Source organism: Alteromonas sp. 4NH20-0056 (assembly GCF_057539655.1).
Genome location: NZ_BAAJLS010000003.1, coordinates 1 through 230,686, shown reverse-complemented (window position 1 = coordinate 230,686; position 230,686 = coordinate 1). Strand labels below are relative to the sequence as shown.

Sequence of the window (230,686 nt, the reverse complement as noted above, 5' to 3'; positions counted from 1 at the left end):
GTCTTTATTTTCATTGGTTGCATCGACAAAGCCTTGTGTATTATCGCCTCGAAGCGCTTCCATCATGTCTTCGTTCATTTCTAAGAACTCAAAGACACCGATTCGCCCGCGATAACCCGTTTGATTACAACTATTGCACCCCATACCATGGTAAAAAGTCGCATCGGCTAAATCAGGCTTTAAGAACTTTACCCATGTTGCTTCTTGATTAGAGGGCGGACGTTCTGTTTTGCAGTTGTCACAAATTCGCCTTACTAGACGCTGAGCAATGACCCCTCTTAACGACGTTGCAACAAGATAAGGGGCAGCGCCCATATCAATTAAACGTATTGCACTAGAAACCGCGTCGTTAGTGTGAAGCGTGCTAAGCACTAAGTGACCGGTAAGCGCGCCACGCAACCCTATTTCAACGGTTTCTTGGTCACGCATTTCGCCCACCATAATAATATCTGGGTCTTGACGAAGCGTGGTACGTAAAATAGCGGCAAAGTCTAAACCTATTTTGGTATTAACTTGCACTTGATTGATGCGTGGAAGACGATATTCAATCGGATCTTCAACCGTGATAATTTTTAAATCTGGACGGTTTAATTCACTCAACGCGCCATAAAGCGTGGTGGTTTTACCCGAACCAGTAGGGCCGGTAACCAAAATTAAGCCATGGGGGCGTTTAATTGCTGCTCTAAACTTTTCTGCCATGGCTGCTGGCATGCCGGTTTGATCTAACGTTAACAGGCCTGCTGACTGATCTAACAAACGCATAACGACCGCTTCGCCGTTTGACACCGGCATGGTGGACACACGCACATCAACGCTGTGGCCTTTCACTTTTATATTAAAACGTCCATCTTGCGGCAACCGTTTCTCAGAAATATCTAACCCCGACATAAGCTTTAAACGAAGTACTAACGCAGACGCTATTTTAACTTGGTCTAGCGTATTTTCTTGCAATACTCCGTCTACTCGCTGACGAATACGTAGCGTTTTTTCATCGGGTTCGATATGAATATCCGAAGCCCTTACTTGTACGGCATCTTCAAAAATTGACTGGAGAAGCTTTACTACCGTTGCATCTGACGTGCTGTCATCGAGCGCTGATAGTTCGAACTCGATATCATCGTCGTATTCTTCATCCAGTTTTTCTGCGAACGAGGCTATTTCTTGCGTTCGACGATACACAGAGTCAAACGCTTCCAGCATCTGACTTTCTTGTACAATAGCAAGGTCCATATTTCTTGGTTCAAACAATGGACCAAGTTGGTCGAGCCCGCCCAAATCCGTCGGGTCGCTCATACCAAGAAGCACGTTTTCTTCGTCAGCTTCGATAACGAGGGCGCGATATCGTCGGGCGTAGGTTTCAGGTAGCAACTGCGCATGTTCTGGCGCAATGTTTCGCTGCGATATGTCCAAAAATGGAACATTGAGCTGCTGCGCTAAAAATCGCAACAACTGGGGCTCACCAATGAATTTCAAATTAATTAGTGTGTCACCTAACTTGCGACCGGTGGTACGTTGCGTAGCGAGCGCTTCATCTAATTGCTCACTCGATATAATGTTCTCATGAACCAGTAAATCACCGAGCCGCATTTTTAATCGAGGGCGCATTAATTCTGCTCCTGTACTAAGGGTAACTGTTCGACGGCATAGCGCTCAGCCTCTGCCGACAACCCACCTTTCGCTAATGCATGTTGATAAGCGAGCATCGCGTTTTGCATCATGCCCTGCGCTTGATAACTGATGGCAAGTGCAAACCACCATTTTCCTGCTGATGGCTGTAGCTGTGTCATTGCGCTAAAGGCTGAGATAGCCATCGTGTGTTCACCGAGTGCTTGCGCTGCTGTTCCTTTAATAATTAAGTAGTCGCTTCGCGCTTCACCCAACGCTTTACTGTCTAAGCTATTAGGTGAAACAGCAATAACATCTTGGATACGGTTTAACTCTACAAATATTTTTGCACTTAATTCTCGCCACAAAATAGAAGCGGGCTCAGTTTGTATACCTTCAGCTAAAACAGCCAACGCACCATCGATATCACCTTCTGTGTAAAAAACAGATACCAGTAATTCACGTGCTTGCTGATTCATGGGGTTGGCAACCAGTGCCTGCTTTGCACTATTTTTTGCTTCTGTAATAATGCCAAACTCAAATGCTTTTTGAGCCGCGTCGAAGAGGTCATCACTTTGCTGCTGTGGCGTTTTAGGCGTAACAAGCACATCTGACTCTCGCGTGATAATGCGTGCCTCACCAGTATTCAATACCTCGACACTAGGCGCATCATCGGCCTGTGTTGTGCTGGGTGCTAGTCGTTGCGCTGTCGCCGTTTGACTGCGAGATGTCTGGGACTGAGCGCTACGCGCTACTTGTTGTTCTGTAATATCGACGTTGTCATCGCTGCGATTGTCAACGCCCGCCGAAGGCTGCGTGGCACTGCCTACGCGAAAGGTTTCTTCGTCATCCTGCGATAGGGTGTCATCAAATACTTGCTCAGATACCGAACTTGCTGGCTTCATTGCAAGCAAATCGTCTTGGCTTAACGGCGGCGTTATTAAGCCTTCTCGCTCGCTACGTGCATCTTCTAGTATAGACACATTAGGCAAAGGAGTGGAGAGCGCTGGCGCGGTGTCTTCTGATGCAGATGTATTAACCTCATCCGCCTTCGTATGTAAGGGTTTCTCAGGAATAAGGGTAATGACAAGATAAGCGATTAACGCAATAAAGCAGACTAACGCGATGCGAATAGTAGGAAACCCATTAGACACCTTAATGGTTGGTGGTAAACCAAAATCATTCTGTTGATGTCGATTATCCAACGATTTTAGCGTTTCATTTAGCAAGCTCATAGGCCGCCCCCAGACGCAATATAAGCGGCACCAATAACAATGCCGGCACATACTGCAATAACACCCCATTGACGGAGCATCAGACGATATTTGCAATCTTCCGTATCGAGTGCTGCCGTAATCGCATGCTTTAACGTTACGGTTGTTTTTCCTTCACCATAGGCTTGCAATAGCATTTTGTGGCAAAGAATATTAACCAAACGGGGTATTCCTTTTGTAACGTACCCCACAACACTGCACACCGGCTTTGGAAACAGGTTTTTGTCACCTCCAGCTGCCTCAGTACGATACCCGATGTAATAAACCACCTCGGCCGATGTCATAGGACGCAACGTGTAGGTAAAGCTAATACGCTGACGAATCTGTCTTACTCTAGCATTCGCCAACCTGTCATTTAGCTCAGGCTGCCCGAATAATACTATTTGAAGAAGCTTACTTTTCTCTGTCTCCAAGTTACTGAACAAACGGAGCATTTCTAATGCGTCCCAGCTGAGCGATTGGGCCTCGTCGATAATAAGGATGGCCTGACGCCCCTCTCGTTTTAAGTTTAATAACGTATCTTCTATTACGCTATGGACGCTGTCGGTGTGCTTAAGGATTGATTTATCAACGCCCAACTCTTTGGCAAACGCCAGTTTAAGCTCTTCTGGTGCTAAAAAGGGGTTAGGAAGATAACAAGCGACAAATTTCTCATTCAGATGATTGATAAGCTTTCTGCACAATAGGGTTTTGCCTGTCCCCACTTCGCCGGTGACTTTGATAAAACCTTCAGACATACTTAGTGCAGAAAGAATGACCTTTAACGCTTCGTTGTGAGGTGCCAACGCGCAGAAAAACTCAGTATTCGGCGTGAGCGAAAACGGCATTTCATCGAAGTGAAAAAAGTCCTGGTACATATTAGTTTTGGTACCACTTATCTAACAGGCTTTGAGTGCGCGCCTTCTGCTTCTCCCATGAATCAGGCTGCACCACAGAAGGGCGGATCAAAATAACTAACTCGCGTTTACTTTGTGTTTTGCGGGTGTTCTTGAACAAGTTACCGAGAACAGGAATGTCACCTAGCAATGGCGTTTTAGATTCTTCATCACTGGTGATGGTTTCCATCAGCCCGCCAATAACCACAATTTCACCGTCTCTTGCACGAATGACCGTGTCAGACTCGCGAATATTGCTTTGCGCCAGTGGCAACTGGATTTGTTGCTCACCCACTTGGATACTTTTGGTTTGTTCTGCCGTTTCTGTGACTGAAGGGTGAACGTGCAAAATGACCGAACCACTGCCATCAATTTGCGGTGTAACATCTAATGCTATTCCTGAGAAAAATGGCGTAAGCTCAATATCATTTTGGTTTTGGGTGGTAGCACCGCCAATACTATCGCTGCTAGACACATCAGTAACAAAGTACTCGTCTTGGCCTACTTTAATAACCGCTTTTTGATTATTCGTTACCGTTACCCTTGGGTTACTGAGCATTTGCACATCACCTTGGGTTTGCAGCATGTTAATTACGCCGTCGAAGTCACCACGAGAAATACGAAGAGTTGATACACCACCTATGTCGGTTGATATAGCATTTCCTATCCGATTTACCGCATTCACGGCAGGGTTAACACCTGAGGCAAAGTTTGACGCAAGTGTACCTCCACTTAACCCAAAATTTACTGAGCCGGTTAAACCGCTGGCTATGCGGTCCCAACGCACCCCTTGTTGATAGCCATCGTTTAGCGTCACTTCAATAATACGAGCCTCTAGCACCACCTGACGTTGTAAACTTTCTTGGCTTTGCAGTAAGAAGTCTTTTACCACCGCGATTTCGCTAGGGAGCGCTCGAACCGTTACCAAACCCGATTGCGGTGATACAATTATTTGGCGCCCATCGGTAGGCGTAATTAAAATACCCAGCGCTTCTTTTAAGTCTTTCCAAAAATCATTTTCACTGGTGGTTTGGATATTCGACCCATTCAACTGCTGAATATTATTGCCAACCCCGTTCATGCCACCCGCACCAGCTTGGCCGCCAGCTATATTGTTGTTGCCGTTAATTCCATTGTTATTCATATTGCCGTTGTTTTGATCCTGCTCGGTAACACCACCGGCGATCACGCTGACATTTGAAACGCCAAAACGTTTCATCATTAAGAAGTTAACTGGAATCGACTCGGTTTTCATTTGAGCCGGCATCACCTGTACCACTTTGCCCTCTCTAAATACGTCTAGGGGGTACATTCTCGTAATAATTTTAATGACATCGTCTAACCCCACTTCTTTCAGCGTTAAGCTAATTTTGCCATTCACCGCGGGGTGCACCGCCACACTGTATGGCGTGCCATCGACCAACGCATCAAAAAATGGGCGAACGTCTACATCACTGGCCACCACATTAAAGGTTTGTTGCGCAGCATTCGACATGACCGGCGTGAAGCCACCTACTGACGAGAGTAACTCTTGCGCAAACTGTGCCGGCACCTGTTGACTCGCGCTTGGCGCTGAAGAAAGGGTATCAAGTTCCTCACTAATATGAGGTTGAACTTTCTCGCCTACCCCGTAGGTTTGGCAACCTGCGACAACAAACGCAAGCAAAAGAAAAAGGCTTCGTGCGGTGTAATTATTTTTTAATTTCATAAGAGTACAATTCAAGAGTTTTACGCTCACGCCCATTTTCAATGACCACGTCTCGTTTATTAATTTCTGAAACCACGTAGTCTCCGATCGTATCACCTTCTTGGTAATACTTGCCTGAGATGATGGCACGCATAGTGTTTGACTTACTGATTATTGACTGCACCACATAGCCAGATAGTTGTGTATTAACGGCATTTTTTTTACCACTAGCAAACCCACTAGGGGGTTTAGTCGGGTCTTTTAGTATTGCTGCACTTATCGGGTAAGCACAAGCAAACAAGACAACCAGCAATAACCTAAAGTGAAATAAACGTTTCATTGCTACTCACTGTTGCCAAATTTAGGGTTAAACGCGCGGTAGGGTACGTATCTACCTGATAATTATATGATGTTACCGCTACTTTCTGATTCGCTTGCTGCAAACTATCAAGGTACGCACGCAGCGAGAAATAGTCACCTTCTACGCTCAATGTCATGTTATGTCGGTAGAACATAGCGTCAGCTTCAGGGTCGTCCCCCAGCCGAATCGCTTCCGTGCCAAGCACGCTGAATTGCAGCGGTGTCAGCGCTGGTTGCTCGTTTAGTAACGTCATTAGCAACTCAGGCATACTATTGGCACCTACAAAGCCCTCGTTTATAGCGTCAAGCTGCGTGTTAACCTGCGAAATGGCTGCGATAGTGTTATCAATTTTTGTTTGTAGCTGTGTTTGATAGTCGACTGTTAAGGCTTGTTCTAGCGCTTCTTGCTGCACTTCCAAAGCATATAAATCACGTGAGGCGTCAGCGTGGGCCCTTTCAATCTTAGTCAGGTTGTCCATTGTGGGTAAAAACGCGAACCACACAAACAAATAGATAATTAACCCTAGGCTTACGTAAAAAATCAGCTTTTTCTCGCGACGTTGAAGCGCCGAGAAACGCGAAGACAGGGTTTGCCAATTATTCATTGCCTTCCCCTTTTGCACGGCTGGAGATAGTAAACTGCCTAACTGCATTGCCCTCTTTTACTTCGTCTAATTGGACAATTGAAAAGGTCTTTCCTTTAAAAAAGGAGGCGCGCTGAAGTGACTTTAGCCAATTGGGTATAGCAGAAGGAGCGAGCGTCTCTCCAGACAAACTTATATCATTGTTTGTGACAGTAATGTGCGTAAGCCAGAGCTCATCATTGTGGTAGGTCGCTAGGTCGTCCATAAGCTGCCCATACCGTGTTGCGTCGAAAGAAAGCTCGCCTTGGTTTAGGTAACGGACCAATGCTTGTTTATTAGAAAGCTCTTCCTCAATGTCTGCTAGTCGCTGCTCAAGAGGTGCGGTATCGCGCTTTGTTGCTAACTGCGCCGTCAATGTTGAGACCACGTCCTGCTTTGATGAAATCTTTGTACGTAAACTACCCAGCGTCTTATCTTGGCTTCCTTCGTAAATGCTGAACCCAATAACAACGAGTATAAGGATTGCCAATACCGCGCCATTTACTCCAGCAACACGTGCAAGCGAAAACGCGTCTTTTTGAGGTTTAAGCGAAGCATGATAAAGGTTTACCGTGCGCTTCATTCCGCGTCTCCTGTCGCGTAAAAGGCACTCGCTAACGCGAAGTGGCAGTGACTACTAACAACATCGGCAAGGGGCAGTTCCGGAACAAATTCAGCCATGTGAGCAGGCTGAAAAGGCTTTAAGCGCTCAATAACCGGCGCACAATCGAATTGCGTTTTGAACAATACTTCTTTTAGCGGGGGTTGCTTCAACTGAGATTCATAGAAGTCCATAGAACGCTGAATTTCCAACCCCAAGGAATCGGCCACGTGAGATAAATCCGTCCCCTCCTGAAGTTTAGGAAGATAGCCGCGCAGCCGCCGTGCCAACCAAATATGTTTGGCGCGCACTATCATAATGAAAGGCTCACTTGATGGCTCTTGAACAATAATCAATCGAGCATAATCATCGTCAGGCAGCATGTCACTAACGAGTACCTCTTTGACATGAATGTGCGTTAGCTGCGTTGATTTTCGTTTTTCTATTGTGCCAACCAAAGAAGACAGTTGGGTTTTATCTGCTGCAAAAACATCTATTTTTTGGGTGCCTGAACGCTGTTTAACTGGGTAGTCGACATAATCTAAGATGATATTTGACGCATCAAACGGTACTACATCGCCGAGTAACCAGGGGAGTGCTTCTATGACGTCGCTTTCTGGAACGTCTGGCTTGTCGGTTTGCACCACATGATATGATTCTTGGGCGAGGGTAAGCGTTACCGCGCATTGCTGCTTGTCCCATTGTGACAGCACATCGGCAATCTGCTTTTCTATACTTGAAGAAGGAGTAAGTGCTTGCGTAGTGGCACTTTCTAAATGCCATGATGCATCGCTCTTTTTAATCGCAACAACACTCAGCCCCGACGCATCAATCGCAATGCTGACGATGAGGTTTTTTGTCTCTTTTTGCGTATTAAAAAAAGGAATTTGCATAAGTCCACTTTATTATATTATTCGTGCGGTCGCTCGCGCTAACTCAAACCATAACTTTTATAGGTATATTGGTACACCGTTGCGTTAGGAAAGTATACTAATTATCTAAAAATAACAAATGGATGCCTACTATTAATCAATGGCTTTTACGACTTCCCCGGTGGTTGGGTAATAGTCGAAATATTCACCCGAGCTTAACCGGTATCGACACCACGAGACTGTAACGCCGTCGTCGGTATCCTTATAGTAATCGGCATGTACCCTGAAGCCATCAACACGCATTGGCTCGGCAATCATATACGACCATATTTTTTCACAACCTTCTTCTGAGTCGTCTGCCATCGGCCAACCCAAGTAACTAAGCTTTACTGGGCTTCTGTTTATTTCTCGCCCTTCGTTGTTGTAGTGAACGAGCATGATCATTGATGTGGGTTGCTCGGCTTTCCACTTCCAATGCGCAGCAGTAACATGGTCAGAAAATTTAGTTGCTAGCTGTTCAAATTCAATCATAGTGGTATTGTCTGAACGTGTATCAAGCCGACTTATAATAGCCACAGCCACGGCAGCAAAAAGGATGATCAATACCGCCGCCGCCCAGCTGTTATTGTTTGTACTATTTTTGATTTCTTGCATGACTATGTTGTCTCTTTGTTGCTTTCAATACATTATCGGCAGGAATGGCTAAAGATAGAGTGCCAAGATGTAAGTAGTCGCAAACATAGTAAGGGAATTGCACGGTGTCATCTACGAGAATATTACTCTCTTCATTTCACTAAGCGAGAAACACCCCAGAATTCGCTGTTTTTTTCCACTAATAGCCAACCCCGTTTTTTTAATTGCCGTTGCAAAAAATAGTGGATTAGCCCATGTCCGAACAGTACAACTCTAGACTCTGTAAGCATGATAGATTCAAGATGATCGGCGAGTAATATAACGCGAGATTTTGCCTCTTTAAACGATTCAAACCTTCCTTTTTTACCCAAAAACCAGAGTAACCGAGAGACAAGAACCCAGTGCCACGCTTTCATAGAAAATGGGAGGCGATAATAGGGGATGTCCATTTCCCTCAAAAGAGGTTGCACTTCGTTAATATCCACAGCGCCATATGCTGAGGCGCTCAACGCAGCACGTTTCAGCGAGCTTACGATAATGTAGCTATGGGCGAGGGACACATGAGCGGTAGGTTTACTTTTAGGGTCCAATGATGACAAATTGTAACGACGCACCCACTGCGCGTAAGCGCTCGCATTTATCTGTTGGTTATGTGCTGATGCCGGCTTTCCATGACGAATTAAGACAATTTCCTTAGGCGCTTTTTTCGCATAGGTGGGTGGCTGCTTTAAGTTATTTTGCCTATTCACACTTACCTCCTTGTAAGGTGTTGCAGCCAGTCATTATCGTTGGGCCGCATTACAGACCAACGATAACCGACTCGACCTCGCTATGCAGATACTTGAAGCTCTGTATCTTGATTAACGCGCTCGTTAATATAACTTGATAGCACCGATTGTTGTTCACTGCTTAACCGAAGGCCATGCTTTGTTCTACGCCACAGCACATCTTCAAGTGATAACGCCCATTCTCGTTCAATGAGATAGTTGATCTCGACTTCATATAGACCGCTACCAAAATCGGTCCCCATTTGGTCAATATGTTGTTTTCCGTCCAGAAATTTCATACACAACATGCCATATTGGCGAACGTAGCGACACACCACGTTTTCGGGTAACCAAGGAAATTGTGTTGCCAGCGTTTGCGCTAGTGACGTTTGGTCGCTAAACGCCCCGCCAGGTAATGGCACACGCTGTGTCCATGCTTTTCCTGCTTTAGGAAAGCACGTGACTAATTTATCGACGGCGTGCTCTGCAAGTTTTCGGTAGGTGGTAATTTTCCCACCAAAAATATTGAGCAATATTGGCTCGCCTTTATCACCGACTAATTCCACTTTGTAGTCACGGGTAAGTTCTTGCGCAGACGCATTCGCCTCTTCTAGAAGTGGTCTGACACCACTATAACTGTGCACGATATTATCTGTCGAAATTTTCGTTTTAAAATAGCTGTTTACAATATCGATAAGATAGTCGGTTTCTGCTCCTGAAATTGCAGCGTCTGACGGGTTACCTTCGTAATTCTCATCTGTCGTCCCTACCAGAGAAAAATCATCTTCATATGGAATAACAAAGACAATGCGACCATCCTCGTTCTGAAGAATATAGGCTTCGTCGGTATCATAAAGTTTAGGAACTACAAAGTGACTGCCTTTCACCATACGCATGGCGTTGGGGTTTGACGTATCAGCAAGCCTATCCAAAAATGAAACCGCCCACGGACCCGCCGCATTCACGATTGAGCGCGATCTTCGTGTAAACGTTTTCCCTTCATTGTCACGAAAAGTAACCGACCATAATGAATCTTCTTTTACCGCTGAAAGGCATTCAGTACGCGTATAGATTTGCGCACCTTGATCTTGTGCTGCTAGCGCATTAAGTACTACCAAGCGAGCGTCATCTACCCACCCGTCAGAATATTCAAAGCATGTTGTAATATCACTAACTAACGGGCTATCTGGTGTGGTTTTTAATTTTTTTGAGCGAGGAAGTATATTCCTTTTCGCAAGAGAGTCGTAAAGGAATAAACCAATGCGAATCATCCAGGCAGGCCGAAGGTGCTTTTGGTGAGGAAGCCTAAAACGAAGTGGCCACATAATATGTGGTGCTTTTTGCAGTAATACTTCTCGCTCTGCTAACGCCTCTTTCACTAAGCGAAACTCGTAATGTTCGAGGTAACGAAGACCACCGTGGATAAGCTTACTACTTGACGAAGAGGTTGCGCCAGCTAGGTCACCTTTTTCAGAAAGCAACACAGACAAACCACGACCTGCAGCATCCAAAGCAACACCGACACCATTAACACCACCACCTACTACGATGACATCATAAATTTTATCTTCGGTTGTTTCGCTCATTTCTCGGCCCCATAGGAATTTTCACACAATATGGCTATTTGACCGCCAAAAGGAAACCATGTCAACACAAAACGAACACAAACGAACATTTAAGATTTCAGTAATGCTTGAAAATATAACTGCCCATGAACAGAGTTAGAGAAAATATGCCTATTATCGCGGTGCTAATTCGCTACACTTTCTTCGCCGTAACGCTTTATGCTTTTACAAAACTTATATTGTTTTCGCTGATGATTTTTTGAATTGATGTGGGGGGTGTTTTGTCACATACGAGGCAATCGACTTGTGAGATATGGCCTTGCTCAACCATGGCGCGGCGCTCGAACTTGCTGTAGTCAGCAGCTAAAATAACGTGCTGAGTATGTTCTAAAATGGCTTGTGACACTTTCACTTCTCTAAAGTCAAAGTCGAGCAAAGCGCCATCTGCACTAATTCCGCTTATGCCGATGATGCCGTAATCCATTCTAAATTGACTAATAAAGTCACAGGTTGCTTCACCAATAATTCCGCCATCTCGATAGCGAACTTCTCCTGCGGCAATAATGACCGAGAAGTCTTCTTTGGCCGATAAAATCGTAGCAACATGGATGTTATTGGTCACAATGTGCAAATTTTTATGGTGCAACAATTTTGTGGCAATAAGCTCTGTCGTCGTACCTATATTGATAAACAACGAGGCACCGTCGGGGATCATTGCAGCAACTGCTTCTGCAATACGCTCTTTTACATCACTGTTTTGCGTTTTTCGCTCTTGGTATGGTGTATTCTCCCAACTCTTACAGAGCCCCGCGCCGCCGTGATAACGGCTTACTATCCCTTCATCAGCAAGCTGATTTAGGTCTCGGCGAATGGTTTGAGGCGTAACCGCGCAAGATGTCACTAGATCATCGATAGACATAAAGCCGTGCTGCTTTATTAGTCCTACTATATTTTCATGCCGTTGCGCTTGGTTCACGATTGCCCTGCCATTACTTGTCTTCTGAATACGCTCCAGTATACCGACATTTTCAAAACAACACTAAGTATAAACGAACATGGAAATGTTCGTTTTCGAAAATATGAGATTGTTAAACGGGTGTAAATGGTGCAAACTCTTAAAAAAAGCTAACAGGAGGGTGACATGGGACAATACATACTTGCCATCGACCAAGGTACAACAAGCTCTAGAAGCATAATATTCGCATCAGACGGCACCATTGTCGCGGTATCACAGCAGGAATTTTCGCAACAGTATCCTAAAGACGGATGGGTTGAGCATAACCCTGAAGAAATTTGGGATAGCGTAACGAAAACAATGCGAGATGTATTTGAAAAATGCTCCCTCTCACCTTCAGACATTGCGTCTATCGGTATCACTAATCAGCGTGAGACAACGCTGGTATGGGATAAAAAGACCGGCGAAGCCATATATCCGGCTATTGTCTGGCAAGATAGACGTACCGCAGAAAAATGCCGCAGTCTGAACGATGATGAAGCGCTGGTGAACCATATTACGGCATCCACAGGACTGCTGTTAGACCCCTACTTTTCAGCAACAAAAGTGGCCTGGATCCTTGAAAATGTTGAAGGCGCGCAAGAAAGAGCCGAACGTGGTGAGTTACTGTTTGGTACGGTTGATACGTTCTTAATTTGGCGTTTAACGGGCGGCACATCACACAAAACCGATGCGACAAACGCCTCTCGAACGATGCTGTTCGACATTAATAAACAATGTTGGGACGACAAGCTGCTTTCGACGTTTAATATCCCGGCCTGCATGCTTCCAGAAGTGATGGACTGTGCTGCGGAGTTTGGCACGGTTAAAACCGATATTTTAGGGCAGCCGCTACCGATCCAAGGGGTCGCCGGCGATCAACAAGCTGCCCTTGTAGGTCAAGCCTGTTTTGAAAAAGGCATGGCTAAGAGCACCTACGGAACGGGGTGTTTTATGATTTTAAACACCGGTGATACCCCGCTTCAGTCAAAGAATCGATTGCTTACCACCGTTGGCTATCGCATTAATGGTAAAACAACCTATGCATTGGAAGGCAGCATCTTTATGGCTGGTGCTACAGTGCAATGGTTACGTGATGGGTTGAAGTTAATTGACGATGCATCAGAGACAGAAGCTCTTGCACAACGAGCAAGACAAGATAATGGTGTGTTTTTAGTACCCGCCTTCACAGGGTTAGGTGCGCCTTACTGGGATCCCGACGCACGTGGTGCCATTCTTGGTCTTACTCGTGATACGGGCATAAGCGAGATTGTCGCTGCAGGATTGCAGTCAGTATGCTACCAAACTAAAGACCTGCAAAAAGCAATGGAAAGCGATGGCGCACGCCCTACCAATATACGGGTTGACGGTGGCATGTCGCGTAACGATTGGGTTATGGGCTTCCTTTCAGATATTCTCGGCGCAGAAGTCGAGCGGCCTGTGATTACCGAAACCACGGCCTTAGGCGCGGCTTTCCTCGCAGGCCTCCAAGCGGGTGTTTTTGCCTCAATGGATACGCTTACCCAATGTTGGGAAAGTGACAGTGTATTTACGCCGCGGCTATCGAAAGAAGAACGCGACGAGGCATACAACGGCTGGAAAGCCGCCGTAGAGCGTATTCGCTGCTCTTAAAAACATCCATCATGTTGCATTTTTAATAAAGCGCGGTAATAAACCGCGCTTTTTTTATACGAAAATATTTTTATAACATTGTCATTACAATCATTTTTTGTGTTACTATTCAGAAACAAGGTAAACGTTTCACCTTTTTCCTTGTTTTAAAAAACGTATATATTTCATAAGCTTGAAAATAATAATCAGAAATATTTACTATAAGAAGTGTAAAAGTAATGTTAATAAGCTTGATCCGCACATACTAAAAACGTAATTTAGATGCAGAATACGTTAAAACGTAGCCTACTCACGGAGAAAACACAGTGACACATAAAATAAACACATCACAGTTTGGCCCTATAGCGAAACGCTCACTACTAGGTGTTGCGATCGCCACTGCCCTACACGCACCAATTACTTTGGCTCAGGAAGATACTAAACCTACCGAAGACCAAGTAGAAATCATTGAAGTAAAAGGTTTTACCAGCTCACTAAAAGCGTCGATGCTCGATAAAAAAGCATCGGACGTAATTTATGACGGCATTACCGCTGAAGACTTAGGTAAATTCCCTGACCAAAACGTTGCTGAATCGCTTCAACGTATAACAGGTGTTGCCATTGACCGGTCTGGCGGTGAAGGTCAATTTATTACTGTCCGTGGTTTTGGCCCAGACTTTAATACTGTACTGGTTAACGGTCGCCAAATCGCGACTGAAAACCAAGGCCGCGCATTCAGCTTCGATACATTACCAGCAGAACTTATCAGTGGCGCAAAAGTATATAAGAGCCCACTTGCATCAATGCAGGAAGGCGGGATAGGTTCAACCGTTGAAATTACGACTGCTCGTCCGTTCGCGTTTGATGGATTTAAAGCTGTTGCTAGCGTAAAAGGCATGTATGAGGATCTTTCAGAAGAAACATCACCTCAAATGTCAGGCTTGGTAACGAACACGTTCATGGACGGCAAGCTTGGTGTGTTAGCATCAGCGTCATTCCAACAGCGTGAATTACAAACTAATATTTTAGAAACGCGTTATTGGCGTCCAGGTGTAAGCATTACTGACCGTTCTCAGTTAGATAACCCTGCTTATGCTGATTCTGCGCAATATAACGGTGTGTTCATCCCGCAAAACTTTGACCAAATCGTTGACCTTGTTGACCGTGAAAGAACATCAGGCAACCTTGTTGTTCAATACGCGCCAAATGACGATATGACTCTTACCTTTGATGGTTTGTACTCTAAATTTGAAGTAGATTCAGATGCACACAGTGTTGGTCACTGGTTCTCAGACGGTAACCTAGACAACATGTCGTTCACCGACAACGGAAGCCTTTCTGGTGTGACAAGTACTGTAGTTGATGGTGTAGGCGGTGCAACCGACTTCATTCGTCGTCGTTACGGTCGAGATGTTGAGATTCAAGCATTTGGCGCTAACTTCGAATGGTTGGTAAATGATAACCTTACGGCAAATATCGATTTGTCTACCTCTACGGCAGAGGACAACAGCGGTGGTGATAACTTCTTTACCGTTGTGGGTTACAACAACGAGTACAGCGTTGACTTTTCAGGCGCTACACCTACGTTGGCCGTTGCTGGCGGTGACGCAGCATTACAAACACCTTCACTAGGTCGTATGCATTACAACGAGCGTAATGGTTTCGACACAGAAGATACGATTTCAGAATACCGTGCAGACTTTACATGGGTTCCTGATTCGGACAATGCATTCTATAAAGCTGATTTCGGTGTTTACTACCAAGACCGTGAAAAATCAAACACACGTCGTTTTGCCTCTGCATGTGGCGTTTTCTGTGGCTACCAAGTAGATTTGCCTGATGAGTTGCTTACTGTATTTACTGCAGAGAACTATTTCTCAGGTGTACCTAATCAGTGGCTTACTTACGACCCTGAAGCATTCTTTGATTACGCAACGTCTGATGCAGGTGTACAAGCTTTAGCAGATACCTACGGTATCCCATTTGAAGCCGCTCGTGCAGCCGTTGATGCAACCAACATTGCTAACCCTCAACCAAGTAACGATTCATTCGTAGTCGGCGAAGAAATTTTAAGTGCATACGCACAGTTCTATTTCTCAACTGAAATTTCAGACATGCCGTTAGACGTTAACTTCGGTTTCCGTTATAGCGAAACGAATACGTCTGTAGATGGAACAAGTCAGCAAGTACAAGATCTTGAACCCATCCCTAACGATCCGTCAGACTTAAACGTCGTTTTCGCTACCGCAGCGGGTACGCCGGTTAACGAGACAAACAGCTACTCTTCGTTATTGCCTAACGTAAACGTTAAGTTGCAACTTACCGACGACCTTTACCTACGTTATGCTTACGCTGAAACGCTTACTCGTCCAATGATGGACGATTTGGTACCTGTGTTTAACGTAACCGTTTCACGTCCAGGTAACCTTCAAGCGCAAGCTGGTAATACTGACCTACAACCCTATAAAGCGACTAGCTGGGATGTATCATTAGAATGGTATTACGATGACACTAGCTACTTCTCTGCAGCAGCATTCAATAAAGAAGTGGAAGACTTCATCGCTTCAGCAACCGCCGATGAATCACTATTTTTAGACAGCGGCGAGTATGTATTTAGCGTACTACGTCCTAGAAATGGCGAAACACTTGAAGTTGAAGGTGTAGAGCTAGCATGGTTACACACGTTAGAAAGTGGCTTCGGTATCCAAGCAAACGCGACAATTGTTAACTCTGATGCAGAGTTTAGCTTGCCTGGACTTGGTAACTCTCAGAACATCACGTTGTTCTACGAGAAAGATGCCTTCCAAGCGCGTATAGCATTGAACAACCGTGAAACTTTCATGCAAGAAGCGGTAAGTTCGTTAGGTGGCACAGAGCCACGCTTTACAGAGACTTACACGCAAGTTGATATGAGCGTAAGCTACGATATCGATGAAACGTTTACGGTATTCTTCGAAGGTATCAATATTACTGAAGAAGAATTAACGCGCCGTGGTCGTTTATCTGAGCAATTTGTTCAGCAAGTAAACGATGGTGCACGTTATGCAGTTGGCGTTCGCGCTAGCTTCTAATACTATCTGAAGAATTAAGGGGGCATTTTAGCCCCCTTTTGTCTTTTTCTGCTGAGGAGTTTTTCGTGTCAGGCAGCTTAACCCAACTTATTGTTTTTATATCCATTACTGCGCTTATCGGGTTGCTTACCTATTTGAAGTGTCGTGGGCACGGCCATAGTAAAGCAAGTGAAAATAAAGAGTACTTTCTTGCTGGCGGAGGGCTGACGTGGATTTTCGTCGCTGGTTCAATTACTTTAACAAATCTTAGTACCGACCAACTTGTTGGGATGAACGGTAACCAAATGGCGCTGCTCGCGTGGTGGGAATTCGCTGCCGTGGTAGGCCTCATTATTTTAGCTCGAATTTTCCTTCCTGTTTACTATCACTATCAATGCACAACAACCACTGAGTTGTTAGAAATGCGCTATAACAATAAGCATATTCGTGCGTTGATTGGATTGCTCTTTTTCCTAGGGAGCAGCTTTATTTTTATGCCTGCGGTAATTTATTCAGGCTCGTTGTTTATGATCAACATGTTCAATGTTGATATCCCATTGATGTATGTTGCTACCGCATTTGCACTTATCGGTGCTTTATACGCTATTTTTGGTGGTCTTCGCGCAGTGGCAGTATCCGATACTTACTCGGGCGTTCTATTACTCACCATGGCGATTGTCGTGGTGGTACTTGCGTTTGTTGCAATCGATTTTGATTTTTCAGGCATCCCAGCAGAGCGTTTAACGTTGATAGGCGACAATGACTCTCCTTTGCCTTGGCACACGTTGTTAACCGGCATGATCTTCATACAAACCTTCTACTGGAGCACTAACCAAGTAATTACGCAGCGAGCAATGGCTGCCCCTAACTTGAAAGAAGCACAGAAAGGCGTTTATGCCGCGGCAATCATCCGCTTTATTATCGTTCCAACCATTATTGTTGTTCCAGGGATCATCTCATTTAAGCTGTATGGCGACATAAACGACGCTGCTTACGGAACCCTGGTTGGCGATGTACTTCCAGATTGGTTATCAGGTGTATTTGCAGCAGCGTTGGCCGCTGCGGTATTAACCACGTATAACAGTAATCTAAACTCAGCGACTGCGCTGTATGTGTGTGATATTCACGAAGCGTACTTCCAAAAGAAACCTAACGTTGCGAAATTAAGCGGTGTTGTTACTGCAATTTTGACCGTCGTGTCTCTTCTTATGGTGCCTGTTTATGCACAGGCTGAAAGTATTATTAACCTTCTCCAACAGCTGTTTGGGCTGCTGAGCATGCCAATACTTTCCATTTTCATCGTGGGATTATTGTTTAATAACGTTAATGCAAACGCCGGCATCGCCTCTGTTATTTTTGGTGTGGCACTTTATGCATACTTTAGTTTTGTACACGCCCCCTTTGGCTTGCATTATATCCATTTGATGTTGGTAACATTGGTGGCTTGTATCGCACTAGCGCTTCTGCTAAACAGGCTTGTATTTAGACAGAAAGCAGAGTGGCGCGGTCGACTCATCGACGCTTAACTATCAATCTATGGCTTCAATCAATAGCGTAACAATTGTGGGAGGTGGTACGGCCGGCTGGCTAACAGCAGGCCTTATCGCAGCCCAACATTCAAAAGCATCAAACCCAGTCTCGCGCTTGCGGGTTACACTAATTGAATCTGATGACGTACACCCAATCGGGGTAGGTGAAGGTACCTGGCCAACCATGCGTAAGACGCTTCACGATATTGGTATTGATGAGACCGATATCATTAAGCACGCGAGCGCAACGTTGAAACAGGCCAGTAAATTTGTAGATTGGCATACCAGCGATAAACAAAATAGTTACTTTCACCCTTTTAGTGCTCCTCAAGGCTCAGCACAAGCAGATATTACCCCGTATTGGTTAGCACAGCAGGAGGCTGAACAATACGCACATGCAGTGTGTTTCCAGCCTGAGTTGTGCGAACTAGGGTTAGCGCCAAAACCTGTCGATACGAAAGCCCAACGATTTTCAGCCAACTATGGCTATCATCTCGATGCGGGTATGTTTATCGCCTTAGTGAAAAAACACTGTATCGACAAGCTTGGTATTGAGCATGTGGTGGATAATGTGGCTCGCGTTGACGTCGATGACCACGGTATAACTGGCTTACACACCACCAACAATGGTGTTGTGACAGCCGATTTATTTATCGACTGCTCAGGCTTTTCCGCTTTGCTTATTGAAAAAGCACTTAATGTGGAATTGATTGATGCCTCGTCAATACTCTTTGCTGACACCGCATTAGTTTGCCAACTTCCTTATGAAAACAGTCAGCAAGCCATTGCGTGTGAGACCCTTTCAACGGCGCAACAAGCTGGCTGGATATGGGACATCGGGCTACAAACTCGCAGGGGCACTGGATACGTTCACTCGAGTGCCCACCAGAGTGAAAGTGAGGCAGTAGACACGTTCACTGCTTATTTAAAAGCCAAGCAGCCAAATACCGTAATCAACGATGACTTCAGAAAAATTAAATTTAAAACCGGTTATCGCACAAGGTTCTGGGAAAAAAATTGTGTTGCGATTGGTTTATCGAGTGGTTTTTTAGAGCCATTGGAAGCATCGTCACTCATGCTCATTGAACAAAGCGCTAAGCTTCTTAGTGCACAGCTCCCGGCCAACACACAGATTATGCCTAATGTGGCGACGCGCTTTAACACCACGCTTACCTATATGTGGGAGCGCACAATTGAGTTTTTGAAGTTGCACTATATTTTAAGCAACCGCCAATCCTCATTTTGGGCTGACAACAATTGCCACTCATCCATACCCGACCGTTTGCAAGGTTTGCTTGAAGAATGGAAGTTTCGTCCAATACTAGAGTCTGACTTTCCTTCAACGTATGAACCCTTCAGCGCCCAAAGTTATCGCTATATCTTGTACGGCATGTCCCATCAAAGCGATTTGGTGCAGTATCACCGAACCATGGATTTACATTCTTTCGCCCAGCGACAGTTTCAGCTTAACAAAACACTGACAGAACAACTTAAGCAAATGTTACCGTCTCATCGTGGGCTTATTGATGCGATAATATCGCACTAAACTGAGCAATAATTTTATGCCTAATTACACTTTATTAGATAAATCCGATCATAGCGCTGCAACACTGGCTAGTGATGATACTTTCTCTCACGCTAAACGCTTTAATGCAGTGACGGTAGGTTTTAATGAAATAGCGAGTATCAGCGGTTGTATGCCTATTGTTGTTACTACTGATACCTCAACCAATACACGTAGCCTAGCAGCAGTTGTAGGTTTTGAAGAGTTTGGTAACGTATTTTGTAACGACGATAAATGGATGGGGCATGCGGTACCACTAAGCATCCAGTGCTATCCATTTAACTATGCTATTGAGGACCACGGTGTATCAATGCTAATAGATACCGCTTCTGATAGGTTTTCAAGCACTGGCAACGATCAAGCTAACCGCTTATTTGCAACCGACGGAGAGCCGACGAGTCTACTTAAACGCTATCAATCGATGCTTACTGATTTGGTAACAGGCCAACAGCAAACTGCATCGTTTCTCTCTATTCTAGACTCGTTGAACTTACTTTCGCCGTTAGATGTTACCTTGCATTTTGAAGATGGCACAACAAAGGTCATTAGCAACCTTCTCACCATTAATGAGTCACAGTTTGCCTCACTGACCGCCGAACACATTTTCGATTTGCATAGCCAAGGGCTTTTGTTAGCTATCAATGCCATGATGTTGTCACTAAGGCAATACAACCGCCTTGTACAACTGACTCAAGGTGCTGATAACCCCATCAAGAAGGTGGGAATGAAGCTTTCTACTAGCGAATAGTACATTCAATGTGTGCAAGCATTCGCAGTGGCTGCGATGAGCGACGATATATGTAGTTATTGCTGGCACTGACAACGTAGAGCCAGACAACGCTATTTTTATACTTTAATTTCTTCGAGGACAGCATGTCATTACTACCTACTTTCACTCGCCTGTCTAATGATAAAGCGACACTTATTTTTGATTGCCAAGGCTCGATGCCGACGTTGATTTACTACGGTGCCCCTCTTAGCGACGATACCACGCCTGAGATGCTTACGTTATTAAACACCCGTCAAGAAGCCAAGTGTGCACCTGTGGTAGAGCCACCTATTACTTTGGTGCCTACCCATGGTGAAGGTTGGACCGCCCAGCCAGGATTAGAGGTATTCGGCGACGCCGATCAGTGGTCCGCAGGGTTTTCATTAACAGATATCAACGTCTCCAATACCGCGCTCACCTTTACCGCGCAAGATACTCTGCGCCATATTCAGCTAGTAACAACGGTGACGTTAGCCGCCGATACTAGTGTTGCCACGTTCGTGTCTTCTGTCAAAAATCTCGGTGACACCCCGCTAAACCTTGGTTATTTGAATGCAGCTACCTTGCCTCTGCCAACCACTATAACAAAGCTAAAAACTTTTGAAGGAAGATGGTCAGCAGAGTTTCAGACCACAGACCATGATTTATTTTTTGGTAGTTATGTGCGCGAAAACCGCAGAGGTAAAACGTCACACGACACGTTCCCCGGCCTGATTGCCTATGCTGACGGAACCTCAGAATTAAACGGCGATTGTTATGGCTTCCATTTAGGTGCATCAGCTAATCATAAATTGCGTGCTGAACTGATGGCCGATGGCAGAAGTTACGTACAGTTTGGCGAGCTTCTTTTTCCTGGCGAAATAACGTTATCTGCCGGTGAGAGCTACTCATCACCTTTATTATATACCGGCTTCGCTGAACAAGGCTTTTCTGCACTTTCACAGCAATTTCACAACTTTATTCGTCAGAATATCTTAAACCACGATGCGAACAACAAGCCTCGCCCTGTGCACTACAACACATGGGAAGGTATCTACTTCGACCATAACGAAGATACGCTTAAAGCATTAGCTGACAAAGTAGCGCCTTTGGGTATTGAGCGCTTTGTATTAGACGACGGCTGGTTCAAAGGTCGCAGGCATGACAAGGCAGGCTTGGGAGATTGGACGGTAGATGAAAAAATATATCCTAATGGTCTTGATGGACTGATTGATCATGTCACTGGATTAGGTATGGAGTTTGGCATTTGGTTTGAACCTGAAATGGTTAACCCAGATAGCGATTTATATCGCACACACCCTGAATGGGCACTACACACCAAAAATAATGCGCAGATCCCCTTTAGAAATCAATACGTACTTGATTTAACAAATCCTGAGGTGGTCGAGTACTTGTACACCGTTATTACCGATGTCCTGCGTGCATACCCTAAAATTAGCTACATTAAATGGGATATGAACCGAGATGTTAATCATCCTGGCAATCATCAGGGCAAGCCGGCAATGCACGGTCAAATGGCTGCACTTTATACACTTATCGATAGAGTAAAAGCGGCGCACCCTAGCGTTGAAATAGAGAGTTGCTGTTCCGGCGGTGGTCGTGTGGACCTTGGTATCTTGCCCCATACAGATCGTTTTTGGACTTCCGACTCGAACGATGCGCTAGACCGTCTGTATATTCAGCGAGGCTTTTCTTACTTTTTCCCTTCAGATGTTATGGGCGCCCATGTTGGTCCTCGCGACTGTCACATTACTGGGCGAACTATTCCGATAGAGCTGCGTTCAGCGGTGTCTATGTTCGGCCATATGGGAATAGAGATGGACCCGAGGGAACTGACTGAGCATGAAGAAAAAACGCTACAATCAGCGATTGCGCTTTACAAACAGTACCGACATTTAACCCATACTGGCGATGTATTTAGACTGGATGATGACGGTCTTAATGTGAAATTTGGCTATGTCTCTAAAGACAAGAGTGAAGGTATCTTTGCGTATAACAGCGTAAAAGAGACATTACGCACTACACCCACGCGCTTCTATTTCGCAGGCCTTGATAGGAACAAAACCTATACGCTTGAACGCGTGTGGCCTGAAACACTAAAAGAGTACAGCCCCTCTATCTTGCAAAAGACAGAGGGTAAAATATTCACCGGTGAAGCATTAATGAAGTACGGTATGCAGTTGCCAGTACTATTCCCACAAACTGCCCTTATCTATACGGTTAAAGCGCAATAAAGGCGTCTCTAGGTTTTAAAAAGCGAGCTGTTTAAGCTCGCTTTTTTAATGACTTCTTCACACCTTTAAGGATTTTGTTGAACCGCTCACTATTACTGGAATTAATCGACATCAGCGTGTCGTTTACTTCTGAGAGTTGATTATCATTTAGCAACAATTCTGCCAGTCTTAAATTAGCCCAGTTCGTGCTTGGCAAATCAGCAGTATCGATGTTCGTAACCTTGACCGCTTCAAGATATTGCGTCAACGCAAGAATACCAACCTGTGTCTGCTCACCGCTTTTCACTGCTGCCAAACCGATACGATATTGCCCGTAAAGCACATTAAACACATCTCTTTCGTACGCTTCCCATTCAGGTGATGCTTTATCACTTACCTCAGCGATACGCATTGTCATAAACGGCATTAATGTGTCGAAGGCGTTTTTATAATCTTCACCTTGAAGGTAATGATTACCCAAATCTGATAACGCGCGAGCTTGTTCATTGTGACGTTTAGCAAGTGCCTTATAGATATCAACTGCCTTCTCTTTTTCACCTTCAGACATCAAAAGATAAGCTTTTGAAAACAATCCTTCGGTTGCATCAATTTCTGCGATTTTATCGACTAACTTTTTGGCTTCTTCGGTGTCACCACCGGCGATTGAAGGTGCAGCAATGTGGAACTGCATCAATGCTTGATAGACTGCTACTTTATCAGGCGCAATAGTTACGGCTTTTTCTAAGCTTGTTTTCGCTTTTTCCGCATAACCTAACGCAGAAAAAATACTAGAAGACGCTTGTGCCCCCATCACGCTTGCATACATATGGTAAGCACGGTAATCGTTGCTGTACGCCTCAACAAATTGCTCAGCCACTTCTTCAGCGTCATCTAGGTCTTCATTCATCAATGCCGAAATCAGTAAATTGTATTCTTTGGTCGACTTAGCATTTTTATCCACAAGTGTGTCTATGACAAACGTGTAGTCACCGTCACTAAACCGTTTTTGAAGGGACGCTAGCGACGTATTATTTGCAAAAGTGTGAAGAGAGAACAAGGAAAGTGCTGCTGCAAGCGCAACATTTCTCAAACGATGTTGGTTTACCCTTTTATTTAGGCACGTGGTTTTCTGCGTTTTCAATCGATATTCCTTTATACGTTTTTATTTTATAGCTGTTAGTGCCCCTTACATTAAAAAAGTTCACGACACGCCACTGAATTAAAAATAGCGTTTTACTTAACTCGGTTATCCTGTCACTTGCCATTCGCTAAATAATTGGCATAAAAAAAGGCCCAAAAGGCCTTTTTATGCTGAGCAACAAAACGTTATTTGACTTCTTTACTTTCCATCTGAAGCCCTAACGCCCAACGGTTATCAAAACCATACCATGGCTCCGGCGCTTTGCCGTTTATCGGTGCTTGGTCGCTACTGCCGTCTACCGCTAGGTAATCACACGCTTCTGCAATGTCTTTCACATGACAGTTCATTAATGCTAAAGCAAAGTGCTCATTAATAGCATTAAGCTTTTGATTATCCCAAGCGGGTTCCAGATAACTACCTATGTCAAATTCATTTCCATACGCTTCAGCTGGCGCAGGGTGAGGCGCAACATTGTGGCGTGCATTCTTAACGGTTAATAACTTACTGTGCGCATTGCCTGTGTTTTCGAATAACCAACGAATTCCGTCGTAGCCAGATATATCATCGTTATCACCAGCAATGTAAAGCATTGGAACCTTAATATCAGCAAGCGATTCGGTTGAGAAAAGCTGATGTTGACCACCCCATGGCGCCAACGCGAGTGCCGCTTTCCAAGCAGGAAGTACATCATCTGTAGATGCATTACCGCCGGCACACGTATTAAGCGCTGCTTGCATTTGCTCAACAACTGCAGGTTCTTTTACACCGGTAAACATTGCGGCAGCTTCACTGCTAAAGGCATAGCATCCACCCACCGTACTTACCGCACCAAAACCGCCCATCGAATACCCGATAACGCCTGCTTTACTTGCATCAACCTTTGAAGAGAAGAAGTTATGCTCAGCTACTGCGTTTAACGTGAATACCTGGTCGCGAGACCGGTTTAATAATGTGCTTGGAAAACCAGAGAAAGGACTTTCGGCAAAATTTACTTCTTTGTTTGTTGAGTCAGTATGATCGATTGCAGCGACAACATAACCATGAGAAGCAAGGTGCTCGCCTAGGTAATACATGATGGTTCTGTAGCCAGTATAGCCATGTGAGATAACAACAACAGGATAGCTATTAGCAGACGACTTTATGTTTGCGTCTCGGTACGCGTCGGCTTGAATTTCAAACACTTGCCCGCTTCGTGTTTCATCGCTATATATCGCAGTCTCTGATTTCGCATCGGCCGGGTACCATACTTCAAGCGTTAAAGAACGCTTTTTCATAGTACCATCTATGGCTAATGAAGGTTCTGGATAAGTAACTTCTAACGTTTTTACCCCTACAAGATGTTCACCACTTTCACTTAGTGCAGGTATAACATCTGCAGGATAATTTTTATATAGCGTTTGGGCAGAATGTGCAGGCAACGCAGATGCTATTAATACACCAGCAAATAGGGATAACGTTTTCATAAGGGCTCTTTTTTGTTAACGAATTGAAACATTCCTATAGTACCTCGTAACGCCCACATCGCAAGAAAACCGGCATTATTTTAACTAATTATTACAAATAAGGAAAATGGATTGGCTATTCTTAAAACCCAAAAGAGGTAAAACGATTACCTAAAATGGCATTTTAGGTAGCATTAAGCGTCGATAAAACGGGTGATACAAATAGGCAACTACTGATTATCGCTGCTACTCACGCTAACCACTGAAGGTGTTATAGGGAAATATAAATCCCAATAGCGAAGATAGGTTGGCTTTCTTGTGCTTGGATAACCCAACATTGAGAAATTTAGACTGCCGAGCTCTTTAGATAGGTCGGGGTCTTGAGAAATGATATCTAGTGCCTTGTCTAGCTGTTGAGTAGCGGCTAAACCCAGTGCGTTTTTGGAGCATAATATACGATCTAACTCTCTGACTTCTTTCGCTAATTCAATAACTGAATATTCAGATAACATTGCACGCCTGTCATCTGTTATCAAAGAGAGTTCTTTGTCTGACACATATCCAAAATCGATACGCCCTAACTCAATAAGTTCTAACGTATGCTCGAATACATCTTTACCAATTACATTCATAGGGACGATATTTTTTGGGGTCGAAAACGAAAGGACTTTTTCCGCCCAGAGGTTCTTGATGCCATCATACATAACCGTGGTTTTGCCACCCGCAAACAGTGATGCTAATGAAACGTGACCATCGTTATCAACGTAGTCGTCCAGCGCCCCTTCTTTGCTCGCAATGGTATAAGGAAGTGCCATAGACGTTGGTTTAGTATAATACCCCCACGTACTGCGCGCATCGTTGTAGGCCGCACCGTAAAAACAGTAAACCGTATCTGGCGTGTCGTTATCACGAACCAATGACCAGTTTCGTTTTAATGGGTAAGATTCAAAGCGATGAATAAAAGAGGGGGTTTGCGATGCGATTAATGCCATGATGTCGTGTTGCACGCCACTAACGACAGTTGTGCCCTCTACCTTCATTCCAATTTCAGGTGGACGAAGCCATACAATAGTTGATTTGGCTACCGCAGCCACGCTAAACACTGCTGTTAGAAGCAGTAAAAACGATGCGCGTAAAGACGTAGGCAAATTCAAATTAAGCACTTAGTTTGAGGATTTTTTTCATATTATCATAGGTAAAAGCTGCATTATATTGGCTTTTAGAATAAGAAAAGCCGCTAAAAAGCGGCTTTTTAATACATTTTTCAATATTCAGGTTTTGTCTATGACTAAAACGGAATATCGTCGTCAAAGTCAAAATCAGGTTCTGCCATAGGCGGTGTTTTCGGCTGAGGCTGACCTCCACCTTGGGCTGGCGCTTGATTGTAGCCACCGCCACCTTGGTTTTGGTTGAAGCCACCACCTTGTTGTGCAGGCTGACCGCCCTGCTGATAACCACCACCTTGATTTTGGTTATAACCGCCACCTTGCTGATTACCTTGCTGACGCTGATAACCGCCGTTGCCGCCACCTGCGTCGCCACCACGACCACCAAGCATTTGCATTTGGTCAACAATGATCTCGGTAGTGTATTTGTCCTGACCTTGCTGATCTTGCCACTTACGTGTTTGAAGTTTACCTTCAACGTATATTTGAGAACCCTTTTTAAGGTATTCCCCAGCGATCTCAGCTAAGCGACGATACATGGTTAAGCGGTGCCATTCGGTACGCTCTTGCATCTGACCTTGTTGGTCTTTCCAGCTTTCGCTTGTCGCGAGGCTTAAGTTAGCAACAGCATTGCCGTTCGGCATGTATCTTACTTCAGGATCATTGCCAAGGTTTCCTACAAGAATAACCTTGTTAACGCCTTTCGTTGCCATTGATATCTCCTGTAACGTATTTATTGGCTTGCAGCTGATTAAAGTAGCAGCAAGCGCGAAAGTGAATGGGTATAGTTCACACAGTATATCGTATTTTACATTCGAAAAACGCAGTTTTTCTTACACAACGATATTACTCATTTGCTTTAAGGAAGTCGGCTGAACCTTCGTGTAGTTCGCCACTGTTCATCGAAAGTGGAGATCTACCACCATGCACTATAAAAGGCGACAAGCAAGAATACGACGGCAATGGCTGCAACGTTAAACCCTTTCGATGTGCCAAAGTTGACCTCATCTAATGCAACTGCATTTTCATGCACACCTTTCTTTTCATATAGAGAAATCAACACCGCTAGCCCAACGCACAGTAAAAAGACAATACCGACTCGGTCAATAAACGGCAATTCAGGCCAAAACTGTCGAAATACGATGCTAAGTAAAAACGAGCCTAGTGCTGCCGCTAAACCACCGTTAGCTGTCGTATTTTTCCAAAACATACCCAATACAAATAGTGCACAAATTCCCGGTGTGAAAAACCCAGTAAATTCTTGTATATACTGGAATGCTTGATCGAATTGACCAAGCAATGGTTTTGCTGCAAGCATGGCAATGACTAGTGCCACGACACTTACTGTGCGCCCTACTTTTACGTAGTGCTGTTGAGGTTCATTGGGTCGCTTGTCTTTATAGATGTCCATAGTAAAAATGGTAGAAACACTGTTCGTCATTGAAGCAAGTGAAGATACTATAGCGGCAACTAACGCTGCGAAAATAACACCTTTTAATCCAACTGGCATCAGGGTCATCAGGCTAGGATAAGCTTGATCAGGCTTGGCTAAATCAGGCACAAGTAGCACCGCAGCTATGCCTGGCAACACAACAATAAGAGGCATAAGTAGTTTCAGGAACGCTGCAAACGCAATGCCTTTTTGTGCTTCCTGAAGGCTCTTCGCTGCTAGCGTTCGCTGAATAATATATTGATTAAACCCCCAATAGGAAAGGTTCATAATCCACATTCCTCCTACCAATACCGAGATGCCCGGTAAGTCCATGTAGTGCGGGTTATCGGTTGATAGAATCATATCGAACTTTTCGGGTAATTGATTGGTCAGGTCAATAAAACCTTGAAGTGGTCCATTTCCATCGCTTATTAAATTCAGTGCTGTGTAGGAAAGAAATAACCCACCAAAAACCAGTAACACTACCTGAATGATATCGGTAAGTGCTACCGCCTTAAGCCCGCCATACAAAGAATACGCAAGTGAAAACGCGCCTAGAAACACCATCCCGTAAACCAAATCGACACCGGCAATAGTATTGATAGCTAATGCCCCAAGCCACAGTACAGCGGTTAAGTTTACGAATACATATACCCCTAACCAAAAAATAGCCATGACCTTACGCACGCGATGGTCGTAACGCTGTTCTAAAAATTGGGGCATGGTGTATATTTTGTGCTTAAGGAATATGGGCAGGAAATACTTGCCTACGATGATGAGTGTAATGGCCGCCATCCACTCATAAGACGCAATGGCTAACCCAATTTGATAGCCAGAGCCAGACATACCAATAATTTGTTCCGCTGAAATGTTTGCGGCAATTAACGACGCACCAATTGCCCACCAAGGAAGACTTGAGCCCGCTAGAAAATAGTCGTTTGTATCTTTTTCGTGCCCTTGTTTTTCACGTGACACCCACCATGCTACGGCGATGAGCGCTACGACATAAAATATAAAGAGCGCGATATCTAAAGAGGCTAATTTCATCGTTTGTCCCTAGGTTCAAAGCGTGGGGTATGGCGTCTAGATGGCCATAAAATACGCCGTTTAATTTTTTCGTTATTGTGCGGTTTCACGTGTCACACCGTCTTGAATTCTTTCGATGTGGTTTTGAATTATCAGCAGCATTATTAATGAATAACATATTTCATTAACATGTTTCATTCCAACTTTATTTGCCGAAATGGTTAATGGCAAAAAAAAGCCGTATTAGAATCAATACGGCATAGGGGACACACTAAATTTTTACTCTTATTACATAAACGTTGCTTAGCTATGCATTATGCAAATGCACCTTGCGTTGCCGTGCAAACATAAATATCTGCATGGTAGCCTGTTTTGTCAGCATAGCGTTGCTCTACAGTGGCTTTAACCTTATCAACACTGTCTGTTGGCACTAATGCAACCACGCAGCCACCAAAGCCGCCGCCAGTCATACGAACACCGCCTGTTTTGCCCAGCACATCGTGAACAATTTCAACGATAAAATCGATAGGAGAAACCGTAATTTCAAAATCATCACGCATAGAGGCATGCGATTGCGCCATCGCTTTACTGACCGTTTCAATATCACCATTTTTAAGCGCTTCACATGCATCTAATGTTCGTTCATTTTCAGTCAATATATGGCGAGCTCGACGGTAAACAACATCTGGCATTTTTGACTTTGTCGTTTCTAATAGCGTCAACGTTGCCTCACGCAACGATCCGACACCCATTATTTCGGCAGCTTGTTCACATTGTTGGCGACGTAAGTTGTACTCGCTATCAACTAATCCACGTTTTACATTCGAATTTATAATGACAATTTGATGGGTACTTGGAAGCGGTGAATGCTGTATTTCAAGCGACTGACAATCGAGCAGCATGGCATTGCCTTCGTGCCCCATTGCTGAGACAAGTTGGTCCATAATGCCGCAAGAACACCCAACGAACGTATTCTCAGCTTTTTGCCCGAGTAATGCGGCTTTTACACCGTCTAATGGTAAATCATAAAGAGCACTCAGTGCTTTTAGCACAGCAATTTCAAAAGACGCAGATGAACTAAGTCCTGCCCCCTGCGGTACATTACCCGTTACAAATAAATTTGCGCCACCGAGCCCCGGTAAGGCCTCATCCAATACTTTGGCAACACCACGGACATAATTCGCCCACCCCTGATTTTCATCAAACGTAATATCATTTAATGAGAATTGGTTCTTCGCATTGTCGAAGTCATTCGCCACAACCACAATATTGTTATCGTCACGCTTACTTGCACATACCCATGTGCCAAAGTTTATTGCAGCAGGAAATACATATCCCCCGTTGTAATCTGTATGTTCGCCTATCAAATTTACACGGCCTGGAGCGTGAGTAATAAACGAAGGTGACTCGCCAAAGTGTCGTTCAAAATGTGATGATAAAGTTCGATTATCCATTAGTGCTCTCGTTTTTTTTATAATGCACAGTTGAGAGTGCTTTCAATCGGTCTGCGGCCTGTTCTGGTGTTAAATCTCGTTGTGCTTCTGCCATCATTTCGTAACCTACCATAAATTTACGTACGCTCGATGAGCGCAGCAATGGTGGAAAAAAATGCGCGTGAAGCGTCCACTCAGGATGCGACGTTTTATCAAAAGGTGCGCTGTGCCAGCCCATAGAATAAGGGAAAGACGTTTCAAATAGGTTATCGTAACGTGCAGTAATATCACCAATGATGGCGGCTAACGACATAGACTGTTCATCATTTAGATGATGTAACGATTGAACATCAAACAACGGCAGTAATAACGTTTCAAACGGCCATGCCGCCCAATAAGGAACAACAACTACCCAATCGTCGTTTTTACATACTACCCGCTCATTTTTTTCAACTTCTTGTTTCGCATAATCTAACAACAGCGGACTATCTTGGTTTTTATAATAATCTCTTAACTGAACCAGTTTTTTTGCTGGGTCGGTGGGAACATGTTGTTGCGCCCAAACTTGGCCGTGAGGATGTGGATTAGAGCATCCCATCATCGCACCTTTGTTCTCAAAAACTTGAACCCATTGGTAGAATTCACCGAGTTCCTTAGTTTGCGCCTTCCAGCAATTCACCACCTCTACGCGCTCTTCGTTCGTCAATTCAGGTAGGGTTTTACTATGATCGGGGGAAAAGCAAATAACGCGACTACAGCCTTGTTCGGTTTCAAATTGAAACAGACCTGATTTTTCACTTGTTTCTTGAGTGTCTTTTTTAAGCGCGGCAAAGTCGTTTTCAAATACAAATGTGCCTGTGTAAGCCGGGTTCACTTCACCGTTCACTCGGGTGTTGCCCGCGCAAAGATAACACGTGGGATCATAAGCAGGCTTCTGCTCGTTAGAAGGCTCTTCAGACTGCCCTTGCCATGGCCGCTTTGCACGATGAGGCGATACAAGCACCCATTCTCCCAATAACGGATTATAGCGACGGTGCGGGTCATTTGTAGGGTCGAAAGGCGTTCCCATTAGTCGGTCTCATTGTTTACAAGAAAAACACTTTCTTGATGGTTAAACGTTTACCCTAAATAGTATAGCAAGCAGCGTTATATATCAATTGTGAAACAAAGAAAATTTTATGTTAAAAAAACGTACATTTCGTAACAAGCGATACGCTAATTCATTTTATTGCAAATACATACCGAATTGTCTCATTGTATGGTTTGTCAGGGTAAACAATACATGAAGGAAAGGTATCTTGGTTCGGTGAGTCTGGAAAATATTGAGGCTCCAGGCATAAGGCCCCTAACGGTTTTTTGCCGTGCAATTCACCGGTATAAAACTGAACCCCCGGTAGGCTCGTGTAAAGCGCTAAATGAATACCCGTATCCGCAGCATAAACTTCAGCTTGAGGCGTATCGTCGTTATTACAATCTACAATAAAATTATGATCATACCCCCCAACCTGTTCAAATAATGGGTGTGTTAGGGTTTGATTACTGCTAATTGCGTGTAGTGTCGAAAAATCAAAAGGCGTGTTAGCAACAGGTAATATATCACCTGTAGGCAATAGCGTTTCGTCGACATCCGTTATTGCACTGGCGGCAATCTTAACCTCTGTACTATCTACTGTCGGCGCTTTGCTCAATGTAAAGTAAGCATGTTGAGTGATGCTAAGTGGTGTAGCTTTGTCGGTTTCACCCTTTACGTGAAACGTAAGACTGTTATCGTTCGATAGCGTATAGGTCGCAGTAACCTTAACATTGCCAGGAAATCCCCCTTCTCCGTCTTCACTCACCAATGACAAACAAAGTGCTACGCAGTCATTAGCCTCTTGCATTTCAGCGTGCCATATTTTTTTATTAAAGCCAGCAATACCACCATGAAGGTTATGAGCGCCGCCGTTCGCGTCTAAATGGTAGGTTTCCCCGTTAAGCGCAAATGTTGCGTTACCTATTCGGTTGGCATACCGCCCAACGATAGCACCTCGATAGCTTGGGTCTTTGACATACGCATTAAGGTCGGTACAAGAGGATACGCATTCATGTGGCATACCATTTTTATCCGGTATTAATAATGAGTGAATAATGCCACCGTAATTTAAAATAGTGACTTGAATACCCGACGCATTTTCTATTGTAAAAGCAGTAACCGCTTGCCCATCTATCGAGCCAAAGTGCGCAGTGCTAGTTTTCATATTTTTATCAACGACCTTATTACAAAAGCATTCAAGACATAAAGGGTATACGTTTTCTTTTGCCAGTTACAACCTAAAACATAGCAAGAATTTTATGTTTTTTAGCCAATTTACGTTAGTCTGTACAATCAACGTAACGCTCGACGTAACCGTTTTTTAAAATTCAGTACGAATTTAACGTGTAGTTACGTAAACTCGTATCAAGCATTAATAACACTTACTCATTGTTGTACTTATGGCTACGATAAAAGATATTGCACAAGCTGCGGGTGTGTCACTCGCCACTGTCTCACGCGTCATTAACGACGGTCCTAAAGTGGGCAAAGACACACGCCAACGCGTGAAAGAGATAATGGTCGAGATGGGATACCGTCCCAACGCAAACGCGCGTGCTTTAGTGACTAAACGAAGCGCCTCATTAGGTGTAGTGCTTGCTGAGTTACACGACCCTTTCTTTGCCATGCTCGCTCATGGTGTTGAAACCGTAACGCGAAAAAACAACGTGCAAATATTGCTAAGTGCGGGGTCAATTGAAAAAGAAACCGAACTTCGCGCCATAGAGACATTACTTGAGCATCGTGTTGAAGCCATGGTCGTTCATAGTAAAGCACTAGACGATAAGACCCTTATTGATTTTGCAAACCAAATTCCCGGCTTCGTCCTGATTAACCGGTATATTCCCGAAATAGCCAACCGCTGTGTCTGGTTAGATAACGTTACCGGCGGCCGTTTAATGGCTGAGCATGCGATTAGTCAAGGTCACAAACACGTAGCAGTTATAAGTAGCCAATACCGTATTGACGATCCTAATCAACGTCTTGAGGGCATTCAAGAAGCTACGAGAGCAGCAGGGCTTTCATTGCCTGATAGCATGATTGAATATGCAACGCCCGATCAAGAGGGTGGCGAACTTGCTATGCAAAACTTGCTTGCAACAGGGGCGAAGTTTACTGCCGTGCTTGCGTACAACGACGCAATGGCGTCTGGCGCAATGACAATGCTACAAGACCATGGCATTGCGGTTCCTGAAGAAGTATCAGTCGTGGGATATGATGATGTGTTGCTCGCAAAATATTGCAGACCAAAATTGACCACGCTTCGCTACCCGATAGAAATGATGGCAGCAAAAGCTGCTGAACTTGCATTAAAATATGCCTCGGGAAACAAACCTGAAGACGGGCTTACGTTTAAGTATACACCTACCGTGGTAAAGCGAGATTCAATAGTACGGGTATAGTCTGTTAGGGTAACAACGACGGTTTTTACCCTATCAGTTTTGACCTAACTGCTCCCTACATTTTGCTTTTATATTCTAAAAATTCTTAGTAAAAAAGCATTGACAACCGCTGCGCTTTGATCCGATCGATAAAAGATTTATCCCCAAATGAGGTAACTGACTGATCGCAAAAAAATATTCGATCAGGCAAATCGGAGATCTAACCGAACAACCTACTTACCTCTGATTTTATTGATAAAAATGGCTTATTAAACCTTCATCTTCGCGATCTGGATCAGTAACGTGTAATAACTATTAACAGAGTTAATAACAGGGTAATCCACATTTTATCCACAGCCTTATGACGGTGAAAAACAACGTCCATCACTGCATAGTCAGCTGACTAAGAAATCGACGATATTCCTCTACCGCATAAGGTGACATTAACGTATTTTTATGTCGGGCACCGGGAATAATAGAAAGGTGCTTGTGTGCACTTAACGACTCACCTAACAGGGCTTCGCTAACTGCTGGGGGGGTAATCACATCCTTTTCACCGACAACTAACCACAATGGTCCGTCGTAGTGTCGAAGTATCGGTGCAATCTGCATATCATGCACATCGCTTTGTAATCGCATGCTAGTAATCGAATTAGATAAGCCTGGCATCATGTTGGCAATATAGTCAGAAATATTATTGAATGCACCGTCTAATACAAGCCCATCTATCTGTCGATTCGCGGCCACATAACTGGCAAAGTAAGCTCCAATACCTCGTCCATGTATTATGGTTGGCAAAGTATTGTCAAACGAGCCTTTTACGTAATCAAAAGTAATTAGCGCGTCGGCTTTGACATTATCAATACGAAATGCCGGCGACTTGTCACTACTGCCTACCCCCTGATAATCCATCCAAAGGATATTTGCAGGAATGCTTCCCACGCGGTGAAGTAAGCCGTTATTTTCGCTTAATGGCATACGGTTGTCGGGGAAAAAAACAATATTAGCGACAGGGTTTGCGTAAGCAACCGCTACCCCTCTAAGGGTTATTCCTTCACTATTCAAAAGTTCTACGCGAGTAATTCCTGCAGAACTCTCATCACTGTTTATTTGCGCATGGAGCGTCGTCATCCTAAGAGGGCTTGGCGTGCTGTCTTGGTAAAAGAATGCTTTAGACGTCACATCAATGGCACACGATGAAAGCGCGAGAACACTTAACCCTATTGCGCCTAATCTTTTCAATATCATTGCACTATCCTTGTTTTACCGTTGGTGCCATAACTACAATTCCCAATTTGAAACAGATTGTCACAAAAACGGGATATTGAAACTATTACATTCGTTTTATACTCTGACACTACAAATGAGTGTACATTACCATGACAACATTGGCGTAGAATTCTGTGAAAAAACTGACTGGTTTGTCCCACGTTGTAGGCGGTTTTGCCGCACTAACAATTATAACGGGTTGTGGATCAACGCCCGAGCTATCGACGTCACTTATCCCTGAGCAAAACCGAAAAGCGCACCTGGCGTCTACCCAGCGTGCAGAAGAGTGCCCCCTTCATCTGGCATCCTTACAGGATACTCGACAAAATAAAGTCGCTTTTTTCACGTCTGATACGGGAAGTGAAACGCCCGTTCTTGATTTACTCACATCGCGCTTAGATAGCATGAATGTCAGTGGTGACAGCCCGTCTGAACATAGCGTTAAAATTGAACTACAGCGTGTATTTGTTAAAACACTAGGGGAAAACATTGTCGCTACGGTCGTGCTTGGTGCTCAATACAAACCCGGCGTGTCACACAACTTTTCACCGCAAGCAATTTATAAAGGTAAAAGCGTTAAAACCAATAATAATGTTGATGCCAATACTGTTATTGCTGACGCCGTGTCAGCAGCGGTAGAAAGCGCCGCAATGAGGGTCAAGCGCAGTATCTTACACCACTGCGACGCACAGGGCGTATCTGCAATATAACTTAATTATTATCGCGCGTTAGGGTAATTGAACTTTTGTATTGACGACCATAATACATTGCATGCCCGCATCAATAGCAGCTTTTCGGCCCATCTCCGTATCTTCAAATACTACACAGTGTTGCGGCGCAACCTGCAATTGCTCTGCTGCCTTTAAGAATGTCTCTGGATGCGGTTTTCCATATGTGACATCATCGGCGGTGACTAAGGCGCCTAATTGCTCAAGTAAGCCGTAGTGCGACAATAACCACTTTGCGTGCTGCTTGTCCGCCCCAGTGCCTACTGCAATAGGCAATGTCGTTTTATAATGTTCAAAGATTTGAAAAGTGTCGCTGATGAGCGGCGGAATGTTCTCCAAACGTTCAAATACTTGCTGCTTATATGCGGCCACCTCGAACGGGTCATCATCTTTTGCGTATTTAGCATTCATCAATGCTGCCGTTTGCACACTCGGTACGCCGCCTAAACTGTACTGGTAGTCTGCATCAAATGGGTAACCAAAATGATGGCACGTTGCCTCCCACGCTTTGATATGTACGCCCATCGAGTCGATTAATGTGCCATCCATATCAAAAATAATCGCACCAAAACCGGTTAAATCTAGCATCGGCATCTCCTTACCCTGCATGGGTTTTGTTGTTTCCGTCGTTAGCCTGCAGTATCCAATACTTTTCTCGCCTGTACTGGGTCAAAGTCACGGTTCACTTTCAGATAGACCGCATCTTTGTTATTGGTCATCGATGCTTCAATAACGCCGTCAACGTGCAATAAACTATGTTCAATCTGCGCACTCGATATCGTTGAAATATCTAGGCTGTCAAACGACGTATTCATCATGACTCGCTTAACCTTGCTGACTTCTTTTAAACCAAACAGGACAAATAGCCATAACACCGTACTGATAGCACCGAGCACGTAAGCATATTCAGGCGACCAGACATCGGTGATAATACCTGACAACATACCGCCTAAGAATGCGCCGAAAAATTGAAAACTAGCGTAAATGCCCATCGCGGTTCCCTTCTCTCCGGGCGGCGCAATACTTGATACTAAAGCAGGAAAGTTAGCCTCGAGGTAATTAAAACCAGTAAAAAATAATACGACGGCTGCGGTTAATAACCACCAATTACCATTTGACAGGCTAAGCAAAAGAAAAGCGCTTCCCATCATCGCAACGCCAAATAATAAAAAAGATTTAGGCGTTCGTCCTCGTGCGATCCCCATCATAACAATCAAACCAAGGACAGATAGTCCTAGCACGGGCAAATACACAGTCCAATGCGTTTCTAGGCGCATGTCTAAGCCAAGCAGTGTTACGGGAAGTTGCACGAATAGTAACGTTATAAGCATGTGGAGGATCATAACGCCAACGTTCAAACGCCATAATTGAGAAGACATGACTAGACGCTTAATTTGGCCCTTTTGCGGTAAGGTTTCTCCACTGCTTAGAGGCTCGCCATTAGGAACAACCCATTTCACAAGTGGCATACAAAGCAACGCGAGTATACCGGTTATAGCGAATATGCCTGCGAGGCCTGCACGGTTAGCGATAATAGGGCCTAACAACACCGCTAAATAAAAAGAGAGTCCAATTGCCACCCCAATGATGGCGAGTACTTTTGCCCGCTGACTTTCTCGGCTGACGTCTGTCGCTAGTGCCATCACAGCACCTGCAATAGCGCCTGCGCCTTGTAGGATACGGCCAACCACTAACATAGCCATGCTGTCTGCATGTGCTGCGATAAAGCTTCCGCCTGCAAACACAGCCAGGCCGAAAAGAATAACGGGTTTACGCCCCCATTTGTCTGACATCATGCCCATAGGAATTTGTAGCGCAGCTTGCGTGAGGCCATAACCGCCCACTGCCAATCCCACCATCATGGGCGAGTAATCAGGGTAATCCATTGCGGCAATAGCCAAAACGGGCATCACCATAAAGAGGCCCATCATGCGCAATACATAAACCGATGCTAGCGCCAGTGCGGCGCGCAATTCAAAAGCGTTCAAATCTGGAGAGTTCCTCTTTGGCACGTTGGACGCGAAGTTTAGCATAATAAGGTCTTATACCCACGATTCCAATATTCGATTAAAACAATCGTAAGTTGATCCCATCATACGTGGCTCAGTATAAGTTCTACTAGCATTGTCATATCACTTTACTTGACGACTATGGCATACTGATTCTTTTTTCTCTCATCTAGGCTTCAATGGATAAAATCGAAATACGCGGTGCCCGCACCCACAACTTAAAAAATATCGATTTAACACTGCCACGAGACAAACTGGTGGTGATTACGGGCCTGTCTGGCTCTGGTAAATCGTCTCTCGCATTCGATACCTTGTACGCAGAAGGCCAACGTCGCTATGTTGAGTCATTGTCGGCTTATGCTAGACAATTTCTTTCCATGATGGAAAAGCCTGATGTTGATCATATTGAGGGGCTTTCACCAGCGATATCGATCGAGCAAAAATCTACGTCGCATAACCCACGTTCTACGGTAGGTACGATCACTGAGATTTACGATTACCTGCGCTTGATGTTTGCCCGTGTTGGCACGCCGCGTTGTCCTGATCATGACGTACCTCTTGATGCACAAACCGTCAGTCAAATGGTCGATAAAGTATTGGGTATGCCTGAAGGCAGTAAGCTAATGCTTCTTGCGCCTATCGTAAAAGAACGTAAGGGCGAGCATGTTAAAACGCTTCAAAACTTGTCTGCACAAGGTTTTATACGCGCCCGTATCGATGGAGAGGTGTGTGATTTATCAGATCCCCCTCCCCTAGACCTTCACAAAAAGCACACCATTGAAGTGGTGGTTGACCGCTTTAAAGTGCGGGATGATATGGCACTGCGTTTGTCAGAATCGTTTGAAACCGCACTAAGTTTGGCGGGCGGCAATGCCGTAGTCGCTGATATGGATGACAAAGACGCAGAAGAAATTATCTTTTCTGCTAACTTCGCCTGCCCACACTGCGGTTATAGTATAAGCGAACTTGAGCCTCGTCTGTTCTCATTCAATAACCCCGCAGGCGCGTGCCCAACCTGTGATGGTCTAGGAACGCGTCAGTTTTTCGACCCTACACGCGTGGTGGGTAATGACGAATTAAGCCTTTCTGGTGGTGCAATTCGCGGATGGGACAAGCGCAGCTACTACTACTTTCAAATGCTACAAGCGGTGGCCGACCATTATGGTTTCGACCTCACCAAGCCGTTTGCGTCTCTCAGTGACGCGCACAAAGATATCGTACTATATGGCTCAAAAGGTAAATCACTGTCGTTTAAATATATTAATGAACGCGGTGACATCATGGAGCGCAAGCATCCGTTTGAAGGGATTATCCCGAATATGGAGCGTCGTTACCGTGAAACAGAGTCGAATGCAGTGCGCGATGAGTTATCAAAGTATTTAAGTCAGCAACATTGTAATAGTTGTAACGGTGCGCGCCTTCGTATTGAAGCTAGAAATGTTTTTATTCAAGAAACGACGTTGCCAGCCATTGCTGAGATGTCAATTTCTGATGCCTACGATTTCTTTGAAACCTTAGATTTGTCAGGGCAGAAAGCGCAAATTGCAGAGAAGATCTTAAAAGAAATTTTGGACCGTCTGCGCTTCTTAGTGAATGTTGGGCTTAATTACTTAAGCATGTCTCGCAGTGCAGATACACTATCAGGCGGTGAAGCGCAGCGTATTCGTTTGGCCAGTCAGATTGGCGCCGGTCTGGTAGGCGTTATGTACGTCTTAGATGAGCCGTCGATTGGACTGCACCAGCGTGACAACGAGCGCTTACTAAAAACCCTTAGACACTTACGTGACCTAGGCAATACGGTTCTGGTTGTAGAGCACGACGAAGATGCAATTCGCGAAGCAGATTACATTGTCGATATTGGCCCTGGTGCTGGGGTACATGGCGGTGAAATTATCGCGGAAGGCTCACTTGAAGATATTAAAAACAGTGAGCACTCGCTTACCGGGAAATATCTTTCAGGCCGAGAAAAAATTGATATTCCTACCAAGCGCAATGAAGTTAAAGATGGAAAATGGCTTGAGTTAAAAGGCGCAACAGGTAATAACCTGAAGTCGGTTAACCTGCGCGTACCCACTGGCGTAATGACATGTGTAACGGGCGTATCGGGCTCGGGTAAATCGACACTTATCAACGACACGTTTTATAAGATTGCGCAGACAGAATTAAATAAGGCAACAACATCAGAGCCTTCACCTTATGAGAGCATGACAGGGTTAGATCAACTCGATAAGGTTGTTGATATAGACCAAAGCCCGATAGGCAGAACACCCCGTTCTAATCCTGCTACTTATGCCGGTATATTTACGCCAATACGAGAAATGTTTGCTGGGACGCAAGAGTCTCGGTCACGGGGTTATAAGCCTGGGCGATTTAGTTTTAATGTAAAAGGCGGTCGATGCGAAGCCTGCCAGGGCGACGGCGTTATTAAAGTAGAAATGCACTTTTTGCCCGACGTTTATGTACCGTGCGACGTATGTAACGGCAAACGCTATAATCGTGAAACACTCGAGATAAAGTACAAAGACAAAAATATCCATGAAGTGTTAGAGATGACAGTGGAAGATGCGCGACAATTCTTCGACGCAATTCCGGCTATCGCCCGTAAACTTCAAACCTTGATGGACGTTGGCCTTTCATATATTCGATTAGGGCAAGCGGCAACGACGTTATCAGGTGGCGAAGCGCAACGTGTTAAACTTGCAAAAGAGCTCTCTAAGCGTGATACGGGACAAACACTGTATATTCTCGACGAGCCAACAACCGGCCTTCACTTTCATGATATCAAACAGCTATTGGCAGTATTACATCGTCTTCGTGACCATGGAAATACCGTAGTGGTAATTGAACACAACCTCGATGTGGTAAAAACCGCAGATTGGGTGATTGATCTGGGGCCAGAAGGTGGCTCAGGGGGCGGTCAAATTATTGCAGAAGGCACGCCCGAGCATATTGCTAAACAAGACGTTTCGCATACGGGACGGTTCTTAAAGGATATGCTGCCGTAAGATAAAGCAGCTTTTAGAATGTAAAAAACGCGCTTATTACAGCGCGTTTTTTTATCTCTATTTATCTGGTCAGAGCTTATTTTTAAACACAGTAGGTTAGAATGTAAGCGCGCACAATTTTGACCGAATAACGGGAGCAGTAAATGAATCAAGCGCCACCCATTACATTAGTGAAAACGTGGTATCACCTGTTGTCTTCATCAGAAGATAACGCCGTTAAAGCCAGAGCACAGCAAATGCTGTTAAACGCCTTTGGCACACCTGAAGCCATACTTATCTATTTGAAAAAAAATAACATTCTTAATTAAGCGGCGTCACTTCGCTTACTAAAATTTAAACGCTTGTATCGCAAGGCCTTCACACACCGAGTTGAAAGCGTCGTTCTCAAGCTTGGGTAGGCCAGTCAGCAGCGTTTCATATAGCGCGTCTATCACGATGGGGGATAAGCTCATTCCCCCCGTAATCATTACTACCTCGGGTTGCTGGGTTGTTTTTTCCAAACACTCCACCACTAATGCTTTTACCTTGCTTAGCCAAGGCTGAATTGATTGTTCAAAAACACCTTGAGTAATTTTCACATCGAAACCTTGCTCAATGTAATGAAGAGGAAGCATGATTGTTTCTTTGGTCGATAGCAGCTCTTTAGCCATACGTGCTGAATTAACGACGCGCGCTGAGAGCTTATTTTCTTGCACGATAAGTAACCGGTCTAACTGCTCAGGTGATGATGTAATAGATTTTGTTTGCGCAATATCGAGACCATAATCATCTGAAAAAAACCGTGTTAGCGCAGGTATATTATCAACGGCACACATATCTGAAAAATAGGTAGGAGGCACAGGTAGGCCATTGGTCATTTTAAGGCCAAGCCCCATCTCTGGTGCCAACGCTTTCATCACCAAGCTTTTGTCACAGTCCATACCGCCTAAACGTCGCCCCGTCACCGCCAGCACATCTTGATTGCGATTTAACTGGTTGTTCCTCTCAGCGGCTAAATTAATACAACAAATATCTGTGGTACCACCGCCGATATCAACGATAAGCGCCGTAGTTTCTTCAGTAAGGGTTTGTTCAATTTTGTACGCTGCTGCAATAGGCTCTTCTAAAAAGCTGACGGCTCTGAAGCCGGCATCACTTGCAGCATCTTGCATAATTTGTACAGCTTGGGCATTACCTGCCTCGCCTCGCGTACCGTGAAACTTAACGGGCCTTCCTATCACTGCGGCATCTACGGTTGTTTCTAACTGTCGTTCGGCACACGCTTTAAAATAGGCAAGCTGTTTTCCAATAATACCGACGAATGCTTTCTTTTGGTCGTCGTCTAACGACGCACCTAAAAAGTTTTTTGGAGAGTAAATTAATCTGCCTTTGTCTGGCATTTTTAAGAAACGACGAAACCCTTCTTCACCGAATGCAAACTTACCCGTTTCTACTAATCGCAATAGGGGGATTTCATCGAGCGACATCGCATGAATAAGCTGAGCGATAGCCTTGCGTTGTAGTGCGGGGCGGTTGTGAAATTCTCCGCGTAGGTCATCAATACGGTTGCTGTAAAGCGCCTGCTCTTTAGGGTCTTTTGCAGAATAGTAACCCTGCTTCGCTTTCTCTAGCTGTTCATTAATAATGCGCTGAAGCTGTGCAACTTTGGCCTCTACCATTGCGTCAGGTGGAGGTGGAAGTTCATCTTCAAAATAAATGAACACAGAGGACCGAATCTTGTTACTTGCGTCAACAAGTGGGTCGAGCTTTATATGTTGGTGCGTAGCACCATCAAAATACACCACTTCAGAGTTTGAAGTGCCGTAATCTATCCCTATCGCAGTCATGGTATCGTTTTACATTAAATTTTGACGGAGATTGTAATGTAAAACGGTCAACGGATCACACTTTCCTTACCGCTATTATGAATTCTTGGTAAGTAAGGTTAATGTCTTCGACAACAAGTCATCGACCTTGAAGGGCTTCGAGATAACGTCGTTAAACAAACGTCCAAACTCGTCAGCGTTTACGTCTAAAAAGATATTGCCGGTTAACGCAACCATAGGAAGCGCATCTTTCCCCACACGCTCTCGTATCGCTTTTGTTGCCTCAATACCGTCCATGATAGGCATTTGAATATCCATAAATACCATATCGAAAGATTGCTCATGAGCAAGCGCTATGGCCTGCTTTCCGTTAGATGCGGTTGTCACTGTTAGCTGCGCAACGTCAACCAATATTTGCTCTAATAGCGCCAGATTAAATTTTTCATCATCAACAACCAACACGTTTTTATCTGCACACTGTGTATGTAACTGCATTAACAACGACGTACTATCTAACGCCTTATTCTCTCCTTCTTTTTGTTGATTATTTCTCGCTAGTAAACACGTAAACCAAAACGTGCTGCCGCTACCCAACGTGCTTTTGACACCAGCATCTCCCTCATAAAATGCAGCAATTTCTTTGGTAATTGACAACCCCACACCAATGCCACCATATTTACGGCCAAAGCTGGTATCTGCTTGCTCAAAAGGCTCAAAGATTTTTGACGTTACCGATGCGTCTATTCCAATGCCGGTATCTTCCACTTCAAAGCGTAATTCATCTTTATCCGTTTGCTGGTTAACAATGGAGACGCGAACAATAATCCCACCCTCGTCGGTGTATTTAACGGCATTAGAAATATAATTAATTAGCCCTTGTTGAAGGGCAGTAATATCACCAATATAAGTAGGAAGCACATGCGGTAACTCTACGCTAATGTGCAAGCCTTTCGACGTTAGACTTTCCTCGTTAAGTATAATAGTTTCATTAATAAGCTTCTCTATATCAATCGTTTGCTCTTTCAGTTCATAAGTACCAGACTCAATTTTCGACATATCGAGAACTGAACTGAGCAATCCTAATAGGTGTTCGCTCGCCGTACTTATCTTCTTAATTGCCTGCCGCTGTGACTCACTGAGTGATTCTCGCGTTAAAAGGTCAGAAAAGCCTAGAATAGACGTTATCGGCGTTCTTATTTCATGTGACATATTGGCTAAAAATCTACTTTTTGCCTTGTTCGCACTTTCTGCTTTTTCTTTCGCTTCAACCAATTGACGTGTCCGGCTTTCTACTTCTTTTTCGAGCGCTTCTTTATTGCTTTCAAGGAGTGTCTTAAGTTTGGTTTCTTCCGTTATGTCATGCACTATCGCAATAAATTTTTCAGCGCCATATTCAGATTCAACCAACTGTAAGTTGATACTTACATTGATATCATGCCCATCTTTGTGTCTATGAATCGTTTTAAATTTGAGAGACGGTTTCTGGTGCATTAAAAGCGGTTGGATAAGTTGGGTGAATTCGTCTCGGTCAAAGTCAGGCTTTATATCGAAAGGATGCATTTTGTAAAGGGCATCGCTGGTATACCCTACATGCTGCAATGCGCCTTCATTCACATAGGTGAATAATAAGCTGTACGGATCAAACATGAATACACAGTCGCTGGCTTTATCTACGGTACTTTTAAACTCTAACAGCGACTTTTTTAAAACTTCTTGCTCAGTAATATCTCTTACAATGCATAACACCATACTCTCGCCCATTACATTCGTGCCGGCAGCGGTGATTTGGGCAGTGTAGGTGTCATTGTTCTTTCTTTTATGTATCGTCTGAAACGTCGCCTGAGTATTGGCAAAGCTGGGATAAGTTTCGCGAACTTTTTGCTCGCTCAAGGTGTCATCAAAATCCCAAATGAATAAGGAATGCATCTCGTCGTGGGTATATCCCAACATAGACATAAAGGAGTGATTGTAGGTCACCAATTGATAGTTTTGATTAATAATACAAACGCCATCATTAATTCGTTCAAGCATCGCCCGCAAGACGCTTATTTCCTCTTGTGCAGAGCTTTTTTTCAGTAACAAGGGGCGAGGGTTAACATCCTCTTTGATTTGAAACAACCGTATTCACTTTGTATAAAGTAGTCTGGTTTAAAGATAGTCAATAAGGTGGTTAAACACCAAGGCGGTTTTGATTTAAGTTTTGTGAAGCTTTATGAAAGAGTAATTTTTTTATTACGTGGAAACTTTTTTTGCTTCACGGCGACTACTGAAAACTGCGTCACGCCGTGCTAGAGTGCGTAAAAATAAGCATTAAAGAGCGCATAAATCATGTCAAAAAACACGCCCTTATCCACGTCTTTCGACGTGCGTTTTTGCGAAACCGACGCCCTACAACACGTGAGTAACACTGCGCTTGTTGCCTGGTTTGAAGCGGCCAGAGAACCTATCTTTCGTATGTTTACGCCTACCCTTGATTTGCAAAACTGGCCACTCATATTAGCCAGCTATAAGGTAGATTTCTTGGCACAGATTTTTTACGGTAAACCTGTCACCGTAAAAACATTCATTAGTCGCTTGGGAAACAGTGCATTTGATGTCTATCAAGAGCTGTGGCAAGACAATATTTTGTGTGCCACCGGCATTACTACTATGGTGCACTTTGACTATGCAACACAGCGTTCAGCGCCCATACCTGAAACAATCAAAGCAACACTGCAATCACACTACAAAGCGATAGAGTAAGCCATAATCATGCAAAATTTTATAGAAGTGATAGATGATGTATTGCCCCCTGAATTATGTTCAGCGCTTATCGCACGGTTTGAGAAAAGCCCAAACCTTTCACAAGGACGAACCGGCGGGGGAGTAGACTTAGATAAGAAGCGCAGTACCGACGTATCAATCAGCCAAAATAAAGAGTTTGGCGATCTGTTCCAACAAGTCATGCAAGCCACTGGCCCTCAGTTAGTGCAGTACATCGAAAAATATTTTTATGCGTTAATCGGCCCTATCGGGCTTACTGTTAAGCATCCTACGACTGGAGAGCCCGTAAAGCTCACTGGTGAAAATTTTGAAGAGGTTGGAAAGCCCAACTTAGCGAATTTGGTCAATTATCTTTTTCGCGTAGGCGATGTGAATGCACAGCGCTATACTGCAGAAAGTGGCGGCTATCCGTATTGGCATTCCGAAGTATATCCTCAAATGCAACATAACGATGCGTTACATCGGGTATTGCTGTTTATGTATTACCTTAATGATGTGGATGATGGCGGAGAAACCGAATTTTATTACCAAGACAAAGCAGTAAAACCCAAAGCGGGAAGAATGGTTATTGCGCCAGCGTACTTTACCCATACGCACCGCGGGCAAATTCCAAAAAGTAATGATAAATACATTGTCACGTCTTGGTTGCTATTCAACCGCGCGGAACAAATATACACGCAAGCAAAATAGCCTCGTCATCAGGTAGAGGTTAAAACCCCTCTACCGCTTCACCCTTCAATCGATAACCAACCGAAGCGATATCGCCCTTCCATCCTTCTGTTGATAATACGCCAGTGACCCAAATAGCATCATACATATTATCTATCGCTATACCGTCTTCAAATTTCACGTAGACAATTTGATTAGATGCAGGCGGCGGCACGTGTATGCAGGCACCAAAGTAAGGCACTAGCAAAAATTCAGTGGTGCTTTCTGCGGTTCCTTCAAGGGGTACGACAAAGCCTGGTATTTTAACTCGCTTGCCATCATAGGCATCAACGACCGGCGCATCTGGTTGCAGCTGACTCATCTCGCCATTGTGCTGAACAGCAGGCGGTGCTAACTCATTAAATCCTTCAGGGACAAGGTCTTCCCAATACACTTCAACGGGCGCATCGTTAGCCGATGCTGCAAGTGGCATAATCACTAGCGCAAAAAAAATAAATACGTGTGAAAACACGCTAACCATAGACGTTTTCATAATTTTTCCATCGTAATAAAAAAGGGCTCGTCTTCTACGAGCCCTTTTTAACATCAATGATGCAAAGCGTGAATTATTCTGCTTCGAAACGCGCAACGCTTGAGACTATTTCAGCTTTTGCAGCTGCTGCGTCTGCCCAGCCGTCAATCTTAACCCACTTTTCTGGCTCAAGATCTTTGTAATGTTCAAAGAAATGCTCAATTTGCTTAAGAAGCAACGGAGGTACGTCAGAGATTTCTTTAACGTCACGGTAAATCGTAGATAGCTTGTCAGCTGGCACCGCTAATACTTTAGCATCTTTACCAGACTCATCAGTCATATTGAGTACGCCAACTGGACGACACTTAATAACTGAACCGGCAAGTAATGGGAATGGAGTCATAACAAGTACGTCAACCGGGTCGCCATCTTCTGACAATGTATTGTTTACATAACCGTAGTTAGTTGGGTAGTGCATGCATGTTGCCATGAAGCGATCGACAAATACTGCACCAGTATCTTTATCCACTTCATATTTTACTGGGTCAGCATGTGCTGGAATTTCGATAATTACATTCACTTCTTCAGGCAAATTCTTGCCCGCAGGAACAGCGTTTAAGCTCATTGTTCAGTCCTTTCGGTAATAGGTAAAAAATTTGCCTGTAAGTATACGGTGACAGCGGCAAAATAAAAACGCTTTACGACCGATGTCGCATTAATCTGTTCAATTTTACCGCTTTTTTGTTACTCGCTTTGGCTGTAATAGCTTAAACAGGCCTCAATTTCGTCTTTAGAGCCAATAAGCACTGGTACGCGTTGGTGAATTTCTTCTGGCATAACTTCTAAAATTCTTCCTGTCCCCGTATTAGCTAAGCCACCCGCTTGCTCCATTAAGAAGGCCATAGGGTTTGCTTCATACAGTAAACGTAGCTTGCCCGGCATAGACGGATTACGCTTATCAAATGGATACATGAATATCCCGCCTCGGCATAGAAGACGGTGAATATCGCCAACCATCGCGGCAACCCATCGCATGTTAAAGTTTTTACCACGCGGCCCTTCTTCACCCGCTAATAGGTCAGTGATATAAGCTTGCATGGGTGGCTCCCAATGACGCTGGTTAGATGCGTTAATGGAAAATTCAGAAGTAGCTTCAGGTACTTTCACGTTAGGGTGAGTAAGTAGGAAACCGCCATGGGTTTTATCTAGGGTATAAATATGTGTACCCCGACCGGTCGTTAGCGCCAACATTGTTGAAGGGCCATAAAGCACGTAGCCTGCTGCCACAATCTGTGTTCCCGGCTGCAAAAATGCTGAAGGGTCGTCGGGTTTCATCCATTGCGGGGCGTGAGTGATAGAGAAAATGGTCCCTATCAAGCTATTAATCTCTGTATTCGATGAACCATCAAGCGGGTCAAAGCTTACCAAATAGTTACCTTCTGGATTACACGGCACAACATCATCTTCTTCTTCAGAAGAAATCGCTTTAACGTATCCTGATTCCCTCAAGGTATCTTTCAGAATTTGATTAGAGATAACATCAAGTTTTTTCTGCGTTTCGCCTTGAACGTTTTCTGAAAGGGTTGAACCTAGCACGCCTGCAAGCGCCCCCTGACTTACTCGGAAAGAGATTTCTTTACAGCCTGCCAATAACGTTCTTATTAGAAGAATAAGTTCAAGCGGAGCCCCGTCTTGTTGCAATTGCGAGTTTAAGCGTTTCATCGATTTTAAGCCTTTTTAAGTGTGTAGGGTGTGGTTATTTACCCGGGCGATTTTCCATACCGCGTTCTATTTATCTAAATAACCTAGCAATTTTTGTTTGCTTTGACGATTGTAACCGTGTTCGCGACGAAGTGAAACATAGGGATAGATGGATAATCACTCAACCTACCAGTGTATTTGCTATTTTTGACGCTTAACATTGTAGAAACACCGACAAATATGAAATTGCATTATCCCCCCGCTTTAAGGTTCTGATAAAGTACATGCCATTAACATGCAGTAATAACGAGAACGCGCTATGCACGTACATATTCTAGGTATTTGTGGCAGCTTCATGGGTGGTATCGCCGCCATAGCGAAAGCATTAGGCCATACTGTTACCGGCTCTGATAACAATGTTTATCCTCCCATGAGCACACAATTAGAAGCGTTAGGCATTGAGCTTACCGAGGGTTATAACACCGCTCAGTTCGACCCGGCGCCAGATATTGTCGTAATAGGAAATGCCATGTCTCGTGGTAATCCTGCCGTTGAATACGTCTTAAATCGCAATTTGCCTTACACAAGCGGCCCACAATGGCTGCTTGATAACCTTTTAAAAGATAGGTGGGTAATTGGCGTGTCGGGCACCCATGGTAAAACCACAACCAGCAGCATGGTTGCATGGATTTTAGAGTATGCCGGCTTGAACCCAGGCTATCTCATTGGTGGCGTACCCGAGAATTTTGGCGTGTCTGCTCGTGTTGGCGATAGCCCCTTTTTTGTCATTGAGGCAGACGAATACGACAGTGCATTTTTCGATAAGCGCTCAAAATTCGTTCATTACCGTCCCAAGACATTGGTAATTAACAACTTAGAATTTGACCACGCGGATATTTTCGCCAATCTTGATGCCATCCAAACTCAGTTTCATCACCTTATTAGAATGGTACCTGAAAACGGGCTCATACTTACGCCCGATCGCACTGAGGCAATAGAAGACACCTTAGAAAAAGGCTGTTGGTCATCGCGTCAGTCGTTGGGCAAAGAGTGGGCAGCGTCTCTTATCAATCAAGATGGTAGTTGTTTTGCTGTTTTGAATCACGGTAAAGAAGTGGGCACTGTAACATGGCCGCTACTGGGTCAGCATAATGTCGATAACGGCCTTATGGCGATAGCCGCTGCACATCATGCAGGCGTTACGTTGCAAGACGCCATTGCCGCACTGTCTTTATTTAAAAATGTAAAACGCCGTATGGAAATAAAGGGCGCAGTAAACAACATCACGGTTTATGATGACTTTGCCCACCACCCCACTGCCATTGCCACTACGCTGGATGGTCTTCGTAAAAAGGTAGGTAACGGAAAGATACACGCTATTTTAGAGCCGCGTTCTAACACAATGAAAATGGGCGTCCATAAGTCAACGCTCGCGCAGTCTTGGCAAGACGCTGACGCGGTTTACCTCTTTGAACCTGCGAATATGGACTGGTCGCTTCGCGATGTTGCGGCACAGAGTGAAACCCCAACCCAGTGTTTTGATGATGTAGAAACGATCGTATCTAATGTCAGCCGCGTAGCAGAGCAAGGCGATCATATACTCATTATGAGCAATGGTGGTTTTGAAGGTATTCATTCTCGCATGCTGAGTGCGTTAACCGAGGTTTATTCATGAAACACGACAAGCAGGTTACCCTTGCTATCACTGGTGCATCTGGCGCACCTTACGCGTTGTCGCTATTGGCATCTCTCGTTAAGGCCGACTTTCAAGTTTATGTACTGATTTCGTCCGCCGCGAAAGTGGTGTTTGCAACAGAAGAAGACGTAAAAATTCCTGCTCGCCCAGAAGATGCTGCCGCTTTTTTTACTGAGCACTGCCAGGCCAAACCAGGACAAGTTAAAGTATTTGGTAAAGAAGAGTGGTTTTCGCCCGTGGCATCAGGCTCAGCGGCACCCGCCAAAATGGTGGTATGCCCCTGCTCGACAGGTACGCTTTCTTCTATTGCTGTTGGCGCCAGTGACAACTTGATTGAGCGTGCCGCTGATGTAGTACTAAAAGAGCGAGGGCAACTTATATTAGTCCCTCGCGAAATGCCTTTATCATCTATTCATTTAGAAAATATGTTAAAACTGTCACAAATGGGCGCCACAATTATGCCGGCAGCTCCCGGCTTTTATCATAACCCTAAAACCATTGCTGACTTGGTCGACTTCGTTGTTGCAAGAATATTAGACCATTTGGGCGTAGAGCAATCATTGGTAGCCCGTTGGGGTTATCAAACATCGAAACATAAAGAGGATTAACCATGTCAGCGTATACAAATAGGACGTTAACCGTTGCACTTAGCACACTACTAACGTTGTTTATCACTTCACCTGCTTTCGGGTGGGGGCAAACAGGCCACCGCATCACAGGTGCAATCGCACAACAATACCTTAGCCCATTAAGTTATGCTGCAGTAAGCGAACTCTTACCTGCTAGCGATTTAGCGCAAGCGTCAACCTATGCCGATGAGATGCGTTCAGACCCCAGTGAATTTTGGCAAAGAACCGCTTCTCCATGGCATTACGTTACGGTGCCAGAAGGCAAACACTATCATGACGTAGGTGCCCCAAAACAAGGGGACGCTATGACGGCGCTGACACACTATACTGCAACACTAACCAACAGCGAGGCGTCACAGGATGAGAAGCGTTTAGCACTGCGCTTTATTGTGCATATTATTGGCGATCTTCATCAGCCTCTGCATGCTGGAAACGGCAAAGACAAAGGCGGTAATGATGTGAAAGTGCGGTTTTTCTGGGAAGACTCTAACCTTCACCGTGTTTGGGATTCACAGATGATTGAGCAGCGAGGCTTATCGTATACCGAGTGGACCGAATGGCTTAATAAAGACATTACGCCTGCAAACATTCGAAAATGGGCCACTGTAGACCCGCTTGTTTGGATACAGGAAAGTACTGCGCTACGCGATACCATTTATCCAGAAGACGCCAATAAAATGAGCTATGACTATTTGTATAATCATTTGCCTACTGCAAAAGAGCGTCTTCAAACAGCAGGGGTTCGTATTGCGATGTATTTAAACCATGTCTTTGAGCAAGCCCACGCTAAGCAGAACTAGTTCAGCGTTTTACTCGCCACAATAAAAAACGGAGGCTTATGCCTCCGTTTTTGCTCTTTATTGGGTATTAATCAAGTTCTAGAGGTTCAGGCGACAATATGACTCCCGTACTGTCTGCATACAAATAGTCTTCAGGTAAAAAAGTGACACCGCCAAAGTTTACTGGTACATCGATGTCGCCAATGCTTTCACTCTCAGCATTGACCGGAATAGCAGCCACGGCAAGCACACCGATATCCATCTCAGCCAATGTATCTATTTCACGAACACTGCCGTAACACACAATCGCTTCCCAATCGTTGTCGATAGCAAGCTGGGCTGATGCGGAATCAAACAACGCACGACGGGTTGAGCCTCCGCCATCAATTAACAGTATTTTACCTGCACCAGGTTGTGCTAGCACTCTGTCGATTAACCCCCTATCTTCAAAGCACTTAATCGTCGTTATTTCGCCACCAAATGAATAGCGCCCGCCGAAGCTTGCGAAAATTGGGTCTACCACGTCTACGCTGTCTGCGAATAGATCGCATAATTCGGAAGTGTTGTATTCCATTGCCATGCCTTAAAAATTGAAGGTTGTGAAGAACTCACTTGAACGTAGTTCTAGCATAGCATTAATTCATGCGTTGCAAATGGCTGTTTTGTATAGATTCGTCGAATAACAAATCGTCCGTACCATAAGCATCATTGGCACTATTTATGCCTACTTTACTCGTTTACCTCGAATGGTTTCAGTTTTCGTGCAAAACGGGCCATATCACCATAGGTTATCGCCACTTCGCGTTACTGTTGATACATAAATACGTTGTAAAAAATTCTTCTTTTTTCTGTCACCTGTTAGTCACAGAGCCCTTTTAGCCTGTGTTGAATACAATTTGATGAGGATAGGCGATGTTGATGAGATCGTTACATAAATGGGATGTCACCCTTTTCTATCGCCTCTACGGCCTGACGCAAAAAAGAGACTGCAGAAGCATTATCTGGTTGTCGAGAACGGGCGATGGTTACTTGTATTTTGTTATTGGCTTGTTGTTATGGATGTTCGAACCCGAACACGGTGAGCTATTTCTATATACTGCGCTTATGGCTTATGCCTTAGAGCTTCCCGTCTACCTGCTATTGAAAACTTATTTTAAACGTCCTCGCCCCTGCGATTTTTTACTTAATTTACGTGCTCATATTACGCCGTCAGATAAATTTTCATTGCCATCAGGTCATACCGCTGCCGCATGGTTAATGGCGAGTATTGTTGCGCACTATTATCCATCGTTCTTAGTTATTGCTTACAGCTGGGCCGCACTTATCGGACTATCGCGCATCTTGTTGGGTGTCCATTATCCATCAGATGTAGTAGCAGGCACTGGTTTAGGCATAGCCATAGCACTACTTAGTATTACTCTATTGGGCTAGCATGAAGATTCTGTATGGTGTGCAAGGCACAGGAAATGGACACATCGCGCGAGCCAGAATAATGGCTGCAGCGTTGTCACGTCATCGTGATATTAATGTCGACTTTGTTTTTTCTGGCAGAACGCCCAGTGACTATTTTGATATGGACATATTCGGCAATTATCGCGCTTATACCGGGTTAAGCTTCGTAACATATCGTGGGCAGGTAGATAAATTAGCGACAATCAAAAAGGCGAAACTTCGTCAGCTTTATCACGATGTAAACGTGATGGATACAAGCGGCTATGATTTATTGATTAACGATTTTGAGCCAATAACTGCATGGGCCGCTAAGCAGCAGGGTACGCCGTCCATTTCAATTAGTCATCAAGCGGCATTTACGTATAACGTTCCCAAAACCGGTTACACCGTCATTGATAATGTATTGATGAAAATCTATGCCCCTACGCAATGTCAGTTGGGGGTGCATTGGTATCACTTTAATCAGCCTATAATTCCTCCGTTTGTTGTTGAAAAACCAGCAGCCCATCCTCGTAATAGCCACGTTCTGGTGTATTTACCGTTTGAGGAAATTGAAGATATAACACAAATGCTTGAACCGCTCAGTGATCACATTTTTGAGTGTTTTCACCCCAATATTATTGAACAAACTGAAATGGGCCATATTCGTTTTAACCCCACATCGAAACCTCGATTTGAAAAAGCGCTTAAGCACGCATATGGCGTTATTGCCAACGGCGGATTTGAATTGTCTAGCGAAGCCCTTCAGTTAGGTAAAAAGCTACTGATAAAGCCACTACATGGACAGTTTGAACAACTTTCGAATGTGCTCACACTCACCTCGCTTGAACTCTGCCAGACCCTTTTCCAGCTTGACACAGATACCGTAGAAGAATGGCTTGAAGCCCCCCAAACAGAGGCAATAACCTTTCCTGACAATCCAGATATACTCATTGAATGGCTTAAAAAAGGCGACTTTTCCGACGTCCATTCGCTATGCAACCGTTTGTGGAAAAATGTACAATACGGTGAGAAAACTCAAGAACGATTATTGGCGCTTGCAATTTAGACACGCAATGCGATGATAGCGGCATTTGTAAAAGCATTTGCGGGTTTTTCTGTGCGTAAAAATTGGGTTGTTTTAGTCTTCATTGCTTCAGTACTGTCTGGCTGTGGATATAAAGGTGCGTTATACCTTCCAGACGCGCCAGAGAAAACAACGCCACCGCCATCTAAGGCGGTGCCTAATGATAATGAGACGCCTCCCGCATCGCTATCAGGAGAATCAAACTAGTGGATTTTTTTGCTTATAAGCAAGGTCAGCTGTTCGCTGAAGACGTCGCGGTTTCTGATATTGCTGCGACATACGGTACCCCCGTTTATATATACTCTCGCGCCACCCTAGAACGCCACTGGCACGCATTTAATGATGCGGTAGGCGCACATCCGCACTTGGTTTGTTACGCTGTGAAAGCAAATTCAAACCTAGGGGTATTGAGTGCATTGGCACAATTAGGGTCTGGATTTGATATCGTTTCGGGCGGTGAGCTTGCCCGGGTTATCGAAGCAGGCGGAGATCCTAGCAAAGTCGTTTTTTCTGGTGTTGGCAAAAAGTCTGATGAAATACGCTATGCACTTGAGCAAGGCATCATGTGCTTCAATGTGGAATCAGAACCTGAACTGCATCGTATCAATGCAGTGGCAGCCGAATTAGGTAAACACGCCCCAATTTCTTTGCGCATTAATCCTGATGTGGATGCAAAAACGCACCCTTATATTTCAACGGGCCTCAAAGCGAACAAGTTTGGTATTGCTCGCGAACGTGCGTTAGCGACTTATGAATTAGCCGCATCGCTTCCCAACCTCAACGTGGTGGGGATGGATTGTCACATTGGCTCACAACTTACCGAACTCGGGCCATTTGTTGATGCGCTCGAACGTCTGCTTGGGCTTATTGATGAGCTTGGTGAGCGCGGTATTGTTATTGAGCACCTTGATGTTGGCGGCGGCTTAGGCGTTACCTATAACGACGAAGAGCCTCCTCATCCAAAAGCCTACGCAGAAGCTATGGCAGAGAAAATGGAAGGCCGAGAGCAACTTAAGCTTATTCTTGAGCCCGGTCGAGCTATTGCAGCTAATGCGGGTATCTTGGTCACCCAAGTTGAATTTATTAAAGACGGCGAAGAAAAGAGTTTTGCTATCGTTGATGCCGCAATGAACGATTTACTTCGACCTGCCCTTTACTCTGCGTGGCAAAATATTATTCCCGTTATTGAGGGAAGCCAAGAAACGCCACGTGTTTATGATGTCGTGGGCCCAGTCTGTGAAACCGGTGATTTCATCGGTAAAGACAGGACGTTAGCGATTGCCCCCAATGACTTGTTAGCGGTTAGAAGTGCCGGTGCCTATGGCTTTGTGATGGCCTCAAACTATAACAGTCGCTGTCGCCCTGCTGAAATAATGGTAGATAAAGCGCGTACAATTGTTGTTCGAGAGAGAGAAATTCTAAAAGATCTCTGGAAAGGTGAGCACAAACTTACGTAAACTAGAGAAAATTCATAAAAAGATGCACTGTTAATGCAGGTTCAGTTTTCAAAAATGCACGGGCTGGGTAACGATTTCATGGTTATTGATAACGTTACCCAAAATGTATTTTTCTCTAAAGAGAAGATTCAACAACTCGCTAACCGTAATTTTGGTATTGGCTTCGACCAGTTGTTGATGGTTGAACCGCCTTACGATCCAGAACAAGACTTTCACTATCGTATTTTTAACGCGGACGGTTCTGAAGTAGAGCAATGCGGCAATGGTGCTCGCTGCTTCGCACGTTTTGTTAAGCAGAAAGGCTTAATCAGTAGAAATAAAATAGTTGTCAGCACGAAAGCAGGCAAGATGGTGTTGTACCTCGAAAAAGACGGCCACGTTACCGTGAATATGGGCAAACCTGAATTTGAGCCTGCCAAGGTCCCGTTGAAAGCTAACAAGCAAGAAAACACCTATATACTACGCGTAGCAGATCAAACCTTGTTTGTAGGCGCAGCGTCTATGGGTAATCCCCATTGTGTTATTGAAGTAGACGATGTTGATACCGCGAATGTTCACGAGATAGGGCCGGCGGTTGAACGTCATGAGCGTTTTCCAGAAGGCGTTAATGTTGGGTTTATGCAAATCATTAACGAGTCTCACATTAAGCTCCGCGTCTTTGAACGTGGAAGCGGTGAAACACTCGCATGTGGAAGCGGTGCGTGCGCAGCTGTTGCAATTGGCCAGATTCAAGGTAAATTAGGCAAAGACGTTCGGGTTGACCTACCCGGTGGCAGTTTACGCATTCGTTGGCCTGGCCAAGACAGTGTATTAAAAATGACTGGCCCCGCCGAACATGTTTACGACGGGCATATAAATTTATGAGTGACAGTTCAGGGCAATCCAACGCCTCTTTAGTAATAAACGCCTTTACCGACAATAGTGCATTGTCGGCGGAAGATGTACGCGTGTTTTTGTTAGAAAACCCTGAATTTTTCGCACAGAATCCAGACCTACTAGAGAAAATTGCTATTCCCCACGCGCAAAAGGGAAGCGTATCACTTGTTGAAATTCAAAGTGAACAGTTACGCAAAAAAGTGCGTCAGCTTAATTACAAATTGACGCAGCTTGTTAGCATTGCCAAACAAAATGAAAAAATTTATCGCGTATATACTGACTTAAATGTGCAGCTTCTACGCTGTACTAGCGTTGCAGAGGTACAATTTACGCTTGAAGATGTGCTGCAAGAGCGCTTACAGCTCTCGTCGGCTGTCATAAAAAGCTTCAAAGGCCCACACGCCATTCCAGAACTACAACGCCGTTTGTTTACAGAAAAACGCTTTAAAAACTCTAACTTTTTCTTTGGTCGTTTGTCACAGCACGAGCGACAGTTGTTGTTTGGAGAGAACAGCGCAGAGTCGGTCGCACTTTTGCTATTAGGCGACAATAACGACTTAGGTATTCTAGGTATTAGTAGCAACCATGCCGATCACTTTACCCCCGATATGGACACGCTGCTGTTACAGCAACTGCAGCAGGTACTCAATATTATTTTGCCAGAGATGATGGGGTATTAGTTTTCGTGACAACGGAAACAATGCTAAGTGAACCCTGTCAGCAATGGCTTGATAAATTTCTATTACATCTTGAGGTAGAGCGAGGCCTATCTCCTCACACGATTAAAAACTATCGTCGTCAACTCCAAGACGTCGCGGTTACACTTAATTTATATGAATGGTCGGGCATTACCCCGTCAGATATAAAACGCGTAATGGGCAATGCTAAGATGGCTGGCCATAAACCCCGAAGCATCGCTTTACGCCTTTCAGCACTTCGCACTTTTTGTCAGTACCTTATCGATAAACAGCAGTTATTTAGTAACCCTGTCGAGGGCATTCATGCACCTAAGCAAGGTAAACCTCTACCCAAGCAATTAAGCGTTGATGAAATGCAACAATTGCTCAATAGCGAAAGTGACGAAGGAATTATGCTGCGTGACGTCGCTATGTTTGAGTTGCTCTACGGCTGTGGCTTACGACTAAGTGAACTTACCGGCTTGAACCTGGCAGATTACTTAAGAGATGGCACGATTAAGGTAATGGGCAAAGGAAGTAAACAGCGTATTCTCCCTCTGGGCAAAAAGGCACTAGACGCGTTAAATGCATGGCTAAAAGTGCGCCCTGCATATGCCTCTGACTATGAATCAGCCATTTTTGTTAGCAAGCGAAAAACACGAATATCCAACCGGCAAGTTGCCAACAGACTAAACCAAATGGCTAGTGAACAAATGCTAAGTCAAAAAGTAAGCCCACATAAACTGCGCCATTCTTTTGCGACACACGTATTAGAATCAAGTGGTGACTTGCGAGCGGTTCAAGAGTTGTTAGGCCATGCCAATCTATCAACCACTCAAGTTTACACACACCTCGATTTTCAACATTTAGCGAATGTTTATGATGCCGCCCACCCGCGTGCACACAAAAAATAAAAGGCGCTTTTTTACATGCAGTTTTTTCGACCCATGCATGCCGTTAAGGCAATGACATTTGACCTAGACGACACGCTATATAATAACGACCCCGTCATAAGACAAGCCGACACCACGTTAACGCAGTTTATTCATGCGCATTTCCCTCATGCTAGTGCAATGTCGTCCGCACAATGGGGCGATATTCGCCGTACTGCGATTATGAAAGAAGCGAGGCTTGCCTCAGACATGGGCGAATTGCGCCGACAGGTATTGGCGAAGGCACTCTACGCTGATGTAACCGGTGGAAATACGCAGTATGCTACGTTAAGTGATGCTGTAGAGGCATGCTTCAACTGCTTCTATGATGCAAGAAGCAATTTCACGTTAGATGATAGCGTGCACGACACATTAAAAGTGCTAAGCAAACGGTTCCCCTTAATCGGCATTACGAATGGCAACGTCGATAGCGAAAAAATTGGCATAACGCCCTATTTCGACAGTATTCTGCACGCCAGTATGACGCGCCCGATGAAACCGCATAGTGCAATGTTTGATGAAGCGGCTGATAAACTAGCTTTGCCCACACAGCACATTTTGCATGTAGGCGACAACCTTATAAAAGACGTTTATGGTGCGTTAAATGCGGGCTATCAAGCGGCGTGGTTTGCCTGTAATCGCCCTATGATGCTAAACAACGAGCCCGTAAGCTTGTTACCTCATGTGGCATTATCTACCCTGCATGAGCTAACGCATTTCGTTGATTAGTAAGGGGTATTGTCCTCTAGCACATTTTGCTGCATTGACTCACATGGGTGTTGGCAAACAGGTCGCCCTACTACTTTAGCAGGAACGCCAACAACCGTAACGTGCGCAGGCACGTTGTCTAGTACTACGCTACCCGCCCCGACTTTAGCGCCTTCGCCGACTTCAATGTTACCTAGAATCTTGGCACCGGCCCCCACTAATACGCCTTGGCGAATTTTGGGGTGTCGGTCACCAGACTCATTACCCGTACCACCTAAGGTAACGCTTTGTAAAATAGAGACGTTATCTTCAATAACTGCCGTTTCACCCACGACAATGCCCGTGGCATGGTCGAACATTACGCCTTTGCCTATTTTCGCCGCAGGGTGAATATCTACGCCAAAGCTTTCTGAATTGCGACTTTGTAAAAATAGGGCAAGTTGATGTCTGCCATGAACCCACAAGTAATGCGCCATGCGATGTACTTGCACCGCATGAAAACCTTTAAAGTATAAAAGCGGGGTAAGATAGTCGTTAACAGCGGCGTCGCGCGCTTTGATTGCTTTGATATCGGCAATCGCCGCCTCACTGATCCCAGGCTCCAAAAGGTAAGCCTCATCAAACACTTCCCTAATCGCTAACGCTGGCATCACGTCGTCTGCCATTTTAGTCGATAGGATAAAGCTTAAAGACGATTCAAAGTTGTGATGCGCTAGAGTACAGGCATGAACAAAGCTTGTTAACAATGGTTCATTGTCTGCGACAGTTTTTGCCTCGTTTTTTAACGTTAACCAAAAATCAGAGACTGGTGTGTCTGCTTGCATGAGCTAATCCTGTATGCGCGTTTTACCAAAAAAGGAAAAAGGGGGAAGCATTTAAAATGAATGAGAAGTGTACCCGACTCACCCGTGAATCTATATAGGTGATATACCGCTAAAGTGCGCATAATGATCAGTTTATCGTTCTATTTAGGTATAAAGCATTCTCTATTCATATAACCAGCACAAACTTAAATTAGTCTGCACACAACCCTGTATAAATTCACAGTCAGCAGGCATAATAGCCGAGTTTACGATAATTAATTAGGTGATAGACACTATGGATGTATCCAGACTGCTTGACGAGCTAAACGACAAACAACGTGAAGCGGTAGCCGCCCCTCTTTCCAACGCCTTAGTACTAGCGGGCGCAGGAAGCGGCAAAACAAGAGTATTGGTACATCGCATTGCGTGGCTCATGGAAGTCGAAAACATAGCACCATTTTCTATATTGGCAGTAACCTTTACCAATAAAGCAGCCAGAGAAATGCGAGGCCGCTTAGAGTCATTAATGGGGCGAAGCCTGCACACTATGTGGATTGGTACGTTTCACGGCCTTGCACACAGACTTTTGCGCGCACATCACACCGAAGCTGGGCTGCCGGAAAACTTTCAGATCCTTGACTCAGACGATCAGTATCGTCTTATTCGTCGCATATTAAAGGCCATGAACCTTGACGAAAAACATTGGGCACCTCGCCAAATCCAATGGTATATCAATGGAAACAAAGATGAGGGTCTTCGCCCTCAACATATCGAAACGCATGGCGACCATATTCAAAAGACCATGCGAGAGGTCTATACGGCGTATCAAGATGCATGCGATCGTTCAGGGCTCGTCGATTTTGCAGAGCTGTTGTTGCGCGCCCATGAATTATGGGCCAAAAACCCTGAAATTTTAGCGCATTATCAACGTAGATTCAGGGCCGTACTGGTCGACGAATTTCAAGACACCAACAATATTCAATATGCTTGGCTACGTATGCTGTGTAGCGGCGAAAACAACAACATAATGATTGTCGGCGATGACGACCAATCTATTTATGGTTGGCGCGGAGCAAATGTAGATAATATCCAGCATTTCTTGAAAGACTTTGCCAACCCGGCCACCGTCCGTCTAGAACAGAACTACCGCTCTACCGGCAATATTTTGCAAGCCGCAAACACGGTGATAGACAATAACACGGGCCGTTTAGGCAAAGAATTATGGACTGATGGGCACCAAGGTGAACTCATTTCGGTGTACGCAGGCTTTAATGAACTCGACGAGGCCAGGTTTATCGTTTCAAAAATAAAAGACTGGTTACATCAGGGCAATGCACTAAAAGACGCCGCTATACTATATAGAAACAACGCGCAGTCGCGTGTACTAGAGGAAGCGTTGTTACATGAAGGTCTAGCCTATCGAATTTATGGGGGCCTTCGCTTCTTCGAACGTCAAGAAATTAAAGACGCACTGGGCTATATACGCATGATAAATCACCCCCATGACGATGCTGCATTTGAGCGCGTGGTTAATACACCTAGTCGTGGTATTGGCGATAAAACACTCAGCCTAGTGCGCGATGCCGCAAGAGCACATAACTGTTCCATGTGGCAAGCGTCTCAATTACTCATTAATGAAGGTTCGTTGAAAGGCCGTGCGCTAAATGCCATGCAAAGCTTTGTATTGCTCGTTACCGAACTTGAACAAAGCACCTTAGATATGCCGCTTGAAGAGCAAGCTGATAAAGCCATCAAGCAGTCGGGCCTTTACGCGATGTATCAAGCTGAGCGCGGCGAAAAAGCACAGGCACGATTGGAAAACTTAGAAGAGCTCGTAACGGCGTGTAAAACCTTTATTGTGCCGGAAGAAGCAGAAGAAATGACGCCTATGTCAGCGTTTTTAGCGCATGCATCTTTGGAGGCCGGTGAGCAACAAGCTGATACTGACCAAGACGCGGTTCAAATGATGACCATTCACACCGCTAAAGGCCTAGAATTTCCATTAGTGTTTATGGCCGGCGTTGAGGAAGGCATGTTTCCTAGCCAGCTAACCAATGATGAGCCAGGCAGAATGGAAGAAGAACGCAGACTCTGTTACGTTGGCATGACGCGGGCCATGGAAAAACTATACATTACGTATGCAGAAAGCCGCCGCTTATACGGGCAAGATAAATATCACACTGCATCGCGCTTTATTCGCGAAATGCCGGCGGAATGCGTAGAAGAAGTCCGTTTGAAAACAACGATTTCTCGGCCTGTTCATAATCGTTTTAGCCAAGCAACTTCTCATGCCTCTTTTGAAGAAACAGGCTTTCAGTTAGGTCAACGTGTTGTTCACAGAAAGTTTGGCGACGGCATTGTTTTAAACTACGAAGGTAGCGGAGAGCATGCTAGAGTACAGGTTAACTTCGATGAGTTCGGCACAAAGTGGCTTGTTCTCGCCTACGCTAAGTTGGAAAAGGCGTAATCACTAACACTGGCATGGCAGCCAGAATAGAAGAACTTAACTATGCAACAGCATGTGCTGGTTATTGAAAATAGTGATAGTAACTTAGATGTCGTGTCTAAGTTGGTTAGAAAAGCAGGACTAACGCCAGTTGGTGCGCACTCACTTACTGAAGCGCGCGCCCGTTTTTCGCAAATGGTACCCGAAACTTTTCTTTGCGCTATTGTCGCCCATCAATTGCCAGATGCTCCTCGTGGTGAAGCTATCGACTTCGCCATTGCTGCTTTTATCCCTACCATTGTTACCACGGATAACCTTGAAGCAGATACCCGTGAAAAAGTGCTTGAGAAAGATATTGTTGACTACATTCCCAAAGAAAATTCGCAATACTATGATTACCTCAGTCGGTTTCTCACTCGTTTAGAAAAGAATAAGTCGACAGGGGTTATTGTTGTCAGTACCAACAGGTCCGTTCGTAAGCACATGCTATCGCTTTTAAATCGGCATAATTTCGAGGTGTATGACTGCCTAACCGCCAGTGAAGCAATGGCCACATTGGCCGACAACAGTGATATTCGTTTAGTTATTACCGACGATGCGCTACCCGATATGTCGGGTACAGCATTTGTGTCAAATTTGCGTAAAGCATTTTCAAAAGAACAACTGGCTATCATTGGTATTGCCGGGGGCAGAGGCATGGTGATGTCTGCTCACTTTATAAAAAGTGGTGCTAATGACTTCCTTCGCCTTCCTTTTTGCCATGAAGAGTTTTTATGTCGGGTAATGCAAAACATAGAGTATATTGAAAGTGTCGAAGCCATTAGGCGTGCTGCTAATACCGATTACTTGACAGGCTTACCCAACCGTCGACATTTTTTCTATACCGTAACTGTGAAACACCAAACCTTGTCAGCACACCATGCGCTTGCGCTCATCGATCTCGACTTCTTCAAATCAGTCAATGACACCCACGGCCATGACGCTGGCGATACGGTACTTAAAACAGTCGCAGCATTGATTGAGTTTTACTTCTCCGATGAGATCATTGCACGCTTTGGTGGTGAAGAGTTTTGTATTTACCTGCCTTACACGCCAGTGGAAGAAGCCGCTGCTCGCCTTGAAGCTTTTAGAAATATCTTGGCCAATGAGATTATCCAGCTTCGCTCAGGCAACATTCACGTTACTTGTAGCATCGGGTTATGTGGTATGGAAACGCAGAATATTGACACGTTGCTGAGTGTTGCAGACAAACAGCTTTATTACGCAAAGCGTCATGGTCGAAATCAGGTGGCTTACAAAGCGGATGTATAATCCGCTTTTGCGTAAACAGAATTCGTTACGTTACTGCTTGTTGTGCTATTCGTCTCGCTTTGCGTTGCTTCTTATAGGCAATGAAAGAATCGGTAGTGAACAACAGCAGCGCAGACCATACAAATCCAAATGTAATGAGTCTCGACTCTTCTAACGGCTCGCCATACAGGTATACGGCTAAAATGAACATAAGCGTTGGCCCAATATATTGAAAGAAGCCTAACGTTGAGTACATGATACGGCGTGCCGCAGCGGTAAAACATAATAATGGGGCAGTAGTAACGACACCAGCGGCTAAAATTAATAAGTTTAACGACGCGTCATTAGTGAACATATTGCTGTATTCACCGCCAAAGAAAACCCAATAGACAATAGCTGCCGGAGACAGCAAGAGTGTTTCAATAAACAGGCCGGGCAGTGAATCTACCGCCACTTGCTTTCTAAGTAACCCATATACACTGAAACTACTGGCAAGGATAAGTGCAATCCAAGGTACTTCACCATAGTTAAAAATGAGCACCGATACGCCAAATATTGCTAATAACACGGCTACCCGCTGCATATTACGTAAGCGCTCACCTAAAAAGAGCCGCCCTAAAAATACATTTAGCAGTGGATTAATGTAATACCCTAAACTTGCATCAAGAATATGGTCGTTATTTACCGCCCATATAAATAAAAGCCAGTTCGCCCCAAGTAAAATACCGGCTAAAAATAATATCAGCATGACTTTGCGATCTTTAAGTGCCGTAAGCACTTTAGGCCACTGCTTTAATGCGGCAATTAATCCAACAAGCAATAACACAGACCACAACACGCGGTGCACGAGTATTTCAGCAGCAGGTAACACCGCGAGCTCTTTAAAATAGAGCGGCGCTATACCCCACATGGTATATGCCGCAATGGCGCACATCACACCAACTTGCGCAGCACTGACTTTATTTGTTTGCTCGGTCAACAAGGTTCTCCAAGGTAGTACGTGACATGGCTATAGTAATAATGAAACAAGTGCACACTTCATTTAAGCGTGTGCACGCTAAACGTTATGCTGGCCTTTTATAATAGAAATAATGTACCTAGACCAAGAAATGCGACGAACCCTACAATATCGGTGACCGTCGTGAGAATGACCGAGCCTGAGAGCGCTGGGTCTATCTTAAGCTTATCCAAGATAACCGGCACAAAAACCCCTGCCAGAGCAGCAGCGACAATATTCAGTAGTATCGCAAAGCAAATTACCATGCCAAGCATGGCATCGGTAAACCAGAAATAGGCAACAACACCGATAACAATGGCCCAGATGACCCCATTCACCCCACCTACTTTTAACTCTTTTACCATAAGGGCCCGAATGTTGGCACTGGTGACTTGACCAAGCGCCAAACCACGTACAATAAGTGTAAGCGTCTGGCTCCCGGCTATTCCTCCCATACTCGCTACCACCGGCATTAATACTGCTAACGCAACGACTTGTTCTAATGTGCCTTCGAACAGCCCGATAAACCACGAAGCTAAAAACGCAGTGAGCAAGTTAATACCTAACCATAACGCACGATTTCGAGCACTTTTCGCAACGGGCGAGAATAAATCTTCGTCTTCATCCATACCCGCAGATGCCATCACTTGTCGTTCGTAAAATTCATTCACCAACTCACTGGCAGAGGTGATATCTAAACGGCCTAGAAGCACATCATTTTCGTCGATAACAGGTAGCGAGGCCAACCCTGAACGCTGCACCTGAATCGATGCGGTCGTGGTTTCATCTGTACCCTGTAATGTAGTGACGCTGTCACTTTTTAAGGTACTAAGAGGCGTGTGATCAGGAGCAGAGAAAAGCGTATTTATTTTAACCAGCCCTGCAAACTGCCCAGAACGGTTGACCAAATAAATACTGTCGCAGTGCTGTGGAATATCGCGACGTAATAAGCGGAGTCCTTCACGCACCTTCGCATTCGCGGGTAACGCCAGTTGATCATGGGTAACCCAGTGTCCAACTTGGCCGTCAGGAAATTGCGTCGCGTCACGAAAGTACTTACGCTCCTGGCTATCTAGCGACTCATACGCCAAATCGACCAGCTTGGTCGGCAATGAATCAAGTAGTTCAAGTAAGTCTTCTGCGTCAATATCGGCAAAAATAGACGTCCATTCGTTATGCGGCGTCGCGTCAATAAGCAGTTCACGAGGGTCGCTACGCATTTCCACAAGCACATCTAACTTGCGGTCTCGAGCCATACCTTCCCATACGATAAGACGGCGATCGAGGGGCAGAGACTCTAATAAAGATGCTATATAGACCGTATCTTGGCCGCTCAATGCGGTAAGAATAGACGCTGGGTCATCGCCTATGCTGTCAGATACAAACTCTTCAATTAAATCAGGTAATGGCTCAGCCATGCAGCACCTCCACGTAATGTTACACTTTGCTATCCAAGCATATAAGTGCCTGTTCCAAAGGCGATATGATCACCCTTTTCGTTGTGTAATTCCATTCTACACACTACTAATTTACTTCCTTTGCGAATAACCGATGCCGTAGCAATAAAACGTGCTCCCCGACCCGGTCGCAGATAGTCTACGCGCATATCTACCGTTCCCATAGTGGGCAAACGCACTTTTAGCTCAGAAAGTTGAGATGCATCGGTATGCTTAATGGTTTCAGTTATCGCTACTAAACCGCCAATGGTATCTAGCATGGTGGCAGTAACGCCCCCGTGCAAGATACCTTTAAGCGGGTTACCGGTTAATTCTTGTTTCCAGTCTGCGTGGAGTTCAATGCCGTTATCGCCATCAACCACGTCTAATCCTAGTAAGGTATTAAATGGCATGGTGTCGTTGAATAGCCCAATGACAAATGCGGTCAGAGATGCATGGGTAAGAGGGCGCTGCTCGTCAGTATTTGTTGAATTATGGTCTGTCATAATGTGTCCTTGTTAACAGCATAGTGCTTCACATTACGTTAATTATGAGTGAGTTACCGCTTTTATTAATTATGTACAAATATTGAAACGCTGAATTTTAGTATAGTTTTTTCGATTCAGTCGTGAAGCATAAGCAAAAAACGCGTAAAATCCCCCGCCATGACAATTGCAGCAACTTCCTCACCCGACTCTGACACCGATGTTTCATCGTGCACACCTGAATCTGTCTTAAAAGATGTATTCGGTTACGATGTATTTCGTGACGGCCAGGGAGAGGTTATTCATAGCGTGTGTAAAGGCTCTGACGCTCTGGTATTGCTTCCTACCGGTGGTGGAAAGTCGCTCTGTTATCAAATACCCGCCTTGGTACGCAATGGCACTGCTGTGGTGGTATCACCGCTCATCTCTTTAATGCAAGACCAAGTAGAGCAACTGACCGCGCTTGGCGTCAGTGCAGCCTATTTGAATTCATCGCTCGATCAAGATACACAGCACAGTGTTACAGAACGTTTGCTGACGGGTAACATCGATTTACTCTATGTATCACCAGAACGCTTACTACAATTTAGCTTCCAGCAATTATTGAAGCGTATTGATATTGCCTTGTTTGCGATTGATGAAGCCCACTGTGTATCTCATTGGGGTCATGATTTCCGTCAAGATTATCGCGCACTGGGTCAGATAAAAGGTAAGTTTCCACATATTCCTGTCATTGGCCTTACTGCAACCGCCGATATTGCGACACAGGCCGATATTCTTACCCAGCTTCAGCTACAAGAGCCACTCGTCTACAAAGGGAGTTTCGATAGGCCTAATATCCGTTATCGCGTGATGTCAAAGTACAAGGCGTTTGACCAGGTGCTTGCCTATGTTAAGCAACAAGAGGGCAGTGGCATTATTTACTGCAATAGCAGGGCAAAAGTAGACGACTTACACGCCAAGCTGTTTCGTCAAGGCTTTCGTTGTGCCGCCTACCATGCGGGAATGGACGCCGACGAGCGAGAGCTGGTACAACGGCAGTTTCTTAACGACAAAATAGACATTGTTGTGGCAACCGTTGCCTTTGGTATGGGCATTAATAAGTCGAATGTGCGCTATGTAGTTCATCACGATGTTCCCCGTAGCGTAGAGAGCTATTATCAAGAGACAGGGCGTGCTGGACGAGATGGATTACCGTCAGAGGCGTTGCTGTTATTTGATGAGAAAGATGCTGCGCGCGTTAAACAATGGATTGAACAGGGCGAAATAGCAGAGCGCAATGCCATTGAGTTACAGAAATTTGCTGCTATGGAGGCGTTTTCAGAAGCCCAAACCTGCCGAAGGCAAGTGTTACTTAATTATTTCTCTCAGTTTAGTGATAGCGCCTGTGGGAATTGTGATGTTTGCTTAGACCCACCAAAAATGATTGATGGCTTAGTGATGAGCCAAAAGGTCCTGTCGTGTATTCTTCGTTTGTCTCAACAAGCATCGACGCAGTATGTCATTGATGTTATTCGCGGAAAGCAATTAAAGCGTTTGCAGGAAGCTGGACATCATCAGCTCTCTACCTATGGAATTGGCAAAGATAAATCAGACAGCTATTGGCACAACATCATCAATCAGCTTATTCATAAAGGGCTTATTCGTGTAGATATCACCGCAAACGCTGCGCTTCGGCTCACTGAGGCGGCCCGTCCTATACTTAAAAGTGACGTTGCTATTCAACTTGCTGTGCCTAGGCTCGAATTTAAACCAGATAGAAAAGCGAAACAGGCCCCGGCAAATTACGACCGAACCCTGTTCATTCGCCTTAAGCATTTACGTAAGGTATTGGCGGAAGAAAACGGTGTTCCACCTTATGTGGTATTTAGTGACGCAACCTTGGTCGACATGGCGTGCAAACTGCCTATAAATAGAAGCACTATGTTAGAGGTAAGCGGTGTAGGCCAAACCAAACTAGAGCGTTATGGTGAGGCCTTTATGCAACTTATCGACGACTATATCAACCGAGAACACTAATAAGTACATTTGGTACTAAGCGTAGGCGTACTCACCGCCCTTTTCTAACGCACGCTTATATGCTTCTCTTTCATGTACCCGCTTAACGTAGCCTTTTATCGCTGCAAAATCTTCAGCGCGACCACTTGCAACCAGCGATTCTAGCGGGAATATCATTTGCACATCAGCGCCGGTAGGTGCGTCGCCTGCAAACCAGGTATTGCTTGATAAATATGACTCGACGTATCGTAAGCTTTTTTCAAGGTTTGGTCGGTAGTAGGCATCCAAAATCCCATCGATCAGTTTATTAGTGATAGGCTTTATAAAAAACGGCTTTGACCCTTTTTGACGTGCTTTTTCAAGTACAAGGTTTGCCACTAAAGGCGGCATCAATGAACCTTCTGCAAAATGTAACCAGAACCAATACTGCTGCAGTGTTTCGCCCGTCTCTGGCATAACGAAACTCTCTTTAGCGTGGTGTTTTATCAAATACTCAATAATAGCGCCTGATTCAGCGATGGCACCATCAGGCGTGGTTAGTACAGGCGAGCGACCAAGTGGGTGCACTGCCTGCAACGCGTTTGGAGCAAGGTTAGTGTTGCTATCTCTTTGGTAATGCTCAATAGTATAATCGACCCCAAGCTCTTCGAGTAACCATAGGATCCGTTGAGAGCGAGAATTATTTAAATGATGAAGTGTTAACATACTATTCCTTGAACGCGATAATGCTAGTAATGGATTCTGGTACTAGTTATACAACACTGCGCTAGGATAAGATTAATTTTCCCGTCAAAATATCCGCGAAATTCGTTTTTTTCATTGATTCACTCCCATCAGCAAATGTTATAGGCGCGACACCTGTGACTTACCTTTCCATTTTAGGTCGTTTTTGCTACTTTCCACGGTGTGCTCTACATATAGAGCAAACTTTATATATTTGCCCCCATACCAACACAGTAAGGTGCTACGTTATCAATGACGTATTCAAATAAGATAGATAAGAGCACGATACTTAATAGTCTTGTACCGCAAGACAACGCCGTGGTCATCGCTATTGCTATGCCGTCCACGCCTTTGAAAACATCACAGCTAATTGACGCGTTTTGCACCTTTTTCAACTGTCGGGCACAACCGACTGATTGGGGAGCCGATCGTTGCCAAACGATTATCGCAGCGAAAGATGAGTCAGACGCGCTTTCCTTTTTAATGAATATTGATTGGCTATGCGACGCTATTTGGTTGGAACCTCTGGGAAATAATCAAGATATCAAAGCGCTACTTCAGTATTTAACGACAAAGAATGTGTAATGGGGTACGCATTTACTTTCTTTGTATCAAACTCTTCCGTTAGTATAGAGGCTAGAAAATAATAATAAGGTTTCAATGTTGTGACGTTATCGCGGCAAAAAGGATTATTTGCGTTATATACCCTCTTAGTAATACTAAGTGCGTTCGTGGGCATGTCGGCGCATGCGAATAACGACGCAAATACGCTTGTAATCAATGAAGCCTTTAAAACGCAAAGAATTAACGACTATGCATCGGTAACCGAAAGCCGACAATCTGCCACCTATTTTGATGTACTTAAAGGGGTCGCACGATCACCTGAAAATACAGGCAATGAGAACAACGACAACCGCATTTGGTTGTCGACTACGATTGAAAACAGTGGGTACAGCACAGTGCCACTTGTTCTCAATATTGATAGGCTCAATATTGACGACCTTCAACTCTACCTCCTAGATACTAGCTCACGTATTATCAAGTCATACCGTTATCAAGCGGGCAAAGGAGATTTTTCGCTAGCGAAACCGCTACCCACTATTCGACTACCCTTCTCGCTGAAAGCAGAAGAACAAGTACGCTTACTCGTTGGTATTGATGATGATGGTTTAAAACAGTTTCCGATATCATTGTGGCATCACACCGCGCTCGCGCAATACGATAGAAGTATGCTAGCACTGCTCGGTGTGGTGTTTGGAGTACTCTCAATTCTTGCCGGCTACTTTCTGTTGTCGTATTTATACCAACGCACGCCGGCACGCTTTTGGCTATCTATAACCAATGGTATTTTGTTTGCCTTGTTTTTCTTAGCACAAGGAGGGTTATCGACTTGGCCCTCATTGACTAATTACAGTGAAACATCTTTTGCCGTTTTGTTGGGGCTCACGTTTTTATCACTTGGTAAAGTTACGCATAATTTATTTCCCCACGTCCCGCTTATACTTCGCAGTGTGACCTTTTTACTTCCCGTTGCGATGATCTTTGTCGCGTTAAGCGGTAGCGCGTTTCACGCCGTAAAAACGCTGTTTCTTTTTACTGCCATCATTGGTGTATATCACATCCTTCTAGCATTTGTATTTCGACGCAAAGCGTCATTGGCCTTAAGCCGCATTTTCATCGTAGCGTGGCTTAGCTTCTTTTGTGTGTACGCTATTTTTACCCAAACGATATTTGCAAATTTGGTTTATACGGAATTCGTCGTATCTGCCTTGATCGTCACACTAACACTTGGGCTTTTATGTCTTGGCTTTAGTGTTGAACTTAAAGAGCGGAGCCACAACAAACAGCAGCTCTCTGAGCGTGAAGCCACCATTTCAAACTTAAGCCATTTTTACGATTTGTTTCGCAATTCTGCAGAGGGGCTTTATACATCGACCGTTGAAGGGCAGCTTAAGACTGTTAATACTGCGATGTGTGCAGTATTTGGCTATGACGACGAAGAAACCATGCTGCAAGGCGTAACAAGCACTATCGAGTTTTATGACAACGTCGACGACCGCGCCGCACTCTTAGGCATACTGCTTAGCGAAGGGCAAGTAATAGGAAGAGAAATTAAAGGTAAACGTTCAAACGGAGAATCGTTTTGGTTTTCGATTTCATGCCAAGTGAGAGGCGAAGGCGACGACAGATTTTTATATGGTTCGATTATCGACATCACTGAGCGTAAACAGTCAAACCTTAGCCTTGAGTATATGGCCACGCATGACTCGCTAACCGGTGTGTATAATCGCAGGTTTTTTGAGACCACGCTAAAAAATAGACTTGCCGAGCATGCAGCCACCCCTGTGGTTATTTTATACCTTGATTTAGACCGGTTTAAAATAATAAACGACACTTGTGGACATAAAGCAGGTGACGCACTTATCAAAGAAATTTCGCAACTTCTCGACAAGAGTTTGCCAGACAATGCAACCTTATCACGCCTTGGGGGTGATGAGTTTGGGGTTATTGTTGAACATTGTGACGAAGAGACAGCTTACCGCCATGCAGTGAACATACTTAATGCTGTGAGAGACTTCCGCTTTATGTGGGAAAATCGCATTTTCAATCTTGGAGTGAGTATTGGGCTTGCGATATGTGACGACTCTGCACTTACCCCTGATCAGTATCTGAGCATGGCAGATGCAGCCTGTTATTTTGCCAAAGAACAAGGACGAAATCAGGTACATTGTTACAGTAAACACAACGCAGGCATGCAACGTTATCAATATGAATTAGACTGGGTAACCACGATTAATCAAGCGCTAGAAGAAGAGCGATTCCTGCTTTACTATCAACCGCTCCGCCCTTTGTCGCGTCAAAATGACGGCCATTATTATGAAATTTTATTACGGCTGCAGCAAAAAGACGGCAATATTATAGAGCCCACTGCATTTTTACCCACCGCAGAACGGTTCGAGATGAACGTCAAAATAGATAAGTGGGTGATATCGTCAACGTTTGCTTACCTCAGTGCCAACCCAGAGCATTTAGCACAACTCAAAAAGTGCAGTATTAATCTAAATTGCCACTCACTGGCTGATCGCGATTTTAAACTTTACGTATTAAATGCATTTGAACAATACCGTATTCCGTTCGAAAAAATATGTTTTGAAGTAATTGAGTCGGTAGCCATTATCAAAATGGATGACACCATTGATTTCATGCGCGCATTCAATGAATTGGGCTGTACGTTTGCCCTAGACGATTTTGGAAGTGGGTTTTCATCTTATAGCTATTTGAAAAGCCTGCCGGTCTCTCAAGTAAAAATAGACGGTAGCTTTATAAAAGACATGCTTATTGATCCTATTGATGCCGCGATGGTGGCCTCTATAAAAGAAGTCGCAAGGGCGATGGGCATGCTAACAGTAGGCGAATTCGTTGAAAATGAAGCGACAATGGTAGAGCTAGGAAAAATGGGTATCGACTTTGCGCAAGGTTTTGGGGTGAAACCGCCCGCCCCGCTCAAAGAATTTGTTCCCTTGTGAACACAGCTTGTAACGTAGTCTTTATCACACTACGAATGTGCTACTATTAACGAGTGAGATAATGTAACATTATCACATTAATAAATGGGGAGATGAACCTGTCTCAGCCCCTTGTAAAAGGCAAGAACACCCCCACTTTACGCTTAACGTCCCGGGTGTAGAAGTAACATGAGCAGCAAACAGCCTAAATACGAATTTGTCAGTTCAGCTAAATTGCCAACACGCATTGGTGATTTCAAGATCCATGGTTTCGTGGAAGCCAGTGGGCAGGAGCATGTCGCTCTGTCTTACGGTGACTGGAAAGAAGATGACATAGTACCAATAAGAATTCATTCTGAATGCCTTACCGGCGATGCATTGTTTAGCACACGTTGTGACTGTGGATTTCAGCTTGAAAAAGCCATGCAAAATATTGTTGATAAAGGATTTGGCGTATTGCTTTATCTTCGTCAGGAAGGCCGTGGCATAGGCCTACTTAACAAAATCCGAGCCTACAACCTTCAAGATAGCGGTATGGACACGGTCGAGGCAAACGAACACCTTGGGTTCGATGCCGATTTGCGCAGCTATGATATCTGTAAGCTTATGCTTGATACGCTTAATGTAAAGCATGTTGAATTAATGACCAACAATCCAAAGAAAATGGCTGCTTTGCAAGCGCTTGATATCGACGTGGTATCAAGAAGGCCTATCGACCACGGCCTCACTAAAGATAATAAGCACTATCTTAAAACGAAAACAGAAAAATTGGGTCACGCTTTCGACCCGCATATTTTCAAATAACTCCCTGTTATAAAGTTAATACCTAGGCTGGACAATATATTCAGTTTGGTTCAGCTTAGGTTAATACACTTCACGTTATATTTCATACAGACTTTGTGACATTGCCCGCTTTCGAACGTTATCGATAAGCATAGCAATGTAAGGAGAACGTATGAAAAACATAACGATAGCGGTAGTACTCGCACTCGGTGCTTCGGGCATTGCACTTCCAGTAAGCGCACAAACAACGCCACCTCCTGTGACCAACGTGCAGAACATCACTTACAGCGATGCTGAGCTTGATAGCTTACTTGCTCCTATTGCCTTGTATCCTGATACATTGCTGACGCATATTTTGGTAGCCACCACCTATCCACTTGATGTTGTGTCAGCTGACAGATGGCGTCAAAGTAATAAAGACTTAAGCCCAGACCAAGTTGAACAACTTCTAGAGCCCGTTGATTGGGATCCCAGTGTAAAAGCACTCGTGCCTTTTACCGATGTTCTGAACACTATTGCCGAAGATCTTAACTGGCTCCAACAACTCGGTGACAATGTATTGATCAACCAGTCTCGTGTACTTGCTCGCGTACAAGTATTGCGCCAACTCGCCATGAATACTGGGAACTTACAATCGAACGACTACCTTGAAGTAGAGCGAGAGAAAGAGGTCGTTTATATTGCGCCTCGCCAACGCGAGGTGGTTTATGTTCCCTATTATGACCCCGTTACCGTTTATGGTCACTGGTGGCATCCAATCGCCCCCGTTCGTTGGAATCACCATGTAAGTTACCATCGCACAGGCAATTTTTATTGGGGTCCTAGTATTCGTCTGTCTACCTTTTTCTATTTCGGCGGTATTCATTGGTCAAACAGACATGTGGTCATTCACCGCACGCCCGTTACGCGCTACTTTCGCGGCAGCCAGCGTAAACGTGTAATTAGCAACGGTTATCAGCGCTGGGAGCACCGTCAAGATCACCGCAGAGCAAAATACTCTGAGCGTGTTGTACGAAGTGCACCTGCTGTATACCAGCATCGCGAACAGCCGGTATCAAGAAACTACGTACCAAAAAATACGAATACACGTGGGGTGACAAATAAATACGCCCACGCACAGCGCGTGACAGAAAATAGGGTAAGTAAACATCGCGAAAATACGCCAGTGCAAGACACCAAGTCTCAGTGGTTGCATCGAACCGCGAAAGCGCAGACGCCCATTAATCGTGAGCAAACAATTAAAAACGGTTTACGAACTCAGTCACAAAAACCCGCGAGGTATACTGAAAGGCAACTGCCTGCAAAGGTAAAAGATACAACACGTAAAGTAGATAGAGGAGAATCAATTCGCGATGAATTACGCAGCAACAAACAGCAAGTTGCACGCTATTCAGAGCCTAGACAGGTGAGCCCTTCAACGCATACGCAGCAAACAGTGCAACAAAAAGTGCAGCGACAAGGAAGGGATGTGAGCAGCGTTAAACGCAGCCAACCCACAGGAAAAGAACGGCCTGTAAACGTGCAGAGGCCGGTAACGCAAAAACGCAATTATGAGGTCGCACGACAAGAAAAACGAACCGCGCCACAGACACGCAGTAGGCCTCAACGAAATGAGAGCCGCCCGGAAAAACGAGAGCGTTAGTCGCCATTTAGCACAGACTCAAAGGGCCTAATTTAATCATTAGGCCCTTTTTTTAACTGCGCTTTTCACATAACTTATTGTTTCGTGGCTTGCAGCGACGAGTGATAGCGTAGCATTGCAGAAACGAAGCGCTGACATGACCCCTCATCTAAATTGAAATACAGCGAAGGCTCAATCAACTCAAGCTCCATGATGGCCCATGAACCTGACAGGTCAATAAGGTCAACCCGGGCATAGAGCGCCGGCGCCGGCATACTCGCAAGGGCCATCTCAGCCACTTTGCATTGCTCTGCGGTCGGTGTAACCAATTTAAGCCGCCCGCCATGCTCTTCTTGGACACGAAAATCACCTTCTGCCGGTGTTTTCAAGATAGCGTGACTAAGGACACCGCCAAAATAAAATAAAGAGTACTCTCCTTCTTCAACCACGCTTGGTAGAAAAGGTTGAATCATAAACGGACGCGAATTGAAGGCTTGTGACAATACCTTTATATGCGTATCGATGTTCGCTGGCGTAACTTTAAAAGTATCGTCTGCATTAGCGCTAAGCACGGGTTTCACGATTAACTTATCACTTTTCAGTAAATCAAACTGTTCGCTTAAGGCATCTTCATTAAACACCGACTGCCAACATGTCGGTACGGTTAAGCACCCTTTTTCAGCAAGGTCTTGAAGATAGAATTTTTCAATATTCCACTGCATCAATGATAGTGGATTTAATAACGTGGTTGATGCGGCATCAATCTGTGCCAGTACAGTCAAAAAAGCACTTGGAAACTGCTGATAGTCCCACGTGCTGCGAACTACGACGTAATCATATTGTGACCAATCATGATTTTTAACATGCCAAGAGACGGTGGTAACACGCCAGCCTTTAGCATTGAAAAACGGAATAAGCAGCTCGTCATAAACAAAAAACGCTTCCAAATTATCAGTGGAAAGAAACGCCACATGGCACATTAGTAAATACTCCTTAATATCATTCACGTTTGGCAGATAGGAGCCGATATCCCTATTACAGCACCCTTTTGATTTTAGGGTAAGACTATCAATTAGTGTGTGGTTAGACCAAAGTTAAATGGCTGAAATAGCAATTAACGCTTAAAATACATAGTATTAGCAGACCAACTGCTTTTCGCCTACACTCAGTACATGGCGCACTTTCGCTGGAGACAAATATGCACTACCCATGGCATCTCGAAGGACATAAGATTTTTCGCGTAGCTTTGCTGATTCAGTTAGTGATTTCGGTCGCAATTGGTATGATCACAGGCGAACTTCTTGTCGCTTTTGTTTTTGGCATTCCAATCGCTGCCATTCCGCTTATTTTAAGCTTTCAGCAACCCTACGCTGCAATAAGTAGGCACGCGATGGCCATCGGGGTACAGCTGCTAACGGCACTTCATATTCACCAATCGTTCGGCCTTATCGAAATACATTTTGAAATTTTTGTACTGCTTGCTTTCTTATCCTGTTTTAGAGATTGGAAGGTGATAGCAACCGGTACTGCTGTAGTGGCAGTCCACCATATCAGTTTCTTCTTGCTACAGTCGCAAGGTGCCTCAGTCATGATTTTTGAGGAAGGTCACGTTACTTTCTCGATGTTGTTGCTTCACGCCGTGTTCGCTGTCGCTGAAGGCGGCGTACTAATGTATATGGCAAAACAAGCCCATGAAGAAGGTGCAGGCGCTGCTCAGCTTCGCCTTATTATAGAGAAGATGCAGCGCAACGACGGGCAATTAGATTTAACCGTAGAGATTGACCGTAACAGTGAAACGGTGAAGCCGTTCGGTTTATTAATCGACCAAGTGAAGGAGCTAATAGCACTTGCTTCATCGTTAACCGACGATGTCGTGCGTGGCTGTGAAAAAATGGAAAGTGCGGCCACAAATATGTTCAAAATCAGTAAAGACACTGATCAAGAGCTTGCCATGGTCTCTGCTTCTTCTGAAGAAATTGCCCAAACCATGCAGTTATCAACAGAGCAAACCACCATTGCCAGCGACAAGGCAACTGCCGCGCAGTCATCCTCTGAAAAAACCAGAGAGTCTATCTCTAGCACTAGCCAAACCATTAATTCATTGCGTAGTACGCTAAACAATGCCGCTAAAACCAATGAGGCGTTGAACGAGCAATGTTCACATATCTCTGAAGCGATGCGCTCTATTACCGCTGTTGCAGAACAAACCAACTTACTAGCACTGAACGCGGCAATAGAATCGGCTCGCGCAGGTGAACACGGTAGAGGGTTTGCTGTTGTTGCGGATGAAGTACGAACACTTGCTATACGTTCAAAAGAGAGTGCCGACCAAATCTCCACCATTACTGAGCAACTTGTCAATCAAACGGCAAGCTCGGTCACGCAAATGCAAACCTGCATTGAACTTGTCGATAAAGCGGTAGGCTCGTCCGAAACGGCGACAGAGGCAATGACAAGCATCATGGAGCAAATACGCTTTGCAAGCGAGAGCATGACTGAAATTGCCACATCAGCGGTTGAACAAGAGACTGCCTCTGCATCGATTGCTGCAAGTACGTCGCGCTTAAGTGAATTTACGTCACAAGAACTTGCCACCGCTGAAGCACTGGCGAGCGAAGTCGACGTACTTACCGATATTTCACAGAAAATGCGACAAGCCATCGAACGATTTAAGGTGTAATGTCTACACGATTAAGTTGGGTGCTTTTGATTGTATGGGCGGTAACATTGCTTGCCGCCATGCTTGCTTATGGGCAACGGCAGCTTTCTGTATTCGACCCCGAAGGCAGTCTATTATACGCTTCAACTTACCCTGACTTTGACCATCGCGTTGTCTCACTGCTACGTAATCACGGCATCACCGGAGCAAGCATTGTTCATGTAGGTACACAATCTCAATGCTACTGCGAATGGTTGACGACTGCGCACCAAACGCAACTTTCTAATAGACTAGACAGCGCACAATATCGTATTGCACAAGTGACTATTGAAACGTTACCAGCGTTACAACAATTACTGCCATCAATACCTGCGTTAATCGTTATTGACGATAACAATCAGCTGCGTTATTTAGGCCCATATTCGACAGGGTATGGCTGTTTTACTGGTAAAACGTTGGTAGAAGAAATTGCCGCGTACACCACACAGCGACCTTACACGGGCGCGGTTATCAACACCGACGCAGAAGGGTGTTTTTGTCCTTCATCGACGTAAGCCATTCGCTTTAGACAGAGACGGGAATTGATGAGGGATGTGAAAGTCCTTTCAAATGAGCCACTACACTTCTTCCCAATGCACTGAGGTCGTAGCCACCTTCAAGCATACTAACAACTCGACCTTCACAGCACACATCTGCAATGTCGCGTATATGTTGGCTTATCCAGAAATAATCATCTTCGACCAATCGTAAATGCGCCATTGGGTCCTCGGCATGTGCATCAAAGCCCGCAGAGATTAAAATAAGCTCAGGCTGGAAGTTCTTAAGCGCATCGAACCAATGCTGCACTTTGGTACGAAAAACCTCTCCAGTACTCCCCGCATCGAGTGGTACACACATAATATTACTGGCTGATACAGGCGAACCTGAGTGTGGGTAAAAAGGATGTTGGAAACTTGAACACAGCATGATGCGCTGATCGCCGGCGACAATTTGCTCGGTACCATTACCGTGATGCACATCAAAATCAACAATAGCAACACGCTTTAAATGGTAAGTTTGCAACGCATAACGCGCTGCAATCACAATGTTGTTGAATAAACAAAAGCCCATCGCACTGTCGTAGGTAGCATGGTGCCCAGGAGGTCTCGTGGCACAAAATGCTTGCCGGTCATTACTTTGCATAACCCAATCTACTGCATTACACCCGGCTCCAGCTGACTCTAGCGCTGCAGGTAAAGAATGCCGCATTAATCCTGTATCGTCATCTAGCCAGGCGACTGCAGGCTGAATACTTTCAGCTGCACTACCTGTGTTTATGATTGGTTCAAGCATAGCGGCACGCTCGAATACACTTTTTATGTAGTATGGGTCGTGGGCAAGGCTAAGGTATGCTTCAGGGATAGGTGTTGCATCGGCATGCTCACAAATCATGTCTAGACCCGACGACAACAACTGATCGTCTATGGCGTATAGCCTATCGGGTGATTCAGGATGCTCAGCGCCCATGTCATGCTTGGTGCAGTGCTTACCGCGAAATATTCGAATGGTCATGATAGTGATGCCACATCTAGAACAAGTTCAACATCGCTTGGGTCACCGGTAAACACGCGTGTGAATTTCGCTTGTTCAAAAATGGTTATCATAGGCTTATTATCGCCCCTGACATAAGCCATCATCTTACTGATACCACGTTGCTTAGCAATATCAATTAAGGCATGTAATAACCGGCTGGCCATTCCTTTTCCTTGCTGTGTTTCTCTGGTCACGAAGGCAGCCTCGCAGGTATTTGTCGCCGCATCGTAATAAAAACGCCCTACCGCATGAATAGTGATGCGCGAGCCTTCTTGACGCACAATACATAACGCGGCGTCTGAGCTTTGATCAACACTCACCAAGTTACATGACTTCTCACGAGACATTTGCTTAGGGTCGTAGTTATATCGAAGACGAAGTGTTTCTTTTGTATGCGAGTAGAAGAACTCCTGAAGACGCCGTTCATCTGCTGGGTTCAATGGCCGCATGTAGAACTTTTCATTATGGATTTGAAGCTTTTTAAGCTGTATTGCGCCTAATTCAGGAATGTCAGTAGGGTATTTTTCTTGATAGTGCGGTACCCAATAATGCTGGCGAACCTCTTCAAGCAAGTGTGCTCTGAACTTGGGATGCGCTACTCTAATAAGCTCTAATGCTCGTTCCCGGATACTTTTTCCCTTCAGCGATGCAATACCATACTCTGTCACCACATATTGTACGTTGCCTCGCGAGGTCACCACTCCTGAGCCTTCTGTTATCCGTGGCGTAATTCTTGATATGGCTTCGTTTTTCGCGGTTGACGGTAACGCGATAATAGCCTTTCCACCTTTACTGATAGACGCACCTGTAACAAAATCAACCTGCCCTCCTATGCCACTGTAAAAGTCATAACCAAGAGAGTCGGCGACCACCTGCCCTGTCAAATCCACCTCTAATGCGCTATTTATAGCAACCATGTTGTCATTTTTAGCGATATTGGTTGGCTTGTTGACATAGCTGCTAGGGTAAAATTCAATGTGTGGGTTGCTATCAATCAGGTCGTATAATTTACGCGTACCAATAGCGAAGCTCGTGACCACTTTACCGGGGTGAAACGTCTTCTTTTTATTGGTCACTGCGCCAGACTCTAACAGTTCAATAATACTGTCAGTAAGCATTTCACTATGAATGCCCAAGTCTTGGTGATTACATAAATACTTTAATGTGGCATTGGGTATCTTACCAATACCAAACTGTAAGGTGGCGCCGTCATCCACTAACATAGACACGTATTGCCCAATACGTTCAGCGACCGAATCGATGGGCGGGGCCGTTACCTGAACCAGCGGTTCGTCGGCCTCTATGCACGCATGAATTTCACGAATATGAATATAAGAATGCCCAGCCGTACGAGGCACATTGGGGTTAATTTGCGCAATAACTTTTTTACTTTGGCGTACAGCTGACATCCCGATATCGACCGATGCGCCCAAAGAGCAATAGCCAAATTCATCCGGCGGGCTGACGTTTATAAGCGCAGCATCTAAAGGTAATGTGCCATCGTTAAATAAACTTGAAACTTCAGAGAGAAAGACTGGCGTGTAGTCAGCGCGACCTTCATCAACGGCACGGCGCATTGTTTCGCCACCGATAAAGAAAGTGTTGGCTTTAAACAGGTTTTTATATTTTTCATCAACCCAACGGGTATCGCCTAGCGCAAGCATGTGCACTAATTCAATGTCGCTCAGCCCATTGCTATTGTCGATAAGATGTTGAACAAGCGCATAGGGAACAGAAGCATTACCGCCGACAAACACTCTACATCCAGACTTTATGAGTGATTGCCATTCAGGTTGGGGGGGCAAGGAGAACGTCATTCCAATGAGCCTTTTATGCCAAAAACCATATGCTAATAATGCCACAAACTATCATTATTTCACGTACTGTTAGGTAAATTATCGTAGGCGATTAGTCTTAAATACAAACGGCTGCAGCCAAAAATGAAAGGCGTTGCACAGAATATCATTGCTTTGTGACAGCCGATGCCCGTCGCGCACGCAGAGCAGCTGTGCCTGCTTTTCTTCTGCATAGTTTAGCGTACTCGACATTGGCGTAATATCGTCTTGCCAACCATGAACAATAAACGTTGGGCCGGTGAAGTCATAGTGCTGTACATCGTAGCCAGGCAACCACAACGCGGGCGCAAGCAAAAATACACCTTTAACCGGCACGCTCGCTGCGGTGACCAACGATACATAACCGCCCATACTAGAACCGACTAAGATCACATCACCCTTGTGAGGGGTAATATATTTAGTTAGTCGCTCTACACGTGCGTCAGGTGACGACAAATCTTGGTAGTCAATACTCTCTACCGCGAAGCCAAGGGCAGTGGCCACATCGGCTAGCGACTTAATTTTACTGCCCCATGGCCCACTTTCTTTGCCATGAGAAAAAACAACTGTCGTCATAACCACTCCTTTGACCTGGGCAACTAGCGTTGCCACCACCCTCGTTTATCGTGAGAACTTATTGGCTATCGTTCTTTTTGTGAAACAGTCTCTCTACCATTACATAAAACATAGGTACGAAGAAAATAGCTAAGAACGTAGCGGCAATCATGCCACCCATAACGGCAATACCAATTGCGTTTTGGCTCGCTGCCCCAGCGCCACTGGCAAGTGCTAAAGGTGTAACCCCTAATATAAACGCCATAGACGTCATTAAGATTGGTCGGAAACGCTGAGAAGCGGCATTTGATACCGCTACCATCAAATCTTCGCCGTTTTCATACTGCTCTTTAGCAAACTCGACAATAAGAATGGCGTTTTTCGCAGCCAAGCCCACCGTAGTTAAGAAAGCCACCTGCAAATACACATCGTTTGGCAAACTGAAAACATAGGCGGCGACAACAGAGCCCAAGATCCCCAGAGGCACGACGAGCATTACCGCGAAAGGCACCGACCAGCTCTCGTATAGCGCAGCCAAACACAGAAATACGATCAGTATTGATATGGTATAGAGCATAGGGGCTTGAGAGCCCGCTTGTTGTTCTTCAAACGATAACCCCGACCACTCGATGGCAAAACCAGAGGGAAGCTGCTCGACTAGCTTTTGCATTTCTTCCATTGCTTCACCCGACGACACACCTTCGGCTGGGCTACCTTGAATATTTACCGATGACACACCGTTAAAGCGCTCCAACTTAGGCGAACCATATACCCACTGCGTGGTAGCGAACGTACTGAATGCCACCATATCGCCGTCGGCGTTACGCACAAACCATTTATCAAGGTCATCAGAAGTCATTCGATGCTGCGCATCAGCCTGCATGTAAACACGCTTTATTCTGCCACGGTCAATAAAATCATTAACGTAACTTGACCCCCACGCTATCTGCAACGCACTGTTTATTTCGCTAAGATTTAACCCTAAAGCAGATGCTTTTTCGCTGTCGATATTAATTTTAAATTGAGGAACGTCACTCAACCCATTAGGGCGCACGCCTGCAAGCTTAGGGTTTTGGGCGGCCATACCTAACAACTGATTTCGCGCGTCCATTAACGCAACATGCCCATTCCCACCTCTATCGACAAGCTGCATGTCGAAACCGGTGGCATTTCCCAACTCCATGATAGGCGGTGGAACAATAGGAAACGCTGACGCGTCTTCAATTTTACTAAAGGCACCAAACGCACGGCCTACCACAGCGAACGCTGAGCTGTCTTCATCGCGTTCACTCCAATCGTTCAAGTTCAAAAATGCCATGCCAGCGTTTTGCGCCTGCCCTGCAAAGCTAAAACCCACCACCGCAAATAGCCCATTAACAGCCTCTTTTTCTTCTTCAAGGAAGTAATCTTCGGCCTGTTTTATCGATTCTAAGGTTCGCCCTGCGGTTGCGCCTGGTGGCGTGCTGATCAGCACCATCATTCGGCCTTGGTCTTCGTCAGGCAAAAAGGAGCCAGGCAATTGGCTAAAGATAAAGACCATACCGCCCACTAACAGCCCATACACGACAAAATAGCGTTTCGCACGTTGAGCCATGTGCGTTGTAGTACGTTGGTAGCTGTCCCGCCCTTTATTGAAGTTACGGTTAAACCAACCAAAGAAACCTTTATTCTTATCATGGTCCTCTGAATGCTTTTTCAATAACGTGGCACACAACGACGGCGACAACACAATAGCAACAAGTACAGAGAAGCCCATCGCAGACACGATGGTTATTGAAAACTGACGGTAAATTGCACCCGCTGAACCACTAAAAAACGCCATGGGAATGAACACCGTAGACAATACCGCCGCAATGCCCACTAGCGCACCGGTAATTTGGGTCATCGATTTTTTAGTGGCTTCCTCTGGCGAAAGCCCTTCTTCTTCCATGATACGTTCAACGTTTTCTACAACGACAATGGCGTCATCAACCAATAGACCTATGGCAAGTACCATGGCAAACATGGTGAGCACATTAATACTGAACCCAAAAGCAAGCAGTACGGCAAACGTTCCTAGCAATACCACAGGAACGGCAATAGTAGGAATAAGCGTTGCTCTCCAGTTCTGAAGGAAAAGCAACATAACAAGAAATACCAATACGACGGCTTCAATCAGTGTTTTTACTACGGATTCAATAGACAGTTCGATAAAGGGTGAGCTGTCTACCGGATACACCACTTTCACGCTATCAGGTAAAGTAGCACGCAACTCTTCCACTCGCGCTTTTACAGCCTTTATCGTGTCTAAAGCATTAGCGCCAGAGGTTAAACTAATAGCCATACCCGAAGCCGCTTTTCGGTCGTAGCGCACAATAACATCGTAACTTTGCGCACCTAACTCAACACGTGCCACATCGCGCACGCGAACCTGTGAACCGTCGGTGTTCACACGCAATACTATGTTCTCGAAGTCTTCTTCGTTTTGTAGCCTACTTTGCGCTTGAATTGTGGCGTTAATTTGCTGATTTTGAATGGCAGGCAAGCCCCCTAACTGACCGGCTGACACATCGGTATTTTGCACTTTGACCGCGGCCTGCACATCAACAGGGGTTAAGTTGTAACTGTATAATTTATCCGGGTCTAGCCATATACGCATAGAGCGCTGTGCACCGAAAACACGAACGTTACCGACGCCATTAACGCGAGAAATGGGATCCCTAAATTGAGACACAAGCAAATCACTCAAGTCGTACTGCGACATTGAGCCATCTTCAGAGTAAAAGCCTACTGCTAGCGCAAATGAGCTATTTGATTTTGATACCGTTACCCCTTGTTGCTGCACTTCTGTAGGTAATAGCGGCAACGCGCCTTGTACTTTATTTTGCGTTTGTACCTGTGCAATATCTGGGTCGGTGCCCGGTTCAAACGTGAGGTTTATCGACATAGTGCTATTTGAACTACTTGCCGAAAAGTAGCGCAGATTATCAATGCCAGAAAGGCTTTGTTCGATAACCTGTGTTACTGAGTTTTCTACGGTTTCTGCAGAGGCACCTGGGTAGCTCGCAGCGATGCTGACGGTGGGCGGCGCAACTTTAGGGTACTGCTCAATAGGCAGCGTATAAATGGCGAGCACTCCTGCCATCATAGTGATAATGGCGAGTACCCATGCAAAGACGGGTCTATCTATGAAAAACCGTGCCATAACGACTCCTACCGTGAACCGCGTGATGAAGGCTGCCACTCAGACGGATTAACCATCGCGCCGGGCTTAACCTTTTGATAACCGGTGACAATAATACGCTCACCTTCACTGACGCCGCTTTTCACAACGTATTGGTCTCGGTAAATTTTTCCTATTTTTAACGCCCTACCTTCAACTTGATTATTATCGGTAACCACGTAAACAGATAGCGAACCATCTGTTTGTCGCGTGGTAGCTCGCTGTGGTACGAGCAACGCGTTTTCTTTGCCTGTGATAACGTGGCCCTTAACGAATAGACCGGGAAGCAACACCCCTTCTGGATTTGGCATTTCTGCGCGCAACGCCACCGAACCTGTACTTTCATCAACAGTCACTTCTGAAAACTTCACACTTCCTGTATGGGGATATTTCTCACCAGTCACTTCATCAAGTGTTAGCTCAACCGGCATTGAGCCTTTACTTCTCATTGTTTGGCGTAACGTGAGAATTGCACTCCCCGATTCCTGCATATCGATATAAATAGGATTAAGTTGCGTGATTGTGGCTAACTGCTGAGCTTGGTTAGTGGTCACCAAGGTACCTTCTGTTACGTAAGAACGGCTGATTTGACCGCTGATAGGCGCATACACTTTGGTGTAGCCAACATTGACCTTTGCAACATCTACCGATGCTTCAGCAACACTAATCGCCGCTTGCGCTTGCTCTTTTTGTGCAATAACGTCGTCATATTCTTGCTGACTAACGGCATTCTGTTTAATCAAATTTTTATAACGATTGGCTTTCGCTTCAAGGGTTTTCAAATTGGCTTGGGCACTTTTCACATCAGCAATCGCGCTGTTTAATTGGGCACGATATCGCGCATCATCAATTTGATATAACTGCTGCCCTTTTTCTACCTGTGCGCCCTCTTCAAACAAGCGCTCAGTAACCACACCATCTACTTGTGGCCTTACTTGAGACTGACGCGATGGCGTAATACGCCCTGGTAGTATCATCTCGTGAACAACAGGCTGCGCCTTTAACGTTATTACAGAAACAGGGGTTGCAGGCCTTTGCTGCTGAGCACTGGTTGCTTGCTGGGATTCACCCGAACACCCAGCTAGTCCTAAAAGGACAGCGATAACGAAAGTAATGGTTGGTATGCGACGCATGATAGGTTCTCTTTTCCATAGTCATATTGCCAAAAATGATAACGTTTACCCTTACGTAAACGCGAGAAAGCAATATGTAGTCGGCCAGTATAACAATTTTAGTGTTTTACGTTTCATATAAACGTAAAATATCGGTATGTGGTTTTGCCTATTGTGGCGGTGGGCTGAATAAAATAACAGCGATTGCCGCTGAATAGCGTTTTACATCGGCAAACAGCATATTTTTTTGTGTGATTTCACCGCCTATTTTTGCCGTGCACGCCTTATGTTAACAGCGTTTACAACATTAACGTTTTTACAACACATTGATGTGTCGTAGCAGCAATTTGTACGCTGCAATTACCTCTTGGGTATCGAGTGTTGATCCCCCTTTATCTGGGTGAACAAATTGCAGCTTTTTTTTGTAGTGTTTTTTAATAGCGACTAATGTCAACGTAGTTGCTGTGTCGATATCAAGCAATTCGCACGCGTGTTTAATATCTTCAGTAGATACCTTAACGGGATTACCAGCCATGCGCTGCCAAAAATCGTCTATGAGCGTTTCAACATCTTCTAGCGAGGTAGAAGTCATATTATGTAGGTTAAGGTAGTACTCGGCTAACGCATCAATAGCGCCGATATTTTTGGCGTGCGTTTCACTGTGTTGTGGTTGAACATTAGTATCAACAGCGCGTAACACAATGTTAGTCGCATGAATATCAAGTTCGCCAATACCCTGTAGACGCCATTGCTCGCGCAATTTATATAAGCAGTGAAACAATAAGAAATGTGTATTAAACAGGATAAGCGGGTCGCTCAACTCAGCATCTTTGAATAGTGCGAAGGGCGGCGCTTTAAGGGTGTTGATAAGCGAGTATTCGTTTATTCCCCTCTCAAAAACGGGGCGTAAAGTTGCGAGAGTATCAATGAGAAGCGTGAGGTGGGCGTCTGATACAGATGTACGCTCAGTGTCGCTGAATTCAATCAATTCATTTTACCTTTGCATTGCGTTAATGAAGGAGTCGGCCGCTTTGAAGGATAACAAAAACATGACAAAAAGTAGCCAAGTCATCGTAAATGTCTAAAGCATATGCATTCCTAACAAAACAATAAATAAACGCGATAAATTGAACCAATTTGCAGTATTCGCTGTTAAAGTAACCGTAAAATGCACAAACCCACTCACAAACACAATAATATTCAGGAGTTCACTTGAAAGCACTAATTGCCCTTACCAGTATTGTCGGTTTTCTCATGGTGGTGCTGCCCGGCCCACTTTATCAGTATGCGGGCGTTGGCCTTGGCACAGCGTTTACGTCGCTACGTTACGGTGTTTATGTCGGTGGCGCAGCAATCATCCTTATTATCCTGCAAGTGCTAATTAATCGTAAGAATATTAGCTGGGGAAGCACGATTGTTTATGCCGTTTTGGCATTTGTTGCTATTGGTATGCCGGTTAGTATGATGGGCAAAGCCAGTGCTGTACCGCCTATCCATGATATCACCACTGATGTGACCAACCCTCCTGCGTTCGTAGCGATTGCACCGCTACGCGAAGGTGCACCAAACCCTATAAGTTATGAGGGTGGCGACATTACCAAACAACAACTTGAAGCCTACCCTGAAATCAAAACCCAGTTACTACCTCAGACGGTTGAAGAAGTGTACGGCGCAGCAGTGAAAGCGATAAACACGCTAGGTTGGGAGCGCGTTGAAACCGGCGCATTACCCAACACCATAGAAGCCACCGATACTACAACATGGTTCGGCTTTAAAGATGATGTGGTTATCCGTTTAACGGCACAAGGCGATGACACACTTGTTGATGTACGTAGTAAATCTCGCGTAGGCAAAAGTGATTTAGGCAAAAATGCAGAGCGTATAAACACGTTTCTTGCGACGCTTCGGGCGCAGTTAGACAACATGTAAATACCCTCTATATTGATAAAAGGCCCACCGCATAACGTGCTGTGGGCTTTTTTATTGCCCGTCCTACCCGTACAACCTTTATATTGGTTAGCAATATACACATATTCAGCCTGTACGAATTTCGGCTAGTCGATAGCTTTTTGCGATAGAATGTATGCTTACGACTGTTAATTTACCTACATTTCGCGATATAAAGACGTATCGTTCTAACGCGATGCACCAAACATAAAAGTAGGAAGTAAAAGTATGACGCGAAAGATTTTATTGGTATTGAGTTTACTGGTGTCATCGGTGCATGCTGATAGTGGATCTAGACTGATTGCTTCCGGTGGCATCACAGGCTTTGAAGGTGTAGCAGGCGGGGGGCTGACACCATGGGCATTTATTGGTGGGTACGCGAGCAAAGAAGAAGTCAGTTACTCTGGAAATATCCAATATTTAAGCCTTAATGATTACACCTTATCTACTGCGGGGGTTAGCGTCGGTATATTTGACCGGGTTGAGCTTAGCGTACAACGTCAGAAATTGGATATCTCATCAGGGTTAACCAGCAATGTATTCGCTTTACTCACCGACGGTGCAATAACAAACGCCAATGCAGCAACCATTGAACAAGATATTATTGCCGCTAAAGTAAAAGTATTGGGCGATGGCGTATTTTCACAAGACAGTTGGCTGCCTCAAGTATCGGTTGGTGCGCAATACAAGAAAAACCGCGACTTTAATACTTCACTTCTACTTCCTAATGGTTCTGCCCCACTTCCCAATGCCGGCGTACCTAAATTATTAGGGGCCGCTGATGACAGCGGTGTTGATGTATATGTATCTGCCACCAAACTGTGGCTTGGCATACCCAATGGCTTTAACCTACTCACCAATGTGACCGCACGCTATACCAAAGCAAATACGTTCGGTTTATTAGGGTTTGGTTCAGCAACGGATGATAGCGCAACACTAGAGTGGGAAGGCTCTCTCGCATTACTCGTTAGTCCCACAACGGCGATCGGTACAGAGTTTAGAACTCAATCGAACCGTCTAGGTGGACTCGCTGAAGAAAATACGGCAGTCGATGCGTTTATCGCCTACTTCCCGAATAAATCAGTTTCTATTACCGCTGCCTATGTGGATTTAGGTAATCTGCCGTTACAAGAAGACTCGTCCGGCTTTTACCTTACCGTTAACGCTAACTTCTAAGGAGAACAACGTTGATACTTTCCCGTTCGCTTTTCACCACATTTTTCTTGGCGTTTGCCATGTTAACAACAGGCTGCGCCAGTACGACCGAACAAAGTCTATATGATGAAATAGGTGGGCACGATACGCTAAATACAATTTATGGCGTTGCCATTACCCGTATTTATAACGACCCAACAATCGGCCATTATTTCAAAGGTGTTCCAAAACGTCATTTAAGAGAGCAGTTAGTCTCACAAACCTGTGATTTAATCGGTGGTCCTTGCGAATATGACGGCAAAACCATGATTGAATCGCACAAGGGGCTTAACATTCAAGAGCGCGATTTCTATATTTTGGTTGAATACGTTCAAAGTGCCATGCGTGACGTTGGGCTCACCTATCAACAAGAAAACAAAATTCTACAGAAGTTAGCGCCACTCAAAACAGATACCGTCTATTTGTAACCTTGCTACGGCGCTGAAAACACTTATTTATAAAGGTGTTTGCTTGCCGGGTTCGTAGAAAAAGGCAACTGTTTTTCAAAAGTTTATGCACCGCGTAACAATATTGTAGTTTTTGTGCATCTATTATGCGTGGCTGATCGTTAGTTTAAGGTAAGTACACTTATTCTGAATGATTTATGACTAAAACACGCCTCATTTCTACTATTACCGCCTCGGTTATACCGTTATGTTTTTCGCCAATGGCACTTGCGCTAGACGACCCGGAAGAAAGCATTGAACATATCCGTATCAATGGTGACACCACCACGAAAAATGGAGAGTTTGTTTCAGCATCCCAAGGTTGGGTTAGTGGCGATACATTGGTAGAACGCCCTATGCTACGCACCGCTGAAATGCTGGAATTTATTCCAGGCATGATGGTGACGCAACACAGTGGCTCGGGTAAGGCGAATCAGTATTTTCTGCGAGGTTTTAATCTTGACCATGGTACCGATTTTGCGGTGACCGTTGATGGTATGCCAGTCAATATGCGCAGCCATGGGCATGGCCAAGGCTATTCAGATTTGAATTTTGTTATCCCTGAATTTGTCGATAATCTTAGTTATTTCAAAGGGACTTACTATGCCAACATTGGCGACTTCTCAAGTGCAGGTGGTGCCTACTTTACCTTACGAGATAATGTAGAGCGTAATAGTCTCAACATCACATTAGGTGAAAATGCCTATCAACGCGTTGCCAGTTTGCATCAATTTGATTTACAGCGCGGTAAGTTAATTTCTGCTATTGAATATCAAACCTACGATGGCCCTTGGACCGACATTAGTGAAGACGTAAGAAAAAAGAATGCAAACCTTCGTTACGTTACACCGCTGTTAGACGGCACATTGTCGGTAACCGCTATGGCCTATGATAATAGTTGGAACGGTGCTGATCAGGTTCCGGAACGCGCGATTAAAAGCGGCCTTATTGACAGACTTGGCTCTATCGATACCCAAGTGGGTGGGTCATCGTCTCGCTACAGCCTATCGGCAAACTACCAAAGCGACACATGGAACGCCTCATTTTATGCCATCGATACCGACCTCTCCCTCTTTTCAAACTTTACGTACTTTCTCGACAATCCCGAAGCAGGCGATCAATTTGAACAACGTGATGATCGCAAAATTTTTGGGGGTGAACTTTTTACTACACTGCCTTTATCGGTTACCGAAGGCAGCTCAGTAACATTAGGTACGCAGTGGCGCATTGATGATATTGATAACGTTGGCCTCTATCGCACACAAAACCTCATGCGTTTAAGTACCATTAGAGAAGACGAAATAAAAAGCAGCTCATATGCTGTATTTGCACAGTCAAACATCATTCTTGGTGATTCCTGGGCAATGGCTCTAGGCTTGCGTTATGACTTACTGGATGTAGACGTAGACAGTGGTTTAGACGCTAATAGCGGCAGTGAAAACGACGGTTTACTGTCGTTAAAAGGTGGGCTTAAGTATTACGTAAATGACAGTGTTACCTTATTTGCAAATATTGGCCAAGGCTTTCATTCCAACGATGCCAGAGGTGCAACCATCAGTGTTGACCCGTTAACTAACGAGGCTATTGATGCTTCACCACTGCTTGTGAAATCACTGGGCTACGAAACGGGTATAAATTGGACAAACAACAAAACCTACAATGTATCTGCGGCATTGTGGCAGCTTGAACTCGATAGTGAGTTGGTTTACGTAGGCGATGCAGGTTTTACCGAAGCAAGCCGCCCATCGAAACGTTACGGCGTAGAACTCAGCGCGTACTACTGGGTTAACCACCATCTTACTACGGACATTGAAGCCGCATGGACAAAAGCAAGATTCAGTGACACAGCAGAGGATGAAGGCAAACATATAAACGGTACGGTACCCGTGGTGGTGAGTGCCGGAGCGACGTGGTATGACAATAGCGATCAGAAAGGGTTTAGCTACACACTACGAGCCCGATATTTAAGCTCAAGAACCGTAGACAGTTTCGACACCGTCTCACCGCCATCTGCTTTCTTACTGAACACCCAGGTCGCTTATCGTCAAGAAAATTGGGAAGTGAGACTAGAACTATTAAATACGTTAGATAGCGATGCACATGACATTGATTATTTCTATGCGTCGCGTCTTCCTCAAGAGCCTGAAGAGGGAGTGGAAGATTTACACTATCACCCTGTAGAGCCAAGAACGGCAAGATTAACTTATACGCTTCGTTACTAATGAAGCGTAAGTGAGCCCGATCAGTCTCAACATCATTACGACACCGCACCCTGTGACATTCAAACGGGGTCCGAAAGTTTTAACACTACTCTTCGTAAAAACGCGCTAAAATACTAATATGGCCAGTACAAAGTAAACGAGTAGTATGCTGAATACACCGAATAGTTTTGGTGCGTGGTATCGTATGATGCTTTATTGCATCCTTATTCTGCCGCCTTCAGTAACTACCGCTCAGACAAAGAACACGATTACATGGATGGTCGATGAAAGTGATTTTATCGAGCTTTACCTATCTGAAAAACAGGTTTCAATTGGTATTGATACCGCTAATCTTGTCCTACAGCAGTTACCTCACTACACCATTGAGTTTAATGCGTCTCCTGTTCCAAGAACGAATCAACAGCTAAAAATAAATGATAATGTTTGCACGGCAAACCGGATTAAAACAATTGATAGAGAGGCGAGTAACTTATTCAGTTTACCCATGAGCCTACACCCCAGTGCACGGCTTTATTACCGCAAAGATAGTGTAAATATCCCAGAGGCATTGATTGCCCAGGACGGGACACTAATCAATTTAGCTGCCTTGGTTACGGTGAATGCAAAAGCCAACTTTGGTATTGCTCGAGGCTTGTCATACGGCGAAATGCTCGACGATGTTATCGCGAACATCCCCTCTGACAGAGTGTCTTTTTACAATTCTGAAAAACGCTATAAAAGCGGGCCGAAATTATTATCTGACGGCCTGTTAGATATGACCTTACTCTATTCATCACAATGGTTTCAACTTAACGATACGCCATTACCTGCCGACAGCAATATTGCCTATATTCCGTTGAAACAAGTTCCCTATTTCATTCCCACCTATATTGCATGCAGTCGTAGCGCATTTGGGCACAACGTTATAAATGATATTAACGAGGTACTGTTGTCGCTATACGATAACGACACGTTTAAAGCGGCCCATAAGCGTTACTTGCCCAAGCAAGAATATGCGCTTTTTGAAGCACAGCTTGAGAAGTTGAAAACGTTACAAAAACGAGACGCTAGCCCAACGCTCACAGTGGCCTTCGACCACTTTCCTCCTTATTCTCTTATCGGAGGTGATGGCGAATTTATCGGGCTCGACAGAACATTTATCGAAGAAATAGCCAAAAAAGCCAATATAAAAGTCGACTTTTACGCCTGCCCGTTTGCACGCTGCTTAAAATTGCTCGAACAAGGCGATGCAGATTTATATGTCAGCCTATTTAAAACACGCGAACGGGAACAATACATAGAGTTCATTGAGCCTCACCATGGTATTGAATCAAGCCAAACCTTTTATGTATTAACGGACAGAAACATCACGATAGCAAGCTACGAAGACTTGGCGGGGAAAAGAATAGGCACGATACGAAACAGTAAATATTTTGAGCCTTTTGACAGCGATACAACGCTTAGAAAGTCTCCATTAGTGAGTGCTGATGTCATGCTAGATATGTTAATCGACAATCGCGTTGATGCTATCGTGGGCATAAAAATAGCAATCGATGACATCATTAAAAAGCGCAATTTAACAGGCACAATACGACATGCGAAATATGCCTATCCTGGCTCACGCAAAACCTATTTGGGAATGTCTAAAAAATCACGCTTTACCTACCTACTGCCTGCTTTATCACAGGCCGTTGCCGATACCCCCTATCCGTTGCGTTAATCCCAAAAGTACGTTGTCTACAATCGCTACTACACCACCGTTCATCGCAGCCGGTTTGACTGTACAAAAGTTAGTCTACACTATGATGTAAGTTGTCGATAATTATCAAAATAAAAAGGAATACACATGCAACTAACGAGACGGTGGTTCTTGTTTTTATTCAGCGTGCTGATGCTGCCAGCACATGCTGGCGTGCTGATGAAGCCTGTTCAAGACTCAGATTTAGTTTATGACAGTAAACTTCTCGATGGCACATACACAACCGAGATTACTCACCCAGATGAACTGCTTGGGTTTCCTATTGGGTCACGCGTTGCTAACCCACAAGAGATTCACGCTGCCATTATGCATTGGTCAACGCAATCCGATCGTTTGAAAGTTATCGAATACGCGCGTTCACATGAAGGGCGCCCCCTGGTGGCAGTATTTATATCAACACCCGAGCAGTTATCTCAATTAGATGATATTCAAAATAACATTGGAAAACTTGCCGACGCTCGTGAAACATCAGACAGTGAGGCTGCGCAAATCATCGATGGTTTGCCCGCTATTGCGTGGATGGCCTACTCTATTCACGGCAACGAAACATCCGGCGCTGATGCAGCGCTGGCTGCTATTTACCATCTAATAGCAAGTGAAGACAGTTCAGTGACGTCGCTACTAAGCAACATGGTTGTGGCTATCGACCCAATGATGAACCCGGATGGTCGTGCCCGTTTTGCCAAATCACTCGAGCAGTATCGTGGTACCGCGCCCAATATCGACGACCAATCACTGCTTCATCGTGGCGATTGGCCTTCTGGGAGGACTAACCATTACTTCTTCGACCTTAACCGCGACTTCTTTTATCTAACGCAGCCTGAAACTATCGGGCGCGTGGCACTTATAAATAAATGGCGACCTCAGCTGATGATTGATGGGCATGAAATGGGTAGCCAAGACACTTACCTGATGGGCCCTCCACGACAGCCACTGAATGACAACATTGATCCTAATTTACAAAAGTGGTCTAAAGTTTTTGCTCGCGACCAATCCTCGGCATTTGACAAAAAAGGCTGGCGTTACTACACGGGAGAATGGTTTGAAAACTGGTATCCCGGGTACTCAAACTATTCAGAATATCGCGGCACGATGCATATCTTATACGAACAATCCCGTATGGCTGAAGATGGCGTTCGTCGCCCCGAGGGCACAGTACAAACGTACCTTGAATCGGTTCATCACCAGTTTGTGTCGACACTTGCTAACCTGCAAACGCTAGCGAAACACAGCAAAGCCATGTACGAGGACTACTGGCAGGGACGAAAGAATAACATTAGCAACAAAGGAAAATTTGCGAACCGCACATATGTTATTTTGGCCAACGACAATCATGGAAGAACACAGGCTTTTGTCGACCGCTTACTGGCGCAGGATATCGACGTATATACTACCACCCGCGATATCGAGGTAAGTAAAGCGGTTAATCATCTTGGTGAAACACTGAAAAGTACGGTAGTACCCAAAAACAGTATTGTAGTGCCGAACCGTCAACCTGAAGCCCCCCTTATTGCCGCTATTTTAGAGTTTGAAGCGGGCGTTAACGAAGCTGTATTGCTGGAAGAACGCCAAAAGACGCTTCGCGATGGCTCATCAGTTATGTACGACACGACAGCATGGAACCTGACCATGATGTATGGCTTACAAGGTCTCACTGTACCTGACCATATGACCAAACATCTAACGCCTTATAAAGCATATACGCCATCACACAACGTAAGCAGTAATGCTATTGCATGGGCCGTTGACGGTGCCGATGACCGTTCACTTGCCTTTGCCGCGAGACTCATGGAACAGCATGTTCACGTTCGCTTTCTAGATAAAGAGGCCGAGCTAGACGGTAATAAACTTAACCGAGGCTCTATTATTGTCACGGTCACTGATAACCCGAAAAGAGACGATTTAGACGTAATCAGTAAAGCAACGGCTGACGAACTTGGCCTTTCAGTGGTATCTACTGGTAGTGGGTTTGGGGAAGGTGAATTGCCAGATTGGGGTGGCAGGCACTTTCGTTTACTGGCAAAACCGCAAGTGGCCATTCTAAGTCACGGCGGCTTTTCAAGTTACGATGTGGGCGCCACGTGGTGGAGTATTGATACGCACTTGGGCATACGTCACAGTCAAGTTGATGTTGCGTCATTAAACCGTACAGACTTGCGCCGTTACAACGTACTCGTCATGCCTGCAAGCTGGGGCAATTCGCTAACCAAAAGCCAAATAGAGACCATTGAAAAGTGGGTTGAAATGGGCGGAACGTTAATCGCAAGCGCTCAGTCGGCTGGCAAAATTGCTAGCGACAACGGCATTGGTAAAGTGCGTACACTACCGTCTAGTTTCGAGAACGCACAACAGTTCGATATTGCACTGACGCGAGAGTACCTTGCCACACAAGAAACCGTCAATACGTCAGCAGTTATGTCGCATACGCTAGCGGGTAGCTATGATTTTCCATGGGCAAATCAACCAAAACCATTAAAAGAAGATGAGCTCACCCGCCGTGATAAGTGGCTTAAACTGTTTATGCCTAGTGGCGCTATGATTGCTGGACGTACCGACCAAGATCATTGGTTAACCGTGGGTACCCCACCAACACTACCGCTTCTATACGCAAACCAGCCGCTTCTCATGTCAGACGATAGCAGCGAAGCAGTAATACGCGCGGGCGTGTTTATGCCGTTACAGAAAACCTCTGGTGACGATACCACTAAGAAAAACATGGATTGGTGGTACAACATGCCTGCCGATAAAGCACTTAACGTGCGCATGAGTGGCCTGGTGTGGCCAGAAGCCCAACATAGAATAGCGAATACCGCTTATCTTACACGGGAACGACTTGGCAGCGGTCAGGTGATTTTGTTTTCTGGCCAACCTAACTTTAGAGGGTCAACACGAGGCACTAATCGCTTGCTATTGAATGCTATCGTTTATGGGCCAGGCCTAGGTGCAAGGGCGCAAATAGATTTATAGCACGTAAATGTATGCCCACATCACTACAACGTGATGTGGGCTTCTTTCTTTTGTTGTTTCAATATCAATCTCTTAATTAAAAGCCCACTCGCTTTTGTATAAGCCTCTCAACCATGAAGAAGTCGTAATTTCTTTTCTTATGCGATGCAACTACCTAGCGTAAAGTCTACTGGTATAACGTGTAGACTGAGGCTATGATTATTTATGCAGAAAAGAGAAGAAGAACAATGGCATTACAATCTAATTTGAACACTATCGACCGCGTATTGCGTGGCATGATAGGCATTTGTGTTACCGCATTCGCGCTGTTTAATGGCGACATTATCGACGATATTTTTATTGAGGTATTGTTAGGCATTTTTGGTGTACTGAACCTCATTTCGTTAGCATCTGGTTGGTGTCCGGTATATCAAATTGCGGGGATCAGCACCAAAAAACGTTAATAACTTCTAAAGGTTACGGCTAAACCGTATGCAAATGGCTCCCTTACTCGAACGCAAAACGTCGGTACGTCCTCGACTTATATTGGCGTGCCTAACGGTTTCATTGCTCATCGCCGCCATATATGTCACGGTTTCCTACCGCCTCACTGCTGACGTTAGTCTTGAAACAGAGTTAAATGCCATGCAGCGTGTTGTAAGGTTGTTAAACAACGAGCTTTTACGGCGTGATGGCAATTTCTCTTCAAAAACTGACGCATTTTCAAGGCTTCTTATAACACCCGAAGACGAAGCCCCAAAAGTATTTCAGGTTGCATCGCAGACCAATCAATGGAAACAAGCACACTTGCTTTCCAATGAAGAAATGGACCGCCTTTTACTGACATTTGAAAATGAGCGCAGCCAAGACAACCACTTAATCACACATGACGGTAATACCTACCTTTGGTATCAGCAGAAAAGTGATGATTACACCATCACCTTTATTCAACAAACGGTCGTGCTAGACACCACCCTGTCACTGGTTGCCAAGCGATTATTAATTACATCGATCATCGTATTCTGGATTGCCGTATGGTTGGCGCTTACGCTGTCATCGTTAATTGCCAAGCGCGCAGAGGAAATCAACGATGCACTTACAGAATTAGCCACAACCGATGCATTAACTGGGCTACCCAATAGGCTTTATCTTACTGATACGCTGTCTACAGCACTATGTACATTAGACGGGCAGAGCGCGGTGAGTGAGGGCTGTCTGTTTGCGATTGATTTGGATAAGTTTAAAGAGGTCAATGACTCATTTGGTCATACCGCAGGTGATGAATTACTTAAAAGCGTGGCGCAAAGAATTTCAGACGTAACGGAATCACCTCACGAAGTAATACGAATTGGCGGTGACGAATTTATTATTTGGGCGCCTGAGTGCTCAATTGACGAAGGCAAACGTATCGCACAAAAAGTGGTTGAGTCATGCGATATCCCCATTCTCATTAACGGCCTTGAAATCAATACGGGCGCAAGTGTAGGGTTTGCTCACTTCCCAACACATACTGATAACTCCGAAACGCTTATTTCATGTGCCGATACGGCAATGTACAAGGCAAAAGAACAACGTAGCGGATGGCAACTTTACGATGCGCAAAAGGTCGCAAACTATAAGCAAGATTTGCAGCTGCGCGCAGAAATTAACGACGCCATGTTGAAAAACCAGTTAATACTGCATTTTCAACCTAAAGTGGATATTCAAACCGGACACATTGTCAGCGTAGAAGGGCTATGCAGGTGGGAACACCCTCAACTGGGTTTACTGATGCCCTTCGCATTTATTGAACTCATTGAGCATAGCGGTAAAGTGCAAGAGTTTGGTCGATACATAATTAAGAAAGCCATTGAACACGTGTCAATGTGGCGACAAGAGGGTATCTATACACCAATTGCCGTGAACTTATCCCCTTACAACTTGTTAGATCCAGGGCTAGATAGCTTCATAAAGGGTTTGCTGAACGATTGTGATGTGCCAGCAGAATGTATCGAATTGGAGCTTACTGAAAACGAGACCTGCCTCAATATAAAATATATCCAAGGTGCGCTGGATAAAGTAAGGCATTTAGGCGTTAAGCTCGCCATAGACGATTTTGGGACAGGAATGAGTTCATTGGCATACCTTGCTAACCTTCAAGTAAACGTACTCAAAATTGATAGGACATTTATAAAGGATATCGAAACGAACAGTGGCCACCGTGCTATCGTTGCATCAACGGTGACCCTGGCAGAATCATTTGGCTGCGAACTTGTCGCCGAAGGTGTAGAAACGCAATCTCAAGCGGCCATTCTTACGTCGATGGGCTGCAAACTAGCTCAAGGCTATTTGTTTGCTAAACCCATGCCTGAAGAACAAATAAAAACACTGTTGATTAACGGAGAGCCGTTGGGGCAACACCCTTCTAGACAAGCCGTTTAAACACGTTACGCTACCATTATTTCAGCGCACTGAATTGCTCATAAGCCAACATCGCATCAGCGGCATACATTAGTGATGGACCTCCTCCCATGTATACTGCCATCCCAAGTGTCTCTTCAATTTCTTCTTTGGTCGCTCCAAGCTCTACCAACGCTTTAACATGAAATCCAATGCAACCATCGCATCGTGTTGAGACGCCAATTGCTAGAGCGATCAGCTCCTTGGTTTTTTTATCTAATACGCCGTCCTTCGTCGCGGCCTTTGCCATTGCTGAGAAACCTTGCATGGTATCGCCAATATCTGCACGCAATGCTTTCAAGTTTGACGAGATACGTTCTGTAATTTCGGGGTATGATTTGCTCATTGGCTTTCCTTTTTTGATCTAACATTGACGGTAATAATTTGCGAAACAAATATACAATTCGCTTAACAAACATATAAAACAGTGTGGTTGTTATCCAATAAAACCTTGTTGCATAACAGGCACAACGGTAAAGCGTATCGGGTGACGCGCATTCACTGCTTTTAGTGCAGTGATTATGCTGGCCGTATGGTCGCTATCATGGATGATATCTAACTGTAAAAGCGCTCGACCACCTGCAACTTGTTCGGCCACATCTAACGTTGCATGATTTCGGCTATAGCCAAAACAGGCAGAAAGTGAGAAGCCGCTAATGTATTCAAGTGGCAACAAACAATCGATAACGTCGTCTTTCTGGTTACTCTCAATATAAAGTGATAATTGTACGGAGTTATGCATTTTTTCGACGCTCCCAGTAATAATAGCCAACCGGCAACAGGTATAAGGTAATAAGCGTAGACGATACCAGGCCACCTATAACCACAATGGCAAGCGGCTTTTGAATTTCAGCGCCAGGCCCCGTCGCAAAAGCAAGAGGAAGCAAACCAAACATTGCCGTCATGGCAGTCATAAGAATGGGACGCAACCGAGCAACCGCTCCGCTTTGCACTCGTTCTAGTAAGGATAACGATTGACGCTTAAGCGCTTCATAATGCGAAACCATTACGACGCCGTTTAATATGGCAACCCCTAATAGCGCAATAAAACCGACTGAAGCGGGCACAGATAGATATTCACCTGTCACGTAAAGGGCGTAGATCCCGCCCATCATGGCAAAAGGCACATTGGCAAGGATTAGTAAGGCGAGCGACCACGAGCCAAAGATAGTGAATAGAATTAATACAATAATAACAATGACGATGGGTATAACCATAAGCAAATTATTGCTTGCTCTTATCTGGTTTTCAAACTCGCCACCGTACTCAAGGTAGTAGCCGGTTGGCATCGCGACATCATTGGCAACCCCTGCTTTAACGGCATCGACAAAGCCAACGAGATCACGCGCTTCTACGTTAGCAGTAACAACAGCAAAGCGTAATGCTTTTTCACGCTCGATAACCGCAGGGCCTTGTGTGCGTTGTACACCTGCAATACTCGAGAGAGGTAGCTGAGAACCATCTGGCATTAAAATAAGAAGGTCATTAAGTTGTGCTGGCGACGTAAACGGTGCTTCCCCCTGCTGTAAGTCACCAAAGTAAATAGGAGTGCGAACACGGCCCTGTATTACTTCTCCAACCTGAACCCCTGAGACTTGCATTTTCAGGTAACGCGACAACGAGGCGGTTGTCATTCCGTAATCAAGAGCAATACCCGGCTTTGGCACAATACTTAAGAAGTCACCGCCTTCAATAAGCGTAGCATTAACATCAATGGCCCCTTCTTGCTGACGCGTCACTGTCGCCACTTTGTTTGCTAACGATGCGAGTCGTTCTACGTCGTTACCAAAAACCTTTATCGCAAGCATACCTGTTGTGCCGGTAAGCATTTCTGACACCCGCATTTGAATAGGTTGGGTAAAACCAATATTAATGCCGGGATAAGCGCGCAATGCGTCACGTATCGCGGCTTCGAGTTCGTGTTTTGTCTCAAATCGCCACGCCTGTGTGGGCGCAAGTTGCATGAATATATCGCTTTCATTGAGCCCCATTGGGTCAAGACCTAATTCATCTGATCCAGTCCTAGCAACAATCTGCTTAATTTCAGGAAAGTTCACCAATAACATTTTTTCTATTTGTTTATCTAACGCTAGCGAGGAAGACAGTGAGATAGTTGGTGATTTTTCGAGTTGAACAATAATGTCGCCTTCATCCATTACTGGCATAAAGGTTTTGCCTACATCGCTGAACAGAAGAACACTGATTACCAATAACGTAAACACACCTCCAGCTACCATACGAGAGTGGCCCAATACAAAGTTTAATGAGCGATGATATTGCGTTTGAAGATATTTCAAATAGCGCGGTGAATGCCCATCTTTTGAAGAAAGCAGAAAAGAAGCCGCTACCGGTATTAACGTGAATGCAGTGAGTAATGACGCAAGCATGGCGTACACAATAGTTATCGCAACAGGAGAAAATAACTTTCCTTCAAGACCACTGAGCGTAAGTAATGGCACGAATACAACAATGACAATCAACGTACCTGCAACCACGGGAGTGGCAACGGTACGGGTAGCACGAAATATTAAATGCAGGCGTGGCAAAGGCTTCTGCTTGCCCAGCTCAGACACCGTATTTTCTACCACAACCACCGCCGCATCTACCAACATGCCAATGGCAATCACTAACCCACCTAAACTCATAAGGTTTGCGGTAAGTCCTGTCACCTTCATGGCAAGAAACGTCAGTAATACAACCACCGGAATGATTAACGCCACCACTAAAGAAGCACGCACATTACCGAGAAAAACGGCTAACACCACCACAACAATAACTACCGCTTGTGCAAGTGCATTAGTAATAGTGCCAACAGCGGTGTCTATAAGTGATTTTCGATTATAAAACACGTTAAGCGACGTCCCCTTAGGTAACGTCGCTTCAATCGCTTCCAGCTTTCGTGTCACCCCCTCAATCACAGCGGCGGTATTACTGTCTTTTAACGCCACAATAAGTGCCTGTGTGGTCTCCTCACCGTCTCGTGTTACTCCGCCATAGCGCGTTAAACTGCCAAGCGACAGTTTACCCAACTCGTTTAGGGTGACAGGGGTATGCTGGTAACTTCCAACAACCAAGCTACCTAACTCGTCCATTGTAGTAGCCCGGCTTTGCGTGCGAATGATTAACGCATCAACGCCCGCTCGAACTCTTCCTACACTACCGTTCACATTCGCATCATTTAACGCTTCAGCTAGGTCATCTATATTAATGTTGTAGGCCAAAAGCTTTATGATATCTGGCGTAAATTGGAAAGTACGGGTATAGCCACCTAAGATATTCACATCGGCGACCCCGGGCACAGTTCGAAGGGCCGGTCGCACCTCCCAATCAAGTATATATTTACGCTCTTCTAGTGACAGCAACGGGTTTTCAATGGTGAACATGAACATTTCTGATAGTGGCGTGCTCATGGGCGCAAGCCCACCCTTTGCTATAATAGGAAGCGTATCAGCAATAGCGGACAACCTTGCACTTACCTGCTGCCTAGCCCAATAAATATCGGTTCCCTCTTCAAAATCTAACGTTATCGACGTAATGGCATACTTAGTGGTAGAACGGAGGATGGTTTGATGAGGAATACCTAACAATTCCACTTCTATTGGCTGTGTAATTTGCGCCTCCACTTCTTCCGCCGTCATACCATCGGCTTTCATTATGACTTTAACTTGGGTGGGCGAGATATCTGGAAACGCGTCAACGGGTAGCGTTGTCCATGCTCGTAACCCAAAGCCCAATAACGCAACAAATACACAAAGCACGAAAAGCCGTTGAACAAGGGAAAATCGAATAATAGTGTCTATCACTCAATACCTCCCAACCCAAGCAAAATGCCCTGCACCGCACTCACTGATGAGGACAGCACTTTCTTACCCACTAATAATGGATGCACTTTAAGCAATAGGCTGCCACCGTCAGATTCACCTACAATCTCTACAGGTACAACGTCTAACGTGTCGCCCGACAACTTGAATACTGCCGATTGTCCGTTAATATAAAACACGCTTTTAGCACTTACTTTCAAAGCAGCCACACTTAAGTGAACGCCTACTTCAGTTAGTTCCCCAAGTTGTAAACCGCATGTGTCCGGTAGAGGCGAGGACCAAACTCTAACCAGTAAACGGTGGCTAACTTGCTCAACATTGTCTATTGAAACTTGGCACTTATTAGTTGCAAGGGTGGTTGCCTGCTGCGCAACAGCTGTACTCATGTGTGTTGTCAGCCGTATTGAATCAGTATGAAGGATTGAGCCTAGCAAGGTACTTTCTGTGGTACTTGTGGCTTGAGGTAAACGAAAGACACCGGCCTCAGCAGCTAGCAAGTATCCTTTGTCATCGTGCTTAAGGGGTTCAAACATTTCAGCAAAATGATTCAAGTGCTCCCATGCCAAATCAGCGTCATAAAACTGCTGCGCAATATCAAACCACGCTGCTTGTGAAATAGCGCGTGACTCGCTAAGTGGTTTGTTGGCATCAAAGCGCGCTTTTGCAAGCGTCCTTAGCGCTTCCTTTGCTTTTAAGCTATCGCGAAAATGATGCACCTCACTACCACTTAACATAGCAATACGCTGCCCCTGAGTTACAGATTCGCCATCAACCACTACGTAATCGATTTGCTGTGGACTCATCGGGGCTATTATTTGCAAAGCTGCCCCAGGTAGTGCACTGACCGTGCCTGTAGACACGCTTTTTTCTACGGTACCTACTTGCTGCACGTCAATGTAATGTAAATCGAGTTGACCTAACATGTCGATAGCCACTGAATCTTCTAAGGCCTGTGGTACAGCCATTGCCGATATTGAAAACGTCGTCCACACAATAATTAGCAATCGGTTCATAGCGTCACTCCTGCTATCTGGTTTATTTTTGACGCGGCTTGGGCGAGGTGTATCTTCATTTTTTCATGTTCTAGTCGCCTGTCTTGCTGTGCAATAAGTTGCTCTAACCACAGCACTCTAGGTAAGCTTTGCTGTTGATTCGCATACAGTGCTGTAATCTCCTCACCTATCTGCATTTGTCGATACAATACACTTACCGCCTCATTCGCATACTCGTACTCGTTGATGGCGTCGTTTAATTGCAGCGATAGTCGAGCATGGGTTTCTGCTAGCGCATTTGTGAGAGTATTACGCGCGTCTTGCCATAGCGCATGGTCGTTAACCGAGGTAGTGCCGCTCCCAGAAATCGGAATATTAATATTTACGCCAAGAAGGTTATCGTTACCTGCTGGCCCACGTAACTGGCGAGCAATAACACCTAACATCCATGGCGCTAAAGATTGGTCGGCAAGGTCATAGTTTATGTCTAGCTGCTGCTGGCTGAGCACTAGCAACGTAAGTTCTGGGTGATTTTGCAGTAAAGACGGTGCATTTTTAACGACGTTTTCTACCGGTTGAACAGGCAGTGACTCCGTTCCAGCAATTTGTCGGTAATAACGCGTTGCACTCTGTAAGGTTATCTGCGCTTGTTTCACGGCCAGCGAATGCGTTAATTTTTCTTGTTCCCACCGAAGATAAGTTGCTCGGTCAATCTCTCCACTTTTAAGGTATGCCTCCATGGTGTTATCCAGTGAGCTAATCCACGCTTGTTTGTCGAGTAAGCCTTCATACTCGGTCTGCGCTGCTATCCTTTTCCATAGCGCTTGCCTTACAAGGCCGCTAACAAGGAGTGAAAAACGCTGCTCTTGCATCGCAGAAACCGTGCGCGCAAGCTGGGATTGTTGCCTATCAACCTCTCTTCTAGAAGGTGGCTTAAACGGCAAAAACACGCCCACTTCGTATTCATCTGTGCCTCCCACGCTTTGACTAGGAAGCGTGGAGAATTGCAGCGATATAGGCCCTTGAAGCCAGTCATTCAGCGCTTTTACGTTGCGCTCCATCTTGTCAGGACGTGAATCGTTTATACGAGTTAACTGATTTCGTGTATGGTCATACAAATCAGACAGCGACTGTGCACAAAGAGGCGCAGTGAACGTCAGTGTAAGAACACTGACTAAAAAGAAAAGAACGTGATTAGCCATGTTGTCGCGATGTAGGAAGTACATCTTTCCATGATAGTGAAACATGCCAACATACTGCTTAATCTACATCAAAAAAGCATTAGACACCTGTCTAATAGAAAATAAGTAATTGATATAATTATGAAAGATAAAGTTATTACTGTAGCGCTACTTATCATCACAACACTAAATTTTCTCGATGTTATGGTGGATTTGTCTCTTAACGTACCCACGTCTCATATTATTGAAGAGTCGATGATTGTGTTAATTGCTGGCGTGCTCGCCATTTACCTAATATTCGATATCCGCAAGCGTACACGCAATACAAGAAAATTAATCACCCAGCTACACTCGGCTAAAGATCAACTTCATACCATGAGTAAACAACTTCAACAGGCTAAAACCCAGTATTTTGAAGCGATAGAAGCGCAATTTAATGATTGGAGGTTGACCCCAAGCGAAAAAGAAGTGGCATTACTCATGATAAAAGGGCTGAGCACAGCCGAGATTGCAGCGACAAGAAACACCAAAGAAAAGACAGTGCGCCAGCAAGCCTCAACGGTTTATGCAAAATCAGAATTAGAGGGGCGCTACGCCCTTTCGGCATGGTTTTTTGATGATATATTAAATTAAGATATCTATTACGACGCTCTAGTAAGTGGAAGCGCTACTTTGAACTCGGTGTACTTCCCCAGTTCAGTGCCACACGTTATGCTCCCGTCCAGCTTTTGAACAATATTCATGGTTACCGATAACCCTAGCCCTACGCCTTTACCTATTGGTTTAGTTGTAAAGAAAGGCTCATACATTTTCGCCATCGTCGCATCATCAATACCCGGCCCATTGTCATGTACGATTAAGTGAAAACAGTCTGACTCATTGAAAGCCTTAATGGTCACGGCAGGCTTTGCAATATCGACACCTTCACATGCCTGAACGGCATTTTTCACTAGGTTATTAACCACTTGTTCAATAGCCCCTGTATTGAATGGGATAGGCGCAAGCGAGGTGATGTCAACGTGAATATCAACAGGGGTTTTCTCATCGTACTTGTATACTTTCAACGTTTCTTTTAGCACCTTTTGTATATCGCATGTATCACCTTCGTTCGTTTTTATATCGGTAAATGTGCGCAAATCCGCAATGATGCTCTCTACACGTTGAAGTCCGTTAAAGGAGTCGGTCACAATAGCGCGAATATCTTCAAGAACAAACTCAATCCCTTCTTTTTGCTTGAAGGATGTTAACGAAGCTTTTAACTTCTGAGCCTGTTGGCTTTGCTGAATATCGATACAGGTAAGTAACTCTGACTGCATTGCTTGTAAGGTCATAATGCTGTCTAAGTATTTATCCATAGAAGAAAAGTTGCTGATAACAAACGACAGCGGGTTATTTATTTCGTGGGCAATACCAGCGGCCATGCGTCCGATACTGGCCAGCTTTTCTCTACTTTCTAATTCTTCTTTTGTGCTTTTTAATTCAACCAGGGCACTTTGCAAACGCTTGTACTGATTCTTTAAACTGTACTCTGCTTTCCTGCGTTCAAGCAAAATTGTTAATTGCTCGGACGCTTTATTGATTATATTTATTTGTTTCATCGAAACACGCGACATATCGCTTTCGGGAATGAGAAAGAACAGAAAGCATACTACGCGCTTATACACCACAATAGGAAACGCCAGATAGCTGCCTATTGGTGCCACTGATTGCTCAAGCACAGCGTCAATGCCTGAATCAGCATGTAGCAAATCAATTTGAGGTTGTTGCTCTTCAATAGCTTTTAATAAAAAATTAGGGAGTGATTTACCCGAAAACACACTTTCGAACGCATTCTTCATGTTGCTTGGCGTGTCTTTCGCCGCCACAACCCGATAGCCGTCGTTATTAATATAAATTTCACAGCTATAAGCAGCATGGCAGAGCCTGGCAAGCGATTGGGAAAACGTACTTAACAATACCTTGGTACTTTCATTCGCACGCGAAAACTGCGAGATGCACATCAGCATTTCGGTTTCAGCATCATGCTGCTTGTAGGTGCTTTCGATGTAATCAAAGGTATCAAGCTCACGTTTCAATACGCTTTGATTGAATAAACTTTTATCTTGGCGGGCGCACAGACATGCGTTGACTTGGTACTCTTCTAACCATTCGACTTCATCGAGTTTCTCTGACTCTGAATGAATAACCACAATACGCGATACCACATTGACTAACCCTTCACGGATATAGTGAGACACCGACTGGCACAGCGCCACGTCATCAGCCGAGTCAATACACAGTAATACCAATGCGGGCTTTGCTTGGCGCATCTTTTTTTTTGCAGCACGCACGCTATTTACATGCTCAAATGTTTTCCAGCTGTCAGGTAATAGTCGCGTTGCATCGGCATGCGTGCATACCGCAATAATTGGATTATCCATTAGTAAACCACGTATTAACTATTTTATTTTTTCTGCTAAAGTTGGAGAATAGTCAGCATATTGCGTAATTGCCACTCTACGGGTATCAGGAGAGCGTAAGTGAAGTTAGTTCAACTACTTTATTTTAGTCGTGCATCGAGAGAAATGTCATTAGCCGATCTTAAATCGGTGCTTGAATCGGCACGTAAAAACAATACTAATTTAGATGTAAGCGGAATGCTTTGCTATGACAGACGTTATTTTTTGCAAGCATTAGAAGGGGAGCGCGACGTGGTCAACGAACTGTATCTCGATATTGCCGACGATCCCCGTCATGATGAAGTAACCATTATAAGTTATCGCAATATAGATACGTTATCGTTTGAACAGTGGAAAATGGGCTATGCAAGTAGCAGTGCTGAATTTAATAAGTTGCTAAATGATATGGGCCAGCAAGAGTTTCTGCCTGACGAAATGTCTGAAGAACAAGCGTTCCATTTTTTAACGCATATGTCGAAAAGCCAGCAAGAGTTATAGCAGCGTTGCAAGGCCGCGTTTCAGCGACCTTATAATACCATTACTTTCACAATATATTCGCAATGGGCTGGTGTAAATAATTGGTACTACACCACCTGCCCTGCTGCCCAGCCACTACTCCACGCCCACTGGAAGTTAAAGCCGCCTAACCAGCCTGTCACATCTACCACTTCACCAATGAAGTAGAGCCCTTCCACATTTTTGGCCATCATAGTTTTAGACGATAATTCGTCGGTATTCACACCGCCAATTGTTACTTCTGCAGTGCGGTAGCCTTCTGTGCCATTCGGTTTTATTTGCCAATTTTCGAGTGCATTCGCAATGGCGTCACATTCACCATGTGAAAGCTGTTTAACCGGCACATTGCGCCACGCGTTTAGGGTAATAAAGCTTTGCACCACTCGTTTGGGAAATACTTTGTTAAGGCAGGTTGCTAGCAGTGCATCAGGCGTTTCACTACGAGCCGTTTTTAATAGTTCGTGAGGGTCGTCGTTTGGTAAGGTATTAATGCTAAGCGCATCACCAGCGTCCCAATAGCTTGATATTTGAAGCATCGCGGGGCCGCTTAGCCCTCGGTGCGTAAACAGCATCGCTTCTTTAAATGTTGTGTCATTACAACTTGCATAAACATCTACAGCAATGCCGCTAAGTTCGGCAAGCGTATCTTTGTCTTTGTCATGCAGAGTGAAAGGCACAAGGGCTGCACGTGTTGGCAACACGTTTAAGCCAAACTGTTCTGCAACTTTGTAACCAAAGGGCGTTGCGCCAAGCTTTGGCATACTTAAGCCACCCGTTGCAATAACCAATGACTCACACTGATATTCGTCAACAGACGTTAATAGGGTGAAGCCTGTGTCCGTTTTTTCAATGCTCAAAATATCACAGCGGGTTGTAATGGTGGCGCCCGCTTTTTCACACTCTTTAAGCAGTAAATCAACAATGTCTTTTGCACTATCATCACAAAATAATTGGCCTAACGTTTTCTCGTGATAAGCAATACCATAGTCGGCAACCAAACCAATGAAATCCCACTGCGTATAACGACTTAGGGCAGACTTACAAAAGTGTGCATTCTGCGAAATAAAGTTTTCAGGGCCAGCGTACATATTGGTGAAATTGCAGCGGCCGCCACCACTCATAAGAATTTTACGACCTACTTTTTTCGCGTGATCTAGCACTTCAACACTTCGTCCGCGCGCACCCGCTTGTGCAGCGCAGAAAAGCCCAGCAGCACCGGCACCTATTACAATTACATCACGCTTTATCACTATGTGTTACCTTACCCTGCTTAAATATTAAGGCTACAATTCGTTGCCTTTTTGAAGGGCGGAATTATACGTTATAACCTGTTTGGTACAACGTTATCCCGTTTTATACCAACAATTTAATCTTGGCACATTTTTCAATATTGATGGCTTTTCATACTTATTAATAATACTAACGTTATCGTTATTCTTTTATAACTAAGAACTTACACTGCTGTTCATTGCAATATAATGCGCAAGCGCCGACTAAAACGTATAAAAACCGCAGAGGAACATTTTCATGGAAGCGCTATTAGCGTCATTAGATATTAATCAATACTTACCGGCCGCGTTAGCCTGGGCAACCAATATTTTGCTTGCTTTGGCAATTCTTATTATCGGTCTTTGGGTTGCTAGCAAGGTTTACAGCGCTATCGTGGCGATTGCGAGTAGCCACCCTCAGCTTGACGATACACTGTTTAAATTTTTTGGCAGTGTGGCACGTTACACCATTCTAGCGTTCGTCGGCATTGCTGTATTAAACCGTTTTGGCGTACAAACTGCGTCGATCATCGCGCTACTTGGCGCAGCTGGGCTGGCGATAGGGTTAGCGTTGCAAGGCACCCTATCTAACTTAGCGGCTGGCGTTATGCTGCTCATCTTTCGCCCCTACAAAGTAAACGACTTTGTCGACGCGGCAGGAAAATTCGGTAAAGTCACAGAAATTGATCTATTCACTACTATTTTGCAAACGTTCGATAATCAACAAATCATTATCCCCAACAGCCAAATTTGGGGCGAGCAAATCATTAATCATTCACACCACGAAATACGCGGCGTAGACATGACATTCGGTATTGCTTACGATGAAAACATTGATGCTGCGCGCGCGGTTATAGATAGCGTTTTAGCAAACCACCCGCATGTGCTTAAAACCCCCGCCCCATTCGTTGAGGTGTCCGCACTGAATGATAGCTCGGTAGATTTCATTGTACGCCCGTTCTGCCACGGAGAACACTACTTTGACATTCTTTACTCTGTGCCTGAGCAGGTGAAAAAGGCACTAGATGACGCCAACATTGAAATTCCGTTCCCGCACCGCAAAGTGATAGTGGTTAACGAAAGTGCAAAGCCTCAATAAGAGGAAGTTATTAGTTTATTAATTATTAGGTGCATTAAGGGCGGTCCATAGGCCGCCCTTTTTATTTTATGCAGCGATATGGCAAAACGTTACGCTTGCTTAGGAAACACAGCCAAAGGGTGGGTAGTTATTAGTTGCACACGAGCACGAGTACCTGGGGATAATGCATTTTCATGGCTTACCCGTACTTTTAATTCATCGCCATTGTCTAATGCAACAGCATAAAGTCGGCTTTCGCCTTCATAACGCACCCACTCTACCGCGCAATTAGATTCAGCTTGCGTTGCGGTTAAGCTTAGATCGTCAGGTCGTACTAACAAATCAACATCGCCACTGGCTTGTTGAAGAGGTGTGCCCGGCACGTTACCAATATGCGTAACCACCGTGTTATGGGTATTGGCAGCACTAGTATCAAACTGCGCACTTAAGAAGCTCGCCTCGCCCATGAACCGAGCCACAAAGCGGCTTGCTGGCTCTGAATAACATAATTCGGGCGTGTCTAACTGTTCCAGCTTCCCTTTATTTAAAATGCCAATTCTGTCGCCTACGCTTAACGCTTCTTCTTGATCATGCGTTACCCATATCGCGGGCACGCCGGCTTTTTTTAGCGCATCACGAATTTCCCAGCGTAGGCTGTCTTTCAAGGCAGCATCAAGATTAGATAGCGGTTCGTCTAACAACACAAATGAAGGCTCATGCGCGAGCGTTCTCGCTAATGCCACGCGCTGCTTTTGACCTCCAGAGAGGCGTGCAGGTTTAGCATCGCGGAAACTATCTAGCCCCAACAATGCGAGCCAATGATCAGCAAGCGCAGTGTCTTTTAACCGAAAACACACATTTTCTTGCACCGTAAGATGGGGAAACAGGGCAAAATCTTGGAACACCATTCCTACATTACGCTTTTCAGGCGGAACATGTTTTGCGGGGGTACTTGCCCATTTAGACAAACGTATTTCACCGTCGGTAATAGGAATAAGACCCGCTAATGCTTGTAATATGGTTGTTTTACCACAGCCTGTCGGTCCTACCAGCATAAGAATTTCGTCCTGCCCCAATTCAAGATTTAACTTGTCGACAACGCGGGTAGGCCCATAACTCACTGACAAATTACTTACACTTAGCATTAAGAACGATCATCCTCGGTAACGGTAAACTGGGCTTTCCGCTCACCTGATAGCATCAGCACAAGCCCTAAACCGGAAAGCAATACTAGCAATAAGCCGGGTACAGCAGCTCTTCCAAAATAACCCGCTTCATAAACACGCCACATGTATGTGGCTAATGTTTCAAACCCTGTAGGCCCAAGCATTAATGTTGCAGGTAATTCGCGCATGGCCTCTAGGAAAACCAATGCAGCACCGGCAATCATACCACGCAATGTAAGGGGTAATGTAATACGTACAAAGGCTTCTCTTGGACTAGCGCCAAGTACCCGTGCCGCTTTAACCAGTCCAGAGTCGATATTTTCAGCCGTTGCCCTAACACTGCCTACCGCTAAGGGTAGAAAACGCAGCACATAAGCCATCACTAACAGCCCCAATGTTTGGTATAGCACAGGCAGCTGTAAGCCCACATACACAAGGGCAGTACCCATTACGATACCGGGCACACCAAATCCAAAGTAAGTAATGCGCTCCATAAAGCGGCCTGCTTTACCTGCAATTGCCGCATGCGCCACAGGAATTGCCAGCAACACTGCAACAATGGCAGCTAAAAACGACGCGTGTGCAGAATTCCACGCATAGCTTAACTCGAATCCACCTGTGCCTTCCCTCACCAGCCATAAGGTAAATATGCCCAGCGGCAATATAATAGCCATGAAAACAATGGGCATAGCAGATAACAGCATAAGATTGCGCTGCCATGGCGCCGGAAACAATGAAAGATGCTTACCCGGGCGTTCAGATGCACCACCAATTCTGCTTTCTACAAATAAAATTAGGGCGACGATTACCATAAGCTGCAAGCTCAACATAGCGGCTTGGCTTAAACCAAATGCATTGTATTCAACAAAAATAACTCGAGTAAACGTGTCTAACCCCATGATAGCGGGTGTACCAAAATCTGACAGCGCATAGAGAGCAGCCAGTAATGCTCCGGCCCCGACACTATTTACCACGCGGGGAAGCACTACGCGCCACAAACTGGCCGCTAACGACAGCCCCAAGGTTCGCGCAGCGTTCACTAGGCTTGCATCTAAGCTTAGTAAGCTAGCTCGCGTTGTCATCATTACAAACGGGTAGGTGTATAAGCTCATGACCAATGCCGAGCCCCACAACCCGCTGATAGGAGGCGTGGAAAGCCCTAAAACATTTTCAATTTCACCGCCCCGCCCGAATGAGAAGTACATGGCAAACGCACCAATATAGCTTGGGAGCGCTAGAGGGGCAGCCAGTACGATAAGCCAAAATCGCTTGAAGGGAAGTTGTACGTAAGCGGTAAAAAATGCCAAAGGGACACCGATAATCACGGCGCCAACAATCGTCAGTGCCATTAACGAAACGGTATTCCCCAATACGCGTAGATTATGAGTATCAAATAACTGTGCGCTGTCTTGCGCAAGTGCAAACAGTACACCCACTGGCAACAAGGCCAGTAATGCAATAACAAACGCCAGTGGATATGACTTTGGCCAATTTGTCACAGCACGCCAACTTTTCTCATCAAGTTAAGCGTTGGGCGCAAATCGGCGAGTTTTCTTAAGTCCATATCAGGTGGTGATAACGTGTCTAACGATGCCAACCCTTGCGGCTGCGCTACGTTTTGCACCAATGGAATTTCATACGCTTCGCTTGCTAGATAGCTCTGTACTTCTTGTGTCAGTAAGTAGCGAATAAAGTTAACAGGCAGGTCGCCGTCGCTTAATGCAACAATTCCTGAAGCGTTAACTAAACATCCAGCATCATTTTTCGTATATGCCAAATCGACATTGGCGTCAGGCTTTCCAGATTTCAAACGCAATGTGTAGTAGTGGTTTGCAAACCCCATATCCACTTCACCGCGTTCAACCCCCATTACAACGCCTAACTCGCCGGCATATTTTTTAGCATTTCTATTAATGCCTTTTAGCCAGTTTTCAGTCGCTTTTTCGCCCTCTAGTACTCGCATAGCAGTAACGAACGACTGGAATGACGCGTAAGCCGGTGCCCAGCCAATCGCTAAATCGGTGTCGGCAAGGGCCATAATGCTATCAGGAATTTGATCTGGGCTTACACGTTGGGTGTTGTAAGGAAGTGTACGCACACGGCCTGTTACCGGTGACCAGCTTGAATATTGAAAGCCATCTTTAAGTTGTGCGGTTAAATCGACAGGTAACGGCTTTGCTGCGCCAGCGTCAGTCACCACGCCAATAGACCCGGTATCTACTGCCCAAAATAAATCGGCTCGCTTCACCCCTGCGCGGGTTTCAGCAACAATAGTGTTAGCAAGTGCCGCAGAACCACCACGTCTAATCTTAAGGTTTAACTTTGGATTACGCTTTTTAATTGCTTCAAGTACATTTTCATACAGGCCGCCTTCGCCACGACCTAAATACAAGGTTAGGTCGCCTTCAAGCTTTGCTAACGAGTCTACCGATACGCTAGAAGCTTGCGTGATGGCATTAGCAAAACCAAATGGCATGCTGCCTAGAACACCCGCTGCGGCTAACCCTTGTAAAAATGTTCTTCTTTGCATAAAGCTTCCTTAGAATACGTCTTTACGACCTTTTTCTGCTTCAACCAGTAGCGTGCGCGCACGATCTAGTTTTTCTTGCATAGCGTCTACTACACTGCGCACCGCGTCTACCCCTTTATCTTGGGCGATCGCTTGAGGTAGCGTTACGTTAAAGTCTTTTTCTAACGCCTCAACCAGTTCAGCATCAAGTGCAATAAGTGCACCCTCTACCCCTTCAAAACGCTGAAGGTAGGTATCATGAACTAACGTGGTGGCAACCTCATGAAGTTGTTCAGCGTATTTTGCCACTACTCGGTCAATACGTTTTTTAATATCACTAATTACTTCTGGCGGCGTAGTAGGCTCTACATCGGTGGTTTGAACCGCTTTCACTAGACCCTGCTTTTGATATTGCGACGCAAGTTTAACTGCGCCCAAAGCTTGCCACAAGGCTTGATTCAATTTCGCTTGTTCAGCGCGTACATCAGCTATCGGCTTGCCATTATCAATGGCCATTTTCACGCCATAAATCCCCTGCCAAATTGACGCATAAATAGGTACATACTGTGTTTCGATAGCAGAATGGAAATCAACTTCTTCCCAATACTCAATTAGCGCATCTGTTTTTACGCTGTTGTCTTTCGTTTCATACGCACTAACAACGCCACCAAACTTCTCTTCTAGCCACTGAACTTCTTCTGTGTATTCTCCAATGTGCGCTTGCAAGTTATTAACGTGCTCGCTGATAACGCCGTTAGCAAATGCAGGTGTAGAGGCGATAGAAAAAGAAAACGCTGATACAAAAGCCAGTGCACTCAATTTTTTGAGAGATGATGTCATAGTTATTCCTAGTACGTTGTTTATCACGCAAATGATACTTATTATCATTAGTAGAGTAAAGGTAACTCAACGTAGATACATGTAATACTTTCGCAGCACATGCGCTTTTATTTTCAATATCTTAGCGTGATTAAGAGTCACAAAAAAGCTGAAGCTTTTGAATTAAAAGGCATTTATATACCGCATAGGCATAAATTTATTACCGTTTAACGAAAAGCATCATTATTTACGTGTAAAACCACGTAAGGTTTTGTTGCGAGGATAAAAAAAGGCCTGAATACTGAAGTTCAGGCCCTTTAAATACGATTAGAAAATTATGCAGTGTCGAATTACAGCGCTTTAAGCATGCTTTCTGCGTCACTGACTTCAAAACGGCCTGGGTCTTCTATATTGATGATTTTCACTTCACCGTCTTCAATAAGCATTGAATAGCGCAATGAACGAATACCACCAAAGTTACCGGTATTCATATCTAATCCCACCTGACGTGTGAAATAGCCATTACCATCTGCAACCATAAGAATCTCATCGGCGTTATGTGTTTTGCCCCAGGCATCCATGACAAACGCATCGTTTACCGATAAACAAATAATGCTGTCCACGCCTTTTGCTTTGAATTTATCAGCAAGCGCAACGTAACCAGGAAGGTGTACTTCTGAACACGTGGGGGTAAATGCCCCAGGAACGGCGAACATCACTACGCGTTTGTCTGTGAATAATTCGTTTGTACCTGGGTTGGTGACTTCACCATTAACTAATAAACCGAAATCAACTTCCGGTAAAACGCTACCAACTTGTAACATGATGCTCTCCTAGAATGACTAACGTAAATATACGTCAAATCTGTGTTTTTTACTCTCAATAGCCATTGATGGCTTTTGGCCTGCCAGTGCCTCTGCACTGTTTGGCCGCTTAACCACTACGCGCGACGTGGCCAGTTCGCGAGCAGGTGACAATAACGCATCTGCATCGGGATCATGCCCAAGCAATTGCTGAAACAGCCGCATTTCTTTTTTAACCAGCGCCGATTTTTTCTTGTGCGGGAACATAGGGTCTAAATAAATAGCGTCTACATTCTCTTCTTTCCAGTATTGCATTACCTCAGCACTATTTCCATGATGGAGTGACATTCGCTGTGCAAGTTCAGGAAAGCTTAATGATAAACGCCGTATTCCATCTTCAAGCAGTGCGGCAACAACCGGCGAGCGCTCAATCATGCTCACTTTACATCCCACACTTACTAACACAAAGGCATCTCGTCCAAGGCCGGGGGTAGCATCAATTACATGCCAACTGTCGTTGCCTTTCAACCCAATGGCTTTCACGATGGGTTCTTTTCGTCCACCGCCATGCTGTTTACGGTACAAGCTAGCGGGTGAAGCAAAATCTACCGTCACCGGCAGTGTTTTTTTCTCACCTGCATCGCGCAGCCCCAGTACACCATCATCTATTTCCAGATAAAAGCCCGTTTCGGGCCTATGTGTACCCTTTGTATAAGTAAACCCCCAAGTTTCGCTTACTGTTACAGCAAGGGTTGTATCTTGCAAATAGTGATTACTTTCTGGATGGGTAACAACAACGAGTGGGAGTGAATTATGCATTACCATATTGCTCCTTATGTCCTATCCATCTATTAATAATGGCTTGCGCGTGAGAAGGATAGTCAGCCCAAAGGGTATACGCAATTTCTTGTACTTTAGGAATAAGTGCAGCATCGCGCACCAAATCCGCAATTTTTAGTTCAGCCATACCGGTTTGGCGTGTACCCATAAACTCGCCCGGACCACGAATTTCTAAATCGCGCTGTGCAATATAAAACCCATCGTTACTCTCTCTTAAAACCCGTAAACGTTGTGTTGCCGTTTTAGAGAGTGGGCTTTGGTACATAAGTACGCATTGGCTTTCTACTGCTCCACGCCCTACCCTACCGCGCAACTGGTGAAGTTGAGCAAGCCCTAAGCGTTCAGGATTTTCAATAATCATAATGCTAGCATTAGGTACATCTACGCCAACTTCAATTACCGTCGTTGCCACTAACAAATCTAACTGGCCGTCTTTAAAATCGGCCATCACTTGTGCTTTTTCAGCCGGTTTTAATCGTCCGTGCACTAAGCCAACTTGCAAATCAGGCAACGCGGTTCGCAACGTCACCGCAGCATCTTCGGCGGCTTGGCATTCGAGTACTTCAGATTCATCAATTAGGGTACATACCCAGTACGCCTGCCGACCATTGTCTTTACACGCCTGTCGCACGCGCTCTATCACGTCAGCGCGACGCGTATCAGGAAGAACCACGGTTTGTACTGGCGTTCTACCCGGAGGCAGTTCATCAATGACCGAGGTATCTAAATCAGCGTATGCCGTCATTGCCAGCGTTCGCGGTATAGGGGTGGCTGTCATAATTAGTTGATGAGGGTATCGCCCTTGCTGCTCGCCTTTATCGCGAAGCGCAAGACGTTGATGTACGCCAAAGCGGTGTTGCTCGTCAACAATAACCAGTGCCAGTTGCTGATAATTAACCGCTTCTTGGAAAATAGCGTGCGTCCCCACTAGCATCTGAATATCGCCGTTTTCTAAACGCGATAGTACTTCAGTGCGTGTTTTGCCTTTAAGTTTGCCGGCAAGCCAACCCACTTCAATGCCAAGAGGTTCAAGCCAGCCGCGAAAATTATTCGCATGTTGTTCGGCAAGCAGTTCTGTCGGCGCCATCAGCGCAACTTGGTAGCCTGCACCTATTGCAGATAAGGCCGCTAATGCCGCCACTAATGTTTTACCCGACCCCACATCGCCCTGCACTAAGCGCATCATGGGCCTCGCATGCCGCATATCTTTTTGAATATCGTATACCACGCGCTGCTGTGCGCCGGTTGGCGAAAAAGGAAGTTGCGCTAGCATTTTGTCAATAAGCGGTTGGTTGACGTCTATCGCAATGCCGGGTTGTGCATCGGACAGTTTACGAACCTTTAAAACGCTTAAATGGTGCGACAACAACTCTTCTAGAATTAAACGATATTGGGCAGGATGAAGCCCTTCTTCAAACTCGTTAACGTCAACGTCTGGCGGAGGTCTGTGCACCGTATGCAAGGCTTCATTAAGACTTATTTGGCTGTCGTACATCCCATCTGGAAGCAGGTCGGCCAGTACGCCCTTATCAAGAAGGGCAAGGGCTTGTTCTGTCAGGTTTCGCAACGTAAGTTGCTTCACACCTTCGGTAGTAGGGTAGACAGGGGTGAGCGATTCTTCAGTAGGCGGAGCATCTTCATCTACCAGCTTGAACTCAGGGTGCATCATTTCAATGCCCCACTTGCCGGTTCTTACCTCGCCAAAGCACCTAATGGTGTTGCCCGGTGTCATCATCGTGCGTTGAAGCGCGCCAAAGTGGAAAAAGCGCAGCGTAATGGTACCGGTACCATCGCTAAGCTTTACCACCAGCATGCGCTTTTTGCCGTATTGAATATCGGCACTCATTACTTCGCCTTGCACGCTAATGTGAGTAAACGGGCGGCATTCTTCTACTGCATAAATGCGCGTTCTGTCTTCGTAGCGATGGGGTAAATGAAAAAGAATGTCTTGTAGTGTAAATAAGCCAATTTTATTGAGCTTTTCGGCCACTTTAGCGCCTACCCCTTTAAGAGCAGTGATTGGCGTGGTGGCTAAGGTTTGCATTGACCCGACATCCTTACATCAAACCTATGATTTCGATGAAGTTATAGTAATGAGACTAAAACGAAGTGTAATGGATTACAGCGAGCTTGGCGAGTCGCTTGAAGGCCAGTTTTAGCCTTGGTAAAGCGCCGTAGTTAGCCTTGCGCTTTACCAGCGTAACTTCTTTTATGCGTTTTCGAATGCCAGCGCTTCGGCTTGCGTAATTTGCATGTCCTTCCACCACTGTTCATCGGCAACAATTTCACCCGTTTCGCTTAAAGGAGGAAGCGGAAGTTGCTTACGCTGACACAGCTTAAAAAGGCGTGGGTAGCTGTTTTCAAATGCCATCGCCTGACATTCCTCGTCAGTCAAATGAGGGTGGTTATACATGCCAGCAATAGTACGTTGGCGCTGCGCTTCATACAGTATTAACGCGGCGGCAACCGACACATTTAGGCTTTGCACCATACCCATCATTGGAATAACGATATCTTGATCTGCCATAGCCACGGCTTCATCAGTAGCACCAAATTTTTCCTGCCCAAATAATACTGCAGTGGGCTTGGTATAATCCACGTCTCTAAAATCGACTGCGTTAGTAGACAAGCGCGTAACCAATACTTGCATACCCTGCGCTTTCAGCGTGCTCATTGCATCGCCGATATTGTCGTGGTTGGTCTGGCGTACCCATTGTTCCGCACCCATCGCGGTGCCGCGACGAAACTGATATTTATTTTCCCATACCGTATGAACGCGGTGAATACCCACCGCGTCACAGGTTCTTACCACCGCAGACACATTGTGCGGCTTGTGCACGTTTTCTAAACATACCGTTAAATCGGTTTGTCTTTTGGCCAGCACATCTTTGATTCGCTGGTAACGGTCCGGCTTCATACTTACTCCGGCAGTTCCATTACGCCATCAATTTCAATTTGTGCGCCCTTAGGCAAGGCAGATACCTGAACTGCGGCACGCGCCGGGTAAGGTGTAGTAAAGTAACGGCTCATTATTTCATTTACCGTTGCAAAGTGACCTAAATCTGTAAGGAAAATATTCACTTTAACTAAATCGCTCGTGCTTCCGCCGGCCGCTTCACATACTGCTTTAACGTTTTCAAAAACCTGCACCGCTTGCGCTTCAAACTCTTCTGACACCATTTCCATAGTTGAAGGAACCAACGGGATTTGGCCAGAAAGGTATACCGTTGTACCGGCTTTAGCCGCTTGGCTATAAGTACCAATAGCAGCAGGTGCCTTATCGGTCTGAATAATAGACTTAGACATAATACATCCTAATAATAGTAAATTTAGTGTCGAGATTGACTGTGACGAGATACTCTCTGCACTTCTGGCATAGTACGAATTTTCTTCATTACTCGCGCCAAGTGCACACGGTTATGCGTGGTCAATTCAAGGTCTATGAAATAAACATTACTTTCTTTCTCTTCAGTTTGAAGACCAATAATGTTTGAGTCACATCCTGATATTGTATTGGTTAGTGTAGCCAAGGTACCCTGATGGTTAATGAGCTCAATGCGTAACGACGCTTTAAACTCTCCCTGCGGGTTATCGTCCCAGCGCATAGGTAGCACACGCTGAGGTTCTTCTTTAGTTAGTTTGCGAATGTTGTTACAGCCCGCTTGGTGAATTGTCATACCTCGCCCTGGGCTGAGTACTGCAACAATTTCATCATCAGGAATAGGGTGACAACACCGCGAATAATTTACCAAAAGGCCTTCGGTGCCACGAATGGCAACGTTACCTTTTTTATCTGAAATGTCAGTGCTTTCACCTAACAATCTTCGAGCAACAATGGCGCTAAGTTCGTTACCTAAGCCAATATCGACCAGTAGTGCATCAAAACTATCATGTTTTGTTTCGGCAACAACACGGGTGATATCCTCTTGCGCAATATCGTCTAGCTTCACTGCACCCAGTGCATGGCGTAATAACCGGTTACCCATGTTCACCGCCTCTTGTGAATGCTGGGTACGTAAATACTGGCGAATGCGTGTTCGCGCTCGCGCACTGACAACAAAGTTAAGCCAATTGGCATTAGGCTTCGCCTTCGGCGATGTAATAATTTCTATGGTTTGCCCGTTTTCAAGCGGCTTACTTAAACTGAAGTTTCTACGCTCAACACGTACCCCTACGCAGGTATTACCTACATCAGAATGCACTGCATACGCAAAGTCGACAGCCGTCGCCCCGGTAGGCAATTCGATAATGCGGCCATCTGGTGTAAATACGTAAATTTCATCAGGGAACAAGTCAGTTTTAACCGACTCAATAAACTCAAAAGACGAACTGGCCGACTGCTGAAGTTCAAGTAAGCTTTGCATCCACTTTCGTGCGCGCAATTGTGCAGTTGTGTCATTATCGCCCGGCTCTTTGTAAAGCCAGTGTGCTGCCACCCCTTTGTCGGCCATTTGATCCATTTCTTGGGTACGAATTTGAATTTCAACGGGAATACCGTGAGGACCAATAAGCGAGGTATGTAACGACTGATAGCCATTAGTACGTGGAATAGCGATATAATCTTTGAAGCGATTTTCGATTGGCTTATAAAGCCCATGCATAGCACCTAATGCGCGATAGCAATGGTCGACCGAATCGACCACTATGCGAAACGCATAAATATCCATAACTTCGTTAAACATCAACTCTTTATTGCGCATTTTGCGATAAATAGAGTACAAGTGCTTTTCTCTGCCTAATACATTGGCGTCGATTTTGTGAGCACCTAAACGCGTGTTCAACTCTTCACGTATATTCTCGATAATCTCTTTTCTATTGCCACGCGCTTGGCGAACTGCTGATTTTAGCGCTCGGTGACGCATGGGGTACATGGCTTGAAAACCTAAATCTTCCAGCTCATTTTTAATGTCATGGATACCCAATCGGTGGGCAATAGGCGCATATATTTCTAATGTTTCAAGCGCTATTCGACGGCGCTTATCTGGGCGCAATGAACCCAGTGTACGCATGTTATGTGTGCGATCGGCAAGCTTAATGAGGATAACGCGAATGTCTTGCACCATCGCCATCATCATTTTTCTAAAGTTTTCAGCTTGGGCTTCTTGCTTACTGCTAAACGCGATTTTATCGAGTTTACTAACCCCTTCAACCAACTCAGCAACCGTATCGCCAAATGCTTCAGCTAAGTCGTCTTGGCTGTAATGGGTGTCTTCAATCACATCATGAAGCAACGCAGCCATCAACGTTTCATGGTCTAAATGCATGTCAGCAAGAATACTTGCAACCGCAACTGGATGGGTAATGTAAGGGTCGCCACTAGAGCGCATTTGACCGTCGTGCGCTTCTTGCGCAAGTACAAAAGCATCCTGAACCAGCTGCACTACGTTAGCCGGTAAATATTCAACAATTTTTTGTTTTAGACCTTCAAACAAATACACAGTATCAGGGCGCCTTTAATTAACGTTACACCAGTAAGAATACGTACAAATTAACACGATGCCAATAGGCTAAAAGCAAAGCGCCAGTGCTTTTTTCAAAGCACTGGCGCTATATTGTCTGCAAATGGCCCTAAATAGGGTATTTACTGATCAGATAAGATGTTCGCAACAGAAGCAAATTCTGCGTGCTCTTGTTCTTGACGATCGTGGATATCAGCTTGTTCAAGTGTTGAAGCTGTTACTAGCCCTTCTTCAATTTCACGAAGTGCTGTTACTGTTGGCTTATCGTTTTGAACGTCAACCATAGGGTCTTTACCTCCAGTAGCGATCTGACGTGCGCGACGTGCAGCTACTAGGACTAGGTCAAAGCGGTTACCAATTTTATCTACGGCATCTTCTACAGTTACGCGAGCCATGTATTTCTCCGAAAATTAGGTTGAGCAAGTAATTCAAAAAACGGCCGCGTAGTATACACGCTAGCGGCTTGCGATCCTAGTCGTTTGTTTGAATTTACAACAATAGCGATCATAGTATCGCCTAATATAAATAATAGTACACGGTATATTACATAAATGAAGTAATTTACCCGTGCAGCTAGGCTGTACCCAACAAGCTATCAAGCAACGCCTGATGGCGCATCTGTTGCTTACTGGTAAGCAAACGCTGACTCATCACAATACACTCTAAGTCGGTCAGCGCTGTTGCAAAGTCATCGTTCACAATAACGTGATCAAACTCATTAAAATGTGACATTTCATCAACAGCTTGTTTCATGCGACCAGCAATGACTTCTTCACTGTCTTGGCCCCGATTATTTAATCGCTGTTCTAACACGTCTATTGATGGGGGAAGTATAAATACGCCACATGTTTCTGGCATCAGCTTTTTAACTTGGCGAGCACCTTGCCAATCAATATCCAAAAATACATCAATGCCACGATAGAGCGTCTGCTCTATGGTCACGCGCGAGGTACCATAATAGTTACCAAACACTTCTGCCCATTCAAAAAACACGCCTTGTTCAATAAGGCTCTCAAATTGTTCGCGACTTACGAAGTGATAATGCTCGCCATCAACTTCACCAGGGCGAGGGGCACGCGTAGTGTGCGATACCGACACCTGCATAGATGCAGCAGTATTATTGGCGTGCTTTTCCATCAACGCTTTAATGAGGCTGGATTTTCCTGCACCTGATGGTGCTGCCAATATAAATAGGTTACCGAGTAATGAAGCCATGAGTGTATTTAATAATATTTAATGGGTGGTGATTTGAGGTAGCAATGTTAGCATAATTACTCGCGTGCGGTAACAGTCAAGAAAGTCAGCAAAGTATGATTTCCTAACCTTTTAGATTATTACAGCGCCAACGTGATAAAAATAATAATTGAGCGACACGTGGTTAGCTCAAAAAATAGCAAAAAACTCTATGTTGAAGGAATACAACACCATGTCTGAACCACTTTTACCGTACGTAGAAAGTAGTCCTACGACAGCACCTGACGCCTGTGTTATATGGCTTCACGGTCTTGGCGATTCAGGTCACGGCTTTGCCCCTATCGTACCTGAGCTAAAACTACCCACCTCGATGTCTGTTAAATTTATTTTTCCGCACGCACCTGAACGCCCGGTTACGATTAATGGCGGAATGAAAATGCGGGCTTGGTATGACATCAAGTCATTAGATTTTGAAAGTCGAGCTGATTTAGACGGCGTATTAACCTCGGCGGCACAAGTTGAAGCGCTGATTAATGCACAAATTGAAAGTGGTATACCTGCTAGTCGTATTGTACTCGCTGGTTTTTCTCAAGGCGGGGTTATCGCGCTTCATTTAGCTCCCCGTTTCTCTCAAAAATTAGCTGGCGTCATGGCACTCTCTACTTACATGTGTGAGCCATCGTCACTTGCTGGTCAAGCAACCGACATCAATAGAGATACGCCTTATTTTTGCGCTCATGGCGACCAAGACGAAGTAGTGCCGGTATTTATGGGTAGTGCCGCTTATAAAACCCTGAAGGAAAACGGGTTTAACGCAACATGGACAAGCTACACCATGCAGCACAATGTATGTATGCAAGAGCTAAATGACATCTCTGCGTGGTTGCAGCGCATCTTGGCGTAGCACTAACTTCTATATGGTATAGCACGACGTTTTACGTGCTATACCACCTTATTCCTACCACTATTTTTCGCTTGATATAAGTTGTCGTCAGCTTGTTTTAACGCAGCATTGATATTACTGTCGATAAGCGCATTCGCTACACCAAAGCTGGCGGTAATCGATAATTCAATATCTTTCTTTTTAAATGGCGTATCGGCCAGCTTTTCTCTTATTTTCTCGGCTAATTTTAGCGCTTGGCTTAACGTTGCCTTCGGAAACAATATTAAAAACTCTTCTCCGCCCGTTCTTGCAACAATATCGGTGGTGCGCACGTAGCTTTTCATTACTTGCGCACAATGCACTAATACATCGTCACCAATATCATGACCATAGGTATCATTCACTTTTTTAAAGTGGTCAAGGTCAACCACCACCGTGCTTAACGGAAAGTAGTCAGCGGGGTTTTGCATTGCCCGTTCAAAATATACAGCTTCTAAAAAGCGGCGATTGGGTAGCTTGGTCAGCGGATCAGTATTGGCTTGACGCATTTTTTCAAGTGTATCTTTAAGCATTTCTTTACGGCTTTGATTCCAAAAGAACTCGCCGATAAAAGCAATAACAATAAAGCACAACATAGAGATAAGAAAACGGGATACATCAGCATCGTCATAGTATGCAGGAATTTCTGATTGGTTTAGCAACATTACCAGCCCAAAAGCGATGCTTATCGATACATACAATAGTGCCGGTTTGAAACCTACGATAATAATTTGTGCAAATATAAGCGGATAAATAAAATAGAGACCCGTGTTGTTATACCCACCAGTATAAAATAGTGCCGTTACCATACACAGCACCACAATACCCGCTATGTGATAAACAATCTCGCTATCTTGGTAAAAGTAAGAGAAAGTCACGTTAATAAATATGAAAAGGGCAGACAGAGACAGTGACGCCACAAGCAGCGTATCGCCACTGTTAATATTTAGCCATGCCATGGCAGCCATAATTGCGCCGCCGACATACGAGATGAAATACAAGGTCATGCGCCGACGTTTTATTTCAGCCTGGTTGTGATGCACCTTTTTTAAGATTTGCCCTATTGATGCGTTATCCATCTACCGTCCCTTCCTTCAGCAAACTTCAGTATGTAGAGCATATTGAATTTCACACAGATCATTCCAACCTATGAAAACCATGCGTAATACCAAAGATTTAAGTACAATAAGCCTACAATGAAACATAAGCGAATGTATATATCGCCCAAGTAATCGACAATATTTAGGAAAATCATGACGCACGCCAATACCGCCCGAACCATTCGTATCGCTACTCGCAAAAGTGCGTTGGCACTATGGCAAGCTGAATACGTTAAAGCGAAACTAGTAGCGCATTATCCTCATATCACTGTCGAACTGGTTCCAATGAGTACGCAAGGTGACAAGATCCTCGATACGCCTCTCGCTAAAATCGGGGGTAAAGGCCTGTTCATAAAAGAATTGGAAATCGCCATGCTAGAAGGGCGTGCCGATATTGCCGTTCATTCTATGAAGGACGTGCCCGTCGCGTTTCCTGATGGCTTTGGTTTACACGCCATTTGCGAAAGAGAAAACCCGTTCGACGCATTCGTATCTAATCACTATGAAAGTATAGACGCTTTGCCAGAAGGTGCCGTAGTGGGTACGTCAAGTTTGCGAAGACAGTGTCAGATTAGAAAGCATCGTCCAGACCTTAAAATTAAAGACTTGCGCGGCAACGTAAATACCCGACTCGCCAAACTTGATGCGGGCGAATACGATGCCATTATTCTTGCCTCGGCAGGCCTTATTCGTCTTGATATGGCATCTCGTATAAAAATGCCATTGCCTGCATCGCTATCACTACCCGCGGTAGGTCAAGGTGCCGTAGGCATTGAATGTCGTAACGATGACAGCGAATTAATTGCGCTGTTACAAGCACTAAACCACGAGGCCACTAACACTCGCGTTACTGCCGAACGAGCAATGAACGAGCGACTTGAGGGTGGTTGCCAAGTACCTATAGGCAGCTTTGCGACACTCGATGGCGATGCACTTACACTTATGGGTATGGTGGGTAAGCCCGATGGCACTACGCTACTTTTTGCGTCGGCGACTGGTCCTGCTAACGATGCGCAGCGTATTGGTGTGGAGGTTGCAGAGTCTTTACTTGAACAAGGTGCGGGCGACATTTTAGCGGCACTCTATAAGTAATCGATGATCCTCGTTACTCGCCCACTACCCAAATTACGCAAAAGCGTACTTGCTTTCGAACGCGCGGGCATTGACGTGGTGGGTGTTGCAACGCTAGATATAATCGACGTGCCTTCGAGCACTGCTGCACTTAACGCGTTTTTCAATCACAACTGTGCCTGCGTTGTGATTGTAACGAGTGTGTATGCAGTTTCGGCTGCCGCAGAAGCGCTAACGCAGTCATCAACACTTAACAATAAACCCACGGTAATTGCGGTGGGCGATGCTACTGCGCGGGCATTAACGCTAGCCCTTCCCATGTATGAGGTCTTAACACCACCACTGCATTCTTCCGAAGGAATAGTGGCTATGCACCAACTTAATGAGGCAAACTGCAAACAAGCCGTTATCATTAAAGGCGAAGGCGGTAGAGATCTCATTGCAAATACGTTGCAGCAGCGAGCTATTCGAGTTGAATCGTTTTGTGTATATAAAAGAGAGCAACTTACGCCCCCTATATACACAAAAACATGGAAAGTTGATGACGTTAGAGGCATTATCGCTACCAGTGAGAATATGGCTCAGCAACTTATCGACACGCATGACGCTACGCTCTTATCTGTTCCCTGGCTGACAGTAAGTGAAAGAGTTGCAGACGTTCTACATAATAAGGGCATTAACGATATCTCGTTGTGCCATCGCGCTACTGATAACGCATTAATAGCGTGGATAAAGGAAAATTGGGAGTAATACATGACGAATAAAAACGAGACGGACCCTCAACTCGAGGATTTATCGACCACAGATACTTCATCGTCGACTACATCTTCCCGTGCGCAAGACGATGCCCCCCCACGACAAACCAAAAAATCAGGAAATGGCATATTGTGGTTTGTGGTAATTATTCTTTTCCTTCTTATCGGTGCCGTTGCTGGCGCAGGTTATTGGGTATACGAGCAGCAACAGTCTGTTCAACAAGCATCTTCAACTACCCTTACCGCTAATAATCAACAGCTTCAAAAGCTTAGCGCTGACAAGCAACAGTTAACGTCAATAGTGACGGCGGTAGAAAACCAAAATACAACACTTAACGAACGTGTGAGCAAGTTAGCGTCTGAAAACGCGATACTTACGCAGCGTCTTGACGCTACGTTAGAGCAAATGAACAACATGGAAGGTCGCCGCCCTTCTGACTGGCTGATTGCAGAAGCCGATTATCTGGTTCGCATGGCAGGCAGAAAACTGTGGTTAGAAAATGACGTACGCACTGCTATTTTACTGTTAGTGAACGCCGATAAGCGCCTTAAATCGCTGGCTGACCCTTCAGTACTGCCAGTAAGAGCCGCCTTGGCTGAAGACATCCAGTCACTTCAACAATTAAACCCAGTATCGCCAAGCTCTGTAGCACTTGCGCTTACTGGCATGGTGGCACAAATTGATAAGCTTCCTTTGAATAAATTTGAAAAGCCTGTCGATGTAGACGCTAACGATAATGCCCTGTCTGAATCAACCGACGACTGGCAAGAAAACTTAGCCAAAGTATGGCAAAACCTTAAAGATAGCTTTCTAACCGTAAAAACTATTGAAGGCCCAGTAGAGCCAGTGCTGTCTCTTGAGGCGCAGTTTCTACTAAAAGAGCAGCTTCGCTTACAATTAATGCACGCACAATCGGCGGCGCTTAAAGGCGATGAAGGGCTATACAAACAATCGCTACAATACGCGCAAACCATACTTATCGAAAAGTTTGATATTAATAAAAGCCAAGTAAGTGGGTTTGTTAGCGCAATTCAAAACTTAATGGATACCGACGTTGCACGTCCTATCCCTACGGAACTTGTTGCACAAAAACCCTTGTCGATGCTGTTAGATAATCGCGTGAAGCAAGTCTTCGGGCAAGGAGCTAGTGCATTATGAAATGGTTAGTTATCGCCCTCAGTATTGTTGCAGTATTTATTGTTGCACTTATCGTGGGCCCTATGATCCTTGGCGACAAAGGCTATGTGCTGATTTCGTTGGGTAATTCAGCCGTTGAGATGACGCTTATTAGTTTTGTCATTATTTCAGGTCTTATTTTGGTGGGCATTTATATCACAGTGAAACTGGTACTGTGGTTGACAAGTTTAGTGACGGGCTCTCACCGCTGGTTTGGCGCATTGGGGGAACGTAAACGCAAACGCGCTTTTTATAACGGCCTGCAATTAATGGCAGCGGGCGACCTAGATAACGCACAAAAAGCCCTTGGCCACACTACAAACGGTAACTTTGAAGGCATAAACTACTTAGCCTCGGCGCAAATTGCGTTTACAAACGGCGACCTTCAAAAAGCCCGCTATTTTCTAGCGCAAGCCGCCGATTTTGAGAATGCAAAGGTAGCTGCAGCCGTCATGAACGCGCGAATTGATGCAAGCGACAACAAACACGCAGAAGCGCTTGCACAACTTAATGAGCTAGATGAAAAGGCGAGCGAAAACCACCAGGTTATCAAGCTTAAAGCAACGCTGTTAGCAGAACTGGGCCAGTGGCAAGTATTACAAGAAAATTTAAATGGCTGGCGTAAAGCCCTACCGAAGAAAGACTTTACGGCGTGGTCTCAGCGCATCGCGAAAGGTAAGTTTGCTGAAATAGCCAGTAAACAGGGCGCAGTAGAACTAAAAGCCTATTGGGACAACTTACCTCGGAAAATTCGCCATGACGATGCTTATCGGGCAGCATACATTCAGCAATTGCTCGACCAAGGCATGCATGCTGATGCGCAAGCATTGTTGGTAGACTGGCAAAAACGTGGACAAAATGCGGTGTTATTCCCACTGTTTAAGCAGCTGAATTTACCCGATGCATCTGCCTCGCTACGTTTACTGGAAAGCTGGATAAAACAAGACAGTGAAAACGTTGAGCTGTATTCAACGTTAGGCCAAGTCGCGTTTAATGCGGGTGATGATGTACTTGCTGAAAAAGCCTTGTTAAAAGCAGCGAAAATCGCATCACGAAAAGAAGATTTGTTGCTGTTATCTGCAATTAGCGAACGACAGCATGATACCGCAACGGCCTTACAACTTTACAAAGACAGCCAACAAGCATAACGGCGGTAGGCGTAAGACCGTAGGTGTGTTAATTACCACGCCTGCGGTCGTACTGCGAACTAACGCGCCACCTCTTGCGTTTCTAACTCGATATTACCGTCACTACGTTCAAGAATGAACAGCGTGCCGAAATCCGATTCTTCTATCGTTACTTTTGGCCCACCTAACAATGCGATTAACGCAGGTGTGGTGTTACTGTGCCCTACCACTACCACATCTTCATTCAGGTTTTTGAGCTGTAACGCAAACGCGTCTAACGAACGCGGATCGTACAAGGTTATAGGAATACCTTTTGCTTCTGAGAGCGGTGTTGCGGTTTCTTTTGTGCGCGCGTAATCTGTTGAATAAAGCATTGTAAAAGGCTCATCTTTTAGGATTTTTGCAAGAGAGTGAGCACGCACTTCGCCTTCTTTAGTCAGTGAAGGGTTTGCCCCTTTTTGCTTCTCAAAATGACGAGTTAAATACACTGTATTAGCCGCGACCGATGCGCTCACTAATAAGGTCAATAACAAGACGACCGCTTTCATATTTTCATTCCTTAACTATTTTTAACCACATTAACACGCGCCATGGCCCTTGTAATTGGCAATCTGTTCACCCTATACTAAAACCAGTTACTTGTCGGAGTGCTTCACTGGATATCCAGTAAGCTGAGACCGCTAATGCGGGATCCGTTGAACCTGATCAGGCTAATACCTGCGAAGGGAACAAGAAAATATAATCTGTTTACCTATGTAATTACACCCTGTGCTTTGGTGCGCGGTTTTTAGTTATATTTGCGTATATCTGCTAGGTTATATTCTCCTTCACTCCTGACAAGCATTTTACTTAACGCCAACCTAAAAAGGCTAAAATGCTATGTCTACACGACGCGAACAGCGCCAACAAGCGCAACAATTTATCAATGAACTTGCCCCAGAGGCATACCCTAATTCAACGCGCCATTATGAAATGGGAAGTGATGAGTCGATCAACGTTGCGATGCGCCTTATTCACCAACACGACAGTTTAGTAGGGGGAACCGAAGAAAACCCTATCTTAGAAGCTAACCCACCTATACCGGTATACGACACATCAGGCCCCTACGGCGACCCTAACCAGCGTATAGATGTTCACAAAGGCATACACCCCATGCGCCAAGCATGGATTGAAACACGCAACGACACCATTACATTGCAAGGTGTATCGTCGACATTTGCAAAGGCCCGTGAAGACGACATTTTTACCGAAGACTTTCGCTTTATTCGCTCGGCAAAACCGAAAAAAGCCGCGCAAAACCGAAATGTTACCCAGTTGCATTACGCGCGACGAGGTATTGTTACCCCCGAAATGGAGTACATTGCCATTCGTGAAAATATGGGCAGAGATCGCCTTACCGATGAAGCCCTTATACAACAACACCCTGGCGAGCACTTTGGTGCAAATTTGCCCCCGCGTATTACGCCTGAATTTGTCCGCGACGAAGTCGCCGCTGGGCGTGCCATCATTCCGTGCAACATCAATCACCCTGAACTGGAGCCCATGATTATCGGCCGAAATTTTCTCGTGAAGATTAACGCCAATATTGGTAATTCAGCGGTAACGTCTTCAATAGAAGAAGAGGTAGAAAAGCTTGTGTGGTCTACGCGCTGGGGCGCAGACACCATCATGGACTTATCGACAGGCCGAAATATTCATGAAACACGAGAGTGGTTATTGCGCAATAGTCCCGTGCCGTTAGGCACTGTGCCTATTTATCAGGCATTGGAAAAGGTGAACGGCGTTGCCGAGAACCTTACCTGGGAGATGTTTAAAGACACGCTGATAGAGCAGGCCGAGCAAGGGGTAGACTATTTCACCATCCATGCTGGCGTGCTGTTGGAATACGTTCCGCTTACCGCAAACCGCGTAACGGGTATAGTGTCTCGAGGCGGGTCGATAATGGCCAAGTGGTGTTTAAGCCATCACAAACAAAGCTTTTTGTATGAGCACTTTCGCGATATTTGTGAGATTTGCGCGCAGTACGACGTGTCTCTGTCGTTAGGCGACGGACTTCGCCCGGGAAGCATAGCCGACGCCAATGATGATGCCCAGTTTTCAGAACTACGCACGTTAGGTGAATTAACCAAAATAGCGTGGGAGTACGATGTTCAAGTAATGATTGAGGGCCCCGGCCATGTGCCTATGCACATGATTAAAGCCAATATGGAAGAGCAACTTACCCATTGTCACGAAGCGCCCTTTTACACATTAGGCCCACTAACGACCGATATTGCACCCGGCTATGATCATTTCACATCAGGCATTGGTGCGGCCATGATTGGGTGGTACGGCTGTGCAATGCTGTGTTATGTCACGCCAAAGGAACACCTTGGTTTACCTAACAAAGAAGACGTAAAGCAGGGGTTAATTACTTACAAGATAGCAGCCCATGCCGCCGATTTAGCCAAAGGGCATCCTGGGGCGCAAATTCGTGATAATGCGATGTCGAAAGCCCGCTTTGAGTTTAGATGGGAAGACCAGTTTAACCTTGCGCTTGACCCGCATACTGCGCGGGCGTACCACGATGAAAGCTTGCCGCAAGCCTCAGGCAAAGTTGCTCATTTTTGTTCCATGTGCGGCCCTAAGTTTTGCAGCATGAAAATCTCTCAAGAAGTCAGAGAGGTTGCCAAGCAAGAAAAGCAAAAGCAACAAGGTATGAAAGACATGGCAACCGCGTTTAACGACAGCGGCGCTGAACTGTATCACGCTGCAGATAGCAAAGTGGAGTTGCCATGAACCCGCCACTCGTTTGGTGTGTGGGTGGCGTAGACAGTAGTGGTGGCGCGGGGTTAACCCGCGACGCCATCACGCTTGCCGATATTGGCGTAAAAGCAGCCATGATCACCACACTAATTGCCATTCAATCGAATAAGTATAGCCATGGCCAACAAGCCTTGGAGGCCTCAGCCATCAACACGCAGTGGCAAACCTTAGGCTATGAACAGTATCCGTGTGCGATAAAGATAGGCGCTATTGCAGACGACATCCAAGGGTTATTGCTATGCGCTCGTATATCACTGCTTAACGATGACGTAAATAATAGCGAAAATAATGCCCCAGTGTCGCCTTATGACACCCTAACGCGCAGAGACACGCCTTTCGTTATTTGGGACCCTGTGTTGCGCACTTCTTCAGGCGGAACGCTTAGCACGCTGCACGACGACACCATCAGGGCGTTGCTCAGCAACGTACAGGTTGTCACACCCAACATTGATGAACTATGCGTGCTAAGTAAAAAGCCTATTCACTCTCACGCCTCGTTATTGCAGGCGGCAACGTCGCTTTCAACGGCATATCGTATTGCCGTTTTAGTAAAAGGAGGCCATGCGAGCTGGCAAGAAAATGCGGTAGATGTATTGGTGTGTGGCACACAACACCGTATTTTTACGCAGCAAAAAAAGGGGCATAACACGCTTCGTGGTACCGGCTGTATGCTAGCCAGTGCTCTTGCTGGTTTTATGGCTAAAGGCTACAACCTTGAAGATGCGGCAACGCTTGCGAATACCTATATCAAGACAGTCCGCACCGCGGTTACAGCAAGCCAGAACGATATTGCTCACGCCGTACCGGTGGGTATGCCATGTAACGCTAAACACTTTCCGGCGGTAGCATTTGAAAACGACAGCCTTATGTTTCGCGATGTGACGAGAACAAACACAAAAGCGTTGTCGGCATTTCCTGCTCTAACGCACACTGAACTTGGTATTTACCCGGTTGTTGATAGTGCGAAGTGGGTAGGTACACTTACCCAAGCAGGCGTTAACATTATCCAACTGCGCTTAAAAGATGCACCGCGCACTACCCGCGAAGCAGAAATAAGACAAGCGATAAAATACGTTGGCGACACTGACACACAGCTTTTTATTAACGACGACTGGCAACTTGCCATCGCACTTGGCGCATATGGCGTTCACCTAGGGCAAGAAGACTTAGCAACGGCAGACCTTAATGCTATCGCGCAGGCAGGCCTTCGCTTAGGCATATCAACCCACGGATTTTGTGAACTGCAGCGAATAAAAGCCCTTAACCCCAGTTATATCGCGCTTGGCCACATATTCCCTACGCAAACCAAACAGATGCCGTCATCGCCTCAGGGGCTTGATAACTTGCGTCGTTATGTTCAGCTGTGTGGCACTACGCCCACGGTCGCCATCGGTGGTATTAGCACATCGCGCGCACGACCTGTATCAGAAACGGGCGTGTCTGCGATTGCGGTGGTCTCTGCCATTACCCAAGCACCTGATCCAGAGGCCGCATTACACCGCTTGGCACAGGAGGCGTGCTATGCGTAACCCCCGTTCAGAAAAACGCTGCGCTTTGACGCGAACGGCCATCCAGCGCTACAGCCGACAACTTTTAGTACCGGGCATGACCGAAGCGTCGCAGCAAACGCTCGCAAGCGCAAACGTCGCAATTGTTGGTTTAGGCGGGTTAGGCGGGCTAGCAGCACGATACTTGGTTGGCGCAGGGGTTGGGCATCTGCACCTTATCGACGGTGACCGGGTAAGTATCAGCAATCTTCACAGGCAGACGTTATATACCAGTCAGCATATCGGGCAGTTCAAAACCATTGCGGCAGAGCAGGCATTGTCTTCGATTAACCCCGACACAACACTGTCTTTTAATAACACCTTCGTTAATAGTAAACACTTACTTCATGCATTTCGTGACTACGACTGTGTTTTAGACTGTAGCGATAATGTTGATACTCGATTGGCAATAAATGCTGCATGTATTGCGCACAGCGTGCCACTTTTCATTGCTGCTGCAAGTGGTACTACGTGGCAAAGTATTAACCTGCATAATTCACATAAACCGCATGGATGCTACGCATGCTTAACCTCGTTCATTGATGTTAATGAAGACTGCATGACAAAAGGTATTTTAGGGCCTGTGGTCGGGATGGCTGCAAGTCATCAGGCAAATCAGGCACTGCTTTACCTGACTAACAAAAGCACCATGGAGAACTGGGGCACCTATCTGAATGTAGATGCAAGAACCGGCGTAACAACGCAGTTTACGCTTTCGCCCTCCCCTTGCTGTGAGGTATGCCAATGAGCAATTCAATAACGGTCTTTATTAACGATACACCTACAACCTGTGTGGCGCATTGTCACCTAAGTGACTTTTTGTTGGTGCATGCTATTAATACCAAAGGTGCCGCCGTTGCCATAAACAAATGCATCGTAAGCAAAGCGGTCTGGGCAAGCACCCCCCTGAACCATAACGATGTTGTCGACATATTTTCACTTGTAGCCGGAGGCTAAATGCTGACACTTGCCAATAAAACATTCTCATCTCGCTTGCTTACCGGCACAGGAAAATTTAGTTCACCTACGCTTATGGCCGACACCATCCACGCCAGTAAAAGCGCTATTGTAACGCTTGCAATGAAACGACTGGCGACCCACAGCCAAACAGATACCACCCTTAGTGAACTAAAAAGGTTGGGGGTAACCTTATTACCCAATACCTCGGGAGCAAAAAATGCCGATGAAGCGGTGTTTGCGGCTGAGCTAGCGTACGAGGCGGTAGGATCGTCGTGGATAAAGTTAGAGATACACCCTGACCAACGCTATTTGCTTCCCGACCCTATTGAAACCCTGCGCGCCGCTGAACGGCTCGTAAAAAAAGGGTTCAATGTTCTGCCTTATTGTGGCGCGGACCCCGTTTTATGCAAGCGATTAGAAGAAGTAGGCTGCACAGCGGTTATGCCACTTGGCGCACCAATAGGCAGCAACAAGGGCCTTCAAACCGAGCCATTTTTGCGCATTATTGTTGAGCAAAGCACCATACCCGTTATTGTCGACGCCGGCATTGGCGCTCCCAGTCATGCCATGGCAGCAATGGAAATGGGCGTAGATGCCGTACTGGTGAATACCGCGATTGCGACCGCAAAACACCCTATTATGATGGCACGTGCTTTTGCAGCAGCGGTTGAAACGGGCCGAATGGCCTATGAAGCTGGCTTGGGCCACACTTCAGATGTTGCACGCGCTTCTAGCCCATTAACACAATTTTTGGAGCATGCAGAATGAAAGTGGCCAACACGCTGTTAAAGCAAGATCTTTCGCATATTGCACTAAGCATTCAAAGTAAAACTCAACGTGATGTTGAACGGGCGCTGATACAGTCATCAAAAAACATTGATGACTTTATGGCGCTGATATCACCTGCCGCCCTACCCTATTTAGAAGAAATGGCTGCACAGTCGCAAGCGCTAACGCGACATCGCTTCGGCAATACCATCGGGTTATTTGTGCCATTGTATCTATCAAACCTATGCGCCAACGAGTGTACCTATTGCGGTTTTACCATGAGCAATAAAATTAAGCGTAAAACCCTTACCCCTCAAGAAATTGCGCGTGAACTTAACGCTATCAAAAAAATGGGATTTTCCCACGTTCTACTGGTAACGGGTGAACACGAACAGAAGGTCGGCATGCCTTATTTTAAGAGCGTGCTACCCGATATAAGGGCGCAAGTTAGCCAGCTGATGATGGAGGTTCAGCCTCTTAATCAAGATGCCTATAAAACACTACGCGATTTAGGCGTAGATGCGGTATTGGTATATCAAGAAACGTATAGCCCTCATCATTACGCCCGCTATCACACACGGGGTAAGAAACAAGACTTTCTGTGGCGATTAGAGGCCTCGGACCGCATAGGCTGTGCTGGCATAGACAAAATAGGGATTGGCGCTCTACTCGGCTTGGGAGATTGGCGCGTAGACAGCGCAATGACAGCGCTGCACGGCACACTGATTCAACAGCACTATTGGCGAAGCCGTGTTGCCATATCTTTCCCTCGTTTGCGGGCCTGCGAGGGAAATACCAACAGCCATGCAGGTTTGCCTAGCTTTCCTAATGAACGCGAATTGCTTCAACTTATTTGTGCGCATAGGTTGTATAACCCCTATGCGGAACTGTCTTTGTCCACCCGCGAATCGGCACGATTTCGAGACGGCGCACTATCGTTAGGGGTAACCACAATATCGGCAGCGTCTCAAACACAACCAGGAGGGTACAGCGAACCGAGTAAAGCACTGAACCAGTTCGACATTGAAGATTCACGAAGCGTTGAAGCAGTAACTGATGTTATTTACACGCAAGGCTTAGCGCCGGTATGGAAAGACTGGATGCCGTTTTCCGAGCAAGAAAGTACACACCGTTAACACATTAGTTTTTCTATCAAAACAAAATAAAAAATGTGCTTTGCTTTCCCTTATTATTGCCTTTACAATCCGCCCAAATTTTAGCCAGACATAAACAGAAAATGTCTGGCTTTTTGTTTATACTGCAATGACATATTGCTATTCATTCCTGTTGTTAAGTGAGACTGCGCGTTGGATACAGCTGAATTTATTCAAATTCGAAAATTTATTGTGAAGCTTGGAAAAATGCTGCACAAGTACGGTACACCTGCGTTTCGATTAGAGGCTTACTTAAATGAAGTCGCCGCGCATTTCGGTATACACGCGTCGTTTATTTCTACCCCTACATCACTTAGCTTAGTAATGTGGAGTGATAGGCACGAAGACGAATACAACCATGCTGCCCGCTTAATGCCTGGCGACCTAGATATGAATGCGTTATCGCTAACTGACGAACTTGCAAGCTCGTTGCTTGCGGGCGAGTTAACCTTGGCACAGGCCGACGCGCGCCTCAATGAAATAGACGCCATGGGAAGTCTTTACGGTAAGCTGCCAACCGGCGCGGCATTTGGTATGGCAACCAGTGCGTTTGCCATGCTGATGGGCGCAAGCTGGAGTGAAATAGTATGGTCTGGTCTATTGGGGTTAGTAGCCTACTTATGGACATTATGGGCTGAGCGTTCAAAGCGCGTGAACCTGATGCTAGAGCCTGTTACTGCCTTCGTGGGCGGGCTTTTGGCATGCGCTATTGGTCGGTACCTTGACCCAGGCATTAATATTCCGCTGATTGTCCTATCATCGGTGATTGTGTTTGTTCCGGGGCTAGCATTAACTATGGGCCTTGCAGAGTTATCATCTCGCAACATGGTAAGCGGCACCGCACGCACAATGGACGCCATCATGCAGCTATTTAAACTGTATTTTGGCGCTTTCCTTGGCGTGTCGGCAGGGTTTAGTTTGTTTGGTGAAAACGTATATAAACCGGCGGAATCACTCCCTTACTGGGGAACATGGTTAGCTGTTTTTCTACTGTGTATTGCGCTTGTCGCCATTTTTAGAACGCGTGTGAAGCATATTCCGTGGGCACTCGCGGCCGCGTTTATTGCGTACAGTACTACCGCATGGAGTTCAGACTACATTGATAATGGGCTGGGCACCTTTGTGGGCGCATTTGCGCTAGGTGTTTTTGCTAACGCCTTCACCCGCATTGCGAACCAACCCGCCACCATTGTGGCAATGCATGGGCTTATTGTATTGGTGCCAGGCTCTAAAACCTATATTGGCCTAAATTCGTTTATGACAGGGCAAGACTTTGTTCAAGCCGACCACCTTGGACAAGAAGTGTTTTTAATCTTTATGTCGTTAGTGGCAGGGCTTATATTCGCAAACGTAATTATGCCAACCAAAAAAGCGCTTTAACGTTGCGATAAAGCGCTTTGCAGATTGGTTTTTAGGCTCGGTGGCTAATTGCGGTTACTTGAGCAACTTCATTAATGCTTTTCCCAATCGCATGTTTAATGCCCCCGCTGCAATGGCTTCGGCTGAGTTTTCCATAAACTTAGCCGATAAACTGCCACCTATCTGATTGGCCACTTCGTCGGTGGCCAAGTCGAAAATACCTTGTGCCGCGATATTTTGTGCCAACACTTTCATTAGCGACCAGTTACCCAGCGTACCGGGGCGAAGCCCATACACGTTCGCCATACGCCTTATAGTACGAAAGCTTACCCAAATTACCGCGAACGTTTGAATAAGGTTATTCGGGCTAATAAACGCCAAACTGCCCGCAGTTAACGACTCTTTGTTCAGCAATTGCTGCGCTTTGGTTTGCACCGGGCCTATGACGGTATCTTGATATAACCCCAACCGTTCTTTTGCTGTCATATCGGGTTGTACTTGAGCACTAAACTGGCGATAGCAATGCGCAGCATAAGACTGTGACGAAAACTGTTTCCCATGTTTATTCAGCACGCTATCAACGATTTTTACATCACTTTGTGCATCTAAAGACGCAATGTGTGTGGCTTGAACAAGCGCTTTATTTACCTGCTTATATCCTCGCCATTCACGAAAGCTTAAGTAAGAAAAACTGGCAACGAAACCACACAGCAGTGTGGCAAGCACCCCACTGCCTATTGGGTGCGATGCAAAACTTGCTGATAATGTGGTGTACGCGTCGAATACAAAGAAGCCAATCAGTGAGAATACCCCCAACCCCAAGGTAGCCGCGCCCAACGAAAGGCCTGTATTCGCTGTGGTATTTAGCCACGTATCGCCCTCTACTTTCGCCGGCATATGAATTTCGGGTGGAGTCATATCTAGCGACTGTTGAACCACTTTAGGGCGATACGGCGGCGCTGAAGTTACCGGCTGCTGTAGGTCGTTTTCCTGTGTAACAGATTGCTGGCGTGTGCCCGGTGGTGTATCAGTCATTATGCCTCTCCGTTTACCAATAAGAATTGCAGTAGGCGATCAACGCCTTTTCCGTTTAACATGCGCGCTTTATAATCAGAAGGTACTTGTGCAAGGGGCACAGGAAAGTGGGCGTCTGGCTCCATATCTTTTAGGGCTGCGGGGATTGGTTCAAAAATAGCTTCCACATAGCCCGCATTAACATCGCGATAACGAACGCTGTTTTCAGCCCCTCCTTCGTCGGTAACCGGCAACGCCGACACTAAAAAGTGTTCAAACTGGATAGGCTTATCGATAAATCGAGCGCGCGCGCCCTCCGTTACTTGTTTTAGTAACGACAATAAATTATCACGTTGTGAAGCAGGGACTAGGTCGGCTTTGGTGGCAACAAACGCAACTTTGCCTATTTGCTGTTTTCGCAGCACCGTACGAGAGAACCAATTCGTTTGCCCATACACAAAGGTGTCGGCCAAGTGACTTAGCGTTTCCTTCAATTGGTACAGATGCTGGCGGCTATGGTTTAACCCTTCGAATAAATCGACCAATATTATTTGTTTATCGGTTTCTCGAAACACCGACTGCTTTAACGACATCAACCACGCTTTTTGGAACCGCTGAAAATGCCCATTAAACGCCATAAACCAAGGGTGAGACACATCGCTAGTGATACTTGACGGTAAGGGCGTAAAGCCATACTGATGCCAGTCGAAGTGTGACGCTTCAAGTAAGAAACTGCCTGGTTGAAGCAGTGAAATACCGTTCGCTTTTGCGGTGAACAAGTATTGTCGGTAGGCCGATACTAGCGCTAACATAGCCTCGCTAGAGGGCGCTTGTTCAAAATCGAAGTCGTTAACAAATTGCTTCCACTGCTGCGCATAATATTGCTGTGGCCCACTGCTTAATTGCGCCCATGCAGAGTCTGACCATTGTGCATAGGTTTTATTAAGCATAGGGATATCGGTTATCCACTCACCGGGATAGTCGATGAACTCAAACACAATGTTGGTATGGGGAAAAAGGTGGCGTTTGAATGTGCTGACCTGCTTTAAACGAATAATAAGTTTAAACCCATAAGCTTCTTCTGTAGCAGCAGGCCACTCGCCGGCGTCTAGCTTCTTTAAGTTGTCGTCGACAGGAAATGCTTTATACCCTTCGATGGGCTCTACTGCCATATGCTCAACCAATGAAGGCGGCAAGTAACGTAGTAGAGGCAAGCACGCATACCCCTCCTCACTTCTGCTTTTAAGCATGGTCATGAGGCTAGTGAACAACACCGACTTTCCGCTTCTACTTAAGCCAGTAATAGTAAACCTATGGGTTTCCTTGCTAAATACATTTGCTAGCTTCGCCCCGATTAAATTGGCAGTTTCTAGCGTTTTATCAAGTAGCGCCGCAATACCTTTTTGCATACGTTATGGTTTACCTTTTTGTGTCTTCAACAAAAGTGTGGCTACGAATTCGTTAAATACAAGCGTTAAACCCGCATTTAAAAAGTAACAAAACAATACAGCAAGGTAGTAACACATGCACTAGTGCTCGGTAGTCATCCCGAATAGCTTTCGTTTTATGCGGTTTTTCGCTGAGTACCAATGGTTTTTGGGCGTTCTAGGTGCAGCAGCAATAATCTCATCAAAAGGGATATCGCTTTTATTCACAGGCGGCACGTGGGCACAAAACAGCGTTTTTATCGTTGAGTTGGCCACGCGCTCAAGCGAACGGCGGTATTGATTGGGGTGGCACAGCGGATACGGCGCAACTAAAGCGCCTTTTACTTTCACTAACAAATCTGCCACGTATGCTTGCTGTGTGGGCACATGAAATACGGTGAGATCGTGATCGGTATGACCTGGAGAATACAATATTTGCCAATCAGCAAAACCAGGAAGCCTTTGTTCGTCATCAAGTACAACATCGGCTTGTAAAAGCGGATTGTACCAAATGGCTTCTCTTGCTTTACCTATACGCCCGGCTACCCACCAAGTTAACAGCAAATCGATAACGTGCGCGGTACGACCGCCAACACCGCTGTACCAGTTACGTGCTTTAGGATGGGCGGCAATGGTCGCCCCCGTTTTTTCTTTAAGCCCAACAGCGCCGCCTGCATGGTCAGGGTGCATATGGGTAACCACAATCAGCTTTAAATCGGTTAACGGGCGATTGAGTTTTCCCGTAATAAACTGGCAAACCTTGTCGATATCGGCCCGGCTGCAGCCGTCTAGAAGCAACAAGCCATCTTTATCTTCAGCTAAATAAATAAATTGAATATAACCAGACAGCGTATGAATTTTCATAAATCACTCAAATGTTAATGCCATGTTATGCTAGCAGAAGTCAGGTGGTAAGACCAGATTCGGCGAACAACTGTAACACCAGTGATTTAAACCACAGTAACCCCGGCTCGCCTTCTTGTTGTTGATGCCAGTAAAGGTGCGTTTCTAGTGTAGGCATATCAAAAGGTAGGGTAGCAACTGCTAAATGATTGTCTGATAGCACATTGGCTACCGAACCCGGTACCGTAAGCAGCGCATGGGTGGTTGCTGCAACGTCGGCGGCGGCTCGATAGTTTTGACATCGCCACAATGACGGACGGCTAATGCCACGTTGTTGCAGCGCAATCTCTTCTACCGATGCACCTTTAGCACGATTAGACACACTAATATGTCGCGCCGCTAAATAACGCTCTTTCGTTAGTGAGGTGACTAACGGGTTGTCCTGCTTCATTAGCACTCGGTAACCGTCTCGATGCAGCAAACAATGCGCGATAGGCAATGACACTGGGCGGCCAATATCAATCACTAAATGCAAGTTACGGTTCGCTAAGTCGGCCGCCATGGTGTCTCTGTTAAGCCGAGTACTCACTAACTCGACATTCGGCGCCTCACGCTCGAGTATGGCTAACAGCGGCGGCAATACACCAAGCTCCAATGACTCTTGCATAGCAATAACAAAACGCTGATGGCTTTGCATGGGGTCGAAATATGAAAACTTTCCTAGCGCTTGGCGAACCTGAGACAGCGCATTTAGAATTGAAGGGGCTAGCCGCTCGCACGCCGCAGTAGGGTGCATGAACTGTTTTTCACGCACGAATAGCGGGTCGTCTACCAAATCTCTAAAGCGTCTCATGGCATGGCTTACCGCAGACGGCGTAATGTGTAACGTTTCTGCAGCCCGTGTCATGTTGCGCTGCTGCCATAATGCTTCGAACACTTTAAGCAGGTTTAAATCGAGTTTTTCAAACTGCCTTTCTTCTTGCATAGTTTATCCCAAAGGTATTAACGCTTTACTCTACTTCATTAAATCACAATGAATTAAATTCACAATTATTGTGGATGATATTTCATTTCATTCATACGCCAACCTTGTCTATGCTTTAACCATACGCAACGTATCGCAATGGTGTAACAGTACACCCCGCTTACAGATTGAGGATAGTCATGGATTTTTCACATAACGACCGTACAAAAGCATTGCTAGAAAAACTAGACGCTTTTATCGCCGAACATATCACCCCAATTGAAAATGAGGTTTACGATTTTCATCATAAAGAAAACCACCACGGCGACTGGAAAAAGTGGAAACTTCACCCTGGCACTGAAGCGCTTAAGAAAAAAGCCCGTGAAGCCGGGCTTGCCAACCTATTTCTACCCGACGCTGAACTAGGTAAAGGGCTTACGACATTGGAATACGCGCCAATGGCAGAGCGTATGGGCAAATATTTATTTGCGCCCGAAATTTTCAACTGTAACGCGCCCGATACCGGCAATATGGAAGTGCTTTATCATTTCGGTAACGACGAACAAAAGAAGCAGTGGCTCACCCCGCTTCTTGCGGGTGAAATTCGTTCTGTATTCGGTATGACCGAACCAGACGTTGCCTCGTCTGATGCTACCAACATGGCAGCTACCATTATTGAAGATGGCGACGATGTCGTGATAAATGGCAAAAAATGGTGGTCGACAGGCTTGGGGCACCCTAATGCTGCCTTCACTATATTCATGGGACTGTCTAACCCTGAAAACGACAAGCACAGCCGCCATAGCATGGTGATTGTTCCTCTCGACACTCCAGGAATTACTATCACGCGTATGCTTGACGCGTATGGCGATTATGACGCGCCGTATGGTCATGGCGAAATGCATTTTGACAATGTGCGTGTGAGCAAAGCCAATATTATAACGGGTTTGGGCAAAGGTTTTGCCATTGCACAAGGTCGCTTAGGCCCAGGCCGTATTCACCACTGCATGCGGGCAATCGGCATGGCAGAGAAAGCATTAGAACTAGCGCTTAAACGTGGTCACGAGCGTGTTGCGTTTGGTAAACCTATTATCCGTTTAGGTGGCAACCTAGAACGCATTGCCGATGCCCGCATGGCAATAGAGCAAGCACGGCTGCTGACCCTTCATGCAGCGTGGAAAATAGATAATTTAGGCGTTAAGCACGCTATGACAGAAATCTCTGCCATTAAAGTGGTGGTACCAAACATGCTACAAAGTGTGGTAGATATGGCGCTGCAAATTCACGGCGGCGCAGGCATGTGTAGCGACTTCCCACTAGCCCGTTTTGCCGCAGGTGCAAGAGCCCTTCGCCTAGCTGACGGCCCTGACGAAGTACACAAAGGCATGGTGTCGAGAATAGAGCTTAAAAAATATCAGTAGTGAAAACTTATACGAAAAATGCGGCTTAAAGCCGCATTTTTTATAGGTTCAAAATAGACTCAAACGGCTAGTTTTCTTCTTTACGCTGCTCAATGCGCTGGTTTATAGCATCTAGCTTGGTAAAACTATCGTAAAGTTCAGGGTGGGTGGCAATGAGTGCGGCGACGTGTTCAAAGGCCTCTTTTCGCTTAACTTTCGTAAGAAAACGAATATGGTCATCGCTAGGCAAGCGATCAAATTCTATGTACCCCGAGGTAGACGATGTTTGCATTGTCATTGCGCGAAAATCTTTTAGGTAGCGGGGCTCGCAATTTTTACGGGCAATTTTGCTACCAATGGTTCTTTGGTATTTACAGATAACATCGAATTGCGCAACTTCGTTGATACTGTTGTACAGTGCTAAAAACTCAAAGCGCTGATTATCAAACGCCCTTTTCAATTGTGGTGTGGTCTTCTGGCCGAATACTTCGATACTCTCAATCTGTCTTTTATCAGTTTGCGCCTGCGATAACCCGCTAAATACCAACAATGATATTGCTACTACTACTTGTGCTTTTTTCATAATGCGTCCTTTCATTTTTATAAAACCCGGTATTGTTAATAACCTAGCACACCGCATACATTTGTTCAATAAACACACGATGTGCTAGCTATGGAACGTTTTTTAGTGATCTTTTCGCCCCTCAATGCGCTCATAAATGGTATCTAATCGGGTAAAGCTTTCAAGAAGCTCAGGGTTCGTCATCACCAATGCTGCAACATGTTCGTACGCCGCTTCTCGCTGATCTTTAACTAGCCACCGAAGCGTGTCGTCACTGGGCAGGCGGTTAAAGTCGATCCCAGGAAAAGGTGAAACCCGCTGTATCCATAATGCTCTGGCCTCTTTTACGTAACGAGGCTCGCAGTATTTTCTGGCTATTTGGCTTCCGATTGTCTTTCGCCACTTACAAATTACGTCAAACTGAGCTTGTTCATTAACACGGTTATATAACAATAAAAAATCAGCTTTTGCCGCTTTAAACTCACGCTTTAATTGAGGCGTTGTCTTTTCTCCCATTACATCAATGGTTTCAACACGACTGTTTGTATCGGGCTGTGCATAACTCGTTGCAGCTAACACGACAGTAAATAATGCTACCAGTACTTTTTTATTCATAGGGTAACCCTCGTTGTTAATTACCTCTAAGCGTAGCAACAAAATGATTAAAACTTCATTAACGCTGTATTAAAAATGCACAACCATTAAAGGGAAGTCATGATTTTTTACAGTAACGTCAATAATTTACCTTTTGTTACATTTACCTCGTTTGTTTTTACCGTTTGTTCATTGTCCGTTCAGCTAACCACGATTAATATGCCGCTTGCTGGTTTTCCAGCATTTTTCAATATAAAAGGATTATTTACATGAAACGTACTCTATTAGCTTTAGCACTTGGCGTAGTGTCAATTAATGCATTCGCAGCAGCACCTTCTTGGGACTATGTCCAAGCGGGCTATGTGTCTACTGATTTCGACGACGCGGATATCGATTTCAAACCCTCTGGTTTCTCACTTTCTGGTGCCAAGCTACTTGGTGACAATGTTTTTGTTACTGGTACTTATTCACAACAAAGCGATGATATCTTTGGTGTAGATATCGATTTAGACATGGCTTCATTAGGCCTTGGTTACCGTTACGGTTTAACAGACAATACTGATTTCTTTGGCGTAGTAAGCTACGAAAACATTGAGATTTCAGGCGCTGGAGAGAGCGAAGACGACAATGGTTACGGTTTAACCGCTGGCGTACGTTCAATGGTAACGGATAGCGTTGAACTTCGCGGCGCAATTCGCTACCTAGACATAGCAGACGACGGCGAAACATTCTTTGTTGCTGGTGCAGACTATTTCTTTAGCCCTCAGTTTGCCGTAGGCGTAAGCTACGAAACGTCTTCTGACCTAAGCTTTTTCAATGTAAACGCGCGTTATAATTTCTAATATAAACGTTAGCAATACAGACAAAAATGCCGCTTACGAGAAGCGGCATTTTTTATTACGCAATGCGATTAGTATGCAAAACGTGCCTGCACGTACCACATACCACCATTGAAGCCGAATGGGCTGGCTTCAGAGTACTGCTGACCTAAGCTGCCTGCGCTTGGGTTTTCATCTGGGTAAGTATCAAACAAGTTGTTCACACCTACTACCAAGTCTAAGTTTTCGTTGTACGAATAAACCGCTTCAACATCTACCAGTACTGTTGCGCCAATGCCGTTTACGCCGTTACCTGTATCGTCCCAGCCGCCGTAGTAGCTTGCGCGTACGAGTGTTCTGATATTATCCTGCGTGTGTGTCCACGACAAATTAGCACGAGTATTTGGCAGTAAATCTTCAATGGAAGCTACACGGCCTTCGCCGATAGGGTTCAATGTACCTACATCGTCAACTTCTGTTTCGTTGTAGTTTGCAGCAAGTGTTAAACGTGAATCACCACCCCATAGTTCGAAGCTATAGTTACCTACAATATCGATACCGCGCGTTGTGGTATCAAAGCTGTTTGAGAAGAACCTGAACTGCGACAAATCATCTAGACCAATAAAGTCTTGGCGATTAATGATGCCTGATGAGTCTAGCCCCGTTAACGCCTCAGATACTGTGGCGTAGTTTGTACCGCCACCTGCGAAATTCAATGCATCAAGGAAGTTCACATTCGCACCAAGTGCAACACGGTTTTCTAACTCGATGTTATAGAAATCGACTGTCCAACTCATGTCAGCGATATCAAGTGACATACCAAACGAGTAGTTTTTCGCTTCTTCTGGCCCTAGGTCTGGACGACCATTGCCTTGGCTCTCAATAAAGTCAGCGGCAAGCTGCCCAGCTGCCGAAGACAGCGGCAATGTACCTTGGTCAATCAATACGCCAGCAACGTTTTGTGTCGTTACGTTGGTAATGTTTGCTTGGCCCGCTGTTGGTGCGTGGAAACCCGTTGAATATGCACCACGAAGACGGAAGTCGTCAGTAACATGGAAAATACCCGCAAGTTTAAAGTCAGTTGTGTCACCAAATTCACTGAAGTCTTCACGACGAACCGCGGCTTGCAACGTAAGTTGCTCGGTTACGTCAGCTTCTAAGTCGATATAAAACGCAGTACTGTCTTGAGACGCACTGGTTGAACGTGGGAAACCACCAAAACCGTTAGAGCTTGAAGAGAAGCCTTGGCTAGCAAGTGGCCCTAGTGCATAAGACGCTTCATCGCCTGCGAATAAATCGAATTCTTCTTCGCGGTATTCTGCACCAAACGCAACGTTTAAGTCTGACTCTAGACCTACATCCACGCCGTAAACAAAGTTAACGTTAACCAAAGTTTCCGTTTGTTCTTGACCACCTGGCTTAAAGTCGCGCGGCGTATCTGGGCCTAACGACGCATTAATTGTGTTGTTAATAAAGAAGTCGGTTCTGTTTGAACCGCGCTGTGCACTTACATCGTAGTACAAGCCATTACCAATGCTTAAGTCGCCACGCACACCTACTGTGAACGCCATGTCTTCATTGGTTCCACCAAAACGCGGTACAAAACCGGTTGGAATAGTTTCAATAAAAGAGAAACAGTTAGCGTCGGCTTGCACTTGCGCTAAAAACGCTGGATCTGGGAATACGTTGCCGTTACCGCCAATTGGAATACCGTCAATACAGCTTCCGCCCACACCAACGCCGTCTAAGTCGCCAACAAGCACCGAGTGAACCCCGTCAGGATCGGCCATACCCGTTAGTGGATCTACACGTGGACCAGCGTAGACACCACCACGCTGACTACCTTCTGTTACCGGGTTACGGTAGAAGAAACCACCCGTAACCATACGCTCGCCATAGTTACCAAACAAGTAAACCTCAGCGCTATCGCTAAGGGTGTACGCTGAGTTAATAAATAACTTCACGTCGTCTTCTACATCAGGCTGGCCCCAATACTGTGGCACTTGGTTTGTGTAGTTGTTGATGGTAGAAAAGTCGGCCTGCGTTAGGTAACCCGCAGAAACCATACCGGCAACATCATCACGCACGACAGAGCGAATAGTACCTTCTACATCACGCACTTCACCGGTAATGTTAATAAAACCATCGTTACCTAACGCAAAACCGGCATTGGCAGAAATAGTGTAGTTATCGCCGTCGCCTTCATACGTTGAACCGTAGTTAGCGCGGAATTCAAACCCTTCTGCGTTGTCACGAAGCAAGAAGTTAAGTACCCCTGCGATTGCATCTGAACCGTACTGTGACGATGCACCATCGCGCAACACTTCAACTTGCTTTAGTGCAAGAGAGGGAATGGCAGAAATATCGACACCTTGTGCACCATCAGAAATACCACTGCCTAGGAAAGAGATGATAGAGCCACGGTGTCTACGCTTACCATTAACAAGCACAAGCACGTTATCTGGTGATAAACCACGCATGTTTGCTGGGCGAACAATGGTTGCCGCATCACTGATAGGCTGAGTGTTTACGTCGAAAGACGGTACGTTAGTACGTAACATGTCTTGTACGTCTGATGATGAGTTTTGTCTAAACTCTTCACCGGTTATAACGTCGACAGGAACCGGAGAGTCGGCCGCTGAACGGTTGGTCATACGCGTACCGGTTACAATGATATTCTCTAGATTTGCTTCATCTTCTTGTGCAATCGTGGGTGCCGAAAGAATCGCAAGGAATGGTAAAGACCCTGCAACAATCGCCGAGGTTATTCGATTAAGTTTTCTACCCGCAGGTAAGTGACTTGTATTCAATGTGTGTCTCCTTCAAGACTTGCGTTTCGAATTATTGTGTTTTTGATATTGAGTGAGGAAAACTGCGCGACCATAAACTGTTTATCGAAAGCATTAATTCGCACAGCCCTATTAATTTAGGATATTTTATCTAAAAAATCACGCGGAAAGGATAATTATCACTAAAATTCTACACAGAAAACTAAACTTTAGGATAAAGAGGGCGAAAACCCTCTATAGAAGAGACGTTTAAAGACATTAAAAATAGTAAATAATGGGCGCTACTGGCGTACAAAAACCTTTTTTCCGCCCACAATGGTCATGATTGTTTCTGCATTCAAAATATCTGCAGGCGCTGCCTTCATGAAGTCAGTATCAAACACGCTAAAATCAGCATATTTACCTACTTCAATAGACCCGTATTCGGCTTCTTGAAACGACGCATAAGCTGGCCATAAGGTAAACATACGTAGTGCATCTTCTCGTGACAACGCATATTCAGCATGCCAGCCATCACCGCGGCTTCCATCTAGCCGACTGCGAGAAATAGCAGCATAAAACTCTATTCGTGGGTCGCCTACTTCTACCGGCGCATCTGACCCACCCACTACTTTGATGCCTTTATCTACAAGCGGCTTCCATGGATACGCATAGGTTAAACGTTCCGCGCCAAGGCGAGCTGGGGCAAAATTTAAATCACCAATGGCATGGCTAGGTTGCATAGACGCAATAATGCCCAACTCAGCCATTCTGGTTTGCTCTTGTGGAGGAATAATTTGTGCGTGCTCCAGCCGCCATCTTAAATCGTGTGTTTGCCACTGTGCTTTAGGCAATGCTTTCCATGACTCTTCGTACCAATCTAAGGTTACTTTTAACGCTCTGTCGCCAATAACGTGCGTCATAATTTGATAGCCGTTACGCAACGCTTTATCAAGTACTGGCATTAACTGGGCTTTTGTTGTGCGGTTCATAAAACCACTGTGATCGGCATCGGAATAAGGTGCGAGCAATGCAGCCCCTCTCGACCCCAACGTACCGTCGATAAACACCTTTATGGCATTAAGGTTAAACATAGCATTAGGAGCTTTTTCGGCGCCGTGACTAAATAGGTAACTGGCGTCATCGATAGGCACGGCAATGTAAACACGATGCAGCATGGCGTTGTTTTTCGCTAACTCACGAAGCTGCTCTACTTCTCGAATTTTCATGCCCGCATCGTGCGTGTGTGTCCAACCACGGGACACATTAACTTCCATTCCACGCCGCAAGTTTTCTTTAATGTACTCGTCTGACTCATACGGAAGAATAGCCCTAAATTGGTCCATCGCGGTCGCCAAAATATAGCCGGTAGGCGTACCGTCGGCATAGCGTTCGAATTTGCCCCCCTCTGGATCGGGCGTATCCTTAGTTACACCGGCCATTACCAAGGCTTTTGAATTAACCACCGCCGACACACCATCGGCTCGTGGCATAAACAGCGGTTTATTCTCAGTAAAAGGGTCGAGATCGGCCGCCGTTAAAAAGCGCTGCTCATCTTGCCATTCTCGTTCAATCCACCCGCGGCCTAATACCCATTCACCGCTAGGGACATTAGCGGCAAAGGCTTTAATCTTTTCAACCGTTTCTTGTAATGTAGGTAACCCGAATAAACTTAATGTACGTGTACGCTTACCTACCCCTTCTAAGTGCTGGTGCGCGTCGGTAAACCCAGGAAAAACCGTACTGCCCTTTAAGTCTATGGTTTCTTTTGCGCCACAAAGCCAAGATTCTGCCTGATTGGTAGGGCCAACAAACGCAATGCGCCCCGCTTTTACTGCCACCACTTCGGCTTGCCACTGTTTGTCATTCGCAGTATAGATAACACCGTTATGAAGTAATAAGTCAGACGCATGGCACGTAGCAGAAACGCCATCGCCAACCTGAACAGCATGGGCGCTGCAAACGTTAAATGCAGCAAAGGCTACAAGAGTGCTATGTATTACTGGTAGTAGTTTCAAATTTTGGTCTTCCCTGTTTACCGCATCAATATCATATTGCCGCTATAACAATAGCTATAGCACTGCCACTTGCCGTGGTCAATTAGCTTACTTACCTAGGCAAGTATTCAATTTCAGTCATTTAACGGCCAATGCAAAACAGTATTAAGCAGAAACATCACAGTCACAATTTTGTTGCGTTAAATTTTGCATTTATCGAATAGCCATCTAATTTTAACCTTGAACACATTATGTATTACATCAGCCCACGGAGCCTTTTTATGTACGGCATGGTTAATAAGTTTATTTCTACAACGGTGATAAATCGCTACGGTCAGCAAGCATGGGATGAAATAAAAGGGTCGCTAGGCGACTACGAAGCGACCTTTTTAGAAATGCAGCCATACGATGATGAAATTACATTTGGCCTAGTTGGTGCCAGTGTTACGCACCTTAATGTAGACCCTGCCGTTTTTCTTCGGCAAATGGGTGAAGACTGGGTAAAAGAAACGGCACAAGGTAGCTATAAGTCAATGTACTCGCTTGTTTCTGGCGGCGCATTTGAATTTCTGTCTAATCTAAACAACATGCACCAGGTTATTTCCGCCCAGCTAGAAGAGCTAGTACCGCCCTCATTCCTGTGCAGTAAAAACGAAGATGGCAGCATAACCATTCACTATTATTCCAGCCGCGCAGGGCTAGAACCCTTTGTTGAAGGCTTACTAGAAGGTGTATGTAACCATTTTGGAGAACCCGCCGTTATTACCACCGAGCAAGTTAAAAACGACACGACGCCTTGCAGCACATTTCGTGTGAACTTTAGGTAGCAACTAACGTGCAGTTTCATACTTTTCAGCTTGATTTAGACGAGCAGTTAACTGTTATTCGATTTACGCCTGCCTTTCAAAAGGTATGCCCTGAGCTTGCCGAAGGAAGCGCATTTTCTGACATCTTCAAACTTGTTGCGCCGCAGCTTGCTCTTTCCCCCAGTATTCTAAACATGTTTAACGGGCAGCTTGTTACGCTGTGCCCTGTTAGTAATCCAACCTTTGTATTTGGCGGGGCATTTCATAAACTAGACAACGCATTTAGCTTTTTTGGCTATCCCCAGCTGACCAACATGGGGCAACTGGCTAAAATGAAACTAAGTTTGAACGACTTCGAAAACCACGACCCCATTAATTTCTACATTGGTACCTTGCAGTTAAAAGAAAGCATGTACCAAGAAATGATAAAGCTTAACCAAGACTTAAAAGCCAGTGCAGATCATTTAGAGTCGCTAGTGGCACAGCGCACACAAGAACTACTGCAATCAGAAAAAATGGCCTCATTGGGGGTGTTGGCCGCAGGTGTAGCGCATGAGATTAATAACCCTATTGGCTTTTTACTTAGTAACTTAACCAGCATGAAAGGCTATATGGACGAAGTGCTCCCGCTACTTATCAACATTGCCAACCTGCCTGATAATGAAAAAGAACAACTAGAGACGCTTACCAATACCCGCGTAAATTGGGACAACATTGATTTTATCAGTGAAGATATTGGCCCGCTTATCGACCAAAGCATTGACGGCAGTAAGCGCGTGAGTAAAACGGTAGCGGGGCTTAAGAGTTTTGCGCACCCCTCTGACTCGTCGCAGGAACTGTTGCCGATCCACAAAGCCATCGACTTAGCGTTATCACTGGTTAACAACGAACTAAGCCACAACGTAACATTACATTATGAACGGGACGATTCGATATTTGTTAAGGGCAATTTAACCGAACTGAGCCAAGTATTTATTAACTTGCTAGTGAATGCCTCGCAGGCCATTGAAAAAGACGGACACATTACTATTAGCACTCATCAGAATGACGGTGTTGTACTAATCAACGTAACCGACAACGGCTGCGGTATTTCACAAGATAACCTGCCCAAACTGTTCCAGCCATTTTTCACTACCAAAGAGATAGGTTCGGGCACGGGCCTTGGTTTGGCTATAAGCCATGGCATTATTGAAAATCATAAAGGCAGTATTGCGGTGCAAAGCCGTGAGGGGGAAGGCACAACATTTACTATTTCGCTGCCGCTAACTGAACACTAATATGGTGTGATAGCCACCGCCTGCACTATCCACCGCTTCGTTGCTAAGGTATGTTTATGCTTAATAACGTGGCTGTGATAGCGTAGTAAACATCGCTAAATAATAAAATGCGTGTGCGCAGCGCGTAATAGAAAAACATAAGCAAAGGAATTGCCGGTAATGTTAAAAAGCCCTAAAGATATGACAACGCAAGAACGCCTCGCGCGGTGGCCTAATTTTAGCGACCGCGAACTGGCCTGCCGATGTTGCGGCGCGTTTTCACCTAGCGAAGCATTCACAGCATTAATGGACGACGCCCAAACTTTTCGCAATGAAAATGGTAAACCGTTACCCATTAATAGTGGGTATCGCTGCGTACAACACGCCATTGAAAACAAGAAAGCAAAACCGGGTATGCATACCGAAGCCGCATGCGACTTTGGTGTTTTTGGCGAAGATGCACTTCGCCTGTTACAGTTTTTCCTAAACAAAGGCTATGTAGGTGTTGGTATTCATCAAAAAGGTGACAAACGGTATATTCACATTGATAGGCGCACGACTCCGGCACTGTGGAGCTATTAGCGATAGCCGCTGCAACATAACAAAAATCGGCTTGGCTTACGCCTTTTGAAGATATACTGCAAACTTCGCGCCGCCAAGCGATTCAGAATGACCAATATCAATACGGCCTTGGTGCCAGTCAATAACACGTTTCACAATAGCAAGCCCAACGCCAAACCCTTTTTTATCTTGATGCTGGCCGCGTACAAACGGTTTAAAGATGCGGCTACGTTGTAATTCAGGCACCCCTTCACCATTATCTTCAACCGTAATTTCGAAGTGTTCGCTATGCTCAATCAACGCCACCTGCACCTTTCCGTTACCGTATTTTACGGCGTTTTGAAGCAAGTTATTCATGGCAATTTTCAAGTATCGTGCATCGCCCTTTATCATGCATGCTGTATGACCGTGTGGGGTAAACACAATACCCTCTTGTTGCTGATTTATACAGGCAGAAAGTAAAGGTAAAAGGTCGATATTGCGCTTTTCCAAATTCAGCATGGTTTGATCCATACGGGCATACTGAAGCAGCGTTTCTACCAGCTCGACCATGGCGTCTAATTGCGTGTCTAAGCGCTGATGATATAGCTCTCGGGTATCGGGGTTGTCTTCTTCCCGCAGCGTGTCTAGCCCCATTCGAAGTTTTGCCAAAGGGGTACGCAGGTCGTGCGATACTGCCGTACTCAGCAGCTTTACATCCGACACCAAGTCTTCAATACGTTGCGCCATATGGTTAAATTCAGACTCCACATCTTTAATATATGAGATAGAGCCAACCTGTATGCGCTGCCCTAAATCACCTTCGCCAAAGGCCTTTGCCGCCGCTCTTAATTTAAATAACCGCGCTAACAATGGCGTAAGCCAAATAATGAATATGCTAATAAGCAAAAAATAAAACAACGACGTTAGCCAATACCGGTGGTTATTGGTCTCTGCTGGCTCGCCAGGGGACGCGAATACAAGCAGAAGCAACTGATTACTAGCAGGTATACGCGCGTGTATCAGAATTTGGTTATTGCTTTGCAGGGTTAACGGTCTGCCTGCTTTTAGTACTGACAGTAGCTCGGCGGGCAACGCGAGTTGGTCAAGGTTCATCAATTGCAATCGGTAAACACCTTGCCATTGCTGCACTATGGTTTCGCGGTTTGGGGAAGTGCTCATCACAGAGGCTAAATTTACCGTCACCTGCTCTAGCGCCAACACTGTGTCGTTAGGGTGTTCATCTAGGCTGTGTTGATAAGACTGATATACCGTATCGAACAACCAACTAAGCCCGATGGTTGCCACCAAGGCCACCGCTACCAGCGACAACGACAAAAAGCGCATTTACCAATTATCCTTCGCAAATAAGTAGCCTTTACCCCAAATAGTTTTAATACGGTGAGGAGTTGAAGGATCGTCGCCCAATTTCTTACGCAATCTAGACACCCTTAAGTCGATTGAACGGTCGAACCCGTCATAATCAAACCCTCGCAGTTCGGTGACTAATTCGTCTCGTGTTACCACACTGCCTGCTTTTTGCGCTAGCAACCACATAACGTCAAACTCGTTAGACGTAACACTAATGGCTTGCTGATTAAGCTGCACCGTACGCGCATGCTTATCAATAACCAAGCCCGATAGTGTAATGCGTGAGGCCGACAGGGTATGCATGCTAGCCTCAGTAGCAGTTTGTGTACGGCGAAGCTGCGTACGTATTCTGGCTAACAACGCGCGGGCGCGTATTGGCTTGGTGAGGTAATCGTCGGCACCCACTTCAAGCCCTAGCACTTCGTCTATCTCTTCATCGCGAGCAGTAAGCATAATAATGGGCCCATTAAAGAACGGGCGTATGGCTTTGCACACATCCAACCCGTCGATATCAGGCAACATACCATCAAGCAGTACCACGTCTGGTGGTGTGCATTCTATACACTCAATGGCCTGCTGCCCTTGGCCCACAATAGAAACCGAAAAACCCTTATTCGACAGGTAATCTCCTGTCCATTGTGCAAGTTCATCATCATCTTCCACAATAAGAATATGTGGCTGAACGGTTGTGCTCATAAATAGCCTCTGCGTAAATTCCTTAATGGCGTCAAAATACTCGCCACGACACCACACTGCGCTTTTTCTTGTATACCCACGCCAGCTCCATTTCAGCGTGCGCTAATACTTTAGCGTCGCCGTGTTTTGTCAACGTGAATACAACATTTTCATCGGCGCTGACTTCACCAGAAAACTGCCCGTTACGTACAGAGTTCCAACATTGTAAAGGCGCTGTTTGCGTATTACTTTTAAGGCAATAATGGCCCGGTTGGCTTGTGTTCCACTTAAGCTCAACATCGGCAAAGCACACCTGCCCTTGTCGCAGTGATACGCATTTTGTGGGTTGCAGTATTATGTTTGCACTAGCAGCGTGCTGTTGCGGCCCTTGCGGCACTGACTGAGCAAACGACACCCCGCTTAACCCCGTAAGCGCAACGACCATACTATGCTTTATAAAAGAGCGTTTCAGTAATATCATGATCACCCTCCTTTAAAACACATAGGTGAGTGAAAGGCCAAAAGAGTTACCTATTCTGTCACCTACAAATAAAGGGCTGTCTTTTGCTGAATCTGACGCCACGACATACTGAAAAAAGCCTCCAAACACCATGTGCTCGCTAATAGGGTATTCGAAGCCGACTTCACCATGAACGCTTATCCCACTGTCTGCTTCGTAGGGCGAAAAATATTCCGTTAAGTTATCGATATTCTCATCGTCAGCGACAATTTGTATAAGTAAGTCAGACAAGTTTTCGTCTACACCGTAATAGTGATCTACGATACTTTCTGAGCGATAACGAACACCAATAGATTTATAGATATTCCAATTGCGGTATTGCCAGTCTTTTCGAATAGATGCCGAGGCTTCTACACCGCCTATTTCATCGCGAAAGCTGTAAGGGGTTACAATAAACTGCGTAAATAAGTCTTCGAAATAACCACTTGCTCGAAGCCCTAGGCGAAAGTCGCTTGCACGGCTAAAACTAAGTGTACCTTCTGGCGAAGCCGCATTATAAGTATTGCCTTGAGATGCATGAACAGCATAGAGATCGTAAGACCAATTCTGCGTGTTATAAAAATTGTAACCTAGCGACGCACCTGAAAACTGACCGTCAATTTGCTGCTGACTTCTGCCCGGGAATTCAACGAACAACCCGTACCACTGCGCTCGCAATTCGATATTTAAAAAGAAAAAATCGTCGTAGCTTTCATTAACGTTTAGGTTGCCGTCGATACCGCTTTGTTTCGCTAACCCACCGCCAATACTAATAGCCGCAAAAACGCCATTATCTGAGCCAGACTCTGCGTTGCTAGTGTCGGCCACGGCCAATGTAGATAGTGCCCCACAGCAAAGCGCCATGGTAACGAGTGTGTTTTTCATTGTGTGTTGTAAAACGTGTTTCATCTGCGTTCCTCGCATCTTTTTTAGTAACTGATGCTTATGCTAAACAGGTTAACCCGCCGATGCTGTAACGCCAATTCTCACTTTGTATCAAACTGTATCAGTGTATGTTCAAACAGCCATAAATGAGGCAACGCGCGCTATTTGTTTGTGGCTGAAAAAGCATGAATGCGATAATGTGTAGGTAAGATCAAGGAGGCATCGACAGTTTGAAACGTACCATTCAGCATTACAGTGACGAAGCACAGCACTACTATACGCTTTACAATTCGGTAGACGCCGAAAACGTGCATAGCGACTGGCATGCTTTCTTACGCACAGTTACACCTGGCACAGCATTAGACATAGGTGCTGGCAGCGGGCGCGACGCGAACTGGTTAGCCACAAAAGGCTGGCATGTAGTGGCAGCAGAACCCGCCGATGCACTGCGCGCATTAGCGCAGCAAAACGCACACAAGCAGGTAACGTGGTGCAACGCCCACTTACCCGAACTAACCACACTACCCCAACAATACAACACGTTTGACTTAATTTTATTGTCGGCCGTGTGGATGCACTTACCCCCAAGCGACAGGCCAATAGCGTTAGCACACTTAGCTAAGCGACTTTCAGACCACGGTAGAATGTACATAAGCCTGCGCTTTGGTCCAAGTGACGATGCACGCCCCATGCACCCGGTAAGCTATGAAGAACTGCAAACATTAGCAGCAGACAATGGGTTAGTGGCACGTAATTTAAACCCCGTACCCAGTGAAGACGGGTTGAAGCGTGATGATGTGAAGTGGGTGACAGTTGAGTTGATGCGTGAAGTAAAAAAATGAAGCTGTCTGACTACCTAAAAAAACAAGGTTTCCATCAAGTCGACTCTCAATTCACTTCCTATCTTTTTAGCGATAGTAGTCAAAAAGTCGGAATTGTTTTAGATACGCAACTTTATGGCAGCAATAAGCCAACATTTCGCTACCATGAATACACTGGGTGGCAGAACATGCTCATGCATAAATTTGAGCGGGTTTACCGGTTTATCGACAACGAGCAGCCAGAAGATGAGTTACTGATTGATGCATTTTTAAATGACAGTGCCGATGAGTATGATTTTCGGCAGTTTGGCACTGACAGACAAATAAGCGAAACTGACCCAACGCGGCCTGAATATAACTTTGAAAGTTTATTTGAACAGGTTTATGGCTCAAAGTACTTGCACGCCTTGGAACGCGAATACCAGTATGTCGACTTACTTGGAAGAGGCCGTTATGTAGATTACGTTCTCAAGACCATTGACGGGGAAATAGCCATTGAACTAAACGGTGAAAGCTTTCACCATCCGCTTCACATAAGCCAATCTCGATATCAATCTCAACTACTTAAGCAGAATTCGCTCATGAAAGGCGGTATTAAAGTATTTCGCTGGTCGAATGCGGGAATGGCTGATGAAAAGAAGTTTGCAGATCAAATTAGACACTACTTCGGGCATGAAGATAAATTTTGCGCAAAGCCCACAGCCAGCCAATTTAGGGATATTGGCTTTTCCCTCTTCAAACACCAACAAGATGCGCTAGCAGATATTGAGAATAGTAGAACACAGGGTAAGAATACCTTCCTGCTAGTATTGCCGACTGGAACAGGGAAAACCGAAGTATTTATTGCTGACTACGGTAACCAAAAGGAACAAGGCAATGCTAACCGAGCGTTGGTTATTGTTCCATTTAAAGATCTTCGCGAACAAACAAAGAGCCGATTTTTAAAACGAATCCCTACCCTAAGCGTATCGTCAGAAATAACTGACCTTAACGCTGATGTCATAGTGCAAACAACACAGGCAATACAGCGGCAATTTGCCTCTCTGTCCTCGCACCACTTTGACTACATAGTAGTAGATGAAGCACATCATGCGCCTGCACAGGGACTTAAGCGGGTATTAGAGCACTTTAATCCAAAAACACTGCTTGGATGCACCGCAACAGACAAGCGATTAGACCAAAAAGATTTAGCTGAAATATTCGGTCGCTATCAATTAAACATGACACTCGAAGAGGCGATAAAGCAAAAACTTTTGCCACCGATCCGCGCTTTTCGTTTAGAGAGCAACATTGACTTTTCACAGGTTCGGTTTAACGGAAAAGAGTTTGTTAAAAGTGACTTGAACAAGAACGTGGTTTTACCCTCTCGAGACCAACTAATCGTAGACGTAATATTAAAATACTTCACTCAGCAAGATGTTGTAACCGGTCAATCTTTATCCTCGCATCAAGGCGTTATATTCTGCGTAGACGTAAAGCATGCTAACCGACTCGCTGCATTATTAAATAAGCATAAGATTAGCGCAGAAGCAGTTTCTGCAACTAGCAGAGAAGGATTGAATAGATATAAAAAAGGTAAAGTACGCTTTTTGTGTGCATGCGATTTGCTGAATGAAGGATGGGACGCCCCCAATACATCTATTATTGTGATGGCCCGGCCAACCATGTCAAAAGTATTATATATGCAGCAACTAGGAAGGGGGACACGTAATCATCCCGGAAAGGAAGCACTTTACGCCATTGATATTGTGGATAGTTACGGTCCAGCGCTTCAACCATGGAGCCTTCACAGCATATTTAACCTTGATGGATACAAACCCTTTGCGGACATATTCAATCCAAACGAGGCTTTTGTAGGAGAGGAGATAATCCTTGACCATCTATATGAGCAACCGCGTAAACTTCACCCCATCAAACTATTTAATTTTGAAGATGAGTTTGGCGACTATATTAATGACGAGCAACTAGCTCGGGCGCTTTTCATTTCTACTGGAACAATAAAAAACTGGGTTAAAAATCAAAGCATTGTGCCAGACAAACAGTTACCATTTGGTAATAAAATGCTCAACTATTACAAACAAGATAGAATCGATGAAATACGCGAAAAGAAAAACCTAAAACTTCGAAGTGAGGCAACGAGAAGAGATGACTTTTTCGAATTCCTAGAGCAACGAGATTACACGTTCTCATTTAAAATTATATTCCTACTACTGATGCTTAAGCATGCTGATAAAACTGGCGAAGTTTCCCTTTCGTTGCTTCGAGATGATTACCAATCATTCTATAAAAGTTTATTGGTAAAATACGGTAAAGCGGAAAAGTCCAACAGCCCTCTAAATAATGAAAAATTTTTGAATGACAAACAGCAGCTATCAAAGAGCATACTTCAAAACCCGTTTGAAAAGTTTGAGCGCAAAAGCTTTATGTACCATGCCAAAGATTTAGACAAACTAGCGTTTGATGCTGTTCTATGGGAAAAGCTTGAGAGCAACGATATAGAGTTGATTAAAGAGCAGATGCTCGAAGATGGAAGAAGTTACTTCGATAAACATGTTGAAGCTGGCGCGTTCAGAGCGGAAAGTTTTGCTCTTATCTAAAGTATGAATCGTTCAAATTACTCTAGGCACTAAGTTTCTGTATAGTTGAGTTAAACTCAACCTAGAATGTATCTTACAACACTCGTACTCCCTGAAAGATACATCACGATTAATCAAGGAAGATTTATGAAAAAACTATTGATTCTTATCCCCATACTATTCATCTCAGCGAAGGCTGTTGCCAGTAAGGACTTTGAGCCATCAGAGTCTGGTTGCGCAGGTATCGACAAGCATATAAAAAATATAAATGCCAAAATGCGCTCTGGTTATAGTGTAAGTGAAGGCGAGAGGTTAAAAGAAAAACTACGAACGCTAAAAGAGCATCGCTATGCGTGTAAAGAAAAACGCTTTTCAACAGATTAATATATTGTTCCCTCAATCTCCAAACCCAATACATTCAAAAACGAGGCTGTCATCAAAAAAGGGCTAATATTTTCATTACTGATCACCGCCATTGTATTAGCTGGCGCTATTTGGTTTTTTCAAGTAAGCCAGAGTGAACCTAAGCCAAGCTATACCGAGCCATGGCGAAGTGCTGCATGGAACAACGCGGTGTGCAGCTTTTTTTCGGTAAACAGCGATAAGCGAGATGTGTTGTTACTGAATGAAGGGTTAGCTAACGCATTGGGTAAGGGTGAACCTGTTGATGCCGACAAGGCAGAGCGTGCAAACCAAACTTGCCCTGCACTGGGTAATTTATCTGCACGAGAAACACTTTTGTTTGAAGCGCTGAATGCAGTAACGGTATTGCCTACCTCACCATTAAACACGATGGAGGGTGATATTGCTGCGCTTACGGCTTATATTCAGCAATATGGGCCACTTGCTACTGCAGACATGCGTATTTACGAGGTAGATGCAGCCAACAAACTTTTTGCTTATGAATTGCGCTTTGAAGATGCCCGCGTATATGTAATGTACAACTTCTCTTTTGATACCCACCCATTGCCACTGCCTCTTGGCTTTATGGCTTCAACCAAAGTAACGTTGTACAGTACAGATAACCCCAAATTTAACCGCTTCGTTACTAGCGGCCCGTTAAGTATTACCTACCACTCTGCTGTGGTAGTTATTGTTGATTAGCCTTTCTGCCAGTTAAGCTGTTTGTTTAATTAGCCCTGCGTCATGTTCTTGCTCAGACACTTCCTCTTCAGCGGAAGGCATTTCGCAGTTAGGCAATTGAAGAATGTTTATGCCTGTATTTTCAAAGTCTTTATTAATATAACCGGCATCAGCGTAAGCATTTAGCACATCGTTACATGGGTTCATGCCCCACTTCGCGTGAAAGCGCTCAGCGTTTCTTACAAAATCAAGAAAGTGATTAATAGGGCAGCGGTAATTGGGTCGCTCGGGCGCAAACGTCTGCAAATCTAGTTGATGTAATGAAAAGCCCAATGAACGGCAATTCGTAAAGAAGTCTTCGTCGTTTAGCCCGAAGCCCTCGTAACCTTCATCGAAACCGCCGGTTTTCTTAAAGTCTATTTTGCTAATAAAAAATACCGTTGAGCGAATGCTATCGTCACTAAACGCGCCACCATCATGCTTCTGCTGGCTTAAGAGGTCGTCGCTACTCTCTTCTAGTCGTTCTTGGTTTTTAATTTGGCATAACGTGTCGTGAGGTAATACCCACTGTGATTCTGGAACAAATGTCACGTTAGTAAACACCACGGAATTTGGACGCCATGCGTGCATACCCTGGGCAATAAAGTTTTTATCTACAACGGCATCAACGTTAATGTAAGCCAAGAGGTTGTTTGTTGCTTCCTGTAAGCCTTTGTTGCGCGCCTTTGCAATGGGTAGTTCTGCGTTAGCCACAAACTTGTGCACTATATTAAACTTCTCACTTTTCGCCAATGAGAGCGTTGATGGGGGGCGCATCCAAACAATAACAAGTTCATCAGGTAATGGGTTACACGACTCTAGCTGTTCTATGAGTCGGCAAAGTTTCTCTGTGCGATTTTTTACTATCGTGACAACACTGACAGGTGAATGCATGTAAACCTCCTAAGTTCCTTTTGGTGAGTGCTTATCAACGTAACGTCGGTTGTGGTTATTAAACTGAACCACGCACTACCTTTGATATCAGTAATACTTACTTGCAGAGGATTAGCAATAATTAGGCCTTAGCCTAATACATTGAAAAGTTAAGAGTTTATAGCCTTAGTGCGATATTCTGAGTAACTACACCTGCAAAAAATTCATTCAGTGTGAATCTCTTTCATAGGCAACAGCGGCGGGTTTACTCTTTATAAGAATGCGGAATGAGTGAAACGTTTTGGTAAGGGTGCAATACACTGTTATTCGGTGCGCTTTTCCTCATTACTCTTTTCTTCATTAGACTTTTCCCCGTCACTGGGCTGCTCGCTATTAGCCAGTTCAGCCAACCTTTCACGCTCAGCTTTTGAAACATAAACGGGCTTATTGCTTTTATGCAATTTAGCGTTCGCTTTCTTGTCTTTTTTCTCAAGTTTTTTGATGATTTTTTTACGACGGTTCACGATCGGTTTCCTCTAGCAGGCATAATGACACTAGACATTATACAACGTTCATAAGCAGAAGACTCTTAAGGAGTCTTAGTTAAAGCAGTGAAGTAACCGTAGCTATTTGAGCGCGAAACTAACCCACTATAAAACTAAGTTTTTTCTTTGCATCCAAGCTAGAAATTTTCGTTCAAGCATGAATATTTCCTGGCCAGAAAGCGTTTTAATATCTTTTATCGTAATTTCGCTACACCCGTTTTCTGACTCTTTCAGTAACAATCGGCTCATGAGCGCTTTATCTTGCTCCATTAAAAACGCGACTAATGCCCAACTTGTTGCATAGTAGCGTGGTGGCTCAGCTTTCCACTTCTCTCTAGACCCCTCAAATAATGTTAATAAGGGAATAGGCTTATTTTTATGAAAATAGCCGCTCCAATCACTCTTTTTTAGGTTGTTAGGTGATTCTGAGTAAACCGCCATCCCCTCATTTAACCATTGCACCATTTGCCCATACCAATGGCGGTTAATGGTATGCATAACCTCGTGAACAACCGTTCTTACCGTTTCTTCTGGCTTGCGAATAAGAATGACCGATTCATTTTTATTCGCTGAATAGAAACCTACGTTTGACGGCAGTAGGTTGCCAAAACGCTTTCTGTATTCGTGATATGACTTTTCATCGCTAAAACTTCTAAGGTTTGCAGCCACCGGCACAATGGTTTCTTTAGGAGTAACTGCTGCAAAAATGTCCATTGCTGTTTTTACTTTTTCTCTAAATTGCGTTTTCACGTCGTTAGATAGGTTGTGGGTAAGAAAATTGATTGATATTGCTTCTGGTTCAATGGTTCGTGCAACCATCACTGAAGTTCCCTGATCAAGCACCCTAGGTTTGTCGCTGATGTTTTTTACCCCCTGCCCATCAACCCACGTATACAAGGCCTTAGTTTTGGGTGGCTTCTTTTTGTCTAGGCACCTTGTTACTGATCTTTCTATGTGAGAAAAAGTGGGCTTTGTCGTGGGCTCAGGTTTGGCTGTATTTGATGTGGGTAAATCAAATTTTCGCGCTGGAATAGGATCGACGGTCGTTTCAGATTGCGGTATCGATAATGCCTCTGAGGGCATCTCAAGCTGAGCGACGCTCTCAAAATACCTAAATAGGCTTTGCAGCCAAGTGGGTATTGGTACGGTATCACGAGCGAGATATAAAACGCCTAACGAATTGGCGGCGATAATGACAACGATGATGACGACTTTAAAACCAAATCCTTTTGAGGTTGCCATGATAATTTCCTTTTACATGAGCAATTCGAACATTTTTAATAGTCTTGTTATGCAGCTAAGCCTGCTAATAGGTGCTATGCAGCGCGCTTAACTGCCTACGTAAAACTAACATGCTTTACTATAAACATTTTCCCCGTATTTATATACTGTACATCAGTTTCATCACAACGAAATGCGCTGTTTATAAAGCTTGTCTAGCGCTTCATCAACACTAAGATCTGGGTTAGCAGCCATCCACCGGCTTACCATTCTGAATACATACGTTGGGTTTTGCGAATACTTGTTTGCAAAATCGTCGCACGGCTTTTTAATTTCATCTTCTTGGCGTTGCAGTTCTAAAGACCGATGAAACGCTTCTATCGCGCTGTCGAACGACTCTCCATTGTCATAATACAGTTGGCTAAGGCGGCTTTTTTTAATCTGATAGGTGGCACTGGCGTGTTCAAGCGCGGTTTTGTAGTCTGCAAAGGTTTCACCAAACACGGTAAATACGCTTTCTTGCGGTTTCGCAACGCGGGTAATACTGCCGTTAACTTCATAATCAAACCCAGAAAAACGAATGCGCGACAGCGTTTCTTTACCCAAGCTTACGCCGCCGTTTAGGCTTATTTGAAAGGCGGTATCCATTTCGGCTATTTCTTCTGGGCTCCAATGGTTAAACACCCTTATGGCCTTGCTGTATTTTTCAGCTAACAGTTTTTTTAGTACAAGAGTTCGAAACTCGAGCGTTCCGCTGTTGTGGTTTTTCAGTAAAGAAAAACACTCTGTACAACAGGGTACTGAAACGAAATCGGCTTCTTTGGTGCCATCACGATAGTCGTGAATATATTTAATAGGAGGAATATAGTCAGACACCGACGCCTCGCACCCACAATACACGCATCGGTTGAAATTAGCGGCGTGTACTGCTTTTAAAGGTTCGAAGTATTTTTCATAGTTCATTGCGTTTACTTCCCCTTCACGTTAGCCCAAGCCATATAATAACTACATTAACGTAGTTATACCCATAAAGGTTTAGTGCGTCGTACCGTTAAACAGCAAACGTGGTTAAAAAGCAAGCTGCGGCAAGCATTATTGATGGTTGCCGCGCAATACACAGGGCTATTTCATATAGGGTAGTGAATCGGTTGTTTTGCCCAAATCATCAACCTCTTTTTCGTAGGTTTGTAACCCGCTATCTAACGCGCTTTGCATGCGCTGCGCCATACCCTCATGAGTGGCCGCCGCGTAAAACTCGGCATATTCACGACCGAAATCTTCATTGGCAATGGCTTCGTTATGGTTTACTAACCGTTTAGTGGCAGCAATGGCATGCGTAGGATAACCGGCGATGCGGTTCGCAAGGTTTGTCACGTATTGGCCAATGGCATCGGCTGCAATGGCACGGTTCACATAACCATACTCTGCAGCCGTTTCAGCGTCGAAGTCTTCACAGGCCAATAGCACTTCCATGGCTTTTGCCCGGCCCATTAATTTAGGTAAACGGGTGCACGCCCCGCCCCCTGCAATTAACCCCATGGCAACTTCAGGCTGGCTCATACGTGTTTTTCCTATTGCGGCAAAACGCATGTCCATTGCCAATAATAGTTCGCTACCACCGCCGCGAGCCACGCCTTCCACTTTACCAATAGTTACCTTCGGCATATGGCGGATCATCTCAAATAAGGCCTGCAACATACTGGGAGTTTTGCCGTCGGGCGTTGGCGCGTCGGCAACCGCCATAATCATATTTACGTCGGCGTGGGCAACAAAGAAGTCGGGGTTGCTGCTTTCAAAAACAATCACTTTGACTTGGTCGTCGGCAGCTAGCTGTTGGCACCCTTTGTATAAATCTTTAATCAGTATGCCGTCTAATAAATTAATATCTCCGTGGTTTATGCTTACGGTTGCTACGGCGTTACTCACGCTTATGTGAATAGATTGGTAAGAATGACTCATGGCTTTCCCTAGTTATATTGTAGTGGCAGCTTACTACTTAAACACCTGTTTTAAATAACATTTAATAGGGTTTTAGCTACGAATTATTGGTTGTATTTTATGGTTTAGTGTTGATTACTTTATATGTTCGTAATCAAAATTATGATAGATGATCGTGAAAAAACACCACACATGGAAATGGTTTCACCTTATAGTTGTTAATAAGCAATTGATAACAATTTGTTTTCAAAAAATTAACAGCAGTTTGTACATCGTACGTACAAGGTGTGTCGTCAGTGATTGTGGGTGTGTGTTTATGGAAGGCTTATCAGCAACGTATTTATTAACCGATTTGTTGGATGTCGATTCATTAGAAAACGATGTATTTTTAGGGCATAAATTGCCGTCTTCATCTGGCCGGGTATTTGGCGGGCAGGTGTTAGGCCAAGCGCTAATGGCAGCGTCTAAAACGGTAGACGGTAGCAAGGCAGTACACTCTTGCCATAACTACTTTATTCGACCAGGTGATTGCGAACAGCCCATTCATTACACGGTACACCGCGACCTAGACGGTAGAAACTTTAGTAATCGCCGGGTAGTCGCCACGCAAAATAATAAGCCGATTTTTAATTTAATTGCGTCGTTTCAAGGGAAAGCAGAGGGGTACCATCATCAAATACCTATGCCTGATGATATGCCGCCGCCAGATAACCTGTTAAATGAAAATCAGCTAGCGGAAAAACACAAAGCCGTGCTACCCGACAACGTGTATTCAATGCTAAACCAATATAGGCCAATAGAGGTTCGCCCTATTAATGAGGAAGCCCACTTTTTACGCAGCGCTAAAAAATTAAACCAAGCCACATGGTTTCGTGCAAAAGAGGCACTGAAAAGCGACGTAGCGATGCACCGCGCAATATTGGCCTATGCGACAGACCTAACCCTACTTAGTACCTGTGGTCGACCCCACGACATGTTATGGATGGACAGCAACGTTGCCACCGCTAGCATCGACCACACCGTATGGTTTCATTCCAACAACATAAAAGCAGACCAATGGCTGTTGTATCTCATGGATACGCCATGGTCTGGCAACGGTCGTGGGCTTAACCGCGGCAGTATTTTCACGCAATCTGGCGAATTAGTAGCGTCAGTAGCCCAAGAAGGCTTAGTTAGAATTAAATAAGGACACACCATGTACGAAGATTTAGAAGGTAAAGTAGCGTTAGTTACCGGCGGAAGCTTTGGTATAGGCCGCACGACCATTTTAGAGTACGCCAAAAATAAAGCCAAAGTGGCCATTGCAGATATTGATGAGGCCGGGGCTGAAGCCGTTGCTAATGAAGTACGCGCCATGGGTGGCGAGGCGTTAGTGATAAAAGCTGATGTGTCGAAATCGGCTGATGTGAAAGCCATGGTTGCCTCGATAGTAGAACATTACGGCCGCTTAGATATTGCCTTTAATAACGCAGGCATCGACCTAGATCACGGCTATTTGGCGGATGCAGACGAAGACATGTTCGACACCCTAATGGCAGTGAACGTAAAAGGGGTGTGGCTTTGCTTAAAGTACGAAATTGAACAAATGATGAAGCAAGGTGGTGGTGTGATTGTGAATACCGCTTCGATTGCTGGCATAGTGTCATCGCCTAAAATGGGTATTTATGGCGCGACAAAACACGCGGTAGTAGGCCTAACAAAAACGGCGGCCGTCGAATATGGTCGTAAAGGTATTCGCGTAAACTCTGTATGCCCTGGGGTCATTAATACTGAAATGACAAAACGCGCCGTCGAAAAAGACCCTAAACTAGCGCAAGTCGCTATGCGTGCCCACCCCATCGGCCGTTTGGGCGAGGCACAAGATATTGCCGATGGCGTTATGTATTTAAGTTCTAACAAATCGTCATTTTTATTAGGCCACCAGCTAATGATAGAAGGCGGTTTTACGGCGCTTTAGTCAGTAACGGCCTACACTTTTGACAGTAGGTAGGCCGTCTACCTTTACTACCTTACATTATGCAGCCTGCGCTTTTCTGGCGCGGTTGGTGAGCCTTACCAATTCGGTTCGGGCGCTGCCTTGTTCAGTGCATCTATTTTCAAACGGAACATAATAATTTTTATTGTTCGAGTGGATATAAAAACCGTCATTCACAATGCCCGTCATAGTGGGTGTATCGTCTTGAATTGCATGATGATGCGCTAAAATAAGCGACATAGCGTCTTGATGGTCTTCATTCATATGGTCAATCATATTTTTCTCGGCTTCAATACCCCATGGGCTAGCAGGCGCTTGCCATTCTTCTGGCTCTAGCCAGAAAATTTTACCAAACCCACCAATATAGCGAACACGCACCACATCCATTTGCCACACATTAAAGTCGTGCGCTTGTTTGTACGTTTCGGCTTCAGGGAATCGACGTACATATTGTTCTAGTATCTGCGAGGCTTTGTCGCCTTTAATGGGCGCAGCATCACCTACAACCGTTACTCGACCATGTGCATTTTGGTCGCCTTCTTCTGCTTGATGAAATACGGTTAAGCTCATACGGCTGTCTTTTTCTAAGTTCTTTGCGTGTTGCGCAATATCGCTAATGTAGAAATAAAGCTTACCTTCGCTGCAGCTGATAAATGGAGACACCGATCCAAAGGGGTAACCACGCAAGTTGTGTGAAATGGTTGAAATTACGCCGGTTTCACAGGCGCGAAGTAGTGCTTTAGCCTCAGTTAATGCTTGCGCTCTCATTCAGGTTCTCCTTAGGTTGAGAAAAAATCATTGGAATATGTAGGTCTGGGTGAGACTGAATATGCATCTGGGTGCGATACACAGGCTCGAGTAAGTCTGGGGTTAATACCGAGTTTTTAGGCCCGTAACTCACCAATTCGCCAGCACTTAACAGCAGTACTTCGTCGGCATATAACGAGGCAAGGTTCAAATCGTGTATTGCCACAATGGCGGTGTTACCCATTTTGGTGAAGGCTTTTACTAGCTGCATTAAATGATGCTGAAAATGCAGGTCGAGTGCAGACGTAGGCTCATCTAACAGGAGTAATTTGCTGCCGTCTTTTTTTGATTGTGCATGTCCGCATTTAAACGCGTCAAGCTGTGCAAAGCTTCGGGCAATATTCACCCTTTGCAGTTCGCCACCTGAAAGCTGCCCTGTATGTCGGTCGGCCAGCGGGTTAAGCGCAAGACGGTCTATAAATTCTGCCACCCTTTGTTGTTTTTGCTGCTGTGTTTCAGCAATGGGGAAACGCCCCATGGCAATAAGTTCAGGCACGCCCAATTGAAAATTTAAGGCATTTTGTTGAGTCATCACCGCGCGATAACCAGCCAAAGACAGGTCGTCCCACTCATTAATAGCACGTGCTTTAAAATGCAGTTGCCCGTCAAATTTTAGGTTTCCGGCCATGGTATGAATAAGCGTAGACTTTCCTGCGCCGTTTTCTCCCACCAGCACCACCAGCTTGCCTTCGGGTATGGTGCAGTTAATGTTATTTAGCACACGGCGCTGGCCGCGCTTTACCGTAATATTCTTTAAGGTAAGCATAGTTGTCATTTTAGTTTCCCCTTAACGTTTTGGCATTAGTTGGCGCCGCAACATCCAGATAAACACAGGTGCACCAATAATGGCGGTAACAATGCCAATAGGCAGTTCAGCAGGAATAACAATAATTCTGGCAATCCAGTCAGACGCTAGCAGCACCAAGGCCCCTAATAGCATGCTAATTGGCATCATGTATTTAAGGTTAGCGCCCACCAGAATGCGCGAAAGATGAGGAATAACTAACCCAAGAAACCCCACAAGACCAGTAAGTGCAACGGCGGCACCCACGCCAATGGCCACAAAAATAACAATTTGGTTTTTTACCTGCTTAATATTTACGCCCATGTACTTAGCCTCGGCTTCGCCTAACAACAGCAAACTCATTTGCTGTCTTTTACTCCATAAGCCAATCAAACTCAGTAACAGCAATGGCATTGCCTGTGTAAGTGAAGACCAGTTTGCCCCCGCAAGCGACCCCATGGTCCAGTAGCTAATGAGGCGCAGTGCACTGTCGTCGGAATAAAAGCTTAATAAGCCGATAAGCGCAAAGCCAAGCGCATTCATGGCAACCCCCACGAGAATAAGCGAGGTAACCTGCACGCCCTGCGCACTTTGAGCGAATTGATACACCAGTAATGTGGCGAGTAATGCACCCGCGAATGCGGCATAGGGAAGCAGCACACCCGCGTTAATTCCCCACTGCGCTTGCAGTAATGGCCCAAGGGCAATAGTGCCAACCGCCATAACCGCTGCCCCCGAGCTAACGCCAATAACGGAAGGGTCTGCCAATGGGTTTCTACAAAGCGCTTGCGTGGCCGCGCCGGTTTGCGCTAACACTGCGCCCACAAGCAAGCCAAGGCAAAGGCGCGGTAAGCGTATTTCACTAATAATATTAAGCTTAAGCTGGCTTATGTCTAACCACGCATTGGGGAGAAACCAGGCAACAGATAAACGAACGTCCCACCCTGCAGGGCCAAAACTTAGCGATGCAATACCCGCTACAACCAGCATTACACATAGCGCCAACAACCAAAACAATACCTTTTTCTGGTGATGTTGAAACCATGTAGTTGGCCGTGCGTTAACGCCCGCCTGTTGTGAAAAGGTAAGGCTATTCATCAGTTTTTCTGCTTCCAGCTTTTTACGGTAGCTATGGCTTCGGCCAGCCTGGGTGTCATGCCAAGTGACTTAAGCGAGTCCATGACTAGAAGCCGACAGTCTCTCGCCGCTTCTAATAACGAAAGGGATGGGCTTTGACAGAACTTTTCTTTGCCGCCCGCTCCCATGACTACATGCTCAGGCGCTACCAAAAAATCGGGCTGTTGCAAGACAAGCGCTTCGCTATTGATGCCTTTAAAACCTCGGTGTTGCGCCGTAATATTTTCAACACCCGCGTAGTTAAAAATTAATTGTGGAACGGTTTCCGTACCGGCAGCAATTAGCCCGCGTTCAGAGGCCGATAGCAGAAACACCGCTTTAGCAGTGTTACCTGTACTTGCCTTTGGAAGCGACGCCGTAAAGGCTGCAATAAGCGCTTGCGCTTCTGCGTTTTTATCAAGGTCGCGGCCCAACTGTTGTATAAGCGAGATTAAACCGTCTGCATCAGTAGGCTTTTTATAAATAACCACCTTAACCCCGGTGCTTTCTATTTGTTTTACCACCTCTTTGCGCCCTACTCCCTCAATGGCCAGCACGTTGTCGGGTGCAAACGACAATACCCCTTCGGCCGCTAGCTCTCGGTAGTAACCCACCATAGGGAGCTGCTTTACTTCATCAGGAAACTGACTTGATTGATCAACCGCAATCACTTGGTCTCCGGCACCAAGTGCAAAAACAATTTCGGTAATGGTGCCACCGGCGGTAATAAGCTTTGGTTTATGCTGTAAGTTAGCCTGTGCGCTAGCGTTTAAACCAACGGTTAAAAATATGAAAACAACTGAAGTGGTAATACGCTGTCGAATGTTCATAACTGTAGGCTCCGATAGAGGTAAAAAGTGTCTTAAGTAGTGATGTCTGTTTTATGTAAAAGCCGTGTGATGTGCTGAAGTGCCAAGCTATCTAAATAGAATAACTAGACACGTCAGCGGTGCAGTACAGCTTAGAAGGTGTAAGTGGCATTCATTGCCGCATTAATACCTGGCTGTGTTAAAAAATTAAGGTTATTGGCCTGGCCTATTTCAACACCGCGTACTTCGGTGCCATTCCAGCTTTTACGGTCGAATAGGTTAAATACACCGAGGTTTATGGCGAAGTCGTCGGTTACGTTGTAGTTAGCTAACACATCGAATTGCGCATACCCGGGGGCTTCAAACAAAGCGGGTTCAGCAGGGTCTGTTGGCTGGGTTTGAGAGTCAAAACGTTGCACAAAGGTGCCTATAAACTCTACCGACCACACATCATTACTGTCGGTATAGCCAATACCCACCACGGCCTGCGGCGGAAGAATAGACTCTATTTCTTGTCCGGTAGCCTCATCTTCGCTCTCTAACCACGTAAGCGCACCTTGTAATGCCCACCCATTTAGGGCCGAGAAGGACTCGCCCATAAACCATGTAAACTGTGCGTCTATACCTTCAATGGTTACCGTTTCACGGTTTCTTGCTTGAAACTCTAGTAACTGCGTTACAGGGTTAAAACCAACCGTTGCTCTAGACTCAATAAAGTTGTCATAGTTGTTGTGATAAGCGCTTACGCTCCAGCTTACCGCATCGAGGGCTTGTCGAACGCCTACCTCCCAGCTTTCCACACTTTCAGGGGCTAAATTAGGATTAGGTAACGATGTATAGCCGCCAGCAAAGTTGGTGAACCCTACGTTTAAGTCATCAAATGGTGGAATACGAAACCCTTCTGCGAACTGAAGCCATAGTGTGGTGTTGTCGCTAAGGCTATAAACTGCACCCAGTTTTAATGATACTTGCGAGTCATCGAACGCCACCACTGACACGCCAGGGTTGGCGCTGGTAAAAATAGCATCGGGATACGGCGTTAAGGTAAATTCGTCATAACGAATGCCGGGGCTAAGGGTTAAATCGCCGCCCAGTAGCGTAATTTCATCTTGAGCGAAGAAAGACAGCTCTTTGGCTTCAGAGATAGGAAAGTCTCGTGCGGGGAATGCTGAAAACTCGGGCACTATTGCGCCGGTTGCTTCAACAAAGGTGCTTCCCTCACGTAACGACTCGCTGTCGGTGTATTGCAGTTCGCTGCCGTAGATAAGGTAGTGCTTAGCATCGCCAGTTGTGAACTGTTTATCCAGTTGCACAATAACGCCTTCTACGGTTTGGTTGAATTCGCTATTTCTTGTTCTGCCTAACGCAACTGGCGTGGGTTCTTGTCTCGATACCGCACCAAAGCGGCCCTCAAACGTAGCTTGGGCGTTATCGGTTTCTTGCCAATAAACACGGGTTAATACTTTATCGAACCATGGTGTGCTATTGCTGTATGTGTGATTGATTTGAAAACGCGTTCTATTGCGCTCATCAACGCCTTGGCTGTCGGTAATGCGCACACCACGTACCAATGTGTCGACTTGCGACAACACATTGGTTTGCGTGTCGCCTTTAAGGTAATCAGCAAGAAACTCCATTCTATGCGTTTCATTTGGCTGATAGATAAGTTTTAACTGTGCGCTGTTGGTAGTGTTGTCTTGTGGGTTTGTTGCGTTGCGCTGAAGGCCTGTGCCTTGGCCATCAAAGAAATTTTCTGTTTGCGCACCATCGCGAGTCGTTGCATTCAACAGCCATTGCCAATCGCCATTATTCCCATACAGCTGCACATTCGCCATGCGTTCATTGGCCACCGACGCATAACCTACTTTAACGCGACCACCAAATTGCTCACCGGGTGCGAGTAACTGAGTGGGATCTTTGCTTACGAACGACACAACCCCGCCAATTGCATCACTGCCATATAGGGTAGACGCTGGGCCGCGGATAATTTCAACGCGGTCAATCATATCAACATCGATAAAGTCTCGACGCGCTGAAAGCCCTGGACCAAAGCTAAATTCATCGGCTATGGGTGCGCCATCTAGCAGCATTAATACGCGGTCGGCGTTAATACCTCGAATGTTAAAACCTGATAGGCCAAACCGCCCGCCGCCTTCAACAACCACACCCGGCTCAAATCTCACTAGATCACGAATATCCGTAGCAACCATTTTATCCATTTGGGTGGCATCGATAACCGTTACGCTAGAGGCAATTTCGTCAATATCTGTTTCAAAACGAGAAGTGGTAACCGTAATTTGTTCGAAGTCGGCTTCTTCAGCACTATTAGCTAAAGAGCACGTACTGATACTAGAAAAAAGTAAAGCGAGAGCAATTTTTGAAAGTTTCATAAGACCATCGTACTTGAGTTAGTTTTAAATGTTAATAATAATGATTATCACTTAGATATAAAACTAACACGAAGTTTTCGATCTCACAAATGTTTTTAAAACAAGTGAACGCGTTGGTGCTTAGGCGTGTTTGATGACTAAAATGACGTGCAGACGTTACTGATTACCACCACTGTTGAAGGAAAATGTCGCCGCTTGAGAGCTATTCGATAGTATTTTTTCAATAGATGAGCCATCTTTGTTTACATGGTAAATATCGTAGAACCCATGAACGTTTTGAGAGGAAAAGTAGATCTTACTACTATCTGAAGACCAAGCAGGGCCCCACTCTTCAATGAAGTTGAATGTTAATCGTGTTTGGCCTGAGCCATCGACGTTCATAATATAAACTTCCTGAGAAATATCTTTGTTCGATAAGTACGCAATATGCCTACCATCGGGTGAAAGCTTTGGTGACATGCTGTCTGAGTCATCATCGGTCAGCGTAATCTGGTTGCTGCCGTCAATGTTAGCCATAACGATTTGTCTTGGCTTAGCCTGCGATTGAAAAAGTAACCGGCCATCGGGGAAAAACTCTGGTGCCCTACCTGCTATCCCCATTATTTGGCGCTGTTCAGTCCCATCATTATTCATAAGCCAGAGTTCTTCTTGCCACTGGCCAGCCATATTTTTGTACTCTCGGGCAAAGACAATCTTACTGCCGTCGGGCGACCAAGCAGGCGCACTATCCCACACATTTTTTACATGGGTTAAACGGCGAAGGTTTTTACCGTCCAGATCAACGATATGAATAGACCAAGTCTTGTAATCGTCATATTTTCCATAAAAAGCGACCTTGTCACCCAGCGGAGAAACCGCCGGGTAACCGTCACTTACTGTCGCATTAACAAGCTGGGTGCGATTCTGACCATGTTCATCACTAACATAAATCGATTTTGTATCGCCCTCTTTAAAGCCATAAACAATAGAGGTCGTCGAACCCGCATTAGATGCCTCTGCCAACGCAAACTTACTCGCCACGGTAAAACCGAGTAGTGAAGTCAAAAGCGTGATCGTGAGAAGATTATTTCTATACATCTAATACATTCCTTTTTGTTTAGGTCTTTGCTTCGTGCTTTCATTGGCCTGGCGGTTAGCGAAAGTTTTGCTTCAGCCATGTTGATATCACAGACAATACGTCGTTATCGATAGTGGTTTCAATATTTTGATACTCATCAATAGACCCCGTTTCAGCCGGCTGAAAGAGGTGATTAAGCCCTTCAAACAAGTGGCTTTCTACCTCAGCACGGCTTTTATCAACTGCATTCACTATACCCGCAATATTCGCTTCGGCGGGTACCTGAGAGTCTTTCCCACCGTTAAGAACGAGTGCCTTACCTAAAAACTGATTCCAGTAAGGGAGAGGGCTTTGTTGTAGAAACTCGTAAAACGAGGTACTTTGCGCCGACGAAATACTTAACGTACCGTTGTTTTTATTGACCCACTTAGCCACTACTTCTGCTTCACTGCCGGCTAAATTGTCATACATCATAAGCGCTTTATTTTTACGCTCTTCAGGTGAAGGAGTATTTAGTACCATCGCATAAAAGCGCTGACTAAATTTAAGTAGAATATCGGTTTCAGCTTTAGATGCGCCTTTTGCGGCGGGCTCTGTTTGATCTTGCAATAGCAAGATATCAAGAACAGACATTCCAGGCCCCGCCATAGAAACTATTCCTTGTATCGACGCTTCTTGAGCAGCCATCACGGACACCAAACTTCCTTCACTATGGCCTATCAAAATAAGCTTCTGTGAATCTACTCGTGGGTGTGATTTTAAAAACCTAACTGCCGACTGTGTATCAAGCGCTAAGTTTTCCAAAGTCGCATCTTCAAATTTACCTGCTGACTTATACACGCCTCGTTTATCTGAGCGTAACACCACAAAGCCTTCTCGTGTAAGGTGGTCTGCCAACACTTTAAAAGTTCGGTGTCCAGCATGGTATGAGTCTCTATGGTTAGGCCCTGAACCCGCCACCAGCATAATTGCAGGGTGCTTTTGATTGCCTTTAGGAAGCGTTAATGTGCCTGCCAGCCAAGTACCATCTTGAGCGTTTTGATAAGCCACATCTTGCTGAATATACTCATCGGTAGGCTGCGGGGTCTGCTTTCTCTCAATTTCAGGCAGTGCATCTACTTTATGCAGTACCAAATCGAATTCGCTATCCCCTTGTTTGAATATTGAGACAATAACGTTGTTACTCTCACCCATTTTACCGGTAATGCTCACAGGGGCATTGGCCATCTGGACAGTTAAGATACCGTTTTCCGCGTTGACGTTAGACACCAACATATATCGTACCCCCTGATCTAAACTCGCAATATTCCCCCCCCATTCACCGTCTGCTTTTTTGAATATTTCGACTCCGATCTTAAGAGAAGGCCCCTCGGGAATATTCATAGTACCCAACCATGAACCGTTAACTTCTTCCATAGTAATCTGCGCATGTGCGGGCGAACTAAGCCAAACCACAGCCAATACTAAACATGCTTGCTTTATCAATTTAATCATTTTTCTCACCGTTTCCTTTTATGCTATGTACATCGCATTGCTAGGTAAGTATAGAAGGGGCACATAGAGATAGCAATACTATGTAGTTTAATTATTCGTCAGCACTTAAGATCTCTGCTAAACACAAACCTTTAAACCATTGTTATTTATGTATTTGTTGTTATTTTTCATATGCGTTCAAGAAATGTAAGAAAATGTTGAATTCATAAATTATAAGTAGCTATACTATGCCTAGTAACAATGAGTATAGAGGCAGTGTTGATACAATGGATCCAAACAAGATCATTGAAAGGTGGGTACCGCAGTATCGAAAAGGACTGCTTGAATTCATTATATTACTTCGGCTCAAGCAAGGGACTACCTACGGCTACGAATTGGCATTGCAAATTAAAGAAGTTACGTCAATTGACGTTGCTGAAGGGACACTTTACCCGCTGTTAAATAGGCTTAAACGGGATGGGCTCGTTGTGTCAGAATGGCAAACCCAAGAGGTAGGTTCACCTCGAAAGTACTATAAGCTTACCCCGGTTGGACAAGAAACTCTGGTAATAATGAAAAGCGTTTGGTCTGAAACTCATAACTCAATTCTGAAATTGGTGATGCAAGCATGAACGAAATGTTTCCAATAAGCAGTGAAACTGCGCAAAAGGTTTGGGATAACTTTGACCGAGAGTTAATTCACAAACTAAAACCATTGCCAGAAGAAGAACGAAATGATGTCCGCTTAGAAATACTCAGCCATCTTTACGAATCGATGGCCAACGCGCCTATTAACGCTGGTGAAGATGCTCAATATCACAATGAAGATGTCAGACTTATCAATGCTATCTCAAACCTTGGTTCGCCTGATGAGTATTTAGAACCTTTGATTGCCGACATATTGTTGTATCAAAAGGCTTCAAAAGGTAACCCTGTAGCGATATGGAATGGGCTAAGAAACAGCGCAAAGAAAGGGTTGATGCATGCTTTGGCAACATTGGTACTAGGCATGGGGTATTTTTGGGTAATTATGATTTTTATCATGTCGTTGATGCACATGGTTAATCCAGACGTTGGTATTTGGTTTTACCCAGGGGGCGAAGTTTCACTATCGTTTGAGGCACAACCCGGCGCAACACAGTGGCTTACCGAATGGTTTTCATTAGTAGGTATTGTGGGAAGTGCACTGGCCTACTGGGGGTTAAGCAAGCTTTTAAGCTTTTTTATCGCCAAGATAAAATGATTATTGCAGTGGTGGGCTACGCCCGACTGTAGACAATCGACATAGCAAATTTAGGTGCCTTGAAAGCCCTAGAAAAAAAACGCCTGATGAATGTCATCAGGCGTTTAATAGTAAAAAGAACTTACTGCTTAATTCAGGGCAGTTTTATTTTTTATAAAACCGTCGTCTAAATAGCGTTAGCCCTCCAAGTGCTCCAAGCCACAGCCCCATACTACCGCCGCCAGAACTTTTGCTAGGTGGTGGAGTGGGCTCAACATTGCGTACCAATACAGAAACTGATTGCGTTACCGTGTGTTCACCATCAGCAACCGACACTTCAAAGGAAAGTGTTTCACTTGCTGTTACTTCTGGTGCAGTAAACGAAAGCGTTGCGCCTTCAATTTGCGTCATATCTATCTGCGTTCCAGAAGTTTGTGTCCATTCGATGGTAAGGTCATCATTATCAGCATCAGAATACGTAGCAACAACATCTACTGCATCTCCTTCATTCACCGACGCAGGTCCTTCTAACGTCAACTCAGGTGCATTGTTATCATTCAGAACTGTTACGTCGACTAATGTATCTGTCGTTAAATCTCCATCTGATACACTCAACACAAAAGTAAGCGTTGATTCTTCACTTACGTATGGCGCTTGAATAGTAAATGTATTTGATGTTTCTCCTGATATTACAACATCAGGGCCTGCAGACTGCACCCACGAGTATGAAATGTTGTCACTATCAACATCACTCGCTTGTGCTGTCAATGTTGCGCTCTTCCCTTCAGAGACATCGATAGATGAGATAGGGGCTATTACAGGTGCATCATTCACAGGTAGTACGTCAACAGTAACTAACGTTTCCTCTGATAACAATTCCCCATCTGTTACCACATAGGTAAATGTATCCATTCCGTAATAGTTACTGTTTGGTATATAAGTAACCACACCATTGGTTTCTTCCACAGTACCAAACGACGGCTGAGTAAAGCTTTCAACACTAAGTGAATCACCGTTGTCATCAATGTCATTGGCTATAAGCGGTAATACCAGTGATGTGTCTTCATTCACGGTTAAATCATCGGCAATCCCTACAGGACCGATATTCCGAGAGAACGGGTTTTCTGCAACCGCATGGTTGTTAGCATACTTCGCATCCGGAAGCTGGACATCCGTTATAGTAAGAAATACGTCATTACCTACTTCATTGAACAAAGACTGATCAATGTCACAACTAACATCGAGCGTATCAGTTGGATCAAGGTTACCAATTAACGTACTACTCACAAGGGTGTCATCGCTGACAGTACCGTAATAACAATTAAACCGTGATGAGAACGCCGTAAAATCTCCAACGTTTTCAATTGATGCTGATACCTTAATAGGCTCCCCTCGTAGCGCTGTATCTGAAGTTACAACTACAGAGCCACTTTCAAAACCTAAGTCAGAAAAGCCAGAAACAAATGCACCGTTTGGCGAACCATACGCACTGCCTACATAGGGGCTACGAAGATCATTCTCAAACGAGGCAGCTATACTAATAGCGTAGTTGTCTCCGTTGGTAAGGTTTTCTAATTCAAAGCTATCTGATGCTCCCGGTACCGCCACCACTGATGACGTACTGCGAGACTCATTGACGACTTTTATAAAATAAGAGTCTACATCAGCACTCGTGCTCTTATCCCAAGTGATAACCGCGCTGCCATTTCCAAAGCTTGCAGCCAAGTTTGTAGGCGAATCTGGGGAATTGGTGTTTTCAACAGTCAACGTATCAAGTGACATCGCCTCTACAGTCACATCGTTATGTCTAACAATAGCAAAAACGTTAAATTCGTCGCTGTTAATATTTGTGGGTAATGTAACCGCAATGGCATTAGTTCCTGCCGCAACAGCTACTTCATCAAGCGTTATTTCGATTGTTTGCGCTGCGTCTCTAATCTGAATTTCGGCGATTGCAGGCCCATCGATATTTAAAACATCAAGATCGAAAACTAAATCATCGCCAACGTTTAACGTAGCTGGAACATTGCTTAAGCTAGCTTCGTGTACAACGGTGGGAAAAGCCACGTTGGTATCTAAATCGGTTAAATCAGCGCTGTTAACAATACGGAATGTATAGTCGCCCTCCTGCGGTAACTGCAAACCTATTACTGTCTGGTTATCGCCATTAGTATACGCAAATTCAGATAGCGTTTCGTTACCTGCATCACCGAGGTCAATCATCATATCGCTGGCTTTGAGAATATCGCCTGACGGCAAAACAAGCTCTACTTCTGGTACACCCGACTCTGTAATTGCGCCAAATAAAACAGCTGCCTCGCCTGCTGGAATAGAGAAAGTAAGCTCATCACTAGCCGTATTTTCTGCGGCAATACGTGCAACAGATTCTGCACTGCTGGTTTTTTTGACGAGGCTAAAATCAATATCTTTAGGGTTTGAAAAGTCAACTCTTACACCAAGGTCTACCGAGCCAAGTTTCACCAACGATTGGAAATATGCTGTCAGGCTATTTCCGTTAGTATGATCAGTACGAATTAGCATCTCTGCATTGTTACCAGCTAATCGTGTCCCACCTACAAACGGAATTTTACGAGGTAGTTGCACTGTTAAGTCTGAATTTGAGCGCAACTGAGTAAACTTACTTCCAGACTGTGCATTGAATAAGGCTGTACCAATAATAAAGTCTGCGATATCGATGTTACCGCTAATGTTAGCTCCATACTGGCCAGAAGACAGTAGCCCTGCGGTTAGTTCCGTTGATAGCAAAGGGAATTGCTCTAAAAGGGTTAAGCTACCCGATGCTGTCCATGTCCGTCCCAGGTTACCAATTGTTAAACCTAAAGAACCACTGAGTAAATCGGAACCAATGCTTTCACCTGCGAACGCCATTCCTCCCGCAATATCTGAGAAATAACCTGAAATACTTCCGCTTACAACCGCGTCGGGCAACCTATCCCATTGTATTGACGTGCTGCTATGTGCGACTGCAAAGCCAGTGGTTCCAATAGGGATTTTACTAGCCGCAGCAAACGTTGAACGTTTTCTGTTTTTGTATGTGAACCCAACAGAGTTAATCCCGATAGGATTCAACCCTACACCTACGCCCAAACCATACTGCTTCTGATCCCAGTTCGCAGCGCCCGAAAAGCCAACCGCTGGGGACAATACATCTAATGTTAACGTTTGAAGTTCAAAAGAAAGACCACTGTTACCAAATTTCCCAACTCGACGCTTAGGATTGCTACCTAGTAGGTCCTCCATGACTAGCGTAATTTCAAGGTTAGACTGACCGCTAACCTGAGAAAGTACAATGTCACCTAACTCAATTGGGTTAACGGTCTCATCACTTGGATCAGCGTAGTCTTGTAGTAATGGCAGTTGCATAGAAGATGCGACTGTTACTCCCGTATCGTCCATGACAATTTTATTGCCTGACAGCAAAAGACCATTGAGCGAGAAGTCGAACACTGCAAGAGGAGACAGCTCCGGTGAACTCAGAGTACTATCGATTGAAAAAGACATCTTACCCAGCGGAATATCCGATGCAGGTGCATAACCCACCATCATATCCAGTGCAGTAATACGACCAAGACCGATTGACCTTACCTCGCTGGTTACGCTATCGATGGTAACAGCGCCAGAGAAGCCTAAAACGCTGTTGCCAGAAATAGTACCAACTTGAACGTTTCCACTGGCTAATATTTCATTACTAGATTCGAATGTCACAAAGTCATCGGCACAAACAGTAACGTTTGCATAGTTATTACAGCTAGCTGGAAGCGCATCACTACCTACACTGATTTGATGAGGTTTTTCAGGGCTTCCACTAAACGATTCACTACCAAAGTCGTCTGTTGCAACAATATAGTACTCTAGCCCCTGCGAAGTGACGTCAATCCCTGCGATAGTAGAACTAAATTGTGCTTGAGGGGCACCAAATGATTGGGTCACCTCGGTATAAAGAGGGGCGCCGATTTGTCTGTAATATAGAGATATTGTTGAGACTTCATTGGTTGCATCTTCCGCCAGCGCTTCTATGACGACGTCAGTTCCTTCTTGTGCTATTTCCACGGGCGTATGGTTGAATTCAGGAGGAACGTTAGGAAATACTGTGATTATGAACGGGTTAGACTGAGGATCAGATGCTGGAAGCGTTTTCACCCCTGCATTGGTAGATGCACTAACGTAAAAGTTTACCGCCCCCTGCTGTACCACAGATTCAGGAATTTCTGCATACCATGAGCCGTCGGCAGACTGACTCATACTTATTAAATCATATCCAGATCCAGAACTATGTCGATAGCCAAGGTTCATTTCTGATATCGTCACTTCTGACCCAGCAACTACTCTTACAGGGAGAGATTTGCTTGGTAACTGTCCGCTCTCTAATAGTGCTTGAGTACCAGAGGTTAGCTCCATTGATACAGGAACTTGAGGGGTGTAACGCAATTCGAATTGCCCTTCAACGGGAGAGCCGTCATAGTTATTCGCTGCAATGTTGAAGTTTACTACACGTTCTACGCCGTCTAAGTTACTGTTATCGGTCTCAAATTGCGTTTGGTACCTAGATGATAAATCTGATCCTATTTCGTTCAATATTGAAGAGAAATCCGATCGAACATTAAATACTCGGCCCGAAGTCGCTGCCGCTATACGATCAAATTCATCATGGCCCGCCGTAAGTCCATAAAAAAGAATATTGTTAGACGTTAGGCTCTGAATAACTTCTGACTCAGAAATTGCACCCGAATCATTATTTTCGTCTGTAACCAAAACGACAACTTTTTGCGTAGATGGGCGCCATAAGATGCTAGTAGCAGCGAGATGCATTGCGTCAAACGCTCGCTCTCTGCTTCCATCAAATTGCATCTGATCTATATAACTCTGAAACTCTGCGGGATCTGAGGTAAGACTCCCGTTATTAATTAACGTACCGTTTGAATCGCTAAAGCTGCTGTATCCACCGCCACCACCGTACGGGACTAATCCGATACGATAGTCAAAATTCTCATCAGATAAACCTTGAACAAAATTGAGGATGTTAGCTCTTACGCTTGCCGCTTCGTCATTCAAACTCCCAGAATCATCGTGTACGAAAACGATATCTACAATTTTACGGCTTGAATTGGGATCGGGTTGTACGAACCTTGTGACATTTTCAAAGCGCCCATCTTCTCTAATTTCTATATCAGACGCGGCTAATAGAGGTAAGTTTTCAGGTGTACCATCAAACGGTTTATTGTCGAAGGTTAAATCCGACGTAATATTTATTAACGGGAACGCGTCAATATCGACAACAAAGTCGTTCTGCCAGTTGTTTTCAGCAGCTAATGAATCGGCTTGCGCTGTTAATTGAATTGCCGCTTTTGAAGATGGAGATACAATGCGTTTGGTCGTTGAGAGCGAAACCTTCTCTTCAGTAAAACTTGCCACTTCACCCGATGATAAACTTTTAGCTTCTAACGTTATATCGTAGAGTGCGCCGTGATTAGCTGATACCGCGAACTTATTAGACGTTTGCCAAGGTGTAATAACTGCTTTGTCTGAATTAGTGGTGGTATATTTTAATCTATATTCAAACAACTCAACTGATTGAACTTGATGTGCAGTGACTAATAATCGGTCTGAATGAGATTCAACAGATAAATCTGTTACGTTTGCGATAGCTGCGTTTGGAATGAGGCTGGATGCTAGGGCTGCTGAAACAGCGAGCCGTACTTTATTTATCATTATACGTTCCTTTAGACATGTTTTTTTGTGAAACAACTAAGGAAACGCACTTAAATTATTAAAGTATAATATCCGTATTCAAATCGCTATCCTTAGCAAAAGTAAGGATATTCTACCGAAGTACATATTACAAGATGCTTGTGCAACCAGAATGCCTCTAGCAGAAGTTACATTTTTTAAAAGTGAGACCGCAGACAGTGAAAGGAAAGAAAATGGCGCACCCGATAGGATTCGAACCTATGACCTTTGCCTCCGGAGCCTGAATTTGGGGTATTTCTCGGTAAACAGCCATGAACAAGCATGCACTAAAAACAACAATAAGCTACTGATTTATATTAATTAAAACCATTCAGGGTTTGTTCATACTTGTTCATGTAAACTCACCCAAAATCACTCATTTTGCTACATATTTGCTACATATTTTGCCTATGCCTTTCAAGAAAAAGATAACGAACAGCAGTATTAATGCACTTCAACCTGAAGATAAAAGATTAAACGATTCTGAGGTTTCTGGCTTTCATGCGCGTATCTCACCAAAAGGTAGGGTGACCTACTTTTTGTATTATCGCCACAATGGAAGACAGCAGAATGTTAAGTTGGGTACACACCCAGAAATTACACCAGCACAAGCGCGAGATGCTGCAAAAATGGCTAGTGCGTCAATTGTGCAAGGTGTTGACCCGCACGAAAACAAAAAAGAGCTAAAGGCACAAGAAAAGCTAGCAAGGCTTACCACACTTCAAGCATTTATTGAGCTGGAGTTTGAAAAGTGGTACACCGCGCAATATCCACGAACGGGCGAGCGTGAGCTAAAAAACTTAAGGGTCAACTTCCCTACTCTTCTTCCAATGCAATTGCGCGATATTAATGCTTCTTTGCTAGAAAAGTTACGCACTGAAATGCTTAACCAAAAGAAAAGCAACGCGACCATTAATAGGCGATTTACCACTTTAAAATCTGTATTGAGCAGGGCTGTTGAATGGGAAGTTATACCTAGCCACGATTTAAAAAAGTTAAAGCCATTAATTGAAGACAATAGCCGTATTCGTTATCTAAGCTTTGACGAAGAAGAACGTTTGAGAAAAGCATTAACAGCAAGAGACATTAAAATAAAGCGTGAGCGAGACAGCGGCAACAAACATAGAGCCGAACGGGGCTATCCACTTCTACCGAACTTAAGTGCACGAAAATTTGCCGACTACCTAGAGCCTTTGGTGATATTGGCAATGAATACCGGAATGAGAAGGGGTGAACTATTTTCACTTAGATGGCAAAACGTGAACTTAGAGCGAGATTTTCTAACGATTGAAGCGGCAAATGCTAAAAGCGGAAAAGCGCGGCACATTCCCCTTAACCAAAAAGCTAAGTTTGCACTAACAAACTGGAAAAGCGACAGTGAAAGCTTAATGTGGGTTTTCGAGGGTAAACCAGAGCAACCCTTGAAGGACATCAAAAAAGCTTGGTCAGCGGTCTTGGAGGACGCCAAAGTAAGGGACTTTCGTTTCCATGATCTTCGCCACCACTTTGCAAGCAAATTAGTAATGGCAGGTGTAGACCTAAATACTACACGAGAATTGTTAGGGCATGGTTCGCTAGATATGACACTCAGGTACTCTCATTTAGCACCTGAGCATAAGGCGAGAGCTGTAAACCTATTATAATGGATCTTCAATAAACAGAGCTGATACAGCTTTTACATTTGAGTCTAACAAATAATTTGCAAATGATTCGAGTCTACGAGTGTGACCCATTAAAATTTTCGCTTTGACAAAGTTATATTCAAACTGCTGCATAAACCAATCTTTGTCTTCACCAAGTATCAAGTTTGCTAATTCGTTTAAGGATTTATTACAAGAATTGCAATTATCAAACTCTCTAACTGCGCCCTCAAAGGGCATTGAATTGTACTTGCCAGCTAAAATTGATCTATAGAGGTTTGAGTAATGAAGTTTTATATCAACTTGTTTGTCGAGATAATCCTTAATCTTTCCAAGTGTCTCATGGCTCTTTTCCTGTTCCCCACTAATCTTCATATATCCAGGAGAAGCATAACTTACAGCATCTAGCTTGCATCGGTCTCGTTGAGGAATAACATTCTTTATTCTTTCATAGAAGTGAACAGTGCTGGCTCCATCTTTCCAAGGAAAGCTAGAGTTAATAATGCTTCTATTTGAAACTAAGTAATTAAAATCAAAAATCTGCGAGAACTTTTTGAATAGGTCTCTTAAGGAATCCATACTCCAATCATTTTCAAATATGAAAGCGGTAGTATCTTCTATTAAAAGTGAACCATGTAAACTTAAATAAGAGTCTTCTTCTGGAAGATAGTCGAAAGGGATTGAACCATTATCAACAATATAATTTACTGAATCGCTTTCTGACTCATCCGAAAAAAAGACAAACCTGTCAGGCTGGTCTTTAAGGCAATCAAGTAAAGACTTCTCTCCTACCAACAGACGTAGTCTATCTTTTTCATAAATTTTAAAATACATCCACCGGTTTGAGACATCATCGCAGTCACACCATAATTTCAAATAGTATTCATTGTTTTTATGCTTCAGTTGCGACAGGAGAGGCCCATCATAGTAAATTAAATCATTCACCCACATCAGATCACCCAATGGCAACTTTCTAATCTGGAAACTATTTAGTTCTTCCATTGGCATCACAATACGCTCACAATTTTAAACTTATTTTCTAAACAAGAATTTTTTGAAGGGTGAAGATCAAAATGCTCGCGTTTGACAGTGCTTTGAAGGCCATCTTTGAGGTCTAACGTCCCTTCTGCCAAGTGACTGCCAATTCTTGCCTTCTTGTGGTTTTTGATCATCTTAATATTGTTGTAAACTCTAAATGCAGCTACATCAGATGTGAAAAAAGACAACCCTGTAAGACTGCACTTTTGTACCGGGTCATTGGTTGCACTAATTCTTGTCGGTTGGGTTAACGCCTGAGGGGTAAAGCTCTTTATGCAAACAGGATCAAAAACAAAACGAAAACTATCAGTCACCCTAGCTTCCGCATCTTTTGGTGGGCATTGAGGTATATCGTCCAATTCCTTTTGGTATTTCATTTTTTATGGTCAGTGTAATATTTGATTAGCATCTGTGAAGAGTACACAAAACAAACATTTTTGTACATAGGTCTCAACTCTCGCAGATAGAAAGCGCAATATTAAAAGCTTATGATTACGGAAAAAACGCGTTATTTTTACACTAATATTTAAATATGTAATGGAAACAAGAAAATTTCAATGATTGAAAAACTCTACTATCGTATGCAAGAGATTGAAAAAACGCTCAATTTTAATAAGTACGATTTTCAATACCTGTGTGAGAACACAAATGTACCACTTCATACATATACCTATTCTCGCTACTTCATCCTTGCGGAGCGTGTCCCACGCTCATTCAAAAAAGTTGTTCGGGGCGTTGCGTATTATAGCGGAGTTATCGAACTCCCAATGCACTGTAGAAAGCAACTTTTAAGGGATGGCTATACATCCTTGAGCTTTTCGTATCTGGATAATTTAATTGGAGTCCAGATGCTCGAGTCGTGTTCGGATAAATTGTTGAAGCAACTATTCGAAGACAAATATCAAATAGATTACGTGACAGCAGTCGGCAAGCTTGACCTTTCTCAGTGCGATGCATATCTCATCGATGAAGAAAATAGAGAGCTACTTCATAATAGCGATACACCTTTACCCAAAAGCCTAGATATCACATTTGAAGACTTGGTTTTAAAGCACGAGTTGATAGATTGGTGCAAACTGCAATTGAATATCGATATGGATACCAGTGCCACTCGTGAACACATGATGAAAGAGCAAATAAAACTCATTCACCGAGCTAATCCCCATATGGGCGCAACAAAGCTTTATAAACTAATGCTAGAAAATTTTGAAAACGATATTGATGCCACTGACCCCCTCAGCATACTGATTAGTATGGATAGAAATGAAATTATTTGGGGCAAAGCGGGAGTAAAAGAGCACACCATGTCACTCAAAACATTTCAAAATATCTTTTCTGAGGTAAAAAAATCAAAATAATTTTTCCCGCCTAAACTCCCGGGAACTATGGGAAAGATAGGTTAACCCTGTACCAAAACAGCAAACAGGGTTAAACCATGACTAATGAAATCAAGAGTAGAGTGCTATCTGAAAAAGAAGCATCACAATATATATGCATGAGCCGTTCTTTCCTGCGCCAAGCGCGCATGGACGGTAACCGTGAAAACCGCACACCCGCCCCACCCTTCATAAAAATTGGTCGCGCGGTTCGTTACCTTAGAGAAGATCTTGATACTTGGCTAGAAAGCTTTGTTAGACGTACACACCTTTATCAAGATAAGGGAGTGGCCTAATGAAAAAATTAACTCCCCATCAACTCACACTATTGCAGTTTTTTGCTAACGGAGGCAAAGCAGTATTTTGCACCAGTGTGAGCAGCCAATTAGGACACTACCACTTCCCTAATAGCAAACCTGCAAAGTTCTCAAAAACGGTATTCTTCTCATTAATGCGCTTAGGACTAGTTAAACAAAAGTGCGAAGAAATAGAGTTTGGTATTCGTTGGAGTAAGGTTTGTATCTCCGAACGCGGTTTGCAATACCTTAACGACTTGGAGCTTTTCTATGAAAAAGTTTAAAGAATCTCCAATTGCAAGAACGTTAGATATGATGGGTGGTGAGTTTGGTGATTTTTACCGTTCATTATCACTAGAGGATAGGCTGTTCGTTAAGAAGCAGATTTCTCATTTTCATGTCAAGATTCAGAAAATTTTGATCCTCCGATATCAATCATTCGACAAACCATTTAACGCAAACACCTATTTACGTAATATTAGTGCTGAATTAAACGGGTTGCTGCCAGAAAAAATCATCTCATTATTTGATGCTGGTGAAAGTGAGCTTAGAGAAGTAGCAGAGGAAAAAGCGAGGCGTTGCAAGAAGCTAGAACTTAATGCCCTCCAATACTCAACGTTACAAAACAAACTAAGTGCCCATTCCGTTAACGGGAACAAACCCGTTAACGAGATTACCGACCTATACGACACGCTTACAAGCTTCGTTAACGGGTATGGCATCAATCCCCCAGAAATATCAAAAGCCGTTACGTTAACGGGTGCATTGAAACGAATGCAGGAAAAAAAGTGGTGGCTTAGAAAGCTGCGTAAAGTCATAGCCCGTAAACGAGAAGCAGTGTTAATTCATTTAGGGCAAGTTAATAGTCGAAAGGGTAAATACTGTAGTGACTACACTGTTGAATATCGACTAATCCAAAAAGACCTTCAACGAAAAATGCTAGAGAACCTCGTTATCGTTAACGAGAACAACGAGTCATTTTCTCTTGCGGAATTATCGGATAAAAACGTATCGAATCCCGTTAACCGAAAAAATGAGCTTATGACGCGTATGGCAGGCTATGAAAAAATAGCTAAAGAGAGTAATCATAAGTCGCTATTCGTGACAATTACTTGCCCTTCCCGTTTTCATAACACCTATGCAAAATCAGGCGATCTAAACCCTAAATGGGATGGTTCAACCCCCTACGACGCACAGCAATACTTAAATGATTTGTGGGCATTAATACGCGCAGAGCTAAACCGAAAAGATATTAAAGTATACGGCTTTCGTATTGCTGAACCACAGCATGATGGAACACCCCACTGGCACATGCTTATTTTTGTTCAGCAAAAGCATGCAGAACAATTTAAAGCAATCATTGAGCTCTATGCACTACGGGAAGATGGCGATGAAGCTGGCGCAGCAGAATACCGTTGTGACTTTAAAGATATTGACCACTCAAGAGGCAGTGCAACGGGCTACATAGCCAAGTATGTGAGCAAGAACGTAAATGGTGCGAACTTAGATAGTGATATTGACGGTGGAAATGCGATTGAAGCGTCGCAACGTGTGGAAGCTTGGGCTAGCTGTTGGGGTATACGCCAGTTTCAGCAAATAGGTGCGGGCTCGGTGACCGTATGGCGTGAGCTAAGAAGACTAAGCGAGTTATCTGGTGAAAACGAAAGGTTCTCAAAGATACATGACGCCGCAGATAAAGGCGCTTGGGCTGAATTTGTCATGTTGATGGGAGGTGTATTCTGTAAGCGGGAAGAGCAGCCTATACGCCCCCTATACAAAGAAAAAGTCAACAAAGACACGGGTGAGCTGAAACAAACCTACTTCGACGCGATTGTTTCGATTTCTTTGCGAGGCGTAAAGCTAGAAGAAAAAGAAGTAATTACTCGAATTCATGAATGGCGTTTAGAAAATCGTGGCGTTAGAGCCGCATAGCGGCTCAGGTGCTTTTACTTGGAGTTCTGTAAATAAGTGTACTAAGAAAGTAATTTGAGGAATAAGTTCTAACTAGTTGTTAAAAATAAAAGATATTCGTTAAAGTTACATCAAACAAAAACGTAAATGGAATTAAAGTGTTATCACAATCAGATGTCCCTTTGGATAAGATTTCCTCAGAAGTACTTAGTTATGGTCATGACGTTGCTTTTATTGTTCCAACAGAGACTGCATTTAGTAAAAGTATTATGGATGCACACGCATCTCTTAGAAAATTTTTATCCAAGCATGATATCCATGAATACGAAGCTCAAAAACAAGGTGTGAAGTACCGAATTGATGCTACTTATGTAGGCAATCAAAATACGAGTACTGTTACGGTTTCCATGTACCGACCAGAAACTAAGTCGGGAGATCCTAGAATTTGGTTTTATGGTTTAAAAAAATTAGCTAAACCAAGAAACCTGTTAGCACTTATCGTTGCTCAAGAAAGTCTTTTCATAGTCAATTGCTCTCAGCATCAAAACTTAGTTTTTGCTTTAACGATGGTTATTCCCAAGCCCACTGATTTCAGAAGTTTAGTGGCTTTAGAGTTACTGGATAAGTTGAAGACTATAAGCCAGAAAGGTTTTATTCCCACCGTCGTCAATGGTGATACTGGTGTTGGAATGACTTTGGAGGCTGAGTTAGGGTTAGTTGCTAACTCGAGTAAACAACCTGATTTCAAAGGAATAGAGTTAAAAGCTTCACGGGTCGACGCTAATCATAAACAGAAAAATAGAAAACAGCTGCTGTCAAAAACTCCAAATTGGAAACTCTCACCAATCAAAAACGCCCGAAACCTTATACTTCAGCGAGGGTACATTGATAGCGAAGGGTATCATGCCCTAAGACACACTATTGGTGGCAAATCGCCTAATTCACTGGGGTTATTCTTGGATGTAGACTTTGCTAATGACTATCTGCGACAAATGTACGTAGATACAGTTGCGGCAGACTTCTCCCCAGTTCATGATATGACTTGGTTGTTAGAAGATTTGAGAAGCGCGCTAAAAAAGAAACACAAAGAAACTTTTTGGGTAAAGGCAATGCACAATAACAATCGAGTTAATGAAGCTTTTCATTATGTATTAGCGGAACATACGGTAAATCCTTACATAGATCGTTTGGAGACCCTAATTGAGACTGGACTCATTACACTAGACTATACATTGCACATTAAGCCTTCAGGGAAAGTAAGAGATCACGGATACTTGTTTAAACTACAACCAAACAGTATCGAAGCTCTGTTCCCAAAGCCGCTGAGTTATGACCTTACAACACTTTGATAGTATAATTGCCTGGACTTTTTAAGCCTAAAAGTATAGATTTTAGGACTTAGATGAATATTAATTTTGAACGAAGAGATTGTCATTGAATCATATTGAGTTATTTGCCGGGTGTGGAGGATTGTCTCTTGGTTTGGAGTCTATTGGCTTTGAACTACTTCTCGCTAACGAGCTTTCCCCAATGGCTGCAGAGTCCTTTGCCTTTAACCTGCTTAACGAAGATTTACTGGAAAAATCAGAGAAGGGTCAAAAATCCAGTTCAACAATATGGCTAAACAGCAATTTCTCAGAATTGTCAGCTAGATTAAGAGAAAATCCATTTCAATTCCCTCAATACAATGCTTTCGGCTATAGCGATATGCCAAGCGACCCAAAGGGACTTATCGGCAAACTTGTAGTTGGTAGCATTATCGAGCTCAATAGCTACGTAAAGAGCAATAGCTCTTTATTAAATAATCTGAGAAACGCTTTCGGAAAAAGCGGAGGGTTGGACTTAGTATCAGGCGGGCCACCTTGTCAGAGTTTTAGCATGGCGGGTAAAAGGGAGAGAGACAACGACAAAAACTCCTTGCCTTGGGAATTCGCTCGATTTGTTGAGATGGTTCAGCCTAAGCTTGTTCTTTTAGAAAATGTCACCGGAATTCTTCGTGCGTTTAAAGATGACAGCGGTAAAAGTTTTCATGCGTGGTACGAAGTGGCAAAAGTATTTGCCTCAATAGGCTATGTACCTCTATGTCTGCACGTGAATGCAAGAATGGTAGGAGTGGCACAAAATAGGCCTAGATTCATTATGATAGGTATTAGGCATGACCACTATATAAAAATATCCAGTCGGCTAACCATTACGGAGAGTGAGATATTTAGTGAGTCAGAAGCATTCTTTGGTTTAGTTAAAAAACACGGCGCTGACTTACCTTTTGGTCATTTAGGCTATTGGGATTCGAACAAAAAAGAGCACTTGTCTATTTTTGAGAATACATTTCTTAAAAAATTAATTTGTAATAAAGAAGTTTCTGTTAAAGATGCACTAGATGACCTCAAAATCAACAACCCAACAGAACCATCTGCATTTGTAAGAAATCTAAATGCAACCTTCTCTTTTTTAGAGAGAAAAGACACTCTCAAAAATCATGAGTTACGAAAAAATAGTGATATTGTAAGACGTCGTTTCCGGATTTATCAGATTTTACAGCTGCTAAATGATAAAAGTGTAGCGAAATCGGTTTTTGACATATTAAAAGGCAACGCGACCTTTTTAAGTAATGAATCTTGGAAAAAGTTGAGTAGATTCGATTTTTTACAACGCAATAACGAACTTCAGTCTTTTTTAGAAAAAAGCGATCTCGAAAAATATCTACTGGAGCACCCCACCCGAAAACAAACACAAAAAGCACTAACGCCTGATACACCTGCCCCTGCAGCCCTTTCAATACCTGATGACGCATGCCATTACGATGAACATGAACTTAGAGTGCTTACGGTAAGAGAAATGGCAAGAATACAGTCTTTTCCCGATAGCTTTGAGTTTCGTTCGAAGGTTACAACCGGTGGGCAAATGAGAAAATTTGAAGTACCTCAATATACTCAAGTTGGAAATGCTGTGCCTCCACTATTGGGTAAAGCATTAGGTGAGACTATAAAATACTTAATGTAATGTCTGAAAAAAGTCGTATCTTACTGCTACATATTTGCTACACATTTCAAAAAGAGATTTTTCATAAGAAGAATGGCGGGCTACAGCCCTTTAAAAATGGCGCACCCGATAGGATTCGAACCTATGACCTTTGCCTCCGGAGGGCAACGCTCTATCCAGCTGAGCTACGGGTGCATTGTTTGAGAAGTGGAATTACACATTCTTAATTCGCTAATAGGTTATGTTTTAACCATTTTGCTGAACGTATGTCTCAAACGGGCCGTAATCATACTGAGGGCGCGGCTTTGCATCAACTGATTTATGCAAAACTCTTTTGATTAGCGTGCGACATTGCATTAAAAATCCTTACTTTTTATGCGTAATTAGTCGCAAACAGTTGTTCGCCTTCAATTTACCGTTATAATCTGGCGAGATGCATTAAATAAAAAGTCTATGATTGCCTGGAGACAAATGTGAAATTGAAAACTTGGTTTACTATTGCCGCTACCGCACTAACTGTGTTCGCAGCGCAAGCTCAAGAAATGACAAACGAAGAAATTGCCGATCGTATTAAGCCAATTGGTCAGGTGCACGTTGCAGGCGCTCAAGCAGCAGGTAACGCAGCAGCGGCTGGCGGAGCAAAGTCAGGCGAAGATGTTTACAACTCTGCATGTGTAGCATGTCACAGCGCTGGCGTACTGGGTGCACCTAAACTTCAAGTAGCAGCTGACTGGCAACCACGTTTAGACGACCGTGGCCTTGACGGCGTATGGCAGAACGCATTAAACGGCATAAATGCAATGCCTCCACGCGGTACGTGCGGCAACTGCTCAGATGACGAAATCAAAGCAGCAATCGAGTATATGATTGAAGGTATTTAAGCCTTCAATTTACATAACTATTGCTGGAAAAAGTGGCGTTTTTTCTGCTAATCGGGTAGTTTAAGTGTCTATAAAAATAACTATTCGAATAATAAGCCGGCGAACGGAATGTCATCAGACTCAACGCAACATGAGTTGACTGAAGAAGAGTTGCGGGAATTAATTCCGCAACTTCAGCAACTCACTGATAAATACAAGCGGGCTGAACGCGTTCAGAAAGCGCTTTTTGACATTTCGGAACTAGCCAGTTCGGTTAGTCATCTTAATCGCCTCTATACTGCTATTCATGAAATCATTGCCGATTTCATGAACGCAGATAATTTCTTTGTTGCCTTTTATGAGCGCGATAACAACGTCGTCGACTTTGCCTATTTTGTCGATGAATTTGACGAACACGTTATAAAACAACTCCCCGCAGACAAACTGATGGACGGCATGACAGGGTATATCCTTCGTACTGGCGACCATTTGTTTTACAAACGCGACGAAGAAGAAAGTTTTGCCGCTGAGCACAACCTGCAAATGTACGGGTCGAAGCCCTTTGAACTGTTAGGGGTTCCTTTAAAGCGCGGAAGCCAAGTGATAGGCGCCATGGTCGTGCAAACCTATGACGAAGGTGTTCATTACACGCGAGAAGATTTAGAGGTGCTACTCTTCGTTTCTCAGCACATTGTAACAACGGTAGATAGAGTAAAAAACCGCGAACTTACCGAGCGTACTATTCGCGAACGCACTCGCCAGCTGCGTAAAATTAACGACGACCTACAAGAAGAAATTCTTGAGCGCCAAAAGGTAGAGTCGCTTCAACAAGCCTTGTTTGAAATATCTGAGCTTGCCGCAAACCTTGAAGGCGACATGACAGCGTTTTTCTCGAGCCTACATGATATTCTTGCAAGGCTTATTAGCGCGCCAAACTGTTTTGTTTCTACCCTTGATGAAGCGCGAGAAAGCTTAGAATTTCCTTATTTCAGTGACACCTTGCATAAGCAGATAGAATCTCGACCACTTGGTCTTGGGTTAACTGAATTTGTACTTCGCACTGGTCAAGCAGAGCTCATTAACCCTCCGAGAGTATTAGAGCTAGCCGAGGCTGGTGAAATTGATGTGACGGTTGCACAAAATATGCTGAATAGTGCTAACTCGTGGCTAGGCTCCCCCCTTGTAGTAGACGGTGAGCTTGCAGGCGTAATTGCGGTACAAACCTACGGCAAAAGCGCCAAATATACCGCTCGTGACCTGGAATTATTACGCTTTGTGTCACATCACATTGCAGTAGCCATGGAGCGTAAGCGCAGTACTGAAGCTATTCAGCGATACAATCAAGAACTGGAAGAACGGGTTACTGCGCGCACTGTGGAATTAGACCGTGCTAACAAGTTCCTCAAGCAACAAATTGAAGAGCGTAAAGAAATTGAGCTGAAGCTTATTCATGATGCGCACCACGATGCATTAACCGACTTACCTAATCGGTCCATGTTTACTAGCCGCCTAGAACTGGCCATAGCCAGTAAGCAGCGTTATACCGACAATAATTTCGCGGTACTGTTCATCGACCTTGACCGCTTTAAAGTAATTAACGATACCTTAGGCCATCATGCTGGCGACGAATTTTTAGTTGAGGTTGCTCGGCGGATATCGTTATGCATTCGTGGCCACGATTTGTTAGCCCGCTTAGGGGGTGATGAGTTCGTGGTATTGCTAGACAATTTTGATGATATTAGCGATGTTGAAGAAGTAGCGTCTCGCATTATTTCTTCTATTTCAGAGCCTTTCTTGCTTGATGGTCGCGAAATGTATTCTGGTGCAAGCATAGGCATTGCTCACCTAGAGCCTTACTATCAAAGTGCCGATGAAGTGTTACGCGATGCCGATGCCGCAATGTACCAGGCGAAGACGCTAGGCCGCGGCCGCTATGTGATGTTTGATAAAAGCATGCGCGACAGGCTAATTGAAGAGCTTGAGTTAGAAAACGAATTTAGAAAAGCCTTGCGTGATGAAGCGTTCGACTACTTTTTACAGCCCGTCATTGACTTAAATGACAACTCAACGCTGTATCATGAAATGTATGTGCGATGGTCACACCCGTCGTATGGGAAAATTGCCAGAGAGCAGTTTAGACAGGTTGCAGAACACGCGGGGCTTACGCTAGACCTTGATTTATTCCAGTTGAAAAAGGCGTGCAAAGCCTTAGAAGATTGGCGTAAAGACAATAACTCCCCTGCGCGCGTTGCCGTTAATGTCTCAATTAATCACTTGTTGCAGTCTTCAATGGTAAACAAGTTAATTACGCTTATTGAACAATACAATATTTCACCGCAAGAACTGGTATTAGAATTTGATGAGAACGATCTAAACCGTCGTTCACAATACATCTTACCTGCAATTAAGAAGCTTAAGCGCGCCGGTGTTACGCTGGTATTAGACAACTTCGGTAGTGGCCTTGCCTCACTGAGTTATTTGTTCGCCTACCCGTTTGATTTCATCAAGATTGACCACCGTTTTGTGAAGTCACTGCCTCGTTCTCAGCGTAACCTAAAGTTAATTCAGTCTATTATGCTTATATCAGAACACCTGAAGTTTACCGTTATTGCTGAAGGTGTAGATTCGCAAGCTCAGCTCGATGCGCTATCAGAAATAGAATGCCAGTACGGGCAAGGTAAGGTACTGCAGCAAGCCAAGATATTGGATGTCTCCACACTGGCTGGCTAACGCTTTTCCCCTACTCTTTTTTACCCAGAATGCCCCGTAAGTTTGCGATGCCTACTTGTGCTTTTTGTTGGCGTTGCTCTGCAGTTACTTTAGGTTTTTGATTTTCCCATTGCACATCGTCAGGCGGTAACTCGAATAAAAATCGACTTGGCTCTGGTTGAATAATTTCACCAAACTGACGGCGCTCGCGGGCCAAGCTAAATACAAGCTCGCGCTGCGCTCGGGTAATGCCGACATACGCCAGCCTTCGTTCCTCGTCGACATTATCTTCATCAACACTGCTTTGGTGAGGTAACAGACCTTCTTCCATACCCACTAAAAATACGATGGGAAATTCTAGCCCTTTAGATGCATGTAGGGTCATAAGCTGAACCTGATCGCTATCGCCGTCCTCTTCGCCCCGCTCCATCATGTCACGGAGAATAAGGCGGTTCACCACTTCGGTAAGTGTCATGGGCGGGTCTAGGTCATTACCTTCAAGCATGCTGGTTACCCAGCCAAATAAGGTACTCACGTTCGCCATGGCCATCTCAGCCGCTTTGGGGCTAGCGCTATGTTCGTAAAGCCATTCTTCATAGCCCATGGTACGTACCATGCTTCTCACGGCATCATTGGTGTCGCCGCGCTGCGCGTTATCGGCAAGCGTCACCACCCAACGTGCAAACCCCGACACTGCCTCGAACGCTTTTCCTGACAGCACACTGTTTAAATTGGCGTGCGTTGCCGCTTCGAACATCGATACACCGAGCGCATTGGCGAAATTGCCGAGCCTTTCCAGTGTTGCCCTACCTATGCCTCGGCTAGGCGTATTGATTACTCTAAGCAACGCATTGTCGTCGTCTTGGTTCACCAGCAAGCGTAAGTACGCCATAATATCTTTAACTTCAGTACGTCCAAAAAATGACATACCACCGCTTATTTTATAAGGAATGCGGTTACTCATGAGTAGCTTTTCAAATAGGCGACTTTGGTGGTTACCGCGATACAAAATAGCGTAGTCTTTGAACTGTGTGCCATTCATGAATTTATGCGCAAGTAATTCTGCAACCACGCGCTCTGCTTCATGTTCTTCGTTTTTGGCCTCGATAACCCTTAAAGGCTCGCCGTATTGCAATTCAGAAAACAATGTTTTGTCGAATAAGTGCGGGTTATTTTGAATAAGAATGTTAGCGCAATGCAGTATACGACCAGAAGAACGGTAGTTTTGCTGAAGCTTAATTACGTTTAGGCGCGGAAAGTCTTGTTGCAGTAAGTGCAAGTTCTGCGGTTTAGCACCACGCCATGAGTAGATTGACTGGTCGTCATCGCCTACCACGGTAAAACGCGCTCGTTCACCCACCAGCAACTTTACCAGTTCATACTGACTGGTGTTGGTGTCTTGGTATTCGTCTACCAGCAAATAGCGTATTTTATTTTGCCATTTCTGCCTAACCGCTTCGCTGGTTTTTAGCAGCAATGTTGGAAATAAAATGAGATCGTCAAAGTCTAAGGCGTTGTAGGCTTTTAAGTTGTCTTGATAGCGTTTATAGGCCTCTGCAAACTCTTTTTCACCGGTACTTTTTGCTTGCGTTAACAGGGCATCGGGAAGTACTAAGTCGTTCTTCCAATTAGAAATGCAGCTTTGCAATAATGAAAGCTGATCTTTGTCCCCATCTAATGTGTCTTGGGTTAAATCCGTTAGCAACGCCAACGAGTCTTTGTCATCAAACAAAGAGAAACCTGGTTTTAGCCCTAAGTCTTTTATGTGAGACTTTATAATGTTTAAGCCAAGGGTGTGAAACGTCGAAACTTTTAGCCCTCTTGCCTCAGGCTTACCAAGGGTTTGCGCCACACGCTCTTTCATTTCGCGCGCCGCCTTATTGGTAAAAGTAACCGCGGCTATATAACGTGCTGGAACATCGCAGTTCCTAACAAGGTGAGCAATTTTATTGGTTATTACACGTGTTTTTCCGCTCCCTGCGCCTGCTAGCACCAAACAAGGGCCAGACACAAAGTTTACTGCGGATTCTTGTGCATCATTTAATTTCATTGCATTCCTAAAACATGAGGCAAAATGGGATGTTCACGGTTTTCATTGCATGTCGCAAACATACCGATAGAATAGGGTTTATATTTAGACGCAGCGCATTATAAGGGAAATCTATGTTGGATCCGAAAAAACTCGAAGATTTAGCGAAGCAAATTGCTGATGCCGTGCCTCCAGGCGTTCGCAACATGGCCGAAGGGGCCGAAAGCAAAATTAAGCAAGTACTTCAAACCCAGTTATCGAAGCTTGATTTAGTGACCCGTGAAGAGTTTGATATTCAAAGCCAAGTGTTAATTCGCACAAGAGAAAAGCTTGATGCGATGGAAGCCAGAATTGCCGAGCTTGAAGCGAAGCATCAAGGCTAAGCATACCGTAAACCTAGTGCACAGTAGCATTAGGTTTATTTTTACTGAAAACTGCTAAACAAGTAGTGAGCAACTAACCCTACGGTAAACACCAGCCCCACATAGTGACTTTCTAAAAACGCAGTAAAACACCCTTCTCGCTGTCTTCGTTTAATAAATTGATATTGTCTAAAAAAGAGTAGTGCCGCGATGATAAGCGACCCAAAATAGGGCCATGTGGCGCCAATATGAAGGCCAACGCCCAGTAATATGGTAAGCGTAACAACTTGCAATGTACTAATGATAAGTACGTCGTAGTGCCCAAATAATACCGCCGTTGATTTGATACCAATTTCAATATCGTCGTCTCTGTCGACCATGGCATACATGGTGTCATATGCCACCGTCCATAATAAATTAGCCAAGAACAACCACCAGCCATAGGCTGGCACGGTTTCTAGCACCGCCATAAAGGCCATAGGAATAGCCCAGCCAAACGCAGCGCCCAATATCACTTGTGGAAAGTGCGTATACCGCTTCATAAAGGGGTAACACGAGGCAAGCAGCAATGCCACCACTGACAACGCGATAGTTTGCCAATTTAAAAACAGTACAAGCACGAATGCCACGGCTATCAATAAGGCAAAAAGCTGAAGCGCTTGCGCGGAGGTCAGTGCGCCAGACGCAAGAGGCCGTTGTGCGGTGCGTTTTACGCTACCATCTACTTTTCTGTCAGCGTAATCGTTGATCACACAACCTGCGCTTCGCATTACAACCACACCGGCAATAAAGATAAACGTCACGCCTATTGAAGGCATGCCTTGCGACGCCATTATCAGTGCCCATAAAGTTGGCCATAACAGCAGATAAATACCTACGGGTTTATCTAGGCGCATCAACTTAATATAGGCGTCGTATTGTTGGTTTTTGCGTGAATTCATTAGTAATCGTCGCTATCTATATTGAGTTATTCGCTGTCGCACACTGTTTTGCTATACATGGGCGCGTTGGGTAAAAACACTTCAGCCACTATCATGCTTGCGTTGCCTAATGTAAACAATGAACGCCTTCCCCATAAGGTTTTATCGTCTTCATAGCCTAACTGGCGTGATGATAAAGAACACAATTCAAATGCTGAACGCATGAAGCGGGCATCGTTAAATAACCTTTTGCCCAAGGGTTCGTTACCAATGTTTGATAGTTCCGATGCAATTAAACTATGGGGAATAACAGAGCGAGCAAAAACCCAAGGGGTACCGTTGCCACACAGCAATACTTCCCGAATTTGGTACTGCGCTTCATGTGCGTCACCTAACAATGCCATCTCGTTTTGGTGTGGCGTAAGCGTATCTTGCCCCAACAAGGTAAGGGAAAATGTGTCGCACAACGACTGCACACGTTCGGTTAACGACCCGGTATCAAGCAACCAGTTCTTCAAATACGTATTGGGTAACGGTCGTTGAGCAGGCTCATCCCATTGTACGGGTAAGCCCACGGGGAACGTATTTGGGAAACTCAACTTTAATACCTAGCCTTGTAGTTCGTAGTAGATGTGTATGATAACGCGATTTTTTATCACTCTCGTGACTTTTTATGATACTGATTTTACTTACAACCTTCTACTTTTGCAGTAGTGTGTTTAGGGAATGTTTTGCTACACTACACACTGTCGCCGTTAACTACTTGGTATCTTGGTTTCTTAATGATGAAAATACTGTTTTCACGCTTACTTGCTACGGCATTATTTGTTGCCTGTTTTGCCTTGCCTGCTTCTGCGCAGGATAAGTCAAATTTTGCTTATATTGGTTTAGAGCCAGATATCGTTACAAACTATATTGGCGAGTCTTCTCGTAAGCTCGGCTATGTCCGCGTGACGGTAGAACTTATGATTTATGACGTCGATCAGCTAGAAATCGCAGAGCATCACATGCCACTTATGCGTTCTACTGCTATTGAGATTTTTGGCCAACAGCCGGAAGAAAAAGTGAAGTCGTTAACAGGGCGCGAAGATATACGCCGCTCGATATTAAAGGCACTTCAAGACCACTTAAAACAAGAAACAGGTGGCGAAGTCGTTAAAGACGTTATTTTTACTAAATATTTATATCAAGGGTAGCGTTAGCTACCCTTTTTTTGAAGCTTAGCACCAAGGCTCAAGATACCTGCCAGAGCACAACCCGTGATAAGCCCTGCAGTATGAGCGGCGTTCGCCATATTTACCCATAAAATGTCGGCATACCCCAAGACTAGCCACACTAGCATAAAGCCAATAATAGAATTAGGCAGTGACAAGCCCCATTGCGGACGCAACCAACCTAGCCACCATACAAAGCCTAACACCGCATAGACCACTCCTGACAGCCCACCAAACAAGTAAAAGTTACCTTGAATGGGGTCGCTAAATAGGGCTTGCGCCACGTTAGAAATGGTTGCCGATAATACAAAAACAATACACAGCATGGTAATGCCAAAGGTTCGCTCAATCTTTGCACCTAACATTCCCCACCACAGCACATTAAACACAATATGTAATACGCTAAAATGAATAAATGCAGGCCCCAGTAAGCGCCACCACTGGTTATTCTCTGCAAGGACACCTAACGGCTGCATAAGTAAATGCTGCGCGATGGGTGAAAATAAACCAAGAAAGGACAACACATACACCACAACGCACAATACTAATACCGTGCTAGTGAATGGTACGGTGAGTGCATTAGACATGATGGCTGATAATGAAAAACCACTACCCGATGGGCGCAGTGATACATTCTCGCCATTGTCCCACGCAGCTTGCTGATACTTAGGATCTGAAGGGTTTTGAATGAAGCGTTCTGCAATGTCGCGTGCGGCCGCAAAGGCATTTGCGTCACTAACAAGTACTACAAACTCACCCGAGGCATCGTTAGGTTCAACCGTTGCGACAATATGTTGGCTATTGAGATAATTAGCCAGCAAGTGCGCTGCACTTTGCTGGCGAAACGCGATAAGCGACTGGCTCACGAATGACCAGTTTCAACAGGTTGGCTGAGGCGCCATGCCTCGAAACCGCCATCCATACTGTATACTTCTGAAAAACCTTGCTGTGCAATCACCTGTGCAGCTTGCTGGCTGCTTACGCCATGGTAGCAGACCACCACTACAGGTTTGTCTTTAGGCGTGCCTTCAACAAACGCACCAAAGTTATCATTGTTCAGTGGCGCAGCATTAGGCATGTGCGCCGTTGAATATGATTGTGGGTCGCGAATATCGACGATGGTTACGTCCTTATCGAAGTTCGCAACATCGTTAACGCTAATGTTTGAAAATGTGGTCATTACTGCCAGTCCAATATAACTTTTCCAGATTGTCCTGAGCCCATAGTATCAAACCCTTTCTGAAAATCATCTACTGAATAAGTATGAGTAATAATAGGCGTTAAATCTAAGCCACTTTGTAGCAAGCTTGCCATTTTATACCAGGTTTCAAACATTTCACGGCCATAGATACCTTTAATAACGAGGCCTTTAAAAATGACTTGGTTCCAGTCAATTGCAACATCTTGAGGAGGAATACCTAGCATGGCAATCTTACCGCCATGGTTCATTTTATCGAGCATATCGCGAAGCGCAACTGGCACTCCTGACATTTCAAGGCCTACGTCGAACCCTTCGGTCATGCCAAGTTCGTCCATCACCTCTTTCAAGTTTTGCTTGCTTACATCAACAGCGCGGGTAGCTCCCATTTTTTCTGCTAATGCTAGTCGGTAAGGGTTGATGTCTGTAATAACAACATGGCGCGCGCCGACATGCTTGGCGACCGCAGCGGCCATAATACCGATGGGGCCTGCGCCAGTAATAAGTACGTCTTCTCCTACCAAGTCGAAACTTAATGCAGTATGCACCGCATTACCAAATGGGTCGAAGATAGACGCCATATCATCGCTGATATTGTTAGGAATTTTAAACGCGTTGAATGCAGGAATAACAAGATACTCAGCAAATGCGCCAGAGCGGTTAACCCCCACCCCTTCTGTATTACGGCAAAGGTGACGACGCCCAGCACGGCAGTTACGGCAATGACCACAGGTAATATGACCTTCGCCAGACACGCGATCGCCCAACGAAAACCCTTTCACTTCTTGGCCCATGCCAACAACTTCGCCTACATATTCATGCCCCACAACCATAGGGACGGGAATTGTGTTCTGAGACCATTCATCCCAGTTGTATATATGCATGTCGGTACCGCAAATGGCGGTTTTACGAATTTTGATTAGTAGGTCGTTGTGGCCTACCTCTGGCTTAGGGGTATCTTGTAACCAAATGCCTTTTTCGGCTTTTGCTTTTACTAAAGACTTCATGCGATGACTCCCATTTCGCGGCCTACTTCGATAAAGGCATCAACAGCTTTATCAACATGCTCTATAGAATGCCCAGCAGACATTTGCGTTCTAATGCGCGCTTGGCCTTTAGGTACAACCGGATAAGAGAACCCAATAACATAAATGCCTTTTTCCAATAGCTTATCTGCCATGTCGCTAGCAATGCGCGCATCGCCCAACATAACGGGAATAATCGGGTGATCTTTGCCCGCTAATGTAAAGCCGGCTTCTTCCATACGCGTGCGGAAGTGATTTGCATTTTTCCACAGCTGTTCACGCAGTGCAGCGCCATTTTTCATCATTTCAAATACTTTGAGCGATGCCGATACAATAGGAGGCGCGACTGAATTAGAGAAAAGATAAGGGCGTGAACGCTGACGTAGCCACTCAACCACTTCTTTTTTACCCGACGTGTAACCGCCAGATGCACCACCAAGTGCTTTACCAAGAGTACCAGTGATAATATCAACACGGTCTAGCACGCCGCAGTATTCATGACTTCCACGGCCATTGTCGCCAAGAAAACCGGTGGCGTGGCAGTCATCTACCATTACCATTGCATCGTATTTATCTGCCAAGTCGCAGATAGACGCAAGGTCAGCGATAACACCATCCATTGAGAACACACCATCAGTGGCAATAAGCTTAAAGCGTGCACCATCTTCGGTTGCTTGTTTTAGCTGCGCTTCTAATGCAACCATGTCGTTATTTGCATAACGATAGCGTTTGGCTTTACTTAAACGTACACCGTCAATAATGCTGGCGTGATTTAAGGCATCAGAAATAATGGCATCTTCTGGCCCAAGAATAGTTTCAAATAAACCGCCATTCGCATCAAAACACGATGGGTAAAGTATGGTGTCTTCAGTGCCAAGGAAATCACTAATTTCAGCTTCAAGCTGCTTGTGAATATCTTGTGTTCCACAAATAAAACGTACAGACGCTACGCCAAAGCCGTGGGACTCTAAGCCTTCTTTAGCTGCATCGATTAACGCACTATTGTTCGCTAAACCAAGGTAGTTATTCGCGCAGAAGTTAATGACATGTTCGCCACCTGTTACGTTAATATCTGCTTGTTGCTGCGATGTGATAACGCGTTCTTTTTTGTATAAGCCATCTTGTTTAGTAGCTTCGATTTGCGCTTGCAAGTGCGAGATAAATGCCGCTGACATGCCATTCTCCGAATAGGATTTAAAAGGGTATTTTAAAGAAAGCTATTTTAACCGTACACACCAAGAGGGTGGTTTTTCTCGGTTCGTTGGTAATGCGTGTAAATAATTACGCACACTTGTGTCGTTTTACGTATCAATACGCTGTTCGGCGCAGTCCCACAAGCCATTTTTTACTTTATCGTTGAGCGTCGACCATAGGTCGGTTTCTGGAATTGGACGGCTTATCAAATAGCCCTGTGCAATATGACACTCAAAATGTTTAAGAAGGTCGTACTGCTCAATGGTTTCTATACCTTCAGCAATCACCGTAAGACCCATGTTAGTTACCATTGTGATGGTAGAGTAAACAATGTTTTTATCATCTGCACTGTGCACAATGTTACCGACAAAAGAACGGTCAATCTTAATGAAGTCGACAGGCAATGACTTTAAGTAACTTAACGAAGAATAACCGGTGCCAAAATCATCGATAGCTATCATACAACCCATATCCTGTATGATTTTCATGATAGACGTTGCTCGTATTATGTCAGACACCAACACCGTCTCGGTAAGCTCTAAGCACAACTGTGATGGCGATAAATTATTATCTTTTATTTGTTTAGACAGGAACTCTGGTAAGTTAGGGTCGAGAAACTGTGCAGCAGAGAGGTTAATGGCAATCTTACACTGCGGGTAACCATTAATACTAAGCTCACTGGCAAGCTGAGCAGATTTAGAAATAACCCAATAGTCTAGTTCTAGCATAAACGCCGTGTTTTCTAGATGTGGTATAAACTCACCGGGCGAAATAAAGCCTTTTGTTGGATGATACCAGCGCAGCAGTGCTTCAAACCCAATCAGCTGGTTTGAGCTCATATCTACCTGAGGCTGCAATGACAAGCTGAATTGATTTTCTCTTAGTGCTATACGGGCCTCGGCTTCAAGCTCTACCTTCTCCATAACCTTCAGGTTCATGGTGGCGTCGTAAATTCTAAAGCCGGCCCCTTTCTTGGCTTTTGCTTCATACATGGCAATATCGGCATGACGCAGCAAATCTATTGGTGTAGCGCGGGCATGCTGCGTAATCGCCACACCGATACTAATTGATATATAAAACTGGTAACCATCTATATCAAAGGGCTGCACAAACTCATCAACTAACTTTTGCGCAACAAGTTCCACCTGCGATTTACTCTCAATATCAGACAGTAACACCACAAATTCATCACCACCAAACCGCGACGCAATGTCAGTCTCACGAATAGGTTTGGATATACGCATAGCGGCTGCTTTTAATAGCTTGTCTCCCACATTATGACCGTGACTGTCATTCACTTTCTTGAAGTCATCTAAATCCATGAACATCAGGGCAACAAGCCGGTCATCTCTCGCTGAATGTGCTAATTGCTTTTCAATTTGGAACGTAAGCATATTGCGGTTGGGTAGGCCGGTGAGCACATCAAACATCGCCATTTTTTCGAGCTTTGCGGTATTGATGGCCATTTGCCCATCGAAATCCTCAAGCTGTTTTGCAAGATGATTTGCCGCCTCTTCTACCACATCAAGCTCGTCAGTAAGCCTAAACAGTGGAACCTTACTTTTTTTCAAGGCTGCTGTGTAATACTCTTTAAACTTATGCTCGGCAAGCATAGGTAAGCGCTCGCTTACACCAATTAGCCTTACGCGATACTGGTTCAGAAACAAATGAAGCAGCAATGCAAAAATTAAAAACAAGGCCGCTGCGGTAGCAACAACCAGGGTTTCATACTGTTCTTTTTGCGTAATTGACGCCGAAATGTCCTGCACAATAAGTAAATACGGCTGGTCTCCGCCTGTGTGCGAGAATGGCAGCAAGCTAACCAATAGCTTTTGGCCTTCTAAGGTAATCTGTTCTCCACGTGAAATGAGCAGTTCAACACTAGACGCAGCAGGTAACGCCGCAATTACGCTGTTTAGATAAAGTCTATTCGCGGGCGAGAGCTGACTTGCTAGGGATAACGATAACCCTTCGTCGGCTTGCGCTTGCTTCACCATGGCAACGTTGCGCGCATCGCTCGAACGATTGAACAAATACAATAGCTCACGCATTGAGGTAGAAAGTACGACGACTGGAATAACCTCGTCATTTGTCATTATTGGTATAGATATGTAATGCGTACACACAACATCGCAGGTAAGAAGAGAACGGCTTTCTAATGATGTCTGCGTATTTTTTACCAGTTTAGTGACGATACTGTTTGCTGGTTTAACACTGGAGCCCACTAATCCACCATCGTCAAATACCCATATAGATTCAACTTGAAAATTAAGTGCGAGGTATTCTTGTGTTCGTCTTAACGCTTGATAAAACGAGCTCACATCTTGATTTGCTTTCACTTCTGATTGACTGAATACATCAATCCACATCACCATGCGATTGTGTAAAATCTCTTCAAAAAGTTGCACTCTACGCTGATTAGTCACTTGGCTTTCTTGCTGTTGCAATACCAAATTAGCTTCTGACTCGTTAATCAATACAGTAGAAATAACCACAGTCACTGTCAGCATCATAGCTAACAAGATAACAATCATTTTTGTGGTTACTGACATTTGAACGTGCATGCTGCTTCCCTAGAACCAATACATGAGTTGTAGTGACCACATTCGCCAATACTTTTCGGTATGCGACTGAATATCTGGGTTTAACAAGCTTACAGCACGCGTGCCCCCTTCAACCCAATGATGTTCTGCTTGTAATCTTAAGGTTGGCGCAATATCCCATCTCCCCCCTATAGCTACAGTATCCATATAGCCAAAGTACGCGGGAATAGCCCCATTAGACTCAAGCTCTAACTGCGTACCATCACGGTCATCCTTATCATAATCGTAAGTGTCATAGCTAATTAGGCCACTCACTTTATGATTAAATAGGTAGCGAAACTGTACAAATCCACCTTGCCCAACCCGCGAATCTTTAAATGTAGGGGTAAATAAGCCTTCATTACGTTGCTCTTCACGAAGCAATTCGCTAGACAGCTCCCAATGCTCACTAAAATACTGTAACGACAACATAAGTCGCCTTACATTTGCGCCCCCTTTGAAGCGACTGTCTACCTGAGCAGGCGTATACGTGAAGTCTGAATCTAACCAACTTATCCCGACTTTCCACTGCATGGAAGCGGGTTGCCAAAACACACTCGCTTGATGAACAAAATCTTGTTTTATATCACCTTGAGCATCGTCGCCTAACAAAAAGGCACGCTGGCTATCGTTAATATTCGAACGCCCGTAGCTCCAGTTAACTTCCCATATATCATCGGCACCATAATGCTTAAAGCTTGTCTGAATTCCATTACTGCCAAGGGCTACATCTCTGAAACCGTCGAAATAAACAGACTGAGGCAATACTGCAACATCGCGGGTTTGAGGTACATCTCGGGTAACCGAGTAAAGCCAGTGACGGTTTTTAAACCGGCCAACGTGAATTTGGCCCTGCCAACCGGCTAGATCAGGAATAGTCCAGTCGACAAACAGATAGTCAATACGCGTACCTCGCTCAAACCTATTGCCACCATCAAGGTAGTTAATTTGGCCAGCCACTGAGAGGTTGTTAGACAACTGATAGTGTCCGTTTACGCCTATTTCGGTGAGTTCTGCGGTAATCGCGTTATCAGACGTAATAAAGTTACTGTCGATAGATTGTGTTATGCCTTGCGCAACGTAGCCGTGCCAAGAGAAGTCTTTAGACTCCTGTGCATAACTCAACCCTGAAATTAAAAACGCACACACACTAGCTATGTTGATATAACGTGTTGTTATGCTCATTGTTCTTTTACCTCAATCCGTTTGAACTTGCCCATCATCCCTTTTTGGATATAGCCAATGGCCCCTTCGGTGTTCTCAAGTGCGTCAATCAACATATCTTGCGAGGCGACGCGCGTTGGTGTTACTCCCTGGCCCGAATAGGTAATGCGAGTCCAAAGTCTGGATAATTGATAGGGAAACATTTGTAACTGCTCTCGACAAAAAGCAGTGTGCAGTTCGGCGTCATCTTCTAATACGAAAACGTTGATTTTTTTACCGTTGTCCCAGTATTGACGATGACCGGTAAAGATTTTGCGCAATTCTGCTTGTGAAAGACTCGCGATATAAACACTATCATTTACCACTACGTCGGTCTGCTGAGCATACACGCAACCGGCATAAGTTGAGAGTGAAACGATAGTGATACACAAGTAAACGGCTAACGAATGTGCCGACTTCCTTAACAGCCTCACCATTGAGGGCGTTGTCATATAAAAAACTCTCCCTGCTTAGCATTCTTACTTGCTTTGTTTAGTGTAGATAACTCCCGTCATTTACCCAAACTTTCAGTATTAAGTTAGCCTCGCACTTCCTTTATTTTTGGTGATTATCGCGTCTTCGGTAATTTTCCATAAGTGAAGCCCTTTTTGCTCATATGCATCAAGGGAGGTCTTTCCATGACTTTCACGTTGTTACATAGCCGGTATGGTATTCGGCCAACCGGTGGCGTGCTTAATGAAGATAATGTCGGTAGTCTCACACTCTGTTTTGAACCCGCTGCAAAGTATCACAGTTTTTTCTTTAACATATAGATACTTAGCGATACCTGCGTATTGTTCTAGCAACAAACGTCGGTTTGCATTATCCAGGGCAGGCAATATCACGACGCCGTTTAAGAGGCAGGTTCGCCAAGCGTATCGGCATCATTTATAAAACCTTCACGTTAATCTGCATATTTAACGAGTGCGACATGTTAATAAGCATATAACTACCGCTGTTTTAATGTTTTTTTCCACAGATGCCCTCTCGTTGCTGAAAAACTAAAATAAATCGTTAGAATGGCCTATTTAGCATAAGTTGTGGGCAGCATGACGGCAATAAGACGAGACATCGGTGCGGGACACCACTTTCTATTCGATGACACGCGTGTTAGCGAACCGACAACGGATTTGTTTAGTCATGAGTACTGGCAATATCAGAACAAAATAACAGGTAAGGCAAAGGGACGTGGTACAACCATCTTCATTGGACATGAAATGAACCAATGGGTACTTCGTCACTTTCGGCGGGGCGGCTTAGTAGGGAAACTGCTTGAAGATCAGTATGTGTTTACTGGCGTCGATAACTCTCGCCCCTTTGAAGAGTTTTCATTGCTGTGCTTTATGCGCGAACAAGGTTTACGCGTTCCTGTGCCGGTAGCGGCCTATATACACCGCAGAGGGTTTATTTATCGAGGAGACTTGATAACGCAAGCCATACCCGATAGCCAAGATTTGCATCATGTGCTTACACGAGAGGCATTGACACCGCAAGACTGGCAAAACGTTGGAAAAGCACTTGCCGACATGCATCGTTGCCAGGTGTATCATCATGATGCGAACATAAGAAATATTATGATGGATGATGCCCGTAATATTTGGCTTATTGATTTTGACAGATGCTATAAACGTCAAGGAGATGGCTGGAAAGCAGGTAACCTTGACAGGCTTTTACGTTCCTTGCATAAAGAAAAAGCCAAGAATAAACAGTTTTATTGGCAGGAAAATGATTGGCAATACTGTATGAAAGGCTATAACGGAAATTAATTTGGCAGCATTTTGCCTGTCGCGACAGTTCAACTAACGAAGAAGATATAGACACTATGCATACTAGAGCGCTTTACCCAGGTACTTTCGACCCTATTACTAACGGTCACGCAGACCTTATAGAACGCGCATCGAAATTATTCTCACATGTTGTAGTAGCAATCGCTTCAAACCCTAGCAAAAAGCCGCTTTTTTCGTTGGAAGAACGGGTTGAAATGATTAAAAAAGTTACCGAGCATTTATCAAATGTTGACGTAGTTGGGTTTACTGGCCTACTTGCTGATTTTGCTGATCAGCAAAATGCGACCATTTTGATACGCGGGCTACGCGCCGTGTCAGACTTTGAATACGAGTTTCAACTTGCCAACATGAATCGCCGTTTAAATGGAAAATTAGAAAGCGTGTTTTTAACGCCCGCAGAAGAAAACTCATTTATTTCTTCAACATTAGTAAAAGAGGTGGCCCTGCATCGAGGTAAAGTGGGTGAGTTTTGTCACCCTTTTGTAGAGCAAGCCCTCAAAGATAGACTTCACGCTACCCAGTAGTGCATGTGGTGGGCTTATTATGCTCACCCGCTTGTCCCTCGCTGAAGTGCTATTTTTGCGCTATCGCTGACACTGTTTACAAAAAAACGTATTACGCTGACCAATAACTTTACTTTGAATTTCGGTGTCACATACTTCACACGGCTCGCCTTTTCTTCCGTACACGTTAAGGTGCTGTGCAAAGTAACCTGGATTACCGTCGGTTTGTGCGAAGTCTTTTAGTGTCGTGCCCCCTTGCTCTATGGCTTTGGCCAGCACCTGCTTTATGGTGCCAGTGAGGGCTTTATAACGGGCCTTGCTGATTTTTCCGGCCTGACGCCGAGGGTCTATACCAGCTAAAAAGAGCGCTTCGTTCGCATAGATATTCCCAACGCCGACTACGACGGCATTATCCATAATGAAGTTTTTAACCGCACTTTGCTTACCTCGCGAGAGAGAGTACAAGCGCTCATCGTCAAATGCGTCTGTAAGAGGCTCAGGGCCTAAATGAGACATCATCTTCAACGTATCACCCGTTTCTTGCCAAAGAACAGCACCAAAGCGCCTAGGGTCATTAAAACGCAAGCATTTACCGGTATCCATAACAATGTCGACATGATCATGCTTAAAAACAGGCGTATTTGCATCAATCACCCGTAACTTGCCAGACATTCCTAAATGCAAAATAATAGTTCCTACGTCAGTATCGAGCATTAAATATTTTGCCCGACGTCTTATCGCAGTAATTATCTGACCTTCAGCCTGCAGCACCTCTTCGGGAATGGGCCATCGCATGCGTCGTTCTCGAATAATGATACGGCTAATTTTATTGTTTAGCAGGTGAGGGGTAACCCCCAAACGACTGACTTCAACTTCTGGCAATTCAGGCATGTTGTACTCCAAAGCCTAGACGCGCACCTATCAATATACGCGTCATGGTAGCTGTTCACCTTTAACCGACGGCTCACGCAACCAAGGGAGCAGCGTTGTGATGGACGCGTTATTCAGCGTATACCATGTATTATTGGTTTTTACGGTAATAGGGTTAGTTTGGGGGTAAAACGCAAAAACAAGACCATTAGGCTCCCCCGCCAACCATGCCACGACAATATAGGGTTCGGTATGCTGTAGCGCGTTATCGGGTAACGTTGTTTGCTGTAAGCTAGCGTGTTGCCATGCGTCGAACTGCGCTTTAGGTGATATAGCAAGTGGCGACACCGAAGACACTTGCCGCCATTGTTGACCGCTGCGTTCAAGCTTGTTTTTGTCGTGCTCAATTTTAAGCACATAGGCAGATGTGGGCAATAAAGGCCGACTATCAGGTTGCTTTGGCTTAGGAAGAAAGCTGTCTATATTAAAAAGCGCTATCATAATGAGCATGGCGATAATAACGACGTTATTCATTGCTCGTTGAGAAAGTCTAGCCACCTGCACACCCTATTGTTTTTTAGCTATAGTACCTTCAACTGTAGTACCTGCAACCATCCTTAACGCAAAAAACCCGGCATGGGCCGGGTTTTCGTGGAGACAAAAGCAAGTGCTCTTTCTAAAAGGGCTTTACTTGATTTTTGCCTCTTTGAACATAACGTGCTTACGCACAACAGGATCAAACTTTTTGATCTCCATTTTGCCAGGCATGTTACGTTTGTTCTTATCAGTGGTGTAGAAAAAACCTGTGCCAGCTGAAGAAACTAATTTAATTTTATCACGCATTGTCGGCTTCCTTAGATTTTCTCACCACGGGCACGGACGTCAGCTAATACTGAATCAATACCTTTCTTATCGATGATACGCATGCCTTTTGCAGACAAACGTAGTTTAACAAAACGGTTTTCGCTCTCAACCCAAAAACGGTGAGTTTGAAGGTTTGGCAAAAAGCGACGACGAGTCGCATTTCTTGCGTGTGAACGGTTATTACCAACCGTTGGACGCTTACCTGTTACTTGACATACTCTTGACATTGTATTTGTCTCCAGAACAACGATAACTGTCGCGTCAGTCAATCCCAGCGCTCAAACTGTCGTTGGGTCAAATGACGTATTACTATAAATTAGAGGGCGCATTTTATACAGCAAACACAGACTTATTTCAATAAGAAAGTAAAAAAAGCGCAATATTTATCGCCTAATCGGTGCATATTACTGTATATCCACATTTAAACCATAAAAAAATGCACTTTTATTGAAAACACTTCTCAACCGCCATTTTCAAATTTACATTACTGCGCGATGTGTTCTTTTTTTAGCAAAACACAAATTTTGCCCTAAAATTTCGGGTCATCAACATCATTTACATCTCGTTTTGACCTTTTTAGTTAAGGGTAACGGGTGGCGTGAAAAATCGCGTTTTGCCGTAAAATACGTCACTATTATTTGCTTAATCATGCGCGTGATTCATTCAAATTCGCAAGATAACACGTTCGGTTTACGCCACAGTGTAAGCCATTACTTTGTGCGCTAGGTAATATTGCATTGATTCTAACACAGGGTGAAACGTGCTAATAATGTAGGCGGCTTAAAAGCCCTTGGCAGTAATTTGCGCTTATGAAAACACGCTGTCGACCGTTAACGATAGAGTTGTACTGTGAAAACGGTAAACGCATTACCACATATTTAACTGAACACAATGAGGTGAAAATTTGCGCAGAATTATTACTTTCGGCACGTTTGATGTACTTCATATTGGGCATATACGCATTCTTAAACGTGCGCGTGCACTTGGCTCCCATCTCATTGTGGGTATATCTTCTGATGAACTTAATTTCAGTAAAAAAGGGCGCAATCCCATTTACCCCTATTCCAGTCGAGAAGAGTTACTTACTTCTATGCGTTTTGTTGACGAAGCATTTATGGAAGAGTCACTCGAGAAAAAGCGTGACTATATCAAACAGCATAACGCTGACGTGCTAGTGATGGGAGATGACTGGAAAGGTAAATTTGACGAATTTAAAGATTGTTGTGAAGTTGTTTATTTACCTCGTACGCCCTCTATCTCTACCACTGAAATTATCGAGATTATAAAAGAAACAAATTAATGCGGCTCTTGCGTTAATGCCCTAATACGAACAAAAGCGCGTTCCCACTCTCCTTCGCCTGATAACAATACCATTACACGTTTTATTGATACGTCATCGGCCGTTATGGCATTGCAGCGTCTAGGAAGGCCTGTGGAAACCTTTGATATCTCGCTCCGTGATGTGTGTACTTAATAACATAACATAGCCTAGCGCGTTACAGGGCGCCCTTAATGCAGCGCAAAACGGCTCACTAAGCGTGTAAAGTATTAACCCGACACCTTAAAAAACAAAAAAGGAGCTTTCGCTCCTTTTTCTAATCGTAAAACGGTGATCGTATTTCAGTAACGTCAATTAAACGTACTGGCCGTCTAAGAAGCTGCCCCCCATCACGGGAAATAGGTACCCAAGGGAATAACCCTCGCCCTTTTGAAGGAGTCAGTAAAAACAGATCGGTAGGGATAGAAATATAGAAGCCCTTAGTAAAGCTGCCTTCACCATATTCTTCAGCAGATACATCGGTAAAGGCTGCATAAGCCCCGACGACAATGCCGCTATCAAAACGTTTAGCAAAGTCGATGTTTACCCCTTTGTCTTTTGCTAAGAACTGCCCTACTCCTACAGTAACTTGAGTACCTTTTAAGAATTCAGGTTTCCAATAAACGCTAGCGTGTCCCGTGATAGCTTCATAATCAATAGTGGCCAATTGGCTATTCGGATCGCGCTGTTTAACGTAGTTTATATCTATTCCGTATGCCACGTTGCTATCAACTGGGCGATACAATAGTTCACCACCTACACCAGCAAACATCGTTTCTAAATAGCCACCATATACTTGCCCAAAGACATTTTCACTGATGCTATCTTTGTAGTGAAGAAACGCCGTATCTAGGCCTACAGGATTGTCAGACACATATTCACGAACACGGGTTCGCACACGTGGCAATGTCGTTTCTTCACCATCGACTAAAAAGTTAAATTTATCGAAGTTTTCAAATAAGGTAACACGAGCACTGCCCATTAAAGCAAGCTTACGATTAAACGCATACCCACTGCTTAATACCAAACCTGTTTGGAACAAATAAAAGTCTTCAGGGTTACCAAACGACTGAGACCAGAAAAGATCGGCACTATAAAAAAGGCCCGAATCGTTTTCAGGATCATAGGCATTGATAACTTCTTCAGATGGCGCCGTACGTTCATACGTATCGGTAATATCAGTATCAATACCCTCGTATCTGGCAGCAGCAATAAACGCTTCAGCATCAACTTCAGTATCAACCATCGGCAACCCACCACGGTTATCGATAATGTGATAGGTTTTCACCGAGTCCGGTAGTTCAGACGCCACTTCCCTGCCAATGCGCTCTATGGCTTCTTCTTGGTCGCGATAAGACACTTGCGTGCCATAGAACGTTGCTTCATCTTCTGTAATTTCAGCGTCTGATAACAAAAAGCCCGATGTGGTGTACAAGTTATTGTATAAGCGTGACTTATTAACGTCGTCAATCGTATCTGGCGCTTGACGTGCCATGATAGAACGCGGCTCGTTATCCACTTTTATTTGGCTTATCGTGTTCATATTAAAACGATAGCTCACGCCAAATCCTATGGTGTTTCCACGCTGGTAATTAAGGCTAAAGTCAAGGTCATTCCAGCGGTACACAGCCCCCACATTCCAGCGAGAATCTTGTTGCAGTTCACCGGCCCGGTCTCTTGAATAGTCATTGCCTTCAAGTTCTAATTTAAGCGTTAACGGTTCCCATGGCGTTTGATACTCAATACCACCAAAAACGGCCATTGTGCCTTTAAAAAACTGGTCATAGTCGACCTTCCCGCCACGCCCAGAAAACCCAGTAGGACGACTACAAAAGCTCTCCCTTACTTCACATAATGGACTGGTAATATCATCGGCAGTACCTAAATACCCCCAACCAAGGCCTAGATGTATATCAAAAGGGCCAACTGATTTACTGGCATTGATATATTCGCTTTCAAAAAAACCCGTACCGCCGAAATCTCTAAACCCTACAGAGATATCAGGCATGTAATAACTTTCTTTCCATAGCCTGAATTTTACATCTAACCCTTTGTCTTTTAACGTCTGATCGCCACTAAATGAAGGGAACTGACTATAGAGGCGTGTTCTTACGTCGGTATAACGCGCGGTTGCTTGCATCCAATCAAACAGCTGTAAGTTAACAGAGAAAAAACGGTATTCCCCGTTATCGGTATAGTTAATTGAAAAATCACCTTCTTCGCCCATGCGAGCGGTAGGCGTTTGGATAAGCCCGCTGCCCCCTTGCACCATTTGTGATGACTTTACTTTTAATTCGGTATCGGCAAAAGCTGATGATGTAAATACGCTACCAACAGCGATGGCAATAGCGGCTTTGTTAAAGAGTGATTGAGCGCTCATTGAGGGAGGATCCTATGTACTGCTAGCGCGGCAATGCGCGCGTTCAACGTATCCAATGTTGAATCGAATAACCCGGTAGATAACGGGGCAACAATGTGGCTACCTGGCATAAGCTGAGTAAAATCGATATTCCAATATGCTATGCCACGCTTAGATATCGTGCCGCCTGGCGCGACGACATATACAAAACTGTTGTCTGCATTAGGCGTCGATTTCACACCGCTATGTAACGTAAATAAAGAGGTATTACTTTTATGCTCGTATGCGCCAGGTTTTGCTACCACACCAGAGAAATGAACCACGTTTGGCCGGCCACTTAAACGTATTAAATAACGACCTTCTTTGAACATAGGGTTGTCAGCGAAAATTAACCGTGCGCGATTATATGATACTGGCATAACCTTGCGAGTAGCCACCGTCCAATCGCTTATTTGGGTGTAAAGCGACTCAAGCGTGTTGCGCATATCGACATTATCACTATATGCCCCTAGTAATTTACGCAAATGAGATAACACCGCTTCTTTTTCTCTTTCTGCGGTACTGTCGGTCAAATCATAGACCGCAGACGTCGGCCAGTACCATTCACCATTGTTTTCAACAATTGATAATACGTTACTTAATCTAATTGGCTGTTCAAACTCATACGCCGTCGTATTAATAATGACTGTTACTTTTGCACTAACAGAAAGGCTGAAAATAAAACTCAACAATAAAAGTGATGTGGTTAAGTATTTCATTGTGCGCCCTCTTGCTTATTCATAAGACGAACAATACGGCTTAGATACACCATGTCGTATACATCACCTTTCGGGTTAAACTTTTGCGATGTGGCTAGCAGCTGTTTTGTAGAGGCATGCAGATAATATGTATTTTCCCAAGATAAGCCAATTTCAATATAGGGTGTAGTACTGGGAAACGTAACCTGTTCTTTTACTGCCAGCATAGGGATAGCGTACCCCATGTACTCGCGTGTTTCCTCGCCGGTAATGCGCCATGTAGACTTTACGCCAAGGCCATAACCAACATTCTCGACATCCACCTTGCGCCCCCATTGAAACGCCAGTGTATCGTCGCTGCCAAGGGGGTTATTCTGAAGGTTGCCGGTGTAATGCAAGTCGCTATCAAGGCCTTCAGTCTGCACGATAACCCCATGTTGCATGGTGAAAACAATATTGTCTCCTGATATCCAGCGGTATTTTTCACCGTCGATAAAGGCGAGGGCAAGCACAGCAAGATCGCGCTCACCGGCCTTAATTTGCATTACGTCGGCCTTGCTAGCTGCAACTTCTGCTTCTGACAATTCGACTGAACGCCCTTTAAAAGCAATATTTATAGTATTGAAATAGGCTTGCGTGGTTGTAGAGCAACCAGATATTAAAAGGCTAAGCGAGCAAACTAAAGCCAGTAAAAAATGTAGTTTCATGTGAATGCATCGATGGTTGAAGCGTTATTGAAAAATAGGAGATAAAAATAAAAAAGCCGCTAATAAAAGCGGCTTTTTTGAATAAGCTTTAACTTACTGAACAGTAGGCGTATACGTGAACGTTACTGGAACAGTAATAGTTTGTGTAACTGTTTGCGTGCCCGATACCGTAACAGTGTTAGTTAGTGTATTGGTTGTACCAACACAAACACCGTCTACTAATGGGTCATCGCCTTCACACGTTGGCTCTGGATCTGGGCCTGGACCTGGACCTGGCTCTTGGCCTGGAGCATCAGCAGAGTTGTTATTGCTAATACCAACCGCAACACCCAACACAACCGCACCAGTAAGAATACCACCAACGCCTACACCACCTAAACCAGTAGTGCCTGTACCACCTGCGTTATCTTGCGCATTTACGCCAGCAACCATAGTTGCTGCTGCAAACAATGCAATAATTGACTTTTTCATAATAGTCCTTTCAAGAAATTTACCCATTAGATCCTATGCTAAATCATTTTCAACTATTTGACTAGAATATAATCGACAAATGACATAGAAAGTTTAGTTTATCAGCCCGCGCTGTGCAAATGAAACCGTTTCCGTGTCTCCCACAACAAAATGATCCAACACGGAGACATCGATCATGTCCATTGCCGTTTTGATCTCATTGGTTAAACGAATATCGGCATGGCTTGGTTCAGCAATGCCTGACGGATGGTTATGAACAAGAATAATGGCTGCTGCATTATCTTTCATTACCTGTTTTACCAGTTCTCTTGGATACACCGCGGCGCTGTTTATTGTGCCAGTGAACATTTCTCGAAAAGCAATAAGTTGGTGCTGGCTATCAAGCATTAACATGGCAAATTTTTCTTGCTGACAGTCTCGCAACTTGGCTCTCAAGTAGTATTTTGTATCTTCAACATTATGAAAGGCATTTTGTCGCGTAAGCGGAATCTCCAAATTGCGTTTAAACACTTCAAATGACGCTTGAAACTGCACGTACTTGCATGTTCCTAAGCCTTTTATTGATGTAAACTCATCTTCACTGGCTAATACTACTTCTCGCAACGACCCCAAGCGCATCAGTAGGTCGTGAGACAGCTGCAAGGCCGACTTTCCTTTTACGCCTTTCCCTAACATGACGGCGAGCAACTCAGCATCACTTAGCCGTTCAGCGCCTAGGTGCAAAAGCTTCTCTCGTGGCCTCTCTTGTATCGGCCATACTTTTATTGTCATTGCTCTTAACCTTTGTCCATATCTATCGTTATTACACACTAAGCGGTTAAGTGTGCGCGACTGAACATAAGTCGAGTTCGCCGTATTGTTATGTATTCACATACATAGAACCCACATGTTCAGCTACCTAACAAAAAGCCTTCATGATAGGCTTAACGCATAAAAAGACGGTTTGAACTATTTATGTCATTAGCTAATAAAAACATATTGCTTGGAGTATGCGGAGGGATTGCCGCCTACAAAACGCCAGATCTTGTTCGTAAACTAAAAGCACTGAATGCCAATGTACGTGTGGTAGTAACAGACTCTGCTACCGAATTCGTGAGTACACTCTCTTTACAAGCCGTATCCGGCAACCCAGTTCATCAACATCTTTTAGATCCCGCAGCGGAAGCCGCAATGGGGCATATAGAATTAGCTAAGTGGGCTGATATCTTATTGATAGCGCCTGCAACGGCAAATACCATGGCTAAACTTGCGCATGGTATGGCAGATGACTTGTTAACAACGTTATATCTTGCAACGACTGCGCGTATTTTTATTGCTCCAGCCATGAATCAGCAAATGTGGAAAGCGTCAGCTACTCAGGTTAACAGCTCAATATTATTGCAGCATGGCGTTACATTTATTGGCCCAGATAGTGGCGAGCAAGCATGTGGAGATGTTGGCGCAGGCAGAATGGTTGAACCGCAAGATATTGCCGATAAAGTATCACACGCATTCGATAGCGATACGCCAAAGCCCCTTGCCAATAGACACGTTGTTGTTACCGCGGGTCCAACCCGCGAACCCCTTGACCCTGTGCGTTATATCTCAAATCATAGCTCAGGAAAAATGGGCTTTGCTATTGCTGAAGCTGCAAAGCGCGCTGGTGCGTCGGTAACATTAATAGCCGGGCCTGTTAGCCTAGCGACTCCCGAAGGGTGTGAACGCGTTGACGTGCTCAGTGCCGATGATATGTTGGACGCCTGTAAAAATACGCTCGATACGTGCGATATTTTTATCGCCACCGCAGCGGTAGCTGATTACAAAGCAACACAGGTTGCTGATAATAAAATAAAAAAAACTGGCGATGAGTTAACACTTACTTTTACAAAAAACCCTGATATTCTAGCAACGGTTGCTCAGCAAGAGAAAAAACCATTTTGTGTCGGTTTTGCGGCAGAGAGCCAGAATGTTGAAACGTATGCACGCGGCAAACTCGCTAATAAAAACCTTGATATGATTGCAGCTAATGATATTACTGCCGAAGGGTTGGGGTTTAACAGCGACAGTAACGCCCTGCATGTGATTTGGCCTGATGGTGATGAAAAATTACCCGCCACCAGCAAGTCGGCATTAGCAATACAGCTCGTGGCGCTTATCAGTGAGCAATATAATAAAAATAACTAAAACGCTATCGTAGAACTAGAGCATGCTGCTCTAAACAACTTAACATGGAACACGGACACATGCTGTTCGGTTGTGGAGGAATACTCTCGTCATGCCTGCTGTGAAAAAAACAAATCGCCGAGCGCAAATTTTGCAAGCCCTTGCGGGAATGTTAGAAACAAGCCCTGGCCAGCGCATTACTACCGCTAAACTTGCTGAAAAAGTAGGTGTGTCGGAAGCAGCGCTGTATAGACACTTCCCAAGTAAAGCAAGAATGTTCGAAGGCCTCATTGAGTTTATCGAAGAAACATTGTTTACCCGGATTAACAAAATTATTGATGAAGAAAAAGACTCTTTGGCTCGTTGCCAACTTATTCTTCACCTTATTTTAGGTTTTGCAGAAAAGAACCCTGGCATTACACGTATTTTAAATGGTGATGCACTTATGGGTGAACAAGAGCGGTTGCGAACCCGTATTGCAAAGCTGTATGAACGTTTAGAAACACAGCTAAAGCAGGTATTACGAGAAAGAAAGCTACGCGAAGGCAAAACGCTTACCGCTGATGAATCTGTCATTGCCAATATGCTTATTTGTTATACCGATGGCCGTATTAATCTTTTCATTCGCAGTGGGTTTACACGCAAACCTACTGAACAATTTAATGATCAGTGGGCAACGTTTAAACAACTGTTTGTTTAATTTTTACTGCTAATTCAAAACAAAAGGGCCAGCACAATGTGCTGGCCCTTTTTATTTAATGCTACATAAACCGTCGATACAAACTACTTCGATTTAGAAAACGTATTTCCAAAGAAGTCGCCTTCATTCCACATTGGTTTTTCTTCTTGATTTGCCAACGTCAAACCAATTTGGGCATTTACCTTGGTAAAGGTTTCAGCCGCTTTCCAATTGAAAGGCTGGTTAACATCATCGCTTGGCTTGTGATAGTGCGTAGATAAGAACTGACCAAACACCTTGCTGCCATCAACGTTAGGATCTTTCGATTTAAGGCCTGGCACCATGAATACTGCCGGCACACCTTGCTTTACAAATGCATAGTGGTCAGAGCGAGTGAATAACGCTTGGTCTGGCCACGGGTCTGGGCTTAATTCGATGTCAGCGTTGGCGGCTGCTTTTTCAACTGATGCTTGTAGATCGCTATGGTTAGCGCCAAAAGCAATAACATCGGCAAACTCATAAGTAAGAATTGGCATGTCTAAATTGACGTTAGCAACCATTGAAGTAACCGGCACCGTCGGGTTGCGCGCAAAATAATCTGCGCCCAATAAGCCTTTTTCTTCGCCGGTAACCGATACAAACAAAATGGAACGCTTAGGCTTTTCTTTCATTTCACTGAACAAACGTGCCGTTTCCAACATAACCGACGTACCAGAAGCATTGTCCATCGCGCCGTTATTTATATTGTCTTTCTTCACGGTTTTCGCAAAGCCAATATGGTCAGAGTGTGCTGAAAATACAACGTACTCATTTTTTAATTCAGGGTCTGAGCCTTCAAGCACGCCCACTACATTAGGGCTTGTTATCACGTCATGCGTGCTAGTTTTACTTATATTGACGGTGCCAGGCAATGCAAACCCAGCAGGAACCTTGTCGGCTTCAAGTTCAGCATAAACGTCATCTAAGCTACGCGCAGCGCCTTCAAATAACTTACGTGCGGCCGCTTCACTCATGTAAGCGCCACCCTTAATTTGTGGGAAGCTGTTTGCTGGTTCGCCGTTTTCATTCAACCATGCCATACGAGGAGTATGGATATAGCTTAAACGACTTTGATAAGGGCGTACTTTTTCATTTTTAGGTGTCGTAATGGTGATCATGCCAACAGCGCCACGGTCAGCAGCATACTTTTGTTTTTGATAACCCGAGGCAAAATGTGCCCCTTCTTCAGAAGGAAAATCACTAGGCTTACCCGCCAACGTAACCACTATTTTGCCTTCGACATCAATATCGCTGTAGTCGTTATGGGAAAGCTCATCAGCTACGATACCGTAACCTACGAATACCATTTCGCCCGACACTGTCGCTTCCGTATTTAAAAGGCTAGGCCCTGCTAAGTACTCTTTAGGATAAGCAAAATCGATAGTGTCATCACCACGACGTAGCGTAAAAGAAGGCGACTCTTGCACTAAGTTCGCTTTACGGAATGTCACATTTTGAATGTAGCCATCGGTGCCCGCTGGTTTTAAGCCATATTTTGCAAATTCTGTCGCAATATAGAGAGCGGCAATTTCGTGTCCTCTAGAACCGGTATCTCTGCCCTCTAATAAATCATCAGCCAGAAAAAACAGGTGTGATTTTATACGCTGAGTATCAGGGTTAAAGGCTTGTTCTGTCGCATTGTGATTGTGCGCGCATGCCGTAAATGACATTGCGGTAAACGCACTACCTAGGAGAAGTTTTTTTATCATTGTATTTCACCATTGCTTGTTGTGAGAATATAGTAACGCAGTGGGTTACTATATCAATGCGTAGCGCTTGGATTTTCGACCATTGCCCGTATATATAGACCACTGTAAAATCGACAGGCCGTTTTAGCCCTCTATCTTCTATTAAAGAGCAGTTTATGACCGAAGAACTCACCCTTTATCGCGTTCAATTTATTAACGACGGTGAACGTTACGAACTTTATGTAAAAGCCTTGTCGCAAGGTGCTTTATTTGGTTTTGTTGAAATTGGCGACTTTGTTTGGGACACCCACACCAGCGTGGTTGTCGATCCGTCTCATGAAAGGTTGAAAGCTGAGTTTGCAGAAGTGAATAAAACCTATATTCCGATGCACAATATTTTACGAATTGATTCAGTAACGAAAAAAGGTTTAGCCAAAATTACTAAATTAGAAAATAAATCTGATAAAGTAACAAGGTTTCCAAGTCCCATATATACACCAAAAGAGTAACCAGCCGGGCGATACCGGTATACAGGTTGCCGGAGGCCCTTATGTTTCGCTACGCATTACTCGTGATTTTAGCCGCCAGTAGTTTCATGCTGTCAGCACAACAAAATAAAGATACTACCTTCTATTCACTGCTTGATGATATCTGGCAGTATGAATTATCTATTTCTCCGCTGCTTGCTTCTCGACACGGTGTTGAAGCGCAAAATAGCAAGCTTCCTGATATCTCTTTGAAAGCGTTAGGTGAACAGCACGCTAAGTGGGTGGACTATCGCACGGCGCTTAACGCCTACTCAGATAAAAATTTATCTCAAGATGCGTACATTGCGCTATTAATGCAAAAGTACCGTATCGATAATTACATTGATGATTACCGTTTTCGTTCGTATCTGGTTCCTATTAATTCCGAATATGGATTTCATAGTGCAATGGGCGGCCTACCTAATGTCGCGTCTTTTAAAACCCAAAAGGATTATGACGATTACTTAGCGCGACTAGATGCACTACTCCCTTACTTCATGCAACAAATTGATTATATGAGAGCAGGTATTGCTGAAGGTTATACCCAGCCTCGTGTGGTTCTTGAAGGGTTTGAAGATTCTATCTCGACTTATCTGGTTGAGAGCGCAGAGGAAAGCGGCTTTTTTGCCCCCTTTACTTCATTTCCTGAATTCATCGATGAAACACAACAACAGGCATTGAAACAGCGCGCTATTGAAACCATTACTACTCGTGTGTTACCTGCTTATCAGGCGTTTTATGACTTTATGGTAGAAACGTATATTCCAAGCTCTCGAGAGGACATTGCCGCGAAAAGTTGGCCCGACGGTGAGCAATATTATGCCAATAGAGCAAAACACTACACCACAACAGACATGAGCCCAGAAGCAATCCACGCTTTAGGTCTTAAAGAAGTAAAACGTATTCGTGCTGAAATGCAGGCTGTTGTGGATAAGGTGAACTTTGACGGCTCAATTAATGATTTCATTGCTTTCTTACGAGAAGATCCTCAGTTTTATGCTGAAAGTGCAGAAGCGCTTTTAAAAGAAGCGTCGTTTATTGCTAAGAAGATGGACGCTAAGCTTCCACAGTTGTTTGAATACTTACCGCGCACTCCTTATGGTGTTGCTCCCGTACCCGATAGCATTGCCCCTAAATATACGACTGGCCGATATATTCACCCTAGCAGAGATGACCAACCAGGTTATTATTGGGTTAATACCTACGCCTTAGATAAACGTCCTTTATATGCCTTACCCGCACTAACATTGCACGAGGCCGTGCCAGGTCACCACCTGCAAATATCGCTTGCGGCTGAGTTAGAAGATTTACCTATGGTGCGTCGCAACACGTATATTTCAGCCTTTGGTGAAGGCTGGGGACTATATTCTGAATTCTTAGGTATAGAAGTAGGTATTTATGAAGACCCTTATGATGACTTCGGGCGTCTTAGCTATGAAATGTGGCGAGCGTGCCGTCTGGTTGTAGATACAGGCATGCACATGATGGGCTGGAGCAGACAACAAGCCGTTGACTTTATGATGGAAAATACCGCGCTTTCTGAGCACAACGTCAATACTGAAATAGACCGTTATATTTCATGGCCAGCGCAAGCACTCTCTTACAAGATTGGTGAAATAAAAATAAAAGCCCTTCGAAAAAAAGCAGAGCAGGCATTAGGGGCTAATTTTGACGTTCGTAAATTTCATCGCGCTGTGTTAGAAAACGGTTCTGTTCCTCTATTTATCCTAGAGCAGCATATCAATTCATTTATAGAAGAAGAAAAGGCAAAAATATGATTCTTGTCGCGTTTGGTATCATAGGGCTACTTACCCTGTTTTTGATTTACTTTGTCTTACGCATTCAAAACTTACAAAGAGAGTTAGCGTTAACTCGCCATTCGGTAAAACAGAGTAACAGCAAGGTGAATTATGCTTACCACAACCTTGTATTAGTTACCGATGCGCTGGAGAAGGCTTATACATCTCGTATTGAAAGTGCATTTAAGAGTAAGCTTATCGAGCAAAATCAGTACAATGCATTGCTTCCGTTAATGCGTAACTTCTCTACTGTCGTCATGCTGTGTAACGAGAAAGGGGCAACACTAGAGGAAGCATTGAAAAAAGCATTGGCGTCTGAGAGCACCTCGTTTGAAGATGTCATTGAAGTTGTCAAAGCATTACCAAGTAATGTCAGAATGGCATGGTCTAAAAATACTGCCGACGGCTTTATTAACTTTTGCCAGTTGGTTACGAATACAGTAAACGGTAATAATCCTAAAGCAACGCCAGCACCGTCTCACCCGGCTCAAGCCTAACTAAAGATCTTCATATATATCAAATAACTAGCGATGTGTGTGCTGCCAAGCAGCGCACATTGCTTGAAAAGGTATTGCGCTTCACTATAATACTGTACATACATACAGTATTTTGGTGCTATGAAAACGTCTCTTACCGCTTTATATGACAACCCCAATATCTGGCGTGCTAGCCAGCGTACCTCCTGTGAGCAAAAATATGCATTAGGTCATCAGCCCTTAGATAATGCATTGAATGGCGGTATCGCCCCCTCTGGCGTGGTTCGTATATCGTCTCATACCGGTATTGGTGAACTGTCGTTGTTCAAGGCCGTATTGACTGAACCTCAAAAACATAAGCTTCGGGTATTCATCAATTGTCCCGCCATTATCCAAGCACCATGGTTAAATGCATTTGGTATAGATTTAAAGCAAACGTTAGCGATTAATGCGCAATCTGATGACGACGCTTTGTGGGCAGCAGAACAATGCTTGAAAAGCACTGCGTGCCATTGCGTTGTATTGTGGAACAACAAGTTAACTGCAAAAACGGCTCGCCGTTTACAGGTGGCTTCCACACATAACGATGCGCTGTGTTTAATTTTCTGTGATAACCCGCGTGACACATCACTGCCTATCAGTTTAGACCTCTCACTGCATCGACATGAGAAGAATGTCACTGTTGATGTACTTAAACAACGCCATGGCTGGCCCGTAAAAGGCATAAGTATTTCACTACCATGGACGCCCGATAATACCGCTATTCAATCTGCTATGTGCAAAAGCACATCGCAGCAACAGGCCTTTAACTCGGTTATTTAACCATGATTTGGGCGTACTTTTACTGTTATCAATTAACGCTGGATGCACACGCGCAATGTTGTGATGCGCAAGAATATGCTGAGCCTATCATCACATACAGTGATAAAGACAATTGCGTTATACAGTTAAATCAGGCAGCAACAAATGCCGGTATTGAAAGCGGCCATGGGCTTGCTCAAACAGCTGCATTATGTCCGCATGTAAACATACTAACGTTTGATGCAGATGCAGAAAAACGTACGCTTACCGCGTTAGCCCATCGGCTCTATCCGTTAGCCTCAGACATTATGCTCGATAGCATCAGCGGTATGGCGATAAGGCTAGACAACTTGCTACAGTATTATGGTAGCTACGATATTTTGTGGAATGTATTAACGCAAGAGTTCAATCATGAGGGTATTCACTATCATTACGCTACCGCGTGGGGTATAGAAGCTGCAAAGCTACTTGCGCATCAAGCTATAAATAAATGCGGCTATACGCAGCAAGACATTACTCGCTTGTTATCGACCTGCCTACTTAAGCATAGTGAATTAGATAATAAAACGCTGTCTACCTTATCTAAAGTAGGCATTCACAATGTCGGGCAGTTATTACGTTTGCCTGTTCACGAACTAGGCCGTCGATTTTCCAACACGGTAATTCAATATTTAACCGCATTACGCGGTGAAACTTTTCCACAAGTAACGCTATTTAGACCCTCAGAACATTTTGAGTCGTTTATTCTATTACCTTACGAAGTGGAAAATACCGCACACCTCATGCGCTACGTTACACAATGTATTACCGCACTAGAGCATTATCTTCGAGCAAGAAACTTACTTACCAGCCTATTAACCTTTACGATATCCTATCGAGAAGGCCAGCCCCTTGTGTTTTCGGTGAGCGCAGCAACACCGCAATCATCACTATCAAGCTGGCTGTCATTGGTAAGTTTAAAGATAGAGACCATCACGCTCTTAGCGCCGGCGATTTCTATTGCATTACACTGTGAACAATTTGAGCTGATTGAGGAAGGAACAACAGACTTCTTCTCAAACCGATTTACCACAATTGCGCAGAAGCAACTTATTGGTCGGCTAAAGGCAAAGTTAGGCGACACTAGTACCTACACGCCTGCGCTTGGTGACAGTCATATGTTCGAACAACAAACCTGTACTAATGTCGTCACTGAAAAAGCCGTTCAATATACTGCCGTTAGCCCTACCTTCTTACTAGAGACCCCTACACCACTCACCACATCAACAAAAATATGTTTCGGTCCAGTAAGACTAGAAAGCGGTTGGTGGGAACAACTCAATTACAAACGCGACTACTTTATTGCCCAAACAAACGCTGGCGTGCGCTTATTGGTATTTAAAGATCAAGATCAGTCTTGGTGGGTACAAGGGGTATATAGCTAGTGTATAGCGAGCTTTTTTGTCAAAGCCATTTTAGCTTCCTTTGTGGTGCCTCGTCTCCTGCAGAACTGGTTACTACCGCGTCGTTTTTAGGGTACGACGCTATTGCAATTACTGATGAATGCTCTGTCGCCGGTGTGGTAAAAGCGTATGACGAAATAATCCATCAACGCTTACCGATAAAACTGATAGTGGGAAGCTACTTTACTTTTAATGATGAATTGTCATTTGTTTTGCTGTGCCCTGATAAAAAAGCCTACACCGAACTATGCCGAATTATCACTAACGCAAGACGACGTTCTGAAAAAGGGGAATATCAACTGGCAGAGTGGGACTTAAAAACTATTAAATCCTGTGAGCTTATTTGGCTACCGTCGGGTAACGAAACGCAAGATGACTATTGGGCTAGCTGGTTTATAAAACACCCTGCGATTAACGTTTATATTGGTGGACAACGCTTACTTGATGGGTGCGATCATACCCGCTTTGAAACCTATATGCGGTTGAGTGACACCTACCACTTTCCTATTATCGCTTGCACGGGTGCACTTATGCACCATAGCGATAGGCTAAGTTTGCAACATGTTCTGCATGCGACACGCATACACAAACCGGTCAGCCAGATAGGAGCGGCGTTACTCAGTAATGCAGAACGAAGCCTACGAACAATAAACAAACTTAATAAGCTCTATCCAAAAGCATGGATAACTAACACTAATGCACTTACTGGCCATTGTCATTTTTCGTTAGGGGAGCTGTGTTATCAATATCCAGCCGAACTGGTTCCTAGCGGTTACACACCCACTCGCTATCTTAGGGAGCGTGTGGAAGCCGGCATAAAAATACGCTTCCCTGAAGGGCTTTCTAAAGATATTAGGGCCATTATTGAAAAAGAGTTAACGCTCATACAGGCACAGCAATACGAATATTTCTTTCTTACCATTTATGACATTGTGCAGTTTGCTAAGCGCCAAGGTATTCTTTATCAAGGTAGAGGGTCGGCGGCGAATTCCGTCGTGTGTTATTGCCTTGAAATCACCGCAGTAGACCCTCGCCAAATTAATGTGTTGTTCGAGCGCTTCATTTCAAAAGAACGTAATGAGCCCCCTGATATCGATGTCGACTTTGAACATCAACGGCGAGAAGAGGTAATCCAATATATTTACGGTAAATATGGACGAGAGCGCACTGCTTTAGCATCTACCGTTATTACCTATCGCTTTAAGTCTGCTTTTAAGGATGTCGGGAAGGCTCTTGGATTTAGTGAGTCACAACTTACCTTCGTTATGAAACAAATTAATCGCAGAGACAGTGTTATTCCTTGGCAGTCTCAAATACACGCGTTAGGGCTAAACCCTACTGACAAACGTGTAGAGCAACTCATTAACTTAACTGAACAATTGTTAGGTACACCGCGCCATTTATCTCAACATGTAGGCGGATTTGTTATCAGCGCAGGCCCCTTATACGAATTAGTTCCGGTAGAAAATGCGTCGATGCCCGATCGTACGATCATTCAGTGGGATAAAGACGATATTGAAACGTTGGGCTTATTAAAAGTCGATGTATTAGCACTAGGTATGCTTAGCGCTATACGGCGTACATTTGACATGATCAATAAGCATTACGAGACCGAAGTAAGCATTCCGTTTATTACTAAACTCGGTGATGATAGACAGGTTTACGACATGATATGCAGCGCTGACACCGTAGGCGTATTCCAAATAGAGTCGCGAGCTCAAATGTCTATGTTGCCACGCTTAAAACCTCGTCGTTACTATGATTTGGTTGTCCAAATCGCCATTGTGCGGCCAGGCCCGATACAAGGGGATATGGTACACCCTTACCTTTTACGCCGTCATGGTAATGAAACTATCAGTTACCCATCAAAAGACGTTGAGAAAGTACTGTCTCGCACTATGGGCGTACCTATATTTCAAGAGCAAGTTATTCAGCTTGCAATGGTTGCAGCAGGTTTTAGCGGCGGAGAAGCCGATCAGTTACGACGCGCAATGGCAAGCTGGAAGAAAGATGGCCGTATTTATGAGTTTAGGGATAAGCTAATTAAAGGGATGATAGATAGAGGGTACGATGAGCAGTTTTCTAAAAACCTTTTTGAGCAAATAAAAGGGTTTGCAGGATACGGCTTTCCAGAGTCACATTCTGCGTCTTTTGCCGTACTCGCGTACGTGTCATGTTGGTTAAAATTCTATTTCCCGGTGGAATTTTATGTGGCGCTACTCAATAGTTATCCTATGGGCTTCTACACCCCCTCTCAATTAATGCAAGATGCTAAGCGCCACAACATTGCGATTAAGGCACCTTGTATCAACGCATCTCAATACGAAAGCGAGGCAAAAGTCGAACGCCAAACAAAATACATTCAACTTGGCCTTCGGTTAGTAAAAGGGTTAAGTGAAGACGGTGCAAAAAAAATAGTAAACGCGCGCCCATCAACGGGCTTTATACGTATTTCTGATCTTCAGCTATTGTCTCTTAGGCAAGACGAACTTGAAGCACTTGCTAGCGCAAACGCATTTTCATCTATTGCCGGAGATCGCTATGAAGCGCGTTGGCGGATGATGGATACGCAAGCCTCCTTACCACTCTTTGACGATATTGATGAGAAAAGCGACTTTGTGCATAAGCCAAATGCGGTACAAAACCTCATTGAAGACTACGCCTCTATAGGGCTATCTTTAGGCGACCATCCGATATCACTCATTCATAGAGAAAGAAAACCTACTCGCATTATTCGTGCTAACGTCTTGGCGACTAAGCCACATAAATCTATCGTTAGCGTGTTGGGTTGTGTTACTGGGCGTCAAGCTCCCGGAACGGCAGCTGGGGTGACATTTCTTACTTTAGAAGATGACACTGGGAATATTAATGTTGTTGTATGGCAATCCACGGCACGCGCTCAACAACTTCCCTTCTTAAAAGCAAAGCTGTTGCAGGTAAGTGGAATTTTAGAGCGCTCTAAGGAAGGTGTAATACATATCATTGCTGGGAAATTAATTGACCGTACGCCATGGCTTGATGCGCTGAATGTGCCCTCTCGAGATTTTCATTAGCATAATGGAACCTAAACAAATAACGCATTTACATACACCGTAACCTGACGTAGCTTTAACATATCTCAATATTGGAGTTTACTGTGAAGCTACGCTTTCTTTTTCTACTACTCTTGATCAGCACTGAATTTGCATCTGCTGATACCTATATTGTTGGCGCTCAAAACATCGAATACTATCCTCACTATGATTTTGCCGCCTCGAACGATAAAGGCCTTGGCTGGGCAGTTTTACAAGCTTTTTCCGAACATTCTGGTCATACGTTTGTTTATCTTAGTATGCCGGTACGTCGCCTACAGATGGAAATGCAGAAGGGTAATGTCGATTTCGTATACCCTGATAGCCCACGATGGTACAACCAAATTACAAAAGCAGAAGAGAAGATATTTTCTGAAACAATCGCCGAAACGCTCTCTGTAACCTTCGTTAAGCCACCGTCAGTAGGCAAAGGGTTTGATTCAGTAAAGCGTCTTGCGGTTCCATTTGGCTTTACTCCTGTAGAATGGCAGCAGCGTATTGATGATAACCTTACTGAAATAACCTCAGTAGAAGATGTATATACTGGGTTTTCATTACTTAATACCGGTCGCATTGACGCCATCGATATTGAATACCATGTGGGTCAAGCAGTACTAGAACGAAACCCAGCTCTCGGTGAGTTTGTTATAGACGTAACCTTGCCTCACAATATTGTGAACTTCCGACTGTCTACTATTCACCACAACACCCTTATCAACGAATTAAACATCTTCCTTTCGGAAAGCACTGCACTCATCGACGCGCTAAAAAAGCAATATAGAATCGATGATGGAACACAAATTATTGAGTCATACCGCTCGCAACAAGGCGTGCGTAAAGAAGATATCTGGTCCTCCCTGTAAATATTTCTCTGTACACGTTATATATTTCCATCACTTCCTCGCCTCATCGAAATAAAAAAGATAACTTACTGATATAAAACAAATTTAAAAATTGGAAAGTAATTTGCTTCTAATAATGCATAAAGGGAGCAAATTAATGAACAAGAAGTTATTAGCAGCTGCAATGCTGTCATCAGGGTTATATGTATTACCATCAACCGCAGGTCAACAAGTCAGTGTCGACTATATGATAGGCTTTGATGATGTAGATGGAATTCGATTCGCGTATCAACCTTTAGAGCAGTCGTTAAGCACCAGTTGGTTTGGCGAGATAACATTGTCATGGGAGGTAAGCGCGGTGGTATGGGAATACGGCGATGGTAATACGCGAAGCTCTAGTTACGCGGCGTCACTTACCCCCGTTTTCAAAAAGCAAATAGCATCATGGAACGATGACTATCCTGTCTATATCGAGGCGGGTATAGGCGTAAGCTATATCGGTGATCAAGAGATTGCGGGTAAAGATATCGGCTCTAACTACCAGTTCGAAGATAGACTTGGAATATTAGTTGAGTTAGATGAATCACATGACATTGCAATGCGTTATATGCACTTTTCTAATGGTGGTTTTAATAATAATAACCCTGGGTTAGATTTCTTAAGTTTGTCTTACGCCTACCGGTTCTAAATTAAAAACTAAAGAGAAATGGGGAACGCCTTAGTATTTATATTATCCACGCAGTCCGACAGCATCGATACGTAAAGCGCACAACATTTTTCATAATAAAAAGCCCCTGTCGTTAGACAGGGGCTTTTTTTTGCTTGTTTTATGCTTAAGCCGTGTGCTCATACCGGCAAACAGTAGACATTTATGATGATCTCATGCCCACTTTTCTTTACCGCCTAAAAGCAAAAAACCCGCCGTTAG

Annotated in this window: 202 protein-coding genes, 1 tRNA gene and 1 riboswitch (1 of these 204 cut by a window edge); of the genes, 93 read left to right on the top strand and 110 right to left on the bottom strand. The window is 44.6% G+C overall.

All coding sequences use genetic code 11. The annotated features are described in order from the left end of the window. From AC27EZ_RS07160 to AC27EZ_RS07105, 12 genes are all read right to left on the bottom strand, one after another. Positions 1-1,605 carry the 5' portion of a GspE/PulE family protein gene (locus AC27EZ_RS07160; protein WP_487134683.1) on the bottom strand. 108 nt of this gene lie to the left of the window's left edge, so the window shows 1,605 of its 1,713 coding nt (coding positions 1-1,605); its start codon is at positions 1,603-1,605; its stop codon lies off the left edge, out of view. Then, on the bottom strand, positions 1,605-2,840 hold the full coding sequence (locus AC27EZ_RS07155; protein WP_487134682.1) for a tetratricopeptide repeat protein: 1,236 nt from the start codon (positions 2,838-2,840) through the stop codon (positions 1,605-1,607). Before AC27EZ_RS07155 ends, AC27EZ_RS07160 begins: the two co-directional genes overlap by 1 nt. Beyond that, complete coding sequence (locus AC27EZ_RS07150) at positions 2,837-3,736, bottom strand: ExeA family protein (RefSeq protein WP_487134681.1); 900 nt, start codon at positions 3,734-3,736, stop codon at positions 2,837-2,839. The genes AC27EZ_RS07155 and AC27EZ_RS07150 overlap by 4 nt, the downstream gene beginning before the upstream one ends. A 1-nt stretch (position 3,737) precedes the next feature. After that, positions 3,738-5,462, bottom strand: coding sequence for a pilus (MSHA type) biogenesis protein MshL (gene mshL / locus AC27EZ_RS07145; RefSeq protein ID WP_487134680.1), 1,725 nt, complete (start codon positions 5,460-5,462; stop codon positions 3,738-3,740). Next, a complete protein-coding gene (locus AC27EZ_RS07140; RefSeq protein WP_487134679.1) occupies positions 5,446-5,781 on the bottom strand; it encodes an agglutinin biogenesis protein MshK in 336 nt (111 codons plus the stop codon). The genes mshL and AC27EZ_RS07140 overlap by 17 nt, the downstream gene beginning before the upstream one ends. Next, complete coding sequence (locus AC27EZ_RS07135) at positions 5,759-6,406, bottom strand: agglutinin biogenesis protein MshJ (RefSeq protein WP_487134678.1); 648 nt, start codon at positions 6,404-6,406, stop codon at positions 5,759-5,761. Before AC27EZ_RS07135 ends, AC27EZ_RS07140 begins: the two co-directional genes overlap by 23 nt. Then, entirely contained in the window at positions 6,399-7,007 is a 609-nt protein-coding gene (locus AC27EZ_RS07130; protein WP_487134677.1) for a PilN domain-containing protein, read from the bottom strand. The genes AC27EZ_RS07135 and AC27EZ_RS07130 overlap by 8 nt, the downstream gene beginning before the upstream one ends. Beyond that, positions 7,004-7,918: an agglutinin biogenesis protein MshI gene (locus tag AC27EZ_RS07125; protein ID WP_487134676.1), complete on the bottom strand. Its 915-nt coding sequence runs from the start codon at positions 7,916-7,918 to the stop codon at positions 7,004-7,006. The genes AC27EZ_RS07130 and AC27EZ_RS07125 overlap by 4 nt, the downstream gene beginning before the upstream one ends. A gap of 132 nt (positions 7,919-8,050) precedes the next feature. Beyond that, positions 8,051-8,551, bottom strand: a complete 501-nt coding sequence (locus AC27EZ_RS07120; RefSeq protein WP_487134675.1) for a hypothetical protein — start codon at positions 8,549-8,551, stop codon at positions 8,051-8,053. A 131-nt stretch (positions 8,552-8,682) separates the two neighbouring features. Next, positions 8,683-9,279 (bottom strand): phosphoglycerate mutase family protein, encoded by a 597-nt coding sequence (locus tag AC27EZ_RS07115; protein ID WP_487134674.1) that lies wholly within the window; start codon positions 9,277-9,279, stop codon positions 8,683-8,685. Between the two features lie 80 nt (positions 9,280-9,359). After that, complete coding sequence (gene glpD, locus AC27EZ_RS07110) at positions 9,360-10,883, bottom strand: glycerol-3-phosphate dehydrogenase (protein WP_487134673.1); 1,524 nt, start codon at positions 10,881-10,883, stop codon at positions 9,360-9,362. 196 nt (positions 10,884-11,079) lie between these two features. After that, positions 11,080-11,838: a DeoR/GlpR family transcriptional regulator gene (locus AC27EZ_RS07105; protein ID WP_487134672.1), complete on the bottom strand. Its 759-nt coding sequence runs from the start codon at positions 11,836-11,838 to the stop codon at positions 11,080-11,082. Between the two features lie 165 nt (positions 11,839-12,003). Between AC27EZ_RS07105 and glpK the strand changes: the two genes are divergently transcribed. The 6 genes from glpK to AC27EZ_RS07075 all read left to right on the top strand — a co-directional run bounded on the left by glpK (position 12,004) and on the right by AC27EZ_RS07075 (position 22,613). Further along, positions 12,004-13,488 (top strand): glycerol kinase GlpK, encoded by a 1,485-nt coding sequence (gene glpK, locus AC27EZ_RS07100; RefSeq protein ID WP_487134671.1) that lies wholly within the window; start codon positions 12,004-12,006, stop codon positions 13,486-13,488. Positions 13,489-13,793: 305 nt separating this feature from the next. Then, positions 13,794-16,538 carry a TonB-dependent receptor gene (locus AC27EZ_RS07095; protein ID WP_487134670.1) on the top strand — a complete coding sequence of 915 codons (2,745 nt, stop codon included), beginning with the start codon at positions 13,794-13,796 and terminating at the stop codon, positions 16,536-16,538. 65 nt (positions 16,539-16,603) lie between these two features. After that, positions 16,604-18,043 carry an SLC5 family protein gene (locus tag AC27EZ_RS07090; RefSeq protein ID WP_487134669.1) on the top strand — a complete coding sequence of 480 codons (1,440 nt, stop codon included), beginning with the start codon at positions 16,604-16,606 and terminating at the stop codon, positions 18,041-18,043. A 10-nt stretch (positions 18,044-18,053) separates the two neighbouring features. Beyond that, entirely contained in the window at positions 18,054-19,592 is a 1,539-nt protein-coding gene (locus AC27EZ_RS07085) for a tryptophan halogenase family protein (protein WP_487134668.1), read from the top strand. 16 nt (positions 19,593-19,608) lie between these two features. After that, positions 19,609-20,358 carry a SapC family protein gene (locus AC27EZ_RS07080; RefSeq protein WP_487134667.1) on the top strand — a complete coding sequence of 250 codons (750 nt, stop codon included), beginning with the start codon at positions 19,609-19,611 and terminating at the stop codon, positions 20,356-20,358. Between the two features lie 125 nt (positions 20,359-20,483). Beyond that, a complete protein-coding gene (locus tag AC27EZ_RS07075) occupies positions 20,484-22,613 on the top strand; it encodes an alpha-galactosidase (protein WP_487134666.1) in 2,130 nt (709 codons plus the stop codon). Positions 22,614-22,644: 31 nt separating this feature from the next. Here the strand turns inward: AC27EZ_RS07075 and AC27EZ_RS07070 are convergent, their stop codons facing one another. From AC27EZ_RS07070 to AC27EZ_RS07035, 8 genes are all read right to left on the bottom strand, one after another. Continuing rightward, on the bottom strand, positions 22,645-23,733 hold the full coding sequence (locus tag AC27EZ_RS07070) for a tetratricopeptide repeat protein (protein ID WP_487134665.1): 1,089 nt from the start codon (positions 23,731-23,733) through the stop codon (positions 22,645-22,647). A 185-nt stretch (positions 23,734-23,918) separates the two neighbouring features. Then, on the bottom strand, positions 23,919-25,196 hold the full coding sequence (locus tag AC27EZ_RS07065) for an alpha/beta hydrolase family protein (protein ID WP_487134664.1): 1,278 nt from the start codon (positions 25,194-25,196) through the stop codon (positions 23,919-23,921). A 209-nt stretch (positions 25,197-25,405) separates the two neighbouring features. Beyond that, positions 25,406-26,329 carry a hypothetical protein gene (locus AC27EZ_RS07060; protein ID WP_487134663.1) on the bottom strand — a complete coding sequence of 308 codons (924 nt, stop codon included), beginning with the start codon at positions 26,327-26,329 and terminating at the stop codon, positions 25,406-25,408. Positions 26,330-26,463: 134 nt separating this feature from the next. Then, positions 26,464-27,054 carry a single-stranded DNA-binding protein gene (locus AC27EZ_RS07055; RefSeq protein ID WP_487134662.1) on the bottom strand — a complete coding sequence of 197 codons (591 nt, stop codon included), beginning with the start codon at positions 27,052-27,054 and terminating at the stop codon, positions 26,464-26,466. Between the two features lie 203 nt (positions 27,055-27,257). Next, a complete protein-coding gene (locus tag AC27EZ_RS07050) occupies positions 27,258-28,820 on the bottom strand; it encodes a sodium/sugar symporter (protein WP_487134661.1) in 1,563 nt (520 codons plus the stop codon). Between the two features lie 293 nt (positions 28,821-29,113). After that, positions 29,114-30,253, bottom strand: a complete 1,140-nt coding sequence (gene galK, locus AC27EZ_RS07045; RefSeq protein ID WP_487134660.1) for a galactokinase — start codon at positions 30,251-30,253, stop codon at positions 29,114-29,116. Then, the gene (locus AC27EZ_RS07040) at positions 30,246-31,301 is read right to left on the bottom strand and encodes a UDP-glucose--hexose-1-phosphate uridylyltransferase (protein WP_487134659.1); all 1,056 of its coding nucleotides are present in this window, start codon (positions 31,299-31,301) and stop codon (positions 30,246-30,248) included. Before AC27EZ_RS07040 ends, galK begins: the two co-directional genes overlap by 8 nt. Positions 31,302-31,452: 151 nt before the next feature. Beyond that, entirely contained in the window at positions 31,453-32,469 is a 1,017-nt protein-coding gene (locus AC27EZ_RS07035; RefSeq protein WP_487134658.1) for an aldose epimerase family protein, read from the bottom strand. Positions 32,470-32,704: 235 nt separating this feature from the next. Here AC27EZ_RS07035 and AC27EZ_RS07030 point away from each other — a divergent pair, with 235 nt between their 5' ends. Beyond that, the gene (locus AC27EZ_RS07030) at positions 32,705-33,706 is read left to right on the top strand and encodes a LacI family DNA-binding transcriptional regulator (protein WP_421133225.1); all 1,002 of its coding nucleotides are present in this window, start codon (positions 32,705-32,707) and stop codon (positions 33,704-33,706) included. Positions 33,707-34,069: 363 nt separating this feature from the next. On the opposite strand, the gene AC27EZ_RS07025 is transcribed toward AC27EZ_RS07030, so the two are convergent. After that, positions 34,070-34,933, bottom strand: a complete 864-nt coding sequence (locus AC27EZ_RS07025; RefSeq protein ID WP_487134657.1) for an alpha/beta hydrolase — start codon at positions 34,931-34,933, stop codon at positions 34,070-34,072. Positions 34,934-35,088: 155 nt separating this feature from the next. Between AC27EZ_RS07025 and AC27EZ_RS07020 the strand changes: the two genes are divergently transcribed. Further along, the gene (locus AC27EZ_RS07020) at positions 35,089-35,664 is read left to right on the top strand and encodes a hypothetical protein (RefSeq protein ID WP_487134656.1); all 576 of its coding nucleotides are present in this window, start codon (positions 35,089-35,091) and stop codon (positions 35,662-35,664) included. Between the two features lie 18 nt (positions 35,665-35,682). Here the strand turns inward: AC27EZ_RS07020 and AC27EZ_RS07015 are convergent, their stop codons facing one another. Beyond that, positions 35,683-36,270, bottom strand: a complete 588-nt coding sequence (locus AC27EZ_RS07015; RefSeq protein ID WP_487134655.1) for an HAD family hydrolase — start codon at positions 36,268-36,270, stop codon at positions 35,683-35,685. A gap of 41 nt (positions 36,271-36,311) precedes the next feature. Further along, complete coding sequence (locus AC27EZ_RS07010) at positions 36,312-37,670, bottom strand: MFS transporter (RefSeq protein WP_487134654.1); 1,359 nt, start codon at positions 37,668-37,670, stop codon at positions 36,312-36,314. 200 nt (positions 37,671-37,870) lie between these two features. Here AC27EZ_RS07010 and uvrA point away from each other — a divergent pair, with 200 nt between their 5' ends. Beyond that, complete coding sequence (gene uvrA / locus AC27EZ_RS07005; protein WP_487134653.1) at positions 37,871-40,696, top strand: excinuclease ABC subunit UvrA; 2,826 nt, start codon at positions 37,871-37,873, stop codon at positions 40,694-40,696. A gap of 143 nt (positions 40,697-40,839) precedes the next feature. Next, entirely contained in the window at positions 40,840-41,004 is a 165-nt protein-coding gene (locus AC27EZ_RS07000; RefSeq protein WP_421133219.1) for a hypothetical protein, read from the top strand. Positions 41,005-41,022: 18 nt separating this feature from the next. Here the strand turns inward: AC27EZ_RS07000 and AC27EZ_RS06995 are convergent, their stop codons facing one another. Together AC27EZ_RS06995 and AC27EZ_RS06990 are read right to left on the bottom strand one after the other, a co-directional pair. Further along, positions 41,023-42,522 (bottom strand): Hsp70 family protein, encoded by a 1,500-nt coding sequence (locus AC27EZ_RS06995; protein ID WP_487134652.1) that lies wholly within the window; start codon positions 42,520-42,522, stop codon positions 41,023-41,025. A 75-nt stretch (positions 42,523-42,597) separates the two neighbouring features. Continuing rightward, positions 42,598-44,619, bottom strand: a complete 2,022-nt coding sequence (locus AC27EZ_RS06990; RefSeq protein WP_487134651.1) for a PAS domain-containing hybrid sensor histidine kinase/response regulator — start codon at positions 44,617-44,619, stop codon at positions 42,598-42,600. A gap of 210 nt (positions 44,620-44,829) precedes the next feature. Here AC27EZ_RS06990 and AC27EZ_RS06985 point away from each other — a divergent pair, with 210 nt between their 5' ends. Both AC27EZ_RS06985 and AC27EZ_RS06980 read left to right on the top strand, forming a co-directional pair. After that, a complete protein-coding gene (locus AC27EZ_RS06985; RefSeq protein WP_487134650.1) occupies positions 44,830-45,243 on the top strand; it encodes an acyl-CoA thioesterase in 414 nt (137 codons plus the stop codon). A 9-nt stretch (positions 45,244-45,252) separates the two neighbouring features. Then, positions 45,253-45,954 carry a 2OG-Fe(II) oxygenase family protein gene (locus AC27EZ_RS06980; protein ID WP_487134649.1) on the top strand — a complete coding sequence of 234 codons (702 nt, stop codon included), beginning with the start codon at positions 45,253-45,255 and terminating at the stop codon, positions 45,952-45,954. Positions 45,955-45,973: 19 nt separating this feature from the next. On the opposite strand, the gene AC27EZ_RS06975 is transcribed toward AC27EZ_RS06980, so the two are convergent. The 3 genes from AC27EZ_RS06975 to AC27EZ_RS06965 form a co-directional block, all read right to left on the bottom strand. Then, complete coding sequence (locus AC27EZ_RS06975; RefSeq protein ID WP_487134648.1) at positions 45,974-46,465, bottom strand: DUF3299 domain-containing protein; 492 nt, start codon at positions 46,463-46,465, stop codon at positions 45,974-45,976. Positions 46,466-46,538: 73 nt separating this feature from the next. Further along, positions 46,539-47,069, bottom strand: coding sequence for an inorganic diphosphatase (gene ppa, locus AC27EZ_RS06970; protein ID WP_421133213.1), 531 nt, complete (start codon positions 47,067-47,069; stop codon positions 46,539-46,541). Between the two features lie 119 nt (positions 47,070-47,188). Next, positions 47,189-48,166 carry a class 1 fructose-bisphosphatase gene (locus tag AC27EZ_RS06965; protein ID WP_487134647.1) on the bottom strand — a complete coding sequence of 326 codons (978 nt, stop codon included), beginning with the start codon at positions 48,164-48,166 and terminating at the stop codon, positions 47,189-47,191. Positions 48,167-48,464: 298 nt separating this feature from the next. Here AC27EZ_RS06965 and mpl point away from each other — a divergent pair, with 298 nt between their 5' ends. Genes mpl through AC27EZ_RS06950 form a run of 3 tightly spaced genes read left to right on the top strand, consistent with a single transcriptional unit; the run spans position 48,465 to position 51,270 of the window. After that, positions 48,465-49,820: a UDP-N-acetylmuramate:L-alanyl-gamma-D-glutamyl-meso-diaminopimelate ligase gene (gene mpl, locus AC27EZ_RS06960; protein ID WP_487134646.1), complete on the top strand. Its 1,356-nt coding sequence runs from the start codon at positions 48,465-48,467 to the stop codon at positions 49,818-49,820. Beyond that, the gene (locus AC27EZ_RS06955) at positions 49,817-50,449 is read left to right on the top strand and encodes a flavin prenyltransferase UbiX (RefSeq protein WP_487134645.1); all 633 of its coding nucleotides are present in this window, start codon (positions 49,817-49,819) and stop codon (positions 50,447-50,449) included. The genes mpl and AC27EZ_RS06955 overlap by 4 nt, the downstream gene beginning before the upstream one ends. A 2-nt stretch (positions 50,450-50,451) precedes the next feature. Continuing rightward, positions 50,452-51,270, top strand: a complete 819-nt coding sequence (locus AC27EZ_RS06950) for a S1/P1 nuclease (protein WP_487134644.1) — start codon at positions 50,452-50,454, stop codon at positions 51,268-51,270. A gap of 67 nt (positions 51,271-51,337) precedes the next feature. Here AC27EZ_RS06950 and rraA read toward each other — a convergent pair whose 3' ends face one another. Beyond that, positions 51,338-51,823 (bottom strand): ribonuclease E activity regulator RraA, encoded by a 486-nt coding sequence (gene rraA, locus AC27EZ_RS06945; RefSeq protein WP_487134643.1) that lies wholly within the window; start codon positions 51,821-51,823, stop codon positions 51,338-51,340. Between the two features lie 344 nt (positions 51,824-52,167). On the opposite strand from rraA, the gene AC27EZ_RS06940 reads away from it, so the two are divergent. The 8 genes from AC27EZ_RS06940 to AC27EZ_RS06905 are packed head-to-tail and all read left to right on the top strand — an operon-like array spanning position 52,168 to position 58,438. Continuing rightward, the gene (locus AC27EZ_RS06940) at positions 52,168-52,680 is read left to right on the top strand and encodes a phosphatase PAP2 family protein (protein WP_487134642.1); all 513 of its coding nucleotides are present in this window, start codon (positions 52,168-52,170) and stop codon (positions 52,678-52,680) included. A 1-nt stretch (position 52,681) separates the two neighbouring features. Beyond that, complete coding sequence (locus AC27EZ_RS06935; RefSeq protein WP_487134641.1) at positions 52,682-53,749, top strand: MJ1255/VC2487 family glycosyltransferase; 1,068 nt, start codon at positions 52,682-52,684, stop codon at positions 53,747-53,749. Positions 53,750-53,761: 12 nt separating this feature from the next. Then, positions 53,762-53,974 (top strand): LPS translocon maturation chaperone LptM, encoded by a 213-nt coding sequence (gene lptM, locus AC27EZ_RS06930; protein ID WP_487134640.1) that lies wholly within the window; start codon positions 53,762-53,764, stop codon positions 53,972-53,974. Next, complete coding sequence (gene lysA / locus AC27EZ_RS06925; protein WP_487134639.1) at positions 53,974-55,224, top strand: diaminopimelate decarboxylase; 1,251 nt, start codon at positions 53,974-53,976, stop codon at positions 55,222-55,224. Before lptM ends, lysA begins: the two co-directional genes overlap by 1 nt. Before the next feature lie 33 nt (positions 55,225-55,257). Then, the gene (gene dapF, locus AC27EZ_RS06920) at positions 55,258-56,088 is read left to right on the top strand and encodes a diaminopimelate epimerase (protein WP_487134638.1); all 831 of its coding nucleotides are present in this window, start codon (positions 55,258-55,260) and stop codon (positions 56,086-56,088) included. After that, positions 56,085-56,780 carry a DUF484 family protein gene (locus AC27EZ_RS06915; protein ID WP_487134637.1) on the top strand — a complete coding sequence of 232 codons (696 nt, stop codon included), beginning with the start codon at positions 56,085-56,087 and terminating at the stop codon, positions 56,778-56,780. The genes dapF and AC27EZ_RS06915 overlap by 4 nt, the downstream gene beginning before the upstream one ends. Positions 56,781-56,800: 20 nt before the next feature. Next, positions 56,801-57,691 (top strand): tyrosine recombinase XerC, encoded by an 891-nt coding sequence (xerC, locus tag AC27EZ_RS06910; RefSeq protein WP_487134936.1) that lies wholly within the window; start codon positions 56,801-56,803, stop codon positions 57,689-57,691. Between the two features lie 15 nt (positions 57,692-57,706). Then, complete coding sequence (locus AC27EZ_RS06905) at positions 57,707-58,438, top strand: HAD-IA family hydrolase (RefSeq protein ID WP_487134636.1); 732 nt, start codon at positions 57,707-57,709, stop codon at positions 58,436-58,438. Here the strand turns inward: AC27EZ_RS06905 and cysE are convergent. Then, complete coding sequence (gene cysE / locus AC27EZ_RS06900; RefSeq protein ID WP_487134635.1) at positions 58,435-59,241, bottom strand: serine O-acetyltransferase; 807 nt, start codon at positions 59,239-59,241, stop codon at positions 58,435-58,437. The two genes, AC27EZ_RS06905 and cysE, sit on opposite strands and share 4 nt — an antisense overlap. 274 nt (positions 59,242-59,515) lie before the next feature. Here cysE and uvrD point away from each other — a divergent pair, with 274 nt between their 5' ends. Beyond that, positions 59,516-61,687, top strand: a complete 2,172-nt coding sequence (gene uvrD, locus AC27EZ_RS06895; RefSeq protein ID WP_487134634.1) for a DNA helicase II — start codon at positions 59,516-59,518, stop codon at positions 61,685-61,687. Positions 61,688-61,729: 42 nt separating this feature from the next. Beyond that, positions 61,730-62,977 (top strand): GGDEF domain-containing response regulator, encoded by a 1,248-nt coding sequence (locus AC27EZ_RS06890; RefSeq protein ID WP_487134633.1) that lies wholly within the window; start codon positions 61,730-61,732, stop codon positions 62,975-62,977. A gap of 25 nt (positions 62,978-63,002) precedes the next feature. Here the strand turns inward: AC27EZ_RS06890 and rarD are convergent, their stop codons facing one another. The 3 genes from rarD to AC27EZ_RS06875 all read right to left on the bottom strand — a co-directional run bounded on the left by rarD (position 63,003) and on the right by AC27EZ_RS06875 (position 65,895). Continuing rightward, positions 63,003-63,890 (bottom strand): EamA family transporter RarD, encoded by an 888-nt coding sequence (gene rarD, locus AC27EZ_RS06885; RefSeq protein ID WP_487134935.1) that lies wholly within the window; start codon positions 63,888-63,890, stop codon positions 63,003-63,005. A gap of 143 nt (positions 63,891-64,033) precedes the next feature. Then, positions 64,034-65,371 (bottom strand): magnesium transporter, encoded by a 1,338-nt coding sequence (locus AC27EZ_RS06880; protein WP_487134632.1) that lies wholly within the window; start codon positions 65,369-65,371, stop codon positions 64,034-64,036. 29 nt (positions 65,372-65,400) lie between these two features. Continuing rightward, positions 65,401-65,895, bottom strand: a complete 495-nt coding sequence (locus tag AC27EZ_RS06875) for a thioesterase family protein (protein ID WP_487134631.1) — start codon at positions 65,893-65,895, stop codon at positions 65,401-65,403. A gap of 159 nt (positions 65,896-66,054) precedes the next feature. On the opposite strand from AC27EZ_RS06875, the gene recQ reads away from it, so the two are divergent. Next, entirely contained in the window at positions 66,055-67,893 is a 1,839-nt protein-coding gene (recQ, locus tag AC27EZ_RS06870; RefSeq protein ID WP_487134630.1) for a DNA helicase RecQ, read from the top strand. Between the two features lie 15 nt (positions 67,894-67,908). Here recQ and AC27EZ_RS06865 read toward each other — a convergent pair whose 3' ends face one another. Further along, positions 67,909-68,577: a glutathione S-transferase family protein gene (locus AC27EZ_RS06865; RefSeq protein WP_487134629.1), complete on the bottom strand. Its 669-nt coding sequence runs from the start codon at positions 68,575-68,577 to the stop codon at positions 67,909-67,911. A 270-nt stretch (positions 68,578-68,847) separates the two neighbouring features. Between AC27EZ_RS06865 and AC27EZ_RS06860 the strand changes: the two genes are divergently transcribed. The 4 genes from AC27EZ_RS06860 to AC27EZ_RS06845 all read left to right on the top strand — a co-directional run bounded on the left by AC27EZ_RS06860 (position 68,848) and on the right by AC27EZ_RS06845 (position 74,526). Then, positions 68,848-69,180, top strand: a complete 333-nt coding sequence (locus AC27EZ_RS06860) for a hypothetical protein (protein WP_487134628.1) — start codon at positions 68,848-68,850, stop codon at positions 69,178-69,180. 152 nt (positions 69,181-69,332) lie between these two features. Next, complete coding sequence (locus AC27EZ_RS06855; protein WP_487134627.1) at positions 69,333-72,122, top strand: putative bifunctional diguanylate cyclase/phosphodiesterase; 2,790 nt, start codon at positions 69,333-69,335, stop codon at positions 72,120-72,122. A gap of 168 nt (positions 72,123-72,290) precedes the next feature. After that, on the top strand, positions 72,291-72,905 hold the full coding sequence (gene ribA / locus AC27EZ_RS06850) for a GTP cyclohydrolase II (protein ID WP_487134626.1): 615 nt from the start codon (positions 72,291-72,293) through the stop codon (positions 72,903-72,905). 151 nt (positions 72,906-73,056) lie between these two features. Next, on the top strand, positions 73,057-74,526 hold the full coding sequence (locus tag AC27EZ_RS06845; protein ID WP_487134625.1) for a DUF3300 domain-containing protein: 1,470 nt from the start codon (positions 73,057-73,059) through the stop codon (positions 74,524-74,526). A gap of 74 nt (positions 74,527-74,600) precedes the next feature. Here the strand turns inward: AC27EZ_RS06845 and AC27EZ_RS06840 are convergent, their stop codons facing one another. Continuing rightward, positions 74,601-75,485 carry an ATP-grasp domain-containing protein gene (locus AC27EZ_RS06840; protein WP_487134624.1) on the bottom strand — a complete coding sequence of 295 codons (885 nt, stop codon included), beginning with the start codon at positions 75,483-75,485 and terminating at the stop codon, positions 74,601-74,603. Positions 75,486-75,703: 218 nt separating this feature from the next. Here AC27EZ_RS06840 and AC27EZ_RS06835 point away from each other — a divergent pair, with 218 nt between their 5' ends. Both AC27EZ_RS06835 and AC27EZ_RS06830 read left to right on the top strand, forming a co-directional pair. Continuing rightward, a complete protein-coding gene (locus AC27EZ_RS06835; RefSeq protein WP_487134623.1) occupies positions 75,704-77,185 on the top strand; it encodes a methyl-accepting chemotaxis protein in 1,482 nt (493 codons plus the stop codon). Next, complete coding sequence (locus tag AC27EZ_RS06830) at positions 77,185-77,718, top strand: DUF6436 domain-containing protein (RefSeq protein ID WP_487134622.1); 534 nt, start codon at positions 77,185-77,187, stop codon at positions 77,716-77,718. The genes AC27EZ_RS06835 and AC27EZ_RS06830 overlap by 1 nt, the downstream gene beginning before the upstream one ends. A gap of 10 nt (positions 77,719-77,728) precedes the next feature. Here AC27EZ_RS06830 and AC27EZ_RS06825 read toward each other — a convergent pair whose 3' ends face one another. The 6 genes from AC27EZ_RS06825 to AC27EZ_RS06800 all read right to left on the bottom strand — a co-directional run bounded on the left by AC27EZ_RS06825 (position 77,729) and on the right by AC27EZ_RS06800 (position 86,428). Next, entirely contained in the window at positions 77,729-78,715 is a 987-nt protein-coding gene (locus AC27EZ_RS06825) for a histone deacetylase family protein (RefSeq protein ID WP_487134621.1), read from the bottom strand. Beyond that, complete coding sequence (locus AC27EZ_RS06820; RefSeq protein ID WP_487134620.1) at positions 78,712-80,553, bottom strand: GNAT family N-acetyltransferase; 1,842 nt, start codon at positions 80,551-80,553, stop codon at positions 78,712-78,714. Before AC27EZ_RS06820 ends, AC27EZ_RS06825 begins: the two co-directional genes overlap by 4 nt. A 78-nt stretch (positions 80,554-80,631) precedes the next feature. After that, positions 80,632-81,147, bottom strand: coding sequence for an alpha/beta hydrolase (locus AC27EZ_RS06815; protein WP_487134619.1), 516 nt, complete (start codon positions 81,145-81,147; stop codon positions 80,632-80,634). Positions 81,148-81,205: 58 nt separating this feature from the next. Beyond that, the gene (locus AC27EZ_RS06810) at positions 81,206-84,310 is read right to left on the bottom strand and encodes an efflux RND transporter permease subunit (protein WP_487134618.1); all 3,105 of its coding nucleotides are present in this window, start codon (positions 84,308-84,310) and stop codon (positions 81,206-81,208) included. Between the two features lie 8 nt (positions 84,311-84,318). Further along, positions 84,319-85,461, bottom strand: a complete 1,143-nt coding sequence (locus AC27EZ_RS06805; protein WP_487134617.1) for an efflux RND transporter periplasmic adaptor subunit — start codon at positions 85,459-85,461, stop codon at positions 84,319-84,321. A 295-nt stretch (positions 85,462-85,756) separates the two neighbouring features. After that, a complete protein-coding gene (locus tag AC27EZ_RS06800) occupies positions 85,757-86,428 on the bottom strand; it encodes a DNA-J related domain-containing protein (protein WP_487134616.1) in 672 nt (223 codons plus the stop codon). A gap of 224 nt (positions 86,429-86,652) precedes the next feature. Here AC27EZ_RS06800 and AC27EZ_RS06795 point away from each other — a divergent pair, with 224 nt between their 5' ends. The 8 genes from AC27EZ_RS06795 (at position 86,653) to AC27EZ_RS06760 (ending at position 98,354) form a co-directional block, all read left to right on the top strand. Further along, positions 86,653-87,369: a DUF1499 domain-containing protein gene (locus AC27EZ_RS06795; RefSeq protein ID WP_487134615.1), complete on the top strand. Its 717-nt coding sequence runs from the start codon at positions 86,653-86,655 to the stop codon at positions 87,367-87,369. Between the two features lie 246 nt (positions 87,370-87,615). Next, positions 87,616-88,563, top strand: a complete 948-nt coding sequence (locus AC27EZ_RS06790) for a DUF3034 family protein (RefSeq protein ID WP_487134614.1) — start codon at positions 87,616-87,618, stop codon at positions 88,561-88,563. 59 nt (positions 88,564-88,622) lie between these two features. Further along, positions 88,623-89,009, top strand: a complete 387-nt coding sequence (locus AC27EZ_RS06785; protein ID WP_487134934.1) for a group I truncated hemoglobin — start codon at positions 88,623-88,625, stop codon at positions 89,007-89,009. A gap of 176 nt (positions 89,010-89,185) precedes the next feature. After that, positions 89,186-91,249: a TonB-dependent receptor gene (locus AC27EZ_RS06780; RefSeq protein ID WP_487134613.1), complete on the top strand. Its 2,064-nt coding sequence runs from the start codon at positions 89,186-89,188 to the stop codon at positions 91,247-91,249. Between the two features lie 145 nt (positions 91,250-91,394). Next, positions 91,395-92,948 (top strand): transporter substrate-binding domain-containing protein, encoded by a 1,554-nt coding sequence (locus AC27EZ_RS06775; RefSeq protein ID WP_487134612.1) that lies wholly within the window; start codon positions 91,395-91,397, stop codon positions 92,946-92,948. 126 nt (positions 92,949-93,074) lie between these two features. Beyond that, on the top strand, positions 93,075-95,954 hold the full coding sequence (locus AC27EZ_RS06770) for a M14 family metallopeptidase (RefSeq protein ID WP_487134611.1): 2,880 nt from the start codon (positions 93,075-93,077) through the stop codon (positions 95,952-95,954). A gap of 227 nt (positions 95,955-96,181) precedes the next feature. Beyond that, positions 96,182-96,397 carry a YgaP family membrane protein gene (locus tag AC27EZ_RS06765; protein ID WP_487134610.1) on the top strand — a complete coding sequence of 72 codons (216 nt, stop codon included), beginning with the start codon at positions 96,182-96,184 and terminating at the stop codon, positions 96,395-96,397. 28 nt (positions 96,398-96,425) lie between these two features. Continuing rightward, positions 96,426-98,354: a putative bifunctional diguanylate cyclase/phosphodiesterase gene (locus AC27EZ_RS06760; protein WP_487134609.1), complete on the top strand. Its 1,929-nt coding sequence runs from the start codon at positions 96,426-96,428 to the stop codon at positions 98,352-98,354. A gap of 16 nt (positions 98,355-98,370) precedes the next feature. On the opposite strand, the gene AC27EZ_RS06755 is transcribed toward AC27EZ_RS06760, so the two are convergent. The 5 genes from AC27EZ_RS06755 to AC27EZ_RS06735 form a co-directional block, all read right to left on the bottom strand. Further along, a complete protein-coding gene (locus AC27EZ_RS06755) occupies positions 98,371-98,718 on the bottom strand; it encodes a carboxymuconolactone decarboxylase family protein (RefSeq protein WP_487134608.1) in 348 nt (115 codons plus the stop codon). A 90-nt stretch (positions 98,719-98,808) separates the two neighbouring features. Continuing rightward, a complete protein-coding gene (locus tag AC27EZ_RS06750; RefSeq protein ID WP_487134607.1) occupies positions 98,809-99,114 on the bottom strand; it encodes a DUF3240 family protein in 306 nt (101 codons plus the stop codon). Next, positions 99,107-102,175: an efflux RND transporter permease subunit gene (locus AC27EZ_RS06745; RefSeq protein ID WP_487134606.1), complete on the bottom strand. Its 3,069-nt coding sequence runs from the start codon at positions 102,173-102,175 to the stop codon at positions 99,107-99,109. Before AC27EZ_RS06745 ends, AC27EZ_RS06750 begins: the two co-directional genes overlap by 8 nt. Then, complete coding sequence (locus AC27EZ_RS06740) at positions 102,172-103,206, bottom strand: efflux RND transporter periplasmic adaptor subunit (RefSeq protein WP_487134605.1); 1,035 nt, start codon at positions 103,204-103,206, stop codon at positions 102,172-102,174. The genes AC27EZ_RS06745 and AC27EZ_RS06740 overlap by 4 nt, the downstream gene beginning before the upstream one ends. Further along, positions 103,203-104,387 (bottom strand): hypothetical protein, encoded by a 1,185-nt coding sequence (locus AC27EZ_RS06735; RefSeq protein WP_487134604.1) that lies wholly within the window; start codon positions 104,385-104,387, stop codon positions 103,203-103,205. The genes AC27EZ_RS06740 and AC27EZ_RS06735 overlap by 4 nt, the downstream gene beginning before the upstream one ends. A 120-nt stretch (positions 104,388-104,507) precedes the next feature. Here AC27EZ_RS06735 and AC27EZ_RS06730 point away from each other — a divergent pair, with 120 nt between their 5' ends. After that, positions 104,508-104,999, top strand: a complete 492-nt coding sequence (locus AC27EZ_RS06730; RefSeq protein WP_487134603.1) for a helix-turn-helix transcriptional regulator — start codon at positions 104,508-104,510, stop codon at positions 104,997-104,999. 8 nt (positions 105,000-105,007) lie between these two features. Here AC27EZ_RS06730 and AC27EZ_RS06725 read toward each other — a convergent pair whose 3' ends face one another. Beyond that, positions 105,008-106,786 (bottom strand): sensor histidine kinase, encoded by a 1,779-nt coding sequence (locus AC27EZ_RS06725; protein ID WP_487134602.1) that lies wholly within the window; start codon positions 106,784-106,786, stop codon positions 105,008-105,010. A 99-nt stretch (positions 106,787-106,885) separates the two neighbouring features. On the opposite strand from AC27EZ_RS06725, the gene AC27EZ_RS06720 reads away from it, so the two are divergent. Beyond that, on the top strand, positions 106,886-107,302 hold the full coding sequence (locus AC27EZ_RS06720) for a BLUF domain-containing protein (RefSeq protein WP_421133167.1): 417 nt from the start codon (positions 106,886-106,888) through the stop codon (positions 107,300-107,302). A gap of 86 nt (positions 107,303-107,388) precedes the next feature. On the opposite strand, the gene AC27EZ_RS06715 is transcribed toward AC27EZ_RS06720, so the two are convergent. Beyond that, positions 107,389-108,570, bottom strand: a complete 1,182-nt coding sequence (locus tag AC27EZ_RS06715) for a BaiN/RdsA family NAD(P)/FAD-dependent oxidoreductase (protein WP_487134601.1) — start codon at positions 108,568-108,570, stop codon at positions 107,389-107,391. A 277-nt stretch (positions 108,571-108,847) separates the two neighbouring features. Here AC27EZ_RS06715 and AC27EZ_RS06710 point away from each other — a divergent pair, with 277 nt between their 5' ends. Continuing rightward, the gene (locus AC27EZ_RS06710; protein WP_487134600.1) at positions 108,848-109,687 is read left to right on the top strand and encodes a mechanosensitive ion channel family protein; all 840 of its coding nucleotides are present in this window, start codon (positions 108,848-108,850) and stop codon (positions 109,685-109,687) included. A gap of 89 nt (positions 109,688-109,776) precedes the next feature. On the opposite strand, the gene AC27EZ_RS06705 is transcribed toward AC27EZ_RS06710, so the two are convergent. The 12 genes from AC27EZ_RS06705 to gmk all read right to left on the bottom strand — a co-directional run bounded on the left by AC27EZ_RS06705 (position 109,777) and on the right by gmk (position 122,477). After that, positions 109,777-110,811 (bottom strand): ABC transporter ATP-binding protein, encoded by a 1,035-nt coding sequence (locus tag AC27EZ_RS06705; protein ID WP_487134599.1) that lies wholly within the window; start codon positions 110,809-110,811, stop codon positions 109,777-109,779. Continuing rightward, positions 110,811-112,331, bottom strand: coding sequence for an ABC transporter permease (locus AC27EZ_RS06700; RefSeq protein ID WP_487134598.1), 1,521 nt, complete (start codon positions 112,329-112,331; stop codon positions 110,811-110,813). Before AC27EZ_RS06700 ends, AC27EZ_RS06705 begins: the two co-directional genes overlap by 1 nt. Further along, positions 112,328-113,362 carry an extracellular solute-binding protein gene (locus AC27EZ_RS06695; protein WP_487134597.1) on the bottom strand — a complete coding sequence of 345 codons (1,035 nt, stop codon included), beginning with the start codon at positions 113,360-113,362 and terminating at the stop codon, positions 112,328-112,330. Before AC27EZ_RS06695 ends, AC27EZ_RS06700 begins: the two co-directional genes overlap by 4 nt. Before the next feature lie 9 nt (positions 113,363-113,371). Continuing rightward, entirely contained in the window at positions 113,372-114,181 is an 810-nt protein-coding gene (locus AC27EZ_RS06690) for a hypothetical protein (protein WP_487134596.1), read from the bottom strand. A gap of 329 nt (positions 114,182-114,510) precedes the next feature. Continuing rightward, complete coding sequence (locus AC27EZ_RS06685) at positions 114,511-114,984, bottom strand: redoxin family protein (protein ID WP_487134595.1); 474 nt, start codon at positions 114,982-114,984, stop codon at positions 114,511-114,513. A gap of 18 nt (positions 114,985-115,002) precedes the next feature. Further along, entirely contained in the window at positions 115,003-115,782 is a 780-nt protein-coding gene (locus tag AC27EZ_RS06680) for a class I SAM-dependent methyltransferase (protein ID WP_487134594.1), read from the bottom strand. Beyond that, positions 115,775-117,847, bottom strand: a complete 2,073-nt coding sequence (recG, locus tag AC27EZ_RS06675) for an ATP-dependent DNA helicase RecG (protein ID WP_487134593.1) — start codon at positions 117,845-117,847, stop codon at positions 115,775-115,777. The genes AC27EZ_RS06680 and recG overlap by 8 nt, the downstream gene beginning before the upstream one ends. A 165-nt stretch (positions 117,848-118,012) precedes the next feature. Continuing rightward, a complete protein-coding gene (gene trmH, locus AC27EZ_RS06670) occupies positions 118,013-118,720 on the bottom strand; it encodes a tRNA (guanosine(18)-2'-O)-methyltransferase TrmH (protein ID WP_487134592.1) in 708 nt (235 codons plus the stop codon). Between the two features lie 2 nt (positions 118,721-118,722). Then, positions 118,723-119,109, bottom strand: coding sequence for a RidA family protein (locus AC27EZ_RS06665; RefSeq protein WP_487134591.1), 387 nt, complete (start codon positions 119,107-119,109; stop codon positions 118,723-118,725). A gap of 23 nt (positions 119,110-119,132) precedes the next feature. Then, positions 119,133-121,241, bottom strand: a complete 2,109-nt coding sequence (gene spoT / locus AC27EZ_RS06660) for a bifunctional GTP diphosphokinase/guanosine-3',5'-bis pyrophosphate 3'-pyrophosphohydrolase (protein ID WP_487134590.1) — start codon at positions 121,239-121,241, stop codon at positions 119,133-119,135. 143 nt (positions 121,242-121,384) lie between these two features. Further along, positions 121,385-121,657, bottom strand: a complete 273-nt coding sequence (gene rpoZ / locus AC27EZ_RS06655) for a DNA-directed RNA polymerase subunit omega (protein ID WP_421133155.1) — start codon at positions 121,655-121,657, stop codon at positions 121,385-121,387. 178 nt (positions 121,658-121,835) lie between these two features. Beyond that, a complete protein-coding gene (gmk, locus tag AC27EZ_RS06650) occupies positions 121,836-122,477 on the bottom strand; it encodes a guanylate kinase (RefSeq protein WP_487134589.1) in 642 nt (213 codons plus the stop codon). Positions 122,478-122,688: 211 nt separating this feature from the next. On the opposite strand from gmk, the gene AC27EZ_RS06645 reads away from it, so the two are divergent. Further along, positions 122,689-123,360: an alpha/beta hydrolase gene (locus AC27EZ_RS06645; RefSeq protein WP_487134588.1), complete on the top strand. Its 672-nt coding sequence runs from the start codon at positions 122,689-122,691 to the stop codon at positions 123,358-123,360. A 38-nt stretch (positions 123,361-123,398) separates the two neighbouring features. Here AC27EZ_RS06645 and AC27EZ_RS06640 read toward each other — a convergent pair whose 3' ends face one another. Then, complete coding sequence (locus AC27EZ_RS06640) at positions 123,399-124,457, bottom strand: GGDEF domain-containing protein (protein ID WP_487134587.1); 1,059 nt, start codon at positions 124,455-124,457, stop codon at positions 123,399-123,401. A gap of 174 nt (positions 124,458-124,631) precedes the next feature. On the opposite strand from AC27EZ_RS06640, the gene hemC reads away from it, so the two are divergent. The 4 genes from hemC to AC27EZ_RS06620 are packed head-to-tail and all read left to right on the top strand — an operon-like array spanning position 124,632 to position 128,629. After that, the gene (gene hemC / locus AC27EZ_RS06635; protein ID WP_487134586.1) at positions 124,632-125,570 is read left to right on the top strand and encodes a hydroxymethylbilane synthase; all 939 of its coding nucleotides are present in this window, start codon (positions 124,632-124,634) and stop codon (positions 125,568-125,570) included. Positions 125,571-125,573: 3 nt separating this feature from the next. Beyond that, positions 125,574-126,299 (top strand): uroporphyrinogen-III synthase, encoded by a 726-nt coding sequence (locus tag AC27EZ_RS06630; protein WP_487134585.1) that lies wholly within the window; start codon positions 125,574-125,576, stop codon positions 126,297-126,299. Between the two features lie 3 nt (positions 126,300-126,302). Beyond that, complete coding sequence (locus AC27EZ_RS06625) at positions 126,303-127,463, top strand: uroporphyrinogen-III C-methyltransferase (RefSeq protein WP_487134584.1); 1,161 nt, start codon at positions 126,303-126,305, stop codon at positions 127,461-127,463. Continuing rightward, positions 127,460-128,629 (top strand): heme biosynthesis HemY N-terminal domain-containing protein, encoded by a 1,170-nt coding sequence (locus AC27EZ_RS06620; protein WP_487134583.1) that lies wholly within the window; start codon positions 127,460-127,462, stop codon positions 128,627-128,629. Before AC27EZ_RS06625 ends, AC27EZ_RS06620 begins: the two co-directional genes overlap by 4 nt. A gap of 59 nt (positions 128,630-128,688) precedes the next feature. On the opposite strand, the gene AC27EZ_RS06615 is transcribed toward AC27EZ_RS06620, so the two are convergent. After that, positions 128,689-129,156: a SixA phosphatase family protein gene (locus tag AC27EZ_RS06615; RefSeq protein ID WP_487134582.1), complete on the bottom strand. Its 468-nt coding sequence runs from the start codon at positions 129,154-129,156 to the stop codon at positions 128,689-128,691. 85 nt (positions 129,157-129,241) lie between these two features. Beyond that, a riboswitch (TPP riboswitch) is annotated at positions 129,242-129,353 on the top strand. A 134-nt stretch (positions 129,354-129,487) separates the two neighbouring features. On the opposite strand from AC27EZ_RS06615, the gene thiC reads away from it, so the two are divergent. From thiC to AC27EZ_RS06580, 7 genes are all read left to right on the top strand, one after another. Then, positions 129,488-131,386, top strand: coding sequence for a phosphomethylpyrimidine synthase ThiC (thiC, locus tag AC27EZ_RS06610; protein ID WP_487134581.1), 1,899 nt, complete (start codon positions 129,488-129,490; stop codon positions 131,384-131,386). After that, on the top strand, positions 131,383-132,942 hold the full coding sequence (gene thiE / locus AC27EZ_RS06605) for a thiamine phosphate synthase (protein WP_487134580.1): 1,560 nt from the start codon (positions 131,383-131,385) through the stop codon (positions 132,940-132,942). The genes thiC and thiE overlap by 4 nt, the downstream gene beginning before the upstream one ends. After that, positions 132,935-133,708, top strand: coding sequence for a HesA/MoeB/ThiF family protein (locus AC27EZ_RS06600; protein WP_487134579.1), 774 nt, complete (start codon positions 132,935-132,937; stop codon positions 133,706-133,708). The genes thiE and AC27EZ_RS06600 overlap by 8 nt, the downstream gene beginning before the upstream one ends. Continuing rightward, positions 133,705-133,917: a sulfur carrier protein ThiS gene (thiS, locus tag AC27EZ_RS06595; RefSeq protein WP_487134578.1), complete on the top strand. Its 213-nt coding sequence runs from the start codon at positions 133,705-133,707 to the stop codon at positions 133,915-133,917. Before AC27EZ_RS06600 ends, thiS begins: the two co-directional genes overlap by 4 nt. After that, on the top strand, positions 133,918-134,688 hold the full coding sequence (locus AC27EZ_RS06590; RefSeq protein WP_487134577.1) for a thiazole synthase: 771 nt from the start codon (positions 133,918-133,920) through the stop codon (positions 134,686-134,688). Then, entirely contained in the window at positions 134,685-135,824 is a 1,140-nt protein-coding gene (gene thiH / locus AC27EZ_RS06585; protein WP_487134576.1) for a 2-iminoacetate synthase ThiH, read from the top strand. The genes AC27EZ_RS06590 and thiH overlap by 4 nt, the downstream gene beginning before the upstream one ends. A gap of 171 nt (positions 135,825-135,995) precedes the next feature. Beyond that, positions 135,996-137,222: a threonine/serine exporter family protein gene (locus AC27EZ_RS06580; protein WP_487134575.1), complete on the top strand. Its 1,227-nt coding sequence runs from the start codon at positions 135,996-135,998 to the stop codon at positions 137,220-137,222. Positions 137,223-137,276: 54 nt separating this feature from the next. Here AC27EZ_RS06580 and AC27EZ_RS06575 read toward each other — a convergent pair whose 3' ends face one another. The 4 genes from AC27EZ_RS06575 to AC27EZ_RS06560 form a co-directional block, all read right to left on the bottom strand. Then, the gene (locus AC27EZ_RS06575; protein WP_487134574.1) at positions 137,277-138,236 is read right to left on the bottom strand and encodes a DUF697 domain-containing protein; all 960 of its coding nucleotides are present in this window, start codon (positions 138,234-138,236) and stop codon (positions 137,277-137,279) included. Continuing rightward, positions 138,236-139,624, bottom strand: coding sequence for a YcjX family protein (locus tag AC27EZ_RS06570; RefSeq protein ID WP_487134573.1), 1,389 nt, complete (start codon positions 139,622-139,624; stop codon positions 138,236-138,238). Before AC27EZ_RS06570 ends, AC27EZ_RS06575 begins: the two co-directional genes overlap by 1 nt. 120 nt (positions 139,625-139,744) lie before the next feature. Continuing rightward, positions 139,745-140,506 carry an MBL fold metallo-hydrolase gene (locus tag AC27EZ_RS06565; RefSeq protein ID WP_487134572.1) on the bottom strand — a complete coding sequence of 254 codons (762 nt, stop codon included), beginning with the start codon at positions 140,504-140,506 and terminating at the stop codon, positions 139,745-139,747. 40 nt (positions 140,507-140,546) lie between these two features. Next, positions 140,547-141,470, bottom strand: a complete 924-nt coding sequence (locus tag AC27EZ_RS06560) for a LysR family transcriptional regulator (RefSeq protein ID WP_487134571.1) — start codon at positions 141,468-141,470, stop codon at positions 140,547-140,549. Between the two features lie 179 nt (positions 141,471-141,649). On the opposite strand from AC27EZ_RS06560, the gene AC27EZ_RS06555 reads away from it, so the two are divergent. After that, positions 141,650-142,870 carry an acyl-CoA dehydrogenase family protein gene (locus tag AC27EZ_RS06555; protein WP_487134570.1) on the top strand — a complete coding sequence of 407 codons (1,221 nt, stop codon included), beginning with the start codon at positions 141,650-141,652 and terminating at the stop codon, positions 142,868-142,870. 67 nt (positions 142,871-142,937) lie between these two features. Here AC27EZ_RS06555 and AC27EZ_RS06550 read toward each other — a convergent pair whose 3' ends face one another. Both AC27EZ_RS06550 and AC27EZ_RS06545 read right to left on the bottom strand, forming a co-directional pair. Beyond that, on the bottom strand, positions 142,938-143,432 hold the full coding sequence (locus AC27EZ_RS06550; protein ID WP_487134569.1) for a hypothetical protein: 495 nt from the start codon (positions 143,430-143,432) through the stop codon (positions 142,938-142,940). A gap of 102 nt (positions 143,433-143,534) precedes the next feature. Then, a complete protein-coding gene (locus AC27EZ_RS06545) occupies positions 143,535-144,026 on the bottom strand; it encodes a hypothetical protein (protein ID WP_487134568.1) in 492 nt (163 codons plus the stop codon). A 248-nt stretch (positions 144,027-144,274) separates the two neighbouring features. Between AC27EZ_RS06545 and AC27EZ_RS06540 the strand changes: the two genes are divergently transcribed. Further along, positions 144,275-144,847 carry an outer membrane beta-barrel protein gene (locus tag AC27EZ_RS06540; protein WP_487134567.1) on the top strand — a complete coding sequence of 191 codons (573 nt, stop codon included), beginning with the start codon at positions 144,275-144,277 and terminating at the stop codon, positions 144,845-144,847. Positions 144,848-144,915: 68 nt separating this feature from the next. On the opposite strand, the gene AC27EZ_RS06535 is transcribed toward AC27EZ_RS06540, so the two are convergent. Next, the gene (locus AC27EZ_RS06535) at positions 144,916-147,633 is read right to left on the bottom strand and encodes a TonB-dependent receptor plug domain-containing protein (protein ID WP_487134566.1); all 2,718 of its coding nucleotides are present in this window, start codon (positions 147,631-147,633) and stop codon (positions 144,916-144,918) included. Positions 147,634-147,893: 260 nt separating this feature from the next. Continuing rightward, positions 147,894-149,609 (bottom strand): amidohydrolase, encoded by a 1,716-nt coding sequence (locus AC27EZ_RS06530; protein WP_487134565.1) that lies wholly within the window; start codon positions 149,607-149,609, stop codon positions 147,894-147,896. Positions 149,610-149,869: 260 nt separating this feature from the next. On the opposite strand from AC27EZ_RS06530, the gene AC27EZ_RS06525 reads away from it, so the two are divergent. From AC27EZ_RS06525 to AC27EZ_RS06515, 3 genes are all read left to right on the top strand, one after another. Further along, entirely contained in the window at positions 149,870-150,415 is a 546-nt protein-coding gene (locus tag AC27EZ_RS06525; protein ID WP_487134564.1) for a heme NO-binding domain-containing protein, read from the top strand. A gap of 8 nt (positions 150,416-150,423) precedes the next feature. Beyond that, positions 150,424-151,671, top strand: a complete 1,248-nt coding sequence (locus AC27EZ_RS06520) for a sensor histidine kinase (RefSeq protein WP_487134563.1) — start codon at positions 150,424-150,426, stop codon at positions 151,669-151,671. 159 nt (positions 151,672-151,830) lie between these two features. Continuing rightward, the gene (locus AC27EZ_RS06515) at positions 151,831-152,232 is read left to right on the top strand and encodes a D-Ala-D-Ala carboxypeptidase family metallohydrolase (RefSeq protein ID WP_487134562.1); all 402 of its coding nucleotides are present in this window, start codon (positions 151,831-151,833) and stop codon (positions 152,230-152,232) included. Positions 152,233-152,268: 36 nt separating this feature from the next. On the opposite strand, the gene AC27EZ_RS06510 is transcribed toward AC27EZ_RS06515, so the two are convergent. Genes AC27EZ_RS06510 through AC27EZ_RS06495 form a run of 4 tightly spaced genes read right to left on the bottom strand, consistent with a single transcriptional unit; the run spans position 152,269 to position 155,644 of the window. Next, positions 152,269-153,537: a sensor histidine kinase gene (locus AC27EZ_RS06510; protein ID WP_487134561.1), complete on the bottom strand. Its 1,269-nt coding sequence runs from the start codon at positions 153,535-153,537 to the stop codon at positions 152,269-152,271. Next, complete coding sequence (locus tag AC27EZ_RS06505) at positions 153,538-154,257, bottom strand: response regulator (protein ID WP_487134560.1); 720 nt, start codon at positions 154,255-154,257, stop codon at positions 153,538-153,540. 31 nt (positions 154,258-154,288) lie between these two features. After that, positions 154,289-154,717: a DUF3019 domain-containing protein gene (locus AC27EZ_RS06500; RefSeq protein WP_487134559.1), complete on the bottom strand. Its 429-nt coding sequence runs from the start codon at positions 154,715-154,717 to the stop codon at positions 154,289-154,291. 12 nt (positions 154,718-154,729) lie between these two features. Continuing rightward, a complete protein-coding gene (locus tag AC27EZ_RS06495; RefSeq protein ID WP_487134558.1) occupies positions 154,730-155,644 on the bottom strand; it encodes a MipA/OmpV family protein in 915 nt (304 codons plus the stop codon). Between the two features lie 206 nt (positions 155,645-155,850). Between AC27EZ_RS06495 and AC27EZ_RS06490 the strand changes: the two genes are divergently transcribed. The 4 genes from AC27EZ_RS06490 (at position 155,851) to AC27EZ_RS06475 (ending at position 160,121) form a co-directional block, all read left to right on the top strand. Further along, positions 155,851-156,462: a class I SAM-dependent methyltransferase gene (locus AC27EZ_RS06490; RefSeq protein WP_487134557.1), complete on the top strand. Its 612-nt coding sequence runs from the start codon at positions 155,851-155,853 to the stop codon at positions 156,460-156,462. Continuing rightward, positions 156,459-159,038, top strand: a complete 2,580-nt coding sequence (locus tag AC27EZ_RS06485; RefSeq protein WP_487134556.1) for a DEAD/DEAH box helicase — start codon at positions 156,459-156,461, stop codon at positions 159,036-159,038. Before AC27EZ_RS06490 ends, AC27EZ_RS06485 begins: the two co-directional genes overlap by 4 nt. Before the next feature lie 126 nt (positions 159,039-159,164). Next, entirely contained in the window at positions 159,165-159,401 is a 237-nt protein-coding gene (locus AC27EZ_RS06480; RefSeq protein WP_487134555.1) for a hypothetical protein, read from the top strand. Positions 159,402-159,590: 189 nt separating this feature from the next. Then, positions 159,591-160,121 carry a hypothetical protein gene (locus AC27EZ_RS06475; protein WP_487134554.1) on the top strand — a complete coding sequence of 177 codons (531 nt, stop codon included), beginning with the start codon at positions 159,591-159,593 and terminating at the stop codon, positions 160,119-160,121. A gap of 12 nt (positions 160,122-160,133) precedes the next feature. Here AC27EZ_RS06475 and AC27EZ_RS06470 read toward each other — a convergent pair whose 3' ends face one another. The 5 genes from AC27EZ_RS06470 to AC27EZ_RS06450 all read right to left on the bottom strand — a co-directional run bounded on the left by AC27EZ_RS06470 (position 160,134) and on the right by AC27EZ_RS06450 (position 164,737). Then, entirely contained in the window at positions 160,134-161,033 is a 900-nt protein-coding gene (locus tag AC27EZ_RS06470) for a glycosyltransferase family 2 protein (protein WP_487134553.1), read from the bottom strand. Between the two features lie 302 nt (positions 161,034-161,335). Then, positions 161,336-161,536 (bottom strand): DUF2986 domain-containing protein, encoded by a 201-nt coding sequence (locus AC27EZ_RS06465; protein WP_487134552.1) that lies wholly within the window; start codon positions 161,534-161,536, stop codon positions 161,336-161,338. A 126-nt stretch (positions 161,537-161,662) separates the two neighbouring features. Continuing rightward, on the bottom strand, positions 161,663-162,799 hold the full coding sequence (locus AC27EZ_RS06460) for a hypothetical protein (protein WP_487134551.1): 1,137 nt from the start codon (positions 162,797-162,799) through the stop codon (positions 161,663-161,665). Positions 162,800-162,961: 162 nt separating this feature from the next. After that, on the bottom strand, positions 162,962-163,741 hold the full coding sequence (locus AC27EZ_RS06455) for a hypothetical protein (RefSeq protein WP_487134550.1): 780 nt from the start codon (positions 163,739-163,741) through the stop codon (positions 162,962-162,964). Between the two features lie 159 nt (positions 163,742-163,900). Further along, positions 163,901-164,737, bottom strand: coding sequence for an enoyl-CoA hydratase/isomerase family protein (locus tag AC27EZ_RS06450; RefSeq protein WP_487134549.1), 837 nt, complete (start codon positions 164,735-164,737; stop codon positions 163,901-163,903). A 295-nt stretch (positions 164,738-165,032) separates the two neighbouring features. Here AC27EZ_RS06450 and AC27EZ_RS06445 point away from each other — a divergent pair, with 295 nt between their 5' ends. Further along, the gene (locus AC27EZ_RS06445) at positions 165,033-165,902 is read left to right on the top strand and encodes an acyl-CoA thioesterase (RefSeq protein WP_487134548.1); all 870 of its coding nucleotides are present in this window, start codon (positions 165,033-165,035) and stop codon (positions 165,900-165,902) included. Between the two features lie 9 nt (positions 165,903-165,911). Then, positions 165,912-166,673: an SDR family oxidoreductase gene (locus AC27EZ_RS06440; RefSeq protein ID WP_487134547.1), complete on the top strand. Its 762-nt coding sequence runs from the start codon at positions 165,912-165,914 to the stop codon at positions 166,671-166,673. A 57-nt stretch (positions 166,674-166,730) separates the two neighbouring features. On the opposite strand, the gene AC27EZ_RS06435 is transcribed toward AC27EZ_RS06440, so the two are convergent. The 7 genes from AC27EZ_RS06435 to AC27EZ_RS06405 all read right to left on the bottom strand — a co-directional run bounded on the left by AC27EZ_RS06435 (position 166,731) and on the right by AC27EZ_RS06405 (position 175,148). Continuing rightward, positions 166,731-167,459 carry a HugZ family pyridoxamine 5'-phosphate oxidase gene (locus AC27EZ_RS06435; RefSeq protein ID WP_487134546.1) on the bottom strand — a complete coding sequence of 243 codons (729 nt, stop codon included), beginning with the start codon at positions 167,457-167,459 and terminating at the stop codon, positions 166,731-166,733. After that, entirely contained in the window at positions 167,437-168,273 is an 837-nt protein-coding gene (locus tag AC27EZ_RS06430; protein ID WP_487134545.1) for a heme ABC transporter ATP-binding protein, read from the bottom strand. Before AC27EZ_RS06430 ends, AC27EZ_RS06435 begins: the two co-directional genes overlap by 23 nt. Before the next feature lie 12 nt (positions 168,274-168,285). Beyond that, positions 168,286-169,380 (bottom strand): FecCD family ABC transporter permease, encoded by a 1,095-nt coding sequence (locus AC27EZ_RS06425; RefSeq protein ID WP_487134544.1) that lies wholly within the window; start codon positions 169,378-169,380, stop codon positions 168,286-168,288. Further along, a complete protein-coding gene (locus tag AC27EZ_RS06420; RefSeq protein ID WP_487134543.1) occupies positions 169,380-170,228 on the bottom strand; it encodes a heme/hemin ABC transporter substrate-binding protein in 849 nt (282 codons plus the stop codon). The genes AC27EZ_RS06425 and AC27EZ_RS06420 overlap by 1 nt, the downstream gene beginning before the upstream one ends. Positions 170,229-170,359: 131 nt before the next feature. Next, positions 170,360-172,597, bottom strand: coding sequence for a TonB-dependent hemoglobin/transferrin/lactoferrin family receptor (locus AC27EZ_RS06415; protein WP_487134542.1), 2,238 nt, complete (start codon positions 172,595-172,597; stop codon positions 170,360-170,362). Positions 172,598-172,753: 156 nt separating this feature from the next. Further along, on the bottom strand, positions 172,754-173,674 hold the full coding sequence (locus tag AC27EZ_RS06410) for a DUF5050 domain-containing protein (protein WP_487134541.1): 921 nt from the start codon (positions 173,672-173,674) through the stop codon (positions 172,754-172,756). A gap of 55 nt (positions 173,675-173,729) precedes the next feature. Beyond that, positions 173,730-175,148, bottom strand: coding sequence for an alpha/beta hydrolase family protein (locus tag AC27EZ_RS06405; RefSeq protein ID WP_487134540.1), 1,419 nt, complete (start codon positions 175,146-175,148; stop codon positions 173,730-173,732). A 227-nt stretch (positions 175,149-175,375) separates the two neighbouring features. On the opposite strand from AC27EZ_RS06405, the gene AC27EZ_RS06400 reads away from it, so the two are divergent. Together AC27EZ_RS06400 and AC27EZ_RS06395 are read left to right on the top strand one after the other, a co-directional pair. Beyond that, positions 175,376-175,759, top strand: a complete 384-nt coding sequence (locus AC27EZ_RS06400) for a PadR family transcriptional regulator (RefSeq protein ID WP_487134539.1) — start codon at positions 175,376-175,378, stop codon at positions 175,757-175,759. Next, positions 175,756-176,370: a DUF1700 domain-containing protein gene (locus AC27EZ_RS06395; RefSeq protein WP_487134538.1), complete on the top strand. Its 615-nt coding sequence runs from the start codon at positions 175,756-175,758 to the stop codon at positions 176,368-176,370. Before AC27EZ_RS06400 ends, AC27EZ_RS06395 begins: the two co-directional genes overlap by 4 nt. Positions 176,371-176,514: 144 nt before the next feature. On the opposite strand, the gene AC27EZ_RS06390 is transcribed toward AC27EZ_RS06395, so the two are convergent. After that, on the bottom strand, positions 176,515-182,079 hold the full coding sequence (locus AC27EZ_RS06390) for a tandem-95 repeat protein (protein ID WP_487134537.1): 5,565 nt from the start codon (positions 182,077-182,079) through the stop codon (positions 176,515-176,517). 428 nt (positions 182,080-182,507) lie between these two features. Here AC27EZ_RS06390 and AC27EZ_RS06385 point away from each other — a divergent pair, with 428 nt between their 5' ends. Continuing rightward, entirely contained in the window at positions 182,508-183,740 is a 1,233-nt protein-coding gene (locus AC27EZ_RS06385) for a tyrosine-type recombinase/integrase (RefSeq protein ID WP_487134536.1), read from the top strand. Here AC27EZ_RS06385 and AC27EZ_RS06380 read toward each other — a convergent pair. Together AC27EZ_RS06380 and AC27EZ_RS06375 are read right to left on the bottom strand one after the other, a co-directional pair. Further along, positions 183,735-184,739, bottom strand: coding sequence for a hypothetical protein (locus AC27EZ_RS06380; protein ID WP_487134535.1), 1,005 nt, complete (start codon positions 184,737-184,739; stop codon positions 183,735-183,737). The genes AC27EZ_RS06385 and AC27EZ_RS06380 overlap by 6 nt on opposite strands. A gap of 5 nt (positions 184,740-184,744) precedes the next feature. Continuing rightward, on the bottom strand, positions 184,745-185,152 hold the full coding sequence (locus tag AC27EZ_RS06375) for a hypothetical protein (protein WP_487134534.1): 408 nt from the start codon (positions 185,150-185,152) through the stop codon (positions 184,745-184,747). A gap of 180 nt (positions 185,153-185,332) precedes the next feature. On the opposite strand from AC27EZ_RS06375, the gene AC27EZ_RS06370 reads away from it, so the two are divergent. From AC27EZ_RS06370 to AC27EZ_RS06345, 6 genes are all read left to right on the top strand, one after another. Continuing rightward, on the top strand, positions 185,333-186,133 hold the full coding sequence (locus AC27EZ_RS06370; protein ID WP_487134533.1) for a hypothetical protein: 801 nt from the start codon (positions 185,333-185,335) through the stop codon (positions 186,131-186,133). 77 nt (positions 186,134-186,210) lie between these two features. Then, positions 186,211-186,447: a helix-turn-helix transcriptional regulator gene (locus AC27EZ_RS06365; RefSeq protein WP_487134532.1), complete on the top strand. Its 237-nt coding sequence runs from the start codon at positions 186,211-186,213 to the stop codon at positions 186,445-186,447. Continuing rightward, entirely contained in the window at positions 186,447-186,731 is a 285-nt protein-coding gene (locus AC27EZ_RS06360) for a hypothetical protein (protein ID WP_421133097.1), read from the top strand. Before AC27EZ_RS06365 ends, AC27EZ_RS06360 begins: the two co-directional genes overlap by 1 nt. Next, on the top strand, positions 186,718-188,379 hold the full coding sequence (locus AC27EZ_RS06355; RefSeq protein ID WP_487134531.1) for a replication endonuclease: 1,662 nt from the start codon (positions 186,718-186,720) through the stop codon (positions 188,377-188,379). Before AC27EZ_RS06360 ends, AC27EZ_RS06355 begins: the two co-directional genes overlap by 14 nt. Positions 188,380-188,516: 137 nt before the next feature. Continuing rightward, entirely contained in the window at positions 188,517-189,707 is a 1,191-nt protein-coding gene (locus tag AC27EZ_RS06350) for an MvaI/BcnI family restriction endonuclease (RefSeq protein ID WP_487134530.1), read from the top strand. A gap of 85 nt (positions 189,708-189,792) precedes the next feature. Then, on the top strand, positions 189,793-191,361 hold the full coding sequence (locus AC27EZ_RS06345; protein WP_487134529.1) for a DNA cytosine methyltransferase: 1,569 nt from the start codon (positions 189,793-189,795) through the stop codon (positions 191,359-191,361). Positions 191,362-191,458: 97 nt separating this feature from the next. Here the strand turns inward: AC27EZ_RS06345 and AC27EZ_RS06340 are convergent. Then, positions 191,459-191,535, bottom strand: a tRNA-Arg gene (locus AC27EZ_RS06340). Between the two features lie 278 nt (positions 191,536-191,813). Here AC27EZ_RS06340 and AC27EZ_RS06335 point away from each other — a divergent pair. Together AC27EZ_RS06335 and AC27EZ_RS06330 are read left to right on the top strand one after the other, a co-directional pair. After that, entirely contained in the window at positions 191,814-192,221 is a 408-nt protein-coding gene (locus AC27EZ_RS06335; RefSeq protein WP_487134528.1) for a c-type cytochrome, read from the top strand. Between the two features lie 108 nt (positions 192,222-192,329). Further along, positions 192,330-194,930, top strand: a complete 2,601-nt coding sequence (locus AC27EZ_RS06330) for a bifunctional diguanylate cyclase/phosphodiesterase (RefSeq protein ID WP_487134527.1) — start codon at positions 192,330-192,332, stop codon at positions 194,928-194,930. A 10-nt stretch (positions 194,931-194,940) separates the two neighbouring features. Here AC27EZ_RS06330 and rep read toward each other — a convergent pair whose 3' ends face one another. Then, positions 194,941-196,959 (bottom strand): DNA helicase Rep, encoded by a 2,019-nt coding sequence (rep, locus tag AC27EZ_RS06325; RefSeq protein ID WP_487134526.1) that lies wholly within the window; start codon positions 196,957-196,959, stop codon positions 194,941-194,943. Between the two features lie 113 nt (positions 196,960-197,072). On the opposite strand from rep, the gene ubiK reads away from it, so the two are divergent. Beyond that, positions 197,073-197,321: a ubiquinone biosynthesis accessory factor UbiK gene (ubiK, locus tag AC27EZ_RS06320; protein ID WP_487134525.1), complete on the top strand. Its 249-nt coding sequence runs from the start codon at positions 197,073-197,075 to the stop codon at positions 197,319-197,321. A gap of 41 nt (positions 197,322-197,362) precedes the next feature. Here the strand turns inward: ubiK and ubiA are convergent, their stop codons facing one another. Both ubiA and AC27EZ_RS06310 read right to left on the bottom strand, forming a co-directional pair. Further along, positions 197,363-198,241 (bottom strand): 4-hydroxybenzoate octaprenyltransferase, encoded by an 879-nt coding sequence (ubiA, locus tag AC27EZ_RS06315; RefSeq protein ID WP_487134524.1) that lies wholly within the window; start codon positions 198,239-198,241, stop codon positions 197,363-197,365. A gap of 26 nt (positions 198,242-198,267) precedes the next feature. Beyond that, positions 198,268-198,819, bottom strand: a complete 552-nt coding sequence (locus tag AC27EZ_RS06310) for a chorismate--pyruvate lyase family protein (RefSeq protein WP_487134523.1) — start codon at positions 198,817-198,819, stop codon at positions 198,268-198,270. Positions 198,820-199,002: 183 nt separating this feature from the next. Here AC27EZ_RS06310 and AC27EZ_RS06305 point away from each other — a divergent pair, with 183 nt between their 5' ends. Continuing rightward, entirely contained in the window at positions 199,003-199,416 is a 414-nt protein-coding gene (locus AC27EZ_RS06305; protein ID WP_487134933.1) for a flagellar basal body-associated protein FliL, read from the top strand. 2 nt (positions 199,417-199,418) lie between these two features. On the opposite strand, the gene glpG is transcribed toward AC27EZ_RS06305, so the two are convergent. From glpG to AC27EZ_RS06270, 7 genes are all read right to left on the bottom strand, one after another. Then, positions 199,419-200,300 (bottom strand): rhomboid family intramembrane serine protease GlpG, encoded by an 882-nt coding sequence (glpG, locus tag AC27EZ_RS06300; RefSeq protein ID WP_487134522.1) that lies wholly within the window; start codon positions 200,298-200,300, stop codon positions 199,419-199,421. Beyond that, complete coding sequence (gene glpE / locus AC27EZ_RS06295; RefSeq protein ID WP_421133085.1) at positions 200,297-200,614, bottom strand: thiosulfate sulfurtransferase GlpE; 318 nt, start codon at positions 200,612-200,614, stop codon at positions 200,297-200,299. Before glpE ends, glpG begins: the two co-directional genes overlap by 4 nt. Continuing rightward, on the bottom strand, positions 200,614-201,639 hold the full coding sequence (gene tdh, locus AC27EZ_RS06290; protein ID WP_487134521.1) for an L-threonine 3-dehydrogenase: 1,026 nt from the start codon (positions 201,637-201,639) through the stop codon (positions 200,614-200,616). The genes glpE and tdh overlap by 1 nt, the downstream gene beginning before the upstream one ends. Continuing rightward, complete coding sequence (locus tag AC27EZ_RS06285; protein WP_487134520.1) at positions 201,636-202,832, bottom strand: glycine C-acetyltransferase; 1,197 nt, start codon at positions 202,830-202,832, stop codon at positions 201,636-201,638. Before AC27EZ_RS06285 ends, tdh begins: the two co-directional genes overlap by 4 nt. Before the next feature lie 126 nt (positions 202,833-202,958). Continuing rightward, complete coding sequence (locus AC27EZ_RS06280; RefSeq protein WP_487134519.1) at positions 202,959-205,415, bottom strand: putative bifunctional diguanylate cyclase/phosphodiesterase; 2,457 nt, start codon at positions 205,413-205,415, stop codon at positions 202,959-202,961. Between the two features lie 9 nt (positions 205,416-205,424). Beyond that, entirely contained in the window at positions 205,425-206,618 is a 1,194-nt protein-coding gene (locus AC27EZ_RS06275; protein WP_487134518.1) for a hypothetical protein, read from the bottom strand. Beyond that, positions 206,615-207,088: a type 2 periplasmic-binding domain-containing protein gene (locus AC27EZ_RS06270; RefSeq protein WP_487134517.1), complete on the bottom strand. Its 474-nt coding sequence runs from the start codon at positions 207,086-207,088 to the stop codon at positions 206,615-206,617. Before AC27EZ_RS06270 ends, AC27EZ_RS06275 begins: the two co-directional genes overlap by 4 nt. 186 nt (positions 207,089-207,274) lie before the next feature. On the opposite strand from AC27EZ_RS06270, the gene AC27EZ_RS06265 reads away from it, so the two are divergent. The 3 genes from AC27EZ_RS06265 (at position 207,275) to coaD (ending at position 208,947) form a co-directional block, all read left to right on the top strand. Next, complete coding sequence (locus tag AC27EZ_RS06265) at positions 207,275-207,409, top strand: hypothetical protein (RefSeq protein ID WP_487134516.1); 135 nt, start codon at positions 207,275-207,277, stop codon at positions 207,407-207,409. 276 nt (positions 207,410-207,685) lie between these two features. Then, positions 207,686-208,402, top strand: a complete 717-nt coding sequence (locus tag AC27EZ_RS06260) for a 3-deoxy-D-manno-octulosonic acid kinase (RefSeq protein WP_487134515.1) — start codon at positions 207,686-207,688, stop codon at positions 208,400-208,402. Positions 208,403-208,458: 56 nt separating this feature from the next. Next, positions 208,459-208,947 (top strand): pantetheine-phosphate adenylyltransferase, encoded by a 489-nt coding sequence (gene coaD, locus AC27EZ_RS06255; RefSeq protein WP_487134514.1) that lies wholly within the window; start codon positions 208,459-208,461, stop codon positions 208,945-208,947. A gap of 60 nt (positions 208,948-209,007) precedes the next feature. On the opposite strand, the gene mutM is transcribed toward coaD, so the two are convergent. The 4 genes from mutM to rpmB all read right to left on the bottom strand — a co-directional run bounded on the left by mutM (position 209,008) and on the right by rpmB (position 210,887). Continuing rightward, entirely contained in the window at positions 209,008-209,817 is an 810-nt protein-coding gene (mutM, locus tag AC27EZ_RS06250) for a bifunctional DNA-formamidopyrimidine glycosylase/DNA-(apurinic or apyrimidinic site) lyase (RefSeq protein WP_487134513.1), read from the bottom strand. A gap of 42 nt (positions 209,818-209,859) precedes the next feature. Beyond that, a complete protein-coding gene (locus tag AC27EZ_RS06245; protein WP_487134512.1) occupies positions 209,860-210,354 on the bottom strand; it encodes a hypothetical protein in 495 nt (164 codons plus the stop codon). Positions 210,355-210,483: 129 nt separating this feature from the next. Continuing rightward, positions 210,484-210,639, bottom strand: coding sequence for a 50S ribosomal protein L33 (rpmG, locus tag AC27EZ_RS06240; RefSeq protein ID WP_013786148.1), 156 nt, complete (start codon positions 210,637-210,639; stop codon positions 210,484-210,486). Between the two features lie 11 nt (positions 210,640-210,650). Further along, positions 210,651-210,887, bottom strand: coding sequence for a 50S ribosomal protein L28 (gene rpmB, locus AC27EZ_RS06235; protein ID WP_421133075.1), 237 nt, complete (start codon positions 210,885-210,887; stop codon positions 210,651-210,653). Between the two features lie 677 nt (positions 210,888-211,564). Between rpmB and AC27EZ_RS06230 the strand changes: the two genes are divergently transcribed. Next, positions 211,565-211,960 carry an FAD synthase family protein gene (locus tag AC27EZ_RS06230; protein WP_487134511.1) on the top strand — a complete coding sequence of 132 codons (396 nt, stop codon included), beginning with the start codon at positions 211,565-211,567 and terminating at the stop codon, positions 211,958-211,960. A gap of 295 nt (positions 211,961-212,255) precedes the next feature. On the opposite strand, the gene AC27EZ_RS06225 is transcribed toward AC27EZ_RS06230, so the two are convergent. The 5 genes from AC27EZ_RS06225 to radC all read right to left on the bottom strand — a co-directional run bounded on the left by AC27EZ_RS06225 (position 212,256) and on the right by radC (position 217,023). Beyond that, entirely contained in the window at positions 212,256-214,358 is a 2,103-nt protein-coding gene (locus AC27EZ_RS06225) for a YjbH domain-containing protein (RefSeq protein WP_487134510.1), read from the bottom strand. Then, the gene (locus tag AC27EZ_RS06220; protein ID WP_487134509.1) at positions 214,355-215,095 is read right to left on the bottom strand and encodes a capsule biosynthesis GfcC family protein; all 741 of its coding nucleotides are present in this window, start codon (positions 215,093-215,095) and stop codon (positions 214,355-214,357) included. The genes AC27EZ_RS06225 and AC27EZ_RS06220 overlap by 4 nt, the downstream gene beginning before the upstream one ends. After that, entirely contained in the window at positions 215,092-215,781 is a 690-nt protein-coding gene (locus AC27EZ_RS06215) for a YjbF family lipoprotein (RefSeq protein ID WP_487134508.1), read from the bottom strand. The genes AC27EZ_RS06220 and AC27EZ_RS06215 overlap by 4 nt, the downstream gene beginning before the upstream one ends. 93 nt (positions 215,782-215,874) lie before the next feature. After that, complete coding sequence (locus AC27EZ_RS06210; RefSeq protein ID WP_487134507.1) at positions 215,875-216,252, bottom strand: hypothetical protein; 378 nt, start codon at positions 216,250-216,252, stop codon at positions 215,875-215,877. Between the two features lie 93 nt (positions 216,253-216,345). Beyond that, positions 216,346-217,023, bottom strand: coding sequence for a RadC family protein (gene radC / locus AC27EZ_RS06205; RefSeq protein ID WP_487134506.1), 678 nt, complete (start codon positions 217,021-217,023; stop codon positions 216,346-216,348). Between the two features lie 183 nt (positions 217,024-217,206). On the opposite strand from radC, the gene coaBC reads away from it, so the two are divergent. Then, positions 217,207-218,415, top strand: coding sequence for a bifunctional phosphopantothenoylcysteine decarboxylase/phosphopantothenate--cysteine ligase CoaBC (gene coaBC, locus AC27EZ_RS06200; RefSeq protein WP_487134505.1), 1,209 nt, complete (start codon positions 217,207-217,209; stop codon positions 218,413-218,415). 91 nt (positions 218,416-218,506) lie between these two features. Further along, on the top strand, positions 218,507-219,094 hold the full coding sequence (gene slmA / locus AC27EZ_RS06195) for a nucleoid occlusion factor SlmA (protein ID WP_421133067.1): 588 nt from the start codon (positions 218,507-218,509) through the stop codon (positions 219,092-219,094). Between the two features lie 83 nt (positions 219,095-219,177). Here slmA and AC27EZ_RS06190 read toward each other — a convergent pair whose 3' ends face one another. Next, complete coding sequence (locus AC27EZ_RS06190) at positions 219,178-220,821, bottom strand: M28 family metallopeptidase (RefSeq protein WP_487134504.1); 1,644 nt, start codon at positions 220,819-220,821, stop codon at positions 219,178-219,180. Positions 220,822-220,976: 155 nt separating this feature from the next. On the opposite strand from AC27EZ_RS06190, the gene AC27EZ_RS06185 reads away from it, so the two are divergent. From AC27EZ_RS06185 to AC27EZ_RS06150, 8 genes are all read left to right on the top strand, one after another. Further along, entirely contained in the window at positions 220,977-221,309 is a 333-nt protein-coding gene (locus AC27EZ_RS06185; protein WP_487134503.1) for a DUF1820 family protein, read from the top strand. 41 nt (positions 221,310-221,350) lie between these two features. Beyond that, the gene (locus tag AC27EZ_RS06180; protein WP_487134502.1) at positions 221,351-223,105 is read left to right on the top strand and encodes a DUF885 domain-containing protein; all 1,755 of its coding nucleotides are present in this window, start codon (positions 221,351-221,353) and stop codon (positions 223,103-223,105) included. Then, on the top strand, positions 223,102-223,623 hold the full coding sequence (locus AC27EZ_RS06175) for a hypothetical protein (RefSeq protein ID WP_487134501.1): 522 nt from the start codon (positions 223,102-223,104) through the stop codon (positions 223,621-223,623). Before AC27EZ_RS06180 ends, AC27EZ_RS06175 begins: the two co-directional genes overlap by 4 nt. A 120-nt stretch (positions 223,624-223,743) precedes the next feature. Further along, a complete protein-coding gene (imuA, locus tag AC27EZ_RS06170) occupies positions 223,744-224,424 on the top strand; it encodes a translesion DNA synthesis-associated protein ImuA (RefSeq protein WP_487134500.1) in 681 nt (226 codons plus the stop codon). 2 nt (positions 224,425-224,426) lie between these two features. Continuing rightward, positions 224,427-225,827 (top strand): Y-family DNA polymerase, encoded by a 1,401-nt coding sequence (locus tag AC27EZ_RS06165; RefSeq protein WP_487134499.1) that lies wholly within the window; start codon positions 224,427-224,429, stop codon positions 225,825-225,827. Then, positions 225,827-228,898, top strand: a complete 3,072-nt coding sequence (locus tag AC27EZ_RS06160; protein WP_487134498.1) for an error-prone DNA polymerase — start codon at positions 225,827-225,829, stop codon at positions 228,896-228,898. Before AC27EZ_RS06165 ends, AC27EZ_RS06160 begins: the two co-directional genes overlap by 1 nt. Before the next feature lie 83 nt (positions 228,899-228,981). Then, a complete protein-coding gene (locus tag AC27EZ_RS06155) occupies positions 228,982-229,779 on the top strand; it encodes a hypothetical protein (RefSeq protein WP_487134497.1) in 798 nt (265 codons plus the stop codon). A 136-nt stretch (positions 229,780-229,915) separates the two neighbouring features. Next, the gene (locus tag AC27EZ_RS06150; RefSeq protein WP_487134496.1) at positions 229,916-230,446 is read left to right on the top strand and encodes an acyloxyacyl hydrolase; all 531 of its coding nucleotides are present in this window, start codon (positions 229,916-229,918) and stop codon (positions 230,444-230,446) included. The last annotated feature ends 240 nt before the right edge of the window (positions 230,447-230,686 follow it).

Excerpts from the sequence above, each read along its gene's own strand:
- AC27EZ_RS06620 (WP_487134583.1), top strand. The coding sequence starts at position 127,460 with ATGAAATGGTTAGTTATCGCCCTCAGTATTGTTGCAGTATTTATTGTT.
- AC27EZ_RS06500 (WP_487134559.1), bottom strand. The coding sequence starts at position 154,717 with ATGATATTACTGAAACGCTCTTTTATAAAGCATAGTATGGTCGTTGCG.
- AC27EZ_RS07140 (WP_487134679.1), bottom strand. The coding sequence starts at position 5,781 with ATGAAACGTTTATTTCACTTTAGGTTATTGCTGGTTGTCTTGTTTGCT.
- AC27EZ_RS06790 (WP_487134614.1), top strand. The coding sequence starts at position 87,616 with ATGACGCGAAAGATTTTATTGGTATTGAGTTTACTGGTGTCATCGGTG.
- AC27EZ_RS06365 (WP_487134532.1), top strand. The coding sequence starts at position 186,211 with ATGACTAATGAAATCAAGAGTAGAGTGCTATCTGAAAAAGAAGCATCA.
- imuA (WP_487134500.1), top strand. The coding sequence starts at position 223,744 with ATGAAAACGTCTCTTACCGCTTTATATGACAACCCCAATATCTGGCGT.
- glpE (WP_421133085.1), bottom strand. The coding sequence starts at position 200,614 with ATGACCACATTTTCAAACATTAGCGTTAACGATGTTGCGAACTTCGAT.
- AC27EZ_RS07040 (WP_487134659.1), bottom strand. The coding sequence starts at position 31,301 with ATGGGAACGCCTTTCGACCCTACAAATGACCCGCACCGTCGCTATAAT.
- AC27EZ_RS06225 (WP_487134510.1), bottom strand. The coding sequence starts at position 214,358 with ATGAGCGCTCAATCACTCTTTAACAAAGCCGCTATTGCCATCGCTGTT.
- ubiA (WP_487134524.1), bottom strand. The coding sequence starts at position 198,241 with ATGAATTCACGCAAAAACCAACAATACGACGCCTATATTAAGTTGATG.
- AC27EZ_RS06175 (WP_487134501.1), top strand. The coding sequence starts at position 223,102 with ATGATTCTTGTCGCGTTTGGTATCATAGGGCTACTTACCCTGTTTTTG.
- AC27EZ_RS06150 (WP_487134496.1), top strand. The coding sequence starts at position 229,916 with ATGAACAAGAAGTTATTAGCAGCTGCAATGCTGTCATCAGGGTTATAT.
- AC27EZ_RS06190 (WP_487134504.1), bottom strand. The coding sequence starts at position 220,821 with ATGATAAAAAAACTTCTCCTAGGTAGTGCGTTTACCGCAATGTCATTT.
- AC27EZ_RS06390 (WP_487134537.1), bottom strand. The coding sequence starts at position 182,079 with ATGATAAATAAAGTACGGCTCGCTGTTTCAGCAGCCCTAGCATCCAGC.
- AC27EZ_RS06640 (WP_487134587.1), bottom strand. The coding sequence starts at position 124,457 with ATGGATAACGCATCAATAGGGCAAATCTTAAAAAAGGTGCATCACAAC.
- coaD (WP_487134514.1), top strand. The coding sequence starts at position 208,459 with ATGCATACTAGAGCGCTTTACCCAGGTACTTTCGACCCTATTACTAAC.
- AC27EZ_RS07025 (WP_487134657.1), bottom strand. The coding sequence starts at position 34,933 with ATGATATTGAAAAGATTAGGCGCAATAGGGTTAAGTGTTCTCGCGCTT.
- AC27EZ_RS06270 (WP_487134517.1), bottom strand. The coding sequence starts at position 207,088 with ATGACAACGCCCTCAATGGTGAGGCTGTTAAGGAAGTCGGCACATTCG.
- AC27EZ_RS06765 (WP_487134610.1), top strand. The coding sequence starts at position 96,182 with ATGGCATTACAATCTAATTTGAACACTATCGACCGCGTATTGCGTGGC.
- ppa (WP_421133213.1), bottom strand. The coding sequence starts at position 47,069 with ATGAGCTTAAACGCTGTTCCTGCGGGCAAGAATTTGCCTGAAGAAGTG.
- AC27EZ_RS06525 (WP_487134564.1), top strand. The coding sequence starts at position 149,870 with ATGTACGGCATGGTTAATAAGTTTATTTCTACAACGGTGATAAATCGC.
- xerC (WP_487134936.1), top strand. The coding sequence starts at position 56,801 with ATGCTAAGTGAACCCTGTCAGCAATGGCTTGATAAATTTCTATTACAT.
- AC27EZ_RS06980 (WP_487134649.1), top strand. The coding sequence starts at position 45,253 with ATGCAAAATTTTATAGAAGTGATAGATGATGTATTGCCCCCTGAATTA.
- AC27EZ_RS06695 (WP_487134597.1), bottom strand. The coding sequence starts at position 113,362 with ATGCAAAGAAGAACATTTTTACAAGGGTTAGCCGCAGCGGGTGTTCTA.
- recG (WP_487134593.1), bottom strand. The coding sequence starts at position 117,847 with ATGCAAACCTTAGCCACCACGCCAATCACTGCTCTTAAAGGGGTAGGC.
- AC27EZ_RS06680 (WP_487134594.1), bottom strand. The coding sequence starts at position 115,782 with ATGCATAATTCACTCCCACTCGTTGTTGTTACCCATCCAGAAAGTAAT.
- recQ (WP_487134630.1), top strand. The coding sequence starts at position 66,055 with ATGACAATTGCAGCAACTTCCTCACCCGACTCTGACACCGATGTTTCA.
- AC27EZ_RS06625 (WP_487134584.1), top strand. The coding sequence starts at position 126,303 with ATGACGAATAAAAACGAGACGGACCCTCAACTCGAGGATTTATCGACC.
- mshL (WP_487134680.1), bottom strand. The coding sequence starts at position 5,462 with ATGAAATTAAAAAATAATTACACCGCACGAAGCCTTTTTCTTTTGCTT.
- AC27EZ_RS06690 (WP_487134596.1), bottom strand. The coding sequence starts at position 114,181 with ATGACATCATCTCTCAAAAAATTGAGTGCACTGGCTTTTGTATCAGCG.
- uvrD (WP_487134634.1), top strand. The coding sequence starts at position 59,516 with ATGGATGTATCCAGACTGCTTGACGAGCTAAACGACAAACAACGTGAA.
- AC27EZ_RS06665 (WP_487134591.1), bottom strand. The coding sequence starts at position 119,109 with ATGTCTAAGTCTATTATTCAGACCGATAAGGCACCTGCTGCTATTGGT.
- AC27EZ_RS06875 (WP_487134631.1), bottom strand. The coding sequence starts at position 65,895 with ATGACAGACCATAATTCAACAAATACTGACGAGCAGCGCCCTCTTACC.
- rraA (WP_487134643.1), bottom strand. The coding sequence starts at position 51,823 with ATGGAATACAACACTTCCGAATTATGCGATCTATTCGCAGACAGCGTA.
- AC27EZ_RS06180 (WP_487134502.1), top strand. The coding sequence starts at position 221,351 with ATGTTTCGCTACGCATTACTCGTGATTTTAGCCGCCAGTAGTTTCATG.
- AC27EZ_RS06780 (WP_487134613.1), top strand. The coding sequence starts at position 89,186 with ATGACTAAAACACGCCTCATTTCTACTATTACCGCCTCGGTTATACCG.
- AC27EZ_RS07085 (WP_487134668.1), top strand. The coding sequence starts at position 18,054 with ATGGCTTCAATCAATAGCGTAACAATTGTGGGAGGTGGTACGGCCGGC.
- AC27EZ_RS06360 (WP_421133097.1), top strand. The coding sequence starts at position 186,447 with ATGAAAAAATTAACTCCCCATCAACTCACACTATTGCAGTTTTTTGCT.
- AC27EZ_RS07065 (WP_487134664.1), bottom strand. The coding sequence starts at position 25,196 with ATGAAAACGTTATCCCTATTTGCTGGTGTATTAATAGCATCTGCGTTG.
- AC27EZ_RS07080 (WP_487134667.1), top strand. The coding sequence starts at position 19,609 with ATGCCTAATTACACTTTATTAGATAAATCCGATCATAGCGCTGCAACA.
- AC27EZ_RS06385 (WP_487134536.1), top strand. The coding sequence starts at position 182,508 with ATGCCTTTCAAGAAAAAGATAACGAACAGCAGTATTAATGCACTTCAA.
- cysE (WP_487134635.1), bottom strand. The coding sequence starts at position 59,241 with ATGCAAGCAGACACACCAGTCTCTGATTTTTGGTTAACGTTAAAAAAC.
- AC27EZ_RS06940 (WP_487134642.1), top strand. The coding sequence starts at position 52,168 with ATGAGATCGTTACATAAATGGGATGTCACCCTTTTCTATCGCCTCTAC.
- ubiK (WP_487134525.1), top strand. The coding sequence starts at position 197,073 with ATGTTGGATCCGAAAAAACTCGAAGATTTAGCGAAGCAAATTGCTGAT.
- AC27EZ_RS06260 (WP_487134515.1), top strand. The coding sequence starts at position 207,686 with ATGACGGCAATAAGACGAGACATCGGTGCGGGACACCACTTTCTATTC.
- AC27EZ_RS06165 (WP_487134499.1), top strand. The coding sequence starts at position 224,427 with ATGATTTGGGCGTACTTTTACTGTTATCAATTAACGCTGGATGCACAC.
- AC27EZ_RS06645 (WP_487134588.1), top strand. The coding sequence starts at position 122,689 with ATGTCTGAACCACTTTTACCGTACGTAGAAAGTAGTCCTACGACAGCA.
- AC27EZ_RS06855 (WP_487134627.1), top strand. The coding sequence starts at position 69,333 with ATGTCGGCGCATGCGAATAACGACGCAAATACGCTTGTAATCAATGAA.
- AC27EZ_RS06975 (WP_487134648.1), bottom strand. The coding sequence starts at position 46,465 with ATGAAAACGTCTATGGTTAGCGTGTTTTCACACGTATTTATTTTTTTT.
- AC27EZ_RS06505 (WP_487134560.1), bottom strand. The coding sequence starts at position 154,257 with ATGAGCACAACCGTTCAGCCACATATTCTTATTGTGGAAGATGATGAT.
- AC27EZ_RS06305 (WP_487134933.1), top strand. The coding sequence starts at position 199,003 with ATGATGAAAATACTGTTTTCACGCTTACTTGCTACGGCATTATTTGTT.
- AC27EZ_RS06220 (WP_487134509.1), bottom strand. The coding sequence starts at position 215,095 with ATGAAATACTTAACCACATCACTTTTATTGTTGAGTTTTATTTTCAGC.
- AC27EZ_RS06770 (WP_487134611.1), top strand. The coding sequence starts at position 93,075 with ATGCAACTAACGAGACGGTGGTTCTTGTTTTTATTCAGCGTGCTGATG.
- AC27EZ_RS06545 (WP_487134568.1), bottom strand. The coding sequence starts at position 144,026 with ATGAATAAAAAAGTACTGGTAGCATTATTTACTGTCGTGTTAGCTGCA.
- AC27EZ_RS06285 (WP_487134520.1), bottom strand. The coding sequence starts at position 202,832 with ATGTCAGCGGCATTTATCTCGCACTTGCAAGCGCAAATCGAAGCTACT.
- AC27EZ_RS06825 (WP_487134621.1), bottom strand. The coding sequence starts at position 78,715 with ATGACCATTCGAATATTTCGCGGTAAGCACTGCACCAAGCATGACATG.
- AC27EZ_RS06590 (WP_487134577.1), top strand. The coding sequence starts at position 133,918 with ATGCTGACACTTGCCAATAAAACATTCTCATCTCGCTTGCTTACCGGC.
- AC27EZ_RS06860 (WP_487134628.1), top strand. The coding sequence starts at position 68,848 with ATGACGTATTCAAATAAGATAGATAAGAGCACGATACTTAATAGTCTT.
- AC27EZ_RS06480 (WP_487134555.1), top strand. The coding sequence starts at position 159,165 with ATGAAAAAACTATTGATTCTTATCCCCATACTATTCATCTCAGCGAAG.
- AC27EZ_RS06445 (WP_487134548.1), top strand. The coding sequence starts at position 165,033 with ATGGAAGGCTTATCAGCAACGTATTTATTAACCGATTTGTTGGATGTC.
- AC27EZ_RS07130 (WP_487134677.1), bottom strand. The coding sequence starts at position 7,007 with ATGAAGCGCACGGTAAACCTTTATCATGCTTCGCTTAAACCTCAAAAA.
- AC27EZ_RS06865 (WP_487134629.1), bottom strand. The coding sequence starts at position 68,577 with ATGTTAACACTTCATCATTTAAATAATTCTCGCTCTCAACGGATCCTA.
- AC27EZ_RS07035 (WP_487134658.1), bottom strand. The coding sequence starts at position 32,469 with ATGAAAACTAGCACTGCGCACTTTGGCTCGATAGATGGGCAAGCGGTT.
- AC27EZ_RS06750 (WP_487134607.1), bottom strand. The coding sequence starts at position 99,114 with ATGCATAACTCCGTACAATTATCACTTTATATTGAGAGTAACCAGAAA.
- mutM (WP_487134513.1), bottom strand. The coding sequence starts at position 209,817 with ATGCCTGAATTGCCAGAAGTTGAAGTCAGTCGTTTGGGGGTTACCCCT.
- AC27EZ_RS06425 (WP_487134544.1), bottom strand. The coding sequence starts at position 169,380 with ATGAATAGCCTTACCTTTTCACAACAGGCGGGCGTTAACGCACGGCCA.
- AC27EZ_RS06410 (WP_487134541.1), bottom strand. The coding sequence starts at position 173,674 with ATGTATAGAAATAATCTTCTCACGATCACGCTTTTGACTTCACTACTC.
- AC27EZ_RS06810 (WP_487134618.1), bottom strand. The coding sequence starts at position 84,310 with ATGGCACGGTTTTTCATAGATAGACCCGTCTTTGCATGGGTACTCGCC.
- AC27EZ_RS06450 (WP_487134549.1), bottom strand. The coding sequence starts at position 164,737 with ATGAGTCATTCTTACCAATCTATTCACATAAGCGTGAGTAACGCCGTA.
- rpmB (WP_421133075.1), bottom strand. The coding sequence starts at position 210,887 with ATGTCAAGAGTATGTCAAGTAACAGGTAAGCGTCCAACGGTTGGTAAT.
- AC27EZ_RS06210 (WP_487134507.1), bottom strand. The coding sequence starts at position 216,252 with ATGAAAAAGTCAATTATTGCATTGTTTGCAGCAGCAACTATGGTTGCT.
- AC27EZ_RS06405 (WP_487134540.1), bottom strand. The coding sequence starts at position 175,148 with ATGATTAAATTGATAAAGCAAGCATGTTTAGTATTGGCTGTGGTTTGG.
- AC27EZ_RS06735 (WP_487134604.1), bottom strand. The coding sequence starts at position 104,387 with ATGGCTAATCACGTTCTTTTCTTTTTAGTCAGTGTTCTTACACTGACG.
- AC27EZ_RS07075 (WP_487134666.1), top strand. The coding sequence starts at position 20,484 with ATGTCATTACTACCTACTTTCACTCGCCTGTCTAATGATAAAGCGACA.
- AC27EZ_RS06395 (WP_487134538.1), top strand. The coding sequence starts at position 175,756 with ATGAACGAAATGTTTCCAATAAGCAGTGAAACTGCGCAAAAGGTTTGG.
- AC27EZ_RS06370 (WP_487134533.1), top strand. The coding sequence starts at position 185,333 with ATGATTGAAAAACTCTACTATCGTATGCAAGAGATTGAAAAAACGCTC.
- AC27EZ_RS06710 (WP_487134600.1), top strand. The coding sequence starts at position 108,848 with ATGGAAGCGCTATTAGCGTCATTAGATATTAATCAATACTTACCGGCC.
- glpD (WP_487134673.1), bottom strand. The coding sequence starts at position 10,883 with ATGAGCGAAACAACCGAAGATAAAATTTATGATGTCATCGTAGTAGGT.
- radC (WP_487134506.1), bottom strand. The coding sequence starts at position 217,023 with ATGACAATAAAAGTATGGCCGATACAAGAGAGGCCACGAGAGAAGCTT.
- AC27EZ_RS06805 (WP_487134617.1), bottom strand. The coding sequence starts at position 85,461 with ATGCGTCGCATACCAACCATTACTTTCGTTATCGCTGTCCTTTTAGGA.
- AC27EZ_RS06275 (WP_487134518.1), bottom strand. The coding sequence starts at position 206,618 with ATGAGCATAACAACACGTTATATCAACATAGCTAGTGTGTGTGCGTTT.
- AC27EZ_RS06615 (WP_487134582.1), bottom strand. The coding sequence starts at position 129,156 with ATGAAAGCGGTCGTCTTGTTATTGACCTTATTAGTGAGCGCATCGGTC.
- AC27EZ_RS07055 (WP_487134662.1), bottom strand. The coding sequence starts at position 27,054 with ATGGCAACGAAAGGCGTTAACAAGGTTATTCTTGTAGGAAACCTTGGC.
- AC27EZ_RS06965 (WP_487134647.1), bottom strand. The coding sequence starts at position 48,166 with ATGAAACGCTTAAACTCGCAATTGCAACAAGACGGGGCTCCGCTTGAA.
- AC27EZ_RS06455 (WP_487134550.1), bottom strand. The coding sequence starts at position 163,741 with ATGAACTATGAAAAATACTTCGAACCTTTAAAAGCAGTACACGCCGCT.
- AC27EZ_RS06515 (WP_487134562.1), top strand. The coding sequence starts at position 151,831 with ATGTTAAAAAGCCCTAAAGATATGACAACGCAAGAACGCCTCGCGCGG.
- AC27EZ_RS06935 (WP_487134641.1), top strand. The coding sequence starts at position 52,682 with ATGAAGATTCTGTATGGTGTGCAAGGCACAGGAAATGGACACATCGCG.
- thiC (WP_487134581.1), top strand. The coding sequence starts at position 129,488 with ATGTCTACACGACGCGAACAGCGCCAACAAGCGCAACAATTTATCAAT.
- AC27EZ_RS07135 (WP_487134678.1), bottom strand. The coding sequence starts at position 6,406 with ATGAATAATTGGCAAACCCTGTCTTCGCGTTTCTCGGCGCTTCAACGT.
- AC27EZ_RS07050 (WP_487134661.1), bottom strand. The coding sequence starts at position 28,820 with ATGAAATTAGCCTCTTTAGATATCGCGCTCTTTATATTTTATGTCGTA.
- AC27EZ_RS06835 (WP_487134623.1), top strand. The coding sequence starts at position 75,704 with ATGCACTACCCATGGCATCTCGAAGGACATAAGATTTTTCGCGTAGCT.
- coaBC (WP_487134505.1), top strand. The coding sequence starts at position 217,207 with ATGTCATTAGCTAATAAAAACATATTGCTTGGAGTATGCGGAGGGATT.
- AC27EZ_RS07125 (WP_487134676.1), bottom strand. The coding sequence starts at position 7,918 with ATGCAAATTCCTTTTTTTAATACGCAAAAAGAGACAAAAAACCTCATC.
- AC27EZ_RS06705 (WP_487134599.1), bottom strand. The coding sequence starts at position 110,811 with ATGCTAAGTGTAAGTAATTTGTCAGTGAGTTATGGGCCTACCCGCGTT.
- rep (WP_487134526.1), bottom strand. The coding sequence starts at position 196,959 with ATGAAATTAAATGATGCACAAGAATCCGCAGTAAACTTTGTGTCTGGC.
- thiS (WP_487134578.1), top strand. The coding sequence starts at position 133,705 with ATGAGCAATTCAATAACGGTCTTTATTAACGATACACCTACAACCTGT.
- AC27EZ_RS06420 (WP_487134543.1), bottom strand. The coding sequence starts at position 170,228 with ATGAACATTCGACAGCGTATTACCACTTCAGTTGTTTTCATATTTTTA.
- AC27EZ_RS06820 (WP_487134620.1), bottom strand. The coding sequence starts at position 80,553 with ATGACGTTCTCCTTGCCCCCCCAACCTGAATGGCAATCACTCATAAAG.
- AC27EZ_RS06495 (WP_487134558.1), bottom strand. The coding sequence starts at position 155,644 with ATGAAACACGTTTTACAACACACAATGAAAAACACACTCGTTACCATG.
- AC27EZ_RS06845 (WP_487134625.1), top strand. The coding sequence starts at position 73,057 with ATGAAAAACATAACGATAGCGGTAGTACTCGCACTCGGTGCTTCGGGC.
- AC27EZ_RS06280 (WP_487134519.1), bottom strand. The coding sequence starts at position 205,415 with ATGCACGTTCAAATGTCAGTAACCACAAAAATGATTGTTATCTTGTTA.
- AC27EZ_RS06600 (WP_487134579.1), top strand. The coding sequence starts at position 132,935 with ATGCGTAACCCCCGTTCAGAAAAACGCTGCGCTTTGACGCGAACGGCC.
- AC27EZ_RS06890 (WP_487134633.1), top strand. The coding sequence starts at position 61,730 with ATGCAACAGCATGTGCTGGTTATTGAAAATAGTGATAGTAACTTAGAT.
- AC27EZ_RS06215 (WP_487134508.1), bottom strand. The coding sequence starts at position 215,781 with ATGAAACTACATTTTTTACTGGCTTTAGTTTGCTCGCTTAGCCTTTTA.
- AC27EZ_RS06740 (WP_487134605.1), bottom strand. The coding sequence starts at position 103,206 with ATGAACCGATTGCTAATTATTGTGTGGACGACGTTTTCAATATCGGCA.
- AC27EZ_RS07155 (WP_487134682.1), bottom strand. The coding sequence starts at position 2,840 with ATGAGCTTGCTAAATGAAACGCTAAAATCGTTGGATAATCGACATCAA.
- AC27EZ_RS06755 (WP_487134608.1), bottom strand. The coding sequence starts at position 98,718 with ATGAGCAAATCATACCCCGAAATTACAGAACGTATCTCGTCAAACTTG.
- AC27EZ_RS06985 (WP_487134650.1), top strand. The coding sequence starts at position 44,830 with ATGTCAAAAAACACGCCCTTATCCACGTCTTTCGACGTGCGTTTTTGC.
- AC27EZ_RS06685 (WP_487134595.1), bottom strand. The coding sequence starts at position 114,984 with ATGTTACAAGTTGGTAGCGTTTTACCGGAAGTTGATTTCGGTTTATTA.
- AC27EZ_RS06485 (WP_487134556.1), top strand. The coding sequence starts at position 156,459 with ATGAAGCTGTCTGACTACCTAAAAAAACAAGGTTTCCATCAAGTCGAC.
- gmk (WP_487134589.1), bottom strand. The coding sequence starts at position 122,477 with ATGGCTTCATTACTCGGTAACCTATTTATATTGGCAGCACCATCAGGT.
- mpl (WP_487134646.1), top strand. The coding sequence starts at position 48,465 with ATGCACGTACATATTCTAGGTATTTGTGGCAGCTTCATGGGTGGTATC.
- dapF (WP_487134638.1), top strand. The coding sequence starts at position 55,258 with ATGCAGGTTCAGTTTTCAAAAATGCACGGGCTGGGTAACGATTTCATG.
- trmH (WP_487134592.1), bottom strand. The coding sequence starts at position 118,720 with ATGAAGCCGGACCGTTACCAGCGAATCAAAGATGTGCTGGCCAAAAGA.
- AC27EZ_RS07015 (WP_487134655.1), bottom strand. The coding sequence starts at position 36,270 with ATGCTAGATTTAACCGGTTTTGGTGCGATTATTTTTGATATGGATGGC.
- glpK (WP_487134671.1), top strand. The coding sequence starts at position 12,004 with ATGGGACAATACATACTTGCCATCGACCAAGGTACAACAAGCTCTAGA.
- AC27EZ_RS06550 (WP_487134569.1), bottom strand. The coding sequence starts at position 143,432 with ATGAAAAAAGCACAAGTAGTAGTAGCAATATCATTGTTGGTATTTAGC.
- AC27EZ_RS06880 (WP_487134632.1), bottom strand. The coding sequence starts at position 65,371 with ATGGCTGAGCCATTACCTGATTTAATTGAAGAGTTTGTATCTGACAGC.
- AC27EZ_RS06460 (WP_487134551.1), bottom strand. The coding sequence starts at position 162,799 with ATGGCAACCTCAAAAGGATTTGGTTTTAAAGTCGTCATCATCGTTGTC.
- galK (WP_487134660.1), bottom strand. The coding sequence starts at position 30,253 with ATGGATAATCGAACTTTATCATCACATTTTGAACGACACTTTGGCGAG.
- AC27EZ_RS06415 (WP_487134542.1), bottom strand. The coding sequence starts at position 172,597 with ATGAAACTTTCAAAAATTGCTCTCGCTTTACTTTTTTCTAGTATCAGT.
- AC27EZ_RS06630 (WP_487134585.1), top strand. The coding sequence starts at position 125,574 with ATGATCCTCGTTACTCGCCCACTACCCAAATTACGCAAAAGCGTACTT.
- AC27EZ_RS07000 (WP_421133219.1), top strand. The coding sequence starts at position 40,840 with ATGAATCAAGCGCCACCCATTACATTAGTGAAAACGTGGTATCACCTG.
- AC27EZ_RS06435 (WP_487134546.1), bottom strand. The coding sequence starts at position 167,459 with ATGAGAGCGCAAGCATTAACTGAGGCTAAAGCACTACTTCGCGCCTGT.
- AC27EZ_RS06915 (WP_487134637.1), top strand. The coding sequence starts at position 56,085 with ATGAGTGACAGTTCAGGGCAATCCAACGCCTCTTTAGTAATAAACGCC.
- AC27EZ_RS06440 (WP_487134547.1), top strand. The coding sequence starts at position 165,912 with ATGTACGAAGATTTAGAAGGTAAAGTAGCGTTAGTTACCGGCGGAAGC.
- AC27EZ_RS07030 (WP_421133225.1), top strand. The coding sequence starts at position 32,705 with ATGGCTACGATAAAAGATATTGCACAAGCTGCGGGTGTGTCACTCGCC.
- AC27EZ_RS06905 (WP_487134636.1), top strand. The coding sequence starts at position 57,707 with ATGCAGTTTTTTCGACCCATGCATGCCGTTAAGGCAATGACATTTGAC.
- tdh (WP_487134521.1), bottom strand. The coding sequence starts at position 201,639 with ATGAAGTCTTTAGTAAAAGCAAAAGCCGAAAAAGGCATTTGGTTACAA.
- AC27EZ_RS06840 (WP_487134624.1), bottom strand. The coding sequence starts at position 75,485 with ATGTGCCATGTGGCGTTTCTTTCCACTGATAATTTGGAAGCGTTTTTT.
- AC27EZ_RS06815 (WP_487134619.1), bottom strand. The coding sequence starts at position 81,147 with ATGACGACAGTTGTTTTTTCTCATGGCAAAGAAAGTGGGCCATGGGGC.
- AC27EZ_RS06355 (WP_487134531.1), top strand. The coding sequence starts at position 186,718 with ATGAAAAAGTTTAAAGAATCTCCAATTGCAAGAACGTTAGATATGATG.
- AC27EZ_RS06575 (WP_487134574.1), bottom strand. The coding sequence starts at position 138,236 with ATGACTGATACACCACCGGGCACACGCCAGCAATCTGTTACACAGGAA.
- thiE (WP_487134580.1), top strand. The coding sequence starts at position 131,383 with ATGAACCCGCCACTCGTTTGGTGTGTGGGTGGCGTAGACAGTAGTGGT.
- AC27EZ_RS06185 (WP_487134503.1), top strand. The coding sequence starts at position 220,977 with ATGACCGAAGAACTCACCCTTTATCGCGTTCAATTTATTAACGACGGT.
- rarD (WP_487134935.1), bottom strand. The coding sequence starts at position 63,890 with ATGTGCGCCATTGCGGCATATACCATGTGGGGTATAGCGCCGCTCTAT.
- thiH (WP_487134576.1), top strand. The coding sequence starts at position 134,685 with ATGAAAGTGGCCAACACGCTGTTAAAGCAAGATCTTTCGCATATTGCA.
- AC27EZ_RS06510 (WP_487134561.1), bottom strand. The coding sequence starts at position 153,537 with ATGCGCTTTTTGTCGTTGTCGCTGGTAGCGGTGGCCTTGGTGGCAACC.
- lptM (WP_487134640.1), top strand. The coding sequence starts at position 53,762 with ATGATAGCGGCATTTGTAAAAGCATTTGCGGGTTTTTCTGTGCGTAAA.
- AC27EZ_RS06380 (WP_487134535.1), bottom strand. The coding sequence starts at position 184,739 with ATGGAAGAACTAAATAGTTTCCAGATTAGAAAGTTGCCATTGGGTGAT.
- AC27EZ_RS06725 (WP_487134602.1), bottom strand. The coding sequence starts at position 106,786 with ATGGATAATCCAATTATTGCGGTATGCACGCATGCCGATGCAACGCGA.
- hemC (WP_487134586.1), top strand. The coding sequence starts at position 124,632 with ATGACGCACGCCAATACCGCCCGAACCATTCGTATCGCTACTCGCAAA.
- AC27EZ_RS06555 (WP_487134570.1), top strand. The coding sequence starts at position 141,650 with ATGGATTTTTCACATAACGACCGTACAAAAGCATTGCTAGAAAAACTA.
- AC27EZ_RS06470 (WP_487134553.1), bottom strand. The coding sequence starts at position 161,033 with ATGCATTCACCTGTCAGTGTTGTCACGATAGTAAAAAATCGCACAGAG.
- AC27EZ_RS06565 (WP_487134572.1), bottom strand. The coding sequence starts at position 140,506 with ATGAAAATTCATACGCTGTCTGGTTATATTCAATTTATTTATTTAGCT.
- AC27EZ_RS06265 (WP_487134516.1), top strand. The coding sequence starts at position 207,275 with ATGACTTTCACGTTGTTACATAGCCGGTATGGTATTCGGCCAACCGGT.
- AC27EZ_RS06375 (WP_487134534.1), bottom strand. The coding sequence starts at position 185,152 with ATGAAATACCAAAAGGAATTGGACGATATACCTCAATGCCCACCAAAA.
- AC27EZ_RS06400 (WP_487134539.1), top strand. The coding sequence starts at position 175,376 with ATGCCTAGTAACAATGAGTATAGAGGCAGTGTTGATACAATGGATCCA.
- AC27EZ_RS06830 (WP_487134622.1), top strand. The coding sequence starts at position 77,185 with ATGTCTACACGATTAAGTTGGGTGCTTTTGATTGTATGGGCGGTAACA.
- AC27EZ_RS06540 (WP_487134567.1), top strand. The coding sequence starts at position 144,275 with ATGAAACGTACTCTATTAGCTTTAGCACTTGGCGTAGTGTCAATTAAT.
- slmA (WP_421133067.1), top strand. The coding sequence starts at position 218,507 with ATGCCTGCTGTGAAAAAAACAAATCGCCGAGCGCAAATTTTGCAAGCC.
- uvrA (WP_487134653.1), top strand. The coding sequence starts at position 37,871 with ATGGATAAAATCGAAATACGCGGTGCCCGCACCCACAACTTAAAAAAT.
- AC27EZ_RS06760 (WP_487134609.1), top strand. The coding sequence starts at position 96,426 with ATGCAAATGGCTCCCTTACTCGAACGCAAAACGTCGGTACGTCCTCGA.
- rpoZ (WP_421133155.1), bottom strand. The coding sequence starts at position 121,657 with ATGGCTCGCGTAACTGTAGAAGATGCCGTAGATAAAATTGGTAACCGC.
- AC27EZ_RS06560 (WP_487134571.1), bottom strand. The coding sequence starts at position 141,470 with ATGCAAGAAGAAAGGCAGTTTGAAAAACTCGATTTAAACCTGCTTAAA.
- rpmG (WP_013786148.1), bottom strand. The coding sequence starts at position 210,639 with ATGCGTGATAAAATTAAATTAGTTTCTTCAGCTGGCACAGGTTTTTTC.
- AC27EZ_RS06730 (WP_487134603.1), top strand. The coding sequence starts at position 104,508 with ATGAAAGATAAAGTTATTACTGTAGCGCTACTTATCATCACAACACTA.
- ribA (WP_487134626.1), top strand. The coding sequence starts at position 72,291 with ATGAGCAGCAAACAGCCTAAATACGAATTTGTCAGTTCAGCTAAATTG.
- AC27EZ_RS06775 (WP_487134612.1), top strand. The coding sequence starts at position 91,395 with ATGCTGAATACACCGAATAGTTTTGGTGCGTGGTATCGTATGATGCTT.
- AC27EZ_RS06950 (WP_487134644.1), top strand. The coding sequence starts at position 50,452 with ATGTCAGCGTATACAAATAGGACGTTAACCGTTGCACTTAGCACACTA.
- AC27EZ_RS06330 (WP_487134527.1), top strand. The coding sequence starts at position 192,330 with ATGTCATCAGACTCAACGCAACATGAGTTGACTGAAGAAGAGTTGCGG.
- AC27EZ_RS07150 (WP_487134681.1), bottom strand. The coding sequence starts at position 3,736 with ATGTACCAGGACTTTTTTCACTTCGATGAAATGCCGTTTTCGCTCACG.
- AC27EZ_RS06785 (WP_487134934.1), top strand. The coding sequence starts at position 88,623 with ATGTTAACAACAGGCTGCGCCAGTACGACCGAACAAAGTCTATATGAT.
- AC27EZ_RS06570 (WP_487134573.1), bottom strand. The coding sequence starts at position 139,624 with ATGCAAAAAGGTATTGCGGCGCTACTTGATAAAACGCTAGAAACTGCC.
- AC27EZ_RS06995 (WP_487134652.1), bottom strand. The coding sequence starts at position 42,522 with ATGACTGCGATAGGGATAGATTACGGCACTTCAAACTCTGAAGTGGTG.
- AC27EZ_RS07120 (WP_487134675.1), bottom strand. The coding sequence starts at position 8,551 with ATGCAAGAAATCAAAAATAGTACAAACAATAACAGCTGGGCGGCGGCG.
- AC27EZ_RS06955 (WP_487134645.1), top strand. The coding sequence starts at position 49,817 with ATGAAACACGACAAGCAGGTTACCCTTGCTATCACTGGTGCATCTGGC.
- AC27EZ_RS06430 (WP_487134545.1), bottom strand. The coding sequence starts at position 168,273 with ATGACAACTATGCTTACCTTAAAGAATATTACGGTAAAGCGCGGCCAG.